The 228,432-nt window shown below is 59.2% G+C and carries 228 protein-coding genes and 1 tRNA gene (2 of these 229 running past the window's edge); 105 read left to right on the top strand and 124 right to left on the bottom strand.

Going from position 1 to position 228,432, the window contains the following annotated elements; translation table 11 throughout:
* Positions 1-1,085, top strand: partial view of a glycosyltransferase family 61 protein gene (locus tag BM069_RS10440; protein ID WP_244503590.1) — the 3' portion only. It extends 1,048 nt beyond the left edge of the window; the window shows 1,085 of its 2,133 coding nt (coding positions 1,049-2,133); the start codon falls outside the window, past its left edge; it ends in the stop codon at positions 1,083-1,085.
* Positions 1,086-1,179: 94 nt separating this feature from the next.
* Positions 1,180-3,174: a hypothetical protein gene (locus tag BM069_RS10435; RefSeq protein ID WP_139216179.1), complete on the top strand. Its 1,995-nt coding sequence runs from the start codon at positions 1,180-1,182 to the stop codon at positions 3,172-3,174.
* 273 nt (positions 3,175-3,447) lie between these two features.
* On the opposite strand, the gene BM069_RS10430 is transcribed toward BM069_RS10435, so the two are convergent.
* Complete coding sequence (locus BM069_RS10430) at positions 3,448-4,629, bottom strand: alpha-D-ribose 1-methylphosphonate 5-triphosphate diphosphatase (protein WP_244503589.1); 1,182 nt, start codon at positions 4,627-4,629, stop codon at positions 3,448-3,450.
* On the bottom strand, positions 4,577-5,434 hold the full coding sequence (locus tag BM069_RS10425; protein WP_139216178.1) for an esterase/lipase family protein: 858 nt from the start codon (positions 5,432-5,434) through the stop codon (positions 4,577-4,579). The genes BM069_RS10430 and BM069_RS10425 overlap by 53 nt, the downstream gene beginning before the upstream one ends.
* A gap of 67 nt (positions 5,435-5,501) precedes the next feature.
* Between BM069_RS10425 and BM069_RS10420 the strand changes: the two genes are divergently transcribed.
* A complete protein-coding gene (locus tag BM069_RS10420; protein WP_093323589.1) occupies positions 5,502-5,954 on the top strand; it encodes an NUDIX domain-containing protein in 453 nt (150 codons plus the stop codon).
* Here BM069_RS10420 and BM069_RS10415 read toward each other — a convergent pair.
* From BM069_RS10415 to BM069_RS10370, 10 genes are all read right to left on the bottom strand, one after another.
* On the bottom strand, positions 5,935-6,753 hold the full coding sequence (locus BM069_RS10415) for a DMT family transporter (RefSeq protein WP_342028848.1): 819 nt from the start codon (positions 6,751-6,753) through the stop codon (positions 5,935-5,937). The genes BM069_RS10420 and BM069_RS10415 overlap by 20 nt on opposite strands.
* 57 nt (positions 6,754-6,810) lie before the next feature.
* Positions 6,811-8,013, bottom strand: a complete 1,203-nt coding sequence (locus BM069_RS10410) for an MFS transporter (RefSeq protein ID WP_093323479.1) — start codon at positions 8,011-8,013, stop codon at positions 6,811-6,813.
* Complete coding sequence (locus BM069_RS10405; protein WP_093323477.1) at positions 8,014-8,568, bottom strand: hypothetical protein; 555 nt, start codon at positions 8,566-8,568, stop codon at positions 8,014-8,016. It abuts the gene before it with no gap.
* A gap of 90 nt (positions 8,569-8,658) precedes the next feature.
* Complete coding sequence (gene rsgA / locus BM069_RS10400; RefSeq protein WP_093323475.1) at positions 8,659-9,750, bottom strand: ribosome small subunit-dependent GTPase A; 1,092 nt, start codon at positions 9,748-9,750, stop codon at positions 8,659-8,661.
* Between the two features lie 416 nt (positions 9,751-10,166).
* Positions 10,167-11,813, bottom strand: a complete 1,647-nt coding sequence (groL, locus tag BM069_RS10395) for a chaperonin GroEL (RefSeq protein WP_093323473.1) — start codon at positions 11,811-11,813, stop codon at positions 10,167-10,169.
* Positions 11,814-11,851: 38 nt separating this feature from the next.
* Positions 11,852-12,139 carry a co-chaperone GroES gene (locus BM069_RS10390; protein WP_093323471.1) on the bottom strand — a complete coding sequence of 96 codons (288 nt, stop codon included), beginning with the start codon at positions 12,137-12,139 and terminating at the stop codon, positions 11,852-11,854.
* 241 nt (positions 12,140-12,380) lie between these two features.
* Positions 12,381-13,028 carry a 2-hydroxychromene-2-carboxylate isomerase gene (locus BM069_RS10385; protein ID WP_093323470.1) on the bottom strand — a complete coding sequence of 216 codons (648 nt, stop codon included), beginning with the start codon at positions 13,026-13,028 and terminating at the stop codon, positions 12,381-12,383.
* A gap of 96 nt (positions 13,029-13,124) precedes the next feature.
* The gene (locus BM069_RS10380) at positions 13,125-13,775 is read right to left on the bottom strand and encodes a thermonuclease family protein (RefSeq protein WP_093323468.1); all 651 of its coding nucleotides are present in this window, start codon (positions 13,773-13,775) and stop codon (positions 13,125-13,127) included.
* Between the two features lie 173 nt (positions 13,776-13,948).
* Positions 13,949-14,926: an oxidoreductase gene (locus BM069_RS10375; protein WP_093323467.1), complete on the bottom strand. Its 978-nt coding sequence runs from the start codon at positions 14,924-14,926 to the stop codon at positions 13,949-13,951.
* Positions 14,927-15,005: 79 nt separating this feature from the next.
* Positions 15,006-15,653, bottom strand: a complete 648-nt coding sequence (locus tag BM069_RS10370; protein WP_093323465.1) for a sulfotransferase family 2 domain-containing protein — start codon at positions 15,651-15,653, stop codon at positions 15,006-15,008.
* Positions 15,654-15,752: 99 nt separating this feature from the next.
* On the opposite strand from BM069_RS10370, the gene BM069_RS10365 reads away from it, so the two are divergent.
* A complete protein-coding gene (locus BM069_RS10365) occupies positions 15,753-16,637 on the top strand; it encodes an alpha/beta fold hydrolase (protein ID WP_093323464.1) in 885 nt (294 codons plus the stop codon).
* Between the two features lie 38 nt (positions 16,638-16,675).
* Here the strand turns inward: BM069_RS10365 and BM069_RS10360 are convergent, their stop codons facing one another.
* The gene (locus tag BM069_RS10360) at positions 16,676-17,434 is read right to left on the bottom strand and encodes an NAD(P)H-dependent oxidoreductase (protein ID WP_093323462.1); all 759 of its coding nucleotides are present in this window, start codon (positions 17,432-17,434) and stop codon (positions 16,676-16,678) included.
* Between the two features lie 232 nt (positions 17,435-17,666).
* Positions 17,667-19,949 (bottom strand): adenosylcobalamin-dependent ribonucleoside-diphosphate reductase, encoded by a 2,283-nt coding sequence (locus tag BM069_RS10355; protein ID WP_093323461.1) that lies wholly within the window; start codon positions 19,947-19,949, stop codon positions 17,667-17,669.
* A 179-nt stretch (positions 19,950-20,128) separates the two neighbouring features.
* Here BM069_RS10355 and BM069_RS10350 point away from each other — a divergent pair, with 179 nt between their 5' ends.
* Positions 20,129-20,560, top strand: a complete 432-nt coding sequence (locus BM069_RS10350) for a DUF1489 family protein (protein ID WP_093323460.1) — start codon at positions 20,129-20,131, stop codon at positions 20,558-20,560.
* A 41-nt stretch (positions 20,561-20,601) separates the two neighbouring features.
* On the opposite strand, the gene hisG is transcribed toward BM069_RS10350, so the two are convergent.
* The 4 genes from hisG to BM069_RS10330 all read right to left on the bottom strand — a co-directional run bounded on the left by hisG (position 20,602) and on the right by BM069_RS10330 (position 24,794).
* Entirely contained in the window at positions 20,602-21,300 is a 699-nt protein-coding gene (gene hisG, locus BM069_RS10345; protein WP_093323458.1) for an ATP phosphoribosyltransferase, read from the bottom strand.
* Positions 21,297-22,382 carry an ATP phosphoribosyltransferase regulatory subunit gene (locus BM069_RS10340; RefSeq protein ID WP_093323457.1) on the bottom strand — a complete coding sequence of 362 codons (1,086 nt, stop codon included), beginning with the start codon at positions 22,380-22,382 and terminating at the stop codon, positions 21,297-21,299. Before BM069_RS10340 ends, hisG begins: the two co-directional genes overlap by 4 nt.
* Before the next feature lie 8 nt (positions 22,383-22,390).
* Positions 22,391-23,884 (bottom strand): histidine--tRNA ligase, encoded by a 1,494-nt coding sequence (gene hisS, locus BM069_RS10335; protein WP_093323456.1) that lies wholly within the window; start codon positions 23,882-23,884, stop codon positions 22,391-22,393.
* A gap of 106 nt (positions 23,885-23,990) precedes the next feature.
* Positions 23,991-24,794 carry a crotonase/enoyl-CoA hydratase family protein gene (locus BM069_RS10330; RefSeq protein ID WP_093323454.1) on the bottom strand — a complete coding sequence of 268 codons (804 nt, stop codon included), beginning with the start codon at positions 24,792-24,794 and terminating at the stop codon, positions 23,991-23,993.
* Positions 24,795-24,895: 101 nt separating this feature from the next.
* Between BM069_RS10330 and BM069_RS10325 the strand changes: the two genes are divergently transcribed.
* The 7 genes from BM069_RS10325 (at position 24,896) to BM069_RS10295 (ending at position 34,552) form a co-directional block, all read left to right on the top strand.
* On the top strand, positions 24,896-25,090 hold the full coding sequence (locus tag BM069_RS10325) for a SlyX family protein (protein ID WP_093323453.1): 195 nt from the start codon (positions 24,896-24,898) through the stop codon (positions 25,088-25,090).
* Between the two features lie 133 nt (positions 25,091-25,223).
* Positions 25,224-28,745, top strand: coding sequence for a DNA polymerase III subunit alpha (dnaE, locus tag BM069_RS10320; RefSeq protein ID WP_093323452.1), 3,522 nt, complete (start codon positions 25,224-25,226; stop codon positions 28,743-28,745).
* Between the two features lie 384 nt (positions 28,746-29,129).
* A complete protein-coding gene (locus BM069_RS10315; protein WP_093323450.1) occupies positions 29,130-30,677 on the top strand; it encodes an ABC transporter ATP-binding protein in 1,548 nt (515 codons plus the stop codon).
* On the top strand, positions 30,674-31,753 hold the full coding sequence (locus tag BM069_RS10310; RefSeq protein ID WP_093323449.1) for an ABC transporter permease: 1,080 nt from the start codon (positions 30,674-30,676) through the stop codon (positions 31,751-31,753). Before BM069_RS10315 ends, BM069_RS10310 begins: the two co-directional genes overlap by 4 nt.
* Complete coding sequence (locus tag BM069_RS10305) at positions 31,753-32,673, top strand: ABC transporter permease (RefSeq protein ID WP_093323588.1); 921 nt, start codon at positions 31,753-31,755, stop codon at positions 32,671-32,673. The genes BM069_RS10310 and BM069_RS10305 overlap by 1 nt, the downstream gene beginning before the upstream one ends.
* A gap of 46 nt (positions 32,674-32,719) precedes the next feature.
* Positions 32,720-33,802 (top strand): BMP family ABC transporter substrate-binding protein, encoded by a 1,083-nt coding sequence (locus BM069_RS10300; RefSeq protein WP_093323448.1) that lies wholly within the window; start codon positions 32,720-32,722, stop codon positions 33,800-33,802.
* 162 nt (positions 33,803-33,964) lie between these two features.
* Positions 33,965-34,552 carry a hypothetical protein gene (locus BM069_RS10295; RefSeq protein ID WP_093323446.1) on the top strand — a complete coding sequence of 196 codons (588 nt, stop codon included), beginning with the start codon at positions 33,965-33,967 and terminating at the stop codon, positions 34,550-34,552.
* 16 nt (positions 34,553-34,568) lie between these two features.
* Here BM069_RS10295 and BM069_RS10290 read toward each other — a convergent pair whose 3' ends face one another.
* Positions 34,569-35,045: a TetR/AcrR family transcriptional regulator gene (locus BM069_RS10290; RefSeq protein WP_093323445.1), complete on the bottom strand. Its 477-nt coding sequence runs from the start codon at positions 35,043-35,045 to the stop codon at positions 34,569-34,571.
* A gap of 96 nt (positions 35,046-35,141) precedes the next feature.
* Between BM069_RS10290 and BM069_RS10285 the strand changes: the two genes are divergently transcribed.
* Positions 35,142-35,825, top strand: coding sequence for a DUF1295 domain-containing protein (locus tag BM069_RS10285; protein WP_093323443.1), 684 nt, complete (start codon positions 35,142-35,144; stop codon positions 35,823-35,825).
* 192 nt (positions 35,826-36,017) lie between these two features.
* A complete protein-coding gene (locus BM069_RS10280; protein ID WP_093323442.1) occupies positions 36,018-36,599 on the top strand; it encodes a VOC family protein in 582 nt (193 codons plus the stop codon).
* Here the strand turns inward: BM069_RS10280 and BM069_RS10275 are convergent.
* Positions 36,596-36,829: a DUF6552 family protein gene (locus BM069_RS10275; RefSeq protein ID WP_093323440.1), complete on the bottom strand. Its 234-nt coding sequence runs from the start codon at positions 36,827-36,829 to the stop codon at positions 36,596-36,598. The genes BM069_RS10280 and BM069_RS10275 overlap by 4 nt on opposite strands.
* Positions 36,830-36,833: 4 nt before the next feature.
* Positions 36,834-37,529, bottom strand: coding sequence for an SDR family oxidoreductase (locus BM069_RS10270; protein ID WP_093323439.1), 696 nt, complete (start codon positions 37,527-37,529; stop codon positions 36,834-36,836).
* Positions 37,530-37,626: 97 nt separating this feature from the next.
* On the opposite strand from BM069_RS10270, the gene BM069_RS10265 reads away from it, so the two are divergent.
* The 6 genes from BM069_RS10265 (at position 37,627) to BM069_RS10240 (ending at position 42,182) form a co-directional block, all read left to right on the top strand.
* Positions 37,627-38,481 (top strand): LysR substrate-binding domain-containing protein, encoded by an 855-nt coding sequence (locus BM069_RS10265; protein ID WP_093323437.1) that lies wholly within the window; start codon positions 37,627-37,629, stop codon positions 38,479-38,481.
* Between the two features lie 115 nt (positions 38,482-38,596).
* Entirely contained in the window at positions 38,597-39,535 is a 939-nt protein-coding gene (locus tag BM069_RS10260; RefSeq protein WP_093323435.1) for an aldo/keto reductase, read from the top strand.
* A complete protein-coding gene (locus BM069_RS10255) occupies positions 39,532-40,608 on the top strand; it encodes an NAD(P)/FAD-dependent oxidoreductase (RefSeq protein WP_093323433.1) in 1,077 nt (358 codons plus the stop codon). The genes BM069_RS10260 and BM069_RS10255 overlap by 4 nt, the downstream gene beginning before the upstream one ends.
* Positions 40,608-41,264, top strand: a complete 657-nt coding sequence (locus BM069_RS10250) for a DUF938 domain-containing protein (protein ID WP_093323432.1) — start codon at positions 40,608-40,610, stop codon at positions 41,262-41,264. Before BM069_RS10255 ends, BM069_RS10250 begins: the two co-directional genes overlap by 1 nt.
* Before the next feature lie 121 nt (positions 41,265-41,385).
* Positions 41,386-41,724: a carboxymuconolactone decarboxylase family protein gene (locus BM069_RS10245; RefSeq protein ID WP_093323430.1), complete on the top strand. Its 339-nt coding sequence runs from the start codon at positions 41,386-41,388 to the stop codon at positions 41,722-41,724.
* Between the two features lie 59 nt (positions 41,725-41,783).
* Positions 41,784-42,182 (top strand): EF-hand domain-containing protein, encoded by a 399-nt coding sequence (locus BM069_RS10240; protein ID WP_139216177.1) that lies wholly within the window; start codon positions 41,784-41,786, stop codon positions 42,180-42,182.
* 55 nt (positions 42,183-42,237) lie between these two features.
* Here BM069_RS10240 and BM069_RS10235 read toward each other — a convergent pair whose 3' ends face one another.
* On the bottom strand, positions 42,238-44,745 hold the full coding sequence (locus tag BM069_RS10235) for a GcvT family protein (RefSeq protein ID WP_093323427.1): 2,508 nt from the start codon (positions 44,743-44,745) through the stop codon (positions 42,238-42,240).
* A 179-nt stretch (positions 44,746-44,924) separates the two neighbouring features.
* Between BM069_RS10235 and panC the strand changes: the two genes are divergently transcribed.
* Together panC and panB are read left to right on the top strand one after the other, a co-directional pair.
* Positions 44,925-45,767, top strand: a complete 843-nt coding sequence (panC, locus tag BM069_RS10230; protein WP_093323426.1) for a pantoate--beta-alanine ligase — start codon at positions 44,925-44,927, stop codon at positions 45,765-45,767.
* On the top strand, positions 45,764-46,573 hold the full coding sequence (gene panB / locus BM069_RS10225) for a 3-methyl-2-oxobutanoate hydroxymethyltransferase (protein WP_093323424.1): 810 nt from the start codon (positions 45,764-45,766) through the stop codon (positions 46,571-46,573). Before panC ends, panB begins: the two co-directional genes overlap by 4 nt.
* A gap of 110 nt (positions 46,574-46,683) precedes the next feature.
* On the opposite strand, the gene BM069_RS10220 is transcribed toward panB, so the two are convergent.
* The 4 genes from BM069_RS10220 to BM069_RS10205 all read right to left on the bottom strand — a co-directional run bounded on the left by BM069_RS10220 (position 46,684) and on the right by BM069_RS10205 (position 51,531).
* Positions 46,684-48,081 (bottom strand): FAD-binding oxidoreductase, encoded by a 1,398-nt coding sequence (locus BM069_RS10220; protein ID WP_093323423.1) that lies wholly within the window; start codon positions 48,079-48,081, stop codon positions 46,684-46,686.
* A gap of 79 nt (positions 48,082-48,160) precedes the next feature.
* Positions 48,161-49,933: a gamma-glutamyltransferase gene (gene ggt / locus BM069_RS10215; RefSeq protein WP_093323421.1), complete on the bottom strand. Its 1,773-nt coding sequence runs from the start codon at positions 49,931-49,933 to the stop codon at positions 48,161-48,163.
* Between the two features lie 41 nt (positions 49,934-49,974).
* On the bottom strand, positions 49,975-50,541 hold the full coding sequence (gene thpR, locus BM069_RS10210; RefSeq protein ID WP_093323420.1) for an RNA 2',3'-cyclic phosphodiesterase: 567 nt from the start codon (positions 50,539-50,541) through the stop codon (positions 49,975-49,977).
* A 3-nt stretch (positions 50,542-50,544) separates the two neighbouring features.
* Entirely contained in the window at positions 50,545-51,531 is a 987-nt protein-coding gene (locus BM069_RS10205) for a 2-hydroxyacid dehydrogenase (protein WP_093323418.1), read from the bottom strand.
* A 97-nt stretch (positions 51,532-51,628) separates the two neighbouring features.
* Between BM069_RS10205 and BM069_RS10200 the strand changes: the two genes are divergently transcribed.
* Entirely contained in the window at positions 51,629-52,153 is a 525-nt protein-coding gene (locus BM069_RS10200) for an SH3 domain-containing protein (RefSeq protein WP_244503588.1), read from the top strand.
* 20 nt (positions 52,154-52,173) lie between these two features.
* Here BM069_RS10200 and rpe read toward each other — a convergent pair whose 3' ends face one another.
* Positions 52,174-52,857, bottom strand: a complete 684-nt coding sequence (rpe, locus tag BM069_RS10195) for a ribulose-phosphate 3-epimerase (RefSeq protein ID WP_093323417.1) — start codon at positions 52,855-52,857, stop codon at positions 52,174-52,176.
* A 334-nt stretch (positions 52,858-53,191) separates the two neighbouring features.
* Between rpe and BM069_RS10190 the strand changes: the two genes are divergently transcribed.
* From BM069_RS10190 to BM069_RS10105, 19 genes are all read left to right on the top strand, one after another.
* The gene (locus tag BM069_RS10190; protein ID WP_244503587.1) at positions 53,192-53,929 is read left to right on the top strand and encodes an urease accessory protein UreD; all 738 of its coding nucleotides are present in this window, start codon (positions 53,192-53,194) and stop codon (positions 53,927-53,929) included.
* A gap of 4 nt (positions 53,930-53,933) precedes the next feature.
* Positions 53,934-54,236 (top strand): urease subunit gamma, encoded by a 303-nt coding sequence (locus tag BM069_RS10185; protein WP_093323414.1) that lies wholly within the window; start codon positions 53,934-53,936, stop codon positions 54,234-54,236.
* Between the two features lie 14 nt (positions 54,237-54,250).
* A complete protein-coding gene (locus tag BM069_RS19825) occupies positions 54,251-54,418 on the top strand; it encodes a hypothetical protein (RefSeq protein WP_170846726.1) in 168 nt (55 codons plus the stop codon).
* Complete coding sequence (locus tag BM069_RS10180) at positions 54,415-54,720, top strand: urease subunit beta (RefSeq protein ID WP_093323413.1); 306 nt, start codon at positions 54,415-54,417, stop codon at positions 54,718-54,720. Before BM069_RS19825 ends, BM069_RS10180 begins: the two co-directional genes overlap by 4 nt.
* Before the next feature lie 78 nt (positions 54,721-54,798).
* Entirely contained in the window at positions 54,799-56,511 is a 1,713-nt protein-coding gene (ureC, locus tag BM069_RS10175) for an urease subunit alpha (protein ID WP_093323411.1), read from the top strand.
* A gap of 116 nt (positions 56,512-56,627) precedes the next feature.
* On the top strand, positions 56,628-56,855 hold the full coding sequence (locus BM069_RS10170; protein WP_093323410.1) for a DUF1127 domain-containing protein: 228 nt from the start codon (positions 56,628-56,630) through the stop codon (positions 56,853-56,855).
* Between the two features lie 25 nt (positions 56,856-56,880).
* On the top strand, positions 56,881-57,372 hold the full coding sequence (ureE, locus tag BM069_RS10165; RefSeq protein ID WP_093323408.1) for an urease accessory protein UreE: 492 nt from the start codon (positions 56,881-56,883) through the stop codon (positions 57,370-57,372).
* Positions 57,362-58,003: an urease accessory protein UreF gene (locus BM069_RS10160; protein ID WP_093323407.1), complete on the top strand. Its 642-nt coding sequence runs from the start codon at positions 57,362-57,364 to the stop codon at positions 58,001-58,003. Before ureE ends, BM069_RS10160 begins: the two co-directional genes overlap by 11 nt.
* Entirely contained in the window at positions 58,000-58,410 is a 411-nt protein-coding gene (locus BM069_RS10155; RefSeq protein WP_093323405.1) for a DUF3995 domain-containing protein, read from the top strand. The genes BM069_RS10160 and BM069_RS10155 overlap by 4 nt, the downstream gene beginning before the upstream one ends.
* Position 58,411: 1 nt before the next feature.
* Entirely contained in the window at positions 58,412-59,041 is a 630-nt protein-coding gene (gene ureG, locus BM069_RS10150) for an urease accessory protein UreG (protein WP_093323404.1), read from the top strand.
* A 113-nt stretch (positions 59,042-59,154) separates the two neighbouring features.
* Complete coding sequence (locus BM069_RS10145; RefSeq protein WP_093323403.1) at positions 59,155-60,171, top strand: C4-dicarboxylate TRAP transporter substrate-binding protein; 1,017 nt, start codon at positions 59,155-59,157, stop codon at positions 60,169-60,171.
* 77 nt (positions 60,172-60,248) lie between these two features.
* The gene (locus tag BM069_RS10140) at positions 60,249-60,884 is read left to right on the top strand and encodes a TRAP transporter small permease subunit (protein WP_093323402.1); all 636 of its coding nucleotides are present in this window, start codon (positions 60,249-60,251) and stop codon (positions 60,882-60,884) included.
* A complete protein-coding gene (locus tag BM069_RS10135) occupies positions 60,877-62,304 on the top strand; it encodes a TRAP transporter large permease (RefSeq protein WP_093323401.1) in 1,428 nt (475 codons plus the stop codon). Before BM069_RS10140 ends, BM069_RS10135 begins: the two co-directional genes overlap by 8 nt.
* A gap of 39 nt (positions 62,305-62,343) precedes the next feature.
* Positions 62,344-63,381 (top strand): TraB/GumN family protein, encoded by a 1,038-nt coding sequence (locus BM069_RS10130; RefSeq protein ID WP_093323399.1) that lies wholly within the window; start codon positions 62,344-62,346, stop codon positions 63,379-63,381.
* Positions 63,382-63,542: 161 nt separating this feature from the next.
* Positions 63,543-64,217: an energy-coupling factor ABC transporter ATP-binding protein gene (locus tag BM069_RS10125; protein ID WP_093323398.1), complete on the top strand. Its 675-nt coding sequence runs from the start codon at positions 63,543-63,545 to the stop codon at positions 64,215-64,217.
* Positions 64,217-64,813 carry an energy-coupling factor transporter transmembrane component T family protein gene (locus BM069_RS10120; protein ID WP_212611531.1) on the top strand — a complete coding sequence of 199 codons (597 nt, stop codon included), beginning with the start codon at positions 64,217-64,219 and terminating at the stop codon, positions 64,811-64,813. The genes BM069_RS10125 and BM069_RS10120 overlap by 1 nt, the downstream gene beginning before the upstream one ends.
* 104 nt (positions 64,814-64,917) lie before the next feature.
* Positions 64,918-65,454 carry a biotin transporter BioY gene (locus BM069_RS10115; protein WP_093323395.1) on the top strand — a complete coding sequence of 179 codons (537 nt, stop codon included), beginning with the start codon at positions 64,918-64,920 and terminating at the stop codon, positions 65,452-65,454.
* Positions 65,455-65,462: 8 nt separating this feature from the next.
* Positions 65,463-66,974 carry an AMP-binding protein gene (locus BM069_RS10110; protein WP_170846725.1) on the top strand — a complete coding sequence of 504 codons (1,512 nt, stop codon included), beginning with the start codon at positions 65,463-65,465 and terminating at the stop codon, positions 66,972-66,974.
* On the top strand, positions 66,949-68,124 hold the full coding sequence (locus BM069_RS10105) for a thiolase family protein (RefSeq protein WP_212611530.1): 1,176 nt from the start codon (positions 66,949-66,951) through the stop codon (positions 68,122-68,124). The genes BM069_RS10110 and BM069_RS10105 overlap by 26 nt, the downstream gene beginning before the upstream one ends.
* A gap of 120 nt (positions 68,125-68,244) precedes the next feature.
* On the opposite strand, the gene ilvD is transcribed toward BM069_RS10105, so the two are convergent.
* Positions 68,245-70,092, bottom strand: a complete 1,848-nt coding sequence (gene ilvD / locus BM069_RS10100) for a dihydroxy-acid dehydratase (RefSeq protein WP_093323391.1) — start codon at positions 70,090-70,092, stop codon at positions 68,245-68,247.
* A gap of 326 nt (positions 70,093-70,418) precedes the next feature.
* Between ilvD and BM069_RS10095 the strand changes: the two genes are divergently transcribed.
* The gene (locus BM069_RS10095) at positions 70,419-71,150 is read left to right on the top strand and encodes a glycosyltransferase family 32 protein (protein WP_170846724.1); all 732 of its coding nucleotides are present in this window, start codon (positions 70,419-70,421) and stop codon (positions 71,148-71,150) included.
* A 4-nt stretch (positions 71,151-71,154) separates the two neighbouring features.
* Here BM069_RS10095 and BM069_RS10090 read toward each other — a convergent pair whose 3' ends face one another.
* Positions 71,155-72,264: a THUMP domain-containing class I SAM-dependent RNA methyltransferase gene (locus BM069_RS10090; protein WP_093323388.1), complete on the bottom strand. Its 1,110-nt coding sequence runs from the start codon at positions 72,262-72,264 to the stop codon at positions 71,155-71,157.
* Positions 72,265-72,410: 146 nt separating this feature from the next.
* Here BM069_RS10090 and smpB point away from each other — a divergent pair, with 146 nt between their 5' ends.
* Positions 72,411-72,890 (top strand): SsrA-binding protein SmpB, encoded by a 480-nt coding sequence (gene smpB / locus BM069_RS10085; RefSeq protein ID WP_093323386.1) that lies wholly within the window; start codon positions 72,411-72,413, stop codon positions 72,888-72,890.
* Here the strand turns inward: smpB and BM069_RS10080 are convergent.
* Complete coding sequence (locus BM069_RS10080) at positions 72,873-73,610, bottom strand: hypothetical protein (protein ID WP_093323384.1); 738 nt, start codon at positions 73,608-73,610, stop codon at positions 72,873-72,875. The two genes, smpB and BM069_RS10080, sit on opposite strands and share 18 nt — an antisense overlap.
* Positions 73,611-73,840: 230 nt before the next feature.
* Between BM069_RS10080 and BM069_RS10075 the strand changes: the two genes are divergently transcribed.
* From BM069_RS10075 to BM069_RS10065, 3 genes are all read left to right on the top strand, one after another.
* The gene (locus BM069_RS10075; RefSeq protein ID WP_093323383.1) at positions 73,841-74,116 is read left to right on the top strand and encodes a hypothetical protein; all 276 of its coding nucleotides are present in this window, start codon (positions 73,841-73,843) and stop codon (positions 74,114-74,116) included.
* 126 nt (positions 74,117-74,242) lie between these two features.
* Complete coding sequence (gene sseA, locus BM069_RS10070) at positions 74,243-75,100, top strand: 3-mercaptopyruvate sulfurtransferase (RefSeq protein ID WP_170846723.1); 858 nt, start codon at positions 74,243-74,245, stop codon at positions 75,098-75,100.
* A complete protein-coding gene (locus BM069_RS10065) occupies positions 75,100-76,284 on the top strand; it encodes an amino acid aminotransferase (RefSeq protein WP_093323381.1) in 1,185 nt (394 codons plus the stop codon). The genes sseA and BM069_RS10065 overlap by 1 nt, the downstream gene beginning before the upstream one ends.
* Before the next feature lie 53 nt (positions 76,285-76,337).
* Here BM069_RS10065 and BM069_RS10060 read toward each other — a convergent pair whose 3' ends face one another.
* Complete coding sequence (locus BM069_RS10060; RefSeq protein ID WP_244503586.1) at positions 76,338-76,874, bottom strand: PAS and helix-turn-helix domain-containing protein; 537 nt, start codon at positions 76,872-76,874, stop codon at positions 76,338-76,340.
* Positions 76,875-77,020: 146 nt separating this feature from the next.
* Here BM069_RS10060 and BM069_RS10055 point away from each other — a divergent pair, with 146 nt between their 5' ends.
* The 8 genes from BM069_RS10055 (at position 77,021) to BM069_RS10020 (ending at position 85,911) form a co-directional block, all read left to right on the top strand.
* Positions 77,021-78,310: an acetylornithine deacetylase/succinyl-diaminopimelate desuccinylase family protein gene (locus BM069_RS10055; RefSeq protein ID WP_170846722.1), complete on the top strand. Its 1,290-nt coding sequence runs from the start codon at positions 77,021-77,023 to the stop codon at positions 78,308-78,310.
* 27 nt (positions 78,311-78,337) lie between these two features.
* Positions 78,338-79,813 (top strand): ABC transporter substrate-binding protein, encoded by a 1,476-nt coding sequence (locus BM069_RS10050; protein WP_093323378.1) that lies wholly within the window; start codon positions 78,338-78,340, stop codon positions 79,811-79,813.
* Between the two features lie 71 nt (positions 79,814-79,884).
* Positions 79,885-80,292: a (R)-mandelonitrile lyase gene (locus tag BM069_RS10045; protein WP_093323377.1), complete on the top strand. Its 408-nt coding sequence runs from the start codon at positions 79,885-79,887 to the stop codon at positions 80,290-80,292.
* Positions 80,293-81,240 carry an ABC transporter permease gene (locus BM069_RS10040; RefSeq protein ID WP_093323375.1) on the top strand — a complete coding sequence of 316 codons (948 nt, stop codon included), beginning with the start codon at positions 80,293-80,295 and terminating at the stop codon, positions 81,238-81,240.
* Positions 81,237-82,058 (top strand): ABC transporter permease, encoded by an 822-nt coding sequence (locus BM069_RS10035; RefSeq protein ID WP_093323373.1) that lies wholly within the window; start codon positions 81,237-81,239, stop codon positions 82,056-82,058. Before BM069_RS10040 ends, BM069_RS10035 begins: the two co-directional genes overlap by 4 nt.
* Positions 82,055-83,659 (top strand): ABC transporter ATP-binding protein, encoded by a 1,605-nt coding sequence (locus tag BM069_RS10030; RefSeq protein ID WP_093323371.1) that lies wholly within the window; start codon positions 82,055-82,057, stop codon positions 83,657-83,659. The genes BM069_RS10035 and BM069_RS10030 overlap by 4 nt, the downstream gene beginning before the upstream one ends.
* Positions 83,646-85,094, top strand: coding sequence for an aldehyde dehydrogenase family protein (locus BM069_RS10025; protein WP_093323370.1), 1,449 nt, complete (start codon positions 83,646-83,648; stop codon positions 85,092-85,094). The genes BM069_RS10030 and BM069_RS10025 overlap by 14 nt, the downstream gene beginning before the upstream one ends.
* A gap of 73 nt (positions 85,095-85,167) precedes the next feature.
* Positions 85,168-85,911: an SDR family oxidoreductase gene (locus BM069_RS10020; protein WP_093323368.1), complete on the top strand. Its 744-nt coding sequence runs from the start codon at positions 85,168-85,170 to the stop codon at positions 85,909-85,911.
* Positions 85,912-85,925: 14 nt separating this feature from the next.
* Here the strand turns inward: BM069_RS10020 and BM069_RS10015 are convergent, their stop codons facing one another.
* The 5 genes from BM069_RS10015 to hemP form a co-directional block, all read right to left on the bottom strand.
* Positions 85,926-86,993, bottom strand: a complete 1,068-nt coding sequence (locus BM069_RS10015; protein WP_093323366.1) for a DUF1513 domain-containing protein — start codon at positions 86,991-86,993, stop codon at positions 85,926-85,928.
* Position 86,994: 1 nt separating this feature from the next.
* A complete protein-coding gene (locus BM069_RS10010; RefSeq protein ID WP_244503585.1) occupies positions 86,995-88,017 on the bottom strand; it encodes an imelysin family protein in 1,023 nt (340 codons plus the stop codon).
* Positions 88,017-89,474, bottom strand: coding sequence for a di-heme oxidoreductase family protein (locus BM069_RS10005; protein WP_093323365.1), 1,458 nt, complete (start codon positions 89,472-89,474; stop codon positions 88,017-88,019). Before BM069_RS10005 ends, BM069_RS10010 begins: the two co-directional genes overlap by 1 nt.
* A gap of 92 nt (positions 89,475-89,566) precedes the next feature.
* Positions 89,567-90,820: an imelysin family protein gene (locus tag BM069_RS10000; protein ID WP_170846721.1), complete on the bottom strand. Its 1,254-nt coding sequence runs from the start codon at positions 90,818-90,820 to the stop codon at positions 89,567-89,569.
* Between the two features lie 45 nt (positions 90,821-90,865).
* A complete protein-coding gene (gene hemP, locus BM069_RS09995; RefSeq protein ID WP_093323579.1) occupies positions 90,866-91,003 on the bottom strand; it encodes a hemin uptake protein HemP in 138 nt (45 codons plus the stop codon).
* Between the two features lie 193 nt (positions 91,004-91,196).
* On the opposite strand from hemP, the gene BM069_RS09990 reads away from it, so the two are divergent.
* A complete protein-coding gene (locus BM069_RS09990; protein ID WP_093323363.1) occupies positions 91,197-91,604 on the top strand; it encodes a GFA family protein in 408 nt (135 codons plus the stop codon).
* A 70-nt stretch (positions 91,605-91,674) separates the two neighbouring features.
* Here BM069_RS09990 and BM069_RS09985 read toward each other — a convergent pair whose 3' ends face one another.
* The 4 genes from BM069_RS09985 to BM069_RS09970 all read right to left on the bottom strand — a co-directional run bounded on the left by BM069_RS09985 (position 91,675) and on the right by BM069_RS09970 (position 96,738).
* A complete protein-coding gene (locus tag BM069_RS09985; RefSeq protein ID WP_093323362.1) occupies positions 91,675-92,100 on the bottom strand; it encodes a universal stress protein in 426 nt (141 codons plus the stop codon).
* Between the two features lie 12 nt (positions 92,101-92,112).
* On the bottom strand, positions 92,113-94,746 hold the full coding sequence (locus BM069_RS09980; RefSeq protein WP_093323360.1) for a TRAP transporter permease: 2,634 nt from the start codon (positions 94,744-94,746) through the stop codon (positions 92,113-92,115).
* 82 nt (positions 94,747-94,828) lie between these two features.
* On the bottom strand, positions 94,829-95,791 hold the full coding sequence (locus BM069_RS09975) for a TAXI family TRAP transporter solute-binding subunit (protein ID WP_093323359.1): 963 nt from the start codon (positions 95,789-95,791) through the stop codon (positions 94,829-94,831).
* An 80-nt stretch (positions 95,792-95,871) separates the two neighbouring features.
* Positions 95,872-96,738, bottom strand: coding sequence for a MurR/RpiR family transcriptional regulator (locus BM069_RS09970; RefSeq protein WP_212611529.1), 867 nt, complete (start codon positions 96,736-96,738; stop codon positions 95,872-95,874).
* Positions 96,739-96,860: 122 nt separating this feature from the next.
* On the opposite strand from BM069_RS09970, the gene BM069_RS09965 reads away from it, so the two are divergent.
* Together BM069_RS09965 and BM069_RS09960 are read left to right on the top strand one after the other, a co-directional pair.
* Complete coding sequence (locus BM069_RS09965; protein WP_093323357.1) at positions 96,861-97,697, top strand: beta-keto acid cleavage family enzyme; 837 nt, start codon at positions 96,861-96,863, stop codon at positions 97,695-97,697.
* The gene (locus BM069_RS09960) at positions 97,694-99,016 is read left to right on the top strand and encodes an aspartate aminotransferase family protein (RefSeq protein WP_093323356.1); all 1,323 of its coding nucleotides are present in this window, start codon (positions 97,694-97,696) and stop codon (positions 99,014-99,016) included. Before BM069_RS09965 ends, BM069_RS09960 begins: the two co-directional genes overlap by 4 nt.
* On the opposite strand, the gene BM069_RS09955 is transcribed toward BM069_RS09960, so the two are convergent.
* The 5 genes from BM069_RS09955 to murA form a co-directional block, all read right to left on the bottom strand.
* Positions 99,013-99,849, bottom strand: a complete 837-nt coding sequence (locus BM069_RS09955; RefSeq protein WP_093323354.1) for an alkaline phosphatase family protein — start codon at positions 99,847-99,849, stop codon at positions 99,013-99,015. The two genes, BM069_RS09960 and BM069_RS09955, sit on opposite strands and share 4 nt — an antisense overlap.
* Before the next feature lie 170 nt (positions 99,850-100,019).
* On the bottom strand, positions 100,020-100,355 hold the full coding sequence (locus BM069_RS09950; RefSeq protein WP_139216176.1) for a hypothetical protein: 336 nt from the start codon (positions 100,353-100,355) through the stop codon (positions 100,020-100,022).
* Between the two features lie 157 nt (positions 100,356-100,512).
* Entirely contained in the window at positions 100,513-101,814 is a 1,302-nt protein-coding gene (gene hisD / locus BM069_RS09945) for a histidinol dehydrogenase (protein WP_093323351.1), read from the bottom strand.
* 241 nt (positions 101,815-102,055) lie between these two features.
* A complete protein-coding gene (locus tag BM069_RS09940; protein ID WP_093323350.1) occupies positions 102,056-102,535 on the bottom strand; it encodes a DUF2948 family protein in 480 nt (159 codons plus the stop codon).
* Positions 102,532-103,800 carry a UDP-N-acetylglucosamine 1-carboxyvinyltransferase gene (murA, locus tag BM069_RS09935; RefSeq protein WP_093323348.1) on the bottom strand — a complete coding sequence of 423 codons (1,269 nt, stop codon included), beginning with the start codon at positions 103,798-103,800 and terminating at the stop codon, positions 102,532-102,534. The genes BM069_RS09940 and murA overlap by 4 nt, the downstream gene beginning before the upstream one ends.
* Before the next feature lie 257 nt (positions 103,801-104,057).
* Between murA and BM069_RS09930 the strand changes: the two genes are divergently transcribed.
* From BM069_RS09930 to BM069_RS09910, 5 genes are all read left to right on the top strand, one after another.
* Positions 104,058-104,132 (top strand) — tRNA-Thr (locus tag BM069_RS09930).
* A gap of 693 nt (positions 104,133-104,825) precedes the next feature.
* On the top strand, positions 104,826-109,079 hold the full coding sequence (locus tag BM069_RS09925) for a Hint domain-containing protein (RefSeq protein ID WP_093323346.1): 4,254 nt from the start codon (positions 104,826-104,828) through the stop codon (positions 109,077-109,079).
* A gap of 154 nt (positions 109,080-109,233) precedes the next feature.
* Positions 109,234-110,016 (top strand): HpcH/HpaI aldolase family protein, encoded by a 783-nt coding sequence (locus tag BM069_RS09920; RefSeq protein WP_093323345.1) that lies wholly within the window; start codon positions 109,234-109,236, stop codon positions 110,014-110,016.
* Between the two features lie 9 nt (positions 110,017-110,025).
* On the top strand, positions 110,026-110,499 hold the full coding sequence (locus tag BM069_RS09915) for a potassium channel family protein (protein ID WP_093323343.1): 474 nt from the start codon (positions 110,026-110,028) through the stop codon (positions 110,497-110,499).
* Positions 110,496-111,005 carry a DUF2478 domain-containing protein gene (locus BM069_RS09910; RefSeq protein WP_342028846.1) on the top strand — a complete coding sequence of 170 codons (510 nt, stop codon included), beginning with the start codon at positions 110,496-110,498 and terminating at the stop codon, positions 111,003-111,005. Before BM069_RS09915 ends, BM069_RS09910 begins: the two co-directional genes overlap by 4 nt.
* Here the strand turns inward: BM069_RS09910 and BM069_RS09905 are convergent.
* Together BM069_RS09905 and BM069_RS09900 are read right to left on the bottom strand one after the other, a co-directional pair.
* Positions 111,002-112,105, bottom strand: coding sequence for an AI-2E family transporter (locus BM069_RS09905; protein ID WP_170846720.1), 1,104 nt, complete (start codon positions 112,103-112,105; stop codon positions 111,002-111,004). The two genes, BM069_RS09910 and BM069_RS09905, sit on opposite strands and share 4 nt — an antisense overlap.
* A gap of 84 nt (positions 112,106-112,189) precedes the next feature.
* Positions 112,190-112,957 carry a sulfite exporter TauE/SafE family protein gene (locus BM069_RS09900; protein WP_093323339.1) on the bottom strand — a complete coding sequence of 256 codons (768 nt, stop codon included), beginning with the start codon at positions 112,955-112,957 and terminating at the stop codon, positions 112,190-112,192.
* A 142-nt stretch (positions 112,958-113,099) separates the two neighbouring features.
* Here BM069_RS09900 and BM069_RS09895 point away from each other — a divergent pair, with 142 nt between their 5' ends.
* A complete protein-coding gene (locus BM069_RS09895) occupies positions 113,100-114,788 on the top strand; it encodes an acyl-CoA dehydrogenase family protein (protein WP_093323337.1) in 1,689 nt (562 codons plus the stop codon).
* A 98-nt stretch (positions 114,789-114,886) separates the two neighbouring features.
* On the opposite strand, the gene BM069_RS09890 is transcribed toward BM069_RS09895, so the two are convergent.
* The gene (locus tag BM069_RS09890) at positions 114,887-115,288 is read right to left on the bottom strand and encodes a hypothetical protein (protein ID WP_093323336.1); all 402 of its coding nucleotides are present in this window, start codon (positions 115,286-115,288) and stop codon (positions 114,887-114,889) included.
* Between the two features lie 92 nt (positions 115,289-115,380).
* Between BM069_RS09890 and BM069_RS09885 the strand changes: the two genes are divergently transcribed.
* Together BM069_RS09885 and BM069_RS09880 are read left to right on the top strand one after the other, a co-directional pair.
* A complete protein-coding gene (locus BM069_RS09885; RefSeq protein ID WP_093323576.1) occupies positions 115,381-115,932 on the top strand; it encodes a TetR/AcrR family transcriptional regulator in 552 nt (183 codons plus the stop codon).
* A gap of 2 nt (positions 115,933-115,934) precedes the next feature.
* On the top strand, positions 115,935-116,339 hold the full coding sequence (locus BM069_RS09880) for an META domain-containing protein (protein ID WP_093323334.1): 405 nt from the start codon (positions 115,935-115,937) through the stop codon (positions 116,337-116,339).
* Here the strand turns inward: BM069_RS09880 and recO are convergent.
* The 15 genes from recO to folK form a co-directional block, all read right to left on the bottom strand.
* Positions 116,323-117,045 carry a DNA repair protein RecO gene (gene recO, locus BM069_RS09875; RefSeq protein WP_093323332.1) on the bottom strand — a complete coding sequence of 241 codons (723 nt, stop codon included), beginning with the start codon at positions 117,043-117,045 and terminating at the stop codon, positions 116,323-116,325. The two genes, BM069_RS09880 and recO, sit on opposite strands and share 17 nt — an antisense overlap.
* Before the next feature lie 87 nt (positions 117,046-117,132).
* A complete protein-coding gene (locus BM069_RS09870; protein ID WP_093323330.1) occupies positions 117,133-117,465 on the bottom strand; it encodes a DUF1491 family protein in 333 nt (110 codons plus the stop codon).
* Complete coding sequence (era, locus tag BM069_RS09865) at positions 117,465-118,373, bottom strand: GTPase Era (protein WP_093323328.1); 909 nt, start codon at positions 118,371-118,373, stop codon at positions 117,465-117,467. The genes BM069_RS09870 and era overlap by 1 nt, the downstream gene beginning before the upstream one ends.
* A gap of 119 nt (positions 118,374-118,492) precedes the next feature.
* Positions 118,493-119,176, bottom strand: coding sequence for a ribonuclease III (gene rnc, locus BM069_RS09860; protein WP_093323326.1), 684 nt, complete (start codon positions 119,174-119,176; stop codon positions 118,493-118,495).
* Positions 119,173-120,009 (bottom strand): signal peptidase I, encoded by an 837-nt coding sequence (lepB, locus tag BM069_RS09855; RefSeq protein WP_093323325.1) that lies wholly within the window; start codon positions 120,007-120,009, stop codon positions 119,173-119,175. Before lepB ends, rnc begins: the two co-directional genes overlap by 4 nt.
* Before the next feature lie 54 nt (positions 120,010-120,063).
* Complete coding sequence (gene acpS / locus BM069_RS09850; protein ID WP_093323323.1) at positions 120,064-120,477, bottom strand: holo-ACP synthase; 414 nt, start codon at positions 120,475-120,477, stop codon at positions 120,064-120,066.
* A complete protein-coding gene (locus BM069_RS09845; RefSeq protein ID WP_139216175.1) occupies positions 120,474-120,926 on the bottom strand; it encodes a hypothetical protein in 453 nt (150 codons plus the stop codon). Before BM069_RS09845 ends, acpS begins: the two co-directional genes overlap by 4 nt.
* A 76-nt stretch (positions 120,927-121,002) precedes the next feature.
* Complete coding sequence (locus BM069_RS09840; RefSeq protein ID WP_093323319.1) at positions 121,003-121,314, bottom strand: Dabb family protein; 312 nt, start codon at positions 121,312-121,314, stop codon at positions 121,003-121,005.
* Positions 121,311-121,769: an ABZJ_00895 family protein gene (locus BM069_RS09835; protein ID WP_093323318.1), complete on the bottom strand. Its 459-nt coding sequence runs from the start codon at positions 121,767-121,769 to the stop codon at positions 121,311-121,313. Before BM069_RS09835 ends, BM069_RS09840 begins: the two co-directional genes overlap by 4 nt.
* An 8-nt stretch (positions 121,770-121,777) precedes the next feature.
* On the bottom strand, positions 121,778-122,404 hold the full coding sequence (locus BM069_RS09830; protein WP_093323316.1) for a LysE family translocator: 627 nt from the start codon (positions 122,402-122,404) through the stop codon (positions 121,778-121,780).
* On the bottom strand, positions 122,401-123,135 hold the full coding sequence (locus BM069_RS09825; protein WP_093323315.1) for a pyridoxine 5'-phosphate synthase: 735 nt from the start codon (positions 123,133-123,135) through the stop codon (positions 122,401-122,403). The genes BM069_RS09830 and BM069_RS09825 overlap by 4 nt, the downstream gene beginning before the upstream one ends.
* A gap of 67 nt (positions 123,136-123,202) precedes the next feature.
* Complete coding sequence (locus BM069_RS09820) at positions 123,203-123,883, bottom strand: DUF2062 domain-containing protein (protein WP_093323313.1); 681 nt, start codon at positions 123,881-123,883, stop codon at positions 123,203-123,205.
* A 20-nt stretch (positions 123,884-123,903) separates the two neighbouring features.
* Complete coding sequence (locus BM069_RS09815; protein WP_093323312.1) at positions 123,904-126,066, bottom strand: RelA/SpoT family protein; 2,163 nt, start codon at positions 126,064-126,066, stop codon at positions 123,904-123,906.
* A 24-nt stretch (positions 126,067-126,090) separates the two neighbouring features.
* Positions 126,091-126,444: a DNA-directed RNA polymerase subunit omega gene (gene rpoZ / locus BM069_RS09810; RefSeq protein WP_093323310.1), complete on the bottom strand. Its 354-nt coding sequence runs from the start codon at positions 126,442-126,444 to the stop codon at positions 126,091-126,093.
* 72 nt (positions 126,445-126,516) lie between these two features.
* A complete protein-coding gene (gene folK, locus BM069_RS09805) occupies positions 126,517-127,077 on the bottom strand; it encodes a 2-amino-4-hydroxy-6-hydroxymethyldihydropteridine diphosphokinase (protein ID WP_093323309.1) in 561 nt (186 codons plus the stop codon).
* Between the two features lie 152 nt (positions 127,078-127,229).
* Here folK and BM069_RS09800 point away from each other — a divergent pair, with 152 nt between their 5' ends.
* Positions 127,230-127,805, top strand: a complete 576-nt coding sequence (locus BM069_RS09800; RefSeq protein WP_093323307.1) for a LabA-like NYN domain-containing protein — start codon at positions 127,230-127,232, stop codon at positions 127,803-127,805.
* Positions 127,806-127,867: 62 nt separating this feature from the next.
* Here BM069_RS09800 and BM069_RS09795 read toward each other — a convergent pair whose 3' ends face one another.
* Positions 127,868-128,311, bottom strand: a complete 444-nt coding sequence (locus BM069_RS09795; RefSeq protein WP_093323306.1) for a c-type cytochrome — start codon at positions 128,309-128,311, stop codon at positions 127,868-127,870.
* Positions 128,312-128,485: 174 nt separating this feature from the next.
* Here BM069_RS09795 and ispH point away from each other — a divergent pair, with 174 nt between their 5' ends.
* The 5 genes from ispH to rnhA are packed head-to-tail and all read left to right on the top strand — an operon-like array spanning position 128,486 to position 131,576.
* Complete coding sequence (gene ispH / locus BM069_RS09790) at positions 128,486-129,439, top strand: 4-hydroxy-3-methylbut-2-enyl diphosphate reductase (RefSeq protein WP_093323304.1); 954 nt, start codon at positions 128,486-128,488, stop codon at positions 129,437-129,439.
* Positions 129,436-129,888, top strand: coding sequence for a DUF3429 domain-containing protein (locus BM069_RS09785; RefSeq protein ID WP_093323303.1), 453 nt, complete (start codon positions 129,436-129,438; stop codon positions 129,886-129,888). Before ispH ends, BM069_RS09785 begins: the two co-directional genes overlap by 4 nt.
* Positions 129,889-129,908: 20 nt before the next feature.
* The gene (locus BM069_RS09780) at positions 129,909-130,523 is read left to right on the top strand and encodes a LysE family translocator (RefSeq protein WP_093323301.1); all 615 of its coding nucleotides are present in this window, start codon (positions 129,909-129,911) and stop codon (positions 130,521-130,523) included.
* On the top strand, positions 130,520-131,125 hold the full coding sequence (locus BM069_RS09775; RefSeq protein ID WP_093323300.1) for a class I SAM-dependent methyltransferase: 606 nt from the start codon (positions 130,520-130,522) through the stop codon (positions 131,123-131,125). The genes BM069_RS09780 and BM069_RS09775 overlap by 4 nt, the downstream gene beginning before the upstream one ends.
* Positions 131,118-131,576 carry a ribonuclease HI gene (gene rnhA, locus BM069_RS09770; RefSeq protein ID WP_093323298.1) on the top strand — a complete coding sequence of 153 codons (459 nt, stop codon included), beginning with the start codon at positions 131,118-131,120 and terminating at the stop codon, positions 131,574-131,576. Before BM069_RS09775 ends, rnhA begins: the two co-directional genes overlap by 8 nt.
* A 26-nt stretch (positions 131,577-131,602) precedes the next feature.
* Here rnhA and BM069_RS09765 read toward each other — a convergent pair whose 3' ends face one another.
* From BM069_RS09765 to def (BM069_RS09740), 6 genes are all read right to left on the bottom strand, one after another.
* Positions 131,603-132,655, bottom strand: coding sequence for a glycosyltransferase family 2 protein (locus BM069_RS09765; protein ID WP_093323297.1), 1,053 nt, complete (start codon positions 132,653-132,655; stop codon positions 131,603-131,605).
* Between the two features lie 134 nt (positions 132,656-132,789).
* Positions 132,790-133,026 (bottom strand): hypothetical protein, encoded by a 237-nt coding sequence (locus BM069_RS09760; protein WP_093323296.1) that lies wholly within the window; start codon positions 133,024-133,026, stop codon positions 132,790-132,792.
* A gap of 10 nt (positions 133,027-133,036) precedes the next feature.
* Complete coding sequence (gene fmt, locus BM069_RS09755; RefSeq protein WP_093323295.1) at positions 133,037-133,942, bottom strand: methionyl-tRNA formyltransferase; 906 nt, start codon at positions 133,940-133,942, stop codon at positions 133,037-133,039.
* A gap of 23 nt (positions 133,943-133,965) precedes the next feature.
* Positions 133,966-134,460: a peptide deformylase gene (gene def, locus BM069_RS09750; protein ID WP_093323293.1), complete on the bottom strand. Its 495-nt coding sequence runs from the start codon at positions 134,458-134,460 to the stop codon at positions 133,966-133,968.
* Entirely contained in the window at positions 134,457-134,948 is a 492-nt protein-coding gene (gene def, locus BM069_RS09745) for a peptide deformylase (protein ID WP_093323292.1), read from the bottom strand. The genes def (BM069_RS09750) and def (BM069_RS09745) overlap by 4 nt, the downstream gene beginning before the upstream one ends.
* Positions 134,945-135,457: a peptide deformylase gene (def, locus tag BM069_RS09740; RefSeq protein ID WP_093323574.1), complete on the bottom strand. Its 513-nt coding sequence runs from the start codon at positions 135,455-135,457 to the stop codon at positions 134,945-134,947. Before def (BM069_RS09740) ends, def (BM069_RS09745) begins: the two co-directional genes overlap by 4 nt.
* Positions 135,458-135,559: 102 nt before the next feature.
* Between def (BM069_RS09740) and BM069_RS09735 the strand changes: the two genes are divergently transcribed.
* Positions 135,560-136,732, top strand: a complete 1,173-nt coding sequence (locus tag BM069_RS09735; RefSeq protein WP_093323290.1) for a MalY/PatB family protein — start codon at positions 135,560-135,562, stop codon at positions 136,730-136,732.
* 48 nt (positions 136,733-136,780) lie between these two features.
* Here the strand turns inward: BM069_RS09735 and BM069_RS09730 are convergent, their stop codons facing one another.
* The gene (locus BM069_RS09730) at positions 136,781-137,134 is read right to left on the bottom strand and encodes a hypothetical protein (RefSeq protein ID WP_093323289.1); all 354 of its coding nucleotides are present in this window, start codon (positions 137,132-137,134) and stop codon (positions 136,781-136,783) included.
* 206 nt (positions 137,135-137,340) lie between these two features.
* On the opposite strand from BM069_RS09730, the gene BM069_RS09725 reads away from it, so the two are divergent.
* The 4 genes from BM069_RS09725 (at position 137,341) to BM069_RS09710 (ending at position 141,471) form a co-directional block, all read left to right on the top strand.
* Positions 137,341-138,315, top strand: coding sequence for a glutathione S-transferase family protein (locus BM069_RS09725; protein ID WP_093323287.1), 975 nt, complete (start codon positions 137,341-137,343; stop codon positions 138,313-138,315).
* Between the two features lie 61 nt (positions 138,316-138,376).
* Complete coding sequence (locus BM069_RS09720) at positions 138,377-139,336, top strand: threonine-phosphate decarboxylase (protein WP_093323286.1); 960 nt, start codon at positions 138,377-138,379, stop codon at positions 139,334-139,336.
* Positions 139,333-140,241, top strand: a complete 909-nt coding sequence (gene cbiB / locus BM069_RS09715; protein WP_093323284.1) for an adenosylcobinamide-phosphate synthase CbiB — start codon at positions 139,333-139,335, stop codon at positions 140,239-140,241. Before BM069_RS09720 ends, cbiB begins: the two co-directional genes overlap by 4 nt.
* Before the next feature lie 60 nt (positions 140,242-140,301).
* On the top strand, positions 140,302-141,471 hold the full coding sequence (locus BM069_RS09710; protein WP_093323283.1) for a lytic murein transglycosylase: 1,170 nt from the start codon (positions 140,302-140,304) through the stop codon (positions 141,469-141,471).
* 3 nt (positions 141,472-141,474) lie between these two features.
* Here BM069_RS09710 and BM069_RS09705 read toward each other — a convergent pair whose 3' ends face one another.
* The 3 genes from BM069_RS09705 to BM069_RS09695 form a co-directional block, all read right to left on the bottom strand.
* Positions 141,475-141,825 (bottom strand): hypothetical protein, encoded by a 351-nt coding sequence (locus tag BM069_RS09705; protein ID WP_139216174.1) that lies wholly within the window; start codon positions 141,823-141,825, stop codon positions 141,475-141,477.
* 99 nt (positions 141,826-141,924) lie between these two features.
* Complete coding sequence (gene smc / locus BM069_RS09700; protein ID WP_093323279.1) at positions 141,925-145,380, bottom strand: chromosome segregation protein SMC; 3,456 nt, start codon at positions 145,378-145,380, stop codon at positions 141,925-141,927.
* Between the two features lie 202 nt (positions 145,381-145,582).
* Entirely contained in the window at positions 145,583-147,010 is a 1,428-nt protein-coding gene (locus tag BM069_RS09695) for a YfcC family protein (protein WP_093323278.1), read from the bottom strand.
* Between the two features lie 200 nt (positions 147,011-147,210).
* Here BM069_RS09695 and BM069_RS09690 point away from each other — a divergent pair, with 200 nt between their 5' ends.
* Positions 147,211-147,669 carry a GNAT family N-acetyltransferase gene (locus BM069_RS09690; protein WP_093323276.1) on the top strand — a complete coding sequence of 153 codons (459 nt, stop codon included), beginning with the start codon at positions 147,211-147,213 and terminating at the stop codon, positions 147,667-147,669.
* Here the strand turns inward: BM069_RS09690 and BM069_RS09685 are convergent.
* Positions 147,666-148,061, bottom strand: a complete 396-nt coding sequence (locus BM069_RS09685) for a hypothetical protein (RefSeq protein ID WP_212611528.1) — start codon at positions 148,059-148,061, stop codon at positions 147,666-147,668. The two genes, BM069_RS09690 and BM069_RS09685, sit on opposite strands and share 4 nt — an antisense overlap.
* Positions 148,062-148,170: 109 nt before the next feature.
* Between BM069_RS09685 and BM069_RS09680 the strand changes: the two genes are divergently transcribed.
* Positions 148,171-148,938 carry a FadR/GntR family transcriptional regulator gene (locus BM069_RS09680; protein WP_093323275.1) on the top strand — a complete coding sequence of 256 codons (768 nt, stop codon included), beginning with the start codon at positions 148,171-148,173 and terminating at the stop codon, positions 148,936-148,938.
* A gap of 23 nt (positions 148,939-148,961) precedes the next feature.
* Here the strand turns inward: BM069_RS09680 and BM069_RS09675 are convergent, their stop codons facing one another.
* From BM069_RS09675 to BM069_RS09645, 7 genes are all read right to left on the bottom strand, one after another.
* A complete protein-coding gene (locus BM069_RS09675) occupies positions 148,962-150,095 on the bottom strand; it encodes an energy transducer TonB family protein (RefSeq protein ID WP_093323273.1) in 1,134 nt (377 codons plus the stop codon).
* Positions 150,092-150,469: an ExbD/TolR family protein gene (locus BM069_RS09670; RefSeq protein WP_093323272.1), complete on the bottom strand. Its 378-nt coding sequence runs from the start codon at positions 150,467-150,469 to the stop codon at positions 150,092-150,094. Before BM069_RS09670 ends, BM069_RS09675 begins: the two co-directional genes overlap by 4 nt.
* A 4-nt stretch (positions 150,470-150,473) precedes the next feature.
* Complete coding sequence (locus tag BM069_RS09665) at positions 150,474-150,839, bottom strand: biopolymer transporter ExbD (RefSeq protein ID WP_093323270.1); 366 nt, start codon at positions 150,837-150,839, stop codon at positions 150,474-150,476.
* A complete protein-coding gene (locus BM069_RS09660) occupies positions 150,832-151,476 on the bottom strand; it encodes a MotA/TolQ/ExbB proton channel family protein (protein ID WP_093323269.1) in 645 nt (214 codons plus the stop codon). The genes BM069_RS09665 and BM069_RS09660 overlap by 8 nt, the downstream gene beginning before the upstream one ends.
* A gap of 4 nt (positions 151,477-151,480) precedes the next feature.
* Positions 151,481-151,912 (bottom strand): hypothetical protein, encoded by a 432-nt coding sequence (locus tag BM069_RS09655; protein WP_093323267.1) that lies wholly within the window; start codon positions 151,910-151,912, stop codon positions 151,481-151,483.
* 182 nt (positions 151,913-152,094) lie between these two features.
* Positions 152,095-153,078, bottom strand: a complete 984-nt coding sequence (locus BM069_RS09650) for an NAD(P)H-quinone oxidoreductase (protein WP_093323266.1) — start codon at positions 153,076-153,078, stop codon at positions 152,095-152,097.
* Between the two features lie 137 nt (positions 153,079-153,215).
* Complete coding sequence (locus tag BM069_RS09645; RefSeq protein ID WP_093323264.1) at positions 153,216-153,908, bottom strand: COQ9 family protein; 693 nt, start codon at positions 153,906-153,908, stop codon at positions 153,216-153,218.
* A gap of 121 nt (positions 153,909-154,029) precedes the next feature.
* Here BM069_RS09645 and rpsU point away from each other — a divergent pair, with 121 nt between their 5' ends.
* From rpsU to BM069_RS09625, 4 genes are all read left to right on the top strand, one after another.
* Positions 154,030-154,236, top strand: coding sequence for a 30S ribosomal protein S21 (gene rpsU, locus BM069_RS09640; protein WP_024088814.1), 207 nt, complete (start codon positions 154,030-154,032; stop codon positions 154,234-154,236).
* A 132-nt stretch (positions 154,237-154,368) separates the two neighbouring features.
* On the top strand, positions 154,369-155,463 hold the full coding sequence (locus tag BM069_RS09635; RefSeq protein WP_093323263.1) for an adenylate/guanylate cyclase domain-containing protein: 1,095 nt from the start codon (positions 154,369-154,371) through the stop codon (positions 155,461-155,463).
* 69 nt (positions 155,464-155,532) lie between these two features.
* Positions 155,533-156,402, top strand: coding sequence for a glutathione-dependent disulfide-bond oxidoreductase (gene yghU, locus BM069_RS09630; RefSeq protein WP_093323261.1), 870 nt, complete (start codon positions 155,533-155,535; stop codon positions 156,400-156,402).
* A gap of 136 nt (positions 156,403-156,538) precedes the next feature.
* Positions 156,539-157,444, top strand: coding sequence for a haloalkane dehalogenase (locus BM069_RS09625; RefSeq protein ID WP_093323260.1), 906 nt, complete (start codon positions 156,539-156,541; stop codon positions 157,442-157,444).
* 79 nt (positions 157,445-157,523) lie between these two features.
* On the opposite strand, the gene BM069_RS09620 is transcribed toward BM069_RS09625, so the two are convergent.
* From BM069_RS09620 to BM069_RS09610, 3 genes are all read right to left on the bottom strand, one after another.
* Positions 157,524-158,375 (bottom strand): ornithine carbamoyltransferase, encoded by an 852-nt coding sequence (locus tag BM069_RS09620; RefSeq protein WP_093323258.1) that lies wholly within the window; start codon positions 158,373-158,375, stop codon positions 157,524-157,526.
* Positions 158,372-159,958 carry a GMC family oxidoreductase gene (locus BM069_RS09615; RefSeq protein WP_093323573.1) on the bottom strand — a complete coding sequence of 529 codons (1,587 nt, stop codon included), beginning with the start codon at positions 159,956-159,958 and terminating at the stop codon, positions 158,372-158,374. Before BM069_RS09615 ends, BM069_RS09620 begins: the two co-directional genes overlap by 4 nt.
* A gap of 183 nt (positions 159,959-160,141) precedes the next feature.
* Entirely contained in the window at positions 160,142-160,600 is a 459-nt protein-coding gene (locus BM069_RS09610; protein ID WP_093323571.1) for an Lrp/AsnC family transcriptional regulator, read from the bottom strand.
* 136 nt (positions 160,601-160,736) lie between these two features.
* On the opposite strand from BM069_RS09610, the gene ald reads away from it, so the two are divergent.
* Both ald and BM069_RS09600 read left to right on the top strand, forming a co-directional pair.
* Positions 160,737-161,855 carry an alanine dehydrogenase gene (gene ald / locus BM069_RS09605; protein WP_093323257.1) on the top strand — a complete coding sequence of 373 codons (1,119 nt, stop codon included), beginning with the start codon at positions 160,737-160,739 and terminating at the stop codon, positions 161,853-161,855.
* 176 nt (positions 161,856-162,031) lie between these two features.
* Positions 162,032-162,631, top strand: a complete 600-nt coding sequence (locus BM069_RS09600; RefSeq protein WP_093323570.1) for a protein-methionine-sulfoxide reductase heme-binding subunit MsrQ — start codon at positions 162,032-162,034, stop codon at positions 162,629-162,631.
* Between the two features lie 163 nt (positions 162,632-162,794).
* Here the strand turns inward: BM069_RS09600 and BM069_RS09595 are convergent, their stop codons facing one another.
* Together BM069_RS09595 and mscL are read right to left on the bottom strand one after the other, a co-directional pair.
* A complete protein-coding gene (locus tag BM069_RS09595) occupies positions 162,795-163,589 on the bottom strand; it encodes a mechanosensitive ion channel family protein (RefSeq protein ID WP_425288675.1) in 795 nt (264 codons plus the stop codon).
* Positions 163,590-163,701: 112 nt separating this feature from the next.
* Positions 163,702-164,136 carry a large conductance mechanosensitive channel protein MscL gene (mscL, locus tag BM069_RS09590; protein ID WP_093323254.1) on the bottom strand — a complete coding sequence of 145 codons (435 nt, stop codon included), beginning with the start codon at positions 164,134-164,136 and terminating at the stop codon, positions 163,702-163,704.
* Positions 164,137-164,287: 151 nt separating this feature from the next.
* On the opposite strand from mscL, the gene BM069_RS09585 reads away from it, so the two are divergent.
* Positions 164,288-164,986: a glutathione S-transferase family protein gene (locus BM069_RS09585; RefSeq protein ID WP_093323252.1), complete on the top strand. Its 699-nt coding sequence runs from the start codon at positions 164,288-164,290 to the stop codon at positions 164,984-164,986.
* Positions 164,987-165,024: 38 nt separating this feature from the next.
* Here BM069_RS09585 and BM069_RS09580 read toward each other — a convergent pair whose 3' ends face one another.
* A complete protein-coding gene (locus BM069_RS09580; RefSeq protein WP_093323251.1) occupies positions 165,025-165,474 on the bottom strand; it encodes a YtoQ family protein in 450 nt (149 codons plus the stop codon).
* Between the two features lie 80 nt (positions 165,475-165,554).
* Entirely contained in the window at positions 165,555-166,187 is a 633-nt protein-coding gene (locus BM069_RS09575) for a class I SAM-dependent methyltransferase (RefSeq protein ID WP_093323249.1), read from the bottom strand.
* A gap of 85 nt (positions 166,188-166,272) precedes the next feature.
* Between BM069_RS09575 and BM069_RS09570 the strand changes: the two genes are divergently transcribed.
* Positions 166,273-167,151 carry a LysR family transcriptional regulator gene (locus BM069_RS09570; protein WP_093323248.1) on the top strand — a complete coding sequence of 293 codons (879 nt, stop codon included), beginning with the start codon at positions 166,273-166,275 and terminating at the stop codon, positions 167,149-167,151.
* Here BM069_RS09570 and BM069_RS09565 read toward each other — a convergent pair.
* Both BM069_RS09565 and pheT read right to left on the bottom strand, forming a co-directional pair.
* Entirely contained in the window at positions 167,148-167,573 is a 426-nt protein-coding gene (locus tag BM069_RS09565; protein WP_093323246.1) for a GNAT family N-acetyltransferase, read from the bottom strand. The two genes, BM069_RS09570 and BM069_RS09565, sit on opposite strands and share 4 nt — an antisense overlap.
* A gap of 4 nt (positions 167,574-167,577) precedes the next feature.
* A complete protein-coding gene (gene pheT, locus BM069_RS09560) occupies positions 167,578-169,977 on the bottom strand; it encodes a phenylalanine--tRNA ligase subunit beta (RefSeq protein WP_093323245.1) in 2,400 nt (799 codons plus the stop codon).
* A 169-nt stretch (positions 169,978-170,146) separates the two neighbouring features.
* Here pheT and BM069_RS09555 point away from each other — a divergent pair, with 169 nt between their 5' ends.
* On the top strand, positions 170,147-171,277 hold the full coding sequence (locus tag BM069_RS09555; protein WP_170846719.1) for a DUF2652 domain-containing protein: 1,131 nt from the start codon (positions 170,147-170,149) through the stop codon (positions 171,275-171,277).
* A gap of 103 nt (positions 171,278-171,380) precedes the next feature.
* On the opposite strand, the gene BM069_RS09550 is transcribed toward BM069_RS09555, so the two are convergent.
* From BM069_RS09550 to pyk, 9 genes are all read right to left on the bottom strand, one after another.
* Positions 171,381-172,157 (bottom strand): type 1 glutamine amidotransferase, encoded by a 777-nt coding sequence (locus tag BM069_RS09550; protein WP_093323242.1) that lies wholly within the window; start codon positions 172,155-172,157, stop codon positions 171,381-171,383.
* Positions 172,158-172,251: 94 nt separating this feature from the next.
* Positions 172,252-172,980: a hypothetical protein gene (locus BM069_RS09545; RefSeq protein ID WP_093323241.1), complete on the bottom strand. Its 729-nt coding sequence runs from the start codon at positions 172,978-172,980 to the stop codon at positions 172,252-172,254.
* Positions 172,981-173,084: 104 nt separating this feature from the next.
* A complete protein-coding gene (pheS, locus tag BM069_RS09540; protein ID WP_093323239.1) occupies positions 173,085-174,155 on the bottom strand; it encodes a phenylalanine--tRNA ligase subunit alpha in 1,071 nt (356 codons plus the stop codon).
* Between the two features lie 112 nt (positions 174,156-174,267).
* Complete coding sequence (locus tag BM069_RS09535; protein ID WP_093323238.1) at positions 174,268-175,692, bottom strand: alanine/glycine:cation symporter family protein; 1,425 nt, start codon at positions 175,690-175,692, stop codon at positions 174,268-174,270.
* Between the two features lie 233 nt (positions 175,693-175,925).
* Positions 175,926-176,987 (bottom strand): Hint domain-containing protein, encoded by a 1,062-nt coding sequence (locus BM069_RS09530; RefSeq protein ID WP_093323236.1) that lies wholly within the window; start codon positions 176,985-176,987, stop codon positions 175,926-175,928.
* 214 nt (positions 176,988-177,201) lie between these two features.
* The gene (gene rplT, locus BM069_RS09525; RefSeq protein ID WP_093323235.1) at positions 177,202-177,567 is read right to left on the bottom strand and encodes a 50S ribosomal protein L20; all 366 of its coding nucleotides are present in this window, start codon (positions 177,565-177,567) and stop codon (positions 177,202-177,204) included.
* A gap of 14 nt (positions 177,568-177,581) precedes the next feature.
* Complete coding sequence (rpmI, locus tag BM069_RS09520) at positions 177,582-177,782, bottom strand: 50S ribosomal protein L35 (RefSeq protein WP_010443552.1); 201 nt, start codon at positions 177,780-177,782, stop codon at positions 177,582-177,584.
* 116 nt (positions 177,783-177,898) lie between these two features.
* Positions 177,899-178,126 carry a hypothetical protein gene (locus BM069_RS09515; RefSeq protein ID WP_093323234.1) on the bottom strand — a complete coding sequence of 76 codons (228 nt, stop codon included), beginning with the start codon at positions 178,124-178,126 and terminating at the stop codon, positions 177,899-177,901.
* A 39-nt stretch (positions 178,127-178,165) separates the two neighbouring features.
* Positions 178,166-179,611 carry a pyruvate kinase gene (gene pyk / locus BM069_RS09510; RefSeq protein ID WP_093323232.1) on the bottom strand — a complete coding sequence of 482 codons (1,446 nt, stop codon included), beginning with the start codon at positions 179,609-179,611 and terminating at the stop codon, positions 178,166-178,168.
* A 163-nt stretch (positions 179,612-179,774) separates the two neighbouring features.
* Here pyk and BM069_RS09505 point away from each other — a divergent pair, with 163 nt between their 5' ends.
* The 4 genes from BM069_RS09505 to BM069_RS09490 all read left to right on the top strand — a co-directional run bounded on the left by BM069_RS09505 (position 179,775) and on the right by BM069_RS09490 (position 182,999).
* On the top strand, positions 179,775-180,512 hold the full coding sequence (locus BM069_RS09505) for an N-formylglutamate amidohydrolase (RefSeq protein WP_093323231.1): 738 nt from the start codon (positions 179,775-179,777) through the stop codon (positions 180,510-180,512).
* A gap of 94 nt (positions 180,513-180,606) precedes the next feature.
* Positions 180,607-180,846, top strand: coding sequence for a DUF6868 family protein (locus BM069_RS09500; protein ID WP_093323229.1), 240 nt, complete (start codon positions 180,607-180,609; stop codon positions 180,844-180,846).
* A gap of 62 nt (positions 180,847-180,908) precedes the next feature.
* A complete protein-coding gene (locus tag BM069_RS09495) occupies positions 180,909-181,223 on the top strand; it encodes a DUF1244 domain-containing protein (protein WP_093323228.1) in 315 nt (104 codons plus the stop codon).
* A 126-nt stretch (positions 181,224-181,349) separates the two neighbouring features.
* Positions 181,350-182,999, top strand: coding sequence for a calcium-binding protein (locus tag BM069_RS09490; RefSeq protein ID WP_093323227.1), 1,650 nt, complete (start codon positions 181,350-181,352; stop codon positions 182,997-182,999).
* A 43-nt stretch (positions 183,000-183,042) separates the two neighbouring features.
* Here the strand turns inward: BM069_RS09490 and BM069_RS09485 are convergent, their stop codons facing one another.
* Positions 183,043-184,200 carry a TIGR03862 family flavoprotein gene (locus BM069_RS09485; RefSeq protein WP_093323225.1) on the bottom strand — a complete coding sequence of 386 codons (1,158 nt, stop codon included), beginning with the start codon at positions 184,198-184,200 and terminating at the stop codon, positions 183,043-183,045.
* The gene (locus BM069_RS09480) at positions 184,197-185,510 is read right to left on the bottom strand and encodes a mechanosensitive ion channel family protein (RefSeq protein ID WP_093323224.1); all 1,314 of its coding nucleotides are present in this window, start codon (positions 185,508-185,510) and stop codon (positions 184,197-184,199) included. Before BM069_RS09480 ends, BM069_RS09485 begins: the two co-directional genes overlap by 4 nt.
* A 58-nt stretch (positions 185,511-185,568) precedes the next feature.
* Here BM069_RS09480 and BM069_RS09475 point away from each other — a divergent pair, with 58 nt between their 5' ends.
* The 5 genes from BM069_RS09475 to BM069_RS09455 all read left to right on the top strand — a co-directional run bounded on the left by BM069_RS09475 (position 185,569) and on the right by BM069_RS09455 (position 191,479).
* Positions 185,569-185,898: an HNH endonuclease gene (locus tag BM069_RS09475; RefSeq protein WP_093323222.1), complete on the top strand. Its 330-nt coding sequence runs from the start codon at positions 185,569-185,571 to the stop codon at positions 185,896-185,898.
* A 66-nt stretch (positions 185,899-185,964) separates the two neighbouring features.
* On the top strand, positions 185,965-187,020 hold the full coding sequence (locus BM069_RS09470; protein ID WP_093323221.1) for a saccharopine dehydrogenase: 1,056 nt from the start codon (positions 185,965-185,967) through the stop codon (positions 187,018-187,020).
* 13 nt (positions 187,021-187,033) lie between these two features.
* Positions 187,034-188,176 (top strand): saccharopine dehydrogenase family protein, encoded by a 1,143-nt coding sequence (locus tag BM069_RS09465; protein WP_093323219.1) that lies wholly within the window; start codon positions 187,034-187,036, stop codon positions 188,174-188,176.
* A 294-nt stretch (positions 188,177-188,470) separates the two neighbouring features.
* The gene (locus tag BM069_RS09460) at positions 188,471-188,788 is read left to right on the top strand and encodes a phospholipase D-like domain-containing protein (protein ID WP_093323217.1); all 318 of its coding nucleotides are present in this window, start codon (positions 188,471-188,473) and stop codon (positions 188,786-188,788) included.
* Between the two features lie 6 nt (positions 188,789-188,794).
* Complete coding sequence (locus BM069_RS09455) at positions 188,795-191,479, top strand: DUF3427 domain-containing protein (RefSeq protein WP_093323216.1); 2,685 nt, start codon at positions 188,795-188,797, stop codon at positions 191,477-191,479.
* Positions 191,480-191,547: 68 nt separating this feature from the next.
* Here BM069_RS09455 and BM069_RS09450 read toward each other — a convergent pair whose 3' ends face one another.
* Positions 191,548-192,141: an NAD(P)H-dependent oxidoreductase gene (locus BM069_RS09450; RefSeq protein ID WP_093323214.1), complete on the bottom strand. Its 594-nt coding sequence runs from the start codon at positions 192,139-192,141 to the stop codon at positions 191,548-191,550.
* 104 nt (positions 192,142-192,245) lie between these two features.
* Between BM069_RS09450 and BM069_RS09445 the strand changes: the two genes are divergently transcribed.
* Positions 192,246-192,824 (top strand): TetR/AcrR family transcriptional regulator, encoded by a 579-nt coding sequence (locus BM069_RS09445; protein ID WP_093323213.1) that lies wholly within the window; start codon positions 192,246-192,248, stop codon positions 192,822-192,824.
* 33 nt (positions 192,825-192,857) lie between these two features.
* Here the strand turns inward: BM069_RS09445 and BM069_RS09440 are convergent, their stop codons facing one another.
* From BM069_RS09440 to mutL, 5 genes are all read right to left on the bottom strand, one after another.
* On the bottom strand, positions 192,858-193,916 hold the full coding sequence (locus tag BM069_RS09440) for a Hint domain-containing protein (RefSeq protein WP_093323211.1): 1,059 nt from the start codon (positions 193,914-193,916) through the stop codon (positions 192,858-192,860).
* A gap of 246 nt (positions 193,917-194,162) precedes the next feature.
* A complete protein-coding gene (locus BM069_RS09435) occupies positions 194,163-194,489 on the bottom strand; it encodes a DUF3775 domain-containing protein (protein ID WP_093323209.1) in 327 nt (108 codons plus the stop codon).
* Between the two features lie 218 nt (positions 194,490-194,707).
* Positions 194,708-195,625, bottom strand: a complete 918-nt coding sequence (locus tag BM069_RS09430; RefSeq protein ID WP_093323208.1) for a cation transporter — start codon at positions 195,623-195,625, stop codon at positions 194,708-194,710.
* A 58-nt stretch (positions 195,626-195,683) separates the two neighbouring features.
* Positions 195,684-197,003, bottom strand: coding sequence for a DNA recombination protein RmuC (locus BM069_RS09425; RefSeq protein ID WP_093323206.1), 1,320 nt, complete (start codon positions 197,001-197,003; stop codon positions 195,684-195,686).
* Positions 197,003-198,898: a DNA mismatch repair endonuclease MutL gene (gene mutL, locus BM069_RS09420; protein ID WP_093323205.1), complete on the bottom strand. Its 1,896-nt coding sequence runs from the start codon at positions 198,896-198,898 to the stop codon at positions 197,003-197,005. The genes BM069_RS09425 and mutL overlap by 1 nt, the downstream gene beginning before the upstream one ends.
* Before the next feature lie 153 nt (positions 198,899-199,051).
* Here mutL and BM069_RS09415 point away from each other — a divergent pair, with 153 nt between their 5' ends.
* Positions 199,052-200,404 (top strand): aminotransferase class III-fold pyridoxal phosphate-dependent enzyme, encoded by a 1,353-nt coding sequence (locus BM069_RS09415; protein WP_093323203.1) that lies wholly within the window; start codon positions 199,052-199,054, stop codon positions 200,402-200,404.
* A gap of 44 nt (positions 200,405-200,448) precedes the next feature.
* Here the strand turns inward: BM069_RS09415 and BM069_RS09410 are convergent, their stop codons facing one another.
* Entirely contained in the window at positions 200,449-204,027 is a 3,579-nt protein-coding gene (locus tag BM069_RS09410; RefSeq protein ID WP_093323201.1) for a hydantoinase B/oxoprolinase family protein, read from the bottom strand.
* A gap of 298 nt (positions 204,028-204,325) precedes the next feature.
* Between BM069_RS09410 and BM069_RS09405 the strand changes: the two genes are divergently transcribed.
* The gene (locus BM069_RS09405) at positions 204,326-206,053 is read left to right on the top strand and encodes a SulP family inorganic anion transporter (protein ID WP_093323200.1); all 1,728 of its coding nucleotides are present in this window, start codon (positions 204,326-204,328) and stop codon (positions 206,051-206,053) included.
* Here the strand turns inward: BM069_RS09405 and BM069_RS09400 are convergent.
* From BM069_RS09400 to BM069_RS09385, 4 genes are read right to left on the bottom strand one after another with little or no spacing between them, the layout of a single operon-like run.
* Entirely contained in the window at positions 206,050-206,976 is a 927-nt protein-coding gene (locus BM069_RS09400) for a metal ABC transporter permease (RefSeq protein WP_093323198.1), read from the bottom strand. The genes BM069_RS09405 and BM069_RS09400 overlap by 4 nt on opposite strands.
* Positions 206,973-208,178, bottom strand: coding sequence for a metal ABC transporter permease (locus tag BM069_RS09395; RefSeq protein ID WP_093323197.1), 1,206 nt, complete (start codon positions 208,176-208,178; stop codon positions 206,973-206,975). The genes BM069_RS09400 and BM069_RS09395 overlap by 4 nt, the downstream gene beginning before the upstream one ends.
* 4 nt (positions 208,179-208,182) lie before the next feature.
* Positions 208,183-208,989, bottom strand: coding sequence for a metal ABC transporter ATP-binding protein (locus BM069_RS09390; protein WP_093323195.1), 807 nt, complete (start codon positions 208,987-208,989; stop codon positions 208,183-208,185).
* A 20-nt stretch (positions 208,990-209,009) separates the two neighbouring features.
* Positions 209,010-209,972: a metal ABC transporter solute-binding protein, Zn/Mn family gene (locus tag BM069_RS09385; protein ID WP_093323568.1), complete on the bottom strand. Its 963-nt coding sequence runs from the start codon at positions 209,970-209,972 to the stop codon at positions 209,010-209,012.
* Positions 209,973-210,159: 187 nt separating this feature from the next.
* Between BM069_RS09385 and deoC the strand changes: the two genes are divergently transcribed.
* Both deoC and BM069_RS09375 read left to right on the top strand, forming a co-directional pair.
* Positions 210,160-211,152: a deoxyribose-phosphate aldolase gene (deoC, locus tag BM069_RS09380; RefSeq protein ID WP_093323194.1), complete on the top strand. Its 993-nt coding sequence runs from the start codon at positions 210,160-210,162 to the stop codon at positions 211,150-211,152.
* 12 nt (positions 211,153-211,164) lie between these two features.
* The gene (locus BM069_RS09375) at positions 211,165-213,510 is read left to right on the top strand and encodes an aldehyde dehydrogenase family protein (protein ID WP_093323192.1); all 2,346 of its coding nucleotides are present in this window, start codon (positions 211,165-211,167) and stop codon (positions 213,508-213,510) included.
* A 99-nt stretch (positions 213,511-213,609) separates the two neighbouring features.
* Here BM069_RS09375 and BM069_RS09370 read toward each other — a convergent pair whose 3' ends face one another.
* The 7 genes from BM069_RS09370 to BM069_RS09340 all read right to left on the bottom strand — a co-directional run bounded on the left by BM069_RS09370 (position 213,610) and on the right by BM069_RS09340 (position 222,285).
* A complete protein-coding gene (locus BM069_RS09370; RefSeq protein ID WP_093323190.1) occupies positions 213,610-214,908 on the bottom strand; it encodes a M16 family metallopeptidase in 1,299 nt (432 codons plus the stop codon).
* Entirely contained in the window at positions 214,905-216,239 is a 1,335-nt protein-coding gene (locus tag BM069_RS09365) for a M16 family metallopeptidase (protein WP_093323188.1), read from the bottom strand. The genes BM069_RS09370 and BM069_RS09365 overlap by 4 nt, the downstream gene beginning before the upstream one ends.
* Before the next feature lie 111 nt (positions 216,240-216,350).
* Complete coding sequence (locus BM069_RS09360; RefSeq protein ID WP_093323186.1) at positions 216,351-216,866, bottom strand: DUF3035 domain-containing protein; 516 nt, start codon at positions 216,864-216,866, stop codon at positions 216,351-216,353.
* A 53-nt stretch (positions 216,867-216,919) separates the two neighbouring features.
* On the bottom strand, positions 216,920-217,390 hold the full coding sequence (gene lspA / locus BM069_RS09355) for a signal peptidase II (protein WP_093323184.1): 471 nt from the start codon (positions 217,388-217,390) through the stop codon (positions 216,920-216,922).
* A 134-nt stretch (positions 217,391-217,524) separates the two neighbouring features.
* On the bottom strand, positions 217,525-219,114 hold the full coding sequence (gene purH / locus BM069_RS09350) for a bifunctional phosphoribosylaminoimidazolecarboxamide formyltransferase/IMP cyclohydrolase (RefSeq protein WP_093323182.1): 1,590 nt from the start codon (positions 219,112-219,114) through the stop codon (positions 217,525-217,527).
* A 27-nt stretch (positions 219,115-219,141) separates the two neighbouring features.
* Complete coding sequence (locus BM069_RS09345) at positions 219,142-220,878, bottom strand: heparinase II/III family protein (RefSeq protein ID WP_093323180.1); 1,737 nt, start codon at positions 220,876-220,878, stop codon at positions 219,142-219,144.
* Between the two features lie 138 nt (positions 220,879-221,016).
* Positions 221,017-222,285 carry an RsmB/NOP family class I SAM-dependent RNA methyltransferase gene (locus BM069_RS09340; protein WP_093323179.1) on the bottom strand — a complete coding sequence of 423 codons (1,269 nt, stop codon included), beginning with the start codon at positions 222,283-222,285 and terminating at the stop codon, positions 221,017-221,019.
* A gap of 100 nt (positions 222,286-222,385) precedes the next feature.
* Here BM069_RS09340 and BM069_RS09335 point away from each other — a divergent pair, with 100 nt between their 5' ends.
* Entirely contained in the window at positions 222,386-222,565 is a 180-nt protein-coding gene (locus tag BM069_RS09335; RefSeq protein WP_170846718.1) for a DUF1674 domain-containing protein, read from the top strand.
* 105 nt (positions 222,566-222,670) lie between these two features.
* Here BM069_RS09335 and BM069_RS09330 read toward each other — a convergent pair whose 3' ends face one another.
* The 4 genes from BM069_RS09330 to dapB all read right to left on the bottom strand — a co-directional run bounded on the left by BM069_RS09330 (position 222,671) and on the right by dapB (position 227,772).
* On the bottom strand, positions 222,671-224,737 hold the full coding sequence (locus BM069_RS09330) for an ABC transporter permease (protein ID WP_093323175.1): 2,067 nt from the start codon (positions 224,735-224,737) through the stop codon (positions 222,671-222,673).
* Positions 224,737-225,816 carry a quaternary amine ABC transporter ATP-binding protein gene (locus tag BM069_RS09325; protein ID WP_093323174.1) on the bottom strand — a complete coding sequence of 360 codons (1,080 nt, stop codon included), beginning with the start codon at positions 225,814-225,816 and terminating at the stop codon, positions 224,737-224,739. The genes BM069_RS09330 and BM069_RS09325 overlap by 1 nt, the downstream gene beginning before the upstream one ends.
* A 7-nt stretch (positions 225,817-225,823) precedes the next feature.
* A complete protein-coding gene (locus BM069_RS09320; protein WP_093323567.1) occupies positions 225,824-226,774 on the bottom strand; it encodes an ABC transporter substrate-binding protein in 951 nt (316 codons plus the stop codon).
* Between the two features lie 188 nt (positions 226,775-226,962).
* Positions 226,963-227,772, bottom strand: a complete 810-nt coding sequence (gene dapB / locus BM069_RS09315) for a 4-hydroxy-tetrahydrodipicolinate reductase (protein WP_093323565.1) — start codon at positions 227,770-227,772, stop codon at positions 226,963-226,965.
* An 85-nt stretch (positions 227,773-227,857) separates the two neighbouring features.
* Between dapB and rbfA the strand changes: the two genes are divergently transcribed.
* Both rbfA and BM069_RS09305 read left to right on the top strand, forming a co-directional pair.
* Positions 227,858-228,280 (top strand): 30S ribosome-binding factor RbfA, encoded by a 423-nt coding sequence (gene rbfA / locus BM069_RS09310; RefSeq protein ID WP_093323173.1) that lies wholly within the window; start codon positions 227,858-227,860, stop codon positions 228,278-228,280.
* Positions 228,277-228,432 carry the 5' end (the start) of a phosphodiester glycosidase family protein gene (locus BM069_RS09305; protein WP_425288674.1) on the top strand. It continues 582 nt past the right edge of the window, so only the first 156 of its 738 coding nucleotides appear in the window; the start codon lies at positions 228,277-228,279; the stop codon falls past the right edge of the window. Before rbfA ends, BM069_RS09305 begins: the two co-directional genes overlap by 4 nt.

Genomic DNA, 228,432 nt, shown 5'->3' with positions numbered 1-228,432 from the left:
AAAGCGCCCCAAAAGAGCGCCTGCACAGTCAAAAACAGCCTTCCTCGGTCATCACCCCCATCATGCCGATCAATATTGCTACGCCATGGGAGCCGCAGCCGTTACCTGTTTCGTCTACAGCTGCGTCACCGCCAGAGAAAATGGCCGCCTCAGACAACGAAATGCAGCCAAATCATGCGCCAAAATGGTTGGTGGACTTCCGCCGCTCAGCATGGCGGCGCGGTTTTTATCATTCAGAAGAAAACTTCGCCGCACTGTTTGCAAACCGCGGCGGCGAACATCTGTTTGTGTCTTTTGACGACTTGGTTGCGACAAGGCACGATCAAATTGATCGCGAAGCTTGGGGGTACGGCCTGGCTTCCAAGGCAGACTGGTCTCACCTAGGCGTTTTCTCCTTCAGCCCCAATTGGTATCGCGATGCGACCTTGTTTGACTATCTGCATCGCCTACGCGACAGCGGTTTTTTCGCACAGTTCAAGAGCGTGACGATGAGTGGCATTTCGATGGGAGGATATGCGGCCTGCGCGTTTTCTTCCCTTGTTGAAGATGCGCAAGTTTTGGCTTTTTCACCGCAATCGACATTGGACAACACTTTGGTGCCGTGGGAACAACGGTTTCCTTCGGGGCGGGCGGCCTCTTGGGATGGGCCCTATGCAGATGCAGCCGAAGAGGTTGCAACGGCGGGGAAGGTGTATCTGGTGTATGACCCGCTTGAGGCATCTGATTTGCGACACGCACAAAGGTTCACTTCATCAAATGTTGTCCATCTGCGAGCGCGATACACAGGCAGCAACGGCGTTTTGCGTTTGGTTCAAGCGGATATGTTCAGCAGGTTGATGCGTGCGACCGCGCAGAAACAAATGGACGAAACACGTTTCGCTGCGGAATACCGGACAATGAGAACTCGGACGTGGTTCCTGCAAGAAATGTGCCATCGCTTGGAGGCCAGAAATCGCCCCGATCTTTTGGAACGTGTTGCTCAGTTTGCAGTGTCGAACGATATGCGCGGATACGCAGAGCGCATCAAGCAGAGGGCCGAGATTTTGCGTCAAACCGGCGCCGGTTCAAAAGCGGGTGGAGTGTAGCATGTCACACGGTTTGGACGACTTTGGAGAAAAATGGCCCGCGTTGCCGGGCGTTAGCCTGTTTATGGCAATGAGTGACAGCGCGCCGACGCTGTTGGAATGGGTGTTGCATCACCGCGTTTTGGGCTTTGGTCAAATCACGGTTTATGGTGATGGAGCCAATTCAGAGGCGGAAGCGCTTTGTCGTGCGCTTCACGACGCAAAGTTGATCCGCTACATACCCCCCCAGCTAAAAGGCCTGAGTGCCAAAAAAGCGCGGGAACAGGCCAGCATGGAGCATATGCTCGACAGTGCCAATGATGACCGTGATGAACTGGCATTGTGGCTGGCGCCGGAGGACTTTGTCATTGTTTCAGTAGGTGACGGACGGCTTTTGGATTTGACTGACGTCTTGCCACCAGCACTCGATCTACTGAGTTTGACAACTCAAATGGTTGGTGGAAGCAGGCAACTTACCTATCAGCCGGACCTGCTCATGCGGCGCTTCGATGCTGGCACGGGCGCTGGCGAAGGTGGGCCCATTTTTGCAACGTCCCTTCGCACCCTGTTTCGCCCATCAGTTGCGGCATCTGTTCAGCCCAACCGCCCAAAATTGAAGCCCAAATACAAAAAAGGCAAAGAAACGCTTCAGTGGCTGGATGGTGGCGGACAGGATGTTTTTGAGCGGTATCGCGAAAAAGGTTGGAAGTCGCCCAAAACAGACCCTGGGTTTGGGCTCGCCCGAGTGGTCTCCTTTACAGCACAAGACCCCGAAACGTGGCTGCTGCGAAAAACGGACTCATCAGACACTCTTCGTTTTATCACGCCAGATATGCTGAAGGCGTCCATCGAGAACTACGCGCGGTTTAACTTTCTACAAACCAAGGTTTCTGGGTTGGATCGAGATATCAGTCGACTCGAAGCGGCAAAGGAAGCCGTTTTTGAGGCCGTGCCTTCGATCAGAGATGCGCATCTCGCCGTCGTCGAAGAGTTTCGCACAAGAATGAACCGACTTCTTGCCAAGCAAGACCCGCAGGCGGCTGCCGCTATCAAACTGTTCGTGTCTGGCAAAAACCCCGCTGCCAACATGTATCAGTGGGAGGTTCCAATGGGGGTTGAGACCACACTCCCTCCAGTGTCGGAAGCCAGCTCGACTTGGGCAGCCATGCACAATGCAACAAAGCCAGACCTGAGCGAAGAGGACATGTTCGCAGACGAAGATGACTCCCCAAAAGAGTTGGAAAACACGGCAAGCAACCCGGAAAAAAGCCATGCGCCTGAGTGGTTGAGCGATCTCAGGCTATCAGGACACGCACATGGCTTTTATCATTCCATGCCGAACTATGGATGCAGCTATGTCGCGCGCAGCCAAGAGCATCTTTTGATCTCGTTTGATAATCTGTCCTCTGTTTCTGAAAACCCTGTTGAACGCGGGCCTTGGGGGTATGGGTTCGTGCGCAAAGCGGGGTGGTCTCATCTGGGCGTTATGACCTACGTGCCTGCGTGGTACCGCGACGAAACTTTGCACGACTACTTAACCTCCCTGAGAGATTCAGGTTTTTTTGCACGTTTTAAGAATGTCACATTGTTTGGCACATCAATGGGCGCATATGCTGCCTGTGCCTTCGCCTCTCTTGTTCCTGGGTGCAGGGTCGCAGCATTTTCGCCGCAATCCACATTGTCCAAACGGTTGGTCCCTTGGGAGCCGCGTTATCCAGCTGGTCGACGGGCGGATTGGACAGGCGCTTTCGTCGACGGGAGTAAGGAGGTGGCGGCCGCGGAGAAGGCATGGATCTTTTACGATCCTTATATGCCGCTTGATGTGAAACATGTGGAACGTTTCAACAGTCCAAATGTGCATCGGGTGCCATTGCGAAATGCAGATCACAAAACCGCGCTTGTGCTTCGAAATGGCGGCGTGCTCAGCAAAGTCGTGCGAAAAATTGTTGAAGACGAGGCAAGTGTTCCCGCGATCCATCAGCTTTACAGGCAGTGTCGAACGGACAATCTTTATTCATCTAACCTGCTCAAGCGAGCAATGACAAGCGGCGGCCCAAGTCGCCAAAACCGTGTCGAACTGGCGCTTAGGAGTATCGCAAACAGTCATTAACACTAAGAGCCGTTCTGGCTGGGATGCCTGCACACTATCTTCGCTAACAAAGGAACAAACCTGCCAGGAATGAACATAGTCATGCGAGGACTGAGCAACTTGGAAGCTTGAAGTCGCAATGCTGACCTATGTCCGCTCCCCGAGCTGGTGCCCAAAGGATTTTGAAGAAGCCAACGGCCGATATGGGCCATGCTTGGCAGTTTGCAAAATGCGCTTATTGCGCACAGCAGACATTGATGCAGACCGCGACGTGTGCGTGTTTCCGCCCCTCATCTACCCCATAAACCGCGCAGCAACTTCGCCCGCCATAAAACTCACACGCCCACCAACCAAAGTGGCGTCAACACGTCCTGTATTGGCGTCCATCACCAACATATCTGCGCGTTTGCCAACCTCTATCTCTCCCCGATCCTCAAGGCCTAGCACCGCTGCTGGTCCCGACGAGATCAGTCGCCACCCATCTTCCAGCGACACCACCCCGTCCGCCGCAAGCCGCAGCACGGCCTGCTTCATTGCCGGATAGTGGTAATCAGACGCCAGCGCATCACAAAGCCCGTCGGCCACCAGATCACCGGCGCTCACATTGCCCTTGTGCGAGTTGCCCCGCACCACATTCGGCGCGCCCAAGACAATCGCATCACCACCGGCCCGCGCCGCTTCTGCGGCCTCACGTGTCTCCGGAAATTCCGAAATCAGCGCCCCACAGCCTCGCCACCGCGCCCGCTGCTCAACTGTGTTGTCATCATGACTTCCCAGGCGCACCTGGCGCATCGCAAGTCGCGCTGCCAAAGCAGAAACCGCCTCTGGCACCTCTGACTTGCGCGCATACATCGCCTTCAACAGCGCCTCATGCGTCTCCGGATTGCGCCCCGCCTTCAACGCCTGCCCTGTCAGACGCGGCGGCTTCTTGCCCTTCGCCAACGCCTTGTGCGGCAAGTGATCATTGAACACCACATACGGCACGTCATGCGCTGAAACCGCCGCTTCAAAATCGGCGTAGTCATCCAGCATATGAGTTTCCAGCCGAAGCTGAACCAAGACGTCCGTCAGCATTCCGTCGGCGGCGTCCAAAGCTGCCAGAAAGCGTCGCGCAAACTCCGGTCCGCGCATGCCACCTTCCCAACTCCAAAATTGCGCAAGAACCGCTGTTGTTATGCCATTTGCGGCCAATTCCGCATCCGTGGCTGCCAATCCCGGCCCCAAATCCTTCATCGCACCGCGCCTTGGGGCCAAGTGGCGTTCAAACCCGTCCCCATGCAGATCCACAATACCGGGCAGCACACAAAACCCGCGCAGATCAATCTCGCGCCCGCCTTGATCAACGATATGGCCGTCTCTCACGGACACCGGATGATCGGAGAATCCTTCTGCGCGCAACACATCAGCGCCGGTCAGCCGCCACTCATTCATCCTTCGAGTCGCCGTCATCGCCTGACCAAAAACGGTCCCAAACATCGTCCCAGCTCTCATCGCCTCCGGGAACGTCCACACAGACACCGTCTGTGCACTCGCCTTCTAGAAACACCTCCAGTTCCCGCAATGTTTTCTCAGCGTCGCCCCACTTCAGTTCATGGTCAAAAGCACCATTTACGAGAAAGTTCTTCACCTGAACAACCACCATGGGATTGTTCATCATAAAGGTATGCGTGACCGGCATCACAATGTGATCCGTCATGCCGTCAACCTTTGTGCTCTCCACCGAAACCTTGCCGTCATCCGGCCCCTCAATCAACGCAGAGAAAAGTGGACTGATGGACCGGTTTCCCGCAATAACGCCCAATTCAAAGTCCACCGGCGGCAGGGAAATCGGTAAACCATCCGTCGACAGCTGTAATCCCGCGGGACCATTCAGCATTTTGAACGCTTCGAGGTCGCGCAATTCGTCCACAATTTCAGACCCTTTGTTAGGCGGCCCCAACATCACCACCCGATTGAGCATTTCTGGCCGGTGTTCGGCCAACCAAACGCGCGTCAGAATACCCCCCATAGAGTGGGTCACAAAATTCAGCTTCTCGTCACCACATTGCGCTACCGCTTCAGGAATAGCCTTTTCCGCAAGCACAGCGATCTCTTCCTCTGTCGAAGGATACCCCTGCCGCACCACGGTGTAGCCAAGCTGCTCCAGCGCCACTTCCATAATGAGAAAACTGTTGTCCGTGCGCGCCAGACCATGCAGCAGGATCACACATTCCGCCCTTGCCATCGCAGGCGCACCAATCAACCCTGTCACCAGAGCCGCTATCAAACCAAATCTTGTCATGCCCTTGAGATAGGCAATGCAGCGCGATTACAAAAGTAAAAACGCCACTCCCAGCGAAAGCTTGCACATGCCATCTCCCCGCATCGCCGCCCGCGCATTGATCCTGCGCGATGACAAATTGCTTCTCGTGAATGCCTATCCCGCGGGGCAAAGTGACCTCTGGTGCGCTCCGGGCGGCGGTGTTGAAAAACATACCAGCCTACCCGACAACCTGATCCGCGAAGTCCGTGAGGAAACCGGCCTGACGATTTTGGTGGGTGCCCCCGCCCTGATCAATGAATTCCACGACCCGGATCTGAATTTCCATCAGATCGACATCTACTTCCGGTGCGACATCACATCAGGCGAGCTTTCATCTGATTGGTGCGATCCCGAGGGCATTGTCTCGGAGCGCTGTTTCTTTTCCCGCACCGAAATGGCCCATATCGCATTCAAGCCCGACAGCCTGCCTGACGCGGCATGGGGCGACACCCTGCTTTATGATCCGTTGGAACGGTTGATCAAACCGACCGGCGCATAGAAATCAGAACCCCTGCGATCACCAAACCCGCCGCTCCAACGAACGTCCATGTCATTGGCTCTGCCAAAAAGACCATACCGCCCGCCATTGCAATCACCGGCACGCTCAATTGTGCCACCCCTGCCCTCGCGGCCCCAAGGTCGGGCAAAATCGCATACCAAAGCGCATAGCCCAAACCGGAGGTGATCACACCGGACACAATCGCCAGTGCCACGCCTGTCGCTGGCATGGCTCCGCCGCCCCAAAATAGCCACGCAATCAGCGCCACCGGCGCAGCCAGACAAAAATTCATCGCCGTCGCCTGTGTCGCATCACGCTCCAGCCGTCCCTGAAGGGAATAGACGCCCCAACCGACACCCGCGACCGCCATGGCACCCGCCGCCCCCCAAGGCGCAAGGGTCGTCTCTCCCGGCCACAGCAACCAGACCAATCCGGTCGTTGCCACAGCGGCGCCGACCCAGCGGTTCAGCGGCACGTCTTCGCGCGCGAGCAAAGCACCGCCAAACATCGTGATTTGCACGACGCCGAACAACAACAGCGCGCCAAGACCCGCATCCAGACCGCGATAAGCCACTGAGAAACCGAATATATATGCCAGAAGACTGCCGACGGCGATCACGCGTCCGCTGCCACCCAATGCAAACCCTCGTCCTTGCCACGCAACGATCACCGCCAGCGCCACCGCACCCGATACCAGACGCACGACACCAAAGTCCAAAGGGCTCATGCCAGCAGTCGCGACCCCTGCACGGTTAAGAACATAATTGGCCGCAAACGCGGTCATTGTCAGGGCGGTCAAAAGAAACAATCTCATATCGACCTAGGTGGCACGCAAAGACGAAGCAGACAAGCCACCTCAGCCTTTGCGTGCCTCGCCGGGCAGGGCAAGGACCAACACGCCTGCCACGGTTTTCAGAATGCAGGGTGCGACAGCATAGGCCCAAACAAGGGTGCTGATCGCCTGCGGAGAGTTGGCTTGACCCGGTCGAAATCCGGCTTGTTCCAGCAAGGGCAGAACCAACGCCGCTGCCAGAGCCAGTGATAGCTTTCCAGCCAGCGACCACAGGCCGAACCCCGCACCGCCTTGGATGTTTTCTTCATCCAGCGTCACTGAAAAAAGCGCAGGCAACAGAACCATGTCGGCTCCCAAAGCCAATCCGGACCCGACACACACCAGCGCAAATCCTGCCACTGCACCCGTCTGCAAACCGGCGACACCGACAAAACTTGCGATTGCCAGCCCCATGCCAACCAAAAGAACCGGCTTCGCACCCCATTTTCTGGCGGCCTTTGACCAAAACGGCGCACTGACGCCGGCGCAGGCAAAGAACAGAAGCAAAAACGGCCCTGCCAAATTTGTCAGTAGCAGACGATCCTCTACAAAGAACAGAAACAGCGTCGAAGTGATCGCCACGGGCAAGGCGTTGACCATCGCCAAAACGAGCAAAAACCGCACCCGCCGCACCTGCAAAACACCAGCAAGGGACGCGGTTGCAACCGGCGCCGGGTCACGCGACCAAATACGCCACATCGCAAGGCTCGCCAAGGCGGCCAGCCCCACGTAGATACCCGCAAATCCTCGATATCCCAGAACCGTCGGCAGCATCGTGGCCAGCAAAATGCCCACCACTGTTCCCAACTCGCGCGCGCCGGCCAATCGGTAATGCCCGTCCGCGCCGCCCCGCGCCATCAGGCGCACGCCCTGAGCGTAAAACAGAATCGTCAAAAGGCTATAGCTCGTGAAAATCACCACCAGCACAGCCACCAGCCAAACCACCGGATGGCCCAAAACCGGCATTCCAAACAGCGCCCAGAAGCCGAGTGCGAGACCGACCGCGCCAAGCGCGGCCCAAACCTTTGGCGTCACTGAGCGCCGGTCAACGAGCTTCCCAAGCAGCGGGTCTTGGGCAAAGTCCATCACCCGAATGCCCAAAAGCACCGCGCCCAAAGTGGACAGGCTCACCCCCATTTCCACCGTCGCGTAGCGCGGAAGATGGATGTAGAGAGGTACGCCCGCCGCCGCCAACATCGCAGCATAGAGCCCGATGCGAAAAAACACTCAGCCCTGCCCCCGCAGTCGACGCGCCTGTGCAGGGTCACGGGCGCGATCCGACAACCAGATCGCCATGTACCGATCGCGGAAATTTGGATGGGTCAGGGTACAGGTCCGCTGGCCATTTATCCAAAACGACATGGCATTCGCCCCTTTGGGCGCAGCAACGATCCTGTCGCCCGGTGTGATGTCACGATAGCAAGCCGCAAGCTTGTCCCGTATCGCACCGTGATCCGATTTTTTGCCTTCGACCCGCTCCAATTCTCCCAGAGAGGCCTTGAGCAACACAGCGGTGCGAATTTTTCGATCGTATTCAATCGCCAAAGCAAACGGCCTCTCGGCGTTGAACCGGGATCCGCCCTGCGTGATTAGGTCGAGATCATAAACTTTGAAACCGAGATACTTGAATTGCCCCTCTCCGGCGACGGCGGGCTGCGGCACCACGGATGTCACCTCCGGCGGCATAGACTGGGCCATGGCCTGCACAGCCCAGCCCAAAAACAGCAACGCCGCCAGCGAGATTGTCAAAAGCCGCCTGCGCAGCACCAAAACATGCGTCATATCCTATCCTCCCGGCTCCGATTTGGGATGGTTTGGATAGGTTACGCATCGCCCCTGCCAGCGGATCACCCGCAGCAGAGGCTTACACGCTTAGCGCCGGCCTTTGCGCCCTTTGTGGACCTTGGTCACAGTCTTGATCATTTTGCCAAAGTCTTTCTGTCGCGCACGTCGTTCGGCTAGGGTTTCCGTGTTGTGCCGGTCTTCCGCTGCGAGCTTGCGATAGCGCTCCAGCCGCGCTTCATCCAGTGTGCCCGCGTCAATCGCCGCCCTGACCTTACAGCCGGGCTCGGTGTCATGGGCGCAGTCGTTGAACTTGCACTGGTTGGCGAGATCCACAACGTCGGAAAACAGGTCAGCAATGCCCGCCTCTGCATCCGCCAATTGCAACTCCCGCATCCCTGGTGTGTCAAGCACTCCAAGGCCCGCTTCGGTGAAATGCAACTGCCGCGCGGTGGTGGTGTGCCGCCCCCGCGCGTCGTCCTCGCGAATGCCGCTTGTTGCGGCCTGTTCAGAGCCAAAAATCGCGTTCACAAGCGTCGATTTTCCAACACCCGAAGTGCCGAGGAAAGCAATCGTCTGTCCCGGCGCGCACCAATCCTCCAGCGCGCCCGCCACATCACCGGCCTTGGCATCTATCGCGATCACCGGCACGCGGTCCGAAATCGTCTGTGCCTCCTGCACATAGCGCTCCACGTCGTCGCAAAGGTCCGCTTTGGTCAGCACGATCACCGGCGCGACCTCGCTTTCAAAGGCCAACGCAATGAATCGCTCCAGCCTCGCCACATTGAAATCCTGATTGCAGGAGGTCACGACAAACACCGTGTCCACATTGGCTGCAATAAGTTGATAGTGTTTCGCATGCCCTGCCGCGCGGCGTTTAAACAGGCTTTTGCGGTCAAGAAGGATGCTGTGCGTTGGCAAAGCTTCGTCAAACAGCAGCCAATCCCCCACCGCAATCTCCAACCCCGGCGGGATCAACCCGTCAAAGCCGTCGCCCCTTACGTTGGCACCGGACTTGTGCACTTCGGTCACACGCACAGGCGGCTTTTCGGTCAGGGTATCGACATCAACCTGCGTAGCGAAAAACGGCTGCCAGCCAAGGATATCCAACGCACTGCGCTTGGGTTTGTCGGTCAAAGGAGTGCCCATCGCGGGCAAGAATTGGGAATAGTCCCGTGTCATCGGTATGATCTTTCATGGTCGGGCGCCAAGCCATCGCTTGCGCCTATCGTATCAGAGAAATAATCGCAGAAAAACAGGTGCCTGACGCGGGTGCGCAGACAGGTCGTCCTGTTCGATTGTGCAGGTGGGAAGCCGCTCTGCCTCCCCCTCATCATTGCTCCAGAAACCGGGCCATAAAATCTCCAATGTGTCTTGGGGGGTACATGGGGATGTGAGGTGCCGCTGTCAAATGGATCGGCGTGTTTTGCCCAACGGCCGTCCTCTGCGGACAGCCTCAATTGTCCGAAATGAAACCCACTCCCCAAAACAAAAAGGGCCGCCCGAAGGCGACCCTCTAACTCTTGGGCTGCTGCTGTCGTGACATTGGCCCGTAGGCCAATGCACTGTCGCATCACCGTTCGCAAAGCGAACAGTGATTACATCATGCCGCCCATGCCGCCCATGCCGCCCATGTCGGGCATGCCGCCAGCTGCGCCGCCGTCTTTGGCAGGCTTGTCGGCAACCATAGCTTCGGTGGTGATCAGCAGACCCGCGATGGAGGCTGCGTCTTCCAGAGCTGTACGGGTCACTTTGGCCGGGTCGATCACACCGAAGGAGAACATGTCGCCATATTCTTCGGTCTGCGCGTTGAAGCCAAAGGTCAGGTCAGCGGATTCACGGATCTTGCCCGCAACAACCGCACCATCAACACCGGCGTTCTCAGCGATCTGACGCAGAGGCGCTTCGATGGCTTTGCGCACGATCACGATACCGGCGTTCTGGTCAGCGTTCGCGCCTTCCAGACCTTCCAGTGCTTTACCGGCCTGAACCAGAGCAACACCACCACCAACGATCACACCTTCTTGCACAGCAGCGCGGGTCGCGTTCAGAGCATCGTCAACACGATCTTTGCGCTCTTTCACTTCCACTTCGGTCATGCCGCCAACGCGGATAACAGCAACACCGCCTGCCAGTTTGGCAACGCGCTCTTGCAGCTTCTCACGGTCGTAGTCGGAAGAAGTTTCTTCGATCTGGGTGCGGATCTGAGCAACACGTGCTTCGATCTCGGCTTTGGCGCCAGCACCGTCAACGATGGTTGTCTCGTCTTTGGTGATCTCGATTTTCTTGGCAGTGCCCAGCATGTCCATGGTCACGGACTCAAGCTTCATGCCCAGATCTTCGGAGATAACCTGACCGCCGGTGAGGATCGCGATGTCCTGCAGCATGGCTTTGCGGCGATCGCCGAAACCAGGTGCTTTGACAGCAGCAATTTTCAGGCCGCCGCGCAGTTTGTTGACAACCAGAGTTGCCAGCGCTTCGCCTTCAACATCTTCTGCAATGATCAGAAGCGGCTTCTGGGACTGGATCACCTGCTCAAGCAGCGGAACCATCGGCTGCAGCGAAGACAGCTTCTTCTCGTGCAGCAGAACCAGACAGTCGTCCAGATCGGCGATCATTTTGTCAGCGTTGGTCACGAAGTAAGGCGACAGGTAGCCGCGGTCGAACTGCATGCCTTCAACAACATCGGTTTCTGTTTCCAGACCTTTGTTCTCTTCAACAGTGATCACGCCCTCGTTGCCAACTTTCTGCATCGCGTCTGCGATCTGCTGGCCGATTTCGGCTTCGCCGTTGGCGGAGATGGTGCCAACCTGTGCAACTTCGTCGGAGTCTTTGACTTCGCGTGCAGAAGCTACGATGCCTTCAACAACTTTCGCAGTTGCCAGATCGATGCCGCGCTTCAGGTCCATCGGGTTCAGACCAGCAGCAACCTGCTTCAGGCCTTCTTTGACGATGGCTTGTGCCAGAACGGTCGCTGTGGTGGTGCCGTCGCCGGCTTCGTCGTTGGTGCGGGAAGCAACTTCCTTCACCATCTGTGCGCCCATGTTCTCGAACTTGTCTTCCAGTTCGATCTCTTTGGCCACGGATACACCATCTTTGGTGATGCGCGGCGCGCCAAAGGATTTGTCCAGAACCACGTTACGGCCTTTGGGGCCGAGGGTCACTTTAACGGCGTCTGCCAGAACGTTCACGCCGCGCAGCATTGCGTTGCGGGCATCGGTGTCAAACTTGACGTCTTTTGCCATTTTAAAGGCTCCTAATTTCGTAAATGTCGGTCAGACGATCAGGCAATAATGCCCATGATGTCGGATTCTTTCATGATCAGCAGCTCTTCACCGTCAACGGTGACTTCGGTGCCGGACCATTTGCCGAACAGAACTTTGTCGCCAGCTTTGACGTCCAGTTCCACGCGCTTGCCAGCGTCGTCACGCAGGCCAGCGCCCACGGAAACAACTTCGCCTTCAGCGGGCTTTTCTTTTGCGCTTTCGGGGATGATCAATCCGCCGGCGGTTTTCTCATCGCTTTCAACGCGGCGAACAAGCACGCGATCGTGCAGCGGTGTAAATGCCATCTTCGAGGTTCCTTCACTCAAAGTTTCTCCCACGCCCCGATGCCATTCTGCGACACCGTTTGGGCGATTAGCACTCACTTGCATCGAGTGCTAACGGCGAAAGAGGTAGGGGCAGTTTTGGGAGGAGTCAACGGCGGGGAGTGAAGTTTTTTGAGCAAATGCTCCGCTTTGACATATAGGGGCGCTCACGTCGCGCTCAACCGGTCAGCGGATTCCTCGACGAACGCGCAACTTCACCCCGTCACCCACCCACCGGCGGATTCCTAAACCCGCTCGGCGCAAACGGCTGCACCAACGCCCGCTCCAGCAATTCAAGATGGTCCTGCCCGTAAAACATGTCGCCATCCACGAAGTAGGTCGGAGACCCAAACACCCCACGCGCCAGCGCCTCCCGTGTGTTCGCCTGAAACACCGCCTGCACATTCGGCGTCATCGATGCCGACAACAAAGGTGCGGGATCGATCTCCACAGCCCGCGCCACCTGCGCCAGATCCTCGGGGTTCGCCAGATCAATGTCGTCGCGCCAATGCCCCTGCAACATCGCAAACGACAGCGCATCTAAGTCCAGCCCCGCTTGCTCCGCCGCAATCAACATCCCGCTCGACAGATGCAGCGCGTTGTCGTGATAGGTCGGGCGATGCGCAATCACCGGTACCCCGCGATACTCCGCCCAGCGCTCAATCTCGCGGCCAAAGAAATAGTCCACATGCGTCTGCTTGCGCCCTGCAAAAGACAGCCCGCCTGCAGCTTCGACAACCGGAGACAGTTCAAACGGTCGATGGATCAGACGACAGTCATGCGCCGTACAAATCTCGGCGAGCCGCTTGGCCCCGAGATAGGCAAAAGCCGAATGGGTGGAATAGAAATATTCAATTGCGCGTATGGTCATGCGGGGACGCTAGCAACGTCCCACGAAATATCAAGCTCACGCCTTCCCACGGAATGTGCTCAAATCTTGCTTAGGCCACAAACCCTCCTGCCGCGCTCACGTTGAAGAGCCGCTCTGCCGCTTGATGGATCTGTGACCAAATTTGCCAAAGGCCAATTTACGACGCGCGCCGTCAGGTTCTAGATGCCGATATTTACCACCGGAGAAAACTGCCAAATCCAGCGCAAGGCCCTCTTTTACGATTTCGGCACCTATATCGCTTCCATCCGGCAAATAGCAGGTTCCAACAAGTCGGTCATAGGACCGTTTACCGTCCAGTTTCGCGGTAATGGTTTTGCCTTTACAAATTCGCACCATAGCCCATTTTGATTTTTGACCGTAAGGCTGGTCGGTTTCGGGAGCGTCTATTCCCGCCAGCCGAATTTTCGTTTTCTTGATCCGGATCGTGTCGCCATCAATAACGTAAGCAGGCCCCGAAATAGACAAGCTTTCCGGCATGGGTGGTAGAGGAACATTGTTTTCCCGACACCATTCCTCGGCACTCAACGGACCCTTTTTTCCCGGCTCGGTCGAGCGTCGCTTCTGTTCTGGCCTCTTCTTTTGTGCCTTTTTTTCCGCTCGTCGCGGCAGCGGCTGTATTTGAGGGCGCTGATCCGTCGAAGTTCCAACGTTTGATCGGTTCCCAAACAGTAGAATGCTACCTGCAACAACCAAAACAAAAACAAGAAAAAGAATTAGGCCTTCCATAAGCACACCTCCAAATACTTTTGATCTCTCACCAGAGATCTAAGCATTGAAGCTGGAGTTCCCTTGGCCAGCGCGGCCAAATTCTTTTGGTTTCACGCCAATGCCCCCACGACGCCCGTAGGGGCATGGCCTGTTTGCTCATTCGGCCCCGAAACCATGACCCCACAGCAACCTCAAGCCGCGTCGAGCAACGCCTCACTCACCGACCACAGCCGCTCCGCCGCCTCATCATCCGTGGCATGGTCATTCACCCCGAAGAACCGCGCGGTCGGACTGTCCGGATCGGTTGGCTGCGCGATGTTACAGTCCTCACAATAGACCCCAGCCTTGCCTTCCAACAACGGCGAGGTCGCCGCCCACACAGAGGTCGCCGCCCCCTGCTCTGGTGTCTTGAACCCCTGCTTGGCCAACTCCGAAGGCTCCCCATCTTCGCCAAGCCAGCCCAGCGCGATCATCTCTTCCTTGGGCAAATGCCGCTGCAACGGCGTGAAAATCCCACCTGGATGCACGGAAAACGCCAGTCCGTCGGTGACGTTCAACCGCCGTGACAACGCATTGGCAAACAACGCATTTGCGGTCTTTGCCTGCCCGTAGGCCTGCCACTTGTCATAGTCCGTACTCTCATACTGGATGTCGTCCCAACGGATCGGCGACAGCTTGTGCCCCGTTGAAGACAACGACACCACCCGCGGTGCCTCTGCAGCGCTCAGCAGGCCCATCATCGCCTGCGTCAGCGCGAAATGCCCCATGTGGCAGACACCGAACTGGCTCTCCCAACCCGGCCCGACACGGTCAAGCGGGCAGGCCATGATCCCCGCGTTGTTGATCAGCAGATCAAGTTTGGGCAACGTCCCCGCCACCTCATTTGCAAAGCGCGCAATCGACCTGATGTCGCCCAGATCCATCGGCAGCGCGACCACTTCACCAGCCACATCCGCCAGCGCCGCCTCGGCTTTTTCAGGCGTTCGCACCGGCACGACAACCTTCGCGCCTTTGCCAGCCAACGCCCTCACAGTTTCCAGCCCCAGACCGCTATAGCCGCCCGTGACCACCGCCGTCTTGCCGTTCAGGTCGATCCCCGCCACGACTTCCGCCGCATCGGGGCGTGATCCGAAATTGTGCTCAACCGGCACCTGATCCGTTTTCGCCATTCCATTTCCCTCTCTGAAACCACTTAGCCAAAGAGGTGACCCCGCTCCTGTCCGCAATCAATTGCAAATCGCGCCAATCTCAACGGTCAAAACCAAAACCCTCAAAATCATCGCGATACCGCCGCCAGATTAGGTCTTTCTGATGCTGTGTCAGCACCTCTTCCGTGAACCCCGGCGCCTCCCGCTTCATATTGCGGTGCGGCAAGGCCACCTCACGGCCAAAGATCGCAGACAATACCGGCGCTAGGCCCGCTGCCAACTCCGACTGATCCACCAGATGATCCACCATCAACTGACCATCGGCGTCCATCACATACGCCACCTGCGGCGCAAGATGGCGCGCTCCATCACAAAGCGGATCGTCATAGTGCGTGTCGACAAAGCTCTCAAATCGCCGCGCCTGCCAGCGCGGCAAATGTTGCGCCATCCAGTCCACCACGCCCATGCGGTAAACATACTCCGATACCATACGCGCATAGGGATGCCGGATGACCGCAAACTTGGTGAAAGCCGCAAAATCCTGTTGCGACACAAATCCCATCTCCACGTATTCCCGCGCATAAAGATGGGCCAAACGCTCCGGCTGTGCGCGGTCTCCGCGCCGCATCAAGAGCGCCCCGCGCTCCTCCCAACTCAACCCAAGATCGTCCAGAAAAACCTGCGCGACGCTTTGACCGCCGGTTTTGGGGATATGCACAAAAATCGTCTTGTGGTGGCGCGATAACATGGGCTTCACCCTTACAACCTGACGTCACCCCGTCAACCAAGGTAAGGCGGATTTACAAGGGCTGCCAATGCGCTACCGTAGCGCCAAGGGAGACCACACATGCAGATCACCGCCAACGGCATCACACTCGAATACGAAACCCACGGTCCCAAGGACGGCATCCCACTTGTTCTGATCCGTGGCCTTGGCTCGCAAATGATCCATTGGCCTGCCGAACTCTACGAAGGCCTCGCGGCCCACGGCTACTATGTCATCCGTTTTGACAACCGCGACGTCGGCCTGTCCCAACGCTGCCCACATCCCGACGCCCCCGGCGACGCCGACGACATCCTCACCCTGACCCAAGCCGGAAAACCCGTCACGCCCGCCTATCACCTGACCGATATGGCGCAGGACGTCACCGGCCTGATGGATGCGCTCAACATCGAAACAGCCCACGTTTTCGGCATTTCCATGGGCGGCGGCATCACGCAGCTTCTGGTGACGCAACATGCTGATCGATTGCGCTCCGCCACCATCGTGATGACAGCCGCGCGCCCACTCATCGGCGTTGATCAGGCCTCAGCCATGCTGCCGATGCTTCTGTCGCGCCCACTTGGGAGGGAAGCCTATATCGACAGCTGGGTCTCAGAACACGCCACCAACGGCAGCCCCGGCTTTCCAATGACCGAGGCCGAAATCCGCGCCGAAGCTGCCCTTGCCTTTGACCGTGGGGTCGACGCGGACGGCATCAATCGTCAACTGCTCGCGGTTCTGAACGCGCCTGATCAACGTCCCGCGCTCGCGCAGACATCCGTGCCCTGTCAGGTCATTCACGGCGAGGACGACGCGTTGATCCCCGTGGACCTCGGCGCCGAGATCGCTGCCACCATCCCGAACTGCCCATTTCACCGCATCGCCGGAATGGGCCACATCATCACCCCTGATCTCGCCCCTCAGATCGTCGATCTGATAGATACGTTCATCCAGAGCCAAACGTCTTAGGCTGTGGCTTGCTTGTGCCCTGTCTTCAAAGGCGGGTCTCAGGCATGCCGCACAAAGGGTGAATGACTCGGCGCGTCAGCCTTCAATCGACCGTCCGCGTCAAAATCCCCTTCTGGATTAAACACCATTCGGGGCAAGCTGTTCCAACGCGCCGCCAGTTCTGTCTGCGCGTCAAGCACAGAACGCAACTGCGCCTCCACGGCCTGCTTGGCTTCACCTTCGTGATAACCATGCACCGAATGCACCGACACCGGCTCCAGAACCGTCATACCCAAATACCGGAACGTATAGGCCAGCGGCCACAACTGCAGACGCAAATCCCCTTCCTTGCCATCCGGCCCGCATTCACTTTCACGCGCGCCGGTTGAGACACAAAACAGCACCTCTTTGCCAAGGCACATCCCTCGATCGAACCGCGCGTCCTCGCTGTGCAATGCCCCTTGGGCAAACACGCGATCCTGCCAGCCCTTTAGCGCCGCAGGTGGCGCAAACCACCAGATTGGAAAATGCAGAATAATCCGATCCGCGGCCCGAACCTTGGCCACCTCTTCCGCCACATCCGCAGGCAATTCATTTGCTTCACTGGCCGCTTGCTGTGCCTTCAGCGGGTCAAATGCTTCCCCGTTCGGCAAACCATAGACGCCCGGCGCCTCCACCGGATCAAAACCCATCGCCCCAAGATCAGAGCGCAACACGTCATCTCCTGCAGCTCGCGCCGCCGCCACGCTCGCTTCGGCCCACGCGTTGGTAAAACTTTGCGCTGACGGATGCGCGCTCACCACAAGTACCGTGCCCACAGCCCACTCTCCCTTTGCTTTGTACTTCAACGTTGCGCATCGTTGTGCACGCAACAGCCACAATTGCAACGGGCCTCGGTTTCACGTTGCGCCGTCATCAAAAAGGTCCACAACCAAAAAATCTCGGGGCTCACCTGAACCCCGAGATCTGCGCGGCCACTGTGGGCCGCTTTTCACGTTGCCAAACCGGACAGGTCAGCAGCCACAAGGGCCTACTGTTCCGACCAGCTTCTTAACCACACTTGCTAAAGCCACAGCTAGGGCAAGTCATACAGCCTTCAACCATCTGCAGACCGTATTCGCCGCAGCTTGGGCAGGGCTTGCCTTTTGGCGCTTCACCGACCGCCACCACTTCGGCCTGCGGATCAGTTTTCAGCCCCATGCCTTCGCCTTCGATAAAGCCAATGGCGATCATGTGACGTTCCAGAACACCGCCAATCGCCGCCAGAATGGACGGGATGTACTTGCCTTCCATCCATGCACCACCGCGCGGATCAAACACAGCCTTCAGCTCTTCGACCACGAACGACACATCCCCGCCGCGACGGAACACCGCCGAGATCATGCGGGTCAGCGCCAGTGTCCAAGCGTAGTGCTCCATGTTCTTGGAGTTGATGAACACTTCAAATGGGCGGCGATGGCCGTTGATGATCACATCGTTCACCGTCAGGTAAATCGCGTGCTCACTGTCCGGCCACTTCAGCTTGTAGGTCGCGCCTTCAAGGCTCTGCGGGCGCTCCAGAGGCTCGGACATATAAATGACCTCACCGGAGTCCGCGACATGATCCGCCGGCTTCTCACCTGGGGCAGCCTCCGAAGATTCCGAAACGGTCAAAACCGAACCCGTCACTTCATTGGGGCGATAGGTGGTGCACCCCTTACAGCCAGTGTCCCATGCCTGCATGTAGACTTCCTTGAACTCGTCAAAGCTGATGTCTTCGGGGCAGTTGATGGTCTTGGAGATCGAGCTGTCGATCCACTTCTGCGCCGCGGCCTGCATACGCACATGCGCCGCCGGTGCCAGAGTTTGGGCGTTCACGAAATAGCTTGGCAACGCCTTGTCGCCGAACTTGTCGCGCCACATTTGCACAGCGTAATCAACGACTTCTTCTTCGGTGCGCGATCCGTCTTTCTGCAAAACCTTACGAGTATAGGCATAGGCAAAGACCGGCTCGATGCCCGAGGATACGTTGCCCGCATAAAGGCTGATGGTGCCGGTTGGCGCGATCGAGGTCAAAAGCGCATTGCGGATGCCGTGCTTGCCAATCGCGGCCCGCACGTCCTCATCCAGATCCTGCACCATGCCACCGTTCAGGTATTTCTCTTTGTCAAAAAGCGGGAACGCGCCCTTCTCTTTGGCCAGATCGACCGACGCCAAATAAGACGCGCGCGCGATGGCTTTCATCCACACTTCGGTCTGCTCTGCCGCTTCTTCGGTGCCGTATTCCAGACCCAGCATCAGCAACGCGTCGGCAAGACCCGTCACACCAAGACCAATGCGTCGCTTGGCTTGCGCTTCCTGTGCTTGCTGCTCGAGCGGGAACTTGGACGCGTCCACAACGTTGTCCATCATCCGCACAGCGGTCGCCACCAGATCCGTCAGCGCGTCCTGGTTCAGTTCCGCATTCGCCTCAAAGGGATTGCTCACCAAACGCGCGAGGTTCACCGAACCAAGCAGGCACGCGCCATAAGGTGGCAAAGGCTGCTCGCCACAGGGGTTGGTTGCGGCAATTTCCTCAACATAGTTCAGGTTGTTGCGCTGGTTGATGCGGTCAATAAAGATCACGCCCGGCTCGGCGTAGTCATAGGTCGACTGCATGATTTTGTTCCACAGATCACGCGCATCAACCGTGTGATACACACGATCGCCGAAGGTCAATTCCCAAGGGCCATCCGCTTTCACCGCTTCCATGAACGCATCTGTCACCAGAACCGACATGTTGAACATGCGCAGGCGCGCAGGGTCGGATTTCGCGGTAATAAACTGTTCGATATCAGGGTGGTCACAGCGCATGGTCGCCATCATCGCGCCACGGCGCGAACCGGCGGACATAATGGTGCGGCACATCGCATCCCACACATCCATGAACGACAGAGGGCCGGAGGCATCCGCCGCCACGCCTTTGACGTCCGCACCACGCGGGCGAATGGTCGAGAAATCATACCCGATGCCGCCGCCCTGCTGCATGGTCAGCGCGGCCTCTTTCAGCATGTCGAAAATCCCCGACATGCTGTCCGGCACGGTGCCCATGACAAAACAGTTGAACAACGTCACCTGACGCGCAGTGCCCGCGCCAGCTGTGATGCGACCGGCGGGCAGATATTTGAAATCCTCCAGCGCCGCATAAAACTTATCTTCCCATTTCGCAGGGTCTTTCTCGACTTTCGCCAGATCGCGCGCGATGCGGCGCCAGCTGTCTTCAACCGTGATGTCAATCGGCGTACCATCAGCCTCTTTGAAACGGTATTTCATGTCCCAGATTTGCTCGGCGATGGGGGCAGCGAAACGGCTCATTCTTGATTCCCTGTTAGGTTCGGCGCGTTAATGTGAAGAGGCTACAAACTAAACTGACTCGGCCCCTCGACACAACAATTAACCCGAGGGCAGGCGAAGATTTTGCACAATAGGTTGCGGCCACTTGCACATGACATACAATATAGAGCGTCAATTCTGGAAGATTCTGTGGGAAACCTGTGGATAACTACGTCAACCTGGTCAAACTGAGCGTCGGCACCGAAAGCGTGGAAACACTCGCGGCATGGCAAGACATGCGCCGCGCGCAAATGGCGGATGGTCTGCCTCGCCACGTGACACGCATGTGGCCCAAACGCGAAGCGGAGATTCTCGCTGGCGGATCAATCTATTGGGTGATCAAGGGCGTGATCCAATGTCGCCAGCGCATCCTGCGACTGGATGAGGTTATCGGCGAAGACGGCATCCGTCGCTGCGCCATCGTGTTGGATCCGGAAATCCACCGCACCGTGGCGGCAACCAAACGCGCATTCCAAGGCTGGCGGTATCTCAAGGCAGAAGACACCCCTTCCGACCTGCCCAAATCCCGCGCCAATGACGACGCATTGCCCGACGATCTCAATCAGGCGCTGGCAGAGATTGGCGTGCTGTAAATCGTCCGGTACGCGCCCTGCGCACCGGATGTTTGCTGTGTTTAGCCACCCAGCCCCAAGGTCTCCAACAACGCCGCCATTCCACCGCGCTCCGCGTCCGTCATCTGCGCCACGCGGCTGCGGAACAGTGTCGCCTGCGATTGCAACACGACCGCATCATCCAAAATCTTCAGATGGTTCGCACGCAGTGTGTCGCCGGTTGAAGTGATATCGGCCACTGCTTCCGCCGTCAGGTTCTTGATCGTCCCTTCCGTTGCGCCTTGGCTGTCCACCAACTGATAATCCGCGACCCCCGCATCCATCAGGTATTCGCGCACCAACCGGTGGTATTTGGTTGCGATCCGCAACCGGAACCCGTGCTCTGCTCGAAACGCCGCCGCAGCAGCATCCAAATCATCCAGCGTATCCACATCGGCCCAGCACCCCGGAACCGCGATGATCAGATCTGCGTGGCCGAAACCAAGCTCCGCCAGTTCTTGAACCTGCTGCTCCCACTGGCCCAGTTTTTCGCGGATCAAATCTGTGCCAGTCACACCCAAGTGGATGCGCCCCGCCGCCAGCTCACGCGGGATTTCCCCCGCCGAGAGCAGCACCAACTCAACACCGTCAACGCCTTCAACCGCGCCCGCATATTCCCGATCCGACCCGGTTCGGCTCAACTGCACGCCCCGCGCGCCGAACCAGTCAAAGGTCTTTTCCATCAACCGACCCTTAGAGGGCACACCCAGCTTGATCGTCATGCCGCGTCCTCCAGATCGACCAAAAGGCCCGGACGGATCACCCCACCCACAGCCGGAATTTCACGCCCCTGACCCAGAACCTGGGTCAGCGCATCATAGCGCCCGCCTGTGGCCACCGGTGGCAGATCGGCACGGCCCTCAACGGTAAAACCAAAGACAAAGCCGTCATAGTATTCCATCGAGGTCCGTCCATAAGACGCCTCAAACCCAAGGGTGTTCACATCAACCCCACGCGCATCCATCGCGGCAATCCGGTCGCGCAACCGATAAGCCGCCTCCGAAATCGCCGGCATGTCCACCGCCAGATCGCGAATGTGTTCAAGCGCGTTGGGCAAGGTTTCCCGCACTGCCAAAAGCGCCTCGATCAACTCAACCTGCATCGCCGAAATCGGTGCCGCTTGGGCATCTTCACGCAGCCAATCGATCCGCGCAGCCACTTCCGCCTGAGTACGCACCCCGATGTCAGGATAACCGTGATCCAGCGGCGCATCCGCCGCCAACAATTTCGCGCGGCTCGCGGGCATCTCGGCTCGGCCGGAGAACCTATCCAGCAACGCCTTAAACCGCCGAGGCCGCCAGATGTGCCGCGCCAAGGCTTTCTTGCGCCGCTCCGTGGTGTCCAATCCGGCCACCGCCGCCGCCAGAATGCCAATGTCACCTGTTGCGGCCCGCACCGGCACATCGCCCAGCGCCTCTTTCACAACGGCAAACACCTCGGCATCCGCCGCTGCAGGGTTCTCGCGGTCAAAGACCTCATAGCCCACCTGCATGTATTCATTGGCCCGCGCCGCGTCGTCTTCCTGTCGCCGGAACACCTCGCCCGCATAGGTATACCGCGCCGGCTCCGCCCCGTGCGCCATGTGCATCTGCACCACCGGCACCGTGAAATCAGGCCGCAGCATCTGCTCTCCGCGCAGCGCATCCGATGTCACATAAGCCCGCCCGCGAATGTCCTCGCCATAAAGGTCCAGCAACACTTCGGCTGGCAACAAAAGCGGTGTTTCCACCGGTACAGCGCCCGCCGCCTGAAACCGCGCGCTCAGCTCCGCTGCCCGCGTCTTTACTCTGGCTTTCTGGTCCATCGCCCCGCCTACCCCTCGGCCTGCGAGGCGAGAATTTCGCGCACCTTCGCGACCAGTTCGCCGCGTGGCACCTCAAACTGGCTCGGGCGCTCTTTCCACTCCTCATGGGTCGCGCTCTCGGCGATCTTGGCACCAAGGATCAGGTCCTTGATCTGCACCACACCGCGATCTTTTTCGTCGCCGCCTTCGATCACCGCTGCAGGGCTGTTGCGCTTGTCTGCATACTTCAACTGGTTGCCGAAGTTCTTGGGGTTGCCCAAATACATCTCCGCCCGAATGCCCGCATTGCGCAGCTCTGCCACCATTGCCTGATAATCCGCCATCCGGTCGCGGTCCATCACCGTCACAACCACCGGTCCCGCGTCCACACCGCCCATGCGGCCCTTCTCGCGCAGCGCCGCCAGCAGGCGATCCACGCCAATCGACACGCCGGTCGCGGGCACGGCCTGACCGGTGAAGCGTTTCACCAGATCATCATAACGACCGCCACCCGACACAGACCCGAACTGCCGCTTGCGGCCTTTCTCGTCGAGGATTTCAAACGTCAGTTCGGCCTCAAACACCGGTCCGGTGTAATAGCCCAGACCACGCACAATGGATGGGTCAATCTCGATCCGGTCACTGCCGTATCCGCCAGCGGCCAGAAGCTCGCCAATCTGCTCAAGCTCCGCGATCCCTTCAGCCCCCACGCTCGACGCGCCAACCGCGCCACGCAGGTTATCAAAGGTCTTGGCTACATTGTCTGCCTTGGAGGTCAGGAAGGCAATCACAGGCTCCACCTGATCATCGCTCAGGCCAACGCCGTCAATATAGGCACCCGAGGCATCCAGACGCCCCTTGCCCAGCAGCTCACGCACACCGCTCTCGCCGACCTTGTCGAACTTGTCGATGGTGCGCAACACGTTGTCGCGCGCGGCCTGATCCTCACCAAGCCCCATCACTTCCAACACGCCGTTCATCACTTTGCGGTTGTTCACCCGCACAAGATAATCCCCGCGCGGAATGCCCACGGTTTCCAGAGTGTCGGACAGCATCGCGCAAATCTCGGCATCTGCCGCCATCGACGCCGTGCCAACCGTATCCGCATCACATTGATAAAACTGGCGATACCGACCCGGTCCGGGCTTTTCGTTGCGCCAGACCGGTCCCATCGCATAACGCCGATAGGGATTGGGCAAATCATTGCGGTGCTGGGCATAGACCCGCGCCAAAGGCGCCGTCAGATCATAACGCAGCGCCATCCAGTCGCCATTGTCTTTCTCGTCAAACTCCTGCCAGGCAAACACGCCTTCGTTGGGGCGATCCACGTCCGGCAAAAATTTTCCAAGCGCCTCAACGGTTTCCACCGCGCTGCTCTCAAGGGCCTCAAAACCATAGCGATGATAGACCCCGGCGATCTGATGCAGCATCTCGGTGCGCTCGGACACCTCAACACCGAAATAGTCGCGGAAGCCCTTTGGCGTGACCGCCTTGGGGCGTGGGGCTTTCTTCTGCTTGGCCATTGCTATGGTCCCTGTGAAATAATGTCGCCTGTGCCTTTACCCAATGGGCGGCAGAGGGGCAAGGAAAGGGTTTTGCAACGACGGCGGAAGCGCCCCTCCAAGCGCGCTAGATATCTCCGAAATCCCCGCCACGTCCTTTTCCGGCTGCAAACCGTGCGGCGCCGGCGGCCCCTTCGGCCGCAAAAACTTCAAAAGACGCCCATTCGCGTCGCAATGCCGCTGCCAGATCGGTGCCCGACATGCGCCCCGATAGAAAATCCGCACGCATACAGGCTTGCGGGAATGACACCAAAGACTGCGCCAACTCGAGTGCGCTCGCCAAAGCCGCACCCTTTGCGCAAACCCGATCCGCCAAACCCATCTGCGCCGACTCGGTCGCGCCCACACCGCGCCCCGTCAGAATCAAATCATTTGCCCGCCCCTGCCCGACAATCCGCGGCAACCGCACGGTGCCCCCGTCAATCAACGGCACTCCCCAGCGGCGACAAAACACTCCCATCGTGGCCCCTTCGGCCACCACCCGCATGTCACACCACGCGGCCAACTCGATGCCTCCGGCCACCGCGGGCCCTTCGATCGCGGCAATCACCGGCTTGGAGAGCATCAGGCGGGACGGCCCCATCGACCCGACAATCCGCTGCGACTGTGCATCCCGCCAATCGTCAGGGATCTGCACCGCTTTGATCCAATCCGCCCCTTCCGCCGCAGCCGCAGCCTTCAGATCAAAACCTGCGCAGAAAAAGCCGCCCGCGCCGGTCAGAATGGCCACGTCCAGCCCGTCCTCTGCCTCAAACGACTGAAATGCCTCAAACAAAGCCCGAGCCGTGCCCGGATCCACAGCATTGCGCGCCTCTGGCCGGTTGATCTCCACAACCCGTACACGCCCTTCGTCCCGAATGATGACTGTCATCGCTGATCCTCCCGCTCTGATCCGATCAGCCACCGGGCGCTCAAACAAGAAAAACCCCACGTCGCTTGACGTCGCCACACCCCGCACCCTATCTGAGCCCTATGGAAAAGCTCGAAGAACAGATCGCCCACCTCACACGCACCGTCGAAGACCTAAGCGACGTGATTGCCCGACAGGACAACGAAATCGCCCTTCTGACCCGCCGCGTGCAGATGCTGATGGAGCGCGAAGCCACCCGTGAACAGGACGGCGGCGGCGGCGTGGTCATGGGCGACGAACGCCCGCCGCATTATTGATGACGCGGAAGGGGCGTTGCCCCTCGGCCTGACGGCCTCACCCCAAGGTATTTTCGGAACAAAAAGACAGGATGTTGCTTTGGGGGCCGATTGCGACGTTTCCTCGGACAGCGGCCTGCGATAGCTTGGCCTCATGAGCAGCAATCCCCGATTCATTCATCTCCGCGTTCACACCGAATACTCGCTTCTCGAAGGCGCGGTTCGGACCAAGAAACTGCCCGGCATGTGTGCTGATATGGGCATGCCTGCGGTGGCGATCACCGACACCAACAGCCTGTTTGCGGCGTTGGAGTTTTCTGTGGGTGCGCAAGGAGCGGGAATTCAGCCCATCGTAGGCTGTCAGGTTTCGGTAAAGATGCCCCATGACGACCCGTCAGGTCGCACCCAACCACCCGCTCCGGCGCCGGTGGTTCTTTTGAGCCAGCGCGAAGAGGGCTATGAGAACCTGATGAAACTGAGCTCCTGTCTCTATGTGGACAAGGACGGCACCGAGTCTCCGCAAGTGACAATGGAGCAACTCGCAGCGCACAGTGCGGGGCTGATTTGTCTAACCGGCGGTGCGGACGGCCCTGTGGGCCGGATGCTGCGCGAGGGTCATCGCGCCGAGGCCGAGGCGATGATGGCACGGCTAAAAGGCATCTACGCCGACCGGCTCTATGTCGAGCTGCAACGCCACCCCGGCGAGAACGGGCAGCCGGAGGCCGAGCGGCTGACGGAACGCGGTTTTGTCGAAATGGCCTATGCAATGGACATTCCGTTGGTGGCGACAAATGACGTCTATTTCCCCAACACGGAAATGTATGAGGCGCATGACGCGCTGATCTGTATTGCCGAAGGCGCTTATGTTGATCAGCAAGACGGGCGGCGGCGCCTGACGGCGCAGCATTATTTCAAATCACCCGAAGAAATGGTCACGCTGTTTGCAGACCTGCCCGAAGCGATCGAAAACACAGTCGAGATTGCCAAACGCTGTGCTTTTGCCACCTATCGCCGTGATCCGATCCTGCCAAAATTTGCCGACGACGAAGTTGCGGAACTACGCCGGATCGCCAACGAGGGCCTTCAGGCGCGGCTCGCGGTGATCCCACACGCGGTCAGTGTCGAGAAATATCAGGAGCGACTGGATTTCGAGCTGGACATCATCGAAGGCATGGGCTTTCCCGGCTACTTCCTGATCGTTGCGGACTTCATCCAATGGGGCAAGGATCAGGGCATTCCTGTGGGACCGGGACGGGGCTCCGGTGCGGGCTCTTTGGTGGCATATGCGCTGACGATCACCGACCTTGATCCGCTGCGCTATTCTCTCCTGTTTGAGCGGTTTTTGAACCCCGAACGGGTTTCTATGCCGGACTTTGACATCGACTTCTGTATGGATCGCCGTGAAGAAGTGATCCGCTATGTGCAAGAGAAATACGGCCGCGACAAGGTGGGGCAGATCATCACCTTTGGTGCGCTTTTGTCCAAGGCTGCGGTGCGCGACATCGGCCGCGTTTTGCAGATGCCGTACGGACAGGTGGACCGGCTTTCCAAGCTGATCCCTGTTGAAGGTGTAAAACCGATGTCGATTGCGGATTCCTTGAAGGAAGAACCGCGACTGCGCGAAGAAGCCCGCAACGAGGAAGTTGTCGACCGGCTTTTGAAATACGGCATGCAGGTCGAAGGTTTGCTCAGGAACGCATCGACTCACGCCGCTGGTGTTGTGATTGGCGACCGTCCTCTGGACGCTTTGGTGCCGCTTTATCAGGATCCGCGCTCCGACATGCCCGCTACCCAGTTCAACATGAAATGGGTGGAGCAGGCCGGACTGGTGAAGTTCGACTTCTTGGGTCTGAAAACGCTGACCGTGATCCAGAACGCGATCGAACAGATTCTCAACTCGGGTCGCGACATCCACGTCGCCGCCGATGGCACAGAGCTTTATGAGCCGCCCGAGGGCGCGATCAACGAAATCAACGCCATTCCACTGGACGATGACCCCACCTACAAACTCTATTCCGCCGCCAAGACCGTCGCGGTGTTTCAGGTGGAATCCACCGGCATGATGGATGCGCTCAAGCGCATGAAGCCAACTTGTATCGAGGACATCGTGGCGCTTGTGGCGCTTTACCGTCCTGGCCCGATGGAAAACATTCCGGTCTACTGCGAGGTCAAAAACGGCCTGCGGGAGATCGAATCCGTGCACCCGCTGATCGACCATATTCTTGAGGAAACTCAGGGCATTATCGTCTATCAGGAACAGGTGATGCAGATCGCGCAGGTCATGGCGGGCTACAGCCTTGGCGGCGCGGACCTGCTGCGCCGTGCGATGGGTAAGAAGATCAAAGAGGCCATGGACGCCGAGCGTCCGAAGTTCGAAAAAGGCGCGGCCGAAAACGGCGTACCGGCCAAAAAAGCGAGCGAGGTTTTTGACCTTCTCGAGAAATTTGCCAACTACGGTTTCAACAAATCCCACGCGGCGGCCTATGCGGTGGTGAGCTACCAGACCGCTTGGCTCAAGGCGAACCATCCGGTGGAGTTCATGGCGGGTGTCATGAACTGCGATATCCATCTGACGGACAAGTTGGCGGTCTATTTCGAAGAGGTCAAAAAGGCGCTGAAACTGCCTTATGTGCCGCCCTGTGTGAACCGCTCGGATGCGACCTTCAAAGTGGTCGACGGCGCATTGGTCTATGCACTCGGAGCGCTGAAAAACGTCGGCATCGAGGCGATGAAGCTTGTGACCGAGGGTCGCAAAATGGACGGGCAGGACAAACCCTTTGCCACGCTTTTTGATTTCGCACGGCGTGTTGATCTCAAGAAAGTTGGCAAACGCCCGCTGGAAATGCTCGCCCGCTCCGGCGCCTTTGACCAGCTCGACAACAACCGTCGCCGCGTGATGGAAAGCCTCGACGGGTTGGTGAACTACTCCGCCGCGATCCACGAACAAAAAGCCAGCGATCAGGTATCCCTCTTTGGCGAAGCAGGCGATGATCTGCCCGAACCGCGTTTGTCGCCTGTGGGCGATTGGCTGCCGGCGGAGAAACTCGACGAAGAAGCCCGCGCAATCGGCTTTTTCCTCTCCGGCCACCCGCTCGAAGACTATATGCCCGCGCTCAAACGTAAACAGGTTCTGACACTGGATGAACTGACGGAAAAAGCCCGCGGCGGCCCGCTGGTGGCCAAACTCGCAGGCCGCGTGTCAGGGCGACAGGAACGCAAGTCCGCCAAGGGCAACCGCTTTGCCTTTGCGCAACTTTCCGACCCGACGGGGGCCTATGAGGTCACGATCTTTTCCGACACTTTGGAAAAATGCCGTGAACACCTTGAGACAGGCTCCAAGGTTGTCGTCACCGTGAAAGCCGAAATGGAAAGCGATCAACTCAAACTGCTCGCCCAGTCGATGACGCCTGTAGACGTGATCGCCGCGGATGCGGGCAACTCGGGCCTGAAAATCTATCTCGACGACAGCACCGCGGTGGTGCCGGTCGCCAACATTCTGCAAGGCGCCAAAGAGGCCAACCCCAAGGCCCCCAAAGGTCCGGTGGTGTTTTGCCTCAACAACATGGAGTTGCCGGGCGAGGTGGAAATCGACGTTGGCGTGGGCTTCCCGGTCAACCCGCAGATCAAAGGCGCGCTCAAGGCGATCGACGGTGTAATGGCGGTTGAGGAATTCTAAACCGCCCGTCCTGCGGCTGGCGCAGACAAGCGGCAGACGCCGTCTTTCTGGCCAAAGTATAGCGGGGGAGTCACAGCTTGCCGTAACGGGGGCGACGCTCCCCGCCCCTGCCAAACGCTCAAAAATTACGCACGATCGCGCCGCTAAACCCTGCAAGACTTTCAAGGATCTGTTGAAAGTGAGCGCGCCGCGTTCCGGCCAACCCCTTGTTTTGCAATAACTCACGCCGCGATAACCTTACGCACATTCCTCTCTGGCCCCCTTCCCCTCCCTAAGTTTATCTTGCAGTAAAGCCCTGCCGCTCCCTAGGGTGAGTGCGCTCAAAGAACAGGCAGAGGCCTACAGGGCACCAACGCCGCCAATCACGGCTCGCAGGGGGACCACATGACCACACCGCTCTTGTCGATCAAGGGACTGACCAAAGCCTATCCGGGTGTGGTCGCCAATGACGACGTCTCATTTGATATCGGCCAATCCGAGGTCCACGCGCTGCTGGGCGAAAACGGCGCTGGCAAATCCACTTTGGTCAAAATGATCTACGGCCTTGTCAAACCTGACAGTGGCACGATGACTTGGCAGGGCAAATCCTTCACGCCCGCTGATCCCAAGACCGCCCGCGCGTCGGGCGTGGCCATGGTGTTTCAGCACTTTTCGCTCTTTGATGCGCTCAAGGTCTCGGAAAACGTCGCCCTTGGCATGGAAAACCCGCCGCCGATGCGCGATCTGGCCCGCAAAATCCGCCGCGTGTCCGAAACCTATGGCCTGCCGCTTGATCCCAACCGCATCGTTGGCGATTTGTCTGCCGGCGAACGCCAGCGCGTCGAGATCATTCGCTGCCTGCTTCAGGATCCGAAACTCCTTATCATGGACGAGCCCACCTCGGTTCTGACCCCGCAAGAAGTCGACATCCTCTTCAAAACGCTGAACAAACTGCGTGATGAAGGCACCTCGATCCTCTACATCTCCCACAAGCTCGAAGAGATCCGCAAACTCTGCGACCACGCCACCATTCTGCGCCTCGGCAAGAATGTCGGCGAATGTGTCCCCGCGGAAACCTCTGCCCGCGACATGGCCGAGTTGATGGTCGGCGACACGTTGCAAACACCGACCCGCTCTACCGAAAAAACCGGCGATGTGGTGCTTGATGTTTCGGGGCTGACGCTTGAGCCGACAAGCCCCTTCGGAACCACGCTTAAAAACATCCACTTCACCGTCAGCGCCGGCGAAATTCTCGGCATCGGCGGGGTTGCGGGCAACGGACAGGACGAACTGCTGTCCGCGCTCTCAGGTGAATCGCTCACATGGCCTGACGCGGTGAAAGTCAAAGGTCAGGATGTGGCCAACCTTGGCCCCAACGCGCGCCGCGAACGTGGTATTCTCTGCGCCCCCGAAGAGCGCCTCGGCCACGCCGCCGCGCCTGACATGAGCCTGACCGAAAACGCCCTTCTGACCGGTGCGATCCGGGAAAATCTCACCAACAACGGTTTTGTAAACTGGGCCAGCACCAACGACTTCGCAAAATCCATCATCGAGCGCTTTGATGTGCGCACACCCGGCACCCACGTGGCCGCCCGCGCTCTGTCTGGCGGCAACCTACAAAAGTTCGTCATTGGCCGCGAGGTTCTGCAACGCCCCGAAGTGCTCGTCGTGAATCAACCCACTTGGGGCGTTGACGCCGCCGCGGCCGCCGCGATCCGTCAGGCCTTGCTTGATCTCGCCGCCGAAGGCGCGGCCATTGTTGTGATCTCCCAAGACCTTGATGAACTGATGGAAATCTCCGACCGCTTTGGCGCACTCAACGAAGGCCGGCTGTCTGACATCCGCCCTGCTGCCGGCCTGACGGTTGATGAAATCGGCCTGATGATGGGCGGCGCGCATGGCATGGAAGTCGCTCATGTGGGCGATGAAGAAAAAGAAGGAGCAGAGGCATGATCGCGCTTCAGAAACGCCCGACGCCCTCGCGCACGCTCTCGCTCGCGACCCCGTTGATCGCCGTATTGATCACCATGATCATGGGCGGCTTGCTGTTCACAGTCCTTGGCAAAAACCCGTTCGAGGCCATCCGTACCATCTTCTGGGATCCGGTTTTCGGCGAATTTGCCTTCTATTACCGCCCGCAACTCTTGGTCAAAGCCGCCCCTCTTGTGCTGATCGCCATTGGCCTGAGCCTCGGGTTCAAGGCCGGCATCTGGAACATCGGGGCCGAGGGCCAATACATCATCGGCGCGATTTGCGGCGCAGGTGTTGGTCTTGCCTTTTACCCCACCGAAAGCCGCCTGATTTTCCCGCTGATGATCCTCGCGGGTGCGGTTGGCGGCTGGGCTTGGGCCATGATCCCCGCGATCCTGAAAACCCGCTTCGGAACCAACGAAATCCTTGTGTCTTTGATGTTGGTCTATGTGGCTGAACAGCTACTGGCCTCCATGTCGCTCGGTCTTCTCAGAAACCCCGAAGGTATGGGCTTCCCTGGCTCGCGTAACTTCTCCGACTTCCCCGCTGGCTCCAGCTGGATCAACGAAGCGGCCGGTCTGCACTGGGGCATGGCCTTTGCCTTCATCGCAGTGATCTTCGCATACATCCTGCTGAACCGTCACATCCTCGGCTTCAACATCCGCCTCACAGGTGATTCCCCACACGCCGCACGTTTTGCCGGCGTGAACCCCACCCGCCTGATCCTCTTCTGCCTCGGCACTTCCGGTGCTTTGGCGGGTCTGGCAGGCTTGTTCGAAGTCACTGGCCCCTCGGGCCAGATCAACATCGACTTCGCGTCAGGCTATGGCTTCACCGCCATCATCGTCGCCTTCTTGGGCCGCCTGCATCCCGTAGGTATCCTGCTCGCGGCCTTGCTGATGGCGCTGACCTATGTCGGCGGCGATTTGGCGCAAGGCAACTTGGGCCTACCCTCCGCCGCCATTCAGGTCTTTCAGGGCATGCTCCTGTTCTTCCTGCTGGCTCTGGACTTGCTGACCAACTACCGCGTTGTGCTTAAGAAAAAAGGGGCCGCATGATGGACCTTTCCGCAATCAACCCCGTCCTGCTGATCGCCTCTTTGATGGTGGCAGCAACCCCGCTCCTTCTCGCCGCGATTGGTGAACTCATTGTTGAACGCTCCGGCGTTCTGAACCTCGGCGTCGAGGGCATGATGATCATCGGCGCCATCGCAGGCTTTGCGATTTCGGTCGAAACCACATCTCCCATGCTCGGCCTGCTCGCCGCCATGGGTGCAGGTGCGGTCCTGTCGCTGCTCTTTGCTTTCCTCACGCAATTCGCGCTGGCTAACCAAGTTGCCTCCGGCCTTGCGCTCACGCTCTTTGGTCTCGGCCTGTCGGCCCTCATGGGCCAATCCTACGTGGGTGTGAAACCTCCGGCGATGGCCAAACTCGACCTGCCGATCCTGTCCGACATCCCCGTCCTCGGCCCGATCTTCTTCAGCCACGACCCTGTTCTCTACTTCGGCATCGCGCTGACCGCTGCTGTCTGGTGGTTCCTCAAAAAATCCCGTGCCGGTCTGATCCTGCGCGCCGTCGGCGAAAGCCACGACGCCGCCCACGCGCTGGGATACAACGTCATCCGTGTGCGCATCCTTGCAATCATGTTCGGCGGCGCCTGCGCTGGCCTTGGCGGCGCCTACATCAGCCTCATCCGCGTGCCGCAATGGACCGAAGGCATGACCGCCGGCATCGGCTGGATTGCCCTCGCCCTCGTGGTTTTCGCAAGCTGGAAACCATGGCGAGTGCTGCTCGGTGCCTATCTTTTTGGCGGTATCAACGTTTTGCAGCTAAATCTTCAGGCCGCAGGTATTGCGATTCCAGTGGAATACTTGGCAATGTCGCCGTATCTCATAACCATCCTCGTGCTGGTCATCATGTCTGCTGACAAAAGCGGCGCTCCCGCATCGCTTGGCCGCACGTTCCACGCCTCGCAATGAGGCACCAAATAAAAAACTGCCACCACCAACAGGGGGATTACCCGAAATGAAACTGACCAAACTTCTGACAAGCGCTACCGTCGCGCTGGGTCTGGCGACCACCGCCATGGCTGATGACCCGACCAAAGTGGGCTTTGTCTATGTTGGCCCCGTCGGCGACGGCGGCTGGACCTATGAACACAACAAAGGCCGTCTCGCGGTCGAAGAAGCATTCGGCGACAAGGTTGAAACCACCTTCGTTGAATCCGTTCCTGAAGGTGCCGACGCCGTGCGCGTGATCACCCAGATGGCGCTGCAGGGTGCAGACCTGATCTTCACCACCTCGTTTGGCTACATGGATCCGACCATCGAAGTTGCGAAAAAATTCCCGAACGTAAAGTTCGAGCACGCAACCGGCTACAAGCAAGCTGACAACGTGTCTGTCTATTCCGCACGCTTCTATGAAGGCCGCGCGATTCAGGGCCACATTGCTGGTCACATGACCAAGACCAACAAAATCGGCTACATCGCGTCCTTCCCGATCCCCGAAGTGATCCGCGGCATCAACTCTGCCTACATCCACGCCAAAAAAGTAAACCCGGACGTCGAATTCTCCATCATCTGGGCCTACACTTGGTTTGATCCGGCAAAAGAAGCCGACGCAGCCAAAGCTCTGATCGAGCAGGGCGCAGACGTGATCCTGCAGCACACCGACTCCACAGCACCGCAAGCCGCCGCTCAGGCAGCTGGCAACGTTGTGACCTTCGGTCAGGCGTCTGACATGGGTGAATACGCACCGTTCCCGCGCGTGTCCTCCATCATCGACGATTGGGCCCCCTACTACGTAGCACGCACCAAGGCCGTCATGGACGGCACATGGGAATCCGTCTCCACATGGGACGGCATTGGCGCAGGCATGGTTGGCATCGGCGAAATCTCCGACGCTGTTCCTGCCGACGTAAAAGCCTCCGCACTGGAAATGGTCGCGGCACTGGCAGACGGCTCCTACCACGCCTTCACCGGTCCGCTGAACAAGCAAGACGGCACCCCGTGGCTGGCAGAGGGTGAAACCGCCGCCGACTATGGCGACAACGGTCTGGCCGGTTTGAACTTCTACGTAGAAGGCATCACCGCCGAGATCCCGAACTGATCCAAAGCGATCAAGGCAATCAGAAAGGCCCGCCAATCGGCGGGCCTTTTTCTTTGCAAAAACCTTTTCAAAATTTTTTAGTCCAAGTGGACGAAAAAAAATTGACACGGCGTGTTTCCATACCTACCTGCGAATTGACCTCATCACTTCGAAAGGAAAAACATGCGCATAGATTGGGACTTCCCCGCTCCCAGAGCCGGAATTTGGGGCGGCATCGACAAATTCATCGGCCCTGGCGCCACCAAGGTCGAAAAGGCACTTCAGCTTTACCCGCCACTCCTATTCTCAGCTGGCGTTATCGCAATTGCTCTCATCAACCAGTTTGATTGGTCGGTATGGCAATATCTCGCAATCGCGTTGATGTCCGTCGACATGGTTGGCGGCGCGATCACGAACGCAACGTCCGCTGCCAAGCGCTGGTATTTCCGCGCCGGAGAAACCTTCCGGAGCCACATGTCCTTTGTGGCGCTTCACCTGATGCAGATTGTCCTGTTCAGCTGGGCGTTTCTCGGCTTTGACATTGGTTGGATCATCGGCGTCTACACCTTCTTGCTGGCGACAAGCGCCCTGATCCTCAAGACGCCACTCTACCTGCAAAGACCGGTCGCGGCTTCGCTTTTTGTGCTTGCGTTGCTCTTGTCGTTCTATGTGTTTGAGGCGGCTTTACACCTTGAATGGTTCTTGCCGATCCTGTTCTTCAAGATCCTGATCAGCCACGTATTGCGCGAAGAACCCTACCAGCCTGAATGACCCATTTCTCCGGACGTCACCGTCCGGAAAAATACGCCACCATCAAGCTTCCGAACAAGCCGGCAAGAACCTCTTCTGTCCGGCTTGGACCCACAACACTTTCCACAAGATCGCGATATGCCTTCAAAGCAAGCTGCATCGCTTCATCGTTCGCGATCTCCGCCTGCGATTTCCCCCGCAGATAGTCAAACGTCAGCGCCATTTCCGACGCGAAATCCTTTTGAAAGACGTCCGTCAAGCAGCGCAGGTTTTCCTCTTCAGACGCGGTCGGATCAACGATGTCAGGGTCAAAGTTGGCCATAACCTGGTTTGTACAAGCCAAAAACAAATCTTCTTTGGTGGGGAAGTAATGATAAAGCGCACTCTTTGAGACACCCAGATGCGTTGCGATTTTGCGCATCCCCAGCGCGCCGTATCCATACTCGGAAAAAAGCCGGGCGGCGCGCTCCGCCAAGGAGCGCCGATAGGCATCGTGGTCTACAATCTTGGGCATGTCTCTTTTCCGTCCAGTTGGCCGAAATCATTTGACACATCTCCTCGACTTCGTCTAGAACCTTAAATAGTCCAACTGGTCTAAAAAAGAAAAGTCATGTCCACATCTACCTCCGGCGGCGTAGACCGCAGCCACGCCCCCTCCATCGCACCGAAACTCGCCTTTGCCGCGCTGCATGCCGCAATCCTCATGCTTTGCGCGTATCTCGCTTTTGGCCCCTTCGATTGGCCCGACCCCACCCGTGCCGCGCTCCTGTTTACTGCCGCTGCGCTCTATTTCTGCCGCCACATGATCACGCTCTTCATTCTGCTCAAACGCCGTGTAGCTTATTCCGAGGCCATCGGACTATCCGCCTTCATGGCGCTTTTCGAAAGCGGGTTTCTGTTGCTGGGCACAGGGTGGCTCTCCGGCACTGCCACACCACTTGGTCCGCTCGACGCCTTCGCAGTCGCGCTGATCCTGACGGGCTCCTACCTCAACTCCGGCTCCGAGCTGCAACGCCACATCTGGAAGCGCGACCCCGCCCACAAAGGCAAATGCTACACCGGCGGCCTCTTCGCCTACTCGATGCACATCAACTACTTCGGCGACACGGTCCTCTTTACCGGATGGGCCTTGCTTTCGGCCTCTTGGCTCGCCGCACCGATCCCCGTTTTCATCACAGCCAGTTTCATTGTCTTTCACATACCGGCGCTCGACGCATATCTGGCCGACCGCTATGGCGAGGCGTTCAAATCCTATGCCGCCCGCACAGCCAAATTTGTGCCCTACCTCTACTAGCGGCGCAGGTCGCGGCCAGCGGCCCACGCGCAAAAACGCACACCGTCACGATACCGACGTTTTGCCGACAGCCGTTTCCAAGGCGCAGACGCAGGCACGCGGACCTGCGCAACCACGCACAGATCGTGCGCTGCCAAGGCCATTCGCGGATCAATCGCGCTGCGCTACACTCTCTAAAAAGGGAGACCCGCAATGCGCAAGATTCAAGCCCAAGGCGTGCATCACATCACGCTCACCGGAGCGAACCGCCAAACCTCAATCGACTTCTGGGAAGGGCTGCTCGGAATGCCCTTTATCTTTGACCAGCCCAACCTTGATGATCCCAACGAGGGGCATCTCTATTTTGACCCCGGCGACGGTCGACTGATCACCGTTTTCACCAATGAAACCCGCACTGCGGACCCGCGCCGCACGCCGACCGAACCCGGATGTGTGCATCATCTGGCCTTTAACGTCAGCCGCGCGAGCTTTCTTCAAGTGATTGAAAGGCTTGACGAAAGAGGCATCAAACATTCCGGCGCCAAGGACCGGGGGTTCATGGATTCGATCTATTTCACCGACCCTATGGGCCTGCTGATCGAACTGGCCTGCTACAAATTCGAACCGCCCCTTGGCTGCTCGCATGCCGACGTCATGATCCGTGCGCACCGCCTGCGCGTGGCGGCCGGAGATTACAACATACAGGAATCCCACCTCGCCGACGCCATCGAGGCTTTGGTTCAAGAAAGGCAGGGCTCACTGTCGTCAAACCGCCAGCCCGCCAACCCCTACTAGCTCGAGGCCATTCCAACCATCATCGCAGCCAGAGCGACCGCGTGGATCAACATGATCGCGCGGTCGTTCCAAATCACGCCCACAGCAAACCACCCCGTGAGGCCGATCAGGAAAAACGCAATATTCCATGGTGTTAGACCAAAGGCCGTCGCCCCGTAGCCCATGATCTGCGCCGCCGACGCAGTCCATTTGACCACTCCGGCGACGTCCAGTCTTTTGACAGCTTCCATCTCCTTACAAGTGCCCTGTCAAACCGCCATCAATGCGCCAGTTCTGACCGGTCACATAAGTACCCTCACCCGCCAGATAGCTCACCAGAGAAGACACCTCATCCGCGCTGCCATACCGCCCCATCGGAATGCGGTCTTTGCGGTCTTCGGTCTCCGGTAGGCTGTCAATAAATCCCGGCAAGATATTGTTCATACGCACATTTTCACCGGCGAACTTATTGGCAAACAGCTTGGTAAAGCTTGCCAATCCCGCCCGAAACACGCCAGACGTGGGGAACAACGGGTCGGGCTCGAACACCGCGAAGGTCGAGATATTGATAATCGCCCCTCCGCCCTGCTTGGACATAATAGGCGCAACCAACCGCGCGGGCCGGATCACATTCATTAGGTAATAGTCCATACCAAGGTGCCAGTCCTCATCACTGATCTCCATGATATCGCCCTTCGGACCATGCCCTGCCGAGTTAACCAGCACATCAATCCGCCCCCACTTGGCCATCGCCTTATCCACCAGCGCCTGAAGATCTGCGGCCTCAAGGTTCGACCCTGTGACGCCAACACCGCCCAGTTCTTCCGCCAAGGCTTCGCCTTTTCCCGAGGACGACAAAATCGCCACGTCGAACCCATCCGCGTGCAATCGCCGCGCTGCGTCCGCGCCCATGCCGGACCCGCCGGCGGTGATCATCGCTACTTTACCCATGCCAAACTCCTTTGCTTTGGTCGATCATGTCGTGCGCGGGCGCTCTTGACCAATCATGCTTTTTCGCCAAGACTATAGAAAATCTACTGGCTTATGTATGTCCCTGCCCAATCTGAATGCCCTCAAGATGTTCGATGCCGCCGCGCGGCACCTGAACTTCAGACTTGCCTCTGAAGAGCTCAACCTCACGCAAGGTGCTGTGGCACAGCAAGTTCGAAATCTAGAGGAATCCCTAAAAAATAAGCTGTTCTTGCGATTGGCACGGGGTCTGGAGCTTACCGATTCCGGCGCACGCTATCATCAAGAAATTCGCAAAGCCCTTGAAATCATCGACACCGCCACACGGGACTTGCGCCCTGCCAAAGGCGCGGTCACGCTGTCCCTTCCCCCGTCATTGGCTGCAAAATGGTTGGTGCCTCGACTGGCCAGTTTCGCGGACAAACACCCCGAGATCACCCTGCGCACCCATGCAAGCGCCCGACGTTCAGACCTGCGGCGCGACGGCATAGATCTTGCCATTCGCCAAGGCCCGCCGCCCAAAGACCCCTCCCTGCATGCTCAACGTCTCGCCCCCCTCGACCTGATCGCGGTCACAAGTCCGGCCTACCTTGCCAATCATGGCGCACCGAAATCCCTCGCCGACTTCGCCAGCCACAAACTCATCGAGGACAGCCACGCCCATTGGCAAACCCTGTTTGAATCCGACGGCATGCCCCGCCCCGAGGGTCTCTTCACCTTCAACCAGACCGCTCTTGCCATTGATGCTGCCACCAACGGCCAGGGCATCACCATCGCCCCCCGTCTACTGGTGCAAGACGCCCTCAGCACGGGCTTGCTCTCAGTGATCTGGACACCACCCGCAAGCGATCATGCGTTCCACATCCTGCATCCCAAAACCCGCCAGCCAGAACGGGACACAGTGATCGCATGGCTCCTCTCTGAGGCCCAATAAAAACAGGCCCCTTCGCCGCCTCACCTTGCCGAAACCCCTCCGGAGGGGTTGCCACTTGCTGCGACGGGACAAAGCCCCCTTTCCCCGCCGTGCCAACCATGGCAACGTCGCCCCCATGAGAGACCAAATCACCAGCCCCGATGGAACCCCCGCTAGCCAATTTGCCTTTGGTTGCATGCAGTTCGGCGGCACCGCCGACGAACAAGCGTGCGCCGCGATGTTCGACGCTTGCCTTGCTGCGGGCATCACCCATTTCGACACCGCCTACGTCTACACCGATGGCCGGAGCGAAGAGATCCTCGGCAGGCTCATCGCGCCGCACCGCGACGGCCTCGTGATCGCCACCAAGGCGGGTTACACCGGCGGAGCCGGCGCCGCCAACCTGCGGACGCAATTCGACATCTCACGCAAGCGTCTGAATATGGATCACGTAGACATCCTGTATCTGCACCGCTTTGATCCGTACACCGATCTCAACGAAACGCTGGACTGTTTCGCCGCCCTGAAATCCGAAGGCAAAATCTCCCATGTTGGCCTGTCCAACTTCGCCGCATGGCAAGTTGTTAAGGCCGCCAACCTTGCAGAGAAACGCGACCTTTCCATCGACGTACTGCAACCCATGTACAGCCTCGTAAAACGTCAGGCAGAGGTCGAAATCCTTCCCATGTGCGCCGACCTCGGCATTCTTCCGGCCACGTATTCCCCGCTTGGCGGTGGGCTTCTCACAGGCAAATACAAGGCGCCACAGGCTGAGGGCCGCCTTGCCACCGACGAACGCTACGCCGCCCGATACGGCGTTGACTGGATGCACTCAGCGGCGGCGCAACTCTCTGAAATCGCATCGGAATTGGCCACGCACCCCGCCACGCTTGCGGCAACCTGGGCCGCCCGCCACACGAGCCATCCCAGCCCGATCCTGTCGGCCCGCAACCAAGAACAGCTTGCGCCATCTCTGGCCGCCACGACTTTTTACATGGGCGACGCGCTGTATGATCGCCTCTGGGCGCTCACTCCGGCCCCGCCCCCCGCAACCGATCGTCTGGAGGAAACATGATCGACTTTCTCGTCATCGGTGGCGGCATCGCCGGCACCTCCGCCGCAGCCCGCCTCGCGTCCCTTGGCTCCACTCTCCTGTTGGAACGTGAACCGGCGCTTGGCTACCACGCTTCGGGCCGCTCCGCCGCGCTTTATGAATCCAACTATGGCCTCGCCAGCACCGTCGCGCTTTCCAAAGCCAGCGCGGAGTACTTCCACCATGCACACGGCGGCTTTCTGTCGCCGCGCGGCCTTATGTTTATTGCCAGCCACGGGGAACAGGACGCCTTCGCCAAGGCCTGCGACACCTTCCAGGTTGATCCCATCGACATGGACGCGGCTCTGGCCAAAGTGCCAATTCTGAACCCCGACACGGTCGGTCAGGTCGCCTATCACGAGGCCGCCTTCGACATCGACACCGACCGCATGATCCAGACCTTCGCCAAAGAAGTGCGCACCCACGGCGGCAGCGTCAAAACCGGTCAGACCGTCACCTCAATCACCCGCACCCCGCAGGGCTGGGACATCACGGCCAATGACGAGACCTACAGCGCCAGGATGCTTGTCAACGCCGCAGGTGCTTGGGTCGATGAGATCGCCAAAATGGCCGGCATTGCGCCGCTCGGCTTCACGCCCCTGCGACGCTCGATGGCCCGTATTCCCGCACCGGGCGGGCATGACCTGTCGGGCTGGCCTATGATCCTCGATATTCACGAAACATGGTACGCCAAACCCGACGCAGGCAGTTTGCTGGTCTCCCCCGCCGAAGAGGACCCAATGCCGCCCTTTGATGCTTGGCCCGACGACATGGTTCTGGCTGAAGGCATCGCCCGCTATCAGGAGTATGTCACCGAAGACGTCACGCAACTCAGCGCAAGCTGGGCCGGCCTGCGGACTTTCTCGCCCGATCGCAACCTCGTGCTGGGGCCTGCCACGGATGATGCCGCGTTCTTCTGGGTCGCAGGCCAAGGCGGCTATGGCTTCCAATCGGCCCCCGCCGCCAGCCAATACGTCGCTGACCAAATCGCAGGACGCCCCTCCGAGCTTGACCAACAAACCCGCGACGCTCTCAACCCGCAAAGGTTCTCCTGATGCCCCGCCGCCTTAACCTGCCTGACAGCGCCTCGGTTGCGACGCCCGCACCCGACGGCAAACTCTTTGCGCCCTCGGCTGCCCGCAATGTCGGCGCCATTGCCGCGCTGCTAAAGAACCTCGCCCCGGTGGGCAACGCTCTGGAAATTGCCAGCGGCACGGGGCAACACGTGGTACACTTCGCCCAAACATTGCCTCAGGTCACGTGGCAACCCACCGAAATCGACCCCATCCGCCGCGCCAGCATTGCGGCCTATCTGGTCGAGGCCGACTTGCCCAATGTCTTGCCGCCTGTCGAACTGGATGCCACTGCCGCAGGGTGGGGCGTACTGCACAAAGGGCAAAACCTGATCACGCTGTGCAATCTTTTGCATCTGGTCAGCGAAGACGAAGCCCGCACCCTAGTGTCCGAAGCCGCGCAAGCGCTGGCCCCCGATGGTCTCCTGATGATCTATGGTCCCTTCAAACGCGGGGACGTATTGGTCTCTGACGGGGACAAATCCTTTGACGACAGCCTCCGCGCCCAAGACCCCGAGATCGGCTACAAATCGGACGCAACCGTTGTGGAATGGGGCGAGAGCTTCGGCCTTACATCCCTCAACCTGCATGAAATGCCGGCCAACAACCTCGCCCTTCTCTGGCAAAAGCCGTCCTAAGCCTTTTTGCGCATTTTCGCGTCGGCGACGTTTTTTGGGCCAATCACCTTGATCTGATCTGCATCAAATACATATTCCACTCAACGAATATAACTGACGCAAATCTTCCAAGGAGCCTCTGATGAGCTGGACCGACAAAATCAATGACACCCGCGGCCAACTGCGCGGATTGAACAAAGCCATCCCCGACACCGCCCGCGCATTTGGCGGGTTGGGCAAAGCCGTCAAGGAAGGCGGCGTTCTGGACATCAAAACCAAGGAATTCATCGCGCTCGGCATGGCTGTCGTCAGCCGCTGCGAACCCTGCATTTCCCTGCATTGCGCCGCACTGGTTCAGGCTGGCGCCACCAAGGAAGAAGTCTCCGATGTTCTGGCCATGGCGATCCAGATGGGCGGTGGCCCCGCCATGATGTATGCGGCCAAAGCGCTCGAATGCTTCGAAGAGCTTTCCGCGGGCTGACAAGGCTGCGATCGGCGCATATGGTCATTTCCAGTTTAGACAATAACACTGGATTTCACATGCGCCGCTCCTCCCTCCTAAGCCTTCTGTTCGTCGGCACCCTCTCCATTCCCGCACAGGCTGAAGACCTGTCCCAATGGAACATAGGCAATGGTGACACCGTGACATGGGGCGATATGGAGGCCCTGCGCTCCCGCGTGTTCGAAACATTTGACGCGGATGGCGACGGCGCTCTCAATGCCGACGAATACACTGCCTACGACAAAGCCCGCGCAGAAGCGGCCAAGGATTCGCAAAACTCTTTTCTGCTGCGAGCGGTCTCGGGCTTGAGCCGAGCCAACATGGATAGCAATCTCGACGGTTTGGTCACGCGATCCGAAATGGACACAGCCCTGCGCGAGTGGTTCGCCACCAAAGACAAAGACGGCGACGGCGTTCTCAAGAAGGGCACCTTCTGAACAAACGAAAAAAGCGGCCCGCAAGAGGCCGCTTCTTTTTTGGTATGAGACTGGATCAACCGTCCTTGCGGATGGTCGCGTTGGTCGGATCATACGGGCTGTCACAGGTGACAGTCGCATCCCACAGCTTGTCCTGAAGTTTCACCTTCAGCTTGGTGCCTTCAACCGCCAGTTCCGGCGTGACATACCCCATGCCGATGGACTTCTCGAAAGCCACCGAATAGCCACCTGACGTCAGACGCCCAACGCGGGTGCCGTCCTCGGTATAAAGCACCTCACGGCCCCACGGATCGGCATCTTCCGGCCCGTCAATCAACAGCGTACAGCATTTCACACGAACGCCCTTGGCTTCCATCTCGGCCTTGCCGTGGAACTCTTTGGACAGATCGATGAAGCGCGGCAAATCGGCCTCCGCAGGTGTCGCATCGCGTCCCAGCTCGGTGCCAAACGCACGGTAGCTCTTCTCCTGACGTAGCCAGTTCTGCGCCCGCGCGCCCACCAGCTTCATGTCAAACTCGGCACCCGCCTTGGTCAGCAGATCCCAAAGATAGTTCTGCATCTCGATCGGGTGGTGCAGTTCCCAGCCAAGCTCACCGGTATAGGCCACACGGATCGCGTTGACGGGGCACATGCCCAACTCGATCTGACGCGCCGACAGCCACGGGAAGCGCTTGTTGGTCAGCGCGGTCGCAGGATCTGCATCGACAATCACCTTGTTCAGAACATCACGCGACTTCGGCCCAGCGATGGCAAATACACCCCACTGCGTCGTCACATCCTGAATTTCGATGTAGCCGAATTCCTCCATCTTGTCCTCGGCGGCCTTGCGCAAATAGTCCGCGTCATATTCCGTCCAAGCCCCTGCAGACACGAGATAATAGTTGTTCTCGCCATTGCGGACGATGGTGTATTCCGTGCGCGTCGTGCCGTGGCTGGTCAGCGCATAGGTCAGGTTGATGCGACCCACCTTCGGCAGCTTGTTACATGTGAACCAGTCAAGAAACGCCGTCGCACCGGGTCCTTTGACCACATGCTTGGTGAAGGCCGTCGCATCGATCAGACCCACGCCCTCACGGATCGCCTTGGCTTCATCCACCGCATACTGCCACCACTTGCCACGGCGGAACGACCGGCTGTCGTGGTCAAAATTATCCGGCGCGTCCAGCGGGCCGTAGTAGTTCGGACGTTCCCAACCATTCACCCAGCCAAACTGGGCGCCCGCCGCCTTCTGGCGATCATATGCTGGGGCCGTACGCAACGGACGGCACGCCTCACGCTCCTCATCGGGGTGGTGCAGGATGTAAACGTGCTCATAGCACTCTTCGTTCTTGCGCGCGGCGAACTCGGTGGTCATCCAGTTCTGGCTGTAGCGCTTGGGATCAAGCGACGCCATGTCGATCTCGGCCTCGCCATCGACCATCATCTGCGCAAGGTAGTAGCCCGTGCCGCCTGCTGCGGTGATGCCAAAGGAGAACCCTTCCGCCAGCCACATATTCCGCAGACCCGGCGCAGGGCCAACCAGCGGGTTGCCGTCCGGCGTGTAGCAGATCGGGCCGTTGAAATCGTCCTTGAGGCCGCTTTCGGCACAGGACGGGACACGCTCCGCCATCGCCATATACTGATCCGCAATCCGGTCCAGATCGAGCGGGAACAGGTCGGCACGGAAGCTGTCCGGCACCCCATGTTCAAACCGCGCTGGCGCGCCTTTCTCATAGATGCCCAAGATCCAGCCGCCACGCTCTTCTCGGGCATAGGATTCATTGTCCGCATCACGCACAACCGGATGCTCCGGATTGCCCGCCTCGCGCCATTTCACCAACTCGGGGTCCTGATCCATGACGATAAAGGTGTGCTCCACCGGAATCGCCGGCATCTTGATGCCCAGCATCTTCGCAGTGCGCTGCGCGTGGTTGCCCGAAGCGGTCACAACATGCTCGGCGGTCACAACAACTTGCTCCTCGCTCGGGATCAGGTTGCCGCCCTTTTCGACCATCTTGGTCAACGTCACTTCCCACGCGTCGCCGTTCCAGTGGAAAGCATCCGCCTGCCATTTTCGCTCGATCATCACGCCGCGTTGACGGGCGCCTTTGGCCATCGCCTGCGTCACGTCAGCGGGGTTAATATACCCATCCTCGGTGTGATAGATCGCGCCCTTCAGGTCACCGGTCTCAATCAGAGGCCAGCGTTCTTTGATCTGCTCCGGGCTCAGCCACTCATAAGCCACGCCACAGGTCTCAGCGGTCGAGGCATAGAGCATATACTCGTCCATACGGTCCTGCGTCTGCGCCATGCGCAGGTTGCCAACAACGGCAAAACCGGCGTTCAGGCCGGTTTCTTCTTCCAGCTCTTTATAAAAGTCGACCGAGTATTGGTGGATGTGGGTGGTCGCATAGGACATGTTAAAAAGCGGCAACAAGCCCGCCGCATGCCATGTTGAGCCCGACGTCAGCTCGTCGCGCTCAATCAACATCACATCATCCCAGCCGGCTTTGGCAAGGTGATAGGCAATCGATGTGCCAACGGCACCGCCGCCAACAACAAGGGCTTTTACATTGGTTTTCATCGCTCTGGCGACTCCCTGAAATCCGGTCTTTGTCCGGACTCTATCAATTTCGCAAAAACGCGCAGGGTCCAGCCGACCTTTGATTGATCAATTGCGACGCGACGTTGCCGCAAAAACCCTTGCTGCACCGCAGCGCCCCCGTTACACACCTCTGCACTTCCTAAGGAGACAGGCGAAAAATGCAGGTTTGCCGCTCTGTTAAAGACTGTCGCGCCGCCATCGCTGCGCTGCGCGCCAAAGGCCAGACCATCGGCATGGTCCCCACCATGGGGTTCCTGCACGAGGGCCACATGAGCCTTGTTGAAACTGCATTTCAAAACGCAGACGCCGTTGTCGTGTCGATCTTTGTGAACCCCAGCCAGTTTGGCGAGGCCGCAGATCTTGACGCCTACCCGCGTGACGAGGCCCGCGATCTCGAAATGCTCAAAGCTGCAGGCGTCGCTGTGGTGTTTATGCCGGACGTAGACACCATGTATCCGGCCGGCGATGAAACCATCGTTGAAACCACCCGTATGGCCAACATGCTGCACGGCCTTGTGCGCCCTGGCCATTTCCGCGGTGTGACTACGGTAGTCGCGCGGCTCTTTAACATCGCGCAGCCCGATGTGGCTGTGTTTGGTGAAAAAGACTATCAGCAGCTTCAGGTCATCAAACGCATGGTCGCAGACCTGCACATGCCCCTGACTATCATCGGCGCACCCACCGTGCGCGAGGCCGACGGGCTGGCCATGTCATCACGCAACGTGCGCCTGACGCCTGAGGACCGCGCCGCCGCGCTGATCCTGTCGCAATCCCTCGCCGCCGCCGAGAAGGCCGCCTCCGGTGCCACCGTGGCCGACCTGCACAAGGTCATCGCCGGCACCATCAGCTCCGAGCCGCGCGCGACCCTTACAGGGCTGGACATCGTTCAGGCCGAGACACTGAACCCCATCGACGGGCCGCTTACCGGCCCCACCGCCATCATGATCTCCGTTGCCTTCGGCGACATTCTCCTGATTGACCAAAGGGTTGTCACACCATGAGCACACAGACCCCCATCCGCCGCACCACGGTGCCACAGATCGCCAACCGCAAAGGCGGAGAACCGATTGTCTCTCTGACGTCTTATCACGCGCACACTGCCGCGATCGTGGACAAATACGCCGACTTCATCCTCGTCGGTGACAGCCTCGGCATGGTCATGCACGGCATGGAAAGCACCGTTGGCGTGCCGCTTGATCTGATGATCATGCACGGCAAAGCTGTTGTACGCGGAACGAAAAAAGCGCTCGTGGTCGTCGACATGCCGTTCGGCACCTACGAGGAAAGCCCCGCCGTGGCCTTCCGCAACGCAGCCAAGATTATGAAAGAAACCGGCTGCGGTGCTGTGAAGCTCGAAGGCGGCAAACGCATGGCCGAAACCATCCGTTTTCTGACCGAACGCGGCATTCCTGTCATGGCCCACATCGGCCTGACGCCGCAATCCAGCCACGTCATGGGAGGCTTCAAAACCCAGGGCCGTGATGAGGACACATGGGCCATCCACGAAGAAGACGCACAAGCCGTGTCAGAGGCCGGCGCCTTTGCCATCGTGCTAGAAGGCATGGTTGAACCGCTCGCGGCCAAAATCACCAAACAGGTTCCGATCCCCACAATCGGCATCGGCGCGTCTGCGGATTGCGACGGCCAGATCCTCGTTCTCGAAGACATGCTGGGCCTGAACGAATGGACGCCGAAATTTGTCAAAGTTTACGGCGACCTCGGTCCCGCGATTGAACGCGCGGTGGACCAATACGCCAAAGACGTCAAAGACCGCTCCTTCCCGGGCGAAGACGAAGTCTACCGTTAAAGACTCCCGCTGCTCCCCAAGGAGCTGGGCCTAAAAACCAAAGCCCCGAACAACCGTTCGGGGCCTTTTTTTTGGCGCCACCTGATTACGTGACGCGAGCTGCGGATTGCCTACAAAATCTTGCCCGGATTCATAATCCCATCCGGATCAATCGCCGCCTTGATCGCGGCCATGACATCCACCGCCGCCCCCAACTCTTTGCGCAGATACGGCCGCTTGCCCTGCCCGATGCCATGTTCCCCCGTACAGGTACCGCCCATCGAAATCGCCAGATCATTGAGCCAACTCACATAACCCTGCGCACGGGCCAACTCGTCGGCATCGTCCATGTTCACCAGCGGCAGCATATGAAAATTCCCGTCGCCGACATGGCCCACAACCGTCGAGATCAGCCCCAGCTCATCCGCTCGCTCCTTGGCTGCCGTCACACATTCCGCCAGCCGCGAAATCGGCACGCAGACATCTGTCGACACGCCCTGCGCGCCCGGCCGCAACGCCAGAGAGGCCCAATACATGTCATGCCGCGCCTGCCACAGCTTTGTGCGGTCCTCTGCTTTCTGCGTCCATTCAAACCCGCTGCCGCCAAATTCCTCGGCGATCTGGCCAAACATCTCGGATTGTGCAGCCACGCCCGCTTCGGACCCGTGGAACTCCAGCAACAGCAAATGCTGCTCGGGCAAATCCAGCTTGGAATAGGCATTCGCCGCTTTCACTGCGAGGCTGTCCAGCAATTCTATCCGCGCGACCGGAATGCCATACTGGATCGTTGCCATCACCGCCTGACAGGCCGCGTCAATGGTCTCAAACGAACAGCGCGCCGAAGACATCGCCTCGGGGATGCCCTGCAATTTCAACGTGATCTCTGTGATGATCCCAAGCGTGCCTTCCGAGCCGATCATCAACCGCGTCAGGTCATAGCCCGCGCTCGATTTCTTGGCCCGCGTGCCGGTGCGGATCACCTCGCCCGATGGCATCACCACCTCAAGCGCCAGAATATTGTCTTTCATCGTGCCATAGCGCACCGCATTGGTGCCGCTCGCACGCGTCGAGGCCATGCCCCCAAGCGACGCATTCGCGCCGGGATCAATTGGAAAAAACAGGCCCTGATCGCGCAGATGCGTATTCAGCTGCTCCCGCGTCACACCGGGCTGGATCACACAATCCAAATCTTCTGCGTGCACCGCTTTGATCGCATTCATCTCAGTCAGATCGACACAGACCCCACCCGCCGGCGCATTCACATGCCCCTCCAACGACGTGCCCGTGCCATAGGCAATCACCGGCACCTTGTGGGTCGCGCAGACCTTCACAATCGCCGATACCTCATCCGTGGATTTGGCAAAAATCACCGCATCCGGCGCTTGGGTCTCGATCCATGTGGTTGTGTGCCCATGCTGCTCGCGCATCGACTGCCCGGTATGAAATGCCTCACCAAACTGCTGCTTTAAAACGCCCAGCGCCGCCGCAATACCTTCTTCGTTGCGTGGCAATGTTTCAGCAGTTCCCATATCGGCCTCTCCCCTCTCGATGCGATGCCGAAAGGGGTAAGGCCGTCCCTAGGCGGGGTCAAGCAGACCGGCGGCGATCTTAGCGTCCGTAAGCCAAACCTTCACGACGCTTGTCCGCCCCGCCCAATAGGCCATCGCCGATCGAAATCGCATGTATTCCGCTGTTCAGATCACGCACATTCACCTCAAACCCGCGGGCCTCAAGTCCCGCTTTCAAGCGTTTGTCCTCAAGATCAAACTTGCCGAACCGGTTGACATAGTTGGGCAAATCTATGGCTTGCTGCACATTCATTCCCCAATCCAGATGCGCGATGATTGTCTTGGCGACATAGCCTATGATCCGGCTGCCACCGGGGCTGCCAACCACCAGAGCCGGCTTGCCATCCTTCAACACAATCGTCGGCGCCATAGAAGACCGCGGCCTTTTGCCGGGCTCTACCCTGTTCGCAATCGGGGCACCCTGCGCGTGGGTTCGGAACGAAAAGTCCGTCAGCTCGTTGTTGAGAAGAAATCCGCGCGCCATCACGCGGCTGCCAAACCCGTTTTCAATCGTGGTGGTCATCGAAAGCGCATTGCCATAGCTGTCCACAATCGAGATGTGCGAGGTCGACGGCTGCGCAAAGGTCGCCCCATTGCCATACATCAACGCATGATCATACTCGGGCGATCCAGCAGCCACATCCTCAAGCGCCTTGCCGCTCTTGAGCATTTCCGCACGTTTGCGGATGTATTCCGGCGCCAAAAGCCCCTTCACCGGCACCGGCACGTAATCGCTGTCGGCCATGTATCGACCACGGTCGGCAAAAGCCAAACGCGAGGCATCCCCTATAATCCGCCACGCATCCACGCTGCCCGGACCCATCTTTGCCAGATCAAAATGACCGGCCATTCCAAGGATCTGCCCAACCGTCAGCCCACCGGACGACGGCGGCCCCATGCCGCAAACATCATGCGCACGGTATTCAACACACACGGCGGGGCGTTCTTTCACCTGATAAAGCGCCATGTCGACACCGCTCAGCAAACCCGGCTTGGCCGCACCGCGAACCGCCGCAACAATATCTGCCGCCACTTCTCCGGTATAAAACGGCTCAGCGCCTTGCCGCGCCAGAATGCGCAGGCTGTTTGCGTATTCTAGGTTGAAGAGAATGTCTCCTTCCGCCAGCGCCTTACCATCTGGCAGGAAATAGGCGGCCGTCGCCGGATGCGACGCCAGCCGCTCTTGATCCTTCGCAACCGAGGCCGCCATGCGCCGCGAAACAGGGAACCCTTTCTCTGCATGCTGAATGCCATACAGGAACAAATCCGGCCAATTGCTGCGGCCCCACTTGCGATGCGCGACCTCCATCAACATCGGCGTCCCCGGCACGCCGACACTACGCCCGCCAACCACGGCCTCAAAGAACTTCAGGCGCTCGCCGTTCTCATCTTGAAACAACGTCGGAGTCGCCGCCATTGGTGCGGTCTCGCGCCCATCCAGTGTCGTGACTTCTCCGCTTGCCGCATCATACCAGACCAGAAACGCTCCCCCGCCAAGGCCGGAGCTTTGGGGCTCGACAAGTCCAAGCACCGCTTGTGCGGCCACCATCGCGTCCGCTGCAGTGCCACCATTTTCAAGAACCTTGGTTCCGGCCCTGACGGCCAACGGATGGGCAGCGGAGATCATCCACTTCTTCGCCGCGACGGGCTCACCTTTGAGCTTTTTCTCGGCGGCCTTACGCAAAATCGGCGGAACTCGCACGCCAAGTTCCGTGGCCACTTCCGGTGCCACCGCGTCTGCTGCTTCTTGCGCAATCGCGCCAGTAGCTCCCAATGCGAAGGCCAACGCCCAGGCTGTAATCCGTGAAATCATGACAATGCTCCTGATCAATACCGGATCAGCTTAGAGCAGGATCACTCCTGGTCAAAATCATCATTGCCAAACACCTGCAAAGGGTAGTCACACAGCACCTCATGAACCGCACCCGCCCCAGTGAGCGTCGATTGAAACAATGAAAAGCGCGTGACTTCCACCGGTCCGATTTCCGCCGTTGCGCCGCGTGCAATGGCCGCCTGAAGCCGTTCGGGTGATTGGCCGCCATCCTTGAAGCGGCGCAGGGTCACATGCGGACGCCACCGACGCGATACCGACGTAATACCGACGCGATGCAGACTGCGTTTTATGGCCTTTTGCAGCTTCTGCAAAACCGGATCGGGATTGGCCAAAACCGCCAACGCACGGCTGCGCGCCCCGCCAAAAAGATCAACACCGCGGAAGGTGAGATCAAATGCCGGATGCCGCAAATCCGCAAGATCCTCATGCAGCGCGCGCAAGAGATCCTCCGGCTGTTCATCCAGAAAAGCGAGGGTTAAATGCAAATTCGTGACCGGCAACGCCCGCCCCACGGCCAAACGATCCTGCAAGTCCAGAAAACCATCCGCCTCCGGCCCACTCAAATCAATGGCAACGAAGGCGCGCAAGGCTCAGAGCATGGCCGGAACCACAAGGTCCGGCGGTCGATGCCCATCGTCGAAGGTCTTGATATTGATGAGAACTTTCTCACCCATCTCGATTCTGCCTTCGATGGTTGCTGATCCCATATGCGGCAACAGAACCACATTCGCCAGGCCCCGTAAATCCGGATGGATTTCCGCGCCGTGCTCATAGACATCCAATCCCGCGCCGGCGATTTCGCCTGACTTGAGCATCCGCACCATCGCGTTTTCGTCGATGACTTCCCCGCGCGAGGTGTTGATGATCACCGCACCCGGTTTCATCAGCTTCAAACGCCGCGCATTGAGCAGATGAAAGGTCGACGGCGTGTGCGGACAGTTCACAGAAATCACATCCATCCGCGCCAGCATCTGATCAAGGCTTTCCCAATAGGTCGCCTCAAATTGTTCTTCAATTTCAGGGCGTAAGCGCTTGCGATTGTGATAGTGGATCTGCATGCCACAGGCCTGCGCCCGCCGCGCCACCGCTGTGCCGATGCGCCCCATGCCAAGGATGCCAAGACGTTTTCCGCTCACGCGGCCGCCCAGCAACGCGGTCGGCGCCCAGCCGTCCCACTCGCCGCTCTGCATGCGGACAAGACCTTCGCCGATCCGGCGCGTCACCCCAAGAATAAGAGACAGCGCCATATCGGCCGTGTCATCCGCCGAAACCCCGGGTGTATTAGACACCAAAACACCGCGCTGGCGGGCAGAAGCTACGTCAATGTGATCCACACCGGCACCGTAATTCGCGATCAACTTCAAGCGCTCACCGGCCTGTGCGATCAAATTCGCGTCAATCTTGTCGCTCAGCGTTGGCACCAGAACATCCGCTTCGCGCATGGCCTCCGCCAACTGTTCACGGCTCATCGGACTGTCGTCATCACGCAGTTGCACGTCAAAGAGTTCACTTAGCCGTGTTTCGACTGCTTCGGGCAAGCGTCGCGTCACGACAACACTCAGACGTTGCTTGGGCATAGATTGGCCTCCTGGTCTTTCCAAATCAGCGCGTTGATGTCACAGTGCCCCACACATTGACGGGGCACAAGAACCCCCGCGAGTTCCAGAGCAGAAAATGTCAGGCAAGATGGTCTTCTCAGGTCGAAAATCGCTTGTTTTAGCGGGCGCTGTGCTGATTTTGGCACTGGTTTCTGCTGTTGCGGCAGAGGAAAAGAAGGGGCCTGTCACCAACCTGCCCCTGCCTCGATATGTGTCGCTCAAGGCCTCCAAGGCCAATGTCCGCCGCGGCCCGTCACGCACCCATCGCATTGATTGGGTCTTCACCCGTCGCAACATGCCTCTCCAAGTCACGGCAGAATATGAGCATTGGCGGCGTGTTCGCGACATCGAAGGCGCAGGCGGCTGGGTGCATTATTCCCTGCTTTCAGGGGTACGCACAGTGATCATTGAAACCGATATGCTGCCCCTCACTGCGCGCCCCGGCGACAACACCCCTGTGACCGCCCAACTGGAATTGGGCGTGATTGCCAAGCTGGAAGAATGCACGATCGACTGGTGCAAACTGAACGCCGCCGGCTACAAGGGATGGTCACACAAACGCCACCTCTGGGGTGTATTGCCCGACGAAATCCGCGACTGACGCTACCAACAGAGTTTTTTTCAGCCCGAGATGCTCTGACGAATGGCCTGCATATTGGAGCCATAAACGTCCGGCTTATCCACCGACCCACCTTTGAACACGGCTGACCCAGCGACCAGAACGTCTGCGCCCGCTGCTGCCACCAAAGGCGCAGTTTCAGGCGTCACACCACCGTCGATCTGAATGTGGATCTCGCGATCTCCGATCAGCTCCCGCACCCGGCGTGTTTTCTCGACACCGGAATGAATGAACTTTTGACCACCAAAACCTGGGTTTACCGTCATCACCAGCACCATGTCCGCCAGATCGATCACATGTTCGATCGCCTCAACAGGCGTGCCAGGGTTAAGGGCCACTCCAGCTTTCACTCCCTGCGCCTTGATCGCCTGAAGCGTGCGGTGAATGTGCGGACCTGCTTCGACGTGTGCAGTGATCATGTCCGCACCCGCCTCGGCATAGGCCTCGATATAGGGGTCAACCGGCGCGATCATCAGATGCACGTCCATAAACGTCTTCACATGCGGGCGAAACGCTTTCACGGCAGGCGGGCCAAAAGTCAGGTTCGGCACAAAATGCCCATCCATCACGTCCACATGCACCCAATCTGCGCCTTGATCTTCGATCGCGCGAATTTCCTGGCCAAAGTTGGCAAAATCAGCCGACAGGATCGACGGGGCGATTTTGATGGAACGGTCAAATGACATGGGTGTTTCCCCTATGGAGGCTGCGCGACATCGCGATTCGAAGTTTGCGCGAAAATGCGACGGGACCGGTCAAAGTGCAACGGGCTTTGCGTGATCCGTCAATCGCCCAAGTTTTGATCACTCACCAAAACATCGCTCAAAAATGCACCACCGACAGTCGGGGAACCGTCACTTTAGCGCCGGTTTGCCTGTTCATTGAGCATTCACCCCGACAGGTTTTTCCAAAGTTCAGATGGAGGGACCCATCCCCGCACGCGCACACATATCATCACAACCGCAACCACGTGCCATCGGCCGTGCCTTGCTGCGGGCAAAAAGGCGTGGCGCTCACACTGTGCTGGACGATTTTCGCCTGTCCGGCTCCTCGCGCATCCTGTTTCCGCGCACCGGAGGAGACACGCTGGAAGCGGTGCTTCTGAACACGTCCGGCGGCCTGACCGGTGGCGATGATTTTGACACCGACATTGTCGCAGACAGCCACAGCCAGCTGACACTCACCACTCAGGCCGCAGAACGCGCCTACCGCAGCATCGACACCCGCCCCGCGCGGATTCACACCTCGATCAAGGTCCACGATTGTGCCCAAGTGAACTGGTTGCCTCAGGAAACCATCATCTTTGATGGCGCGCACGTCGATCGCTCCCTGACCGTTGATCTGGACCCAAGCGCACGTTTTTTGCTGGTCGAACCGATGATTTTCGGGCGCACCGCTATGGGCGAAACCGTCCATGATGCTGCGATCACGGACCGCATCACCATCCGCCGCAATGCCCGCGTGCTGTTTGCCGATCGCATCGCCTTCACGGGTGACGTCCAAGCGCATCTGGACCGCCCCGCCATCGCCAACGGAAATCGCGCCATGGCCGCTTTGCTTTATTCGGCGCCTGACGCGGAGTGCCACCTAGCGCCTTTGCGCGACCTGCTGCCTGACACCTGCGGGGTCAGCCTGATCCGCGAGGGGCTGATTTTTGCCCGCCTGCTGGCAGAAGACGGCCACGCGCTACGCCAATCCCTTCTCCCTGCTCTGCGCCACCTGCGCGGTACGGACCTTCCCCGAACATGGATACTCTAAAGACATGCAACTGACGCCAAGAGAAAAAGACAAACTGCTGATTGCCATGGCCGCGGAGATCGCCCGCAAACGCCTTTCGCGCGGGGTCAAACTCAACCACCCCGAAGCCATCGCCCTGATCACCGACGCCGTGGTCGAAGGCGCGCGCGACGGCAAATCCGTGGCTGACCTGATGCAACAGGGCGGCCATGTCATCACCCGCGACCAATGCATGGAAGGCATCCCCGAGATGATCCACGAAGTGCAGGTCGAGGCCACTTTCCCGGACGGCACCAAACTGGTCACAGTCCACAACCCTATCCGCTGATCAAGGAGAAACACATGCAACGTTTTGCAGTCACCGCTTTCGCCCTTACCGCCGCTGCCCCCGCGCTGGCCCATGACGGCATGCACATTCACCCGCATGGCGACAATCCCATCTGGCTTGGCCTGATGCTGGGCGGATTGGCCCTTGGCGGTATCGCACTGTGGGTCGGATCCGGCAAATGATCCCCGGCGAACTGCTTCCTGCTGATGGCGATTTGACCCTGAACGACGGCGCCGAGGTCACCACACTGATGGTGGCCAACACCGGCGACCGTCCGATTCAGGTCGGCAGCCACTACCACTTTGCCGAAGCCAATCCTGCGCTGGAGTTTGACCGGACCGCAGCCCACGGCCTGCGTCTGGACATTGCCGCCGGCACCGCAGTGCGGTTTGAACCCGGTCAGCGCCGTGAGGTGAACCTGATCCCGATTTCCGGTGCGCGCCGCGTCTTTGGCTTCAACCAGAAAGTCATGGGAGATTTGTGACGGCACCAATCAAGCCGTCCGCCCCCACCCTAGCGCCCTTTGCCGCAAAAACCGCCTTCTCTAATGGACACCTGAACAATGCCCGCCAAAATCTCCCGCTCCGACTATGCTGCAATGTTCGGCCCCACCGTGGGCGACAAGTTGCGCCTTGCTGACACCGACCTCGTAATCGAGGTTGAACGCGACCTCACGGGCCCTTACGGCGAAGAGGTCAAATTCGGCGGGGGCAAGGTGATCCGCGACGGCATGGGTCAGGCCCAAACCACCCGTGCCGAAGGTGCGGTCGACACCGTCATCACCAACGCGCTGATCGTGGACCACACCGGCATCTATAAGGCCGATATCGGCCTCAAAGACGGGCGCATCGCCAAGATCGGCAAGGCCGGCAACCCCGACACGCAGCCAAATATCGACATCATCGTCGGCCCAGGAACCGAAGCCATCGCCGGCGAAGGCAAGATCCTCACCGCTGGCGGCTTTGACAGCCACATCCACTACATTTGCCCACAACAGATCGAGGACGCGCTGCACTCCGGCCTGACCACCATGCTCGGCGGCGGCACCGGCCCTGCGCATGGCACGCTCGCCACCACCTGCACGCCGGGCCCGTGGCACATCGGGCGCATGCTGCAATCGGCAGACGCCTTCCCGATGAACCTCGCCTTTGCGGGCAAAGGCAACGCCAGCCTACCCGCCGCGCTTGAAGAACAGATCAGAGGCGGCGCCTGCGCCATGAAACTGCACGAAGACTGGGGCACGACGCCGGCTGCCATCGACTGCTGCCTCTCCGTCGCCGACGCCATGGACGTGCAGGTGATGATCCACACCGACACGCTGAACGAGAGCGGTTTTGTCGAGAACACAGTGGCCGCCATGAAAGGCCGCACCATCCACGCCTTCCACACCGAAGGCGCAGGCGGCGGCCACGCCCCCGACATCATCAAAATCTGCGGCGAGGAGCACGTCCTACCCTCCTCCACCAACCCGACACGGCCTTTCACCGTGAACACCGTCGATGAGCACCTCGACATGCTGATGGTCTGTCACCACCTCGACAAATCCATCCCCGAGGACGTGGCCTTCGCCGAAAGCCGCATCCGTCGCGAAACCATTGCCGCCGAAGACATCCTGCACGACATGGGTGCGTTTTCGATCATCGCATCGGACAGTCAGGCCATGGGCCGCGTCGGCGAAGTGCTGATCCGCACATGGCAGACCGCCGACAAGATGAAGAAACAGCGCGGCCGACTGGCCGAGGAGACCGGCGAGAACGACAATTTCCGCGTCCGACGCTACATCGCGAAATACACCATCAACCCCGCCATAGGTCACGGCATCAGCCATCAGATTGGCTCGATCGAGGAAGGCAAACGCGCCGATCTTGTGCTCTGGTCGCCCGCGTTCTTCGGCGTAAAACCGGAAATGGTGCTGATCGGCGGCTCGATTGTCTGTGCGCAGATGGGCGATCCCAACGCCTCCATTCCAACGCCTCAGCCGGTGTACTCGCGCCCGATGTTCGGTGCTTTTGGCCGCGCGGTGGAAAATGCTGCCGTGGTGTTTGTCTCCGAAGCCGCACAGGCCGACGGGATTGGCAAAACACTGGGCCTCGCCAAACAAACCGTCGCGGTTCAAAACACCCGCCACATTGGCAAATCCCACCTTAAACTCAACACCGCGACGCCCGAGATCGAAGTGCACCCCGAAACCTATGAAGTGCGCGCGGACGGTGAATTGCTAACCTGCCAACCGGCTGACGTGCTGCCCATGGCCCAGCGCTACTTCCTTTTCTGAGCCGCCCTGCGCCAACCGCAACACAGCTATGACGAAAGCAACCCTACACATGACAAGTCAACTGACGCATATCGAGACCCGAGGGAGGACCAGAGTTTATTTAAACGAGGTTCGAAATGGCACTTATCGACACAACACACTCCACCGCCCCGATTTCGCTGGGCAAAATCCTGACGGCACCCTTCCGGGCGATTGGCCGCTTCTTTGTGGCAATCATGGAAAACAACAGCCGCGTTCAGCGCGTCGACGCACTGAACGCGATGACCGACGAACAGCTTGCGGAACGCGGCCTGCGTCGCGAAGACATCGTGCGCCACGTGTTCGGCGACTACATGCACATCTGACCCTGCGGGCATCCGGGGGTGCAGCATGACTGCATTGCCCACCGCCCGCAGCTATCACAGCCACGCGCACGCCCCGTCCAAGGGGCGTGTGGCCTTGACCTACGAAGACCGTTTCCTACGCCGCAAAACCCTGCAGCTTGAGGACGGCACCCGCATCCTGGTTGATCTGCCCAAAACCACCTCGCTCGATCACGGCGGGGTTTTGGTGTTGCAGGATGGCGGCGAAATCACCGTGACCGCCGCGCCGGAACCTTTGATGGCGATCACCGCTGACGACCTCACCCGCATCGCTTGGCACATCGGCAACCGCCACACGCCCTGTCAGATCGAGGAAGGCCGACTGCTGATCCAGCCCGACCATGTGATCCGCGAAATGCTGGGGCTTCTGGGGGCCACCGTCACCGATATAACCGAGCCTTTCGCGCCCGAAGGCGGCGCCTATGGTCACGGACGCACCCACGGTCACGACCACAGCCACCCGCACGCGCATGATCACACCCACGATCATGACCACTGATCCGGTCCTGACCCTGACGCAATGGCTCTCGCCCACCTTTCCGGTGGGCGCGTTCACCTACAGTCACGGGTTGGAACATCTGGTTGCCACAGGAGTTGTGACCAATGCGGAGACATTCTCCGACTGGCTCACGGATACCCTGACTTTCGGCGCAGGCCGCAACGATGTGATCCTTTTGGCAGCGGCCTACAACACAGATGCAACCGACCTGCAAGAGATCGACGACATGGCCCGTGCGCTTGCGCCCAGCGCCGAACGACTGCTGGAAGCCGATCAACAAGGCGCGGCTTTCGCCCGCACTGCCGCTGCTATTCACAACCTCGACCTTAGCGCGCTGACCTACCCCGTCGCCGTGGGCCACGCCGCGCACCTGCAACACCTGCCGCTTGCCGATACAGCACGGCTCTTTATGCACGCTTTCGCCGCCAACCTGACCTCCGCCGCCACCCGCCTTGTACCGCTGGGCCAGACCGAGGCACAGGCGGTCCTGCTGCAAACCGCGCCGCTCTGCCAAGAGATCGCGGATAAGGCCATCACCGAGACACTTGACGACATTGCCTCCACCACATTCGCCACCGACATTGCGTCCATGAACCATGAAACGCAGTATTCGAGGCTTTTTCGCTCATGACCGTTCTCGCCACGCTCCTGTCGATCTCCCTGATCATCCCCGCCGCTTTGCACCTGCTTTGGGCCATCGGTTACTGGACCCCGATCAAGGACGAAGCCTCTCTGGCCCGCGCCACAGTCGGCGCCAAAGGCATCACCCGCATGCCCCCAGCCGTTCCATGTGCGTTGGTGGCTATGGCGCTGCTGTTCGCCGCCATCCTACCGCATGTCCCCGCCTTCGCTCTGCACAGCCTGCTGATGAGCTGTGCCGCCGCAGTCTTCCTGCTGCGCGGGGCTGTGGCCTACACCCCGCTCTGGCGCAACACCTTTTGCGAAGAACCCTTCGCCACGCTCGACAAACGCAGCTACAGCCCGCTGATCCTCGCAATCGGCGCCGCCTTTCTTTTCCTACGACTTCAAGGAGCCTGACATGACCTCTCCAAACGGCCCTCTCCGCATCGGTATCGGCGGCCCCGTGGGCGCTGGCAAAACCACGCTGACCGCCACCCTCTGCCGTGCCTTGCGCGACACGCTCTCCGTCGCCGTTGTCACCAATGACATCTACACCCGCGAAGATGCCGAAGAACTCATGCGCCAGCAGGTGCTGCCGCTGGAGCGCATCAAGGGCGTCGAAACCGGCGGCTGCCCGCACACGGCAATCCGCGAAGACGCGTCGATCAACCTTGCGGCCATCGACGAGTTGAACCGCGAAATCCCCGATCTGGACGTGATCCTGATTGAGTCCGGCGGAGACAACTTGTCCGCCACATTCTCTCCCGAACTGGCGGACATGACGCTCTATGTCATCGACACTGCCGCAGGCGAAGAAATTCCCCGTAAGGGCGGACCGGCAATCACCCGTTCCGACATCCTGATCATCAACAAGACTGACCTCGCCCCGCACGTTGGCGCCAGCCTTGAGGTCATGGAGCGTGACGCCGCCAAAATGCGCGGCCAAAGGCCGTTCGTTTTTGCCAGTCTGCGCCACGGCAAAGGTCTGGACGCGATCTTGCCTCTGATTGGTGAAATCGGGGGCATTCCCAGCCTGATTGCTCAATAAGTCGTCGGTTTAAGAACCCCGTGCATACCAACAAATACGGACTATTCAGCGCCCTAACGCTAGGTTAGTCTTTCGCAGGAAATGGCACCAAAGCCATTCAATGGGAGGATATCATGAAGAAATTTTTGGGCCGCACCGCAGCGGCTGCACTCACTTTGGCATTTGCATCCGAAGCCATGGCGACCGAATGGAACGTCTCCGTCTGGGGCAAGCGCCGCGCGTTCACCGAGCACGTTGAAAAACTGGCAGAACTGGTCAGCGAAAAAACCGGCGGCGATTTCACGCTGAACATCTCTTACGGCGGCCTGTCTAAAAACCGCGAAAACCTCGACGGCATCTCGATCGGCGCGTTTGAAATGGCCCAGTTCTGCGCCGGCTATCACCGTGACAAAAACCGCGTTGTGACCGTTCTAGAACTGCCGTTCCTCGGCGTTGCCAACCTCGCCGAAGAAGTTGCCGTATCCAAAGCTGTTTACGCCCATCCGGCAGCCGCCGAGGAAATGGAACAGTGGAACGCGATGCTTCTGATGACCTCACCCATGCCGCAGTACAACCTTGTCGGCACCGGCGATCCGCGTGACACACTGGCAGACTTTGACGGCATGCGCGTCCGCGCTACCGGCGGTCTTGGCAAAGCGTTCGAGGCCGTTGGCGGCGTTCCGACATCCGTGACCGCAACCGAAGCCTATCAGGCAATGGAAAGCGGCGTTGTCGACACCGTGGCATTCGCCCAGCACGCGCACCTTGCGTTCGGCACTATCAATCAGGCCGACTGGTGGACTGCGAACCTCAACCCCGGCACAGTAAACTGCCCGGTTGTGGTGAACATCGACGCCTATGACATGCTGTCGGACGAACACCGCGCGGCACTCGACAGCTCGGTTGATGAAGCGCTGGATCACTACGTCGCCAACTACGGCACCCTGCTTGAGAAGTGGGACAGCGTTCTGGAAGAAAAAGGCGTTGCGAAAGTCATGATCGACGACGCAGTGCTCGCGGAATTCCGCGCCAAAGCAGCGGACCCGATCCGCGACGCGTGGATCGCAGACATGGAAGGCCAGGGCCTGCCTGGTCAGGAACTTTATGATCTTGTGGTGAAAACCCTCGCAGATCATCGCGCCGCCAACTAAGCGCACCAACACACGGAACGGCCCCGACCTCGCGCGGGGCCGTTCTTGCATAAAAACAAAGACATGGGGGATTGCACATGGCCAGCAGCGCCGCTGTGCTTGAAGACGACAGCCTGCTTTCAAGGCTGGACCGTCGTCTGCTCAAGCTTGAAACCGTATTTGCCTTGCTAAGCGGCCTCGCCGTCTTCAGCCTCATGTTCCTCGCCGCCTATTCGGTAGGCGGTCGCAAGTTCTTCGCTTCGCCTCTTTCCGGCTATGTGGACTACATCGAAACCCTGATGCCGCTAATCGCAGTGATGGGCATCGCTTACGTGCAACGCGACGGCAGCCATATCCGGATGGACATGGTCATCGGCCAACTCAAAGGCCGCGCCCTTTGGGGGGCGGAACTCCTGTCCGTGGTTTTGATCTTCCTGCTTATGATTGCGCTGACAATGGGCAGCTGGGCACATTTCGAACGCTCTTTTGACTGCGCCCGCCCGCTTTGCTCGCGCGACAGCTCCATCGACATCGGCATTCCGATCTGGCCATCCAAACTCATTGTGCCGATTGCGTTTGGTGTGATGTGCCTCCGCCTCGCTCTTCAGGTTGTCGGCTATGGCCGCGCCTTTTTCCTGAACCTGCCCGCACCGGTCGCCGTGCCACTTGTGCAATCCATCGAAGAACAGGCCCGCGCTGAGGTCGAAATTCTCGGAGACGATACCAATGGATAACATCACGATTGGTCTCTGGGTTACTGGCGGCATGCTGGTGCTTGTGGTGCTGGGCATGCGCGTGGCCTTTGCCGCTGCGCTGGCTGGCTTCATCGGCATCGTTTGGATTTTCTGGGCCAAATTCGGCTACGCCCCTGACAAATTTCTCTACTGGAATGAACGCCGCGAAATCTGGGACGGCGCCCTTGGCAAATCCATCGCCATCGCAGGCTCGGTGCCACATTCCAAAGTGTCCTCACAGGCGCTTAGCCTCATTCCGACCTTCATCCTGATCGGCTACCTCGCCTATCACGCCAAGCTGACTACGGCGCTGTTTGAGGCCGCCAAACGCTGGATCGCATGGGTACCGGGTGGCCTCGCGGTCTCCACCGTCTTTGCCACCGCAGGCTTTGCGGCCGTGTCAGGCGCTTCTGTGGCCACCGCCGCCGTCTTTGCCCGCATTGCCATCCCCGAGATGCTGAAAGCAGGGTACAACAAACAATTCGCAGCAGGTGTTGTCGCCGCAGGTGGCACGCTCGCAAGCCTCATTCCGCCCAGCGCGATCCTCGTGATCTATGCGATTATCGTTGAACAGGACGTGGGCAAGCTGCTGCTCGCAGGCTTCATTCCCGGCGCATTTTCGGCCTTCATCTATGCCGCGATGATCATCGGCATTGCCGTGATCTTCAAATCTGTCGGCCCGCCGGTCACAGGGTTCACATGGCGCGAACGCTTCGCCTCACTGCCGCCAGCCCTACCGATTGTGGCCGTCGTCGTGATCATCATCTTCTTCGTCTACAACCCCTTTGGAGATGCGTGGGGCACCCCGACAGAGGGCGGCGCTGTCGGCGCGTTCATCGTCTTCCTGATGGCGCTTTATCAAGGCATGCGCTGGAAGGAGCTCAAAGAAGCGCTTCTGGACACTGCCAAGCTGACCGTGATGATCTTCACCATCATCTGGGGGGTTCTGATCTACGTGCGCTTCCTCGGCTTTGCCGATCTTCCCGGCGCGTTTTCGGACTGGATCACATCGCTGACCATGTCACCGTGGCTGATCCTGATCTGTATCCTCTTGGCCTATGCTGTGCTGGGCATGTTCATGGATGCCATCGGCATGCTGCTTTTGACGCTTCCGGTGGTTTACCCCGCCGTCATGGCCCTCAACGGAGGTGAAGCGGTCGCCGCTGCCGACAGTACCTTTGGTATGAGCGGTCCAATGTGCGCGATCTGGTTCGGCATTCTGGTCGTGAAAATGGCCGAGTTCTGTTTGATCACGCCCCCGATAGGTCTCAACTGCTTTGTTGTGGCCGGCGTGCGGGAGGATTTGACCGTTCAGGACGTCTTCAAAGGCGTCACGCCCTTCTTCATCGCGGACGCTGTCACCATCGCCCTGCTTGTGGCCTTCCCTGCCATTGTGCTTTGGCTACCATCCTTGGCGTAGCACACCCCAAGGTCATGAACTTCACAGTTGAGGCACGCAATGCGTGCCTCTATTGCTTTGGGCATGACGACCAAATTCACGCCCCTGCGCCCGCTGTTTCTCCTATTGGCCCTCTCGCTTTTTTCGTTTGCACCGGAGGCCGCAACCGCACTTTGCAAAGGCACAGACCTGCGCAAGAGCCTCAGCGCGCAAGATCGCGCTAGATTTGCCCAGCAGGCCGCCAAGGTGCCGTTTCACGAAGGCATCATCTGGGAGGCACGCAAGGTCGATCAAATTATTCGCATCGTCGGCACCCACCACGCCGGAGACCGCCGTCACCGCAAGGTGGTCGCCGACGCCTCCCGTTTTCTCAGGAACGCCGACCTTTTGATGCTGGAAATGCGCACACAGGAAATCGGACCGCAATGGGACGCAGTGTACCAAAACCCCAAAGTCCTCACCCGCAGCCGCGGCCCATACATGAGCCAGCTGCTGCGCAAAGACTTGTGGGACCAACTCAGTTTTCGGATGCAGCTTTATGGGTTCACACCGGATCAGTTGAACCGAATCCAGCCATGGTTCATCTCGGGCGAAGTGGTTCGCGGGGATTGTGATCCCTTTGGCTGGGACCGCTCCAAAGGTGTCGACGCCCGACTCGAGCGCATCGCACGTTCCGCACGGGTGCCGATGGTGTCTTTGGAAACCCTCGAGGAATCCTTGCGAACCATCAGCCGCCAACCCATTCGTGATCAGGTCCGGTCCATTGAACTGGATATGCAAAGTGAAGCGGAAATCGCCAATATGTCCACCACGCTGCGCAGCGCCTATCACGACGGCAAACTGGTCGAGGGCATGCTGGTGAACGAAGCGTTCATGTATCGCGACCTGAACGTCAGCCGATCCGAAGTCGCCCGCCTGCAGCGCAGCCACGACAAATACATTCTGGATGAGCGCAACAAAAACTGGATGCCGCGTATCCTTGCTCGCAAGGAAAAACGCATCGTTGTCGCGGTCGGGGCTGCGCATTTGCCGGGTCAATATGGCGTTCTCAACCTGCTGCGGGCAAAGGGCTACACCCTCACACAGGTCGCGCGCTAAAACGTTACGCGCCGCCCTCTTCGCTCTCACCAGCGGCGGGGGCGGCTCTTTCCTCCTTGCTTCTTTTTGTTCCCCAAATACCTGCGCCTCAGGCTCCTACCGCTTCAACCGGCGCGCCATTTGCGCTAAGAGCGCCCAAACAGCCGCACTCGGGGACACCTATGATCGACCTCAAAAACGTCAGCCTTTCTTTCGGCGACCACCCCGTTTTGCACAACATTTCCCTTTCCCTGTCTGAGCGCCGCATCGCAGTGATCGGCGCCAACGGCTCCGGCAAATCCTCCTTCGCCCGCCTGCTCAACGGCCTTGCATTGCCGACCTCGGGCACTGTTTCCGTGGACGGCTTTGACACAAAAAAACAGGGCAAGGACGTCCGCGGGCGCGTCGGGTTTGTCTTTCAGAACCCCGACAACCAAATCGTCTTTCCAGTGGTCGAGGAAGACCTCGCCTTTGGCATGAAAAACCTCGGTCTGGACAAGGCCACCATCGCCACGCGCACCACCGAAATTCTTGAGCGCTACGACATGCAACACCTGCGCGAGCACCCCGCACATTTGCTCTCCGGCGGGCAAAAACAGCTGCTGGCGATCTCCGGCGTGCTGGTCATGGCCCCCGCCTATGTGGTGCTGGACGAGCCGACAACCCTGCTTGATCTACGCAACAAACGCCGCATCGCGCGCGTGTTGAATGCGCTTGATCAAACCATCATCCATGTCACCCACGACCTTGATCAGATCGCCGACTACGACCGCGTGATCGTCATCGACGAGGGCCGCGTGGCCTGTGACGCCACCCCCGCCAAGGCGATCCCCTTCTATCAGGAGCTCATGGCCTGATGCTGGATCTTTACACCCCAGGCACCTCAATGCTCCACCGGATGAGCCCGGGGCCAAAGATGGCCGCGCTCGCCATCGCTGCCACCGCGCTCTTCCTGCAAGAAAGCCTGCTTGTCACGGCGCTCGCCGTCGTCGCAATTCTCGCGCTTTACCGTGTCGCCAATATCCCGATGAAAACCGCGCTGGCCCAGATCAGACCGCTCATGTGGATCTTCGTGATCTTCTTTGCGGTGCAGTGGTATTTCTCCGGCCTCACCCTCGCAGCCTACGTTGTCCTGCGCCTTGCCGCGCTGATCCTTCTGGCCAGCCTTGTGACCCTCACCACCCGTGCCAGCGACATGATCGACAGCATGACCCGCGCCCTGCGCTTGTTCAAACCTATTGGTGTAAACCCCGACAAGGTCAGCCTTGCCATCTCGCTTGCCCTTCGCTTTATCCCTGTACTTGGCCGCATCGCCACCGAAGTCCGCGAAGCGCAAAAGACCCGCGGTCTGGAACGCTCGATCATTGCTGTTGCCATGCCACTTGCGATCCGAGCGATCAAAATGGCGGACGATGTTTCGGATGCCATCGAATCTCGAGGATATCGTTCCTAAAGGTAGACCTCTTGCGCCATCAAAACTTGCCCATGCTTTAACCGGATTTTAACCGACTCCGGAAATGGCTCACACGAACAAAGACCACGGGATCGGGACACCAAATGACCATTAAAGACATCGTCTATATCGCCCTTTTCGTCGCGCTGACCGCAGCGCTCGGCCTCATGCCGCCCATCGCTTTTGCCGGCGGCGCGCTGCCGCCCATCACCGCACAGTCGCTCGGCGTTATGCTCGCAGGATCAGTGCTAGGGGCCAAAAGAGGCGGCTATGCACTTTTGCTTTTTGTTGCGCTTGTCGCCATGGGCTTTCCTCTTTTGTCCGGCGGTCGTGGTGGCTTTGGCGTTCTGCTGGGAACCTCCGGTGGTTTCATTCTCGCATGGCCGATCTGTGCCGCAGTGATCGGCCATCTCGTCCACAAGAACGCAAACGCCAACATCTGGGTCACTGGCGGCATGATCGCCTTCGGCGGAATCCTTGTAATGTACACGCTCGGTATTCCGTGGATGGCCGTTGTTGGCAAACTCGGCCTCGACAAATCGCTCGCGATCATGGTGGCCTATATCCCAGGCGATCTGGTAAAGGTGGTTCTGGCGACGGTGATCGCCCGCGGCCTTCGCCGCGCCTACCCCAATATCTGAGGACGCGCTTGCCGCTACGCCACGCCATAGAACACCACGCCCGCCAGTGCCCCGATGCGCTGGCGGTCTGCATTTCCGGCACGTCGCTCAGCTACGGCGCGCTGTTTGAGCGCCTCAAGCGCCTGCACAACGCTCTGACCGCCCTGCCGCACCGACGCCACGCCGACCTCTCGCTGCCCTCTGACGCGCGCCTGTTTGCGGTCGCCATCGGCAACCAACCCGCCGCGGCCACGCTCCTGCCCGCAGCGCTTGCCACACCGCACGCGGTCATGTTGCTTGACCCGCAATGGCCCGCCGCCCTACATCAACGCATGCTGGCAAAGCTGCCACCGGATGTGGTCTTTTGCCTGTCCTCGCAAACCGCCCTGATCGAAGCCGCCGAGCGCCTCTCGATCCCCGCGATCACGGTAGACACCGACGCGTTTGAGACCTTCCTCACAACCCCTATCGACCTGCCGCTGACCAATCCGCGTGACACCTTTATGGTAGGTTTCACCTCCGGCACCACCTCACAACCCAAGGCCTTCGCCCGCGCCCGTCACAGCTGGCGCGCGTCCCTTGACGCCTCCCGCCTTGCCTTTGCGCTCACCGAGCAAAGCAACACCTTCGCCCCCGGCCCCCTCGCGCACGGCATCTCGCTTTATGCTTTGGCTGAAACGCTGGAACTCGGCGCGACCTTCCACGCCATCACCCGCTTCGACCTCGCAGACGCCCACCGCGCCATGGCCACCACCCGCCGCATCGTCGCCGTGCCCTCCCTGCTCGCCGCTCTCTGTCACGGCACCCCGCAGGATCAAATCATCGAAATCACCACAGCTGGCGCCAAACTCGACCCCGCCCTGCTTGCCAAAGCGCGCGACTTCTTCCCCCGCGCCCGCATCCACGAATACTACGGCGCCTCGGAGCTGGGCTTCGTCAGCCTCAACACCCACGGCCGCAGTTCCTCCTCCGCCCCCGCCAATTCCGTAGGACGCCCGTTCCCGCATGTCGAACTCTCGATCCGCGAAAACGGCGCAGAAGTGGCTCAAGGCCAAGCCGGCACAATCTTCGTGCGCGGCGATTTAGCAATCGAAGGCTACCTCTGGGGCGGCCGCAACTCCGGCTTCCGCCGCGAAGGCCCTTGGGCCACAGTCGGCGACCTCGGCAAACTCAACTACGACGGCTCGCTAACTCTCTTGGGCCGCGAAGGCGGCATGGTCATCACCGCAGGCCACAACGTCTACCCGCAGGAAATCGAAACTGCGCTTGGCGAAATCCCCGGCATCACCAGCGCACTGGTCTTGGGCCGCACCCACCATTCGCGTGGTCAGGAACTTGTGGCCATCCTGCTAGGCGACACCCCGCTCGAAGAAATCCGCAGCCAACTCGCCATCCGCCTGCCGCGCTACAAACTGCCCCGCCGCTTCTTCCGCCTCACCGACTGGCCCCTGACCAGTTCTGGCAAGCCGGATCGCGGCACGCTCTTGAACTGGCTCGATGAAAAGGACGCGCGTCTTGTCCCGCTTCACCCCGCCACCTGAGCGCCAACCGGTTATCATCGCCGCCAAACGCAGCGCCATCGGCCGCGCTGGCGGCATGTTCGCCAGCCTCGAGGTCGAAGATTTGGCCACCCCTGTGATGCTGGACGCCATCGCCGAGGCAGGCATCAACCCGACCGACATCGACGAAGTCATCCTCGGCAACGCCGCAGGCCCGGGCGGCAACATCGCCCGCCTCGCTGCCCTGCACGCAGGCCTGCCCACCGACGTCCCCGCCGTGACAGTCGACCGCCAATGCGGTTCGGGGCTTGAGGCCGTCTGGCAAGCTTGCTTGCGCATTGCCTCGGGCAGCGCCACCACCGTCCTCACAGGCGGCGTCGAAAGCCAAAGCCGCGCGCCGCTGCGCACGCTGCCCGCCTCGGGAGACTTGCCCGAACACAGCTACAAACGCGCCCGTTTCTCCCCCGCCACAATTGGCGATCCCGAGATGGGCGAAGCCGCCGACACCGTTGCCACCCGCTTCAACATCACGCGCGAGCGACAAGACGCTTTCGCCCTGCGCTCCCAACAGCGCGCGGCCACCGCCACAGCCCAAAGCGTATTCTTGCCCGAGATCACCAAAGTCGCAGGCCAAACCCGCGACGAATGCATCCGCGCCACGATGACTGCCAAGCGCCTTGCCCGCCTGCGCCCGGCCTTTGTCAAAGACGGCACCGTCACCGTCGGCAACGCCTGCCCCCTGAACGACGGCGCATCTGCGCTGATCGTCACCACAGCCCAAAACGCCCGAGCCTTGGGCCACAGCCGCGCACTGGCCTTTCTTGACGCAGCCGCCGCTGGCGTCGACCCCAACCTGCTTGGCATTGGCCCCGTCGCAAGCACCCGCAAGCTGCTCACACGCAACCCGTCGCTCAATCTCGCCGACCTCACCCATCTGGAATTCAACGAAGCCTTTGCAAGCCAAACCCTCGCCTGTCTCGACCAACTCGGCGTCGACGAAACCCTGCCCAATCCCCAAGGCGGCGCCATCGCTCTCGGCCACCCTTTCGGAGCTTCCGGCGCCTTTCTTGTCACCCGTCTCTACAGCCAGCTGATCCGCCACGCCGCGCCAGAAAACGCGCTTGCCATGGCGATGATCGGCATTGGCGGAGGCCAGGGCCTCACCGCCGCCTTCGCGCCGATACCTCTTTAACCCTTTTCCTTTTGCCCAAAATACCTCGGGGGAGTCGCGCCTGCGCGACGGGGCAGCGCCCCCAATCGCAAAACGGGGCCGCCCAAGCGACCCCGTCCCAATCCGTCTACAGAGTGAAAATCACTCGTCGTCCAGTGTCCGCACCGCACCTAGCGAGGCGTTGGATACGTGCTGCGCATAGACTTTCAGCGCCTTGGAAACGGCGCGCGGCCGCCCTTCCGCTTTCCAGACCTTCTTGTCCGCCTGCGGATGGTTCGCACGGCGCTCGGCCAGAACCTCTTCCGAGACATCCAGATGGATAGTCCGGTTTGGCACCGAGATCTTGATCTTGTCGCCATCTTCCACGAGGCCGATCACACCTTTCTCCGCCGCTTCCGGCGAGGCATGACCAATCGATAGACCCGCCGTGCCACCCGAGAAGCGACCATCGGTCAGCAACGCGCAGGTGGTGTCGAGTTTCTTGGATTTCAGATAGGCAGTCGGATACAGCATCTCCTGCATGCCGGGGCCACCTTTCGGGCCTTCATAGCGGATCACGACCACAGAATAAGGCTTCACCTCATTCTGCAAAATCCCGTGCATCGCATCTTCCATGCTCTCAAACACCTTCGCGGTGCCTTCGAACTCGTACATCTCTTTGATCACGCCTGCGGTCTTCAGGATGCAGCCCTGCTCGGCAATGTTGCCAAACAGCACGCACAACCCGCCTTCCTCAGAGTAGGCATTCTCGAAGTCACGCACACAGCCGTCTTCGATGTCGAGATCAAGCTCCGTGTACATCCGCGACTGGCTAAAGGCTTCAACCGTGCGCACACCGCCCGGAGCGGCAATGAACAGATCACGCGCCTCGTTGCCCGCGCTCTCACGGCGCACATCCCACTTGTCGATGAATTCACCCACGGTCTTTTCATGGACCGTCGCACAATCTCGGTGGATTTTGCCTTCGCGATCCAGCTCGCCCAAAATCCGCGCAATACCGCCTGCGCGGTGCACATCTTCCATGTGATACTTCGGCGTAGACGGCGCGACCTTACACAGGTGCGGAATCTGACGGCTCATGCGGTCCATGTCGGCCATGGTGAAATCCACCTCACCCTCATGGGCAATCGCCAGAAGGTGCAGCACCGTGTTTGTCGAGCCACCCATCGCGATGTCCAGCGCCATGGCGTTCTCAAAGGCCTTGAAGCTCGCAATCCCGCGCGGCAGCGCGGTCTCGTCACCGTCTTTGTACCACCGCTCACACAGTTCGATGATCTTGTGACCTGCTTCCTCAAACAGCCCACGGCGCTTGGAGTGCGTCGCCAACAGCGAGCCGTTGCCCGGCAACGCAAGGCCCAGCGCCTCGGCAAGACAGTTCATCGAGTTCGCCGTAAACATGCCCGAGCATGACCCGCAGGTCGGACAAGCGGAGCGTTCCAGTTTGTCGACCTCTTCCATGCTGCGATCTTCATCCGTAGCGCCCACAATCGCGGTCACAAGGTCGGCCTTGTGCTCACCGTCCTTCAGGATCACCTTGCCCGCTTCCATCGGACCACCGGAGACAAACACAGCTGGAATGTTCAGACGCATTGCGGCCATCAGCATACCGGGCGTGATCTTGTCACAGTTGGAAATACACACCAGCGCGTCGGCGCAATGCGCATTCGCCATATACTCCACAGAGTCGGCAATCACTTCGCGCGATGGCAGCGAATAGAGCATTCCGTCGTGGCCCATTGCGATGCCGTCATCCACCGCGATGGTGTTCATCTCTTTGGCAACGCCGCCCGCTTTTTCAATCTCGCGCGCCACCAACTGGCCCATGTCCTTCAGGTGAACGTGACCCGGTACAAACTCCGTGAAAGAGTTGACCACCGCCACAATCGGTTTGCCAAAGTCCTCGGTTTTCATACCTGTCGCACGCCACAGCGCACGTGCAGCGGCCATACGGCGGCCAAAGGTCGAAGTCTTGGAACGAAGATCGGGCATCTTTTGCTCTCCTGCGGATGGCGACGGCACCCTGACGGTGCCCCAATAATATCTGGTCTGAACGGGTGCCATTCATATCGGGGATTTGCAAGTGGGCGCGGAAATTTTGTTGCTCAAAACCACGCAAATTCCTTGCAGATCGAACACAAAGGCAACGTCGCACGAAATTCGCGCTTCACTGACCACTGTGTCTTGCCGCACGCCCGTCGGTTTGCCTATTGTCCGCCAAGCGATAAAGGACCGGACCCATCACCCCGCACCCTGCAATACCTCGTTCGATTTTCCAGACATGGAAAACAAAAGACGTCGCTCAAATGGATCGACCAATGCGGCGCTGGATCGCGTCGTGGGTCCAACAGAATCCTGACTGGCATGTGTCCTTTAACGATGACACGGATTGTTTGGCCTTTATCCAAGAGGTCTACCCTGCGCATCTTGAGACTTATCTGATGCTCACGCCCGTGGAACGCTCCGATTTCTGGCGCGTCCTTGTCGTTTTGCATCACGGCGGGCTCTATTCAGATGCGGACACCATCTGTCGCAAACCACTGTCGGATTGGATCGCCCCAAATGACGAAGCCGTCATCGGCATTGACGGAGACTACTTGCGAAAATTTCCGGATTGGCATCCTTCAGGGCATCTGAAGTCCGGCGGGGCTTACAATCTCAGCTATCGCTGGCGGGACAACATAGTTGCTTTCTCCAATTGGACGTTCGCCTTCAAGCCAGGTCATGCCATTCTCGCCGAAACCGCACGTCGCATCGAAATCAACGCGCACGATCCTTTTTTCACTCAAGACCACCCCGACTGGACCATCAAAAAGACCGGTCCAGGGGTTTTGACGGATGTGATCTATGACTGGCTGTCAGACCGCGGCCATACCGCGCCGGACGTGGTGCGCCATTTGCAGAGCGCACGCAGCATGGTCATTGACGGTGTGCGATTTGTCGATCGTCCCGCGCTGCATCATCGCGAAGTCCTGCACTTCGGCATGGGAAGCTGGAAAGCCCCGACGATCCAGCACACATGGCGCAAGCTCTCAAAATACTGGTACTAGATAGTCAAAGCGTGCAGCTGTGCAGCTTCACCGTCAGACCGCCATGCGCCACCGGCGCGAATTCTGCTTTCAGCGGCAGGCCTGTCGATTTTGCCAAACCTGAGTCCGACGTCACCAGTCCCACCTGCCAGCCGGCAAAGCGCTCTTTGAGAGTGCGCCCAAGAGTGGCGTGCAAGGCAAAAAGCGGCTTTTTGTCCCCGATCCTCGAACCATACGGCGGATTCACAATCACAATGCCCGGAGCGCCTTCGGGCGGAACAAGATCGCCCACCGATGTCTGGGCAAATTGGCAGAGCTCCGCCACACCGGACCGCACCGCATTGTCGCCGGACATGCGCACAGCGCCGGCATCCTTGTCCGACCCGTAAAACCGCGCATCTGTCGGCTGCGCCGTTGTGCTGCGCATCTCGGCCCATGCCTCCGCATCAAAGGTGGCCAGATGCTGAAACGCAAATCCACGCTCCCGCCCCGGCAGCAGTCCCGCCGCCATCTCAGCAGCTTCGATCACGAAGGTGCCGGAACCGCACATCGGATCAACCACGGTCTGACTGCCATCAAAGCCCATCTGGCGCAGGAACATCGCGGCCATGGTCTCGCGCAAAGGCGCCTTGGCGACCGCAGCCTTAAAGCCGCGTTTGTGCAGACTCTCGCCAGACGTATCGAGAGAGAACGTCACCATATTGTTGTCGATGCGGGTCTTGAGTGTGACCGGCGCGTCATCGCTGGTCGGAATGTCGATCGCCGCCCGCAGCCCTTTTTCGATCCGCTCTTTGGCAGCGCCAGCATGATAAATCTTGGATTGCTGCGTCACCACTTCGACTTTCACCGCAACATCGCGATCCAGAAAGCTCAACCACGGAAGATCGGACGTCAGCCCCTCAAGCTGATTGAGGTGCATCGTCTGGAAAGATCCGACTCGTGCCAGCACTCTGATCGCGCCACGCAAGGTCAGGTTGGCGCGCATCACGTCATTCCAGTTGCCGCGGAACCGCACACCACCGGGCATCATCTTAGGCTTCTTGAAGCCGGCCTCACGCATTTCCGCGGCAAGAGGTTTTTCAAGCCCGGGGGCGGTGACGACGAAAATCTCGAATTTGGGGGGTGCTTGGGTCATGCGCGGGGTTTAACGGGAAATGCCGGCCGCGGCGAGCGGAAAAGGCATATTGCCGCGCAAACGCCGACTCGTCGAATTTTCCACCCTCTCCAGAGCGCCCGCACCTTATGGACAACCCCCGTCCCGCGCGTTATCCCGTCCCGGCTATGGCAAAGAAAAAGAAAGATACGGATCCCAACTACAAGGTGATCGCCGAGAACCGGCGGGCACGGTACGATTATGCCATCGAGGATGACCTCGAGGTCGGCATTATCCTGACCGGCTCGGAGGTCAAATCCCTGCGCGAAAAATCCGGCAACATCGCCGAAAGCTACGCCGCGGTGGAAGAGGGAGAGCTGTGGTTGGTGAACTCCTATATCGCGCCCTATGAACGCGCCATGTTCCCGCACATGGAACGGCGCAAGCGCAAACTTCTGGTCAGCCGCAAGCAGCTGTCGGACTTGTGGAATGCGACACAGCGCAAAGGCATGACGCTCGTGCCGATGGTGATGTACTTCAACCACAAGGGCCTTGTGAAAATGAAGATCGGCATCGCCAAGGGTAAGAAGAACCACGACAAACGGGCCACCGAGGCCAAACGTGACTGGGGTCGCCAGAAACAGCGCCTGCTACGCCACGGCGATTGACGCCCCTTCCAAGGCCGACAACCACGTCGCATCTATCGCCGCCAGCTTGTCGGGCTCAAACGCGTCCAGCTGCTCCCAATAGCGCCCGTCAGGCGCCGAGTACCCAAGAGCGACTTCCCGCTCCCGCGCCAAAGCAACGCCCGGCGGATTCGTCAGCGCGGGCTGCTCTGCCGCCCTTAGCGCTGCCACTGATAGACGTGGAAACACCAGGCGACTAGGCTCTGTCGACAGGTTTACACAGGCGCACCCCATCTCCGCCGCCAACAGCGCCAGACGCGCAGATTTTGCCTCAAGCGATTGCAGCGTCACATCATCCCGCAACGGATCTGCCTCGCCGGTGCCATAAAAATGCGTGTTGCCAGCACCTGCATACATCATGTCGCATCCCATGAACCCGATCACCCTTGGCCGCAGCGCACCCAGAGCCCAGTACCCCGCGGTAAAGGCCATTGTTCCTCCGGCGTAGACAACACCGCCAAAGGCGTTCTGCTGAGGGATATACTGTCGGTAATCGACGATCTGTTGGCCCTGCTTCAAATCCACGGGGCGCCGGGCCTCCGGAAAATCCTCGGGGTGGATCAAATAAGACCAATCCGGACGCACCGCCCATGCGTTATTGATCGCCACCACATGATCAAACTGCGCCCGCGGCCAAGCCGCAGCCTCAACCGCATTGGGCGCGCTGCCAAGGATCAGAACGGTGTCACAATTGGTGGACATGGGTGCCTCCGAAAAAGGGGCTTAATCTTGAAATCACTCAATGAAATTACGACGCCTTGAGACAAATAGATCAGAATTCCTTCGCTTTGAAAACACGCCAGCGCGCCATTTTACGGGAGTTCACCACAAACTTTCCCCTAAAGTCACATGTTTGGCACCTGTTATTGAACAACAGGCGACGGGCCCGCCAACGCAACAATCAACCATGGCCCGACACGAAGGGATAAACGATGGAACTAGTGATTTCTTTGATCTCCGGCGCGCTTGGCGGCACGGCAGCGGGCAAGCTCATCAACAAAATTGATCAGGGCACGCTGATCAATGCGGTTTGCGGCATCGTCGGCGGTGGTCTGGGCGGCCAGATTCTGTCCATGGTCGGTGCAGGTGGCCTTGCCGCCGGTGGCACCGACATCTCCGGCATCATCGGTCAAATTGCCAGCGGCGGCGTCGGGGGTGGTGTTGTGTTGGCCATTGTCAGCTTGGTGCGCAACGCGCTTACGAAATAAGACCTTTGGCGCGCACTCACTGGGTGCGCGCTCTTGCCTCTTACCCCCGCCGGCTGTAGGCAGTCAGATGACTCTGGATTGGCCGCGCAACAATCGTGCGCGGTGACGCGATGCAAGGGGGATGACATGGCTTTGGACGATCCGAAAACGCTGGTTTCAACCGAGTGGCTGGCAGCTCATCTAAAGGATCCGGATCTGCGCATTCTGGATGCCAGCTGGTATTTACCAGCCATGGGCCGCGATCCTAAAGCGGAATTTGCCGAAGCCCATATTCCCGGGGCACGCTTTTTTGACATCGACGACGTATCCGACGCCCGCAGCGAAATGCCCCACATGGCACCGCCGGTCGAAAAATTCATGTCCCGCCTGCGTGCCATGGGCGTCGGTGATGGACATCAGGTTGTTGTCTATGACGGTCACGGCATTTTTTCCGCGGCGCGCGTGTGGTGGCTGTTTCGTCTGATGGGCCAAATGGACATCGCCGTTCTGGACGGCGGCCTGCCAAAATGGATCAAGGAAGGCCGCGACACCGACGACCTGCCGCCAATGATCCGCGACCGACACATGACCGTGCGGCGCCAGAACCAAATGGTGCGCGACGTGACACAGGTGGCCCATGCCGCCAAGCTCGGCGATCATGAAATCCTTGATGCGCGCGGCGGCGAGCGCTTTCGCGGCGAAGCCCCAGAGCCCCGCGCCGGCCTACGCGCCGGACATATCCCGGGCTCCAAGAACATCCCGTTCACCACCGTGCTGAATGCGGACGGCACCATGAAATCGCCGGACGATCTGCGCGCCGTATTTGAAGCGGCCGGCGTCGATCTCGGCAAACCCGCCATCACCACCTGCGGATCGGGCGTCACCGCCGCGATCCTGAGCCTCGCCATGGAGCGGTTCGGCAAGTCCGATCATTCGCTCTATGACGGATCCTGGGCAGAATGGGGCGCCTTCCCCACCATGCCCGTAGCCACCGGAGAAGCCTGATGCTCACCAACCTCAAAGAGCAACCCAAAGACAAAATTCTCGGCCTGATGGCCCAGTACCGTGAAGACCCGCGCGCCACCAAGGTGGACCTGGGTGTGGGTGTCTACAAAAACGCCGAGGGCATCACCCCCGTGATGCGCGCCGTGAAAGCCGCCGAGCGCAAGCTGGTCGCTGAGCAGGAAACCAAGGCCTATACCGGTCTGGCAGGTGATCCGGCCTACTCGAGCGCGATGTGCGATCTGCTGCTAGCCGACAGCGCCGACCGCGCGCGTATCGCCGCAGCGGCGACTCCAGGCGGCACCGGCGCCGTGCGTCAGGCGTTTGAACTGGTGAAACAGATGAGTCCCAACGCGCGGGTGTTTGTGTCTGATCCGACTTGGCCGAACCACGTCAGCATCCTCGGCTACCTCGGCATCGAAGTTGTGAAATACCGCTATTTCGACGGCGAAACCCGTGGTGTGAACTTTGATGGCATGATGGAAGACCTTGCCGGCGCAACAGCCGACGACGTGATCCTGCTGCACGGCTGTTGCCACAACCCGACCGGCGCGAACCTGAACCTGACCCAATGGCAATCGGTGATCGACCTGATCCTTGCCAAAGGCTGCCTGCCGATGATCGACATCGCCTACCAAGGCTTTGGCGATGGTCTTGAGGAAGACGCCGCCCCGACCCGCCTTGTGGCGTCTCAGGTGCCGGAACTGCTGATCGCGGCGTCCTGCTCCAAGAACTTCGGCATCTACCGTGAACGCACCGGTCTTCTGATCGCGATGGGCGCGGATGCGGCCAACACGCCAGTGGTGCAAGGCAACCTCAACCACCTGAACCGCCAGAACTTCTCCTTCCCGCCGGACCACGGCGCACGAGTTGTGACCACGATCCTCACCGATCCGGAGCTGAAGGCAGACTGGATGGCGGAACTGGAAGAAACCCGTCTTGGCATGCTGGAACTGCGTCAGAAACTCGCGGATGAACTGCAGCGCCTGAGCGGCTCCGACCGGTTCGGCTTCCTCGCGCAGCACCGCGGCATGTTCAGCCTCTTGGGCACTACGCCCGATCTGGTCGAGAAAATGCGGGTGGATAACGCGATCTACATGGTTGGCGACAGCCGCATGAACATCGCAGGTCTGAACGAAAACACCATCCCGATGTTGGCCCAAGCCATCATCGACGCCGGCGTCTAAACCGCGCAACTTGTCATTACGAAAACGCCCCGCTTGCAAATGCGGGGCGTTTTTTATCCGCCAATCGTCAGATGCGCCAACAGCTCAGCCGCATTCCTGACCGCAAACCGCTTCAAAAGCCGCGCTCGCACGTCCTCAACCGTGCGCGGACTAAGCCCCAGCTCCCGCGCGATCTCCTTGCTGGTCAAACCACGCCCCAAGCCGCCCACCACCTGCCGCTCCCGCGGGCTCAACGATACCGGCGGGCCCTCGTGAATCACGGCAAAGCTCATGATCAACCGCGCCAGCGGATCCTCGGGTGTCAGCGTTTGCGCCCGAAACCTGCACCAGATTTGCCCACCATCCGCACGACGCATCATCCGCTCATCACTATAGGCATTGTCCAATCTCAACGGCGCCAGCCCGATATCGCGTACCTGCTCAAACTCCGCCGCAGTGTCATACAAAAGCCGAAACGACTGCCCCACCAACGCGTCGCGCGCATAGCCCAGCATCTCCGCAAAACTGCGGTTGCAGGCACGGATCACCCGATGTTCTGTCGCCACAATCCCAACCGGCGCCGCCTCATAGGCCAGCATGTCCCAATCCATCACCATCCCCTCAAACCGTAATCATACGGTATTGATACCGTAGCCCGACGCAAGCCACACTTGCGCCACTCCGGCTTCTTTCTTGCCCAAATACTCCCGCCGGAGGCACCCGCACGTCCCACACGCACACCGCCAGAGGCACTCATATGTCCGTCGATACAGACCGCTTGATGATCCGCATACAATCCATGCGCGACGAGCTGATTCAACTCACGCAGGATCTGATCCGCATCCCGACGCTCAACCCGCCAGGCGATTGCTACCGCGACATCTGTGATTATCTCGACACCCGACTCACCCGTCACGGCTTTGACACGCAACTGATCCGCGCCCATGGCGCGCCCGGCGACAGCGACAAATTTCCGCGATGGAATATTGTCGCGCATAAATCCGGCCATCACCCCGGCGACTGCGTGCATTTCAACAGCCACACCGATGTGGTGGAGGTCGGCCATGGCTGGACCTTTGATCCGTTTGGCGGCGAAGTACATGACGGCAAAATTTACGGGCGCGGGGCCTGTGACATGAAAGGCGGGCTTGCAGCCTCTATCATCGCCGCCGAAGCCTTCATCGCCGAATTCCCCGATTTTCACGGCGCCATCGAAATCTCCGGCACGGCGGATGAGGAATCCGGCGGCTATGGCGGTGTCGCCCATCTGGCCGAGCAGGGGTTTTTCGCCCCCGAACGCGTGCAGCATGTCATCATCCCCGAACCCCTGAACAAAGACCGCATCTGTTTGGGCCATCGTGGCGGCTGGTGGGCCGAAATCGAAACCTTCGGCGAAATCGCCCACGGCTCCATGCCTTTCCTCGGAGATTGCGCCGTGCGCCACATGGGGGCGGTTTTGGACAAATTCGAATCCGATCTCTTCCCCGCCATGGCAGCCCGTCACACCGACATGCCGGTTGTGCCCGAGGGTGCGCGCTCCTCGACCATGAACATCAACTCAATCCACGGCGGCCAGCCGGAACAGCCCGAAGACTACACAGGTCTGCCCGCCCATTGTGTGCCAGACAGTTGCCGCATCGTGATTGACCGCCGCTATCTGGCGGAAGAAAACCACGCGCAGGTCTCCGGTGAGGTGAAACAGCTGCTGCAAGATCTCGCGCAAAACCGTGAAAACTTCCGCTTCGAGATGCGCGAACTCAATCATGTCGCACCCTCGATGACCGACCGTGCCGCGCCGGTCGTGTCCACAGTTGACCGCGCCATTCACGACGTCTTGGGCAAGGCGCCAGACTACGTCGCCAGCCCCGGAACCTACGATCAGAAACACATTGATCGCATCGGCAAACTCAAGAATTGCATCGCCTATGGGCCCGGAATCCTTGAGTTGGCGCACAAACCGGACGAATATATCGGTATTGACGACATGATCGACAGCGCCAAGGTCATGGCCCACAGCCTGACCCAACTGCTTTTACCACAAGAATAAAAACAACAAAAATTAGGGAGAGAGACTATGAAATACCGCACGTTCCTTTTGGCCAGCGCCCTGCCGCTCGCCTTTGCCACGGCCGTCAGCGCCCAAAGCGACATCACCGTCGCACTCCAACTTGAGCCGCCGCATCTTGATCCGACGTCCGCCGCGGCCGGAGCCATTGACTCGGTGCTATATTCCAACGTCTTTGAAGGTCTCACCCGTTTTGCCTCCGACGGCGCGATTGTTCCTGGCCTCGCCAAAAGCTGGGAAATCTCCGAGGACGGTCTGACCTACACCTTTATGCTCAACGACGGTGTGACCTTCCATGACGGCACGACCATGGACGCCGAGGATGTGAAATTCTCGCTGGACCGCGCCCGCGCCGAAGACAGCGTGAATGCGCAAAAAGCGCTCTTTTCGGGCATCTCTGATGTGACCGCCGTTGATCCCGCCACGGTCCAAATCACCCTCTCGGAGCCGAACGGCAGTCTGCTCTTCAACCTCGCATGGGGCGACGCGGTGATCGTGGCACCAGAGAGCATTGAAAACATCAAATCCGCGCCGGTCGGCACCGGAGCGTTCAAATTTTCAAACTGGGTGCAGGGCGACAAGATCGAGCTGATGCGCAACGACGCCTATTGGGGAACACCGGCCATTCTTGAGAACGTGACCTTCAAGTTCATCTCAGATCCCACAGCCGCCATGTCCGCCATGATGGCCGAAGACATTGACGTGTTCTCCGGTTTTCCGACGCCAGAGGCGCTGCCACAATTTGAGGCCGATCCGCGCTTTCAGGTCATTGTCGGCAACTCCGAAGGCGAAACCATCCTGTCCACCAACAACAAAATGCCGCCTCTGGACAACGTGAAGGTGCGCAAAGCCATCGCCCATGCGATTGACCGGCAAGCGATCATTGACGGCGCCATGTTTGGCCTTGGCACGCCCATCGGTACCCACTTCGCGCCGCACCATCCGGACTATGTCGATCTGACCGGCAACTCGGCCTACGATCCCGAGCTGTCCAAGAAACTGCTGGCCGAGGCTGGCTTTGCCGACGGGTTCACCACCACGTTGAAACTGCCGCCGCCGTCCTACGCCCGTCGCGGAGGTGAAATCATCGCGGCTCAGCTGCGCGCTGTGGGCATCGAAACCGAAATCAGCAATCTGGAATGGGCGCAATGGCTGGAACAGGTCTTCCGTGGCAAAGACTACGGTCTGACCATCGTCAGCCATACAGAACCCTTCGACATCGGCATCTATGCGCGGCCGGACTACTACTTCCAGTATGGTAGGCCCGAGTTCCAGCAGATCATGGAAACCTTGAACAAATCCACCGCGCCTGCGGAACGCACCGCCCTTCTGGCTCTCGCGCAAACGATGATCTCGGAGGACTATGTGAACGGCTACCTGTTCCAGCTCGCCTTCCCCACCGTGGCCAAAGCCGGCGTTCAGGGTCTTTGGGAAAATGCGCCAACCCAGGCCACCGACCTGACTGCGGTCAGCTGGGCCAACTAACACTCCCCGCGTCGGCAGCCCTCGGACCTCTTCCCCGACCTGCCGGCGCACCTACTCCGAAAGCCCCCGACATGATCGACCTTACCCCTGCCGGTTCCGTGCCCAGTCGCAAAGGCCCAGCCGAGTATTTCACTGGCACTGTGCGCCTTGATATCATCACCGAAAGCCGCTCACCGTCACAGGTTTTTGCCGCGCGCGTGACTTTTGAACCGGGCGCGCGCACCGCGTGGCACACACACCCTGTGGGCCAAATTTTGCATGTGGTGTCCGGCTGTGGCCTGATCGCGCTGCGCGGCGAAGCGCCCCGCATTATCCGCCCCGGAGACAGCATCTGGATTGAGCCCGACGTCGAACACTGGCACGGCGCAGGTCCAGACACCGGAATGTGCCATGTCGCCATTCAGGATGTAAAAGACGGCTCCGGCGCGAACTGGCTCGAACATGTCTGCGACGACGACTATCTGATGCCCGCCACCTAAATGCTGCGCTACACCCTCAAACGCCTGCTCTCGCTGTTGATCAGCCTCGCCATCGCCTCGGTGGTGATTTTTGCCGTGATCGAAATTGCCCCCGGCGACCCCGCAAGCTTTATGCTTGGCCTCAACGCACAGCCCGACACCGTCGCTGCCCTGCGCGCTGAACTGGGTCTCGATGTTCCAAAATCCGAACGGTATTTCAACTGGATTGGCGGCATGATGACCGGTGACTTTGGCATGTCCTACACATACCGCACCCCCGTTGCGGAAATGATTACGGACCGCATCTGGGTCTCACTCCCCCTCGCGCTCTATGCGCTCACACTCTCAACGCTCATCGCCTTCCCCGTCGGCATCTATGCAGCGTCCCGCCGTGGCCAAGCCGGCGACATGGCCGTCATGGGCGCCACCCAACTCGGCATTGCTGTGCCGAACTTCTGGTTCGCCATGATGCTCGTTCTGATCTTCGCCATCAACCTGCGCTGGTTCTCTGCCGGCGGCTTTGTCGGCTGGGACAAAGGCCTGTTGCCCGCCCTCAAGTCTCTGACATTGCCCGCCATCGCACTCGCTTTGCCGCAGTCGGCTATCCTTGCCCGCGTCATGCGCTCCTCGCTTTTGGACATCCTCAGCGAGGACTTCATGCGCACCGCCCGTGCCAAAGGTCTGACACGACGCCAAACCCTTTTCCGTCATGGCCTCAGAAACGCGCTTATTCCCGTTCTGACCATTATCGGCATGCAATTCGCCTTCCTGCTCGCGGGCGGCATCATCATCGAACAGGTCTTCTTCCTGCCCGGCCTTGGCCGCCTCATCTTCCAGGCCATCTCGTCCCGCGACCTGATCGTTGTGGAAAGCGTGGTCATGCTCTTGGTGTTCCTCGTGATCATGGTCAATTTCGTGGTCGATCTTGCCTATGCCGCCGTTGATCCCCGTCTGAGGTCCCGCACATGAGGCTTTCGCGCAATATCCTCTTCGGCAGCCTGCTCTGCTCCGTGATCCTCGCCTGCGCCCTGATCAGTTTTATCTGGACGCCCTACGACATCACGCAGATGGACATCCCCAACAAATTGCAAACCCCCACGGCCGCGCACTGGCTCGGTACCGATCATTTCGGTCGCGATATCTTCTCCATGATCATGGTCGGCGCACGCACCTCGCTTGCGGTGGCACTGGTGGCGGTGGGCATCGGTATGGGCATCGGCGTGCCCCTCGGCCTCTGGGCAGCGGCACAAAGCGGCGGTTGGGTCGATGAAATCATCATGCGTGGCAACGACCTCATCTTCGCCTTCCCCAGCCTTGTGATCGCCATCCTGATCACCGCCATCCTCGGCCCGGGCGCAATCAACGCCATCATCGCCATCGGCATCTTCAACATCCCTGTATTCGCCCGCCTCACCCGCGCCGGCGCGCTCCCCCTCTGGCAACGTGAATTCATTCTCGCCGCGCGGGTGGCAGGCAAATCCGCCGCCCGCATTTCGACCGAGCATATCCTGCCCAACGTCGCCAACCTTCTGATCGTGCAGGGCACCATCCAGTTCTCCCTCGGCATTCTCGCCGAAGCAGGCCTTTCCTACATCGGTCTTGGCGCTCAGCCCCCGACCCCCTCATGGGGCCGCATGCTGGCCGACGCGCAAACCATGGTCGCCTTCGCGCCCCACCTCGCCCTGATTCCCGGCCTCGCCATTATCTCCGCCGTTCTTGGCCTCAACCTTCTCGGCGACGGCTTGCGCGACCACCTCGACCCGAAAATCAGGGTGATGCGCACATGACACTGCTGTCCGTTGAAAACCTCTCGCTTTCGATCGGTTCGCTGCCGATCCTGCGCGATGTGACCTTCTCCATCGAGCCTGGTGAAATCGTCGCCATCACGGGCGAAAGCGGTTCCGGCAAATCCATGACCGCCTTTTCCGTCATGCAACTCCTGCCCGAAAGCGCCACAACGCAGGGCGCGATCCATCTTAATGGCCGCAACCTTCTGACCTTGCCCGAAGCTGACCTTTGCGCCATGCGCGGCAACGACGTCGGCATGGTGTTTCAAGAGCCTATGACCGCGCTCAACCCCGTAAAGACGATCGGCGATCAAGTGGCCGAAACCATCCTGATCCACTCCACCGCCACTCAAGCCGAGGCCCAATCACAAGCTGCCACCATGCTCGCCCGCGTCGGCCTTCCCCAAGACCGCTTTCCCCTGTCTCGCTACCCGCACGAACTCTCTGGTGGTCAGCGTCAGCGCGTGGTGATCGCCATGGCCATCGCCCGCCGCCCGCGCCTCCTGATCGCGGACGAGCCCACCACGGCGCTCGACGTCACCACGCAGGCCCGCATCCTCGACCTGCTCAAAGACCTCGTGAATGAGTTCGACATGGGCCTTTTGATGATCACCCACGATCTCGCCGTCGTCGCCGACATGGCACACCGCATCATCGTCATGCGCCACGGTGAAATCGTTGAGCAAGGCGACACGCAAACCCTGCTCGCCACCATGAGCCATTCCTACACCAAGGCCTTGTTTGAAGCTTCCAGCCATCAGGTCGACCTACCCGAACCTTCCGAAGGCCACATCCCGATCCTGTCGGTGGAAAACGCCACCCGCGACTACCCCTTGCCGCGCACCGGCCTCTTTGCGCCGCGCCAACACGCCCGCGCCGTGAATGCCGTCTCCTTTGACATTCACCACGGCGAACGTTTGGGCCTCGTGGGAGAATCCGGCTGCGGCAAGTCTACCCTGACCCGCGCGATTCTCGGCCTTGAGCCGCTGCAATCCGGCACGATCACCGCTTTCGGCGTCGAAGTTTCGCCAAGCATGCCCGCCGCCCAGCGCGTCAAAACCCAAGTTGTCTTCCAAGACCCTTACGGCAGCTTCAACCCGCGCCACCGCGTCGCCCGCATTCTGAGCGAACCTTTTTACCTCGCCCCCGATGCCCCGAAAGGCGAAGCCCTCACCGAAACCATCGCCACCGTTCTCACCGACGTCGGCCTCGCGCCCTCGGACGCAACCAAATACATCCACGAATTTTCTGGCGGCCAACGCCAACGCATCGCCATCGCCCGCGCCTTGATCACCAAACCGGAACTCATCATTTTTGACGAAGCGGTCTCGGCGCTGGATGTCTCCATCCGCGCGCAAATCCTCGACCTAATTGCCGATCTCTCGCGCCGCCACAACCTCGCCTACCTCTTCATCTCCCACGACCTGTCGGTGGTGCGCACCGTGACCGACCGCGTGCTGGTGATGCAATCCGGCGAAATCGTCGAACAGGGCGACACCGACGCCGTCTTCACAAACCCACAACACCCCTACACGCGCAGCCTGATCGCCGCCGCGCCCGTCCTGCCCGATCTCAAGGAACTTTCCGATGCACCTGCCTGACCTGCCCTTTGCCCCCACCCTCTGCCTGATCGGCGGTCATTGGGTGGCTGCACAAAGCAACGACACCCTCGATCTGACCAACCCCTCCGATGGCTCTGGCCTCGCCGCCATTGCACGCGGCACGTCTGCTGACATCGACACCGCCGTCGCCGCTGCCCACCAAGCGCGCGCAGGCGTTTGGGGCAAATCCACCGCCGCCGAGCGCGGCCGCATCCTGATGCGCATTGGTGAACTGGTGAAAGAAAACGCAGAAACTCTGGCCCTGCTCGAAGCTTTGGACGTCGGCAAACCCCTGACGCAGGCGAAAAACGACGTCACCGCCCTCGCCCGCTACATGGAATTCTACGGCGGCGCGGCCGACAAAGTGCACGGCGAAACCATCCCTTACCTGGACGGCTACACCGTCTACACCCTGCGCGAACCCTTCGGCGTCACTGGCCACATCGTGCCGTGGAACTACCCGATGCAGATCATCGGCCGCTCCGTCGGCGCGGCCCTCGCCATGGGCAACGCCTGCGTCTTGAAACCCGCCGAAGAGGCCTGCCTCACCGCCCTCGCCTTCGCCGATCTTGCCATGCAAGCCGGCCTACCCGCCGGTGCGCTCAACGTCGTGCCGGGCCTTGGGGCCGAGGCTGGCGCCGCCCTCGCAGGTCACGCAGACATCCAACACATCTCCTTCACCGGCTCCGTGAACACAGGCCGACTGGTGCAAACTGCCGCCGCACAAAACGTCATCCCCGTTACGCTGGAACTTGGCGGCAAATCCCCGCAACTGGTCTTTGCCGACGCAAATCTGGACGCCGCGCTGCCTTTCCTTGTGAACGCAGGCATCCAGAACGCAGGCCAAACCTGCTCCGCCTCCTCCCGCATCTTGGTTGAACGCGCGGTCTATGACGAGGTCACAACCCGCATGGCCGCCGCTTACGCCGACATGCGCGCCGCCCCAGCCATTGAGGACGCCACCCTCGGCCCCCTGATCTCAGCCCGTCAAAAAGACCTCGTCACCGACTTCCTCAGCAAAGGCGCCGACCTCAACATGGCCGCCCAGGGCCAGATCGCCACCGACGCCGCCGGCCACTACGTCGCGCCAACCCTCTTTGCCGACGTGCCGCCCGACCACACACTCGCCCAAGATGAGATCTTCGGGCCCGTGCAAGTTCTGATCCCCTTCGACACCGAAGACGAAGCGCTGCAAATCGCCAACTCCACCAAATACGGTCTCGTCGCCTCTGTCTGGTCCCAAAACGGCGCCCGCCAAATGCGCCTCGCCAAAAAGCTGAACGCCGGCCAAGTCTTCCTCAACAATTATGGCGCAGGCGGCGGCGTCGAACTGCCGTTTGGCGGCACCGGCCACTCCGGCCACGGCCGCGAAAAAGGCTTTGAGGCCCTCTTCCACTTCTCCCAACTCAAAACCGTCGCCGCGCTGCACGGCTGACCACCCCGCCCTTCTTTCTTGCCCAAATACTCCCGCCGGAGGCATCCGACGGCCACAACAAGGACCAAATCCAATGCGTCTTGCAAACAAAACAGCCATCGTCACCGGCGGCGCCCAGGGCTTTGGCGCAGGCATCGTCGACAAATTTCTGACCGAGGGCGCCCGCGTTCTGGTGGCAGACATCAACTGCGACACCGCCGAAGCCAAAGCTGCCGAAAACGACAACGCCTTCGCATGCCAAGCCGATGTTTCAAACCGCGCCAGCGTGCAGGCCATGATCGACACCGCCCTTTCCGCATGGGGCCAGATCGACATTCTGGTGAACAACGCAGGCGTCACCCACCTGCCCACCCCGCTCGAAGATGTCAGCGAGGACGACTTCGACCGCGTCTTCGCCGTGAACTGCAAATCCATCTACCTCACAGCCCAAGCACTCGTGCCGCACATGAAATCCCGCGGTCAGGGCGCGATCCTGAACATTTCATCCACCGCAGGCCTCTCCCCGCGCCCCAATCTGAACTGGTACAACGCCTCCAAAGGCTGGGCCAACGTCGCCACCAAAACCATGGCCGTCGAACTGGCCCCGCACGGCATCCGCGTAAACGCCCTCAATCCCGTAGCGGGCGAAACACCGCTCCTGAAATCCTTCATGGGTGAAGACACACCGGAAGTGCGCGCCAAATTCCTCTCCACCATCCCGCTCGGCCGCTTCTCCCAACCCGAAGATATGGGCAACGCCGCCGCATTCCTTTGCTCGGACGAGGCCAGCATGATCACCGGTACGTTGATGGAGGTGGACGGCGGGCGCTGTATCTGACGTCGCGGGTGCGGCTACAGCGCGATCAGGTGGTTGTCAAAAGACAAGGGGTGCCGCGCGCTGATCCGATCTTCAATACCGATCACCAGCCCCGTGCCTGTGGTCGCAATCATGCCGCCGCGTGATCCGTTGATCCCGCAAACGTCCGCCGCTCCGACTGCGCCCAAAAACCGACCGCTGGCGCTGTCAAATCTTTGCACAAAGCCACCGCGCGGGCTGGAAATCGCGACCCAGTTCTTACTGCCGCAATAAGCCACGCTTCCGGCATATCCCTTCATCGCCAGATGGGGCGCTTCCGGTGCTTCGCAAAAGACCGGCGCCTGTCGCAGAACATGCAGCCCGAGCAACACCGGCGCATCCCACGCATCCCCTTGCCACTGCATCGCAAAAGCAACTTGCCCACGAGGCCCGACCGACAGGTGCCGGACCGAATTCAAGCGCCATTCATCTGGCAACTGCACACGCTGCGCGACGCTGCCCTCCCCATCCACATAGGTCAGGTTCGGCCGCATTGTGCGCAGGTTCAGCTTTTCACGTCCGGTTTCTGGGTGTGTTTGAATTCCACCATTGGCCACGGCGAACAGTTCCAGCTCGGGCACATGCACGATTTCATGCGGCCCGATGCCGCCTGAGGCAAACTCGCCCAACCGCCGATACCCATTGGCCGCATCCCAAACACCAATTACCCCTGCAGCGCCGTCAAAATCATTCTCTGTGGTAAAAAGCCGCCTTCCATCGCGAGAAAACGTGCCGTGTCCGTAAAAGTGCCGCCCCTGAGGCGCCTCAAGCCGTGCCAGAACCGTTCCGTCGGAGCAGTCCAAAACCACCGCATATGTCCCTGGGCGCCGCGCAAAAGCCACAGCTTCCGCCCGCTCCGGATGGGCGGCCGCCGCATGGCCCCGTGCAGGCAAATCCACCTCAAACGCCAACGCACCGTCGCCACGTAAACCCACCAGCACATAGCCGCCTTTGGGTCGCCGCGCCGCGCTCAGATACTTAGGGTTTCCGACCGACGCCCAACCGCGGATCGGCATCAAACCAGCCGCCAAAACCCCTGCCAGAAACCGCCGCCGCGTCGCCATGTCAATCTCCATCCAGCGCGTTGAAACCGATCGACACGCCCAGCAAATCCACCAACTCGCCCACCGCCTCTTCGCGCAAGCCGTAGACATATTGCTGCAAGCTCTCCACCTTCAGGCGTCCGATTGGATCGGCCACACCCGCAAACACCGGATCCTCTATCTCCGCATTGCTCAGCGCCGTGGCAAAACCGGTCGCAACCCGCTGCCCTGCCGAGGTCTCCCCCGCCAGAATAACCGCCAAGTCGCCAGTGGCTTCAAGCGACAACACCACATGACGCAGCGAGCGGCCTGACCGCCGGGCCTCCGCCCGTTTGGGTCGCGGCTTCTCAAACGTGCCCAAAGGCCGCGCCAGCCGTGCCTCATCCGTGAATTGCAATCCAGTCGCCACTGCTTTCACCAACTCCCCCGCAGCCTCTTCCGCGGTCCGGTAGGGCCCTTCTTCCGCTGGCGACATCATCGCCGCCCCGTAGCCATCCGCCCATTCCAGATGAATGGCCTCGGCACGGATCGCGATCCCTTCCGCCAAATTCCGAACCAACGCACAGCGATAGCTCGCTTCGCCCATCATCATGATCTGCGGATCAAAGAGCAAAAATTCCAAGGCGTAAAACCCTTGTGCAGCAATGCTTTGCTGCATCATCTCTTCGACATCCAGCCCGGCTGGTGCCTTCTTCGCAATCAATCCGGCCAAAGCCTTGGGAGTTTTGCCGCGTGTATCGGGCCAGAACGCCAAAGCAAACGCGCGATTGTCGGCTTCGCTCGGCCCAAAACGCAAATGACTGACCTGAACCCAATCGTCAAACGCCAGATGGAACGCGGTTTGCAGCCCATCATCAGAGGGCACGCATTGATCCTTCGCCACGTCTGACAACTCGCGCGCCGATTGGGCAAACCGCGCATAGCCCGGCACAATATGCCCCTCCACCGCAGCGGCGACCCGCGCGCCCAGATCCACCGATTGCGCCTCGCTTTTGGCTCCCAAACCAAGACCCACCGCAACGCTCAACAAGATCATCCGGATCATCACAAACTCTCCAAAAACGCCACCAAAGCAGCACGGTCTTCCGGTGTCAGAGCCACCACTTTTTCTTTCGCCGCCTCAGCCTCGCCACCGTGCCACAACACGGCCTCCAGAACCGTTCGTGCGCGGCCGTCATGCAGATATCCCTGCTGCCCACCCGCTTGCGCAACCAATCCCAGCCCCCACAAAGGGGCGGTGCGCCATTCGCGCCCGTTGGCCAAGCCATCCGGCCGACCGTCCGCCAACCCGTCACCCATGTCGTGTAACAACAGGTCCGTATATGGCCAAATCAGCTGAAAGCTTCCAGTCCCCGCCTCGCGCCGATGGGTGACATGTTTGGGCACGTGACAGGCCGCACAGCCCGCCTCATGAAACAGGCTCTTGCCGCGCAGCACCTGCGGATCTTCCACATTTACCCGCGCAGGCACTCCAAGGTTGCGGCTATAAAGGTTCAACACCGCCATCGCGCGGCTGTCGACCTCCAGCCCTTCGCGTTCCGGATCATCACCATGTGGCGCCGCGCGACAGACCTCTTGTGCTTCTGTGCAATCTCCCCAGTGCCAAGGAAACAAAGGTGTACTCAGACCCAGATCCGCAGAAAAGGCCGCGGCGGTTTGCTCGCTGACGGTCGGCATCATCGCCTTGTGCCCGAAACGCCCCAGCATCGACACTCCGTATTCAGCGCTCTGCACCACCTGCGCGCGACCCGAGATCCCGTCACCATCCAGATCGTCTGGATCGGACAACGCCAGAATATCCTCGGTGGGAATGGCTTCCAGCAACCCTAACCCAATCATCGTCGGCGCAACGCGAGGCGAGATCATCGCCGCCTCACCAAGTGCGCCCTGCGCCATTTCCAACCCGTAGACTGGCCTGCGCAGATTGGCCTGCTCGCCTCCGGCCAGGTCGAGCGCCACGTCATCATAGCTCAGGTTAAGCTGGAACTCCGCCTCCATCCCGCTCAACGCCTTGTGCTGCAACTGCCCGCCGTATTCGGGATGCGGACGTGTGCCGCCGTCACCATCCGGCACCGACACACGGATCAATAGCGCATCCATGCCGGCAAATCCGCGCCCGTCATTCACATGACAGCTGCCACAGCTGCGCGCGTGGTAATACGGCCCCAGCCCGTCGGATGCCTTGGTCGAAGACGGCGACGCCACCCACAGCTTTTCAAAAATCGCACGTCCCAACTCAAAGTCGAGCAACTCCGCCTCCGGCACATCCGCCGCCGGCTGCGAAAACACGGTGGTATCAAGGTGCCGCGGCACCGTGGCCGCCCCTCCCGGTTTTGCTTCAAACCGTTCCGCTTTTGAAAAGTCGGTTGGCAGCTGCACCGCCACTGCGATCCGGGCGCGTTCCGCCTCGGTGCGGGGCACAACCGAAATATGCGGTTCGGTCAAATCCCCCGCCATCGCCGCCCCTGCCAAACAGGTCGCAACAGTCGCTCGCGCTATCATGGATCTCACCGCCATACCCCTTTGTAACCGCCAAGGGGTGCCGGTCAAAAGACCCGCACCCCTCAATGTCGCGTGATAAACTGTCGCGAACCTTATTCGAAAACCGCATCCGGATTGTCGAGGCTATCAGATCCCTCTACGGCAATGTCGCCAAGACCCAGAGTCGTGACCACGCGTTCGATTGATTTGGTCTGATCCACGAGGCCGTTTACACCGCCCATAATCAGAGCCTCGCCACCAGCGTTACCCGCTTCCAGCATCATGTCGTAGGAGAACCCGGCTTCCGCTGCCACTTTGATCGCGCCCAGCGCCATCATGGTCGCGGTCAGCTTGCTTTGCATCTCTACGTCCAGATCGGCATCTTTTGCCGCCACAAGATCGGACACCGACGCGCCGCTGACGGTTGTTCCGTCGATACGGGTGTAGCTGCCAAGGTACACGTTCTGGATGCCCAAACCGTCATAGAAATGGCTGTTGTGGGTGTTGTCGGAAAAGCAATCGTGCTCTTCCTCAGGATCGTTCAGCATCAGGCCAAGACGCATCCGCTCACCCGCCTGCTCGCCATAAGACAGGCTGCCCATACCGGTCAGGATCGCAGACAAACCCGCCGTTTCGTCCTTCAGAACGTCCGCGCGCGCATCGCCGCCCTCTGCCCATTGGGCCGCCATCCATTCCAGATCGGACACCAGCAAATCCGTGGCCGCCTTCAGATACGCGGCGCGACGGTCGCAGTTGTCTCCTGTGCACGCCTCACCAGCCGCATAATCAGACGCCGGACGCGCGCCCGCGCCAAAGCCGGTGCCGTTCAGATCCTGACCCCACAGAAGGAATTCAATGGCGTGATAGCCGGTCGCAACATTGGCCTCGACCTCATCTGCCTCATGCAACGTATCGGCCAAAAACTCCGGCGTGATGTTGGTCGCATCCACCGCAACGCCGTTCACCATCAAAGTCGGGTTGACAATTACATTGGCAACACCCAGCGGGTTCTCGTCAGACGCCCCGCCATAAGACGCGTCAACATAGTCAATCAGACCCTCATCCAGAGGCCACGCGTTCACTTTGCCTTCCCAATCATCCACAATGGCGTTGCCGAAACGGTAAACCTCGGTCTGCTGATACGGCACACGCGCCGCCAGCCATGCCGCCTTGGCCGCCGCCAAGTTCACTTCGGTCGGCTCAGCAATCAACGCGTCCACAGCCGAGTTGAGCGCCTTGGCAGTGATCACACTGTCTTCAAATTTCGCGGCCGCGATGTTTGCGTAGTTGGTCAAAACGGCTGTGTCCGCCATTGCGGCACCTGACATCAGCGCCGCAACAGATGCGCCAAACAATACATTTTTCATGATTTCCAAGTCCTTTGATCGGAGATTTCTGCCAAGCACGGCACACTATTTCGTCAGGATCAGCTTGTTGGCCTTGGTGATGCGCAACGTATAAACCTGCCCGTCCAACACGATCCGCGCCTGCGTCTCGCCTTTGGTCAATTCTTTCGCGTCATACACCGGATGGTCCTCATAAGAGGTCATGCCTTCGCTCCCTTTGTCCTTCGAGTCGATAACTGACAAAATCACTCAAATATGTCAATCCGAGTTTTTCTGTCAGATTAATTTCTAACGATCTCTGATCCGACAGAGCCTCTCAGCAATTCATTGAAACCTTGATGATCATCGGAATTCGCATAGGGTCGACGTCACAACGTGCGAATTCAAAGGAAACCCAATGCCTAAACTCACCGGTCAATGCCTCTGCGGCGAAATCTCGTTCGAAGCAGACGGCGACGTCCCTGTCATGGCAAACTGCCATTGCACCGCTTGCCGCCAGTCCACCGGCAGCGCCTTCGCAACGCTGATGTTCATGAAGCGGGACGACATTAAGATCACCGGCACGCCCAAGACTTTCGAACACGCGTCCGACGCCGGAAGCACCATGACCAAGCATTTCTGCAGCACCTGCGGCACGCCGCTGTTCACGCAAAACTCCTCACGCGAAGGCATGCTTGGCATTCGTGCGGGCGTCATCAACGAGCCTCAGGAATTCACCCCGAAAGCGAACGTATACGTCTCAAGCAAAATGGACGCGACCATTCTGCAAGACGGCATTCCCGCCTTTGAAAAGATGCCGGGATAACCGCCAAACAACGATCACACAAAAAAGGGCGCCCCAACCGGAGCGCCTTTTTTAATTCATCTGACACCGGTCAACGCACGACAAACACCGACTGTTTCGCGTGTCGCGAAATGCGGGCCGCGTTCGGGCCAATCAGGTAATCCTTCAACTGGGATTTGTGGGCCCCGACAATGATCACATCCGCGTTCACCGCTTTGGCTTCCTTAAGCACCAGATCATAGATCGTGCCCTGATCCACGTGCAGACGCACATTGTCGACGTCGGCCAAATGCTCCGCACCCCATTGTTCCAGCGCCGCCTTGGCCTCTTTCAGGATCAACTTGTTGTGGTCCTGACTAAAGAACGATCCAACGATCGACATGCCATAATCTGGCACGACGTTCATCACATGCAGCTCTTCTCCGCCGGTTTTCATTATCCCGCGCGCCACTTCGGCCGGACGTTCCGAACCTTTGAGGTCGTTCACGTCCACAGTCAGCAATACAGTCTTGAACATAAAGGGTCCTCCTCAGAACGCCGGTTGAGTTGCACGCGGACGCTGGATCAGAACCAGACCCGCCAGCAACAACAATGCAGGGATAAAGAACAGTTCTTTGGGCAACCGATCATTCTCCACTTCGACCATTGCGATGACCACCGGCTGATCGCCATAGTAATCGTATTCGGTCCCAAGCGAGCCAAAGAACGGCGTTCCAGGGAACGGCTCCTCAAGCAGCAACTGGTCGCCTTCGGGCATGACCGCCAAGCCATTGGCCGACAGGGATTCTTCACCACCCGAGCCGTCATACGTCATGGTCACGGTTGTGCGACGGTCATCACCAGTGTCAAAGTCCGGTCCCGAAACCGTCAAGCGGATCAACGCGCCCTCAGGCTGCGTCGCAATGGTCTCAACCGCCGCGGATCCTTGAGCAGAGGTGTATTTCTCGCTCACCATATCCATGAAGAAGTCCGGCCGGAACAGCATGAAAGCGATGAACAGCAACGCCGCGCTCTCCCACTTTTTGGACTTCGCGATGAAGTAACCCTGCGTGGCCGCCGCGAATATCAGCATCGCAATCAGCGCGACACAGAACACCAGCACCGCCTTGCCCAGCCCGACATCTATCAACAACAGATCGGTGTTGAAGATGAACATGAACGGCAACAGCGCGGTCCGGATGTCATAGGCAAAGCCCTGCACACCGGTCTTGATCGGGTCTCCTCGGGAAATCGCCGCCGCCGCATAGGCCGCTAGACCCACCGGTGGCGTGTCATCCGCCAGAATTCCGAAATAGAACACGAACATATGCACCGCAATCAGCGGCACAACGAGGCCGGATTGCGCGCCGACACCGATGATCACCGGCGCCATCAGCGAGCTGACAACGATATAGTTCGCCGTGGTCGGCAAACCCATCCCGAGGATCAGGCTCAGCACAGCCACCAGAACAAGAAGGATCATCAGGTTGCCGCCCGAAACCACCTCGATCACCTGGCCAATCACCTGATGCGCTCCGGTCAGGCTGATGGTGCCAACGATGATGCCGGCTGCACCCGTGGCCACGCCGATACCGATCATATTGCGTGCGCCCATGATCAGGCCCTGAACGAAGTCATCCTTGCCCGCCCAAAACGCTGCGGCCACGGCGGATTCGCCACGGAAGAAAGCTTTGATCGGGCGATGTGTCAGCGCCACGATGATCATAAAGATCGTCGCCCAAAAGGCCGACAATGCAGGCGACAGACGCTCAAGGCCTTCGGTTTTCACCATCAGGTTCCAGACCAAAATGAAGATTGGCAGCGCATAGTACAGCCCGCCAATCAGCGTCGGCGTCAAACGCGGCGCCTCCAGCGGCGCGTTGGGATCGTCCATTTCCACGTCGGGATACTTCGACGCCACATACAGCAACGCCAGATAGATCACCCCGACAAGGGCCACCGCAACATAGATGCTGTCACCCATGATCGGGTCAAGGAACGCCCGAAGCCCAATCATCAGGAAGGTGCAAGCAGCCAACACAAGGAAACCGGACAGGAACAGGATCAGGATCATGATCGGCCCGATGTGACGACCTGCCTTTTTGAGGCCCTGCATTTGCATCTTCAGCGCCTCAAGATGGACGATATAGAGCAGCGCAATGTAGGAAATCACGGCCGGCAAAAAGGCGTGTTTCACCACGTCGATGTAGGGGATGTTCACATATTCCACCATCAGGAAGGCCGCAGCCCCCATAACCGGAGGCGTAAGCTGGCCGTTGGTGGACGATGCCACCTCAACCGCGCCGGCCTTCTCGGCTGGAAAGCCAATGCGCTTCATCAGAGGAATGGTGAACGTGCCGGTGGTCACAGTGTTCGCAATTGACGAGCCCGAAATCATGCCGGTCATCATCGAGGACAGAACCGATGCTTTTGCTGGACCGCCACGCAGCGCGCCGAGCAGGGCAATCGCCACCTTGATGAACCAGTTGCCGCCGCCCGCGCGATCAAGCAACGCGCCAAACAGAACAAACAGGAATATCATCGTCGTGGACACCCCGAGTGCCACACCAAAGACCCCTTCGGTTTGCATCCAGTAGTGACCCAGCGCTTTTTTCGGAGAAGCACCACCATAGTTGGTGATGTCCCGCACCCACGCGCTTTCACCGCCGAAGAAGGCAAACAGCACAAAGATCGACGCGATGATCACAAGTGGCAGACCCAACGAGCGATACACGCAGATCAGCAGCACAATCATCCCGATCGCGGACACGATCATATCCGTATCGGTCCACAGACCCGGGCGATCCGCGATCTGATAGCGGAAGAAAACAAGGTAAAGGCTGGCTCCGACGCCCAGCGCGATCAACAGCCAGTCATAGGCCGGAATTCGGTCACGCGGTGACGACTTGAACATCGGAAAGGCCAAAATCGCCAAGGACATCGCGAACGCGAGGTGAATGTAGCGGGCCTGTGCCACCACATTGGCAAAATCGGTAAAGCCGGTCAGCTGCGCCATCACACCCGGCAGTTTTGACGCGATATAAAGCTGGAAGAGCGACCAGGTAATACAGATCGCGATAATGAGTTTGCCTTGAAATCCGGTTGCGTTGCGCGCGCCGGTATCGGCTTCTGCGACGATCGCATCTGCGGCGGCGGTGCCATCGTTCTGATGATCTTGTGCCATGTTTGTCCCCGTTGAACCAATACGCGAACGCGCCCCTCGAAATCGGGGGCGCATTCAGTTTTTAATTTGGGATCAACCTGCCTTACTTAAGGCCAAGCTCCATATAGGCCTTCTCGGCACCCGGATGCAGCGGCGCGCTCAGACCGTCTTTGACCATTTCGGCCGGATCCAGGTTAGCAAAGGCAGGGTGCAGCTTGCGGAAGTCTTCGATGTTCTCCATCACGGATTTCGCAACAACATAAACCACATCTTCAGGGATGGCCGCGGAGGTCACAAAGGTCGCGCCCACACCAAAGGTGGTGGTGTCGCCGTCGGTGCCTTTGTACATGCCGCCCGGAATGGTCGCCACGCGATAGAACGAGTTGTCAGCAACCAGCTTGTCGATTTCGGGGCCGGTCACGTTCACAAGGTTCGCGGCACAGGTTGTGGTCGCTTCCTTGATCGCCGCGGCAGGGTGACCAATGGTGTAAACCATCGCGTCGATGTTGCCGTCACACAGCTGCTTGGCCATTTCCGAACCTTTGTACTCGGTCGCCAGAGCGAAATCGTCCATGGTCATTCCATAAGCTTCCATCACCACTTCCATGGTGGCGCGCTGACCGGAACCCGGGTTGCCGACGTTTACGCGCTTGCCTTTGAGATCGGCAAAGCTGTTCACGCCCGCATCTGCGCGTGCAATCACAGAGAACGGCTCAGGGTGTACCGAGAACACCGCGCGCACATCGGGGAACGGGTTGTCGGCGAATTTGGACGTGCCGTTATAGGCATGGTACTGCCAGTCGGACTGCGCCACACCGAATTCCAGCTCACCCGCTTTGATGGTGTTGATGTTGTAAACGGACCCACCGGTCGATTCCACAGCGCAGCGAATGCCGTGCTCTTTGCGGCCTTTGTTCACCAGACGGCAGATCGCACCACCAGTCGGATAGTAAACGCCGGTCACACCGCCGGTCCCGATCGAGATGAACTCTTGTGCGGTTGCGACACCGGAGAATGTCATCGACGCAACAATGGCTGCGCCTGCCAGTTTCAGTTTGGAAATCATCTTAGGCTCCCTAGTTGATGATAGTTAAAATCGTAGTCTTTTTTGCATCCCGCCAAAGCGGGACAAGTCTTTTTGTGGTCTCACTCCGCCCAGAAATCTCCCAGGCTCTTGTTCCGGCGTTCCACTTCGCGAATGCGCTCACTTGTGTCAGTTCCGGACTGCGCCACCAGCATGGCGATAATTGTCTCCATCAAGGCCAGAGTCGCAGCATATGATGAGAAGAATTGTGGACTTTCTGACGGGACAATAAAAGGGAAAGTGGCAAATTTATTAGCCGGACAGGCGTGGCTATCGCAGATAACGATGGTTTTCGCCCCGACCTCTTGTGCCATCTCCGCCGCCCGCACCGCGCGACTGGCATAAGGCGCCTTGGTCACGACCAGCAATACATCTTCCGGCCCCATCGAGGCCAAAGACGTGCCAAGCGACGCCCCCATGCGCCCCGCCAACGTCCAGTTGGTCGAGAAGTAATTCGCCAGATAAGCCATGTATTCGACGATGCCCGTAGACCCGAAGGCCCCGAACAGCACCACATTGCGTGCCACCTTCAGCGCCTCCACAGCCTCCTGTAAACGCGCCCGATCCAGGGTCTCCCCCATTTCCGAAACATTCCACACGCAGGCCGCAGCCTGCCGGTCCAATATGCTCTGCTCCGCGCTGTGGCTTTGCTTCAAAAGATCGGCCCGATCCGCAAAAGACGTCTGTCGCCCGCCCACCGCGGTGCGACACAATTCGCGCATCTCTTCATAACTGGCAAAACCGAGTGACCGCGCCAAACGCGACAAGGTCGCAGGGGACACCCCACTGGCCGCCGACACCGATCTCAACGACCGAGCGGCCACGTCCATTTGGTTGGCGACGACATAGTCGGCCGCCTCCTGCAAACGCGCGCTCAAATCAGAATAGCTTTCCGCGATCCTGTCTTCGATCCGTATCGTTGTGTTCACGAATCCCCTCCACTTGACAGGACCATTCCATCTGTTTTACGCCAAGTCAACTAAAGAAACATTTGTTTCAGAGTTGACTGCAATTGTCTCAGTTAGGCGCACGGCGGCAAAATAGGCTTAAGATGTCAGATACTTACAATTTGGCGGAAACGCCAACCGAGGCGGCGAAATCGCCTTCTTACGGCGCGCATTCTCCGAGAATCACCGTCGCCCCAAACGGCGCCCGCCGCCAAAAGCCGGACCATCCGGCGCTTCCTGTGACTATTTCCGAGATCACCACCACCGCGCGCGACTGCCATCTTGCCGGTGCTGACACCATTCATCTGCACGTCCGGAATCCCGATGGCTCCCACAGCCTCGACACTGGCCTCTATCGCGAGGCCATCGCCGAAATCGACCACCTCGCGCCAGACATGGCGATCCAGATCACAACCGAATCCGCAGGCGTCTTTGACGTTCCGGACCAATTGGCCTGCCTTACTGATCTCGCTCCCGCCGCCGCCAGTATTTCAGTGCGCGAAATCATGCGCGCTCCCGAGTTGGCGCAGCGTATTTATGCAACCGCGCATGACGCGGGAACCGAGGTACAACATATCCTTTACGACACCGACGACCTTGCCACACTGCGCCGCCTGATAGATGACCGGATCGTCCCGCAAGACATGCGCGATGTCATTCTTGTGCTTGGCCGCTACACCCCGCCGCGCCCCGCGCGCGCCACAGAACTCGCCCCCTTCGTGACCGCGCTCGCCGGCGACTTCCCCTGCTGGACGGCCTGTGCCTTTGGACCAAACGAACACGCCGCCATGCTGGAAACCGCGCGCCTCGGCGGCAACATCCGCGTCGGCTTCGAAAACAACCTCTGCCGCCCCGACGGCACCTTAGCGCACAACAACGCCGAAAACATCGCCCGCATCGCCTCCGCGCTCCGACCAACCGCCAGAAAGGCCACGCCATGAGCCACGTTTTTCCCCGCCACAGTCGCAAAACCCCACCCAAAGTGTCCCACGGCGACGGCCCGTTTCTTTTCGACCAATCCGGCAAGGCCTACTTCGACGGCTCCGGCGGCGCGGCGGTCTCTTGCCTTGGCCACTCCGACCCCGCAGTGATTCAGGCCATCAAAGACCAGATCGACGCCGTCGCCTTTGCCCACACCGGCTTTTTTACCTCGGAACCGGCCGAGACGCTCTCCGAGGCACTGGTCAAAGCCGCCCCCGGCAACCTCGACCGCGTCTACCTTGTCTCGGGTGGCTCAGAGGCCATGGAATCCGCCCTGAAACTCGCCCGCCAATACGCGATCGAGAAAGGCGAGCCTGCCCGCCGCCACATCATCGCGCGCCGTCAAAGCTATCATGGCAACACCCTCGGCGCGCTGGCGACAGGCGGCAACATGTGGCGCCGCGAACCCTTTGCACCGATGCTGATGGACACCCACCACATCGCGCCCTGCTACGCATATCGCGGCCAACAGGACGGCGAGACCGAATTCGACTACGGTCAGCGCGTCGCAAATGAACTCGAAACCAAAATCGCCGAACTCGGCGCGGAAAACGTGCTGGCCTTTGTGGCCGAACCCGTCGTCGGCGCAACCTCCGGCGCAGTCCCACCGGTAGAAGGCTACTTCAAACGCATCCGCGAAATCTGCGACACCCACGGAGTCCTCCTGATCCTTGACGAGGTCATGTGTGGCATGGGCCGCACCGGCAGCCTTTTTGCCTATGAACAGGAAGGTATCACGCCCGACATCTGCGCTGTCGCCAAAGGGCTTGGCGCTGGCTATCAGCCCATAGGCGCCATGCTCTGCACCGCCGAAATCTTTGACACCATCCGCGACGGTTCGGGTTTCTTCCAGCACGGCCACACCTACAACGGCCACCCCACGGCCGCCGCAGCAGCGCTTGCAGTGCTCAACCGCCTGACCACAGACGGCGTCGCGCAAAACGTAGCCCCCATGGGCGCAAAACTCCGGACCGCGCTCAAGGACCGCTTCGGCCAGCACGCCCACATCGGCGACATCCGCGGTCGTGGCCTCTTTATCGGTCTGGAAATGGTGGCAGACCGCGAAACCAAAACCCCCTTTGACCCCGCCCTGCAACTGCACGCCAAAGTCAAAGCCGCAGCTTTTGACGCCGGCCTGATCTGCTATCCAATGGGCGGCACAGTTGACGGCAAACAAGGCAACCACATCCTGCTCGCGCCCCCCTTCATCATGGAAGACGCGCATATTTCGCTAATTGTGGATGCGCTTGATGCGGCCCTGACGGAAAGCCTTCCCTAACTCAGGAAGGGCTTCCCCTTCATCGTCTCGGGAATTTCCGCGCCCATCAGGCTCAGGATCGTCGGCGCCAACTGCAACTGATGCAGCACCGTATCGCTGTCCGGTCCCTTGGCGTCACCAAAGTAATAAAGCGCAAATTCCTGCTGCAACGCGCTGCGCCCGCCATGGTGGCCGCGCTCGTCCTGCCCATGATCGGCCGTGACGATCACATCATAACCAAACTGCCGCCATTTCGGGATGAACGGTGCAAGCATCTCATCCATCACAAAACACGCATGATCCATCTCGTGACTGTCATGCTGGAACCGGTGCCCCATGCTGTCCAAAGTGCAAGTGTGCAGCATCCCATAATCCAACCCGTGTTTCAGACACAGGTTGCTCAGCGTGGCGAACAGATCAACGTCGGACGGCGTCATCTGGTTGACCATGCCGTAGCCGGTCATTGTGTGAAACCGGCCATGATTGATGGTCTTGGCATCCGGCTCGTCATACTCCACATCGCGCACATAATCGAAGGGATGGCGGTTGAAAAACTCGCTCCAGAACGAATGCGCCACCGCGCCCGTTTTGCCGCCTGCCTTGCGCACCTGTGCAAAAATATCAGGCTGCTTGATGCGAAATACATTACCGTTGCCGGTGCAGCCATGTTCCTGCGGTGTGACGCCGGTGTGAATAGAGGCGTAACAGCTCGCCGAGGTGGATGGCAAAACAGAGGTCATCTTCCACTTCTGCGCCGTTCCGTTATCAACCCAGCCTTCAAGATTGCCAAAAAGCCGGTTCCAGTTGCGCCAGGGCACCCCGTCCAGAATGATCAACAACAGTTTGCGGTCCATACGCCTCTCCCAATGCACATGCCATTGCGCAAATCCTAGGCCGAGGCCTCGACACAAGACAATCCGCAAACGACTCTTCCTTCGCGGCAAGCGAACAAGGCAAAGGCGCGCCTCTCGCCGGGGAGATTGAGGCGCGCCTTTCCATCAAGGAGGCTCAATTGGCAGCGCGCTCACCCGCGCTGGCCGCCCCGATCCGGTGCATTGTCTCGCAAGGCCCGCGCAATGACCTCCCCGCTCAAAGTGCTGTCCTGCTCCATCAGACAGCCAACCACAGCCCGGAAATCCAGCCGTTCAGGGCGCGCGCCGCGCTCCTCGTCGCGAGGCGCCGGAAAACACCCCGCAACCTGTTCTGTGCTCAAACCCAAATCCGCGCCAATCTCCGCAAAGGGCGGCTCTGGCCGCTCACGCTCCTGTGCATTGGCTTCCCCCACCAGAAAACTCGTCAAAAATGCTCCGCCCATCGCAGCACACAGCGCCAAAATCCGCAGGTCGTTCGCATCCGCCATACCGGCCTCCATTCGTTACACCCCCTACAAACGCGCCTGACCGCCACTTCCGTCGCAAAAAATCGCTCTGACGCACAAAAAAACGGCGCCCAAAGACGCCGTTCTTCCTATTGCCAAAATACCTTGGGGTGAGGCCCTGGGCCGAGAGGCAAAGCTCCTATTTGTTCAACGCGTCCAGACGCGCGGTGACACTCAACCCATGCGCTTCCAAACTCTCCGAGGTCGCCAGAACCTCCGCAGCCGGCCCAATCGCTTTCAACGCTTCCGGCGTCATCTTCGACAGGGTGGTGCGCTTCACAAAATCCATCACAGACAGCCCCGAACTGAACCGCGCCGAGCGCGCCGTTGGCAGCACGTGGTTGGGCCCGCCAACATAGTCACCAATCGCTTCCGGTGTGAACTGGCCAAGGAAGATCGCCCCCGCATGGGTGATCTCCTCACACAGCCCGTCAGGGTCCGCCACACACAACTCAAGGTGCTCAGGCGCCACGCGGTTGGACAGAGCTGCCGCTTCTGACAGATCCTTGGTCACAATCACCGCGCCATAGTCCCGCCAGCTCGCGCCCGCGATTGCCCGCCGCTCCAGCGTTTCCAGCCGCTTTTCAACCGCTGCCACAACGTCCTGACCGAAGGCTTCATCATCGGTGATCAGGATCGACTGAGCGCTCTCGTCGTGTTCGGCCTGCGACAGCAAATCCAGCGCGATCCAATCCGGCGTGTTGTCCTTGTCGGCAATCACCAGAATTTCGCTCGGCCCCGCAATCATGTCGATGCCGACCTTGCCAAACACCCGACGTTTCGCCGCCGCGACAAAGGCATTGCCGGGCCCTGTGATCTTGTCCACCGGCGCAATCGTGTCCGTGCCATAGGCCAATGCCGCCACCGCCTGCGCCCCGCCGATGCGATAGATCTCATCGACCCCCGCCAGCCGCGCCGCCAGCAAAACCAGCGGATTTGCCACGCCACCCGGCGTCGGCACCACAATCGCCAACCGCTCGACGCCTGCCACTTTGGCCGGAATGGCGTTCATCAACACCGAAGACGGATAGCTCGCCAACCCGCCAGGCACATAAAGACCCGCCGCCGACACAGGCGTCCAGCGCCAGCCCAACTGCGCGCCATTGTCTTCGGTCCACATCGCGTCTTCCGGCATCTGCCGCGCGTGATAGGTCCGAATGCGCTCCGCAGCCAATTCCAGCGCCGCGCGCTCTTCGTCGCTGACTTGCTCGCAATAAGCGTCGATCTCTTCATCAGAAAAACGCAACGTCTCCGGCGTCAGCTCCAACCGATCAAATTTCGCTGTCAGCTCGATCACCGCCGCATCCCCCCGATGCCGCACATCTGCGATGATGTCGGCGACAATCGCATCCACATCAGGACTGTCTTCGCGCTTGGCACCCAACAGGGCCGCAAAGCGGGTTTCAAAATCGGCATCCGAGGTGTTCAGAAACTGAGGCATTAAGTGACTCCTTTGATGCGGCTGTCTTAGACCGCGCTGACCCATCTCTCAAGGCACATCCCCCAAAGGATGGGACATAGCGCAGCCAAGCAGTTGCGCAACGCACGATCCCTTAAGAATCCGCCACCCGCAAATGCACACCGACGCAATACCGACGTGATACCGACGCGCCACAGACAACAACGCCCCTGTAAAAACAGGGGCGTTAACCATTTTTGCAAAAGTCGGGAAAAACCGGTCGTCAAACCTCGTGGTGCGGGGCCGATTTGGACGGCGCCGCATAGGGCCGCGTCACATCTCGCAGCGAAACTTCCAAGGCCTCAACCTGCAACCTGACGCCACCGTCACCGGCAAGCATCAACTCGATCACCCCTTCCGCATCTTCGCCCGCCGAAAAGGCAATAGACAGCAACGACAGAACTGTGTCCGCTTCATCACGCGCCACACCTTGGCTGGCCACATGGGTCACGTTGTCGACCACCAGCAGAGACTGAACACGCTCCACCACTCGGTTGCGTGTCTTGGCAGCTTTCAGGTCTTCCCAGCGGAACCGGTTCAACAGAACCGCAAACCGCCGTTCTGACGGCACCCACTGCATCTCGTTTGCCGGAAACACCGCATCCTGCGTCAGCGTGGACAAAACCTTCAGGTCTTCGGCGTCCAGCGCCCCAAGGTTCAGCGGCTTGTCACCGCCGTCTTCAAAACGTGCGTCGTCATTCACCGGTCCGATACCCTTTCAATATGGGCGCCTACGCCCCCAAGCTTTTCTTCGATCCGCTCATAGCCGCGATCAAGGTGATACACACGGCTTACCACGGTTTCCCCTTCCGCAGCCATACCAGCCAAAATCAGCGACACAGACGCCCGCAGGTCGGTCGCCATCACCGGCGCCCCCCTGAGTTTTTCGACACCATGCACAGTGGCCGTGCCGCCGTGCACCTCGATCGAGGCCCCCATACGGATCAATTCAGGCGCGTGCATGAACCTGTTTTCAAATATTTTTTCTTCAAGAACCGAAGTGCCGTCCGCAATGCACATCAGCGCCATAAACTGCGCCTGCAAATCCGTGGGGAAACCGGGGAAAGGTTCAGTCGTCACATCCACTGCTTTGACCCGTTCATTGCGACGCGAAACTTTGAGCCCTGCCTTGGTCTCGGTCACGTCGATGCCGGCAAGGTCCAGCTTCTCGGCGAAACTCTTCACCAGATCCATACGCCCGCCAAGCAGTTCGACTTCGCCGCCACAAAAAGCCGGCGCCAACATAAAGGTGCCAAGCTCGATCCGGTCGGTGACAACCTGATGCGTTGCGCCATGTAGACGATCCACACCCTGCACCACGATTTCCGAAGTACCGTCGCCTTCGATCTGGGCCCCCATCGCCCGCAGGCAATCGGCCAGATCCACAATTTCCGGCTCGCGCGCAGCGTTGCGGATGACCGTTGTGCCTTTGGCCAGCGTCGCCGCCATCAGGATGTTTTCCGTCGCCCCGACAGAGGCAAAGGCCAATTCCATCTCCGCGCCTTTTAGGCCACCAGGAGCCTTGGCGTGCAAATACCCATCACGCAGTTCAATTTCCGCGCCGAGCTTTTCAAGCCCATAAATGTGCAAATCCATCGGGCGCGCGCCAATCGCACACCCGCCCGGTAGCGACACAACCGCATGCCCGAGCCGCGCAAGCATCGGCCCCAAGACAAGGTTGGATGCCCGCATCTTGCGCACGATGTCATAGTCGGCAACGTGGTTGTCGAGATTGTGCGAGCTCATCGCCTGCACTTTTCCGTCCTGCAACGATGTCACCTCCGCGCCCAAGGACTGCAGCAGCGTTGTCATCGTCTTGATGTCACTCAGACGCGGCGCATTGGTCAGCGTCAGCGGCTCCTCGCTGAGAATCGTGGCTGGCATCAATGTCAGACAGGCATTCTTTGCCCCTGCGATCGGAATTTGTCCCTTTAGCGGACCGTTTCCGCGCACCAATATAGAGTCCATTAATCCTGCCCTTCACTCTTCACTGCCTCTGTATCCCCCTCCGTCTGGGACGCCCGAGCCTTGGCTTGCGCCTTGCGTCGTCCCATGTTTGCCTTGAGAGCCGCTTTCAGGCGGTCCTCTTTTGTAAGCGCTTTTTGCGCCGGTTTTTTGGAGGGTGATTTCTGTTCCATGCACTTTCCTTACATGAGGCGCAAAAAACCGTCCAGATTGCGCTTGCACACTCCTGAGTTTGAGTCTAAATCCCCGCCCACGGTAACGCTGCTGTAGCTCAGTGGTAGAGCGCACCCTTGGTAAGGGTGAGGTCGGGAGTTCAATCCTCCCCAGCAGCACCACCGATTTTCCCCCACACTCCAAACAACTGCCTGCGACCGGTTCTGTTCGCGAGGTCTGCGCGCGACTCGGATCGTCCGCAATCAGCGAGTCAGAGAATCCCTACTTCGCTCAGCGGAATTCCGCCTGATTCGAATCACTTCTGTTGCGTGTTGCGCTCTAATCCGAGCCAACGCACGACTTTGTTTACAAATTGAAATCAATTTCCACTTGGGTAATCGGAATTGCGGCAAACGCTCCCGCCCTTCGCGACGCCTCTCGAATTGGTTCTCAATTGGAAACGACCTGCTGCGCGTTTTGAATTATGGCGCAAAGCCCAACCGGCCATTACTCAAACTTGGCCAAAATGTGGCATTATTTGGGCCCCTTTGCCCCCAAATCACGCCCTATTTTTGCCCCATTCGGGAAACAATGCCGCTCAAGGCCCTGCTTTCACTGGCCCGTTAAAAAATAGTTAACGTCACAATTTCGGTTCTTTTTCGTCTAATTCTAGATGTTTTTGTTTCAACACCGCCTTGTTTCGCCCATATTTAGGTCACGCCTATCTGGGGGGCGTATGTTCTGGCTTGGGGCAGCCATTCACAAATTGGGCACCTTACGAGGTGTTGTAAGCCGTTCTTTATGAGCGGTGGGAGATCTGCATTTCGCTGTTCTTTCGAGAACGGCGAGCCGTGCACAGAGGAAACGAGGGAACAATGGCTGATCCGACTGGTCCTGGCATCGTGGACGGAACCGAGAACGATGACGCAATTGACGTAGGCTTCACCGATGGCGAAGGCGATAACGTCACCAACTCCGGCGCAGCTGTCAGCGCTCAGGGCGGTGACGACACCGTATTGGGCGGCGCTGGCGATGACACGATTTACGCAGGCAACGGCGACGACACGGTCCTCGCGGGCGCTGGCGATGATGAGGTTTACGGCGACGAATCCGATCCGCAGGACGCAGATCAGGATGCCGACGCAGAACCTGGCGACGATCTTCTCGCCGGCGAGGCTGGTTCCGACACCATCGAAGGTGGCGGCGGCGATGATGTAATCTACGGCGGCTTTGCCCCGATCAGCAACACCACCGGCAGCACACCAGGCGGCATCGAAAGCTTCAACTGGAGCGAAATCGGCACACCAGTCGACGGCGACCCGATCTCCGGCCCGATCACGCAGGACACTGGATCGATCTCCGTTGCGTTCTCGTCGACAACCACCGCTGCAAGCGCTGGCACCGAATATGACAATGCAACTCAGGTCGTCGACGGGCTTGTCGGCGGCGACGAAACAATCAACGCCAACAGTGGCTTGCGCATGGACACTGGCGCCGGCACAGGCGCGACTACGACCGCGGTGCTGGAATTCTCCGAAGCTGTTGAAAACGCACAATTCCGTATCAACGACATCGACGGTCGGGCGGTTACTAAAGTCTGGGCGTATGACACAGACGGCAACCGGATCGAAGTAACCCTGAGTGGTGAAGACGGCACGAACCTGCGCCTTGTCGACATTGACGGCGACGGCACAACCGAAGCCGCGGTTTCCGACGACATCGCGGACGGCGATGCCGACACCACCGGCAATTCTGTTCTGGTCGACATTCCTGGTCCTGTCGCCCGTATTGAAATCATCACGGTCAACCTGAACGATGATCCTGCCGATGTGAGTGTATCCGACGTCTTCTTCTCAACGGGACCCGTTGTGACCTCGATCGAAGATGGCGATGACGTGCTGATGGGCGGCGATGGAAGCGACATGATCTATGGTCAGGAAGGCCAGGACGAGATCACTGGCGGTGACGGCGTGGACACCATTGATGGCGGCGCGGATGCCGACACCATTCTGGGTGGCTCCACACTCGATCTGGTCAACGGCGGCAGCACCGGCGACGACGACGACACGCTTGACCTGCGCGGCCTGGGCCCGATCACGGTGGTCTATGATCCCGAGAACGGCGAAAACGGCGTCGCGGTGATCGAAGAAACCGGCGAAGCCCTTGAATTTTTTGACATTGAAAACATTCTTGCGGACGAAATCTCCGATCGTGAGCGTGATGGCATTGTCGAAGGCACCGTGGGCGCGGACCTCATCGACCTTGAGTACGATGGCGATCCGGACGGCGACTTTGTGGATAACGAAGACAACCTGTTCCCCGGTCGTGCAGAAAACGACGACGTCATTGTTGCCTGGGGTGGCGATGACACGATTGTCGCGTCCGAAGGCGATGACATCGCATTTGGCGGTGAAGGCAATGACGTCATGGGCGGCGGTGTCGGAGACGACAGCATGGCTGGCGGTGATGGCGACGACTATATGGAAGGCGCGTCGGGCAACGACGTGCTTTATGGTCGCGACGGAAATGACACGCTGACAGGCGGCGATGACGATGACGTGTTGATCGGCGAGCACGGCGACGACGTGGTCGCAGGCGGCGCGGGCAACGACACGCTCGACGGCGGCTCTGGCAATGACACACTCGACGGCTCCTCCGGCGACGACCTGATGAAAGGCGGCGCGGGCGACGATGAACTCGATGCGGGCGGCGGCGACGACACCATTTTCGCTGGCGCGGGCAACGATTTCCTCGAAGGCAACCCGGGTGACGATGAACTCTGGGGCGAAGAGGGTAACGACACCATCTTTGGCAACGACGGCAACGACACCATCGAAGGCGGTGCCGGCGACGACGTGATCTCCACCGGTCCAGGCGAAGACGTGGTAAATTCCGGCGACGACCGCGACACCATCATTGTCGTGGGTCAGGACAACCAGTTTATCGACGGCGGCGAAGGCGGCGACGACTTTGACACCCTTCAGGTGCTGGGCAACGCCGAGATCGAATACGATCCCGACAACCCGGAGAACGGCGTGGTCTACTATCTGGACGCAGACGATATGCGCACCGGAGTAATCACGACCTTCGTGAACATCGAAAACGTCGAAATCGTTGATCTGAGCGGGCTCGACGGTGTGGTCGAAGGCACAGACGGCGACGATCTCATTGATGCGTCTTATGTTGGCGATCCCGAAGGCGACCGTGTCGACAACTTCGACGCCCTCGACAACTTCTTGGACGAAGCGCTCGATTCAACTGTTCCTTCCAGCTTCTTCGAATTCCCCGGCGGCACACCGCGCGGCGACCAGCGTGACGCGATCGATGCCGGTGATGGCAACGACACGGTGATCTCCGGTTACGGCGACGACGTTGTGCACGGCGGCGCAGGCGATGACAGCATCGAGGCAGGCGCAGGCTTTGACGATGTATCCGGTGGCGCCGGCAACGACACCATTTACGGCGGCATCGGCACCGACAAACTGTTCGGCGAAGGCGACGACGACGTTCTTTACGGCGGCGATCAGTCCGACACCATTTATGGTGGCGACGGCAACGACGAACTTTGGGGCGAAGATGACGCGGACTCGCTGATTGGTGGCGCGGGGAATGACACCTTTGTTGGCGGTCAGGGCTCTGACACCATTGATGGCGGCGAAGGCGATGACTCCATTCTCGGCGGCGACGGCGACGATGTGATCATGACCGGCGACGGTGCGAACTTTGTGGACGCGGGATCCGGCAACAACGTGGTTGTTGCTGGTGACGGCGACGACACTCTGACTGGTGGCATCGGCGCGGACAGCATTGATGGTGCCGGTGGCGATGACTTGATCATCGGTGGCGCAGGCGTTGACACCATTGACGGTGGCGACGGCAACGACGCGATCACTGGCGGTACGCCAGGCGTGACCGGTGTGGCCTCGGTTGGTCAGACACCGGACTTCCTCAGCGGTGGCGCAGGCGATGACATCATCAACGGCGACTCCGGCGACGATGTGATCAGCGGCGGTGCCGACAACGACAGCATCGGCGGCGGCATTGGCGGAGACACCATCACAGGTGGCACCGGTGATGATGTCATTTACGGCGAAGACAGCTTCGACCTGACAACCGGTGAAATTGTCGACCGGCCGGCAGACTTCGACGATGCGCTGGCTCTGGAGCCAGGTGACGACGACATCCGCGGTGGTGCGGGCAATGACTTGATCTTTGGTCAGGAAGGTGACGACACTATCCGAGGTGGCACCGGTAACGACACGATCGAAGGCGGCTCCGGCGTGGATGAACTGCGCGGTGGCGCGGACGAAGACGTGTTTATCATCGGTTCTGCCGAGGATGGCGACGGTGATGTGATCCTGGGTGGATCGGGTGGCGTCGACATGGACCGCCTCGACATTGCTGGCGAGCAGGGTGTTGACTGGCGCATCGTCGACATGGTCGAAGACAGCGATGGCAACGGCTTTGACGGCACCATCGAGTTCCTCGACAGTACCGGCGACGTTCCCGTTGTGACAGGCACCGCGACATTCGAGAACATCGAAATCGTCTGCTTCACTCCAGGCACCAAGATCCTTACCCCGATGGGCGAGATCGCAGTGGAAAACCTGTCCGAAGGCGACTTGGTTGTGACCCGTGACAACGGTTTGCAAGCGATCCGCTGGGCCGGCTCCCGCAGCCTGAACGCTGCCGAACTCGCAGCCCGTCGGGAACTGCGTCCGGTAATGATCCGTCGCGGCGCACTTGGGCCAAATCAGCCCGAGCGCGACATGATGGTCTCGCCCAACCACCGCATGTTGCTCGTGTCCGAGCAGGCCGAGTTGCTCTTTGAAGAGCGCGAGGTTCTGGTGGCGGCCAAGCACCTGACACACCTTGAGGGTGTGGACGTGGTCAACGTTGACGACGTGACCTACATCCACATCATGTGCGAACAGCACGAGGTGGTTCTGGCAGACGGCGCATGGAGCGAAAGCTTCCAGCCGGGCGACTATTCGATGCAGGGCATCGAACAAGGACAGCGCGAAGAGATCTACGCTCTCTTCCCCGAGCTGCGCGAGAAAGACGGCCTCGCGGCCTACTCCGCCGCGCGCCTTTCGCTCAAGCGCCACGAGGCTCAGCTGCTCGTCTAAGACCGGCAGCACAGGTTTCGCTATGGGATGGGTCGGCCGTGGGGGCCGGCCCTTCTCTTTTTCAACCACATACTGCGTCTTGTGGCTGGACAGGCACGTGTTCTGAGGCTTTGATCACATCGACCTCGGCTCAGACTGGTTGAAAGGATTGGCAATGCCCGCACCCAGAAATACGTTCAAGGCTGCCCTTGCACAACAGCGCCCGCAAATTGGCTGCTGGATGTCTTTTGGCGAGGCGAGCACGGCGGAACTGATGGCCACAGCCGGATTTGACTGGCTTGTGATCGATGGCGAGCATGGCCCCAACGACCTGCGCAGTATCCGCGATCAATTGATGGTCACAGACCCATCCCCAAGCCATGCTGTTGTGCGTGTGCCTTACGGGCAGGACTGGATCATCAAACAAGCCTTGGACGCGGGTGCCCAAACGCTGCTTGTGCCATTGATTGACACAGCAGAGCAGGCCCGCGAAATGGTACGTGCCTGCCGCTATGCCCCCGAAGGTATCCGCGGCATGGGCGGGGCTGGATCGCGCGTCACCCGCTTTGGCTCAATCAGTGATTACGCCACAACCGCAAATCGGGAAATCTGCCTCCTTGTTCAGGTCGAAACCCGCCTCGGCATTGAAAACCTTGATGAAATTCTCGCCGTGGACGGTGTCGACGGTGTGTTCATTGGCCCGGCGGATCTCTCTGCGGATATGGGATTCCCCGGCAATTCTGGCGCGCCCGAGGTACAAGACGTCATTGAAGCTGCAATCCGCAAAGTCCGCGCTGCGGGCAAAGCTGCGGGCATTTTGACACTCTCGATTGACGGGGCCCAGAAACACTTGGCGCAGGGGGCCACATTCGTGGCAGTCGGGATCGACACTCTCGTGCTCGCCAACGCGGCCAGATCCCTGTGTAGCGATGCCAAGGCATTGCTGGACCAGCAGTAGAGACCACGCATGAGCCAGTCAGACCAGATCATTTGGGGCTCCGTGGTCCTAGGTATTTGCGCCATTCTCCACGTCGGCTTGCTCGCCGTGCTGATTCCGTCATTGGAGGGCGCCGGCCGCATACTCCGCCGTCGCGGCAATGTCTTGCGCACCGCCCTAATTACCGGTTTGGCCTTTGCAATGATCGTGTTCTCCCACACTCTTCAGGTTTGGTTGTGGGCATATTCTTTGATGTGGATGGACGCCTTCTCCCACCTGTCTGACGCGCTCTATTTTTCTCTCGTGACCTACACCACGGTGGGCTACGGAGACGTGATCCTGCCCGTCAATTTCAGGGTGTTCGGAGCGTTCGGCGGTGTTGCCGGCATTCTGTGCTTCGGCCTCTCTACCGCTTTTCTCGTATCCCTCGTCAGCCGATTGCTGCCGCGCTCCATTGGAGGGTCATTTGACACTCCCGCAGCACCCAGCGACAAGGACACATGATGAAAATTGCTTACACCATGGCGCATGGGCGCGGAGAGCTGGACCTTTTGCTTGCGGAACTGGCCAAACGGCTGGAAGCGAAAGGCGTTGTCACACGCGGCATTGTGCAGACCAACTCCGAATGCGCGCCGGACAGGCTTTGCGATATGGATGTTCAGGTTTTGCCTGACGGAGATGTCATCCGCATCAGCCAGTCGCTCGGCAAAGAAGCCCGCGGATGCCGTCTGGATCCCGATGCCATGGCGCATGCCGTTGCAGAAGTCTCCCGCAGCATGCAGACGCCTTACGACGTGTTTCTGTTGAACAAATTCGGCAAACAAGAGGGCGAAGGCAAAGGCTTTCGCGACTTGATCGCCGAAGCAGCGGCAAGCGGTGCCACCGTGATCGCTGGCACCAATCCCCTCAATTCTGAGAAGTTCACCCAGTTCGCGGACGGCATGGCCACCGAAGTGCCCGCCGACATCGACGCCTTGCTGGCATGGTACGATGAGGTGAACGCCTCTTAGGCCTCGGCGTCCTGGTCTTCCGACAGCTCGCGCCAATCCGGCACATCGCCGTTGTTGGTCAACATAATGGCCAAGGGTCGGGTCGCTTCAAAGAACGACAGTATGGTCATGATCCCTGACGTCAGGATCACTGATAAAATGGCGCCGATGAGCCCCCAAACGGCCGTCCATGCAGCCAAAGACACCATCACGATGACCGGGCTGAGGTTCATCGATCGCCCCATAAGTCGCGGCTCCCAGAAATAGCCGATGCCAAACTGGGCCGCGCCCAGTGCCGAGAAAAGCCAGAAAACATTCCAGCTGAGGCCCATTTGGCCGATGGCAAAAAGCATCGGAAGCGCCATGGCAATCCAGCTGCCGACATAAGGAATATAGTTGAAGATCGCCGTTGTGACCGCAAAGAACGCTGCAAATTCGATGCCAAAGAGCTTGAAAATCGCATAACAAATCACCCCAAGAACCACATTGATGAGCGTCTTGGTGGTGAAGTAAGTGCCGATCTGATCGGTGATCAGATCAATCGTACGCCAGACATTTTTGCGGTTCTCTGCGACAGGCACAATGGCCGCAATTTTGATCGAGATGCTGTCTCTCTCGATCAGGAACAGAACCGCATAAAGGAACACAAGCGCCAAGTAACCTGCTGAATAGCTGACGGAATTTAGAGCGATCCGGATCACGGATTGGAGATCTATATTCTCAAACAACAGCTTATCCAAAGACCGCCATGTGACCTCCAGCTCATAGTCAAACCGCGCAGCCGTGTCAGACGCCAGAACCGACAAAGACTCCGCATAAGTCGGAATGGCCCGCACGACCGGATCCAGGTTTCTGGCAAAAAAACCAACACTCGCCGTCAGTGCTATAAACAAAACGATGGTGGTGATGGTCATGCGCGCCCAAGGTGGCACCAACTTGGAATAATAGGGAATACGTTCAAGCTCGCGCGAAATCCCATGCATCAGAAATGCCAAAAGAGCCCCAAGCACGATCGGCACCAAGATTGCCTGTGCCGTATTCAGGAACCAGCCGGTGGCAATCGTTGCCAGAACGGCAAGACTCGTGGCGCTGATGCGCAAGGGAACGCTTTGGTCTTTCAACGGCTTGTGCTCCGGATCTGGTTTTGCACATCCTATCCTCTCCCCCCTCTCGAACAAGGAGAAAGGGGGCGCCTGCAGCCCAAATCAGCCGAATACCGCCCGCCGTATGAGGTTCAGAGAAGCAATCAACAGCACCAGCAAGGTTGCCCGGCGAAACCCCTGTTGATCGATGCGGCTTTGCAATCGAGTGCCAACCCACATCCCCGCCAATGCCGGCACAACGAGCATAAGCGACAGCGGAACGGTGTCCGCACGCAGGACACCCGAGCCGATATGAGCGACAACCAAAAGAACCGCACCGAGGCCATAGATCACCCCCTGCACGCGCATTTGCTCGGCTTTCTCTGTTCGTAGCGCCGTCAAATAGGCCACGGTCGGCGGCCCCCATACGCCAGACATGCCCCCCAACACTCCGGCGAAGGTTCCGATCCCGATCTCGGCCCGCGGGGTGGGTCGAAACCCGCCAAATCCGCGCCCCATAAGCTGAAAAATCGCAAAAAGCGCCACCGGCACGCCGATAATCAAAAGCATCACCTGCCCAGGTAACACGCGCACAAACTGCGCACTGATCAACAGCGCCACGCCGCCCGATATCAAAAACAGGTGGAACCGTTGGATAGACTGCCACGCAGCACCTACGCCGTGCTGCAAAGCCTGCACGCCATTTGTCACCAATGTCGGAAGAATCAGCCCGGCAAGCGCCAACTCCGGCTCAAGAAAGGACCCCAACCCAGATATCAAAACCATTGGCATCGCAAATCCGACCAGCCCTTTGATTGTGCCGGCTAACACAGCAATCACGCAGCAAAGGAAAAGTGTTGTGGCGTCGAAGTTTGCGAAAAATACATCCATACTTTGATATACGCCCAAGTTGCTGCACGTGCAAAAAATGACCGCGCAACATATGAACAAAACGTCGCGTTAGTTGGCATTTTTGTTGCGCTGCAACTGCAAAAGAATTATGTCACGGTGCAGAAACAGAGGATACAGCGACATGCCGCATGATGGACAGGACCTGACGATGAACAGCCCCGTGATTCTCCCCGAACTCTTGGCATTGACCGGCGCGGCAGTTGCCCCGGTTGAGGCCCTTCTGGAAACCGCAACCGCTCGCGTGCGCGAGACCGTATCGCTTGACGGCAAGGTGTCCGGCAAGTTGATGGAAGAGAACCAGACCGCGGCACATGGCCTGTCCTGGCTTGCGACCTATGCACAGTCACTCAAACAAATGCAGGCATGGGCAGAACGCCTCCATGCCGACGGAAAATTTGGCGAGATCGAACAACTCATCCACCAGATCGCATTTGGCGAATACCTATGGCAGGTTTATGGCGGCATACCGATGAGTCAGGGCGAAATCATCCGAATGCAGGACCTCGGCCTGACACAGGATGAACTGCGTGGACTGATGCAACCCGAAGTCATGTCGCTGTGTGACGGTGGCAACTCTCAGGCCGCCCGCCTGCGTCTGGTGGAGTTGATGCAGGAGCAATCAGCGAACATCATGTTCGGCGCGTCCGGCCTCGAAGAAGAGCTTGAAATGATCCGCGAACAATTCCGCCGCTTTGCGGTGGATCGCGTGGAACCCAACGCGCATGAATGGCACCTCAAAGATGAGCTCATCCCTATGGAAATCATTGAAGAGCTTGCAGAACTGGGCGTCTTTGGTCTTACGATCCCCGAAGAATACGGCGGGTTTGGCCTGTCAAAAGCGTCGATGGTTGTGGTGTCCGAGGAGCTGTCCCGCGGCTATATCGGTGTGGGGTCTCTGGGTACCCGCTCCGAAATTGCGGCCGAGTTGATCTTGTGCGGCGGTACCGAGGAGCAGAAGCAACACTGGCTGCCCAAAATCGCGTCCGCAGAAATCCTGCCAACCGCGGTCTTTACCGAACCCAACACCGGATCCGACCTTGGGTCGCTGCGCACCCGCGCGGTTAAAACCGAAGACGGCAATTGGGAGGTAACGGGCAACAAAACCTGGATCACCCACGCCGCGCGCACCCACGTGATGACCCTGCTGGCACGCACCAATCCCGACACCACTGACCACCGTGGCCTGTCGATGTTCCTCGCCGAAAAGACACCTGGCACCGACGAGAACCCCTTCCCGACCGAAGGCATGACCGGCGGCGAGATCGAGGTGCTCGGCTATCGCGGCATGAAAGAATACGAACTTGGGTTTGACGGTTTCAAGGTCAAGGGCGAGAACCTGCTTGGTGGCGAAGAAGGCAAAGGTTTCAAGCAGTTGATGGAAACCTTCGAATCTGCCCGCATTCAAACCGCTGCCCGCGCGGTGGGTGTTGCGCAAGCTGCCATGGACGTGGGTATGCAATACGCCATTGACCGCAAACAGTTCGGCAAATCGTTGATCAACTTCCCACGCGTCGCCAGCAAGTTGGCCATGATGTGCGTCGAGATCATGATCGCGCGTCAGCTGACATATTTCTCCGCTTGGGAAAAAGACCACGGCCATCGGTGCGATCTTGAGGCTGGCATGGCCAAGCTTCTTGGTGCCCGCGTGGCTTGGGCGGCAGCAGACAACGCGCTTCAGATTCACGGCGGCAACGGCTTTGCCCTTGAATACTCCGTCAGCCGGATCTTGTGCGACGCCCGCATCCTGAACATCTTTGAAGGCGCCGCCGAAATTCAGGCTCAGGTGATTGCTCGACGCCTTCTGGCCTGACCCTCGATCATTGAAACGAAGCCCCGCCGATCGCATGGTCGGCGGGACTTTTATTGTTCGCGGATCGGCGCCGGTTTCACGTCGGTATAGGGTCAGTATTACGTCAGTGCCGCACCGCGGTCATTGCCCCTCTGCCCCCACCGCAAGCCGCACATCATCACCGCAGGTATCAGAGTAAAGATCAGCCACTGAGGCATCACCCAAAGCGTGCCCAGCAAGCTCAGGCCGTAGACCACAAACAAGGCCGCAAACCCAAGTTGGATGCCGATCACCAAAAGCGCCAATGCCCGATTTTGGTGCCGGGCCATCACGGCACACGCTAATGCAAAAGCGATCAGAACCACGGTCACTGCATGCCACAAGACCGCTGCGACCCCCCGGACGCTGCCACTTAGGCTGCTGGCCTGAATGACGTGATGTATCTCGGGTCCGCCCAGAAAAACATGAACATATGTTGTCAGCCCCAAAAGGGCGCTTGCAAGGATCATCCAAGGGTTCATTTGTCGCTCCACTGATTCCATACGATAGCGTATGGATGCCACCATGCGAACACGGCTTGAATGAGTCAATACGTTACCGTATGGTTTTCTGCATGAGCAAAAGGCTGACCAAAGATGACTGGCTGCGCGGCGGATTTCTGGCACTGACAGAATCCGGTTCCAGCGCCCTTAAGGCCGAACCGATGGCGCGCCGCATGTCGACGACCAAAGGGTCGTTCTATTGGCATTTTGCGGATGTCCCTGCCTTTCATTCCGCACTGCTGAAAGAATGGGAAAGCAAAGCCTACGCAGACATCGTGACCCAAATCGACGGAGAAGATAGCGCGGCCCACAAACTGCGTGCGCTGGGTCAAATTGCGGTCTCAGGCGCGCCCAAAGAATACGGGGGCATCGCTTTGGAACCTGCAATCCGCGCATGGGGGCGCAGCGATCCCGATGTGGCCGAAGCCGTGGCCCGCGTGGACGGATTGCGGATGCAATATCTCTCGGCCTTGATGAAAGACATCGGCCTGACCAATCCCGAATTGGTGCGCATCCTTTATGCCTCGTTCATCGGCATGGAAGACCTAACCTCCCGTGACGGAGAAGTGAACGGCCCCGCCATGGGCACGCTGGTCGATCTGATATTGGCGCTCTATCAATAGATATGAAACGACTTTTCCCCCTGTTCGGCCTTGTCGCCCTAACCGCCTGTGACCCGAGCGAAACGCTGACCAAATACGGCGGCGGCGACTACGCGTGGCGCCTTGTCGAAGTCGACGGAAAACCGGTGAATTTCCCCAACGAAATCAGTTTCGGCGCCCATGGTAGCGTCAACGGCAAAGGGCCGTGTTCTGAATTCTCCGCATCCCAATGGGCACCTTACCCGTGGTTTGAGTTCAAAGACGTTTCCGGATTACGACAGGAGACATGCGCCATGACGGCGCAAGAAGACACATACTTCGCAGATCTGGCTGAAATGCAGATCGTTGAAATCTCTGGCCCCAATATGGTGCTGAGCAACGAGGCCGGCCGCGAGATGGTCTTCGTCGGAATCACAGACGGCGGCTAAACACATCCACAAATCGCCCACGGGCCTCTGGCAGGGGGCGGTGGCCGAGTTCCGGCGCAAGCTTTTCGGACAGAAAATACCCTGTGGTTTGAAACGCCTGTGCGATCTCCGCGTCGGGGGCGTCCCCCTGACCAAGCATCACCGGCGGAAGAGGCAACAGACGGCTGGCCCAGTCCCCTGCCCCTTGAGCAGACACCGCACGGCCAGATTTCGGCGAGACATAGTCGAGGTGCTGGTTGGTGCCCTTCACCGCACAGGCCGAGAGATCGAGCCCGAATCCCATTTCATCAAGCAACGCCATTTCCCAACGCAAATAAGCCAACGGCCAAATGTCGTTTTGCCCCAGCAAATCAAGAAGCTGTTCAGAGCGTTGATAGAGATCGGCATGAATTTCCCGTTCCGGCAGACAGAAACTCAAAAGGGCCGTCACCGCGTTCAGCCCCGCCAACGCCAAACGGTCAGACAGCACCGTGGCGCGGGATCGGACGGGCTCAACCGTAAAGCTGCCGATGTGGTCTTCCAGCCGGGCGCGCCAACTGAGATCAAGCTGCTGTCCGGGTTGCAGGATGGGCGTCATTTTGCGACTTATCCCACCCCGCACAACACCGGCATGACGCCCGTGATTGGGGGTGAAAACCTCCAAAATCACAGATGTCTCGCCGTGTTTTCTGCTTGAGAGCACAAAGCCCTGATCGCGCCAGTCCATGTTTGATGTCCTTTCGCGCTATCCAAGCCCGTTAGGTCCATTTTTTCTAGAAGATTTTGGTGCCGCGGCTTCCTTCTGCGAAGAAAATCACTCCGATAGCCCCGGTTCATCCAGAAGGTGCCGCCCTTGGCGATCTTCGACCTCGATCACCCAAGCATCGGTGTCAAAACTGCGCTGTTTGGCCAGCGCGGCGTCTACATCGCGCTCATCGCCTTCCGACAGAACAAGCCAACGCCGCTCGCCGCTCATGAGATCAAAGGAGCGCTCAAACACCTTTGCTTGCCCATCCAGCGTGTTGAGCTTCACCAGCACGGCCCCGGCAGTATCATCCCCATGCGCCACAACGAAGGCGGGGATTTCATAGACCCGCAGCCGCGCCAGATAGGCCTGCACCCAAAACTCGGCCGTCAGGCGCATGATCAGGTATTGCCATCGCGGAAATCGAGACCCATCTCCGAGTAACGCTCTTTTTCCTCAAGCCAGTTCGGGCGAACTTTAACCTGCAAAAACAGATGGATACGACGCCCCATGAACTCTTCGAGCTCTTCACGTGCGGCTTTGGAGACCGCCTTGATGGTCTCGCCCTTATTGCCCAGAACGATGCCTTTGTGACCGTCACGCATGACATAAATCATCTGATCCACACGGGCGGATCCATCCTTGCGCTCTTCCCACTGCTCGGTCTCTACCGTCATCTGATACGGCAGTTCCTGATGCAGGCGCAGGGTCAGCTTTTCGCGGGTGATTTCGGCGGCGATCATGCGCATCGGCAGATCGGCAATCTGGTCTTCAGGATAAAGCCACGGGCCTTCCGGCAGTTCGCCAGCAATCCATTCTTTCAGATGGGCGCAGCCGTGGCCCTTTTCTGCAGAAATCATGAAGGTTTCGACAAAGTCATATCGCTCGTTCAGGTCTTTGGAGAGCGCCAGCAGGACTTCGGATTTCACACGGTCGATCTTGTTGATGGCCAGCGCGATCTTGCGGCCCTTGCCGATTTCTTCCAGCCCTTCAAGAATGGCCTCGACACCTTTTGTCACACCGCGATGGGCCTCGATCATCAAGACGATGATATCGGCATCCGCAGCCCCACCCCATGCGGCGGCGACCATGGCACGATCCAGGCGGCGACGCGGGCGGAAGAGGCCTGGCGTGTCGACAAAAACAATCTGGCTCTCGCCCTGAAGCGCCACACCACGGATGCGGGCGCGGGTGGTCTGAACCTTGTGGGTCACGATCGACACTTTGGCGCCAACCATCTGGTTGGTGAGCGTGGATTTGCCCGCGTTGGGCTCTCCGATCAGTGCGACGAATCCGGCGCGTGTGGTCATGGGGCATGCCTTTGTCTGGTTAAGGCGCGTGTGTAGCGGAAAATATTGGGTGGTTCCAGAGGGGGACAAGAAAGGCATTTGCAAATGCTATGAACAAACGCCTCGCAAAGCGTTTTTCCTCATCCCTTCTCCACCTCCGCCAGCATCGCCTTGGCAGCCGCCTGTTCCGCCTTGCGCTTGGAATTGTCTGTGGCCTCAGCAGCCATGCCGTTTTCCAGCTGCACGGATATCGTGAACACCGGCGCATGGTCGGGGCCTGAGCGTTTGACCATCTCGTATCTCGGTGGCGGAAGTTTGCGCGCCTGCGCCCATTCCTGAAGCGAGGTTTTGGGATCGCGGGCATCTGCCTCGACGCTTTGCACGCGACTGCCCCAAAGGCGCAGGATCATCGCCCGCGCGACGTCAAACCCCGCGTCGCGATAAACCGCGGCAATGACCGCCTCCATCGCATCGCCCAGCAGCGCCTGCTTGCGACGGCCGCCCGACATCATTTCCGAGCGCCCCAGCTTGAGCGCCGCACCAAGATCGATCTCGCGGGCCACGTCGGCACAGGCTTCTTTGCGCACAAGCGCATTGAACCGTGGTGCCAGCTGCCCTTCAGACGCGGATTTGTCATGTTCCAGCAGCGCTTCTGCCATCACAAGACCCAGCACGCGATCTCCGAGAAACTCGAGACGCTGGTTGTCCTGTCTGGTCGGCGAACTCATCGAGGAATGCGTCACAGCGCGCACCAAAAGCTCGGGGCGCGAAAACGAATGCCCCAAACGTGCCTCTAGGGCCTTGAGTTCGTTCGCAACTTTCACTCGATGGCCTTGAAGAAACGATCCCCCCGCCATGTCCAGAAGTAGAACATGGAACGTCCACCGGAGGAGAACATGATGCGGTCTGCGCGGCCGATCAGATTTTCATAGGGCACAAAACCCACGCCACGGCGGGCCGGGCCTACGCGGCTGTCGATCGAATTGTCGCGGTTGTCACCCATAAAGAAGTACTGACCCTCAGGCACCGTATAGATGCCCGTGTTGTCTTCGCTGCGGTTGCCGATATTGAGCACCGCATAGGATTTTCCATTGGGCAATGTCTCGATGGCGCGCGATTTGACACAAACGCCCCCCAAGCCGACCGGATCGTTTTCACAGGACGGCGGGCGACGTTCTGGTCCTTGCGGCTCTTTGAGTTCCTCAAAGACACCATCGGGCATCTGCTTGACCGGAACGCCATTGATGTAAGGCAGCCCCGCTTTGATCTGAACCTTGTCGCCAGGCATACCAATCAGGCGTTTGATGTAGTCCTGGCCAGACACCGGATGCCGGAAGACCACCACATCGCCACGTTCCGGTTCACCGCCGAACAAACGTGTGTTGTCACCGTCAAACCATCCGCAGATGTCTTTGGCGTCAATGTTGATGCCCAACCGCTGAATGCGGATCGACGGGCACGACGCATAGGAATAGCCATAGGTCATCTTGTTCACGAAGAGGAAATCTCCGATTAGCAATGTGTCTTTCATCGACCCCGAGGGGATCCAGAACGGTTGAAAGAACAGCGTGCGGAAAACACCCGCAATCAAAAGCGCATAGACAATGGTCTTGATGGTTTCAACGATGCCGTTGTCTTGCTTGGCTTTGTCGGCCATTTCGGGACTCTCCGCGTTAGGTCGGGGGTTACATGCGTCTGCGGGCGGGGCAAGTCAACCCGGCATGGCCGCGATGGGACGCGCTTCTATCACCACAAAGGCCTGTGCCCATGGATGATCGTCCGTCAGGGTGACGTGGATGATGGCCTCGTGACCCTCAGGCGTCATTTCCTGAAGCCGCTGCGCCGCCCATCCGGTAACGTGCATGATCGGCTGCCCGGTGCGCAGGTTGCTCACCGCCATGTCTTTCCAACTGATGCCCATGCGCAGACCTGTGCCCAACGCCTTGGAGCACGCCTCCTTGGCCGCCCAGCGTTTGGCATAGGTGCCAACCGTATCCAAACGGCGTTCGGCTTTGGCCTGTTCAATCTCGGTAAAGACACGGTTGCGAAACCGATCCCCGAAACGCTCCAGCGTCCCCGCGATGCGGTCAATATTCGCAAGATCCGTGCCGACACCGAGGATCATGGCCACATGGCCTGAATGTCGCCAGTCGCCTGACTAAGTGTGAACACCAGACGATGCGTCTCTGAGGTGCCTGTGTCCACGTCATAAAGCGATGCGTTGATGTCAAAAACCAGCCCCGCAGAAGGGTCATAGCTGGCGTTCAATGAAGAGAAGTCCAATCCCGCAAATCCGAGTCCTTCGTCAAGCGACAGGATACGACACTGTCGGCCGCCAACTTCGTCATAGGGGGGCGAAAGCACCAGCAAGTGAAAGGCCGCAGCCGCAGGCTCGATGGTGTCCAGCACAGCCAAGCGCACATCGCCATTAGCAAAACTGCGGCTGTTCTCTTCCCAAGGTTCGACTATGGCATCCGCACGCGCCGGCCAGTCACATTCAAAAGCCTGTTGCGCAACGGCCGGTCCGGCGCAAAGTGTGAACAGGCTCAATACGAAATACGAAAAGCGGCTCATAGATTTCATCCCAAAGATTTGTGGGATCAGAAAAGCCCAAAATCGCGGGAAAAGCGAGGTGAAATCCGATTGGGTTTCAGGAAGCAATCTCAAGGTCATAGACACGGATGCCTGCGGCCCCGCCGTCGCACATCGCAACCAGTCGCCCGCCCAATGCGATATGCTGTGGGTGCTCTGCATAGGCCCTTAGGGCCTCCGTATCTTCGGCATCAAACATAAAGCCAAATGGGTAATCCGGCGACTTGTTCTCAAAGTCTCGGTTGGGGCCCGCCACAAAATTGGAACAGCCCTCAAGCTCGTTGACCAATTCTTCAAGCTTGCCCAACACCACCTCCAGCGGGGCCTGTACCGCTGGCCGCAGGCTCAGCATGACAATATGGCGGATCACTGGCCGCGCCCCATGCGGTCCTTGGCCCGCAGCGTGGTTTTGACGCCCATCCAAAGAAACGCCACGTTGGACAGGTAAATCGCCATCACCATGAGACCGGCGATGATCAAAAGTCCGGGCAAACCGACAACCGCAAACTGACCCAGCACATTGCCGCCAGCAAACACGGACAGGCCAACAAAGACCACCGTGGCGATGATCAGATGCAAGACAGCAGCGACCGCAGTGAGCCGCAGACCGATTTTCCAATAGGCGCCCGCACTCGGCGGCACATCGGAGGTCCGCGCCACCTCTTGACCGATCACAAGGGCTGCAATGGCTGGCGGCAACCAGGTTTGCAGCCCTGGCGGCAAAGGAAACCCGATCAGGTTCAAACCCAACCCCACTGCCAAAAGGCCAAACACCGTCAAAACAAAGACAAGCGCATATTTGCGCAGGTTGATCTGTTGGTTCATCTCATCTCTCAATTCTCAAGTCTTGCCGTCAGGATCTTATAGCCGGCAAAACCAAAGAACCCCGCAAAGGCGAGGTCAAAGGCACGGCTGGCCCGGCGGTAGCCGCGCACAACCCGTTCTGACGAAAACAGAACAGCATAGCCGACAAAGACCAGGATTGAGCCCGCATAAAGCAAGCTGAAATATCCAAAAAGCGTGGCCGGTGTGGCCGTGGCCGGTGCAACGATCGCATAAATCGAAGCCCAGCTCAGGATGGCCTTGGGATTGGTAATATGGATCGCAGCGCCTTTGGCAAAAAGGGTGCGGAAACTGCCCTTAAACGGCGTCCCGACGGCCGCATTCTGGGGCGAAGCGGCGCGTTTCAGAGCCTTAATCGCCAGCCAGCCAAGATAGGCCGCGCCTGCATAGCGCAACAGCTCAAAGAGCCAGACATTTGCGAGCATCACCGCCGACAACCCCAAAGCCGCAGCGATGCCCCAGCTTGCCGAACCGGCAAGGATGCCGAGCGCGAAGGCTAAGGCAGGGCGTCGGCCTTCGCTCATCGCGGTGCCTGCGATGCCCATGGTGGCCGGCCCCGGAGACCCGCCCGCCATCAACCACGCAATCCAGATCGCGATAAACTCAGGCGTGATCACGCGCGCGCCTCATCCATGATGCGGCGCATTTCCTTGATGGCTGGATCCAGCCCCAGGAAGATCGACTCACCGATCAGGAAGTGGCCGATATTAAGCTCCATGACCTCCGGCAAAGCCGCGATAGGCGCAACGGTGTCGTAGGTCAGACCGTGGCCCGCATGAACCTCAAGCCCAAGGGAGTGGGCGAAGGCCGCCATCTCGGTCAGGCGCGCCAGTTCTGCGTCGCGCTCTTCAAAGCGACCCTCCGCGTGAAAATCGCAGTAGGCTCCGGTGTGCAATTCAATCACCTGCGCGCCAATACGGTTGGCAGCTTCGATCTGGGCCTGATCGGCCGCAATAAAGATCGACACGCGGCATCCAACGTCGCGCAATGGCGCAATGAAATGCGCCAGCTTGTTTTCCTCGCGCGCGACCTCAAGCCCGCCCTCGGTCGTCCGTTCCTCGCGCTTCTCCGGCACAATGCACACCGCATGCGGTTTGTGCCGCAAGGCGATTTGCTGCATCTCCTCAGTAGCCGCCATCTCAAAGTTCAGCGGCACCGTCAGCGCCTCCATAAGCGCATCGATATCCGCATCCGCGATGTGGCGACGGTCCTCACGCAAATGCGCGGTAATGCCGTCAGCTCCGGCTGCTTCGGCCAGTTTCGCTGCACGCACGGGGTCGGGATATTCAGAACCGCGTGCGTTCCGCACGGTGGCAACGTGGTCGATGTTCACACCAAGGCGCAGCATGGCATTTTCTCCTGTGATCGTTGGCCTGACACTACGGCGGGCGCGCTCAGAGGAAAACCGGTTTTTTTCAGGATTTCGGAGGGCCGTTTTGCGCCTGTTCTTCTTGCGTGCGGGCCACATGTTCCGCAGCGGCGGCGCGCACCTTCATGATCTTTTTCTGAATGCGCGCGGATCGGGATTTCTGATAGGCACGGATCACCGGCACCGACAGGTAGTAAGCAATCGTCGCCGCAAGGATCCCGGGGATGATGCCGCCAATCAAATAGGGATAGAACACCTCATCGTAAAAAATGCGCAGGCCATGCCAGTCGGCGACCTTGTCTGTGAACATAGCAAAAAAGTTGTGCCACAGATCGCCCCCTGCATCGGCAAACTTGCTTCCCAGCGTCTTGTGTTCACCTTCTTCAAACTCGGTCCCCAAAAGGAAATGGCCTGTTTTCAGAGACACAACCCCAATCGGCACATAGGTCAGCGGATTGCCAAAAAACGTTGCCAGCAAGGCGGCGAGAAGGTTGCCATTCAAGATGCGCGCGAGAACGGCGGCGACCACAAAGTGGAGCCCGTAAAAAGGCGTAAAGGTCGTAAACACGCCACACCAGACGCCGCGAGCGATGGTTTCCGGAGAGCCAGGTAGACGCCGCAGGCGGTGCTGAACATAGCGTGCAGCCCGCGTCCATCCACCGCGCGGATAGAAGAACTCCCCCAGAACCTGAAGGATTGGTCGTCTGTCGCGGCGCTTGAATACCACCTTCGGGGCGTCCTCGGTTGTCAGGTCCCGCTTGGTGCGCGTGCCTGCTCTGGGTTGCGATAGCGAGAGATCTCGGCCACGTCGTTCTCGGCTTGCAACGCCAACATGAGCGTATGCAGATGCTCCGCATCCGCAAGCTCCACGCCGACAAGCAACCGATAGAAATCAGGCTTGCGATCAACAAACTCTAGATTGGAGATATTGGCCTTGTTCTCTCCGATCAATGTGCAAATACGTCCCAGCACCCCGGCGTCATTGCCGATCGTCACCCAAAGGTTGACCTCAAAGATCGCTTTGAACTTGCCCGCCTGCCAATGCAGATCAAGCCAGCGATCCGGCTGATCTTCGTAGTTGGACAGGCTGTCGCAATCAATCGCATGCACGACAACGCCCTGCCCGCGATAGGTGATGCCGACAATCCGCTCCCCGGGCAAAGGCTGACAGCATTTGGCGCGCTGAAAACTCTGGTCCGCAGACAGGCCGATCACAGCCCGTTCCGGCGTGACTTCTTCGGTCTCATGCGGCGCGAGCTCAGGATAGACCGCCTGAACCACTTCGACACCGCTCAATTCTGCCGACCCAAGACGCGCCAGCAGTTCGTCCTTGTCCTTGAGCCGGAAATGTTTGACCGCCAGCCCCAGTGCTTTGTCCGTCGGCTTTTTGTTGACCTGCTCGAAAGCGGCCACTGCCAATTGCCCGCCCAGCTTGACATAGCGTTCCCGATCCAACTCGCGCAGCGCGCGGCGGATGGCCGTGCGGGCCTTGCCGGTGGTGGCAATATCAAGCCAAGTGGCCTGCGGCATCTGGCCTTCAGCGGTGATGATCTCCACGGATTGACCGTTTTTGACCCGCGTCCAAAGCGGCACGCGACGATGGTCAATCTTGGCCCCGACACAGGCATGTCCGATGCGCGTGTGAATCGCGTAGGCAAAATCAATCGGCGTGGCTCCGCGCGGCAGCTTCACAACTTCGCCCTTCGGGGTGAAGCAGAACACCTGATCCGAATACATCTCAAGCTTCACAGCTTCGAGGAAATCCTCGTGATCTTCTTCTGCGTCAAATTGTTCGGTCAGACCGGAAATCCATTTCACCGGATCGACGGCAAAAGGGTTTTCACCGCGCACACCGTCCTTATAGGACCAATGCGCCGCCACACCGGACTCGGCCACATCATGCATCTGCTGGGTGCGGATTTGCACCTCGACGCGGCGCCCGTTGCGGCCTGAAACCGTCGTGTGAATTGACCGGTAGCCGTTGGATTTCGGTTGGCTGATGTAATCCTTGAACCGCCCGGGCACCGCACGCCAGCGTTGGTGAATCACGCCAAGAACGCGGTAACAGTCCTGCTCGCTCTCGGTGATGATGCGGAACCCATAGATGTCGGACAGCCGCGAGAAACCCTGATCCTTTTCCTGCATCTTGCGCCAGATCGAGTACGGCTTTTTCGCGCGCCCCATGACGGCGGCTTTGATGCCGGCAGCTTCCAGTTCGGATTCCATGTCGCCGGTGGTGCGTTCGATCACATCGCCGGTTTCTTTCTGCAACGTGATAAAGCGGCGGATGATCGACGCCCGCCCCTCGGTGTTCAGCACTTTGAACGCGAGGTCTTCCAGCTCTTCGCGCATCCACTGCATACCCATGCGGCCCGCAAGGGGGGCATAAATATCCATTGTTTCGCGCGCTTTTTGCGCCTGCTTGTCAGGGCGCATCGCCTTGATCGTGCGCATATTGTGCAAACGGTCGGCAAGCTTGACCAGGATAACCCGCAGGTCTTTGGACATCGCCATGAACAGCTTGCGGAAATTTTCCGCCTGCTTGGTCTCGGTCGAACTGAGTTGCAGATTGGTCAACTTGGTGACGCCATCCACAAGGCCGGCAATCTCTTCGCCAAACTTCTCGACCACCACATCGTGTGACGCTTTGGTGTCCTCAATCGTGTCATGCAAAAGAGCAGTAATGATCGAGGCATCATCAAGATGCTGCTCGGCCAGAATACAGGCGACATCAATGGGGTGAGTGAAGTAGGGCTCGCCGGAGTGGCGGAACTGCCCTTCGTGCATCGCGCGGCCAAAGTCATAGGCCGCGCGGATCAACGCTTCGTTTGTACGGGGGTTGTAGGCGCGGACAAGCGCGACAAGATCATCTGCCGGAAAAAGGGCGACCTTGTCGTCTGTTTTGGCCATGCAACTTCCTTTAAGCCTCGCGGCTTAGCCCTGCCCTTGCGCTTCCATCAGCGCGCGCAGCAGCTTTTCTTCTGACATGTCGTCATCCGCCGGCGCGTCAGCTTCGGCACCCATCAACAGAGCCATTTTGTCTTCTTCGGGCTCGTCGACTTCGATCTGGCTCTGGTTGGCCTCGATCAGACGTTCGCGCAACTCGTCGGCAGTCTGGGTTTCTTCTGCAATCTCGCGCAGCGCCACAACGGGGTTTTTGTCGTTGTCACGGTCGAGCGTGATGGCCGCACCTGCGGACACTTCACGTGCGCGGTGGCTGGCAAGCATTACAAGTTCGAAGCGGTTCGGAACCTTGTCGACGCAATCTTCAACGGTTACGCGGGCCATACGGCACTCCATTTTACGGTCTGATCAGAAGTCGTGGTTCTATGCGGGATTCTCACCCGTGACAAGCGCGTTTCAAAGGCTTTTTAGCGCTTTCAGGTCCTCAACGGGCAATTGCGCGTGCAATTGCGCAACGGTTTTGTCCAACAACGGGTGTTTCCAGTGTGGCGCAATGTCCATGAGAGGCCCCAGAACAAACGCCCTGTCCTGTAGCCTTGGATGCGGAAGAATCAGTTGATCAGGCGTCGCGCGCACCTGTTCGCGCATAGGAAGGTCACGCCATGACCGTTGGATGTCCGCATCCGGAAGCACCACATCGGCATAGGCCAGCAGATCAATATCCAGCGTTCGCATGCCCCAACGCGTGTCCCGTTCCCGGCCAAACTTGGCCTCGATCTCATGCAATCGCGCCAGCAATGCCGACGGCGTCAACGAACTCCCGATCACGGCGGCGGCATTCACATAATCCGGTCCAGCACCGGCAGGAAAACAAGGGGTTTCGAAGAATCGGCTCACCGAGAGGAGAGTTGTTTCCCCCGCATTCAACCACCGCAGCGCGCCAGACAGTGTCTCAATGGGCGATCCAATCTGTGACGGCAGGTTCCCGCCGAGCGCTAAGATTATGTTTTTATTCACTTTTCCACCGCTTCTTGCCAGACCTATACCAAAGAGACAGGGCCTGTCCTTGATGCTGCCGGAAATATCACTACCCTTATAGCACTGTCACGGACGTTCAACATTTCACTCACGGGACATTCCACGCGTGACAGCTCAGAAAGGACATTTTGATGTTTTACAAAGACGAACGGCTGGCGCTGTTCATAGACGGGTCGAATCTCTATGCCGCAGCCAAGGCGTTGGGTTTTGACATCGACTACAAACTGTTGCGTGCCGAGTTCATGCGTCGCGGTAAGTTGCTGCGCGCGTTTTACTACACCGCTTTGTTGGAGAATGATGAATATTCTCCGATCCGCCCTCTAGTGGACTGGTTGCATTACAACGGGTTCACGATGGTCACTAAGGCGGCCAAAGAATACACCGATAGCCAGGGCCGCCGTAAGGTCAAAGGCAACATGGACATCGAGCTGGCGGTTAACGCTATGGAGCTCGCGCCGCATGTCGATCACATCGTGCTGTTTTCCGGAGATGGGGATTTCCGGCCGCTCGTTGAAAGCCTGCAGCGTCAGGGTGTGCGCGTGTCTGTTGTCTCGACGATCCGCAGCCAGCCACCGATGATTTCTGATGAACTGCGCCGTCAGGCGGACAACTTCATCGAACTCGACGGCCTACGTGAAGTGATCGGCCGCCCGCCACGCGATCCGATGCCCGAGCGTGAGCGCGAAGAAGAATACACTGCAAAGTGATCTGAAAACCGGGACCCAAAGGTCCCGGTTTTTTCTTGTCGGCGCGACCAATTCGGCAAAGATTATCCGCCAATACTGTTGTGACGCTCGATGATCTCGTCCGGCCACGTGCTTTTGATAAATCCAAGCACCTCGCGGATGTCCCGATCGCTTAGGCTCTCCCCGAAACCTGGCATATCGCTTTCATAGCCTTGCCCGACAACGGCGGCCGTGCCCAAAGTGGTGATCGCGATCAGCGTGTCGTCGGAATGATGCCATGTGTGCCCCGAGGCATCATGCGGCGGTGCTGGCATTCTGCCGCTGGCCTTTTGCTGACGCCAGTTGTCTTCGCCTTCCAACGCCGCCCCGTGGCAAGACGCACAATTCTCCGCATAAAGGGCCTGCCCGCGTGCGACGCTGGCGGCATCATTGTAGGGTAACCCTTCGGTCTGCGTGCCACCCTGCATTGCCCAGACCGCCCCGACCACCAGCGCCACTCCGCACCCGATTGCTATGATCCACCGCATTTTTGCTCCTTTTGTCTCAGTGTGGACCCGCGCTACCAAGTTCCAGCGCTGGAAGGTCAAGCAGATGGGTCACACCTGCCGCTCAACTTTCCGTGCACACCTTTGCTGTCCTCCGGACAGGCTGGACCCGAGCGGCGCAAACCCTTACCTGTGGAGCGCGTTCGGGAGAGACATATGACCAAGCCACCACTTCACATTCACCTTGCCGCCCCGCGCGGGTTTTGCGCTGGCGTTGACCGCGCCATCAAGATCGTTGAAATGGCCCTGACCAAATGGGGCGCTCCGGTCTATGTCCGCCACGAAATCGTGCACAACAAATTCGTTGTCGACGGCCTGCGCGACAAAGGGGCCGTGTTTGTCGAAGAACTGGACGAATGCCCCGATGATCGTCCGGTGATCTTCTCGGCCCACGGTGTTGCCAAGGTGGTGCCGGCCGAGGCCCAACGGCGCAACATGATCTATGTAGACGCCACCTGCCCTCTGGTGAGCAAGGTACATATCGAGGCAGAGCGCCACTCCGACAACGGGCTTCAAATCATCATGATCGGCCACGAAGGCCACCCGGAAACCATCGGCACCATGGGGCAATTGCCGGACGGCGAGGTTTTGCTGGTCGAAACCGAGGTCGACGTGGCCACCGTCGATGTGCGCGACCCTGACAAGCTGGCCTTTGTCACCCAGACCACGCTTAGCGTGGATGACACCAAAGGCATCGTTGCGGCGCTGAACGCGCGGTTCCCCAATATCGTCGGCCCACACAAAGAAGACATCTGCTACGCCACAACCAATCGGCAGGAAGCGGTCAAAGAGGTCGCACCCAAGGTCGACGCCATGCTGGTGGTCGGCGCACCGAACTCGTCCAATTCCAAACGTCTGGTGGAGGTCGGCGCCAAAAACGGCTGCGACTACAGCCAGCTGGTGCAACGCGCAGGCGATATCGACTGGCGCGCGCTTGAGGGTATCGCCTCGCTTGGCATCACCGCCGGTGCCAGCGCACCCGAAGTGCTTGTGAATGAGGTCATCGACGCCTTTCGCGATCGGTTTGATGTGACCGTCGACATCGTGGAAACCGCCGTTGAGCGGGTGAATTTCAAGGTGCCGCGCGTCCTGCGCGACGTAGAGCTATGATACGCATTCCCACCGCCCCGCTCGCCCTTGGCCTTGCTGGCCTGATCCCCTTTGTCTGGGGCGCTTTGACCGTTCTGAACCCCGACTTGCAGAATTGGGGTGTCACCACCTTGGGGCCGCGTTTTGTTGGACCCTATATCCAGCTGTTTTATGGCTCGGTGATCCTCAGCTTCATGTCCGGCGTGCTCTGGGGCTTTGCCACCAAGACAAGCGGCGCACGCGCTGCCGTGGGATATGCGCTCTCGGTCATTCCCGCGCTTTGGGCGTTTTTCATGACCGGCGGTGGCCCCGTCAGCGCGGGCACAAATCTGATGTTCGGTTTTGCTGGCCTTCTGTTGCTGGACTACGCGTTTTTCCAATGGGGCCTGACCCCGCCTTGGTGGATGCGCCTGCGGTTGATTTTGACCGCTGTCGTCGTAACCTGCCTTGCAGTTGGAGTTGTCTACTAACCCCCGAAGGGAGGGCCGAAGTGATTTCTTTGCAATTTCTACTGACCGCATTTGTTGTGGTCATCGCGCCAGGCACCGGCGTGATCTACACGCTGGCAATGGGCTTGGGTCAAGGCCCTCGCGCTGCCCTTTGGGCCGCTTTGGGCTGTACCTTCGGAATTCTACCGCACCTAATGGCCGCCACCCTTGGCCTTGCCGCCGTCCTGCACACCTCCGCTGTTCTGTTTAACGTGGTGAAATTCGCCGGTGTCGCCTACCTACTCTACCTCGCCTATCAGGCTCTGCGCAGCGACGGCGCGCTTGCCGTAAAGGCCGAACGCACCGCGCAGGCCGGATTCGTGATCGCGCGACGCGGGGCTTTGATCAATATTCTCAACCCGAAACTCTCGGTGTTCTTCCTCGCGCTTCTACCGCCGTTCCTAAGCGGCACGCCTGCCACCGCAACTCTTGAAATGGCCCTTTTGGGCGGCATCTTCATGGCCATGACATTCGCGGTCTTTGTGATCTACGGCCTCTTTGCCGCCAAGGCGCGCGATCTTTTGCTTGGCAGTGAACGCGTCATGCGCTGGCTCAACCGTAGCTTTGCCGCGATCTTTGTTGCGCTTGCGGGGCGCTTGGCAATGGAGCGGGCATGAGCGATCGTGAAACCATGGAGGTCTATGCAAAGGCCGCAGGCGAATACGCCGAAAAATTTGCCCGTATTGACGACATCGACGTGGATCAGTTCAGCGATCTCAAAGCGCTTTTTGCCTTGCTGCCCGACGGTGGTCTGGTGCTGGACTACGGCTGTGGCCCCGGCCAATGGGCCGCGAAAATCCGCGATGCCGGCTACGCGGTTGAGGCCGTGGACGCCTCTCCCGAAATGGCAGATCTGGCCAAGGCCGCGTTTGACCTCGACGTAACCGTCGGCACATTCGAAACACTGGACGCGGTGGCAAAATATGATGGCATCTGGGCCAACTTTTCGCTGCTGCATGCACCCAAATCAGAGTTTCCCGCGCATCTGAGGCGCATCAAAACGGCTCTGAAACCTCAGGGAGCGTTGCATCTGGGCCTTAAACTCGGCTCGGGCGAAGCCCGCGACCACCTTGGCCGGTTCTACAGCTACTACCAACCGGACGAACTCATGGAACTGCTTGAAAACGCCGGATTTACCGTCACCCGCCAACGGACCGGCAGCGGCAAAGGTTTGGCTGGCACCGAGGACACATTTGTCATACTCACCGCCCATGGCTGACTTATTTGCATATACCGATGGCGCTTGCTCTGGAAACCCCGGCCCAGGTGGCTGGGGCACCCTGATGCAGGCCAAAGACGGCGACACCGTGATCAAAGAGCGCACGCTCAACGGCGGCGCGGCAGAGACCACCAACAACAAGATGGAATTGATGGCTGCCATCATGGCGCTGGAAACGCTGGAGCGCCCATCAAAAATCACGGTTGTGACCGACAGCTCTTATGTCAAAGACGGGGTCACTGGCTGGATCCACGGCTGGAAGCGCAACGGGTGGAAAACCGCGGCCAAAAAGCCGGTCAAGAACGTTGAACTCTGGCAACGGCTGGACGCGGCACAGGCGCGCCATGACGTGACATGGGAATGGGTCAAAGGCCACGCTGGCCATCCCGAAAACGAGCGCGCCGATGAACTGGCGCGCGACGGCATGGCACCCTTCAAGACAAAAAAGTAAGGCGCAGGGGCTCCCCGCGCCCGCACTTATCCTGACTTGCGAAGCGCCTCTGTGTCGGGCGCGCTGTCATTGACTGCATCGACGTTTCCGCGGGCCTCAAGCTTGGCAAGAAACATCTTGGTAGGACGCTGACGGCGCGCCTTTTGCGCCATGCGCTGCGCCCAGTCGATCGCCGCCAAATGGTGCTTCTTCAGAGCCTCATCCTTAAGCAGTTCCGCTTTCACTTCCAGTGCGGCGTCAAAATGTGTTGCCAGACGGGTGTCTTCTGTCTGGTTCTGATCAAACTTGGCCCAGTAAGGCAGCTGTAGCTTGCCGTTCACATGATTGGCCCGCCCTCGACGCTGCTTGTTCAGGAAACTGTCCTGAGACCGCAGGGCATAGTGGTTCAATTGCGCCACGTCATACCCAAAACCCTTGTCGATATGCAGCGCGCCTCTGACCTGCCGGTCATCCAGACGCGTGCCGTCGGGCGTCACCCAATTGATGTCGGCGGCCTCTGGTTCAACAAACGGGCGGTGGACACCCATTCGGTTGAATTTCTCATTGTTGCGAAACAGCGTCTTGAAGAAACGATGCGGGCGTTTGTCCGCAGGCGGCACTTCCGGCTCGGCCTTGGTGAACTGTTGCGGCACAGGCATGTCGCTGATCTCTTCGATCCCCGCATTTCCAAAGATACGCCAGACCAGCGAAATCGCATCCGCGTCGGGATGACGTTCAATCAGCGCCTTAAACGTCCCGTCGCCGACTCCGATTTGCAGGAACTCATCGACGTCCACCACAAGAATATAATCCGCGTCGCGCACACAAGGCTCATGCTGTGCCCACATCAAAGCGCTCTTGTGTGGGCCGCGCTTCATCACCCGGTTGAACCGGTGGTGCACTTCGCCCATGCGATTGAGGTTGCGCAGGATCAAGTCGGTCTGATCGCTGCAATCGTTTGTAAACACTACGATATCCGTTGCGCCCAGCGCTTTGTAATGCGCCACCCAGTCGAGAATGTAAGCACCCTCGTCTTTCATGGTGGTGACGACGGTCACTTTGGGCGCAGCGGAGTCGCTGCCAAATCCGAAGAAAGCCACTATCTCTGCCTTTTGCTCGTGGGCAGCTCTTTGCGGCCACCCTAGTTTTGCCGGCAAGGTAGCAAGCAGGCAGGGTAGACGTCTACATTTTTAATTGAATCAAGGGCTTTCGCGGCCTCTGTGCCACAGCGGCCTTAACGCCGAAAATGCGTGGGCACGATGATCAACGCCCCTACAGAGGACACAATCGCATTCATACCCGGACTGCCAAAACCGATGTGAAACATCCGGCTCACCATGAAAAACAGGAAGGCCCCGCCAATACAAATGATGATCGAAGGAATATAGCCGTTGTGGGTAAACCCAGAACGCTCGGCAGCATAGCCGATGATGCCTGCGATGATCACGGTGCCGAAAAAGGCAAAAAACATAGGCGTTTCCTCAGAGAGATTGGCCAGCCGAAAGCGGAAAGCCCCGCAAAAAGATATCTGCATCTTGCGCGCCCTTGCCTGCCCGTTGCAAGCGCAGAAGCTGCACAGCGCCCAGACCGCAGGCAACCGTCAACGCGTCATCCAGAACCGTGCCCGCAGCCCCTTGCCCCTCGGCCAGCTGCGAGGCCAGCAGCTTCACCCGCTGCCCATCGATCTCGGTCCAGGCTCCGGGAAATGGCGACAGACCTCGGATTTTCCGGTCCACGTCTTCTGCAGGCGCGGACCAGTCGATCTTGGCCTCCGATTTGTCGATCTTCTCGGCATAGGTTACACCCGCGTCGGGCTGCGGCTCCCGCTCCAACGCAGGCAGTTGCGCCAAGGCATCGACAATCGCGTCTGAGCCCAGCACCGACAGGCGGTCGTGCAACTCTGCCGTGGTCTCTGTCGCGCCAATCGCAATCTCGCGCCGCAACAGCACGTCGCCGGTGTCCAGCCCCGCGTCCATCTGCATGATGCACACGCCGGTTTCCGCATCACCCGCCATGATCGCCCGATGGATCGGCGCGGCACCACGCCAACGCGGCAGAAGGCTCGCGTGAATGTTCAGACAGCCGTGTTTGGGCGCATCCAGAATGGCCTGCGGCAGGATCAGCCCATAGGCCACAACCACACCGATATCCGCGTTCAGCGCCGCAAACTCCGCTTGTGCCTCGGCATTGCGCAGCGACACAGGGTGGCGCACCTCAAGCCCCAATTCTTCGGCCCGCGCGTGCACCGGCGTCGGGCGGTCCTTCTTGCCACGTCCCGCAGGGCGCGGCGGCTGGCAATAGACGGCGGCGATCTCATGGCCCGCGTCAATCAGCGCCTCCAGAACCGGCACCGAAAACTCGGGCGTTCCCATAAAAACGATACGCATGTGGCTCTCCTGTCTGCGGCGCCTCAGCGCTGTTTGCGGGCCTTTTTGATCAACATATCCCGCTTGGTTTTGCTGAGATGGTCGAAATACATCTTGCCGTTGATGTGATCGATCTGATGCTGCACCGAGGTCGCCCAGAGCCCGACAAAGTCTTTCTCTACCGTCTCGCCATTCTCATCCATATAGCGCACGGTCACCGCACGCGGGCGGCTGATCTTGGCGGAAACTCCCACAAGGTTGGGGCTGGCCTCTTCATGGTCGCGCAACTGCACCGACGCATGCAGGATTTCAGGGTTCGCCATGCGGATCGCCTGATTGCCCTCCTCGGTGGCATCCACCACCGCAAGGCGCAGCATGACGCCAATCTGGTTGGCCCCCATGCCGACACCGGGCATGGCATACATGGTCTCGATCAGATCGTCCCAGACCTGCCGCACCTCATCGGTGATCTCAGCCACAGGCTCGGCAGCGGTACGCAGACGTTTATCGGGCCATGGGATGCAACGGCGAACGGTCATTTGGGGTTATATCCTTCAAGCAGGGTTGCGCGGCTATCGGCATCAAGATGGTCCAGCGTTACCACACCGTCCAGATGATCCATCTCATGCTGGATACAGCGGGCGGCAAATCCATCGAAATCGCCGGACTGTGCGACGCCATTTTCATCGCGCCACGTCACGGCAATCTCCGTTGGCCGCACCACCGGCACCATCAAGTCGGGAATGGAGAGGCAAACTTCGTCCATCGAGGCCACCGTGTCGTTTTTGGATGTGATCACCGGATCAACAAAAACCATCGGTGTGCGCGGGCCCTCTTTCCATGTCACGTCCATCACAAACAGGCGGCGCAGATCACCGACCTGCGGCCCCGCCAATCCACGTCCCGGCGCGGCATACATGGTGTCCAGCATCTTGCCCGCCAGTTCGCGAATGTCCGCATCTCCGACGTTGGCGCAGACGGTGGACAGCCGGTCATCCGGCCACCAAACTATGGGCAGAACGCTCATCCCCGCGCCATCTCGCGCTTCATCTTCTGGGACTTGCGGGTCATCATCTGGCGTTTCATCGGACCAAGATAATCTATGAACAACTTGCCGTTCAGATGGTCGATCTCGTGCTGCACGCAGGTCGCCCACAAACCGTCAAAGTCTTTTTCTTGCGGGTTGCCGTCCATATCGATCCAGCCGACACGCACCTCTTTGGGGCGGGTGACCTCTGCATATTGCTCAGGAATCGACAAACAGCCTTCTTCATAGACGTTGGTGTCATCAGAGCTGCCCAGAACCTCGGGATTGAACATCACCATCGGCTCAGGTTCGCCTTCTTTGACGCAATCCATCACGATCAACCGGTCCAACACGCCAATCTGCGGCGCAGCCAGCCCAATGCCCGGCGCGTCATACATGGTTTCAAGCATATCCTCGGCCAGCGTGCGCAATTCATCGCTCAAGTCGGCAACCGGCGCGCAGACCTTTTTCAGGCGGGGATCGGGGTGGATCAGGATTTGACGTTTCATGGCCTCCATCTATGACAGCATTGCATTTGACGCAACGGGGTTGCGCATGCCCGCCAATCAGGTAGCGTCACCGCGTTCATTTCCAGCAAAGGACCCACTCAAATGAGCTTTGACGAGATCATCGACCGCTTTGGCACCCATTCCGTGAAATGGGACATGATGGAGCCGATCTATGGCGTGCCAGCCAAGGACGGGATTGCCATGTGGGTGGCCGATATGGATTTCCGCCCGCCGCAATGCGTGTCGGACGCTCTGGTCAAGATGAACGACATGGGCGTTTACGGCTATTACGGCGACGATGCCGCCTATCTGGATGCCATCCGCTGGTGGATGAAAGAGCGCCATGGCTGGTCCGTCGAACGCAATGAGATTTTCACCACGCATGGCCTCGTGAACGGTACCGCCATGTGCGTGGATGCCTTCACCAAGGCGGGCGACGGTGTGGTTCTGATGACGCCGGTTTATCACGCCTTTGCCAAGGTCATCAAAGCCGCTGGCCGCGAGGTGGTCGAATGCCAGCTGGCGCAGAACGATGGCCGCTACGAGATGGATTTTGACGCTTGGGATGCGCAGATGAAGGGACATGAAACCATGTTCATCCTCTGCTCGCCCCACAACCCCGGCGGCCGCGTCTGGACCCGCGACGAGCTGCAAGGCGTTGCGGACTTCTGCAAACGCCACGACCTCATTCTGGTGAGCGACGAGATCCACCACGATCTGGTCTTCGCGGGCAATACGCATATCCCGATGGCCAATGTGGACGCGTCCATCATGAACCGTCTGGTGATGATGACCGCCACCACCAAGACCTTCAACATCGCTGGCAGCCATTCCGGCAACGTGATCATCCCTGATCCTGATCTTCGCGCCAATTTCGCTGGCCGCATGGCGGCTCTGGGCCTCTCGCCCAACAGCTTTGGCCTCTTCATGGCAGAGGCCGCCTACTCGCCTGAGGGGGCTGCGTGGGTGGATGATCTGGTGGTCTATCTGGACGGCAACCGAAAACTGCTGGATACGGCCATAGCCAACATTCCGGGGCTGGCGTCGATGGAGCTGGAAGCGACCTACCTCAGCTGGGTCGATTTCTCCGGTACCGGAATGGCGCGCGAGGAATTCACCAAGCGCGTCGAGCAAGGTGCCCGCATCGCCGTGAACCACGGCCCGACCTTTGGCACGGGTGGCGAAAACTACCTCCGCTTCAACATCGCCACCCCGCGCGCACGGGTGCAAGAAGCCTGTGAACGACTGGCAGACGCGTTTTCTGATTTGCAGTAAAGGTCATGGCCCGGAATCAAGGCGCTCAGCGCCGCCGGGCCAGCCCCCTCAGCCCTCTTTCCCCAGCAACGCCACCGGGGCCTCGCTCGCACGCTCAAAATCCACTGGCGCGCTGTCCGTCGCCAGCGTGTGACGTTTGAACTCGTAGCGCATCTCGTCGCCCTGCTCTTCGGTCGCCACAATCAGGCACTGATAAAGCTGCTTGCCGCCGTCATAGACATCCACCAGCCCGCGCAGATGCGGAGCGTCCTCGATGTCGAGTGTAAACCCGTCATCCTCAAACCGGATCACGCGAAAGCTGCGCCCATCCGCTTCGACACGCAACTTGTGCCGCTGTTTCAGCGCTTTCTTGCGGGCGGCATCAAGTCCGGCCTGAACGTCGGGCGGCAAATAGGTACTCATGGCAGCGTCTCCAATTTCTACTTTCTAATTTGGCACCCAGTGCAGCATGGTCAAGCCAAGATTCTGTAAACAAACCGTCTTTGGCGGTTTACTGCGGATCACCCACGGTCTGTGCATAGACGCGCAACCGCTTTGCGGTGGGCGCGGTTTTATTGAATACGAAGCGGGACTAGGTTGCGGTCAAACGCGTAAACTCGGAGAGACACATGGGCCTTTTGGTAGACGGAAAATGGGTGGATCAATGGTATGACACCAAATCCTCGGGCGGCAAATTTGTGCGCTCCGCCAGCCAGTTCCGCAACTGGATCACCCCAGACGGCTCCGCTGGGCTAAGTGGCAGCAACGGCTTCAAAGCCGAAAGCGGGCGTTACCACCTCTATGTTTCTTATGCCTGCCCATGGGCGCACCGCACGCTGATCTTTCGCGCCCTCAAGGGGCTGACCGATCACATCACAGTCTCCGCCGTTCACCCCGATATGCTGGATCAGGGCTGGCACTTCGCCACCGACGATCAGGGCGCAACCGGCGACACGCTTTATGGCCTCGGCCATGCGCACAGCATCTACTCGAAGGCCGATCCGACCTATTCTGGCCGCGTGACCGTGCCGATCCTCTGGGACAAACAGCGCGAGACAATCGTCAGCAACGAAAGCGCCGAGATCATCCGCATGTTCAACTCGGCCTTTGACACCATCACCGGCAACACGGACGACTACTGGCCCGAGACGGAGCGCGACGCGATCGAAGAGGTCAACGCGCGGATTTACGACACGCTCAACAACGGGGTCTACAAATCAGGTTTTGCCACCACACAGGCAGCCTATGACGCCGCCGTGCATCCACTTTTTGATACGCTGGATTGGCTGGAAGACCGCCTATCGCAAAACCGCTACCTAATGGGTGACAAGTTGACTGAAGCCGACTGGCGGCTTTTCACAACGCTCATTCGCTTTGATCCGGTCTATCACCTGCATTTCAAATGCAACCGCAACCGCATCGTGGATTATCCTAACCTCTGGGCCTATACCCGCGAGCTTTATCAGATGCCGGGTGTGGCAGAGACAGTGAACATGGCCCACATCGTGCGCCACTATCACTACAGCCACGAGAGCATCAATCCGCACCGCATCGTGCCGATCAATCCGCATCTCGACTACGACGCGCCGCACGGGCGCGGCTAACGCTTGCCAAGCCATCGGTGAATCGCCTATCCGCGAGGAAAGACTGGCGAAGGATTTTCCGATGGCGGCACCCGTACAACCAGACGACAAAGCCCCGCGCGATCATGGCGGCGGTATCGACGCGGCTGTGGCGCAATTCGGCGGCACGCGCGACGGGTGGCTGGACCTGTCCACCGGCATCAATCCGGTGCCCTACCCGCTTCCTGCCTTGACGGCCGCCGACTGGGCCGACTTGCCCGACAAAGCTGCACAAAACGCGCTCACTGATGCCGCCCGCGTCTTCTGGGACGTGCCAGAGGAAGCCGCGATACTCGCCGCACCGGGCGCCTCCGCCCTGATCGCGCGCATCCCTTCATTGGCCGCAGCGGGCAACGTCGATATCCCCAAGCCGACCTACAACGAACACGCCGCCGCCTTTGAAGCCCAAGGCTGGGTGGTCAGCGAATACACCCCGTCTGCCCGCGTTCTCGTGCACCCCAACAATCCAACCGGCAAACTCTGGCAGGCCACCGACATCACAGCGCCTCTCGCCGTGATCGACGAGAGCTTCTGCGACGTCACCCCAGATCACACCCTGATCGCCGAGGCCGCCAAACCCGGCCGCATCATCCTCAAAAGCTTCGGCAAATTTTGGGGCCTTGCGGGCGCACGCCTCGGCTTTGCCATCGGCGATCCTACCCTGATTGCCAAACTCGCTGGTTTCACTGGACCTTGGGCCGTTTCCGGCCCCGCGCTGCGCATCGGCGCCACCGCCCTTTGCGACCAGACATGGGCGGAGGCCACCCGCGCTCGCCTAACCGAAGACAGCGCCCGCCTCGATGCGCTGATGACCACCAAAGGCGCAGTCCTCGCCGGCGGCACAACGCTCTTTCGCCTATATGAAGTCGATGACGCCACCGCATGGCAGGACCGCTTGGCCCACTCCCACGTCTGGACCCGCATCTTTCCATATTCCAAAACCTACCTGCGTCTCGGCCTGCCCGCGCCGGACCGCTGGGAGCAACTGGAGGCCGCCCTATGAGCCACGCTGCCATCCTCTTCCTCGCCATGCTGCTCGACGCCATCTTCGGCGAACCCCGCGCCCTCTGGAACCGTGTGCCCCATCCCGCCGTTTTGATCGGTCGCGCCATCGGTGAGGCCGAAAAGCGCTTCAACTCCGGCGACAACCGCTTTGCCAAAGGATTTACGCTGACCATCGCTCTGGTGCTTGGCGGATGGATCGTTGGCGAATTCATCGGCCTTTTCGGCTGGCTCCCAGAGCTTCTTTTGGCGGCAATCCTCTTGGCTCAAAAATCTCTGGTGCAGCACGTGCAAGCCGTCGGCGACGCCCTGCGGATCTCGGTTGGTGACGGCAAACGCGCGGTTGCGATGATCGTCAGCCGCGACACCGCGGCGATGGACCAATCCGCTGTTGCCCGCTCCGCCATCGAAAGTGCTGCCGAAAACCTGTCTGACGGCGTGATAGCCCCCGCCTTTTGGTTCCTGATCGCGGGTCTTCCGGGGTTGCTGGTCTACAAAGCGGTCAACACAGCCGACAGCATGATCGGCTACCGCAACGACCGCTATGAACAGTTCGGCAAGGCCGCTGCCAAACTCGACGATGCGCTCAACTGGATTCCCGCGCGCCTGACCGCAGCCCTGATCGGCGTCACCCACCGCGTGATGGGCGACTGGTCCGCCATCAGCGACGACGCGAAACTGCACCGATCCCCCAACGCCGGTTGGCCCGAAAGCGCCATGGCCCGCGCGCTTGGCATCGCTCTGTCTGGGCCGCGCGCCTATGATGGCGAAATGCGCGACTTTCCGTTTGTGAACCAACACGGCCGTCGCGCCCTGACACCGGACGACATCGACCTGACCTGCGCTGCGCTCTGGCGAGCCTGGGGTCTGACGCTTGCCAGCGTTCTTGTCTTGGCGCTCATCTGACCTTTGCCCAAAACATCATGCCTGCTAGGGTCGCCCTGACAGATTAAGAGGTTTTTTCATATGCGTATTGCAACCGCCCTGACCGCCCTTTTCCTCAGCGCCGGTGTCGCCGCCGCTGATGTGCCCTGCGGAGGCTCTTTTGGCAGCTTCATCAACGGCCTGAAGAAAGAGGCAATGGCCAAAGGCTATTCCAAATCCACCGTCGACAAGTTCTTCGCCTCCGCCCGTCAGGACCCCGCCACGATCAAAGCTGACCGCAGCCAAGGTGTGTTCCAAAAACCGTTTCTGGAGTTCTCCCAGCGCCTGATCAGCCAGAACCGCATCAACGTCGGTCAGGCAAAATCCAAGCAATACAATTCCACTTTCAAACGTATCGAACAGCAATACGGCGTGTCGCGCGGTGTGCTGCTGGCATTCTGGGCGTTTGAAACCGACTACGGGTCTTTTCAAGGCGATTTCAACACCCTCAACTCACTGGTGACGCTGTCGCACGACTGCCGCCGCCCCGCCTTGTTCCGCCCACAAGTCTTTGCCGCGCTTGAGCTTTATACCCGTGGCGATTTCAGCCCGACGAAAACCACCGGCGCATGGGCGGGTGAAATCGGTATGGTGCAAATGCTGCCTGCCGACATCATCGAAAACGGTGTGGATGGCGATGGCGACGGCAAGGTGCGCCTGAAAACCTCCGCTCAGGACGCGTTGATGTCGGGCGGCAAGATGTTGAACCACCTTGGCTGGCGCAAGGGTGAACCGTGGCTGCAAGAAGTCACTGTTCCAGCCAATCTTGACTGGTCAAAATCCGGTCTGGATCACACCATGAGCGCGCGCGACTGGGCTAAGATGGGCGTCAAACCCCGCTCCGGCAAACTCGCCAACCTGCCCGCATCCTTGCTGCTGCCACAGGGCCGCAAAGGGCCGGCCTTCCTCGCCTATCCGAACTTCCACGTCTATTTTGAGTGGAACAAAAGCTTTGTCTACGTGACCACCGCAGCCTATTTTGCCACCCGCCTCGAAGGCGCGCCACGCTATGATATGGGTAACGCCGATCCGGGCCTGTCGGGAAACCAGATGAAGTCGCTGCAAAAGAAACTCAAAGCCCGCGGCCACGATGTTGGCAAAGTCGACGGCATCCTCGGCAAACTCACCCGCCGCGCGGTGCAGGCAGAGCAGCAACGCCTTGGCCTGCCAGCGGATGCTTGGCCGACGACTGAATTGCTGAACAAGCTCTAATACCTACTGGCGGATGGGAAACCGCATCCCGTCCGCCGTCTGCACGATCAACCGTCCACCGTTCTCGACATACCGGTCGCAGCGTTCAACGCCAGTGACAAAGGTCACGCACACCGTGGAATTGTCGGCCACCTTCCAGTGACCATACCACGTACCGCCGCCTCCATAGATGTATTGGTATTCGCCGTTGGTATCGAAAACCGATTGGCCGTCGTCGTAAAACACAAGCGTTTGACCCGAAAGTCGCGCGGACAAGGTTTCAGCCTCAAACGCCTCGTCCCCCGGCTGTGATTTCCAGTCCTGCGCCAAAGCAGGGACAGCAACAAAGGCGAGTACGGCAATGAGTGGGCGCATGAAGACCTCCTGTTTGAGATCAGCATAAGACAGCAAACGCTCGCGCGGGTGTCACGTTGCGGTGATTTGAACAGAGGGCTGCGCGCCCTAGACGATAGCTTAAGCCACCAACGTTTCCGCGGCCTTCAAGTCAACGCTCACCAGTTGGCTCACGCCCTGCTCGACCATCGTCACACCAAACAGCCGATCCATCCGCGCCATTGTCACCGCATGGTGCGTGATGATCAGGAAACGCGTGTTGGTGCGGCGGCACATCTCGTCCAGCAGATCACAGAACCGCGTCACGTTGGCGTCATCCAGCGGCGCGTCGACCTCGTCCAGCACACAGATCGGCGCGGGGTTTGCGAGGAACACCGCAAAGATCAACGCCATCGCGGTCAGGGTCTGCTCCCCACCGGACAACAGCGACAACGTCGACAACTTCTTACCCGGCGGCTGACACATGATCTCAAGACCGGCTTCCAGCGGGTCATCGCTTTCCACCAGCACAAGGTTCGCCTCACCGCCGCCAAACAGATGACGGAACAACAGACCAAAGTTGCTGTTCACCTGCTCAAACGCAGTCAAAAGCCGCTCGCGGCCTTCCTTGTTGAGGCTGGCGATGCCGCTCCGCAGGGTGGCAATCGCCTCCTCCAGATCCGTCTTCTCGCCGGTCAGCGTGTCAAATTCTTCCTGCACTTCCTTGGCGTCTTCTTCCGCTCGCAGGTTCACCGCACCCAGCGCATCGCGCTGCCGCTTCAGCCGGTTTACATCGGCCTCAACCTGCGACGCATCCGGCATATCATCCGGCGTCACGTCCAACTGCTCCAAAAGCTTGTCTGGCGTGACTTCCTGATCTTCCATGATGCGCTCGGCGGCATAGGCCACGGTTTCCCGCGCCGCATCCGCCCGCGCTTCGCTGCGCGCGCGCGCTTCCCGCGCCTCACCCGCCAAACGTTCTGCTTCACGCGACGCATGTTCGGCCTCACGCGAGGCGGTCTCGGCCTCCGCCAGTACATCCGACGCGGCCTTGCGCCGCTCCTCGGCCTGTTCAATCGCCTCGGTCAGCTCTTCTCGCTTGGCGGCAATCTCTTCCGGTGCTGCGCCCGCGTCGATCAACTCTTCCTCGCTGGCGTCCTTGCGCTCAGCCAACTCGTTGATCCGCTTCTCCGCAGTTTCCAGACGGTGCCGCCAGCCGCTGATTTCCTTGGTCACTTCCTGCGATCGCCGCAGCCGCGCTTCGCCCTCGCGGCGCAACTCGTCATGCGAAGACCGCCGCGACATCATCATGATCCGCGCCGCTTCCACGGTCATTTTGATGTCTTCCACCTCGGCCCGAGCCGCATCCAGATCACCAAGATCAGACAAGGCCCGTTCTGCTTCCTGCAACTGCGACCGCGCCGCCATGGCCTCTTCTTCGTGACGCGTCACCGCCAACCCAAGGGATTCCAAACGACCCTCTGCCAGATTGCGATCGGCCTCGGCGCGGCTCAACGCTCGGTTGGCATCCGCCACCGCACGGTCTGCAGCCCGACGGGCCTCACGCGCGGCCTGATCAATTTGCGACAATTCCTGAAGGCGCGATTGCAGGGTTTCATGCGCTTGCACTGCCCCATCTGTGCGCGCCGTTGCGGCCGCCATGGCCTGCTTCAACTCTTCCAGACGGTTGAGCTGTTGCAGACGTAACGCCGCCGCGCTCGGTGCATCTTCCGCCCAAGCGCGATAGCCGTCCCAGCGCCACAAATCGCCCTCAAGCGACACCAGCCGCTGACCGGGTTTCAGCATCGGCTGAAGACGCACCGCATCCTCGTTTGACGCCAGACCGATCTGACTCATCCGGCGTTCAAGAACCTCAGGCACAGACACATGCTGCACCAGCGACGTGACCCCTTCGGGCAAAGGCTGCACATCGGCATAAGCCGGCAGCACATACCACCCCGAAGGCCCGTCCTCGTCCACCTCCGGCGCGCGCAAGTCATCCGCCATTGCCGCGCCCAGCGCTTTCTCAAAACCCTGCTGCACCTGCAGACGGTCCAGAATCTGGCCACCTTCGGCGGTGTCGCGTTCGACCAGCTTGGCAAGTGCCGTGGTCTCGGCCCGAAGCGCGTTCAGCTCGCCTTCGGCCTCTGACCGTTCGGCCCGTGCATCCGCCTCACGCGATTGCGTCTCGGCGCGCTCTTCCTCTACGCCCGCCAGCCGTTCTTCAGCATCCTGCGCCGCCTCAATCGCCTCGCCCTCAGCTTCCCGCGCCATCTCAAGCCCTTCGGCCGCCCGCTCCAAAGCCTCTTTGGACTCAGCAACTGCCGCGCGCGCCTTTTCGGCCTCAGCTTCGTTCTTGGCCTGCGTCTTTTGCGTGTCCTCAAGCAAACGGTGCGCCGACTGATGCCGCGCCGCCAAACGCGCCACATCTTCGGTCATCTCGGAAAGCTCGGCCTCGCGCTCCTGCAACACAGACGCCGCCTCGCGCGCTTCATCCTGCGCCGCCTCAAGCTTCTCGGCCTGACCCTCGCTGGCCTTGGCAAGCTCTTTTTGCTCCCACTCCAGTCGCTCAATGGTCTCACCGGCGTCGCGGTTCAGCCCCGCCTCGCGTTCCATATCGCGGCCAAGCTGCAAAATCCGGTTCTTCAGTGTTTCAATGATCTGAAGCGCGTGGCTTTCCTGATCGTTCAGGCTGTCTCGCTGCACCTGAAGACGCTGCAACACCGCAGCCGCAATCGCCTCTTCCTCGCGCAACGGCGGCAACGCGTCGTCTTTGTCCTGCCGCTCCTTGGCTGCCACACGGCTCAGCCCTTCGGCTTGCGCCGCCTGCGTCGTGCGGGTCTTCAGCTCATCATCCGCGGCCGCGCGCGCCTCATCGGCCTCGCGCCAACGGCGATACAGCAACATACCTTCGGACTGGCGCAACTCTTCGCCAATCGCACGATACCGCGCCGCTTGCCGCGCTTGGCGTGCCAATTGTCCCAATTGGTTGCCCAGCTGTTCGATCACATCATCGACGCGGGCAAGGTTGGTTTCGGCACCCTTCAGCTTCAACTCCGCCTCATGGCGACGTTGATACAGCCCCGAGATACCCGCGGCCTCTTCAAGAATACGTCGCCGCGCTTTGGGCTTGGAATTGATCAGTTCCGCAATCTGACCCTGTCGCACCAGCGCTGGCGAATGCGCACCGGTGGAGGCGTCGGCAAACAGCATCTGTACATCGCGCGCCCGCACATCCTTGGTGTTCACCTTATAGGCAGACCCCACATCCCGCGTGATCCGCCGGTTGATCTCAAGCGCGTCATCGTCATTGAACCCCGCTGGCGCCAGCCGCTCGGAGTTGTCGATCTGCAAACTGACTTCCGCAAAATTCCGCGCGGGACGGGTCGCAGCACCGGCAAAGATCACGTCTTCCATGCCCCCGCCGCGCATCGCTTTGGGGCGGTTTTCCCCCATCACCCAACGCAGCGCTTCAAGCAGGTTGGACTTACCGCATCCGTTCGGCCCCACCACACCGGTCAGACCATCCGCGATAATCAAATCGGTCGGATCGACAAAGCTTTTGAAGCCGGTCAGTCTGAGTTTAGAGAAGCGCAAAGTGGCGTTGGTCCTGTTTTGATGCCTGTGTTTCTTGCTCGGCCCGTGTGATTCTCGCAGCCCTTGAAGTCTGCAAAGCCCCACGCGCCCGAGTCAACGCCTAACCACAGCATCTGGCCAAACCGGCTCAGTTATCCACAAGATATTCCCCAAACCTCGTTGGGCGCACCCGCACTTCAGGCCACGCTTAACCTTTTCAGTCTCAGGTCAGCATCACACCTACGGTCAAGGTACCGCAGGCAATCACGGCCAGAACAACCAGCAACGGAAAGACAAATTTGAGCCACCGGTCATAGGGCACCTTGCCGATCGCCAGCCCGCCCATCACAACCGCAAAGGTCGGGTTGAACAGGTTCACCCAGCCGTTCGCGGTCTGATACGCCGTCACCGTGATCTCGCGGGCGACACCGGCAAAATCAGAAAGCGGCGCCAGAATGGGCATGGTCAACACAGCCAGCCCCGAAGACGAAGGCACAAGAAAGCTCAGCACGACGTTGACGAAATACATTGTGTTGGCAAACGCCACTTCTCCGAGGCCGCCCAACATGCCCTCCAGCCAGTGCAAAATGGTGTGGGTGATTTGGCCGTCATCCATCACGACAACAATACCCCGCGCTACGCCGATGATCAGAGCCACGCCAAGAAGGTCTCGCGCTCCGTCAACAAACGCCTCTACGAATTCACCTTCGTTCATGCGGGTGTCTGGGCTGATTTTCGCAAGCAACCAGACCACTATCGACATGCCAAGAAACAAGGCAGACATTTCCCCCATCCACCATCCTTGACTGATAACCCCCCAGAGCATGACCCCGAATGCCGCGGCAAAGGCCGCCAAAATCAACGCCCGCGTGCGGGTGAAATCCGGCAAAACATCTCCGTCACCGCCCTTCAGAAAATGCGCTCTGTGCGCCTCCGCCTGGTCCGCCATCAGCGACTTTGACGGGTCGGCTTTGACCTTGGCGGCATAGCGCATGACATAGACAATTCCTGCCAACAGCGAGAGCCCCAGAATAACCAGCCGCAACCCAAGCCCGTCCTGAATTGTAGTGCCCGCCGCATTCGACGCGATCACCGTGGCAAACGGGTTAATGGTCGACCCCATCGTGCCGATCCCGGCCCCAAGCAAAAGCGTCGCCACCGCAGTTGGGCTGTCAAAACCGGCACGGATCATCACCGGGATCAGGATCGAATAAAACGCCAGCCCCTCTTCGGCCATGCCATAGGTCGTCCCCCCAGCGGCAAATGCGGTCATAAGGATCGGAATCATCAGGATTTCCCGCCCTTTCAACGCCGTCAAAAGCCCGCCGATGCCCGCATCAATCGCACCAGTACGGGTCACAACCATCAAAAAGCCGCCCATCACCAGAATGAACAACGAAACATCAATCGCATTGGCGGTGTACTCAATCGGATCATACAGCCCCTTGATCGGCGCCATGAGGATCTGCACCCAGCCCTGAGGCGAGGGCTCCACGGTGTGATAAGTGCCCGGAACAGGGGCATCCCGCCCAAGCGTGGCGTTGGGCGCCATGTCATAGACACCTGCCGGCACAATCCACGTCAACGCTGCCACAACCACGATCAGGGCAAACAAAATCGTATAGGCTGTCGGAAATCTGAACTGTGTCATACCGCTTTCCAATCTCGGGCATCGCGTGATTAACAAAGACCGCCTGATGCCGGAAATCTGCAGATATGGCAAATCCAAGCGCCCGTTTCCTGAGCACATGTCTGCCACAGCTGGAGTTTTTCCCATCTGGCCGTGCCGAACTCTGGACAGGGCCATGGTGATTTCTCAAAGTGCGGCCAATGACGACAAGAGGAAACACCATGACTGAAATCCGCGTCGTGCCCGGCGACCCGCGTGATGCCGAGGCCACCCGCCTGCTGCAAGCCAGCCACGCCCTGATGCAGTCCCTGTTTTCCGAAGAAGACAATCACTTCCTGTCGATTGACGATCTTTGCGTTCCCTCCATCCACTTTTTTGTCGCCAAAGAAGGGGAAACCACGCTCGGATGTGTCGCCCTCGCCGACAAAGGCGCCTATGGCGAGGTCAAGTCCATGTTTGTCGATCCCGACGCGCGCGGCAAAGGCATCGCCCACCGGCTGATGCAGCATCTCGATAAACAGGCCCGCGCTCTGAACCTGTCAGCGCTCAAACTGGAAACCGGAGACAGCCTGACAGAGGCCCACAGCCTTTACTACGCTCATGGATTCGCCGATTGCGGCCCCTTCGGCGATTATGAGGAAAGCCCCGCCTCGATCTTCATGTCAAAGACGTTGACCTAGTCACACTCCGGCTCAAGATAAGCCGTCGCACCGCCTGCCGGAATAAACACATCCACCACCTCGCAATCCTGCTCCCGAAGCGTCAACAGGACTGGCGGCGGCGCATCCCCTGCGTCGCATTTCAGAATACCCGTAACCTTGGCCGCATCTCCGCGAATTTCCACCACATCACAGCCCGTGACCACCTCCATCGCAATCTCTGCGCGTGTCCCGACCTGTCCAAGCCGCGGCGCGTATTGCGCATTCACGCGAATGGCCTCCGCAAGACGTCCCTTGTGGCGCACATCAAACGTGCTGCCCTCCACAGCCACACGCGACACCTCCACTCCGCGAAAATGCGGGCTGGGCGCATTGCACCCGCTCAAAATCAACACAACACATATCAAACGCATGGTTCAAATCTGCGGACATATGGTTAACACAACATTACCAACACCAGCCGCCTTGCGCCCTCGCTGCGCATGTGGTCAACTCTTTTGACCACTTTTGCGCGAGACCCCCATGCCCTTTCAAAAGGTCCACCCCGAAAAACTCTCCACCTCAGTTGTTCGCCAGATCGAACTCCTGATCCTGCGTGGCATCCTACGTCCGGGCGAACGCCTGCCTGCTGAACGCGAACTCAGCGAACGCCTCGGCGTGTCCCGTCCCAGCCTGCGCGAAGCCATTTCCTCGCTACAGGACAAAGGTCTGCTCGCCTCCAAGGCGGGCGCGGGCATCTTTGTCGCCGATGTTTTGGGCAGCGCCTTCTCGGACTCTCTTGTGCAACTCTTCGCCGCCCATGACGAGGCGGTCTTTGACTACATTTCCTTCCGCCGCGACATGGAAGGCCTCGCCGCAGAGCGCGCTGCCAAACTGGCATCTGATACAGACCTGCAAGTCATTCAGGCGGTGTTTGACAAAATGGAAGCCGCCCACCCCAAGCGCAATCCTGCGGACGAAGCGCGGCTTGACGCCGACTTTCACCTCGCCATCATCGAGGCCAGTCACAACGTCATCATGCTGCATATGATGCGGTCCATGTACCAGCTTCTGCGCGAGGGTGTCTTTTACAATCGCACCATCATGTTCCGCCAGCGCACGACCCGCCATGAACTTCTGGAACAGCACCGCGCCATCAATTCCGCCCTGCAAGCCCGCGATCCCGAAGGCGCGCGCGCCGCAGTAGAAATGCACCTCAACTTCGTCGAGGCCGCGCTGTCAGATCACCAGACATTTCTGCACAACGAAGCCATCGCAAAACAACGGTTCGAGCACGAAGCCACCCGCTGATCTTCGTATTGCAACACAGCGCCCTATCCGGACCGGTACCAGAAGGAAAGCTGACGGGATTTGCCGTTAGGTGGTAATGGAAAAGGCGCCCCGCGCTGAATCTGAACGCGGGCGGCGCGATTGACGTCGGCGTTGCCGGAACTGTCGACGACCTCAACCCAATTCAGCGCACCCTTGGCGCTGATCTCAAAATAAACCCGTGCCCATCCAACCGCTTTGACATGTACGGGCGGCGTCCGGTTAAGGTGGACAAGCACCCGACCGGCGTAATTGGTGCGATCCGAATTGCCCGGCCCGCGGGAGTTGGCCGCCGAACCGGATTGAATTCCAAATCCACCCACAGTGGCGAGAGACCCCTCTCGCCGATAGGTTTCAAGCGGGGATTCCACAGTTTCGGTCGGATTGCGCAGCTCTTCAAACCCGTCTTTCCACCCCGGAAACAGAGGTTTCTCCTCGGCTTCTTTGGTCTCTTCAACAGGATCCTCCGGCGCGTCTTCAATCGGCTCCACCAACTCCGGCTCCTCGATGACCGCAGCGTCGGGATCGACCAATGGCGACACGGGCGTCAGCGATAGATCCGCCTCCGGCAATGAGGCGACCGCATCCTCTACCGGCTCGGTCACGTCCGGCTCCACCGGCGCCGCGGCCGCCTCAGCGTCCACAGGATCCACCGCGTCGGCAATATCCGTCTCGGTGCCAAGCGGCGCGGGCACATCGGTCACAGGTTGCACAGGGTCGGCGTCGTCCGGCTCGGCCGTTGGTTCCGTGACATCCGGCTGAGGCACAAAATCACTTTGTGTGCCCGCCAGCGGAACCGGCTCCACGATTTGGGCGGTTCCGGTGTCCGGCGCAAACGTGTCCCGCGGATTGTCAGACTCAACATGCACTTCCGTGTCGGGAATGTCCTCGTCGCTTGGGGGCGTCACAGGCTCCACAGTCTGCTCCGGCTCCGGCTCCGGCGCGGGCTCTGGCACCTCGGGCGTGTCTTCTACCTCGGCAAAATCCTCAAATGTATTGCTCAAAGTGACCACATCACCGGCGCCGTCCGGCGGCGGTGCCGCACGCTCAACGCGCACAACAACGCCCAGCCCCAACAAATGCACGCAAAGTGAGAACAACAGCGCAAAAGACGCGATGAAGAGTGACCGCCTGATCACTGCAGCGCCCGCTCTGTTACCACAACCACCGACGTCGCTCCCTCACGCCGCAAAGCCCCCGTAACCTCCATCAACCGAAGTGCCGACACATCCCGATCCGGCACAATTCGCGCGGCACCAGTGCCGTTTGCCACAATATAGGCCTCAGGGGTCATTGGATTGCCGCGAAAAGTGAGGTTACCGTCGGCATGCAATACAAGGGCATCCGGCGGATCACGCCCCTCAAGATCACTGGTTTGCACAAGGTTCAGATCAGGATCAAGCGGCGCCGCAACGGTGCCCGCAATAAGAAAAAAGACCAGCATCAGAAAGACGATGTTGATCAGTGGAATTGTGGAATCCCGTTTCTTTCGTGGGGGCGCCAGACGGATCATCAGCTTACTCCAACACCAACACATCGAGCCCACTTCGAGCCCGCATCAGATGCAGAAAATCCACAAGTCGTTGGGCGGTTGTGCCTTCATCCAAACTCACCAAAAGCTGCCCGTCTTCAACCTTGGCGATCACATCTTCCATCGCCACGGATTGCCCGTTCAAGGTAACACGCTCTTGCCCCAACTGCACAAACGCGCGCTCCACTGTCGCCTCGGAACTCCCGCTGCCCTTGCGTGCATGGCTGAGCTCGATTTCGCCATACGTGGAAAACGTCGACGTCAGCATGAAGAACAAAAGCAACAAGAAGATCACGTCGATCAGCGGCGTAAGCGCCAAAGGCCGGCGCGTGAAGGGCGCGAGGTTACGCATGATCCTGTGTCGCGACTGTGCTTGGCGCAGCCGCCGAGCCCTGCGGCATCAACACGGTGCGCAACGCCTTGTCCGCAAACACCCGCTCCCGCGCTGTCCGGCTTTCCAGCCAAGACAACACCATCGAGGTCGGCATCGCCACAGCAAGGCCGACCGCGGTGGTGACAAGAGCAACCCAAATGCCTCCGGCAAGCAGGGAAGGATCGACCGACGCGCCAGAGGATTGCAGGCGCTGAAAGGCTTCGATCATGCCCAGAACGGTGCCGAAAAGTCCCAGCAGCGGCGCCAATTGAGCGATGGTATCCAACAGGCGGAACCCCCGTTCCAAACGGGCCAATGCCAAACCTGCCTCCGCATCCAAGCGATCGCTCAGGGCCTGCGACTTCGGCGCGTTGATCGCGGTGTCAATAAAGGGGGCGAGGTAACTGCGACTTTGCGCAAGGCGCTGTTTGGCACCGGTTGCATCGCCCGCGTCCCACGCGCTGAGCGCTTCGGACAGCACTTTGTGTCGCCCGACTCCGGAAACGGCAAACTGCCAAAATTTGTAGATGGTCACAGCAAACGTCAGAACCGACATCACCAGAAGAATTGCCACCACCGGCCCACCCAAGGCCACCACATCGCGCAAACCGTCCATAATCTTATCCCAGTAACTTTAGCGTTGTACGACTGTTGAGCCTAAGTCCGTCGCTGCACAGGCTATTTTCAGCGCCATCTGCAATGCAGCTGTTTGTTCCGTTGATCAGGATTTGGGAAAGCGAGTCGCACGCCATCCCCGCCACATCAAACTGACGCACGCGGGGGCGTCCTGCAGGCAGCTCCCGAAAATCAAAAAGGGACAGGCGCACCACACCGCCGGAAGCATCAAAAATCACGGTTTCAAAGATTGCCTTTTCAATGGTTGTGCCCGTGTCATTGTTGGCCAAAAACGAAAGCCGGCACGAGTCAGCGACATCTTGAACTGCATTCAGCTCTATCGACAGCCCCGACGGCTCTGCCTCCTCGGATTGCGCGGAGGCCACCATAGGGGCGGCAAGCAACGCGATGGTAAGTAGGCGCGGGATAACAGGCATATCGGCTCCTTTGCGAGTGACAGCGTGTCCGCAAGGTGGTCACCGATCATCGCTGAATTTGGATATTGATATCCCAGACAAGGTACGAGCGGAAGGTCGGGCTGGCGACCTTCGCGCGGAATTGCGCCAAGGTGATGACACAATAACTTTACTTATGGATTTGCAGATACGCCCGCGCGCCTTCAGCCTACCTTCATCACGATCTTGCCGATGTGCCCGCTGCTCTCCATCCGCTGATGTGCCTGAATGGCCTCTTCCAGGGTGAACTCGCTGTCCATCACCGGCGCCACGCGTCCCGCGTCCAGAAGCGGCCAGACATTCTCGGCAAGACTTTGGGCGATGCGGGCCTTGGCCAGATCGCTTTGCGGGCGCAGGGTGCTGCCGGTGATCGTCAGCCGCCGCATCATGACCTGCGCAAAGTTCAGTTCCACCTGCGGCCCCTGCAAAAACGCGATTTGAACCAGCCGCCCGTCATCCGCCAAGGATTTGACGTTGCGCTTGATATAATCACCACCCACCATGTCGAGGATCAGATTGGCCCCGCCTTCGGCGCGCATCACGTCGACAAAATCCTCGCTGCGGTAATTGATCGCCTTTTCGGCCCCCAACGCGACACAGGCCGCGCATTTTTCATCCGATCCGGCCGTCGCGAAGACCCGCGCGCCCAACACGCTGGCAAGTTGAATCGCCGTCGTGCCGATCCCGCTGGAACCACCATGCACCAAAAAGCGCTCTCCTGCCTTTAGACCGCCGCGTTGAAACACGTTCGACCAGACGGTGAAAAAGGTTTCCGGCAGGCAAGCTGCCTCTCGCAGCCCCATGCCGCGCGGCACCGGCAAGCAATGCGCCGCAGCGGTCAGCGCGTAGTCCGCATATCCGCCACCTGGCAGCAGCGCGCAAACCTCATCGCCCTCGGCCCAATCCGTGACACCTGCTCCCACCGCAACAACCGTGCCCGATGCCTCAAGCCCCGGCAGGTCCGACGCAGTTGGCGGCGGCGCATAAAGCCCCGCCCGTTGCAGCACATCAGGACGGTTTACACCGGCATAAGCAATCTTGAGCAACACCTCGCCCGGCGCTGGCTGCGGGATGGGGCGCTCGGTCAGCGCCAGCACCTCCGCCGGTCCGGGTTTCGTGATCTCCACCGCGCGCATCATGCTGCTCATGTCCTGTCCTCAGCCAAAGTGATCTCTGGCCAAGGTGTAGCACCGGCACGCGCCAAAGGGATAGGGACTTTGGTGCTGCAACGTGGCGGCAAGGGGCGACGCCCGTCTTGGCCTTTGGCCCCAAAGAAAACCTGTCGTCAGCTGCGCGGCGGGGTCCGGCTCCCAGGCATGTCCCGGGGCATTTGCGGCGCCTTGATCCGGCCCAGCATCTCCAGAGGAGCGGCCATAAGCTTGCCCATGGGGCTGGCGTTGAACTGGGCTTTGGATTTCTCGAATTGCATCACGTTTTCAATGCGCCGGTCCAGAAACGCCCACGTGGCCTGCTGGCCCTCGCTTTCGTCCCCGAGCCAGTAAAGCACTGTGGAGCCGTAAACGGCGCTCAACGTCGCGCGCTTGGTGTACCAGTTGAGGTCGTCGGATGTATCGCCGATGGCATTCCAGATCGCATCACAGGTGCCCCAGATCAGCTGCGCACCCTGCGCGGCGTGTTGTGGCAGGGAGAACAGGGTTGTGCCGCGACGCACCACTTCGCGATCGGTGCAAATCTCAAGCCGCTTGCGCACCGCAAAGGTGATCTTCTCGCGGATTTTCATCGCCGCCAGATCTCCTTCGGTCATCGCGGCAACCATCTGCGAATCGCCGCGCTTGTGATAGGCCACAGCCAGATCCACCGCGCCGCGCGGACAAATCGCCCGCGCCACCGTCGGGTCCACGCCACTGTCACTCACAGCCGCCGCATAGGCCGCCTCGGACCAGCCATCAAAGGGCACATGGGTTTCTGCGGCCTCCAGAAGGCGCGTTTTCAGATCGGTTTGGGGGGCGTCAGTCACGGAAGAACTCCTGCATCATTCTGCACTTGCAGCCATACTAGACAATCTTTGGACCACTTGCTATACGGCGGCTTCCTGCAATTTCATTGCAACTCAAACTTAGAAAGGTGGTGAAAACCACATGCAGGTTAGTGTTCGTGACAACAACGTCGATCAGGCGCTCCGTGCCCTGAAGAAAAAGCTGCAGCGTGAAGGCGTCTTCCGCGAAATGAAGCTCAAGCAACATTTCGAAAAGCCGTCCGAGAAAAAAGCGCGCGAAAAAGCTGAAGCGATCCGCCGTGCCCGTAAATTGGCGCGTAAGAAGCTCCAGCGCGAGGGTTTGCTCTAAGCAACTTCCCGCCAGCTTTGGACACAAGAATAAACGACCCCCGTTGCATCTGCTTCGGGGGTTTGTTTTTGCCAGCGACGGAAATACAAAAATTCCGCGTATAAAGCTTGAGATACCTTCGGCACGCCCCACATGAGCACAATGCAAAAACCGTTCTCCCCTGAAAGCCTGAAACAACACCTGCCTACGCTGGTGTTCATTCTCATCTTTGCCGGTGTGGCAGGGGCGTTCTACGGCTACATCATGGCCCAGATTGTCGGGCGCAACTATTCTGGGCTCCTGTTGGTGTGGGGCGCGTTCCGGGGCGTGTTCGTGGCCCTTGTGGTCTCGCTTCTGGAGCTAACCGTGCACCGCAAGCGGGTCCAGCGCACCTTTCGCTCCATGGCATTCGTACCGGCCTTTTTGCTGCGATCTGTCATCACCTCCTGGCATTTGGTGCTCGCGCTGGCGCTCAGCCACGTGGTCTTCAGTCCGGAATGGGCCACGTTTGAGAACTGGATGCAGCGCGGGTTTATGCGCGATTTTGTTTTTGCCTCGGGCACGGCGCTGATGATCCAACTCACCCTTCAAGCCCGCCGGCTTGTGGGCGGTCGCACGCTGCGGCATCTGCTGATGGGCCGCTACTCCCGACCGGTGAATGAAAAACGCATATTTGTGCTGGCCGATATTGTCGGCTTCACAGCCATGGCGGACAAACTCGGAGATCAACGCAGCCTCGAATTTGTCACCAGCCTGTTTCTCGACATCGATCCTGCTATCCACCGCAACGGCGGAACGGTGCACAACTATGTCGGCGACGAGGTCGTTGCCAGTTGGCGCGTCAGAAGCAAAGCCGAAAACACGCGAGTGCTGCGTTGTCTCTATGATATCTTTGAAAAAGTCGAAGATGTCCGCGCGCAGTATCTCGAAAAATTCGGCGTAGCGCCGAACCTGCGCATCGGAATGGCTGCAGGTCCCGTCGCTGTTGGCGAATGCGGCGGCGAGAAACGTCAGGTGGTTTACATCGGCGACACGATCAACACCGCCAAACGTCTGCAAGACGCCTGCAAGCCATATGGCGTTGGCGTGATGACGGATGCCGACACCTTGGCGCATATGGACCTCCCCGATGACATCACTGCCACGGAAATGGGTCGCACCACGCTCAGAGGACGCGAAACAGAAACGCTGATGATGGCGCTGGGCACAAACGCTGGTCCCTATTCCCTGCCCGCTTTGGGAAACTGATCCCGCCCCCCTGTCATTTGCCGTAAATGCGCTTAAGTTATCGGCAATCAACGCAAACAGGGTACGCACATGACCGACACTTACACCCCGCCCAAAGTCTGGACCTGGGACTCCGAAAGCGGCGGAAAATTCGCCAGCATCAACCGCCCGATCGCGGGCCCGACGCAGGACAAAGACCTGCCGCGCGGCGACCATCCCTTCCAGCTTTACTCGCTGGCCACGCCCAACGGTGTCAAAGTCACCGTGATGTTCGAAGAACTTCTGGCCGCCGGCCATGCGGGCGCGGAATACGACGCCTATCTGATCAACATCGGTGAAGGCGACCAGTTCGGCTCAGGCTTTGTCGACGTAAACCCCAACTCCAAGATTCCGGCACTGATGGATCTGTCCGGCGACAAGGAAGTCCGCGTTTTTGAAAGCGGTGCGATCCTTCTGCATCTGGCCGAAAAATTCGACGCCTTCCTTGGGCCTGCGGAAAACCGCGCCGAAATGATCAGCTGGCTGTTCTGGCAAATGGGCAGCGCGCCATATCTGGGCGGCGGTTTTGGCCATTTCTACGCCTATGCGCCGGAAAAATGGGAATACCCGATCAACCGCTTCGCCATGGAAACCAAGCGCCAGCTTGACGTGCTGAACCGCCAACTCGCCGACAACCGCTTTATTGCGGGCGATGACTACACCATCGCCGACATCGCGATTTGGTCATGGTACGGCGCGCTGGCGCTGGGACGTCTTTATGAGGCCGCCGAATTCCTTGATGTCGAAAGCTACGAGCACGTGCAACGCTGGGCCAAAGAGATCAACGACCGCCCAGCTGTGAAGCGCGGCGTCAAAGTAAACCGCGCTTGGGGAGAGCCCGAGCAGCAGCTTCACGAACGTCACTCTGCCGAAGATTTCGACACCAAAACCCAAGACAAACTGGCCCATTCTGAGGGCTAAGATCACAAGGCGCGGGGCCTCTGTCCCGCGCCTTTCATCGCAAATACCTCGCGTCGCGCCGTGGCGTAGCATTGGACAGCTTCGCCCTCCTTCTTCAGACTTCCCGCAACTGCATTTGATTTGCCCGGAGACTGACATGGATATTCTGCGCACCCCCGACGAGTGTTTCGAAAACCTGCCCGATTTTGATTTCGCGCCGCACTACAAAACCGTGGACGACACCGAAGGCGGGCAGCTGCGCGTCCACTACCTTGACGAAGGCCCAAGCGACGCCTCTCCCATCCTCGTGATGCACGGAGAGCCGACGTGGTGCTATCTCTACCGCCACATGATCCCGCTCTTTACGGCTGCCGGACACCGTGTCGTTGCCCCTGATCTGGTGGGCTTTGGTCGCTCGGATAAACCCACCAAACGCACCGACTACACCTATCAGCGCCACGTCGATTGGATGACGGATTGGCTGCAACAGGTCGATCTGACAAACATCACGCTGGTCTGTCAGGATTGGGGAGGCCTCATCGGTCTGCGCCTTGTCGCCGCCATGCCCGAACGGTTTGCCCGCATCGTTGTCGCCAACACCGCCCTGCCGACAGGCGATCAACCGATGGGCAAGGCCTTTGAAGGCTGGCGCGAGTTTTCGCAATCCACACCGGTCTTCAACACCGGCAAAATCGTCTATGGCGGCACCACGTCCAAACTGACCGAGGCCGAGATCGCCGCCTATGATGCGCCATTTCCGGACGAGAGCTTCAAGGAAGGCGCGCGTCAGTTCCCGATGCTGGTCCCCGCCAGCCCCGACGACCCCGCCGCGCAACCCAACCGCGACGCGTGGAAAGTGCTGATGGGGCTCGACATCCCCGTGCTGACGGCCTTTGGCTCGGACGACAAAATCATGGCCGGCGTGGACAAGGTGTTTCAGAAACTGATGCCCGGCGCGACAGGTCAGCCCCACACCATTCTGGAAGGCGGCAACCACTTCCTACAAGAGGACGTCGGCCCAGAACTGGCACAGGTCGCGCTGGACCTGATCGCACGGACCTGACCCCCAAACGTCAGTCTCGCCATCGGCCGCCCCTACCACTACCGAGGTCATTAAGAAGGGCGCCGATGGCGGCATGAGGCTAGCCCAGCGCCTCGACCATGACTGCATTCTGAACATGCATCAAATACGCCTTCGCCTCAGTGGCCACGCATGACGCATGCCCCATCGCCGCCTCATCCACCTCTTCTCCGCGTGTGACAGGCGGACAGGGTATGAACATCACGTCGGGTCGACACCTATCCAACATCGCCCCCGTCACCGAAAAGCCCGCCGCCTCTTGCGCCTCACTCTTGGGCCAGCAATCCGTGACAATGACATCCGCCTCCTCAAGGGCCGCGACATCCTGAGTGACAGCCCCGTTTGACGGCAGGTCTTTGACCTCAAATCCCTGCCCCGCAAGACACCATTGCGTCACCGAAATCGGCAACAGCCGCGCCGCTTCCAGCCAAGACCGCGCGATGTTTCCTTTTGGCCCCGCCACCACAACCTTCAACCCGTCCAGATGTCCACGGGCGGACAACACATAAGCCAGATCGCCCAGCACCTCACACGGGTGGTTGTCATTGGTGCGCAGGTTGATCACCGGAAAATCCGCAGCCGCGGCAAAAGCCGACAACTGCGACAGGCGCGGTGTGCGCACCGCCATCAAGTCACACCAATTGCCCAGATAGCCCGCCAGATCCTCGACGGCCTCACCACCTTCAAGCGTCGCGCCGGTATCGACACAGATCGCACCCATGTCCGCTGCCCCAAACTTCAGTGCTGTCGGATTGCGCCATCCAGGCAGCTCGGCAATCAAACCGATCCGCCGCCCCTCAAGCGCACGCGGCATCCTCCGCGCCTCCCAATCCCGCACCATCTGCAAAGACCGCGCCAACACCGCCTCCGCACGCGCCTGATCCAGATCATCTACGCGCAGCAGATGCCTCATCCCGCCGCCTCCGCCAGCATCATCTGTGCCGCTTTCTCACCGATCATGATGCTCGGCGCATTTGTGTTGCCCGAGGTGATCGTCGGCATGACCGAAGCGTCCACCACCCGCATACCTCCTAGCCCACGCATCCGCAACGCCCCATCCAGCGGCGCCGCCGCGTCGCTGCCCATACGCACCGTGCCAACGGGATGAAAGATTGTCGTGCCAATATCCCCCGCCGCCTGCGCCAGCTCCGCCTCATCCTGTGCCGTGATGCCTGGCTTCATTTCCTCAGGCGCATACTTTGCCATCGGCCCCTGTGCCATGATCGTCCGCGCCTGTCGGATCGCCGCCACGGCCACCGCACGATCACCTTCTGTCGCCAGATAATTCGGCGCAATCTCTGGGGCCTCAAACGGATCCGCCGACCTGATCCGCACATGCCCGCGGCTCTCGGGCCGTAGGTTGCACACGCTCGCGGTGATCGCCGGAAAATCGTGCAACGGCTGCCCAAACGCCTCAAGGCTCAACGGCTGCACATGGTATTCCAGATCCGGCGTCGCCAAGTCCGGCCGCGACTTGGTAAACGCCCCCAACTGGCTCGGCGCCATCGACATCGGGCCCGTGCGTTTCGCCAGATATTCCATGCCGATCTTGGCCTTCCCCCACAGCGAGTTCGCCATGGTGTTCAGCGTCTTGGCCCCCTGCAATTTCCACGCACAGCGCAGCTGTAAATGATCCTGCAAGTTCGCGCCAATGCCCGCCATTTCATGCGCCACTTCGATGCCATGCGCGCGCAACACCTCCCCCGGCCCCACGCCGGACAGCTGCAATATCTGCGGCGAATTCACCGCCCCCGCCGACAACACAACTTCGCCTCCGCAACGCGCCTGCTTGAGTTCGCCATTCTGGCGGTACTCCACGCCAACCACGCATCCGTCTTCAATCAACAACCGCGTCGTCTGCGCCTTCACCTCCACCTTCAGGTTCGTCTTCGCAGGCCGCAAAAACGCCTTCGCCGTGTTCCAGCGCCAGCCGCTCTTCTGGTTCACCTTGAAATATCCCACACCCTCATTGTCGCCGGTGTTGAAATCATCCGTGCGCGGCACCCCCGCGGCCTCCGCCGCTGCCATCCAGTCATCCAGCACATCCCAGTGCAGACGCTGGTTGTTCACATGCCACGGCCCGCCAGCCCCGTGCATATCCGACGGCCCTTCCATGTAATCCTCGGATTTCTTGAACAGCTCCAGCACATCGTCCCAGCCCCAGCCGGACAGGCCCATTTGCCGCCACCCGTCATAATCGGCCGCCTGCCCGCGCAGATACAGCATGCCGTTGATCGAGCTGCACCCGCCCAAAACCTTCCCACGCGGATACACCAACGACCGCCCATTGAGCCCTGCATCCGGCGCGGTTTTGTACATCCAGTCGGTGCGCGGATTGCCGATGCAATAAAGATAGCCCATCGGAATATGGATCCAGTGGTAGTTGTCCCGCCCGCCAGCCTCCAGCAGCAACACCTTGCGCCCGCCTTCCGCCAGCCTTGCCGCCACAACACAGCCCGCGCTGCCCGCGCCCACAACAATATGATCCCAGTCCAAGGCACCCTCCCCAAATCCTGCACGCACCAGACAAGGACCGCTCAGCACTGTCAACCAAACCCCTCCCGCCCCTTCGGGTTGGGCCCGACTCAGCCCTTACGGCCTGAACCTCCCAAACCGCTTCCTTTTGCCAAAATACCTCGGGGGTGAGGCCGCAGGCCGAGGGGGCTGGCCCCCAGTCGCTCACACCGGCAAGGCTGTGGTTTTGAAAACCGTGCGCAACGCAAAGCTAGACTGCATCTGCGCCACCCCAGGCAAGCGTGCCAGATGTTGACGGTGAATACGTGCGAAATCCTCGGTGTTCTCCGCGACCACCTTCAGGATGTAATCCGCCGTGCCCGCCATCAAATGACACTCCAAAACATCTGGGATCCGCGCCACAGCTTTTTCAAAAGCGTCCAGCACCTCATCCGCCTGCCCAGACAGCGTGATCTCGACAAAAACCGTGGTGGGCACGTCCATCTTGCGCGGATCAAGCAACGCCACATAGTCCCGAATGTACCCATCAGCCTCAAGCCGATGCACCCGCCGGTGACAGGCGCTGGCCGACAGGTTCACCCGCTCTGACAGTTCCGCATTGGAAATCCGGCCCTGCTTTTGCAGGACTGTCAAAATCCGACGATCCGTTGAATCAAGTGACATGATGCGGTGACTCCTTGCGCCCCATATCTCAATATTCGAAGATTCTTCGAATGCCAAGTTTTCAAACTGCACAAAAATCAAGCAAATTTCACGCCTGCGTTCCTACCTTTACCTAAAGTCACATCAGGAGAGCGACATGAAGATCGGATGCCCCACAGAAATCAAACCGCAGGAATTCCGCGTTGGCATGACGCCTGACGCAACCCGCGAAGCCATCGCGCACGGCCACGACGTGCTGATCCAGTCAGGCGCCGGCAATGGCGCAGGTTTCACCGACGAAGATTATACCGCCGCAGGCGCTGCGATCATCGGCACCGCCGCCGAGGTCTTTGAGAAATCCGACATGATCGTGAAGGTCAAAGAACCGCAAGCGGGCGAGCGCAAGATGCTACGCGAAGGCCAGCTGCTGTTCACCTACCTGCACCTCGCCCCCGATCCCGAACAGACCAAAGACCTCATGGACTCGGGCTGCACCGCCATCGCCTATGAAACCGTAACCGACGCCAACGGCGGTCTGCCTCTCTTGGCCCCCATGTCCGAAGTCGCCGGACGTCTGGCCCCACAGGTCGGCTCTTGGACCCTGCAAAAGGCCAACGGTGGCCGCGGCGTTCTGATGGGCGGCGTACCTGGCGTGGCTCCGGCCAAAGTTGTGGTGATTGGCGGCGGTGTCGTCGGCACCCACGCCGCGAAAATCGCCGCAGGCATGGGCGCGGATGTGACCGTTCTGGACCGCTCCCTGCCGCGTCTACGCTATTTGGATGATGTCTATGGCGGCGCCTTTAAGAACCAGTACTCCACCGCAGGCGCTACCGCCGAGCTGGTGCGCGAGGCCGACATGGTGATCGGTGCGGTTCTGATCCCCGGTGCGGCGGCTCCGAAACTTGTGACCCGCGCACAGCTTTCCGAGATGAAGCCCGGCGCGGCGCTTGTCGATGTGGCCATCGACCAAGGCGGCTGCTTTGAAACCTCCCGCGCGACCACTCACGCCGACCCGATCTACGAAGTCGACGGCATCATGCACTACTGTGTTGCCAACATGCCCGGCGCGGTGGCCCGCACTTCGACACAGGCGCTTGGCAACGCCACTCTGCCCTTCCTGCTGAACCTCGCCAACAAAGGGTGGAAGCAGGCCTGCGAAGATGATCCGCACCTGCTCAATGGCCTGAATGTTCATGCCGGTCAGCTGACCTACTACGCGGTTGGCAAGGCGCTTGGCATCGACGTGATCTCGCCCGCGCTGGCTCTCAAAAACTAATGGCCTTGGGTGCGCGCGCCGCGCGCACCTTTTCCCCACCGTAGCATAATTGTTTTGCTAAAATTCCGGCCAAATCCGCTCAATGATTTTGCCGCAACGCGACGGAATCCTCTGGCCCAGACGTTTCAAGATTATCACCGGTGTATCCGGTTTCTCTTGCATCGTTGGACCAAACCATGACCTCCCGTTTCTCTCCCTATGGTCTCTGGACCCTCTTCGCCCTCCCGCTCATCGCATGGTCTTGGATGGCCATGACCTCGACAAATCCGCGCATCATTCACATGCTGGTGCACCCCACCGGCGAATGGGCCGCGCGCCTGCTGATCGTCACCATGATGATCACACCACTCGCTATGATTTTTCGCGGCAAAGGCTGGACTCGCTGGCTCAAGAAAAACCGCCGCTACTTCGGGGTGGCCGCTTTTGCCTATGCCGCGTTGCACACGGTTTTCTACCTGATTGACCGAGGATCATTGTCTCGCGTTCTTGGGCACATCGACCGTATTTGGATTTGGACCGGCTGGATTGCCTTTCTAATCTTCATCCCACTTGCACTGACGTCAGCGGACAGATGGGTGCGCGAACTCGGCACATGGTGGAAGCCACTCCAACGCTGGACCTACGTCGCAGCACTTTTTGTGCTTGTCCATTGGGCTGCGCTTCACAATTGGGAAGAGCCGGGAGTCGCGCTTGTCCACTTCGCACCACTTGCTGCGCTCGAGGCCTACAGGCTCTGGTACTGGTACCTTCGCCCACGACCCAGCCGTACTGCATAGGGCCAAGACAGAGCGTTGCGGTAACACCTTCGCAAAGATCGGAAAGACACCGACGCAATGCCGACAATCCCCGGCGTCACCAATTTCGCTTTGTTAACAACGAAAAAGGCGGGAGCACTCAACGCTCCCGCCTTCTTTAACTTTGCACCTACGCACGGTGGCTTTACGCCTCGCGTTTGATTTCCACGGTATGCGGATAGGGGATCGAAATCCCGCCGGCATCAAACGCCTCTTTCACCGCTTGGGTAAACTCGAATTTCAGGTCCCAGAAGTCATCCGCCTGACACCAGATCCGCGCGGTGATGTCCACGGAACTGTCGCCCAGATTGGTCACACGCGCCCAGCTTTCTGGATCCTTCAGAACCCGATCATCCTTGGCTGCGGTCGCCAAAATGATGTCGCGTGCTTTCTCGATGTCATCGCCATAGTCGATACCAAAAACCACGTCCACCCGACGTGTATCGTGATGCGAATAATTCGTGATAATCGAGCCCCAGGCTTGCCCGTTGGGCACGATGATCTGAACATTATCCGGTGTTTTCAATTCGGTAACAAAAAGGTTCAGGTCCACAACCGTGCCCGCCGTGCCGCCGACATCGACATATTGACCAAGCTTGTAGGGACGGAAAAGGATCAACATAAAGCCCGCCGCCAGATCACTCAGAGTACCCTGCAGCGCCAGACCAATGGCCAGCGTGGCGGCCCCCATCATCGCCACCAGCGACGTGGCCTCGATGCCAAAGATCCCGAGAATGGCGACCAGCACCATCAACAGGATCACCCAGCGCACGATGCTCGCCGCGAAATTCCCCAGCGTTTTGTCAATTTCCGGTGTTTTGTTCACCCGACGCCGCACCATAGCACTTACCCAACCGGCCACAATCCAGCCAATCACCAGCACCACAAGCGCTTTGCCTGCAGACATCACCAGCGGGCCAAAGCTCGCAACTTGTTCCATTACCGTCTCCACCTGTCACTCTCCATAGGCAGCCCTTGTATCCGCCTGTTCCAAAACGAAATATGACGGCGAGGTGCAAGCCCCAACCGCCATGACCTAACGCAAATTTGCGTTATTTGTTCAGCGCGTCACGGATCTCAAGCAGCACATCCAACTCGCTTGGGCCCGCGGGTGCCTCTTCTGCCGGAGCCTCTTCTTCTGCTTTGGCCGCGGCTTCTTTGACCTTGTTCACATAGCGCACAAGCATGAACACCACGAAAGCGATGATCAGGAAGTTGATGATCGCCATAACGAATGAACCCCATGCAAACACCGCGGCCCCAGCTTCCCGTGCGGCTTCAAGGCTCGCACCCTCAGCCACTTCACCGGCCAGAACCACATACATGTTGGTGAAATCCACGCCGCCCATAAACAATCCTACAAACGGATTGATCAGGTCGCCCACCATTGATTTAACGATTGCCGTAAATGCAGCGCCGATGATGATCCCCACGGCCATGTCCATCACATTGCCTTTGGCAATGAAGTCCTTGAATTCTTGTAGCATTATCTTTGTTCCCTTCCCTGTAAATCGCGCTTTTTGCTCTTTGTTTGGCTGCGCGCACGAACATTAACATGTTCGGATTCGCACGGATACTCCTATGGTTTCAGGGGAAAATGACCTTATCTATTCCCCCAAAGCCGCGACAGGAGACACTATGAGCACTGTGACCGAACACCCCATCAACACCCGTTGGCCCGCACAAAATCCGGATGTGATCCAACTCTATTCCTTCCCCACCCCCAACGGTGTGAAAGCATCTATCGCCCTTGAGGAACTGGGGCTGCCCTATGAGGCGCATCTGGTGACGCTGTCGGACGCCGACGTCAAAAGCCCCGAGTTTCTGGCGCTGAACCCCAACAATAAAATCCCCGCCATCATCGACCCCAAAGGGCCGGATGGCGAGATGGTGACGCTGTTTGAAAGCGGAGCGATCCTGATTTATCTGGCTGAAAAAGCTGGAAAACTTCTAGGGAACTCAGCCGCCGACAAAGCTCACATCATCCAATGGCTGATGTTCCAAATGGGCGGCGTTGGCCCGATGTTTGGTCAGATGGGCTTCTTTGTGAAGTTTGCCGGCTCCGAGATCGAAGACCCCCGCCCGCGCGAGCGCTACATCAGCGAGGCCAAGCGTCTTCTGGCTGTCATCGAGAAACAACTCGACGGTCAGGACTGGATCGCCGGAGAGTTTTCGATCGCCGACATTGCCATCGCCCCTTGGCTTGGTGCGCTGGAGTTTTATGGTGCCAAGGAACTGGTCGGCTGGGACAATTTCCCCAACACGGTCGCTTATCTGGAGCGCTTCATGGCGCGTCCCGCGGTGCAAAAAGGCCGCAACATCCCGCCGCGGCCCTAACGTCTTTGGGTGCGCGGCCTCCGCGCACCTTCTTTCCCTTAATTGGGCAACCCACCGGTCAGCACATAGCGCAGCATCTCCGCCACGGCCTTTGGCTCATCTGTCACCGCCAGCGCCGCCGCGTGCACCTCTTTCAGCGCATGTTGATGCTCGGCTTGTGACACCACAATGATGCTCTTGCCCAAAGCACTCGCATATCCCGCGTCAAACGCCGCGTTCCACTGTTTGTATTTCTCACCAAAGCGCACGACAACCACGTCGGCCATCTCGATCCCGCGCCGCGTGCGGATGGCGTTCAGTTTGGCACCCTTGTGATCGTGCCAAAACTTGTTTTCCTCCGCGCCCATGATCGCCACGCCGCAATCATCGCTGGCTGCATGATCGGTCACGGGACTGTCGAACGCCACATCAAGCCCTTGACAGGCATCAATAATCTGCTCGCGCCAGTCGGTGTGAATTTCACCGCTCAGATACACACTCAGGGTCATCAAATCTCTCCTCTTGGGTTCGAACAGAGTGATACCCCCTCCCGCGGCCCACGCCAATCGCGAACCGCGTTGAAGCTGTTTCAACGTTTGCGCGCAACGATATAACGGCTCGGTGGACGCACCGGAAAATTGCCGGTTTCAATGATGTCAAAACCCGCAGCCGTGATCAGCCCCTCAAGCTCCGCAATATGCAAATGCCGCACAAACGGCGCTTTCCCGAACATCTGCATCACCGGAATCGCCATCTTCAGTAGCCCGAATTTGAACCCCAACCCCGGCTCGGCGATACAGGGCGTCTTACTGATGAACAGCCCCCCCGATTTCACTCGCCAGGCGATGTCCGCCAGATCGCTCTCCAGATTATCTAACAGATGCAACAGGTTGTGCGCCATGATCACATCAAACGGCCCTTCCGGCGCATTCGCAGCGACCGCCCGCACAAAGCTCAGATTGTGCACATCCGCCTCCGCCGCGCGCTCCTTGCCGATCTCCAGCATCTCGCCCGAGATATCCATCACCGTCAGCTGTTTCACCGCATCCGCGAGCTTGATCGCCGTGCTGCCGGTGCCTGCCCCGATTTCCATCGCGTGTTCGCTGTCTTTCAGATAACTCCGCGTGCGCCCCAGCGTGTATTCATAGGCCGCCATGTCCCCTATCGGGCTCTTGGCATAACCGCGCGCTTGTTTGTCCCAAAAAGTGGCCGAACTCATCATAACTCTCTCCTTCACTGGCAATAACATATTCATGCGCAAACACATGTGAATTGCCGAAATTCGCAAATACCTTATACAAAAATGCATGAAAGACTTTGACTGGAACCACATCCGCGCCTTTCTCGCCACCGCAGAGCAAGGCTCCCTGTCCGCTGCTGCGCGCAAACTCAACCTGACGCAGCCAACCCTCGGCCGGCAGGTGTCGGCGCTAGAGGCTGACCTTGGCGTCATGCTGTTTGAACGTGTTGGCCGCTCCCTGCACTTAACGGACGCGGGCGCAGAGCTCCTTGAACATGTGCGCGCGATGGGTGCGGCCGCCGACCGCGTATCCCTCGCCGCCTCGGGCCAAAGCCAGACCATTGAGGGCCGCGTAGCGATCACCGCCAGCGATGTCTATTCCGCCTACCTGCTGCCCCCGATCCTCGCCCGCCTGCGCCAAAGCGCGCCAAAACTGGTGATCGACGTGGTCGCAGGCGACGACATCCGCGACATCATGCGGCGGGAGGCCGATATCGCCATCCGCCACGTCCGACCCGAACAACCCGACCTGATTGCCCGTTTGATCCGCGACTCCGAAGGTCACTTCTACGCCGCGCCTGACTATCTTGATCGCCGCGGTCGTCCAAAAACCGTGGACGACTTGAAACATCACGATTTCATTGGGCTTTCTGACATTGATCGCATGCTGGAATACCTACACCCGATGGGCTTCCCGATCTCTCACGACAACTTCCGCGCCGGGTCTGCCAGCGGACTTGTGGCCTGGGAACTCTGCCGTCAGGGGCTTGGCATCGCGCCAATGGACGCAGGCATTGCCGCCAAAACCAAAGGCGTCGAGCGCGTCCTTCCGGACCTCGCCCCGATCACCTTCCCGATCTGGCTGACCACCCACCGCGAGCTCCACACCAGCCGCAAAATCCGTCTCGTTTTTGATGTGCTGGCCGAAGCTCTCGCAAAACCCTAAAGCGCGCGAGACATCATCACGCGATTGCCGTCGCGTTCGGTTTCTTGCCAGCCAAGATGATGATACAGCGCGATATTTCCAGTCAGATCGACATGCGTCGCCAGCGCGATCTCGTCACAGCCCGCATCCTTAGCCAAAGCCACCGCATGACCAATCAGCTTGCCACCGAGCCCTTTGCCATGAGCATCCGGCGCCACCGCAACGTTCATCAAATGCGCTTTGGGCGGCGCGATTGTCACCACCAGAACGCCCTGCACTTCGGCGCGGCCAGCGACCCATACCTGCCCCGCCGCAATCATGCGATCAATCCCGCCGGACACATCCGGCAGGACCACGCCCTGATCGCGATAAGGTTGGAATGCGGCATCAATCAACCGCGCGATGGCTTCTGCTTCGTAAGCTTGGGCCAGACGCGGGAGCATGTCCTTAGCTCCGCAATTCGCCGCCGGTCGCCTTGGTGACCTTCTCGACGATCTTCGTGGCCACCGCTTCAATGTCCGCTTCTTTCAGCGTCTTGTCGGTGGGCTGCAAACGCACGGTGATCGCGAGGGATTTTTTGCCCTCACCAAGGCTGCCCCCGATGAATTCGTCAAAGACGCGCACTTCGTCAATCAGCGCCTTGTCGGCACCGGCTGCGGCGTTCACGAGGTTCACCGCCTCAACATCCGCGTCCACCACAAAGGCAAAGTCACGCTCGACCGCCTGAAGATCCGCCATAGTCACAGCACCGCGCGAGGCCGACTTTTTCTTCGGCATCGGGATTTCCGCAAGATGGATGGCAAAGGCCACAACCGGCCCCTTCACGTTCATCTCGCTCAGCACTTTGGGGTGCAATTCACCAAAGGCGCCCAGCACCTTCTTCGGACCCAGCCCAACCTTGGCGCTGCGGCCCGGATGCCACCAGCCGTTGGTGCCTCGGTTGTAGGTCAACTTAACCGGCGCACCCAGCGCCTCAAGCACGCCTTCCATGTCCGCCTTGGCATCATAAAGGTCCACACCACGGCTCTCGCCATGAATGTCCTTGCCAACGGTGCGGCCCACCAGAATGCCGGTCAGGATGTTTTCCTGCTCACCCGGCTCGCCACCATGGAACACCGCGCCACATTCAAACAGCGCCATGTCGTTGAACCCGCGCGCCTGATTGCGTGCCGCGGCCTGCAACAGACCTGGCAAAAGCGATGGGCGCATGTGGCTCATTTCGCTGGAAATCGGGTTCTCCAGCATGGTCGCGTCCGAGCCACCTCCAAAGAGTTCGGCGGATGCCTTGTCGATGAAGCTGTAGGTCACGCATTCGTTGTAACCCAAGGCCGCGGTGGTGCGGCGGGCGATCTGCTCGCGCTTCTGCATCGGCGACAGGATCTGCTCGGGCAGCCCCGCGGTGACGCGCGGCAACGGTTTGCCTTCCAGCTTGGTCAGGGACGCAACCCGCGCCACTTCTTCCACCAGATCGGCCTCGCCACGCACATCGGGGCGCCAGCTTGGCACCTGCGCCATGTCACCGTCGATGACAAAGCCCAGCGCAGTCAACGTCGCACGCTGCGTTTCGGCCGGAATTTCCATACCCACCAGAGACTGCACACGGTCGGTGTCCAGCTTGTAGGCGCGGCTCACATCCGGCACGGCACCGTCGGTCACGACGTTCGATGCCTCACCGCCACACAGATCGATGATCATCTGCGTCGCATCATCCATCGCCTGCATGTTGTAGGCCGGATCGATGCCACGCTCGTTGCGATAGCGTGCGTCCGAATTGATCTTCAGGCCACGGCCCGTGTAGGCGATCTGAATGTGATCCCAGACAGCGGCTTCGAGGAAGACATTGGTGGTTTCTTCGGTACAACCGGTGGCCAAACCACCCATGATGCCGCCGATGGATTCAACGGCCGTATCGTCGCTGATGACCACCATGCCCTCTGCGAATGTGTATTCTTTCTCGTCCAGTCCAACCAGCGTCTCGCCGCCCTTGGCGCGATGCACCCGCAGGTTGCCGTTGACCTTATCCGCATCAAACACGTGCAGCGGGCGGTTGCGGTCAAAGGTGAAGAAGTTGGTGATGTCGACCAGCGCCGAAATCGGACGCAGGCCAATCGCGACCAGACGGTCCTGCAACCACTGCGGCGACGGGCCGTTTTTCACGCCTTTGATCAAACGACCGGCAAAAACCTCACAGCCATCGGTGGCCGCGTCTTCATCAATCGTCACAGAGATCGAGCTGTCAAAGCTGCCCGCGACAGAAGCGGTTTTCGCAGGCTTCATCTCACCCAGCCCACGCGCGGCAAGATCAAGCGCAATGCCACGAACGCCCAGCGCGTCGGGGCGGTTCGGCGTGATCGCAATCTCGATCATCGGGTCAACCTTGGCCGGATCATTGGCCGCCAGCCAGTCGGCAAAGGCATCGCCAACCTCACCAGACGCCAGTTCGATGATGCCGTCATGTTCATCCGACAGCTCCAGTTCTTTTTCCGACGCCATCATGCCGTGGCTTTCCACGCCCCGGATGTTGCCCACCTTGATGGTCAAATCGAGCCCCGGAATATACATGCCCGGCTTACACACAACGACGGTGATGCCTTCACGTGCGTTGGGCGCGCCACAAACGATCTGCTTCTCGCCTTCATCGGTTGCCACCTGACAGACACGCAACTTGTCCGCGTCAGGATGCTGCTCGGCCTTGACCACCTTGCCCAGTGTAAAGCCGGTCAACCGGTCCGCAGGGTTCACAACGTCCTCGACCTCAAGGCCAAGGTCGGTCAGCGTCTCACAGATCTCGTCAACGCTTGCAGTGGTGTCCAGGTGGTCTTTCAGCCAGGAAAGAGTGAATTTCATTGCGCCGTTCCGCCAGTCAAAAAAGGGTCAGTGAGGGCAATACCGGATAAGCGCAACAGGGGAAAGGGTGCATTGTCCTCATGCCCGTCAAACCGCTGCTATCCCGCCAGATTTTGAAAATCACCAAAGTTGACGCATAGTAAAGTCTGGGATGACAGGGAGAATGGCCATGGCCGCCAAAGAAAATGGCGTGAAGACCGCCTATTTCGTGATCGCAGATATCTCCGGATACACAAAATTCATGGCGACAACGCCAATAGAACACGCCAAAGGCATTCTGGAATCTCTGTTTGGCGATTTGGTGCCCGCAATCCGCGCCCCGCTGGCAGTATCCGGCCTTCAGGGCGACGCGGTTTTTGCCTATGCTTTTGAAAACGACGTGATGACCAAACAGTTCATTCTGGACTTTGCCGAACAGCTTTACTGCGTCTTTGCCCGCGCCAAGGAAAAGATGATCCTCAACACCTCCTGCCCCTGTGACGCCTGTGCCAACGTCGCAGATCTGGAGCTGAAAATCGTGGTCCATCACGGCGACTGCGTCATTCAGGCAACCGGCGGGCGCGAGGAGTTGGCCGGTCAGGATGTGATCACCGCCTTCCGGCTCCTGAAAAACTCGGTCAAGGAACGCACAGGCCTAAACGCTTACACGTTGATTTCCTGCGATGCGCTGCGCTCGATGGATATGAAAGACCTCTTTGACGAAAGCGACTTTCACACCGAAGACATCGAGCACATTGGCGAGATCGAATACGTGGTGCGCGACATGCGCAAAGCATGGGAGCGCCGCCGCACCACCGAACGTACCTTCGTTGAAACCGGCGAGGATCTGTTGATCGAAGAATGGATGATTCCGCTCCCGGTAAGCCCCGAGATCGCCTTTACGATTTGCACCCGCCCCGATTTGCGCGCGGAATGGCTGGGGGCGGATCAGGTCGACCTTTTGAACACCAACAAAGGCAAGATCGAACCCGGCACACTATACCATTGCCATCATGGCGATGACATTTTCCCATATGAAATCGTGGACTGGAACCCCGGAGACTATGTGACCGGGCGCTACAATCTGCCAATGGGCCTATCGATGCTGGAAACGATGGAATTGGTGGAAATGGGCGAAGGCACCATGGTCAAACTGCGCTTTTCCAAGCCTAGCTCCGCCAAACTCATGGGCAAGATCATGAACGGGGCGGTTCAGAAGAAGTTGAAGTCGATCATCGTGCCAGACAAGGAAAACCGCATCACCAAGATGACTGCCCTCGGCAAAAAACTCGCTTCTGAAACCGAACCTGTGGCCGCTTAACTCTCCTTGCCACGCAGGGCTGCTCAGCAGGTCAGGGGGCTTTGCCCCCGTCCCAGACAAGCTGGGCCTCCCCCAAGGTATTTCGAGCAATGAGAAAACAAGCTCAGGCTTGGAGACTGCGCACATGCGACAGCCAATTGCGCAGTTCCCGTGTGCGCACCTTTGGAGACAGGCTGTCGGCCTTCCCCCCAAGACTCAAAGCCACCTCAGGCTCCGCATCCGCGATCCGCAAGTCCGCGCCCAAGGCCGCTTCGTTGGCAAAGGCACCACTGCCGATGATGGTGCCCACATCCAATGCGGTCATCTCCGGATGATACTGCGCGCCCCAGAAATCCACTCCATTTTGCTGATAGGCCATCGCCTGCACTGGGGAATGCGCATTTCCGGCCAACAACACCGCCCCCTCAGGCAAACGCTGTACTTCGTCGCGGTGAATGCAAGGCACACAATACCCGTCCTCGCGCCCTGCCATCATCGGATGCCGCTTTCCCGCATCCGTGGGCGCGATCTCTTTGGCCAATCCGATTTCCATTCCTTTGGACGAGGCCCCGACCGCTCCGCCCAGTACCACCGCGGCCAGTTGCAACCCGTTGCACGAGCCCCAAACCGGACGGCCAGCGTCAAAAACCTGCTCCATGGCCGCCCGCAAAGGCGCAGCTTCCGCGGCATCCGTTGCCCATGCCACGCCGGAGCCTGAAAAAACCACCCCGTCGATGCCGGTCAAAGCATCCTCACGCAGCGGTGCTGCATAAGGGCATTCCACGGTGATCCGCAGCTCCGGCGCAAGCCCCTGAAACGCGCGCAGAAAAGACGCCGACGCGGATTTCCCCATCGCCAAAAGGTCGGGCGTGTTGCTTTCAATGATCAGAATTGAGGTCATTGTCGTGCTCCTCTACCTTCAGCATTGCTATCAAATCGACGCCAGACAAGAGACGTCAAATGCGACAAAACCTGTTGCTTGACGCAACATATTTTCATGTGACCCCAATGACAGCCTGCATTGCCGGCCAAACCATCAACACTCCATGCAAACCAAGCAATCCGATGCCCGCCCAAACCAGATATCGCGCCGTCATGTAGTGCCTGTGCCGTTTGTCCAATTCGTTTTCGACTCGCGCGCGTAGCTCTTTGATCAGATCATGAAGCTCTGATCGTATCTCCTCAAAGTTCAGAAGGATCGGCTTGGATGTCGATTGAGAGGCCTCAACAAGCTCAGTCACTTTCTGCTCCAGTTCGCTCCTACATTTCTCGAAATCTTGCGGAGAGGCCTCCACCAGATCCTTAAACTCTTGCAAAACCCAGTCGATCACCGCCTCTCGCTTGGTGCTCTCTTCTGCAATGAGGGAATCCTCGAATTTGCCGATGGACACCTGAACCTGTTTGAACTCCTGCCCTGCTGTCGTTGAGAAGCAACGCATCAACGCCCACGAAGACGCTACCACGCAAAAGAACCCCAAAAACGCCAGCAATGTTTTGACAAGTTCAATTGATCCCACAGCATGGTGGGTGCGAAACTGGTAATTCAAAGAAATCAGAAAAACAGCGATGAGGATACCAGACGCCGCGAGCAACCCTTGGGACTTGTTGTCAATATAAGCGAACTTCGACTGGTACTCCTGCCAATACTTTAGCGTCGTAAAATAATGATGCTTCCGCCGGAACACCTTGCGCTCCGTTCTGCTCCATTCTTGGCTGTCAAACATGTCCCGCTCGCCTCTCAAATTCGTCCCCAAATGCAATCAAGGCGCACCAAAGGTGCGCCCTGACAGATAAGGCGATCCAAAATGTCAAAGCAAGCGTGGCAGCCTTAGCGGTTCAAACCGCCGTGCAATGTCGGCTGATCGAGGCTGGCAAACCCATAATGGCGCAGCCAGCGCAGGTCGCTGTCAAAGAAGGCGCGCAGATCGGGGATACCGTATTTCAGCATCGCCAGACGGTCGATACCGATGCCAAAGGCAAAGCCCTGATATTTCTGCGGATCAATGCCGCCGGCCTCAAGCACCTTGGGATGCACCATACCGGAGCCCAGCACTTCGAGCCAGTCGTCGCCTTCGCCCACTTTCACGGTGCCGTTTTCCCAGCTGCACTGAATGTCGACTTCGGCCGACGGCTCCGTGAACGGGAAGTGCGATGCGCGAAAGCGGGTTTTAACCTCGGTGCCGAAGAAGGCGGTGAAGAATTCTTCCAGAACCCACTTGAGGTTCGCCATCGAGATGTCTTTGCCCAAGGCGAGGCCTTCGACCTGATGGAACATCGGCGTGTGGGTCTGGTCATAATCCGCGCGATACACGCGACCCGGACAGATGATGCGGATCGGCGCGCCGGTCTTCTCCATCGTGCGGATCTGTACGGGGCTGGTGTGCGTACGCAGAACGTGCGGCGGGCGCTCGTCGCCTTCGGCACGGTGGGTATAAAACGTGTCCATCTCTGCGCGCGCGGGGTGATGACCGGGAATGTTCAGTGCATCAAAGTTATACCAGTCGGTTTCGATCTGCGGCCCTTCGGCCACGGCAAAACCCATATCGGCAAAAATCGCTGTGACCTCTTCTGTCACCTGACTGATCGGGTGAATGCTGCCCACCCGACGGTTGCGTGCCGGCAGGGTCACATCCAGCCACTCGGTCGCCAGACGCGCATCCAGAGCGGCATCCGCGAGCGCGGCCTTCTTGGCCGCCAATGCCGAGTTGATCTCGTTCTTCAGAGCGTTCAGCGCAGGGCCAGCCACCTGACGCTCTTCCGGCGTCATCTTGCCCAGCTCGCGCATCTTCAGGCTGACTTCGCCCTTCTTGCCAACGGCCTGCAACCGCAGCTCTTCAAGCGCGGCTTCGTCTGTCGCCGCGGCAATCGCTTCGATGTATTTGGTGCGCAGATCGTCCATCTCGGGCCTGTCCCAACTAAAAAATAATCCGCAGACCTCCTATCATACGACCTTGCGAATGCAAGCGTTGAGCAGGAGGTCTGCGGTTCGGCCCGCAGTCAGGACTGCGGTATTACTTCCAGATTTCGGCGTCCACGCCTTTGGCAATCTCCGGATGATCACCAATGTGGAACTCCGGAACCTGTCCAGCCGCGCGTTGTGCGCGATAGTCGTTTACCAACCGGATAACCACAGGGCTCAGAAGTATGAGCGCAAAGAGGTTCATTACGGCCATAATCGCAATGCCTGCATCAGCCGCGTTGAACACGACCGCCACTGTCTGAACCGACCCCCAGACGACAATTGCCATGACGCCGAGGCGCAGTACCGCAAGCGGCATGGCCGAGCCAAGTTTCAGGTAGGACATACCGCTTTCCGCATAGCCGTAGCACGCGATGATCGTGGTAAAGGCAAACAGCAGAACTGCCGCGGCAATAAAGTAGGAGCCGAAGGGGCCGAGGAAATAGGCCGCTGCTTCCTGCGTCATCACGATGCCTTCAAGCAGGTTGCCGTTGGCATCCACCATCTCGTGTGCGCCGGAAACGATGATCATCACTGCGGTTGCAGTACAGACGAGGATCGTGTCCACAAACACACCAAACGCCTGCACAAAACCCTGACTGACGGGGTGGTGCGGCACAGGCGTTGCGGCGGCGGCGATGTTGGGCGCGGAGCCCATGCCAGCCTCGTTGGAGAAAAGCCCGCGTTTCACACCATTCAGAAGCGCCACCATCATGCCGCCTGCGGCACCGCCTGCGGCTTCCTGCAAGCCAAATGCACTGCGGAAGATCGACGTAAACACCTCTGGCAGAACGCCCAGATTTGTCACCAAAATCCAAAGCGCAACGATGATGTAAATACCGGCCATGAACGGCACAAGGATTTCGGCGACCCGTGCAATCGAGCGGATACCGCCAAAGATCACAAGACCCGCAGCCGCAGCAATCACCAATCCAGAGACCAGTGGCGGGATGCTAAAGGAGGTTTCCATTGCCTGTGCAATCGAGTTGGACTGCACCGCGTTGATGATGATGCCAAAAGCGATAATCAGGCAGAAAGCAAAAACCGCACCAAGGGCCGGCATATTCAGGCCTCGGGCAATATAAAAGGCCGGACCGCCGCGGTATTCGCCGTTGACGCCCTTGGTTTTATAAAGCTGCGCCAGCGCGCTTTCCGCCATCGCCGTCGCCATGCCGAGCATCGCCACAATCCACATCCAGAAAATCGCGCCCGGTCCACCGATTCCGATCGCCACGGCCACACCCGCTAGGTTGCCGGTGCCAATGCGCGACGCAAGGCTGATGGCCAGCGCCTGAAACGGCGAAATGCCGGCCTTGTCGGCCTCATCCGTGCTCATGGTAAGGCGGATCATTTCGCCAAAATTGCGGAACTGGATAAAACCGAAACGCACGGTGAAATAAATGCCGATACCGGTCAGCACATAGATGAGGACATGCCCCCAAAGCAGGCCATTAATTGAGTCGATGATCGTAGACATTGGGTGCCTCGCCGAAAACAGAAATTGAGTCAAACTGCGCTTAGGTTTTGTCTACCGCGATGCCAAGGAGTTTCACCATGACGCAAAGGAAACCTCGCAATTCGGGCGCTCTTACGCCGATCAACACCAAAAGCAAGCGCTAAATGCCGCTTACGAGGCACAGCGTCGTTAACTTTTTGATAATCCTATCGTGACAGTGCAGCCCGACCTGTGAATCGACTCGGCTGGTAACGCTAAAGTAACATGGGCGCCAGACGCACCGGACAGACAGGGCGTGCCAATTGGCCATAAGACGCCAAATCTTCACGCACCTCGGGGAACAGCTCGAATATCTCGGCCTGCACGTCTTTTTCAACTCCGGCGACCGCTTCGGCCCCTGGATAAAAGCTCTCGCTTGCCACCCCGTCGGCCTCAACAATCTGGTGGCTGTCAAACATCATATGAAAGTAGGTCACTTCCGGCATTTGCCGCAGCGCAATCTGGTCTCCGTCCACCAGCGCTTTTGCCGGAACCAAAACCTCTTTTTCGCCAAAAAACAGCTCTGCCCGCCAGCCTTCCAGCAACAGACGATGGTTTTGCGACACATAATGTGCCCGAATGGCGCCCAAGGCGCCTCGGGCAATTCTCACCGGCGCAAAGGCCCCGCGCCCCACCACACTGCGCCGACCGATCCAACGCACGGGCATCGGGCCTTTGTCCCGCGTTGTCACCAAATCGCCAGCCACCAAGCTTTCTATGGGGCGCTGCCCGCAGGGTGTCAAAAGCCTGGTTCCCGCCACAAAACACGCCAAGCCTGTATCGCCTGGCGCAACGGTTTCATAGGTCAGTACATCTGGATCAGGTTGATTGAACTGCAACGTGGTTGTCGTCGAGTTCGGGCCCACGAGTACCGGCAGGTTCTCCGACGTCGCCCCCGCTGCCGCTCCATCAAGCGCCAGAATATTCTGAGTGCCTCCACCGATGTCGTAGAAATCGATCACCGTGTCTGTGTCTGTGTTGGTCAGAGCATAGGCTTCGTAATTTTCCGAGCCGCCGCCATTCGGGTCTGTCAGCAAAATGGGGAAATCATCCGCAGAAATCACATAGATGGTTTCTCCATTGTCAGGATCGACCGACACCTGAATGTCGGGATGAGTCAGCGGGATCTCGATTCCGACCGAGCCATCAGCCTGATAAAAGCTGACGACAAAGTCACTTGGGTCGTCGCTTCCGTTCAGGGCGACTTCCAGGAATTCATTCACACCCGACGATGCCGCATAGGCATTGGAATAGTGAAGTTCGCTGATACGGGCCATTATTCCTCACTCAGTACCAAACAGATCAGACACAAAACAAACTTGTCCTTGCGACCAATGTGACGGGCAAATGAAGAAATTTGAGGAAAGGATTGTGGCGAATTCGTGAACAATGTGTTGTTCGGGCTGCCAGAGGCGCGAGACCAGATACGCAGCACCATGAAAAAAGGCCGCCCCAACGGGACGGCCTTTCCTAAATCGATCAGTCTGTCGCTTACGCGGCCAGAGCTGCCTGCGCCTGCTCAACGATCGCAGTGAACGCTTCGGGCTCGTGCACGGCCAGATCGGCCAGAACCTTACGGTCAACTTCGATGCCGGCCAGTGTCAGGCCGTTGATGAAGCGGGAGTATGTCAGTGCTTCGTCGTGTGCACGCACAGCAGCGTTGATACGCTGGATCCACAGTGCGCGGAAATTACGCTTCCGGTTCTTACGGTCACGGGTTGCGTACTGGTTCGCCTTATCGACGGCCTGACGTGCGACCTTGAAGGTATTCTTACGACGGCCGTAATAACCTTTGGCGGCTTTGACGACTTTTTTGTGACGGGCGTGGGTTACGGTTCCACCTTTAACGCGGGACATATTTCAATCTCCTCTTAGCGATCGTAGGGCATATAGCCCTTGACGATCTTGGCGTCGGGGGCGGACAGGGTCGTGTTGCCACGGGCGTCACGAATGAATTTCTTGGTGCGTTTGATCATGCCGTGGCGCTTACCAGCTTGGCCGGCAAGTACTTTACCGGTGGCAGTGACCTTGAAGCGCTTTTTGGCGCTCGACTTAGTCTTCATCTTAGGCATTTCCGTCTCCTTTTATTCGGTCGGTGACAAACGCGACTCGGCATGCCTTTCAGGCCGGTCGCGCGAATAGAGGCGCCGTATAGTCCGCCTTGGGGGACTCTGCAAGTCATTAATGCTCAGGAATGCAGGATATGTGCGATGACCCGCACGACCACGTTGGGCAACTCGGCAACCGAGTATCGCGCAGGGTCCAAAATCCACCCCGTCGCCAGCACCGCGGCGGCCAGAATGAACGCCGCCATCGCTTTGGTGGGACGGCGTTCGTCGGCATAGCCCGCCAACATGGCCGGAATCGAAAACAGCCCGATCAAGGCACCGATCGTGATCAGATAGTCAGTGGTCATCGTGTAGAGTGTCGTCCCCGGTTCGTTCCGGGGCTCACGCTACTCTTCTTCCATGTTGAAAATCAAACGTTCATCGCAAGGCGCCACCCGCAGGATGTTCGTTGTGCCAGGCACGTTGAACGGCAAACCCGCTGTGACAACAATCTGATCATCATTGGTGGCATAGCCCAATTCCCGGGCCGCACGCGCGGACGCAACCACCGCCATTTTGAAGCGCGACACATCCGACACGATCACACAGTTCGTGCCCCAGCTCAGCGCCAGACGCCGCGAGGTGCCCCGCATCGAGGTCATGGCGATGATCGGCACCCGTGGCCGCTCCCGCGCAATCAACAGCGCCGTGGTGCCGGATTGGCTAAAGCAACAGATCGCCGCCACTTCGGTGGTTTCCGCGATTTCACGGGCAGCGGCCACAATCGCGTCGGCAACGCCGGAGCGCGGCTGTGTTCGGCTGGCCTCGATGATTTCGCGATAGGTCGGATCGCTTTCCACTTCGATGGCCACGTTGTTCATCGTGGTCACAGCCTCGATCGGATACGCACCCGCCGCCGATTCCGCCGACAGCATGATGGCATCCGAGCCTTCATAGATTGCCGTGGCCACATCGCTCACCTCGGCGCGTGTCGGCATCGGGCTTTCGATCATGCTTTCAAGCATCTGTGTCGCCACAATCACCGGCTTGGCCACCGCGCGGCACTTGCGCACCAGACGTTTCTGAATCGGAGGCACCGCACTCACCGGCAGTTCCACCCCCAGATCACCGCGCGCCACCATGATGCCGTCGCTGGCTTTCAGGATCGCGTCAAAGCTTTCAACCGCTGCTGGCTTCTCGATCTTGGACAAGATCGCCGCGCGTCCCTGCGCCAAGCCGCGGGCCTCTTCTACGTCCTCCGGACGCTGCACAAACGACAACGCCAGCCAGTCCACACCCAACCCGCAAACAAACTCAAGATCATCGCGGTCTTTTTCCGACAGCGCCGCCAGCGGCAACACCACATCCGGCACGTTCACGCCCTTGCGGTTGGAAATCGTACCGCCCGTCGTGACCACGCAGTTTGCAAAATCCGCGCCACAGCTCTCGACCTGCAAGCGGATCTTACCATCGTTCACCAGCAGATTCGCGCCATCCTTTAGCGCTGCAAAAATCTCGGGGTGCGGCAGGCAAACACGGTTGATGTCCCCTTCCGCAGGATCAAGATCCAGTCGGAACTTCGCACCCTCAACCAATTCCTCTTCGCCATTGGCAAAGACGCCCACACGCAGCTTCGGCCCCTGAAGGTCCGCCAGAATGGCAATCGGGCTTTGCAGATCTTTTTCCACCTGCCGGATGATGCGGTGTTTCTCGCGGATTTCATCGTGACTGCCGTGGCTCATGTTCAGACGGAACACATCCGCCCCCGCCTCGTGCAAGCCGCGGATCATGTCATAGGTTTCCGACGCCGGCCCCAGCGTCGCCACAATTTTTACGTTTCTCAGTCGTCTCATTTATCCGTATCCCCGAACCGGCTATGTGCCCTTGGGGCACCCTGCTACACCTTTGCCTCACCCGATACTTGTTAACGCTAACAAAAGCAACATTGCGGTGCCGGATTTCATTTCCAATTGTTCTGGCTTACACCTGTCCCACCGCAGTAACAGGCACATGACAATGACCCCTTTCACCATAACAGGCGCTGACCGCCCATCTCGTTTCTTAATCACCGTCGACCACGCCTCAAACTTTGTGCCCGCAGACATCAACGGCGGCGATCTTGGAATTGGCGAAGACAACATGGAACGCCACATCGCCTATGATGTAGGGGCCGTGGGAACGTCATTGCGCTTGGGAGAGCTGCTGGACGCGCCTGTGATTTGCTCTAACTTTTCGCGACTTGTGATCGACCCGAACCGCGGAATGGACGACCCAACGCTGGTGATGCGGCTTTACGACGGCACGATCATACCGGCAAACCGCCACGTGGACGACGCCGAAATCACTCGCCGCGTCGACACGCTTTACCGCCCTTATCACGAAGCACTGGAAGCCCTCGCCGCCGCGCGCGACAACGTCGTTGTTCTGGCCATGCACAGCTTCTCCCCCAAACTCAACGGCCGCGCCCCACGCCCGTGGGAGGTCGCCGTGCTCTATTCCCGCACCAATCAGGACTACAGCCACGCGCTTTTGAAACGCCTGCGTCAGGAAAGCGACCTGACCGTTGGCGAAAACGAGCCCTATGACGGCCACCTGCCCGGCGACAGCATCGACCAACACGCCCTGCGACAGGGCCGCCTGAACACGCTGATCGAACTGCGTAACGACGAAATCGCCGACGCCGCAGGCCAAAATGCCTGGGCCGAACGCCTCGCACCGATCCTGACTGACGCGTTGGCGGAAAGCGGCCTCTGACACGGTGATTTCGGCCGTCCAATTCTTGTCGCAAGACCACCGGACACCCATATTAAGAGTGATCTAGTGAGCCACACCAGAAAGGGGGCCGCCAATGACAATCGCAACCCTAACCGCCTTTTTCGGTTGGATGACCGTGATACATCTCGCCGTACTGGTTTTTGCGGCAGTGATGATGTTTGGGCTGGGAAACTGGGCCACCGGCCTTCACGCACGCATATTTGACCTCAAACAAGATGACGTGCGCCAAACCTATTACAACTGGCTTGGAGCCTACAAACTCCTGATCTTTGTCTTCGCCCTTGTGCCTTGGCTGGCGCTCAAGATCATGTGACGCAGTTGTCCCTGCCGGCGCGGGTTGCTACCTCTGGTGCAACCCATTCGCCGGAGGACACAATGGACAAGCAAACCCAAATCGAACTCGAAGCTGCTGCTTTCCGCACCCTGCGCGAGCATTTGATGGAAAAACGCACCGACGTGCAAAACATCGACATGATGAATCTCGCCGGTTTTTGCCGCAATTGCCTCTCCCGCTGGTATCAGGAAGCTGCCAACGAACGCGGCATCGAGATGGACAAAACGCAAGCCCGCGAGATTTTCTATGGCATGACCATGGACGAGTGGAAAACCAACTATCAAACCGACGCAAGCCCGGAAAAACAGGCCGAGTTTGAAGTCGCCTTCAAGGAAAACGTCGGCGACAAATCCTGATTTCGCGGGCGGCCCCGCCGCCCGCAATTTGCCACATTTGCCGCAATTGTTTCCAAATTAGCTCCAATTTTAGGTGGATTTGACAGGCACAACCTGTCGGGGAGCAAACCTATTTGGGGCAAACAAATGATTGGTTTTTTGGCACTTGCAACAGTGGTCAGTGGAAGCGCGCTTATTTCGACGCTTCAGGCTGATCACGAATTCGACACCTCCGAAGCCGAAGACACCACGCCGCCCGAAGAGGAGCCGGGTCCGGTCGCGGATGTTTCCGAACTGATCGACGGCACCACCGCCGATGACACACTGACGGGCGGCACGGCAAATGACACAATCGACGGTCTCGGCGGCGACGACTGGATTCTGTCCGGCAGCGGCAATGACGAAGTTTCAGGCGGCGCCGGAAATGACCGCGTTGCCCTCGGCAGCGGCAATGACGTTTACGGCGGTGACGGCTCGGATGACACCGGCAACGACACCGTCCGTGGCGGCAGCGGCAACGACTGGCTCTATGACATCACCGGCGCCGACACGCTGTATGGCGGTCTGAACGAAGACACGCTGATCGGCGCTCAAAGCGGGGTTCTGGATGACGAATCCGATCTGTTGGGCGGCGGCTATGGCGACGACGCCATCCTTGGCGACAATGGCGACACCATCAACGGCGGCGCAGGAACCGACACATTCGGCGTCGGTTTTTCCTTTGGCGAAGGCTGGGATCCGGTCACAATCACTGATTTCGAAGCCACAACCGAGGCCCTGACCCTTGCGGTCACTGGCAACATCGTGGCGGGTTCGCTGGAATGGGACGTCACCTTTGACGAAACCACCGGTATCGCCACCATCGACATCTGGGGCACCGAAGACGATGGCTCCGGCCCCACGGATCTGGCGGCGGAAACCGTGCTGGTCCTGGAGAACATGACCGCCGAAAGCGTCGCGGCGCTCAACATCGTGTTCGCCGACGATTTGTCCGAAGTCGCCGCTGTTGATGCACCGGCAAACGACGAGGTCACACTGACCGGCAACGACGACACCTACACCGGCAGCAACACCGAGGACACAATCCGCGGCGGTGCTGGCAGCGACACCATCACAGGCGGCGCAGGCAATGATGTCATCACGGCCGGTGGCGGCGACGACTGCATCGATGGCGGAGCAGATGACGACCGTCTGGTCGGCGCGGGCGGCGACGACACCTTGTCTGGCGGCGAAGGGGACGACACCATCGTTGCGGGCAACGGCAATGATTTTTACGGCTATAACGGCACGACGACCTCGTCCGAAGGCGGCGACGATGTTGTGCGCGGCGGACAGGGCAATGACTGGCTTCAGGATTCCGAAGGCGCCGACACGCTGTATGGCGGCCTCGGTGATGACACCGTTGTCGGGGCCGACGAAGGCGTTGTGGACGCGGAAGCGGATTACCTGAGCGGTGGTTATGGCAACGACGTGGTTGCCGGTGACAACGGCGACACGCTTGTTGGCGGCGAAGGCGAGGATGCTTTTGGCGTCGGATTTGACTTTGGAGCCGGCTATGAGGCGGTGACAATCACCGACCTTGATCCCGCAAACGAGGCTGTGACCATCGCCATTTCCAGCGACGCCGCGGTAGACAACATGGATTGGTCCGTCGACTTTGACGCCGCAACGGGCATCGCCACGATCGAAATCTGGGGCACCGAAGACGGCGTTCCAGTCCCTGCCGAAACCGCGCTGGTGTTGCAAAACATGACCACAGAGGGCGTCGCGGCACTTTCGATCGCCTTCAGCTACTGATCCCAATGGCCAGCGGGTAGTCTCCGGATCGCCCGCTGCGCACCTATGACACTTCCCTGAAACGCTGCACCGCACCCAATCCGGCCCAACGCCCCGTCGCCAGACACGCGGTGAGCAAATACCCCCCTGTGGGCGCCTCCCAGTCCAGCATTTCTCCAGCCGCAAAAACACCTGGCTGATCTCGCAACATCAACCTGTCATCCAATGTACTGAGCCGCAGCCCCCCTGCGGTGCTGATGGCTTCATCCATCGGACGCGGCCCCGCATGTGTCACCGGCAACGCCTTGATCACGGGTGCCAGATCTTCCGGCAACGGCCGCGCAAACTCCATCAACAACGCAATCTTCTCGGGGCTCAGCTTCGCAGCCTTGCGCAAAAAGTTTCCCAAACTCGCCTTGCTACGCGGTTTGCTCAACTTTGTCCGTAAATCCTCCACCGACACATCCGGCAGCAAATCCAGCTTCAATTGATGACCCTCGCGCATCGCACGCGAAACGGCGTAAATCCCTCCGCCTTCTAGCCCACGCGCCGAGATCACAAACTCCGCCTGCACCCACGTCGCACCTGCGGACAAAGCCACATTCTTTATCGGCGTACCAAAATGTTTGGCCATATGAGGCGACCAATCGACCTCAAACCCCATGTTTGCCGGCTGAAAAGGCGCAACTGGCACGCCAACCCATTTGGCCCAGTCGCCATCCGAACCGAGCCGTGCCCAACTCGCCCCGCCACAGGCCAGCACGCAAACCTTCGGCGCGATCTCCTGCACGCCCTCTGGTGTTTCAAACCGATAGGCCCCGCCCGTCCAGCGCCAGCGCGTGCGCACTTCCACGCCTTGCTCTGCCTGCCGCCCCATCCATGCCCTAAGCAGGGGCGAGGCCTTCATTGCTTTCGGAAACACCCGCCCCGACGAGCCCGTGAACATCTCCTGTCCCAGCGCCTCTGCCCAAGCCACAGCCTCTGCCGGCCCAAAGGCCTCAAGCATCGGCCGCAACACAGGCGCAGCCTCTTCATAGACCGCCAGAAACCGCTCGAACGGCTCGTCTTTGGTCAGGTTCAACCCCGACTTGCCCGCCATCAGAAATTTTCGCCCCACGGACGGCTTGGCCTCGGCCACAACCACAGACAGCCCTGCCGCCGACATCACATCCGCCGCCATCAACCCCGCAGGGCCCGCCCCTATGACCAGCGCATCGGTCACGCTGTAGGCAACGGCGTCTTAAGTTCCACAACACGCTGTGGATAAGGAATAGTGATGCCTTCGTCGCGCAGCGCATTCCAGATCAGAAACAGCACGTCCGAGGTGAACTTGTTGCGCCCGTCGTCAATGCCCTCAACCCAGAATTCCACCGCAAAATCAACGCCGCTCTCGCCAAATCCGCGCAACTCGCAATCCGGTGGAAACGGGTCATTCAACACACCCGGATGTTTGGCGACAGCTTTTTCGATGATATCCGGCACCAGATTGATGTCCGTGTCATAGCTGACCGAAAACGGCGCCTCATATCGATTGGCGGACCCGCTGTCGGAATAGTTCACCACTCGCGTCGTGATGAAATCCTCGTTCGGAACCACGATCCAGCGCCCGTCATAGGTTTCAAGGATCGTTGCGCGCGCGGTCATTTTGATGATGGTGCCGGCCTCGCCGCCATCCAGTTCGACATAATCGCCAACCGTCGCCTGCCCCTCAAGCAAAAGGATCACACCCGAGATAAAGTTGGACGCAATCTTCTGCAGGCCAAAACCAAGGCCCACACCAATCACACCGGTCAGCACCGCGAGCGAGGTCAGGGAAATCCCCATGATGTTCATCACCAGAAGGAAGGCGATGCCGAAGATTCCGATTTCAAGCGTCTTTGCAATCAACTCCCGCATCGCAGGACGCATATCGTCCTGCGCCTTGATGAACTGGCTGGATTGATCGTTGGACCACCGCCCAAGCCAGAAAATCGCGCCCGCAACCAAGACAAACCGGATCGCAAAAAGCACCGAGAACGACAGATTGCCCAAAGGAACTACCGTGCCGTCCAGATAGGCCATGACTTCATCAAGAATGCCCAGAGCGTAAAGGCCCGCCACCGGCACGAGGATGTATTTCCCAAGAACCGCCATGACCGGATCTTTGATGATCTCGCGCACCAGAATGCGCACGGCCAAAAACAGGAACACCCGCTTGCCAAAGGCAATCACCGCCCCCGATCCAAACATCGCCCGCGTCGCACTTTCGCCAATGCCGGTGAAAGCATAGGCCAGTAACGGCAGCAACAACGGCAGGAACATCGCCACAAACCGCCGAGCACGGGCCACATAGCTCTCCGCATCCAACGCCGGTGTCAGCAGCTTTTCTAACAAGGGACGCAGCTTTTTGGCCGCGTAAAGCGCCACAAGATAGGCCACCACCAACAACGCAAACTGTGACCACGCCGCCGGTGACAACAGCCACCCCTGCGCGATCTCCCAGAACTCCGCGAGTTTCTCCAGCGTCTTATCGACGATCACTGAACCTTCCATCGTGGCCTCTCGTAACCTACCCTGACCATTCTCTTGCCTGCTCGGGCGAAGCAAAACAATGGGGAACACAGGGGAAAGCGCGTTGGCCGACGTCACCGAGATACCGATCTGCCCCCTCTGCGAACGCCCGATTCCGCCGTCCGCCAAACAAAGTCAGCACCACCTCGTGCCCAAATTGCGCGGCGGCAAGGGCGGGGAAACCGTGCTGTTGCATCAAATCTGCCACAACGAAATCCACGCGACGCTGAGCGAAACCGACCTTGCTCGCAGCTATTTCACCATCGCAGCGCTGCGCGCCCATCCAAGACTGGCCAAATTCATCAAATGGGTCGCCAAACGTCCTCCGGATTTCCATTCCAAAACCCCGGGTGCGCGGCGCAAACGATGACCGTCAGCCCCTTGCAAAGGGCGCGGCGGGCTGGTCTATGGAAGTGCGAATTTGAGGGGACTGAGGATGACACATCTTTGGGTGCGGGCCGAGCAGCGGCCAAATGAAGAACGCGTGGGCCTGACACCGGAGGGCGCAAAAGCGCTTCTGGACAAAGGCATCCGTGTGACCGTCGAAAAAAGCTCGGTGCGGGCGATTCCGTTGCAGGGTTATATCGATGCCGGTTGCGAAATCGCCACCGAGAACAGCTGGCCTGAAGCGCCACAAGACGCCATTATTTTTGGTCTCAAAGAGCTACCTGAAGACGGCACCCCTCTGCCGCACCGCCACATCATGTTCGGCCACGCTTTCAAAGGCCAGCATTCCGGCGTCGCTCTGCTCAAGCGGTTCAAAGCCGGTGGCGGTACGCTTTATGATCTTGAATATCTCGTTGATGAAACCGGCCGCCGTGTCGCCGCCTTTGGGTATTGGGCCGGCTATGCCGGTGCAGCCGTCACACTCAAAAGCTGGGCGGCACAACAGCGGGCCGAAATTTGCGGCCCAGTCGGCGTTTACGGCGGCAAAGATGCCCTGCTCGCCGACCTTGGCGCTGAACTTGACGCACTGGCCACCGACCGCCCCAAAGCAATCGTGATCGGCGCGCTCGGGCGGGTGGGCACTGGTGCTGCGGATTTGCTTGAGGCAATGGGCTGCGCTGTCACCAAATGGGATATGGCCGAAACCGCCTCTGGCGGGCCATTCCCCGAAATTCTGGCGCATGATCTGTTTCTGAACTGCATCTTCGCCCGCCCCGGCACCCCAGTCTTTGTGCCACAAGATGCACTAACAGCGGACCGCAAATTGACCGCTATCGGCGACGTGGCCTGCGATCCTGACAGCGACTACAACCCCATTCCGGTTTATGACCGCGCCACCACATGGGACGCACCCGCTCTGCGCGTGGCCGAGTCCCCCGTGCTGGATGTTATGGCCATCGACAATCTGCCGTCCATGCTGCCGGTCGAAAGCTCTGATGACTACGCAGCGCAGCTGCTGGAAACGCTTCTGAAACTTGACGACCTTGGCGACGGTGTTTGGACCCGCGCCGAGGCAGACTTCATCCAACATTCCAAAGATCTCTGAGGGGAGAAGAGACATGACTATCCACTGGTGTGGCACCGGCCTGTCGGCCATTCCCGGCCTGCGTCGCCTTCTGGACCAGGGCCGTGAGGTCACTGTTTGGAACCGTACAATCGCCAAAGCCGAAGAGGCCGTGGGCGATCTGGCAAAAGACATTCGTGCCTTTGACATCGACGCGCTTGGCGCGGTTTTGGCCAAAGGCGACGTTGTGGTCTCCATGCTGCCCGGCGACTGGCACGTGCCGCTGGCCGAGCTTTGTATCGCCAAAGGCGCGAACTTCGTCAGTTCGTCCTACATCGCGCCGGAAATGAAGGCGCTGGACACCAAGGCAAAGGACGCGGGCGTTGCCTGCGTGAATGAAGTTGGTCTCGACCCCGGCATCGACCACCTAATGGCCCACGCGCTGATCGCGGACTATCGCGCCTCCAGCGCTTACGACGCTGCCAACAGCCTCAGCTTCATCAGCTACTGCGGCGGCATTCCCAAGATCGCCAACCCCTTCCGCTACAAGTTCAGCTGGTCGCCCCTTGGCGTACTCAAGGCCCTGCGCTCTCCGTCCCGTTCGATCCGCGATGGCAAGCCGCTGGACGTGAACCGCCCGTGGGACGCAATCAGCAGCTATGAGGCGCCGCTGCCGACGCCTGAAACCTTCGAAGTCTACCCCAACCGCGACAGCATTCCGTTCATGGAAGACTACAAGTTCGACCCGGACTGGAACGTCGACACCTTCGTGCGCGGCACCCTGCGCCTGAACGGCTGGACCAAAGCATGGGGCGACGTGTTCCGCGAAATCGAAACGCTGGAAGGCCCTGAAGGCGACGCCCGCCTGAAAGAAATGTCTGATCAGTTCTGGGAGGAAAACTCCTATGACGAAGGCGAGCCGGACCGCGTTGTGCTTTGTGTTGCTCTGAAAGCCGAAAAAGACGGCGCCACAGCCTATCACAAAACCTACGCGATGGACGCATGGGGCGACGAGAATGGCACCGCCATGGCGCGCCTTGTGTCGATCCCTGTGTCGCTAGCGATCGAGGCTGTTCTGGACGGTAAAATCGCCGCTGGCGTGCACGCTGCCCCGTCCGATCCCGCTCTGTTTAACGCGTGGCTCACCCACATCGACGGCTTGGCGCAGCACCTTCAGATCGTCGATCACACGGCCTAAACGGGCCACAAACACACATGGGGAGCGTCTGCCCTTTCCGCAGTCGCTTCCCACAAATCGCTGATTTCGGCGCCTCATGCCATTTGGCCACCGGCCCAAATCTGCCTACGCAGACAATTACTGCGGCGCAGCCTGGCGATACGCCTCAACTCCGGATAGAACAGCATCTAGCGAATTACCGTTCCGGAGTGTGTCTTGCCTCAAAATTACGACCCGTGCGAAATTTGCGCTGCTCTCGCGCAGGGCGGACATGAGGGCGTCAGCAGTATCACAGCCGACGGAAAGCACCTTCTTGTGCCTGTCAGACATGTTGAGACGTGGGGCGCGCTCACCGACGAGGAAAAGACCCAGTTATCCGCGCAAATCTACGAGGTGCAACAAGGCTACACATTGCATTCTGGTCTTCTGGCTGACCTGCGGTTCGTCGAACATGACGGGCATCTCAGAGTGGAAATATTTGAACGCCCCCTCGGAGAGAAAACCCGCCTGATCTCGGGCAAAGAAGATCACCTGATCGAGCACCTCAAGATCAATCTAGATGCGGCGACGCAAGTGGATGCTGCGCTGTCGTTTGTGATGCGATCCGGCCTCAAGATGGTCTTCCCATACTGACAAGACATGTTGGCGCGCGGCGGACGCCTCCGCCTTTTGGCCGGCGACTATATGGATGTCACCGATCCTCAGGCCCTGCAACAGCTCATGGATTTGGAAGGCAATGTGGACCTGCGGGTCTTCGAAGCCGCCAAACAGCCTTTCCATCCGAAAGCGTGGATTTTCCGCACGCAGACCGGAGAAGGCGCGCTGATCGTTGGCTCCTCCAACCTGTCTCGCACAGCACTCTCAAACGGAGTCGAATGGAACCTCCAACTCCGGCCAAGCCGTGAATTGCTGCGCTCGGCAACAACTGCCTTCGAAACTCTCTTCCATGCGGAGAACACCCCAAAGCTGTCGAACGAATGGATCAAAGCCTATACCGCACGGCGCAGGACCCTCGCGCCCACGTCCGCCCGCAAGGAAATGGAAGAAGCCGAGCCTGCCTTGGACGCGCCAACACCCCATGGCGTCCAAAAAGAGGCGCTCCAGGCTTTGATTCTGTCCCGCGCGCGCGGCGAAACGGCCGGACTTGTGGTTCTCGCCACAGGTCTGGGCAAAACCTATTTGGCCGCCTTTGACAGCCTGCCCTTTGCCAAGGTCCTGTTTGTCTCGCATCGCGAAGAAATTTTGACGCAAGCCATGGAGGCATTTCGCACATTGCGCCCCGACGCACGCATGGGCCGGTTTGTTGGCGGCGATCAAGACAGCGATGCCGACATCCTGTTTGCCTCCGTACAATCACTGGCCCGCGTCGCCAATCTGGCGCGCTTCAACGCGGCAAGCTTCGACTACATCGTGATTGACGAATTTCACCACGCCTCCGCTCCGACATATCAACGCCTGATCGATTTCTTTCGACCGCAATGGCTGCTGGGCCTGACCGCAACTCCGAACCGGTCGGATGGGGCCAATCTTCTGGCGCTGTGCAATGAAAATCTGGTGTTCGATTGCGACCTCTGGGAAGGCATCAATCGCGCGTTGCTTTGCCCGTTCAAATACCATGGTGTCCCGGATCTTGTGGAGTATGCGCAGATTCCTTGGCGCAATGGCAGATTTGACCCAGAGGAGTTGACCACAGCGCTTGCCACGCATAGCCGCGCCCAAAACGCTTTTGAGCAGTTTCAAAAGTTTGGCCAGTCCAAGGCCATCGGGTTTTGCGCATCGCGCCGGCACGCCGACTTCATGGCCGATTATTTTGGCAAACGCGGATTGAAGGCCGTGGCCGTTCATTCCGGACCAAGTTCCGCCCCGCGCACAAGTTCGCTTGAACGATTGCAAGCCGGTGATTTGGACATCGTGTTCTCGGTCGACATGTTCAACGAAGGCGTTGATGTCCCTGAAATCGACACCGTCCTTATGCTGCGCCCGACCGAAAGCCCGGTCATCTGGCTGCAACAACTGGGGCGCGGCTTGCGCAAGTCTGCAAGCAAGACCCATCTCGCCGTGATTGACTACATCGGCAACCACCGCAGCTTCTTGAACAAAGCGCGCACCTTGTTCGATGTCGACGCTGGCGATCGTGCGCTCGCAGAGGCCCTCGCAAGCTACGGCGCAGGTCAGTGGGTTTGGCCCAAAGGGTGCGACGTCACCTACGAACTCGAAACCATTGATATTCTCAGATCGCTTCTGCGTACGCCGCGAGAAAACGAGCAACTGGCGGCTTTCTATCGCGACTTCTCAGAGCGCTGGGGCCAGCGCCCGACCGCTTCCGAGATCGCACATGCGCGGTTTGACCCCAAACGCAACGGGCAAGGCTCATGGTTCGAATTTGTCGACAGCATGGGCGACCTCAGCCCAGACCAAAAACACGTTCTGTTCGCCACCAAAGACTTTCTGAAAGAAGTCGAGCGCACGGCAATGACCAAAAGCTATAAAATGCTGGTTCTCAAGGCGCTGCTCTCGCTTGACGGGTTTGGGCGCTCCGTAAGCCTCACAGACCTCCTTGTGCCATTCGCTTCGCTCCTAAAACAGAATCCCAGACTTGCCGCTGATGCAAACGTCACCCCTACCAATGACATCGCAATCCGCCGAGTCATGACGCGCTACCCCTTGGAAGCATGGGTAGACGCCAAAAACGGGCGGTGGTTCAGCAAAGATGACCGTCATTTGGTAAGCCACCTAAGCCTGGCTGATCGCCATCGCAGTACATTCAACGCGATGCTTCGGGAATTGGTCGATTGGCGTCTGTCAGACTACCTGAGCCGCACGGAGGTCTCGCAGCCCGTTTTGCAGCTTGCCGAAGACCAGACTCCATTTAAGCCTAAACAGCTTACTGTCGGCCGCGAATACATGCGCAAGGAAATCCCCACATTCTTTGGCGCCGAATTCAACACCGGCAGCTGGCAACAAGGGATCGTCCGCGTGGGCGAGGCGCTCATACTTCTTGTCACGCTGAACAAACGGTCGATGTCGCAAGGGTCGGAATACTCGGACTACTTTGAAAGCCCGGAAATCTTCCATTGGCAAAGCCAGACCAGCACGCGCAAGGACGGTCGAAATGGCCAAATGATCAGCGGCAAGCAACCTTCCGACCTTCATTTGTTTGTCAGAGACAGCAAACTACGCGCCGGCAAGGCCGCGCCCTTCCACTACTGCGGTGAAGTGGCCTTACAAAGTTGGCATGGAGAGAAACCAATCAACGTTGTCTTTCGGTTGAAACACCCGCTCAGTGGTGAATATGCGCAGAAAATGCTAGTTGGAGATAGCTGACTTGACCCGCGCCCTAGTGTGAGAAGTCGACGTCAGGCCCAAGACTTGATTCAAGGGCCTGACCTCACTCACGCCGCCCGCGCCCCAATACGCGCCGCGCGTTTTATCCACTTCTGCGCCACACCGTCTTTTGGATGACTGGCACCGGCAAACTTGGTGACTTTCACCGGCTTAATGCCGACAAACTCCAGAATCTGCTGCTGAATTTGCACCACCATGGCGTTGCGGTACATTACGCGGAAAAACCAGCCCGGCGTATCCGACAACAGCAACACCCGCCCCGTTTTGCCCGTCAATAATGGCGCTGGCAGGCCCAGCTTGGTGGTCGTGCGCGTGTCAAACGCGCGTCCTGGCAACAAGGCACGGTCAAAAAGCCCCTTCAACTTTGCAGGCAAGCCGCCCCACCACATCGGCGTGGCCACCACCACATGCTCTGACCATTCCAAGTCTTGCAAAACCTGTTCCAATTCAGGCTCAAGCGGCTTCTGGTTCACATAGCCACCAAAGCCATAGTCCGGATCAAACGCCAGATCGTGCAGATTGGTCAGCCGCACATCGTGTCCCGCCTCACGCGCCGCCTGTGCATAACCCTGTGCCACAGATCCGGTCAGCGACTCCGCTGCCGGATGGCCGTTCAAAACAAAAATCCGTTTCCTGATCATTGCGATTCCCTCCATTATTGACCGCGGTCAATTTATAAACACAAAAAACTGACCATGGTCAATAACTAATTTGACCACGGTCATAAATTGTGCCAAAACGGGGCATGGCCAGAGCAATTCAACAACGCACCCTGCAAACCCGCGCCAAACTGGTGGAAGCGGCCAAAGCCGTGATTGCCGAAGACGGCTACGAAGCCATGCGGGTGGAAGAAGTGGTGCTGCGCGCCGGTGTCGCCAAGGGCACCTTTTTTGCCCATTTCAAAGACAAAGACGCGCTGATGGATCTGTTGATCGGCGCTGAAATCGACCGCCATCTTGATCAGCTAGAGGCACAGCCTGCGCCCGAAACCATCTCGGATATGGCGGCGGCGATGATGCCTCTGGTCGCCTTTATGAGCTGCGAGCGGTACGTCTTTGACGTGATTTTGCGTCACTCCGGAGCGGCCGCCAACGCCGAGATCGGGCCGATCGCCATGACCTTTGGCCGTCACACTGACATCACCGCGAACTGGCTGAAAAACAAACCCTTCCGCAAAGACCTCTCGGCCGAACTACAAGCCGAAGGTGTGCAGGCTTTTGTGGTTCAGGCGATCTCTTTGGTTTTTTGCGCGTTGCACAATGCGGTTGATCCTCAGGACAGGATGGAAACCTACCTGCAGGCGTGGCTTTTGCCACAAACCTAAGCGTCGCCAATCAACGACCGCCTTGTCTGGCCCCTAAGCCGCTTGTGGTGTCACCAAATCGCGAAAAACCGGCTGACCGGCGGCCATTTTGGCCCAGGTCCGCGCTTCATGGGCCTTCAGCTCTGGCAAAGCGGTGCTCTTGAAGGCCGTCTTCAATGCCGGTCGACGATCAAACAGCACCTCGACCTCGGCGCGGGCTTCCGGCCCAAGGCTGCGCATTGCCTGCTCTCCGAGAAACAGGCTCTCAGCCTCTGCCCCATTGGCCACCAGAACTTCATGACGGTCCATAAGAAGGTGTACGTAGTGCACACCGTCCGACCAGCGCGTCGCGCCGGCCTCCTGTGTCGGCGCCACATGAGCCGCACAGGCAAATGCCGACTCGTGGCTGGACAGCATCTCAACCTCCCAGCCATGCAAAGCCATGCGGTGCATCCGCGAGACCCACAGATCCTGAGAGGGCCGCGATGGCCCAAGACTTCCTGCCGGCAGACACACCGGCTGGCGTGCTGCATCCCGCATCATCTGGGCTTGCGTGAAATGACTGTGAGCCACCATCAAAAGGCGCTTTGAGCGCCCATCCGCCAGCATCACCGCGTCGCCGGCTTTCAAACTCTCAACCGGCACTGGGCCCGCAGGCGTTTCGATCAGTGTACCGGCAACAAAACACACCGGCACGTTACCCGGCGATGTGTCCACATCCTTGAGCTTGAATTTGCCGCGACCGAACTCGGCCATCTCCTCATAAGAGGGATTGGCATCCGGTAGAAACATCATCTGAAAATCAAGACCAGGGTACGGGAAGTCCGAAATCGTAATCACCGCGACTTGTTCTCCCTTAAGCGAGTCCGGTACGTTTTTGGCTCCGTGTTTGTTCCCCTTGGGCAATGTGGCCGTCAGATCCAGGGTAAAGTCGTAGGCCACCCCATCCATCAAAATCTGGGTGTCGGGGTCTATACCCCCTGCGTCCTGCTCAAGTTTCAGGTCGCCGTCCTCATCGCGCGGGACAAAGGTCATTTCCAGTGGAATGGCAAAAATTTGCGCGTCATGGTCGGGGACGTGGTGACGCATGATAAATCCATAAAAAGACGACATTCTCCGCTCCTGCACTGGTCAACGCGCGGAACAAACCACCAGTCAAAAGCCCGCAATCCGCCGGCGCCCGTCGGAGAAATTCCTCGGGCATTTCGGTGCGTGGTCTTTTGATGAAGTCCTCCGGCCAAACCCTCTGGCCCCGCGCGCAATGCGGATGTGGGAAATGAAAATGCCCGCGTAAAGGAACGCGGACATCGCTGTCATGTTTTAACAATTTATTGACGCCTTTTCCAAAAGGCCGTGGGATCAGCCGCGGCGGATCAGGTCGTCTTCCTCGTCGCTCAGCGAAAGACCAAGCTCCTCCATCCCACTTTCAAGGTGGTCGCTCAGGTGCGGCGATCCCAGCAGATAATCCGCAGTGGGCGTGGTGTTTTCAGTCTTTGCGGTATTGATCGCATCGGCCAACTCGTCTGCGGCAAAGGCATCGCGACCAATCCACATAACAGCCACGAGGCTGGCCTGTTCATCTTCGTTCAGCCGCTCAATAAAGCCGCGCAATTCGCCCTCGGCGCGGTTAAGTTCGCGGGACATCAGCACGACCTGCGCCACTTTCCATGGTGAGATTTCCAGCATAGTGCCTCTCCGTTCTGGTCCGTGATACTTTCCGGTATCACCATCGGCGCGTCTTTGATGTGGCGCAATAAGATACTCCCCTCATTTTGCCTGAATTGCCGGCAAGGGCAAGCACTCCCGCGCGTGGTGAGCGGCAGCAAGCCGCGTCTACAAGCTTTGGACCAAGCCGGGACGCTGCCCCGGGCCGCTGGGCATTGCAGGCCAGAAAGAAGGTTTGCTCAGCTCTTTACGTCCGGTGCCATCACAAAATCAAACCCGAGGTGGGGATAGCTGGGCGTCAACGCTGCCATCACATCCGCCCGCATCTTTTGCTGCTCGGCGGCGCTGTGCGCGTCGAAGAATTCCGGTGACACAAAGGCAACCGCCAGAAAGGCGCTGCCGGTCTTTGAGATAAACATGTCCTCGACCTGATCCTCAGGGACCTGCGCAAGGATTTTGGTGCGGATGTCATCCCGCGCCACCTTGTCGCCAAGCGCCCCACCCGACATTTCGATGAATGAGCTGCGGATCAGGCCGATGGGCTGATAAAGCACAAGCGCGCAAAGCGTGATCACCAGAAGCGCATCCCCGATCTGCGTCAGGAATCCCCACTCGCCCGCCGGATCAATGGTCGAGAATGCCACCAGCGTGACGCCTGCGCCCAGCGACATCAGCCCGTCGATACCGGACTGCACGGTGTAGGCCCCGAGAATGGTCGACGTGCCGTTGAGCTTGCGGTTGGCGGCGCGAAAATAGAACGCGAGGCCAAAGCAGATCACAACCATTGCAATGGTGTAGACAAGGATAATCGAGGCATCCACCACAGGGAAGGTTTCCCCCCGCGTGTAACGCATGATCTTGGAGATGTTTTCCGTAACAGCGGCGATGATCACCCCAACGGTGAGGATTCCGATGAAAAGCGAGTAAGTGGCCTCAAAGACAAACTTGCCAAAAGGGTAGGTCTTGGAGGTCTGGGTTTTGACGCTGGATATTTTCAGAGCAGCAAGAGTCGCCACAACGCCGATAAAGGAGAAATTGCCATCCAGCAGAAGCGCTTCGGAGCCCGAAAGATAGTAGGCCAACCAGCCCGACAGGGCCATAACCATGCCCAACACCGCCGCGACGATGATCGCGCGCTTTTCAATGTTCTGATGCATCGAACGCTCCGTTTGGGCTTTGCGCCAAAATGTAGGCACTCCGTCCCACAAGACAAGATCAGCTGTCGGGTTTGGTCAACGGAACCACCTTGTCGGTCTCATCCGGCGCGAGTTCTTCAAAATCGAAATTGTCCAGCCGCCGCGCACGCCGCCCCGCCTTGTCGGCACTGACCTTAATCTCGCTGATGTCCTTGGCCGCTTGACCAAAGTGGCGATCAAGGTTTTCCACCCGCGTCCCCAGCCGATCCACATCCTTGTGCAACAGCCCCAACTCCTTTCGGATCGCGCCGGCCTGCTCGCGCATCCGTGCGTCTTTCAGAATTGCGCGCATGGTGTTGAGCGTCGCCATGCAGGTGGTCGGCGAGACAATCCAGACCCGCGCATCAAAGCCTTCTCGGACCAGATCGGGAAATTTGGAATGCAGTTCGGCATAAATCGCCTCTGACGGCAGGAACATCAGCGCCCCATCTGCGGTCTCGCCATCGATGATGTACTTCTCCGAGATATCGCTGATGTGTTTGCGCACCGAAGTTTTGAACATCTGTATGCCGGCCTTGAGTTCCGCTTCGGTCTGCGACGCTAACATCCTCTCATAGGCCTCCAGCGGGAACTTGCTGTCGATCACAATCGGCCCCGGCGGGTTAGGCAGATGGATCAGGCAATCCGCCCGCTTGCCGTTCGACAGCGTGTGCTGCAACGCATAGCTGTCCGTGGGCAACGCCTTGCTGACAATGTCGTTCAGCTGAATTTCCCCAAACGCACCGCGCGTTTGCTTGTTGCTCAGGATATCCTGCAGGCTCAACACATCGCCCGACAGCCGCGTGATGTTTTCCTGCGCCTTGTCGATGGTCTGAAGCCGTTCCTGTAACTGCGTCAAAGAGGTCGCCGTCTGCTTGGCATTGCCCGACAGGGACGCATTCAGCTTCTCCTGCATCTCATTAAGCGCGTGACCGGTCCGCAACTGCATGTTGGCGAGGTTTTCCTGCATCTGAAGCTGCTGCGTCGCCAACGTGTCGGTCATCTTCTGTTGCATCGATGCAAGGTTCTCTCCCGTGCTGCGCTGCACCTTGGCGAGGTTTTCGTGCATGTTCACCTGCACCTCGCCCAACCGCTGCTCCATCAAGGTACCAATCTGACCCTGCGCCTGAGCCTGAGCTTGCAAATTGCCATCCAGATGCGCCTGCCCCGTGGCAAGCTGATCCACACGCTGCGCCATCTGCCCCATATGCTGCGCAATCACCGCCTCCGTCTGCTCCGCACGTTTCTGCGCCGAATTCCGCAAAAGCAGAAACAGCACCACAAGCGCCAAACCGACAGCCCCCGCCACATATAACACCAAGGTCTCGAAATCGGCCGAGGCCAGATCAAATCCATTCATCATGTTCGCCCAAACAGCCGTTCGATATCGGCCAGTTTCAATTCGACATAGGTCGGCCGCCCGTGGTTGCACTGCCCCGAATGCGGCGTCGCTTCCATCTCGCGCAAAAGCGCGTTCATCTCTTCGGCGCGCATCCGCCGCCCCGACCGGATCGAGCCGTGACAGGCCACGCGGCTCAGGATCGCTTCCAGCTTGGCTTGCACCAACATGCTTTCGCCCGCGTCATCCAGCTCGTCCAGAATATCCAGCACCATCGCCCGCGCGTTGACCTCGCCCAGCAAGGCAGGGGTTTCCCGCACCGCTACCGCATCGCCGCCAAAGGCCTCAATCGTCAGCCCCAGTTTCGACAACTCTTCCGCTACAGCCAGCACCCGCGCGCAATCGCCCTCGGACAGCTCCACAATTTCGGGGATCAACAACGCCTGTGCCGCAACGCCGTTCTCCGCCATCTGGCGTTTAAGCTTTTCATAGACCAGCCGTTCATGCGCCGCGTGCTGATCGACAATCACCATGCCGGTCTCGGTCTGGGCCACGATATAGTTTTCATGCACCTGCGCCCGCGCCGCGCCCAAGGGCAGTGCCTCGACCTCGGGGGTTGTCTCGACAACAGGTTCCACACGTGCCGAGTAGCTTTCGGTCAGATCAGCAAACCCCGGTTCCGGCGCTTGGCCCATCGGCATCGGCGCCTGCCCCTGATAGGCCGCGACCCGTGCCCCAAGCGAAGGCCGGTCCATCTGATACACCCGCGCCGCGCCACTTGGCGCCTGCGGAGTCGCCCCAAGCGCGCCCATTGGCTCAGGCCGGAACGCCCCCAACGTTGCGCCCGCCACGGTGGTCGATGCCCGATGCCCCGCCTCCGCCAACGCATGGCGCAGTGACGACACAATCAACCCGCGCGCCAATCCCGGATCACGGAACCGCACCTCCGATTTGGCCGGATGCACATTCACGTCCACCAGATGCGGGTCACAATCAATAAACAGCGCCGCCGCCGGATGGCGATCACGGCTCAGGAAATCGAAATACGCCCCGCGCAGTGCCCCAACGAGCAGTTTGTCCTTCACTGGACGCCCGTTCACAAACAAATACTGCGCCACAGACGAGCCACGCGAATAGGTCGGCAAAGCCGCATAGCCAATCAGCCGCAACCCATCGCGCTCCGCATCAATCCGCAGAGCGTTTTCGGCAAATTCCTTGCCGATGATCTTGGCCAGCCGTCCGTGTAGCGCATCAAACAAATCACCGGTCTCACCCTCGGCCCGAAAGGTCACGCGCCCCTCGCCGCCACCGGTCACATCGCGCAGCGTAAAGCCAATGAACGGCTCGGCCATCGCCAGACGCTTGACCACATCCGTGATCGCCTGCGCCTCCGCCCGATCCGTGCGCATGAATTTCAAACGCGCTGGCGTCGCGTAAAACAGATCGCGCAGTTCCACGATAGTACCACCGGACAAAGCCGCCGGTTTCACCGGCCCCATCACGCTGCCTTCAACCGATATGCTGGCCGCTGGCGCGCGGCCCACGCGCGAGGTGATCGTCAAACGCCCCACCGCGCCCAGCGACGGCAAGGCCTCTCCGCGAAACCCGAAGGTGTGGATGTCGAGCAAGTCAGACCCGTCAATCTTGGACGTCGCATGGCGCGACAGCGCCAAAGGCAACTGCTCCTCAGTGATCCCGCAACCATCATCCGTGATACGAATAAGCGTCTTGCCGCCATCGGCATAGGCGATCTCGATCCGCGTCGCCCCCGCATCGATGGCATTCTCGACCAACTCTTTGACCGCCGAAGCCGGACGTTCGACCACTTCACCGGCGGCAATCCGGTTGATCGCCGCATCGTCCAATTGACGAATAACGGGCAATTCTTGGCTTATATTGGGGTTATCCACAGGCATGGGGCCAAATCTAGCATGTTCCCCTTTGATTCTGCCACCCGCCATTGTCCCACACCCGATGCTTTTGCTGGACAGGCCCTTTCCGTCACGGCAATATTTGATCAAATTTTTTGACCTGCCGGAATCACTTCGCGCAGCCAAGGGAGCTTCACCATGAAAGACGACAATTTCCTCAAGGAAAACAACGCACGCCACCTGTGGCATCCGATGGGAGCGCCGGCCGACGCGCATGGCACCCCGCCCAAGATCATCAAGGGCGCTCAAGGCGTGAACATCACCGATATTGACGGCCATTCCACCGTAGACGCCGTAGGCGGGCTTTGGTGTGTGAACCTCGGCTATTCAAACGACGTGGTGAAAGACGCCATCGCCAAGCAGCTTTATGACCTGCCCTACTATTCCGCTTTTGCCGGCACCTCGAACCCACCGGCGATCGAAGCGTCTTATGCGGTGCGCGAGTTCTTTGAGGCCGACGGCATGACCCGCGTCTTCTTCACCTCAGGCGGCTCGGATTCTGTGGAAACCGCCCTGCGTCTGGCGCGGCAATACCACCGCCTGCGCGGCGAGCCGACCCGCACCAAGTTCCTAAGCCTCAAGAAAGGCTACCACGGCACACATTTCGGTGGCGCCAGCGTCAACGGCAACAACCGCTTCCGTATCAACTACGAACCGATGCTGCCCGGCTGCTTCCACCTGCCAAGCCCCTACACCTATCGCAACCCGTTCAATGAAACCGATCCGGCACAGCTGGCCCAAAACATCGCCGCCGCGATGGAAGACGAGATCGCCTTTCAAGATCCCAAGACCATCGCCGCCTTTATCATGGAACCCATTCAGGGCGCAGGCGGCGTGATTGTGCCGGATGCCAGCTTCATGAAGCTGATGCGCGAGATTTGTGACCGCCACGGCATTTTGCTGATTTCTGACGAAGTCATCACCGGCTTTGGCCGCACCGGCGACTGGTCCGGCGCGCGGCACTGGGGTGTGCAGCCCGATATGATGACCACCGCCAAAGGCATCACCTCCGGCTACTTCCCCGTCGGCGCCTGCATGGTCGGCGACAAGGTTGCGGACGTCTTTGAAAACGACCAAACCGGTGAGGCAGGCATCTTCCACGGCTACACCTACTCCGCCCACCCTGTTGGCTCTGCGGCTGTTGTGGCCTGTTTGGCTGAAACACAACGTCTGGACGTGAAAACCAACGCCGCCGCGCGCGGCACGCAGCTGTTTGAAGGCGTCAAGAAACTGGCCGAGAAACACGACATCATCGGTGATGTGCGCGGGGGCCACGGGTTGATGACGGGCATCGAGCTGGTGTCTGACAAAGCCGCCAAAACACCCATGGACATGGCAACGATGAAGAAAGTGCACGAAGCCACTTATCAGGCTGGCGCCATGGTACGACTTGGCATGCACAACATCCTGATGTCCCCGCCGTTGACCATCTCCGAAACCGAGGTCAACTCGATCCTCACCGCGCTCGACGCAGGTTTCTCGGCGGCCTAAATCAAAAAGCCCGCAGCGTCAGCTGCGGGCTTTTTTCTTTGGGGTCAGGCGCGGCCCCAACCGCCGCCGCCCGGCGTGCCCATGCCAAAGACGGCCCCCGCAGGCAGGTCGATCTCGTCAAACCCCTTCAGGGCCACCCGCGTCCCGTCCGGCATCTCGGCCCAGTTCACACCGACGCCGCCCGCATCACCGCCGTCCACACCAAACGGCGCGACCTCTCGATGCGAGCAAAGCGTTGTCACCGTCACCGGCTCCAAAAACCGCAACAACCGCAACGACCCGTTGCCACCGGACCACTTTCCAGCCCCGCCGGACCCTTCGCGCACGCCAAAGGCCTCAAGCCGCACGGGGAAGCGTTTCTCCAAAATCTCAGGATCGGTGGAGCGCGTGTTGGTCATATGCGTCTGCACCGCATCGCAGCCATCAAACCCCGGCCCCGCGCCGGTCCCACCGGCAATCGTTTCATAGTTCTGAAACTGATCATTACCCCAGATGAAATTGTTCATCGTCGCTTGCGAGCAGGCCATCACGCCCAGCGCCCCATAAAGCGCATTGCATGTCGCCTGAGACACCTCCGTGTTCCCCGCAATCACCGCCGCCGGATAGACAGGGTTCAACATAGAGCCATCCGGCACCACGATCCGCAACGGCTTCAAACACCCTTCGTTCAACGGAATCTCCGCCCCAACCATGGTGCGGAACACATACAAAACAACCGCGCGGCACACCGCCAGCGGCGCATTGTAGTTCCCAGGATGCTGCGCAGACGTGCCCGTGAAGTCGATCACTGCCTCCCGCGCCGCGTGGTCCACAGAAACCTGCACCTCGATGCTGGCCCCATGGTCCATCGGATAGCTGAATGACCCGTCCGTCAGCCGGTCAATCACCCGCCGCACGCTTTCTTCAGCATTGTCCTGCACATGGCCCATATAGGCCTGCACCACGCTCAGCCCATAGTGATCAACAACCTTGAGCAGCTCCCGCCGTCCGGTCTCATTCGCGGCCACCTGCGCCTTCAGGTCCGCCATATTCTGATCCGGATTGCGCGCCGGATACATACCGGACGCCAGCACATCCCGCGCCACTGTGTCCTGCAAATCGCCACGGCTCACCAGCCGCACGTTGTCGATCAACACGCCTTCGTGGTCGATATGCGTGCTGTCAGGAGGACCAGAGCCAGGCGTGCGCCCGCCAATGTCGGCATGGTGCCCGCGCGAGCCAAGCCAGAATACCACCTCGCCGCCATGAAACACCGGCGTCACCACGGTCACATCCGGCAAATGCGTGCCGCCATTATACGGCGAGTTCAGCATGAAGGCGTCACCCTCATGAATATCGCCAGCGTTTTCGCGCATGACCGTGCGGATGCTTTCCGCCATCGATCCCAAATGCACCGGCACATGCGGCGCGTTCGCCACCAGATCGCCTTCCGTGTCAAAGATCGCACAGCTGAAATCCAGCCGCTCCTTGATGTTCACCGACCACGACGTATTGGCCAGCGTGGCGCCCATCTGATCAGCGACCGACATAAAGAGGTTGTTGAACACCTCGAGCAGCACGGGGTCCACAGTGGTCCCCGCCGCCCGCTCGCGTGTCATTTCCTCGACACGCTCAAGAATGAGGTTGCCCATACTATCCTGCCGCGCCGCCCAGCCGGGCTCCACAACATTGGTACCGGTTTTCTCCGAAATCACCGCAGGCCCTTGGATGACCGCACCCGCGCTCAGGCTCTCCCGTTCATAAAGCGGCACATCGCGCCGCCCGCCCGTCACATGCACGTCAATCATCGCCTTGGGCGCATCGCTCTCGCCCACCGGCACAACGCCCGGTGCCTCGCCGGTCTCCCCAATCGCCTCGACACTCAGCATGTCAAACAGCAAACCGCGCTCCGGCGATATGAACCCAAACCGCTGCTTGTGCACCGCTTCAAACGCTGCCTGCATTTCGCCAGCCGAGCCAAAAGCCACTTCCAGCGGCTGATGGCTTCCGTCATAGCGCAAATGCGCCCGCGCCTCGCACCGCACCTGCGCCACACCCTGCGCCGCCACTTCTTCGCGCGCCTCGGCCTCAATCGCAGCCAAGGCTGCCTCAGCTGCCTCGACATCCGCCAAAGGTGCATCCAACTGCACCTCTCGCATCGCACGGATCTCTGCCAGCCCCATGCCGTAAGCTGACAAAACCCCCGCGTGCGGGTGGATGAACACTTTGCTCATGCCCAGCGCATCGGCCACCAGACAGGCATGCTGCCCACCCGCACCGCCGAAACATTGCAGCGCATAGCCGGTCACGTCATGGCCGCGCTGCACCGAGATTTTCTTGATCGCATTGGCCATATTATCGACTGCAATCCGCAGGAACCCTTCGGCCATTTCCTCGGGACTGCGCGCCGCATCGCCGGTCTCCGCCGACACAGCCTCGGCCATTTCGGCAAACTTCGTGCGCACCACATCCACGTCCAGCGGCAGATCGCCCTCAGGCCCGAACACATGCGGGAAATGATCAGGGTTCAGCTTGCCGAGCATCACATTGCAATCCGTCACCGTCAGCGGCCCGCCACGGCGGTAACATGCCGGCCCCGGATCGGCGCCCGCGCTTTCCGGCCCCACCTGAAACCGCCCATCGCGGAAGGTGCAGATTGAGCCACCACCGGCGGCCACCGTATGAATATCCATCATCGGCGCACGCATCCGCACACCGGCCACCTCGGTCTCAAAACTGCGCTCATAGTCGCCGGCATAGTGGCTCACGTCTGTTGATGTGCCACCCATGTCAAAGCCGATCAGACGATCAAACCCCGCCGCCTCGCCGGTCTTCACCATGCCAACAATGCCACCCGCAGGCCCCGACAAGATCGCATCCCGCCCGTGAAACAGGCTCGCGTCCGTCAACCCGCCATTGGACTGCATAAAGAGCAGCCGTTCACAGGCCGAACCCACATCAATCGCCCCGGCGACCTGATCCACATAGCGCCGCAGAATGGGGCTCAAATAGGCATCAACAACCGTGGTATCGCCGCGCCCGACGAGCTTGGCCAAGCGGCTCACTTCGGAACTGACCGATACTTGCGTGAAACCGATCTCCCGCGCCATTTCTGCCGCGCGGACCTCATGCACGGGGTTCAGATAGCCATGCAGCCCCGCAATCGCGATCGCCCGAATGCCCTTGTCAAAGGCCGCCTGCATCTGCGCTCGCAGATTGGCCTCATCCAAGGGCCGCACCACGCCACCTTCGGCGTCCAACCGCTCGTCCATCTCGATCACATCTTCATAAAGCAGATCGGGCCGTTTGATCTCCAGATCAAACAACTTCGGCCGCGTCTGATAGCCAATCAACAACAGATCGCGAAACCCTTTGGTGATCACCAACGCCACCCGCTCGCCCTTGCGCTCCAGAAGCGCATTGGTCGCAACCGTGGTCCCCATCTTCACTGCGCGAATGGAGCCTTGCGCAAATTCACCCGTGACTCCCATCAACTCGCGGATACCCTGCACCGCGGCATCACGATACCGCTCCGGATTTTCAGAGAGCAATTTGTGCGTCACGACCGCGCCATCCGGCTTGCGCGCGACAATATCCGTAAATGTCCCGCCCCGATCGACCCAAAATTCCCACGCACCGCTCATGCTCAAACTCCCCTGTGTGACGCCACAGGTTTCGGCACCTTTCGAACGGATGTCAACGCAGGCGCAAACGACACCATCGCAACGCGCGCTCCCTTAACGCGAGCCCGAAGCAAAAATCGCACCGACGCAATACCGACGTTCTACCGACGCGATGCCGACAGCGGTTCTCCTCGCATTTTCAGGTCGTTAACCATCGATTCGCTTTGTCCGGGCTATGAGTGAGGAAAAGCGCGTTCGCAGCTTTACATATTCCAAATACAGAATATATATAACGCAACGCTTGAACAGCCGAGGCCCCATGTCCCGAATCTCCCGATACCTGCCCATACTGTCATGGGCGCGCACCTACAATCAGGCCACATTTGGCGCGGATATGCTGGCGGCCGTGATCGTGACAATCATGCTCATCCCGCAATCCTTGGCCTATGCGCTGCTCGCAGGGCTCCCGCCCGAGGTCGGGCTGTATGCGTCCATCCTGCCGCTGGTGGCCTATGCCATCTTTGGCACCTCCCGCGTGCTCGCGGTGGGTCCTGTTGCTGTGGTCTCCCTGATGACTGCCGCCGCCGTGGGCAATCTCGATCTGCCAGACATGCAATCCTACATCGCGGCAGCCATCGCGCTGGCTTTCATTTCCGGCCTGATCTTGACGGCAATGGGCCTCTTACGCCTTGGTTTCCTTGCAAATTTTCTGTCGCATCCGGTTATTGCGGGGTTCATCACCGCCTCCGGCATCCTCATCGCCATCAGCCAGCTCAAGCACATCTTCGGTATCTCCGCACACGGCCATTCCCTGCCCGATCTCATAGGCTCCCTGATCTCGCATCTGCCGGAAACCAATCCAATCACCTTGGTTCTGGGCCTCTTCACATTGTTCTTCCTGTTCTGGACACGCAAAGGGCTGAAGCCCCTTTTGCGAAAGCTCGGCCTCTCCAACACGCTCGCCGACATCGCAACCAAAGCGGGTCCCGTCGCTGCGGTTGCGGCGACCACCCTTGCGGCCTACGGCTTTGATCTGCAGTCCAAGGGTGTTGCCGTTGTCGGCACCGTACCAACCGGCCTGCCCCCTATCGGGCTGCCGGAGTTTGCTCCTGACCTTTGGTCCCAACTGTTCCTATCGGCCTTGCTGATCTCCATCATCGGCTTTGTCGAAAGCGTTTCTGTGGCGCAAACCCTCGCCGCCAAAAACCGCCAACGCATCGATCCCGATCAAGAGCTGATCGGCCTTGGCACGTCCAACATTGCCTCAGCAATTTCAGGGGGTTATCCCGTGACCGGCGGCTTCGCTCGATCCGTTGTGAACTTCGACGCGGGCGCCAAAACCCCCGCCGCCGGCGCTTTCACCGCCATTGGCATCGCCCTCGCCGCGCTCTTTCTCACACCGTTCCTGTTCTTCTTGCCCAAAGCCACCCTTGCGGCCACTATCATCGTCGCGGTCCTAAGTCTCGTTGACCTCTCCATCCTGCGTCACGCATGGGGTTATTCGCGCGTCGATTTCGCTGCGGTCGCCACCACCATTGCGTTGACCTTGGGCCTTGGCGTTGAGGCCGGCGTGTCCGCAGGTGTGCTTCTCTCCATCGGGCTGCACCTTTACAAAACCTCGCGCCCTCATGTGGCCGAAGTGGGTCTTGTGCCAAACACCCAACACTTCCGCAACATTCTGCGCCACAAGGTAAAAACCGTCCCGCACCTCGTTACTTTACGGATCGACGAAAGCCTGTATTTCGCCAATGCCCGCTTTCTCGAAGACTATGTTTACGACCGCATCGTGTGCGACGATCCAATTTCCGATGTGGTCTTGATGTGCTCTGCCGTGAACGAAATCGACCTCTCCGCGCTGGAAAGCCTTGAGGCCATCAACACGCGTCTTTCCGAACTCGACATCCGCCTGCACCTCACCGAGGTCAAAGGCCCTGTGATGGATCGTCTCAAACGCAGCCATTTCCTCGACGACCTAACGGGCGACGTCTTCCTTGCTCAATATGATGCGTGGGTCCATCTGGCAGGTGACAGGGCAAAGGCCGCCTAAACGGCAGGCGCGCCCAGTCGTTTGCGGCACGGCCCCCAAAGCGCGGTCAGGGCGAGGATCACCCCGGACACAGTGGCGATCATCCCCGCCGCGCTCACCGCATTGTCAAAACCGATCCACAGCGGTCCGTAGCCCGCCAAGATGTAGCCAAGAACAGCGGAAAGCACTGCAAAACCAACGCTCCACGCGATCTGCGTGCTCAGGCGGTTTGTCATCAACCGCGCTGCCGCCGGCGGGCAGATGAACATGGCGATAACGATGATCGACCCGACCGCGTCAAAAGCTGCCACAGCTGCAATTGCCGCCACAATCACCAGAGCCATACCGATGACATTGGTGCGCATTCCCATGGTTTGCGCAAAACCTTCATCAAATGTCGACACCACCAGCGGGCGCCAGCACACCCACAGAAATCCGCTGACCCCCACAAGGGCTGCCGCCACCCGAAACAACTCGACGGGCAGCTCCGCCAGCGCCACCGGATCAAACAAACTTTCCCAACCCATCGCATCCAGCCAGATCAAACTCTCCAGATTACCATAAAGCGCGTGTTCCACGTCCAGATGAACACCCGACGTGTCGGATTGCTCAAGCAAGAGAACACCCGCCGCAAAGAGGGTGGTAAACGTCAGCCCCATCGCCGCACCTGGTTCGATGTTGCCCAATCTCCGGATCGCCTCGATCATAACCACGGCCACTACCGCCGCCGCCGCCGCTCCCAAGAGCATCGGCACAGCCGCCACGACTCCTGTCACGAGAAACGCCACAACGATACCAGGCAGCACCACATGACTGATGGCATCCCCGATCAGCGCCTGCCGTCGCAGCACCAAAAAGTTGCCAGGCAGGGCACAGGCAACTGCGGCAAAAACCCCTATCAACAAAGGCGTTAGCGACAAAGGCACAAACTCGGCACCGGTCATGGCATCACCCCTGTTGGTCCGCCCATGCGCCGGTCAATTTCCGCGATTTGGTCAACGGTCAAAACAGTCTCTATCTCGCGCAATCCATCATATTGAACGGCCGCGCTTTCGAATGCCTGATCCGCGCGAACCAGCTCCCATCGTTTCTCATCCCGAAGCGCCTTCGCCGCGCGGGCTTTGCCATCTTCGGTTGCCACGCCATCGGCGTGGGCCAACCCTGCGCGGCGCAGCAATTTCAGGGTGAACCGCTCATAGATCGGCTGTCCTTGCGCCAACGCCAGCAGGCCCTGTCGCATGTGAACCCGCCGTTGAAATCGCCGGTGGTGCAGCCCCACCGCCAACATCCCGCGCTCGGGGGCAAGCAGAAGCGACACAACAAAAATGGCAAAGCTCGTCAGCACAATAATCGGTCCGGTTGGCAACGCCGGCGCCGTCGCTGACAGGGCCGCGCCGACCCACGCGGCCAACCCGCCGCACAACCCTGAAATCATCGCCATATGGTCCGTGCGATCGGTCCAGAACCGCGCCGTGACCGGCGGGATGATCAACATCGCCACGATCAGAACCAAGCCCACAACCTTAAGTCCGACAACCGTTACCGCCAGTGCCAACCCCATGATGGCCAGATCCACCCGCCCCACGTTGACGCCGCTCGCCGCCGAAAACTCCGGATCAAACGCCACCAACCCCATGGGCCGGCGCAAAACAAAAACCAGGGCAAGCGTCACCGCTCCGCCCACGGCAATCACAACCGCATCATTGAACAACATGCCCGCAGTCGAGCCGAGCAAAAAGCCTTCCAGCCCCGCTGCGCGCCCTGCATTCATGGTCTGGATCACCGTCAACAACACGATCCCGAACCCGAAGAAAACAGACAAAACCGCACCGATGGCCGCATCCTCAGCAAGCCGCGTGCGGGCAGTCAGCCAGTTCACGCACATCAGTCCGATCCACGAGGACACCGCCGCGCCCAAAAGCAACGCAGGCAGGCTGCGTCCGTCGCCCCCCAAAAGAACCATCACGATAAAGGCCAGCGCCACGCCCGGCAAAGTCGCGTGGCTAATCGCGTCGCTCACCAAAGCGCGTTTTCGCAAATATAGAAATGTGCCGGTGACACCGGCTGCAACGCCCAAAAGCGCCGCGCCAATCGTGACCAAAGTGGCGTTATAGCCAAGCCCGAGTGTCAGCGCGTCCCACAACATGGGATCACCCCGCGACCAGATCCAACTGGTCAATCTGACCTGTCGCCAGACGCCCGCCGTAAGTGCGGTCGAGATTTTCGGCACTAAAGGCCTCGGCTACAGTGCCTTCTGCCATCTTACGGGTGTTGACCAGGAAAACGCGATCGAAATACTCGGCAACAGTTGCCAGATCGTGATGCACCGCCACTACGGTTTTGCCTTCGTCTTTCAACGACTTCAGCACATCTATGATGGCCTTTTCGGTTGCGGCATCCACACCGGCAAAAGGTTCATCCAGCAGATACAGGTCTGCCTCCTGTGCCAGCGCACGCGCCAGAAATACCCGCTGTTGCTGTCCACCCGAAAGCTGCCCGATCTGGCGCTCCGCAAACCCCGCCATGCCCACACGTTCCAGACACGCCATCGCTTTGTCGCGGTGCTGTCCACGAATGCGCTGCAACAAGCCTAGTTCGCGATACAGCCCCATCAGAACCACATCGATCACCCGCGTCGGGAAATCCCAATCCACACTGGCGCGTTGCGGAACATAGGCGATCCGGTGACGCTCCGCTGCCAAAGGCTTACCAAAGACCGTCACCTGACCGGCCAGTGGCGAAACGATACCAAGTGCAGCCTTCAACAGCGTCGACTTGCCCGCCCCGTTGGGGCCGATAATCGCGGTCATTGCGCCTTCGGCAATGGTCATGTCCACGGAGAAAACCACCGGCTTTTGGCCATAGCTCACGGTCATACCACGCAGGGCCAACGGGCTGCTCGCAAGGCCTGCTCCGGTTGGCGCGACGCCATCATTTGCTGCAAGTTCCAAGCTCATTCCGTTTCCTTTACACGCGCCTATGATCCAGCCGACAAACGGCCAGACATTCCGCGTTCGGGCGCATCTCCGCCCAATGCATTGGATATGACCGTCACATTGTGATCAATCATCCCGATATAGGTGCCTTCATAGGTGCCCTCAGGCCCCATCGCGTCGCTGAACAATTCGCCACCGATCATAACGTCATGGCCCTTGGCCGCCGCGCCCTCGATGACAGCTCTCATCGACCGGTCCGACACCGAGCTCTCGACAAACACCGCACTGATGTCACGCTCCACCAGCATGTCCACCAAACCGCTGATCCGGTTCAAACCCGCCTCAGACTCTGTGGAAATCCCCTGAATGCCCAAAACCTCGAAACCGTGAGCCGCGCCAAAATAGCCAAAGGCATCATGCGCTGTCAGCAACACGCGGGACTCCGCGTTAACCGTTGCCAAACTGCGATCGGCATAGTCTGCCAGGGCCCGCAGTTCCTCGGAAAATGTCGCAGCATTCGCTTCAAACATCGCGCGGTGCTGGGGGCGCTCTTCAATCAGCGCATCACGTACCCGATCCGCCACCAGAACCCAGATCGAAGGATCCATCCAGACGTGCGGATCAAATTTGTCGTCGTAATCATCATGGCCACGCAAAAGATCGCGGGGCAATTGATCCGTGACTGCTACCACGTTTGTGCGCTTTTCAAGCTTGTGGAAGAACTCTTCCATCTGCGCTTCAAGATAAAGACCGTGCCAAAATACGATCTCCGCACGCGTCATCGCAACAATGTCCGTACGTGTCTGCCGATATGCATGCGGATCTACGCCCGGCCCCATCAGGCCACGCACGTCAACTGCGTCGCCACCGATGCGGCGCACTGTGTCTGCAATCATGCCTGTGGTCGCCACAACCGCCAGTTTGTCCGCCGCAAATGCCACTTTAGGCGCGACAATCAAGCCCGCCATGGCACTAGCTACAAACTGTCTGCGAGAGAATCGCATCATCCACCTCGATTTAGGTTAAGTTGAATATGAGAACCATTCGCAATACTGTCAACGCAATTGCGACTTATTCTCATCTTTTTTCTGACCATAGGGTCAAAAAAATACATCCTACCTCTTGTCGTCTCTTGCATATGCTACGTCTTCTGAGGCATTTTAGACCTGTTTTCCGCAACAGGATGGACCGATGCAGACGCCCACTATTTCCGCCGAAGGGCACCAATTGCCGACGGCGATCGAGCCGCGCAACCCCGGCATGGAGCTGGACCTCGACTGGGTTCGCACCGCACAGGCCAACACTTCGGCCATTGAACGCCGCGCCAAGACCCTTCCCGGGCGGCGCTCGGTCAAAAAAGAGTATCAGGCCGCGTGGCTGTGCAAGGCGATTTCTTTGATCGACCTCACCACCTTGTCTGGTGATGACAGCGAGGGCCGCGTCGAACGCCTCTGCGCCAAGGCCAAACAGCCTGTGCGCGCCGACATTCTGGAAGCCCTCGACATGACAGGTCTGACCACTGGCGCGGTCTGTGTCTATCACGACATGATCGAATCCGCCGTGGCGTCGCTTAAGGGGTCCGGCATTCCGGTCGCCGCCGTATCCACCGGCTTCCCTGCGGGCCTTTCGCCCTACCACCTGCGGATCGCTGAAATCGGCGAAAGCGTCAAAGCGGGTGCCGAGGAAATCGACATCGTCATCACCCGTCGCCACGTTTTGCAAGGCAACTGGCAGGCGCTTTATGACGAGATGAAAGAAATGCGCGACGCCTGCGGCGACGCCCATGTCAAAGCCATTCTCGCAACCGGCGAACTGGGCACCCTGCGCAATGTCGCGCGCGCGTCACTGGTGTGCATGATGGCCGGCGCCGACTTCATCAAGACTTCCACCGGCAAGGAAAGCGTCAACGCCACCCTGCCCGTGTCCCTCGTGATGATCCGCGCCATCCGCGACTACTATGACCGGACCGGCCACCGTGTTGGCTACAAACCTGCAGGCGGCATTTCCAAGGCGAAAGATGCGCTGGTGTATCTCTCGCTGATGAAAGACGAACTCGGCGACCGCTGGCTGCAACCGGACCTCTTCCGTTTTGGCGCATCCTCGTTGCTCAACGACATCGAACGCCAGCTCGAACACCATGTCTCCGGCCACTACTCCGCCGGCTACCGCCACGCGATGGCATAAGGGACCACACCAATGACCGTAAAAGAGATTTTCGAGACCATGGACTACGGCCCCGCCCCCGAAAGCGCCGGAGATGCACTGGCATGGATCGTTGACCAAGGCGCAGCCTTCGGCCACTTCATCGACGGCGCATGGACTGCACCGCGCAAGGATTTTCAGTCCAGCAACCCCGCCAACGGCGAAACCCTCGCGGACCTGACGCAAGCCACCGCGGACGAGGTTGACGCCGCCGTCAAAGCTGCCCGCAAAGCCCAACCCAAATGGGAGGGTCTGGGCGGTCACGGCCGCGCCAAATTCCTCTATGCGATTGCGCGCTTGCTGCAAAAACATAGCCGCCTGTTTGCGGTTCTGGAAACGCTCGACAACGGCAAACCGATCCGTGAAAGCCGCGATATCGACATTCCGCTGGTTCAGCGCCACTTCTACTATCACGCGGGCATGGCACAGCTGATGGAAAGCGAACTGCCCAACGCGCAGGCGCTTGGCGTGTGCGGTCAGATCATCCCGTGGAATTTCCCGCTTCTGATGCTGGCATGGAAAGTCGCACCCGCGCTTGCCATGGGTAACACCGTGGTTTTGAAACCTGCCGAATACACCTCGCTCACCGCGATGGCCTTTGCTGATCTTTGCCAACAGGCCGGCCTGCCTGCGGGCGTGGTCAACATCGTCACCGGCGACGGCGCGGTCGGCGAAATGATCACCACCCATGACGACATCAACAAGGTCGCCTTCACCGGCTCCACCGAGGTTGGCAAACGCATCCGCCAAGCCACCGCGGGCTCCGGCAAATCTCTGACGTTGGAACTGGGCGGGAAGTCCCCCTACATCGTTTTTGAAGACGCCGACATTGACTCAGCCATCGAAGGTCTGGTCGACGCAATCTGGTTCAACCAAGGTCAGGTCTGCTGCGCCGGTTCCCGCCTTCTGGTGCAAGAGGGCATCGCCGAGCGGTTCCACACCAAACTCAAGGCCCGCATGGACGGTCTGCGTATCGGCAACCCGCTCGACAAATGCATCGACGTCGGTGCCGTTGTGGATCCGGTTCAGCTGCAAACCATCACCGATCTTGTCGACGGCAACACCGAAGGCGAAACATATCAGGCCGCCATCGACATGCCTGTGGAAGGCTGCTTCTACCCGCCGACCCTGATCACTGGTCTGGCGCCGTCCTCGCACCTGATGCAAGAAGAGATATTCGGGCCAGTGCTGGTCTCAACCACGTTCCGCACCCCGTCCGAAGCGATACAACTGGCCAACAACACCCGCTACGGTCTGGCGGCAACGCTCTGGACGGAAAACGTGAACCTCGCGTTGGACATCGCCCCGAAACTGGTTGCCGGTGTGGTCTGGGTCAACGCCACCAACCTCTTTGACGCGGCCGCCGGCTTCGGCGGTGTACGCGAAAGCGGGTATGGTCGCGAAGGTGGTTGGGAAGGGCTTTCGGCCTACACCAAACCCAAAGGCACGCCCAAGGCGCTCAAACCGGTTGAGGCCTTCTCAGGCGACAAAGGCCCGCTCGATCCCCTGGATCGCACACCGAAACTCTACATCGGTGGCAAACAAGCCCGCCCTGACGGTGGCTACAGCCAGAACATCTATGGCAGGAACGGCGTCCTGCTGGGGCAGGCTCCGATTGCCAACCGCAAAGACCTGCGCAACGCGGTTGAGGCGGCTCATGCTGCCAAGGGCTGGTCCGGCACCACGGGCCATCTCCGCGCCCAGATCCTGTATTACATCGCCGAAAATCTCTCGGCACGCTCCGAGGAATTTGCCCAGCGCATCAACGCGCTAACCGGCGGAAAACAGGGCGAGGCAGAGGTGGAAACCTCTATCCGCCGCCTCTTCACCTATGCTGCATGGGCTGACAAATACGATGGTCAAGCGCATGGCGTGCCAATTCGCGGCGTCGCGCTTGCGATGAAGGAACCGGTTGGCGTGATCGGCGCCCTCTGCCCCGATGAAGCCCCGTTGCTCGGCCTCATCTCGGTCATGGCCCCCGCCATCGCCATGGGCAACCGCACCGTTCTTGCCGCATCGCAGGCCTTCCCGCTGTCGGCGACAGACTTCTATCAGGTACTGGAAACCTCCGACGTTCCCGCGGGTGTGGTGAACATCCTCACCGGCCCTCATGCCGACCTTGCCAAGCCAATGGCCGGTCACTTGGACGTCGACGCCGTCTGGTCTTTCTCCAGCGCGGATCACTCCGCCACAATCGAGCGCGAAAGCGCTGGCAACCTCAAACGCACTTGGGTCAACAACGGCCTTGCCCGCGATTGGATGAACGCCGAAGGCGAAGGGCGCGCCTTCCTGCAAGCAGCCACCGAGGTCAAAAACATCTGGGTGCCTTACGGCGAATAAGCCTCAAAGCAGACAGACAAAAAAGGGGCGGTCACAATGGACCGCCCCTTCTTCTTTCTATCCAATGGCAGCAGCTAGCTGTCGCTGAGGCAAAGCCCCTCAAACCCCATCAGGTTTGCCCACCACCACAAACGTCAGAGCCTCAGGGTCCAGCAATTCTTTTGCGACCCTGTTCACATCTTCGACGGTTACGTCATTCACATAGTCATTGCGGTTCACGATATAATCCACCGGCATGCCATCCATCTGCATGCCAACCATGATCGAAGCAATCGACCCATTGCCGTCAAAACGCAACGGATAGGCTCCGGTCAACAGGGCCTTGGCTTTTTCCACTTCTTCAGGCGTCGCCCCGTCCTCAGCCATCCGCGCCCATTCCGAACGGATCACCGAGATCGACTCGGCGATGCGGTCATTCGCGCTGGACACAGAGCCCAAATAAACATCCGCCAAATCGCGCAGCACGAGGTAGGAATACACCCCATAGGTCAAACCCCGCTTCTGGCGCACCTCAGTCATCAGGCGGCTTTCAAACCCGCCGCCGCCCAGCACCACATTCAGCACATAAGCCGCGAAGAAATCCTCGTCGTCGCGATGAATGCCCGGCTGGGCGAAAAGGGCAACCGACTGGGGCGTGTCAAAGTCGACGACATCCACTCCACCGGCGAAAGATAGTTCTGCCCTTTCAGGCAGGGCGGTGCCAGTTTCGGGCAGTTCCCCCAACAAAGCGTCCAGCATCGGCCCAAGCTCTTCGGCGGTCACGTCGCCCACAACACCGACGTACATCCGGTCTTTTGCCAATGCCCCTTTGTGCGCTGCCACAAGGTCATCACGCGTCAAAGCGGTCACACTTTCGATCGTGCCATCGCCCTCGGAGGCATAAGGATGCTCGCCATAGGTGACTGCGCTCATACGTTTGGACGCAATCTTGTCAGGATCCGTCAGGCTGCTTCGCAAACCGGACAAAACCTGCTTCCGCACCCGCTCGATCGCTGCCTCAGGAAAGGTTGGCTCTATGAGGGAAAGACGCAGCAACTCCAACGCCTCGCTGCTGTTTTCAGTCAGAAACCGCGCCGAGATCGATACCGCATCCGCGTTGCTGTCATAGCCGAAATTCGCCGCGAGTGCCTCGCTCTCACGAGCAAAACCCTGCGCATCCAGTTCCCCTGCACCCTCTTCGAGCAATCCAACCATCAAATTGGTTGCACCGCGCTGTTCAGGCAAATCAAGCGACGTGCCACCGCGGAACCGCAACTCCATGGCGACAAAGGGGATGGAAGGCTCCTCAACCAACCAGGCTTTGATGCCACCTGGCGATGTCACTTCCTTGATGTTGATTTCAGCCCAAGCAGGAAAGGCAGCAACCGCCGCAACAAAGGCAACTACAAAGCGGATCATTGCGTGACCTCCTCTTCACCCATCAGCCAGCCCGTCACCGACTTTCGTTTGTCAAAAACCATCTGCGCTGCGGCGATGATGTCCTCCTCGGTGACCGCCTGCAAAATCTCGGGCCACGCCTGAATATCCGCAATTTCAAGTCCCGAAGTCAGAGCACGACCATAACGGTTTGCCAGACTGCTTACGCTGTCACGTTCGTAAACCTGGGAGGCGCGCAGCTGCATTTTGATGCGCTCAAGTTGCTCGCTGTCGACACCGGTTTCAATGAACTCCGCAACAACCGCATCCATCGCTTCTTCCGCTTCTTGCAACGACACCCCGGGAACAGGCACCACCACGAAATCAAAGGTCGTTTCATCCAGAGTTGTGCCGTTGTACCAGCTTGCGGCATAAACCACCTTCTGCTGTTCAAACTGCAGTTTCTGGCTCAGAACAGAGGTCTGGCCACCGCCAAGAACTTCTGCCAGCATCGTCAGCGCCGCCGCGGTTTTCTGATCCCCCGGGTTGCGCTCAGGTGCCAGATAGGACCGTGTCACATAGGGCTGAGCCACCCGTGGATCGTTGTAGGTCAGGCGGCGCGGGCTGATCTGGGGCGGCTCTTTGGTGCGCACCCGCTCCGGCAAATCCGGATTGGTAGGAATTGCGCCGTAATACTGCTCCGCCAGCACCTTTACGGCCTCGGGCTCAACATCGCCGGCGACCAGAAGGATCGCGTTGTTTGGGGCGTAATACGTGTCATAAAATGCTTGGGCGTCCTCAACCGACAGCGTTTCCATCTCGTGTTTCCAGCCAATGATGGGCACGCCATAGCGATGGTTTTGATATTGCGCTGCATTCAATTGCTCGCGGAAAAGCGCCCCGGGACTGTTTTCCACCCGCTGATTGCGCTCTTCAAGGATCACATCGCGCTCTGTGACAACCTCTTCGGGGTTCAAACGCAGGTTCACCATACGCTCGCTTTCCATCTGCATCATCAATTCCAGACGGTCGCTCGCAACGCGCTGGTGATACGCGGTCACATCAAAGCTGGTAAACGCGTTGTCGCGCCCGCCGTTGGCGGCAACCACAGAAGAAAATTCCCCGCTTTCGAGGTTTTCCGTTCCCTTGAACATCAGGTGTTCCAGAAAATGTGCAATGCCCGATGTCCCGGCCTGCTCGTCTGCCGAGCCGGCTTTGTACCAGACCATATGCATGACCACCGGTGCCCGGTGGTCTTCAACCACCACCACCTGCATACCATTGTCCAACATGAAATCGGTAACAAGTTCACTGGCCTTCGCTGGCAGGGCCAGAACGGCCACACCAAGAGCCGCTGCAAAGAGTCGCTTCATGCGAAAAACTCCGTTTGGATCGCTTGTTAGGATAGTTACGCTACGGTCGCGCGGCTTCAAGGGATCAAACGGACTTGTGACCGAAGGCCAGCGCCAAAGCGCCGGAAATCCTTACTCGCCTATAGGGGCCGCAGGTGTTCTGGCACCCGCACGACGCCAACGCCACCACTCATCGTTTTCCTCAAGGTCGAGCGGTCGATAGACCTTTTCATATATGTTGGTCTTCTTGAGGCGGATATTTGTGAAACGACCGCGCTTCTTGCGGAAATCTTCATCTTCAAGACGCGTCGTTTGACGGATGTCGGCAGTCCGACCATTGCGCGAGGCATAGTTCACCAAAGCTCCGTCAGAAGACCCGATGGTGTTTGCGCTGTCGCTCGAGGGAACCCGCCCGCCCAAAGCCACTACAGCATCACCAACCGGATCAAGATCGGTGCGGTTGGCCTCTCCGGGTGTCGGCGCGGGAAGTGCTGCGTAATCTTTGGGCTGTGTCAGCTCTTTGCCGGGCAAAATGCGGAACTCGTCGGGCCCATCAGTGTTGTTGGGCATAGTGCGCAGGGTTTTGTCGCTGCTGCACGCCGCAAGCCCAGCAACCAATCCCAAAATCAACAATCGCGACACGTGCATTCGCACACCTCCAGCAAAGTTGCGCCAAGGTTTAGCGCATTCAATCTCTGACGTCACGCCTCTCTTTTGTTGCCGCCAAAGATCACCAATCCGATTGCTCCCGCAAAAATCCACACGTCCGCAAGATTGAACGCAAAGGGGTTGTCGATCCCGCAGCAAGCCATATTCAAAAAATCCGCGACCGCCCCGTAAATCAGTCGGTCAACGACGTTGCCGAGCGCCCCACCGATCAACAATCCAGCGCTCAGTAGGCCCCATTTTCCAGGCGGATCGCGTTTGACCCAGCCCAACACAAAAACCGAAATCGCCACAGCTATTGCGATCAAAAACCAACGAGCGATTTCAGGGCTGCCGGAAAACAGGCCAAAGTTAATTCCGTCGTTCCACGCCATGTGGAACCGCAGCAAAGGCGGCAGAACATCCATCGCGATCACTTCACGCAAGTTCAGCAAATGCACAACGGCATATTTGCTGGCCTGATCGGTGATAAAGGCCCAAAAGCCTGCCCAAAATACCAGACGCATCCTGCGTCTCCCTAACTGCCCGTCTGCCTCGCGCCGCTTTCCGGCACATTTGATTTTGTTGGCGCTATCGTAAGCGCTAAAGGCCTCCGCAACAAGGAAATAGCCGCGAAGGCCTCTGTCAGAACCGCTCTGCTTTAGTGGCGGAAGTGACGCATACCGGTAAAGACCATCGCAAGACCGGCCTCATCAGCTGCTTTGATAACCTCTTCGTCACGCATGGAACCACCTGGCTGAATCACACACGTGCCACCCGCAGCAGCCGCTTCAAGCAGACCATCCGCAAACGGGAAAAACGCATCGGATGCCACCGCGGATCCTTTGGCAGGGCTTTCGTCCATGCCCAGTTCATCAGCCATGCGCTGCGCTTTGGAGGCCGCCACGTTGGCGCTGTCCAGGCGGCTCATTTGACCCGCGCCTACACCCACGGTCGCGCCGCCTTTGACGTAAACAATGGCGTTGGATTTGACGTGCTTGGCGACCTTCCATGCAAAGAAGAGATCGTCGAGCTGCTCATCTGTCGGCGCAACCTTGGTCACAACCTTCAGATCGTCCTTGCTGACATACCCAACGTCTTTGTCCTGAACCAACAGACCACCGGCGACCTGTTTGTAGGCCGTGATCGCCTTGCGCGGATCGGGTAGACCGTCAGTCAGCAGCAGACGCAGGTTCTTCTTCGCCGCAAAGATTTCCTTGGCTTCCTCGGACGCACCTGGTGCGATCACAACCTCGGTGAAGATTTCTACGATCTTGGCCGCGGTTTCCGCATCCAGCGGCTGGTTCAGCGCCACAATGCCACCAAAGGCCGACGTACGGTCGCAGTCAAACGCCTTCTGATACGCTTCAACCAGCGTCGCGCCCACGGCCACACCACAAGGGTTGGCGTGCTTGATGATCGCCACCGCAGGGCTCGCTGCCGGATCAAACTCTGACACCAGCTCAAACGCCGCATCCGTGTCGTTAATGTTGTTGTAGCTCAGCTCTTTGCCCTGAAGCTGGGTCGCAGTCGCCACACCGGGTCGGTTCGACCCATCGGTGTAGAACGCCGCTTTCTGATGGCTGTTCTCGCCATAGCGAAGGGTTTGCTTCAGCTCTCCCGCAAACGCGCGGCGTTTGGGGGCCTCAAGCTCCAATTGCTCGGCCATCCATGTGGACACAGCCGCGTCATAGGCAGCGGTACGTGCATAGGCTTTCTGGGACAACTTGCGACGGAACTTCGGGCAGGTCGCGCCGTCGTGCTGATCCATGTCGCCGAGCAATTTGTCGTAGTCTTCAACGTCAACGATCACGTTCACAAAGGCCGCGTTTTTCGCGGCTGCACGGATCATCGCAGGACCGCCGATGTCGATATTCTCGATGCAAGTGTCATAATCGGCACCCGCCGCCACGGTGGCCTCAAACGGATATAGGTTCACCACCAGCAGATCGATGCCCGCGATGCCGTGCGCATCCATCGCCGCGACGTGGTCGGCATTGTCACGCAGGGCCAACAAGCCGCCATGCACTTTCGGGTGCAGCGTCTTTACACGACCGTCCATCATCTCGGGAAACCCTGTCACGTCCGACACGTCTTTGACCGCAAGCCCAGCATCGCGCATCGCTTTGGCGGAACCGCCGGTGGAGAGCAGCTCAACACCGCGCTCTGCCAGCGCTTTGGCCAGGTCGATCAGACCGGTCTTGTCAGAAACAGAAATCAGGGCACGGCGAATAGGCAGCAATTCGGTCATAGCGGGCACGGGTCCTCGGGCTTGGTTTTATAAATCCAACTCTTCCCGGTTCAGATCCCTGATCGCCACACCAGTCTCATGCGCTTTGCTCAAAGACCACCGGATGCGCGTCCCATACTGCATTGCAGCGCCAGATAGAACGATCTGTTTGGTCGCACGCGGTTTTATCCGGCCTTTTTCCAAAAAAACACTGGCGACAAGCTCCATTTTGGCCGCACCATCGTGCCGAAACACCCAGACTTCGCCACTTTTCAGGGCGATCGACACAGCCGCTCCTCCCATGTCGAGCGACGCATCTGCCTCCGGATGCAGGTGGAAAGCGATGTCATAGGGAATCCCCTGCAACGCTTTTTGGTCCATGACCTTGTCGAATTTCCGTTTGTCACCGTCTTCCAGTGCTACAATCAGATCCTCGCCCGCCATGCCCCGACCGTCAAAAGTCAACTCCAGCGTCCGCGCATGTGTCAGCCCATGTGTGGTGCGGTACCCGTCATGCCCGCCCTGAAACTTGATGCCGTCCGGCATTGGCGTGACCTCGATCGGCACATCGGCAGGACCTTCGACCAACTGTTCCTCGCGCCATCCTTTGCCAAGTTTGCCAAGTCGCGAACTCGACAATTCATCCAGCGTCAGTGCCGAATGGCTCGGTGTGGCACGGCCAAATCTCCGCCAATCCTCGCCCAAACTGCTGCCAGAGCCGCAATTGACGATCACCGGCCGCCGTCCGCTGGTCAGTTCAAATGCCAATGTCGAGGCATGGGCGTTGATCGAGCTGTCGCCTTTGGGCGGCAGACTGGCATCTACTACCACACTGGTTCGCCCCGCACTCAACCGTGCATAGCCCATCGCCAGACCGTCGGCTTGCCGCGATTTGACACGACTTTCTGCCAAGGCATGGTCCAGCCGACCGTCGATCCCGCGTCCGCCCCCATGGAACCGCGCCAGCCCGCCATCTGAATGGCGCAACGTGCGCAACGTCGGCGCAATCCGTTCAATGGCTTGAACATGTGCATCAGAGGGTTGATGTCCAGCCTCGCTCAACGCGGTGGCGGCCCATGTCAGCAACGTAAAGACCTCAAGCAATTCTTCTGGATTGCGCGTCGGAATCCCGCCTTGCGCATCCACCTGCTTGCGACACTCCCTGTCGAGCGCCTTAACCGCCGGCGCCACATGTTCGCGCATGCCCTCCAGCGCCAAACCGGCGTAAATCAGACCCGTCAGTGCCTCAAAACGCTCCAATCCGGGCAGGCTTTTGCGCCAACGGCGGCTTAGAAAAATTGTTTGCTGCGCAAGGGATTTGAAAAACGCCTCGGACTCTTCTGGTTCTCGGGACCGCAACAAAAATAGTGCATGGCTGATCCACCGGATCAGCCGCCGCCCAGTCAGATCCGGCGTCCATCCCGGCCCGCGACCGCGACCAAACAAGTCAATCCAACCCCAAACCCATTCCTGCGCCCGCTCGCGCGCGAGGGCGTCACCAACGGCCGCAAGATCATCCAGCCATGCAAATCCGTGCAGTTCCTGTGCAAAAACGTCATCAGGCGCATCCAAAGACCACATTGACGACTTGGGCGCTGTCAGCAAATGCCCCGCAAATAGAAAATTGCCTGCCACCAGCTGCTTGCCGCGCGCATAAAGCCCAATGGTGCGCGGCTCCGGCATCGACGTAAAGCCGGTGGCCGGACTGGCCATTGTGCTGATGCGCGCATGAACGCGATGCATCAGACGCGTACTGCGCGCCGATATGCCGTTTGTTTTGGACATCCACTCTCTGCCTCTACGCTCTTTGGCGTTTTGCGCAGAGTTTAGCGGGGTTGTGCGCGCAAGTCACCGATTCAGTTCAAGGTGAGCAAAGTGTAGCGCGACAGGACATAATGAATTGGGTGCAGCACCAACGCGGCGCTAAGCTTTGCGCAAAAGCGCCATGTAAAATCCATCCATGCCGCCGCGATCTGCCCAGTAGTCCGGCCGCAGGCGCAGCCCGCCCTCTTCAGTGACCCAATCCGGATCAACGCCCTCAATCAGAACAGCGTCGCGATCCACGGAAACACCAGACCAACGCGCGACGGACTCCTCGACCTGAACCTCGCCTTCATCTGGCAACAACGAGCAGGTGCAAAACACCAACCGGCCACCCGGTTTCAGCAGACTTAGCGCGTGATCCAAAAACACCTCTTGCATCCCGATCAGATCGCCAAATTCGCTGCCATCCTTGGCAAACGGCAAATCGGGGTGACGCCGCATTGTGCCCGTCGCCGAGCAAGGCGCATCCAGCAAAATCGCATCATATGCGCCTTGCTGCGCCATAGCATCTCCAACCACCAGCGTCGCCGAAAGGCCGGTCCGCTTCAGGTTTTCTTCAACCCGCGCCATGCGGGACGGGTTGTCATCCACAGCGGCCACTTCCGCACCTGCCGCCGCCATCTGCATGGTCTTACCACCTGGCGCTGCGCAGAGGTCGAGAACTTTCTCTCCAGCTTGCACATTCAGGATTTTCGCAGGCAAGGCCGCCGCCGCATCCTGAACCCACCAATCGCCAGCCTCATATCCCGCAAGTGCAGACACCTGTTGGCCTACGGGAACCCGCACAGATCCGGTCGGCAACAGCTCGCCACCTATCGTATCCGCCAAAGCCGCCGCATCCCCTTTGGCGGTCAAATCCAGTGGTGCGCCGTTAAAATGCGCGGCCTCAATACCCAACATCACGTCGCTGCCATAGGCCTGAGCCAAAGGTTTGCGCAGCCATTTAGGCATCCGTGGAATACGCAACCGGTCCCACTCCGCTTGCCCGTCGGCATCCACTTTGCGCAAAACAGCATTCACCAGCCCCTTCAGGCCAGCGTGGTGCTTGTTTTTTGCGATGATCTCAACAGCATCATTCACCACGCCATGCGCCGCGCCGCCCTGACAAAGCTCCACAGTGCCAAGACGCAAAACATTCTGAACCGTCAGCGCTGGTACTTTTTTCAAGTGTTTCTGCAACACGCGGTCCGCGCGCTCCAATCCGCGCAGGGTGTCCATCGCCAATCGCTGCGCCCGCGCACGATCCGCCGGCTCCAACCGTTCCAGAGCGCCAGAACCAATGACTTCGGACATCAACCGCCCCTCGCCCATCACCTGATCAAGCAGGTAAACAGCGCTGCGGCGGGTCTGCATTCCGGATTTTGACATCGCTGGCCTCTCTCGTGCGACTCTGGGAACCTTGCCGTTCCCGAAGCGCGGCGTATATCAAGGGCACACGTCAATGGAAAGCCTGCGCGAAGGAGCGGTTATGAGCGAGTCGACCGAAAAGAACATCCCCGAAGCCGCGAAACGCGCCCTGGCCGAAGCCGAAGAGCGGCGCAAGAAAGCCAAAGCGCCGGACATGCCCACCGAACTTGGTGGCCGCGACGGACCAGAACCTGTGCGCTACGGTGATTGGGAGAAAAAGGGCATCGCCATCGATTTTTGATCGTGGCGCGCCACAGCATCTCGACCACACAAACGGACCAGCCCCAACAGTTTTGGCCATTCGATTGGATGGGCGGAGGTGGCGCGAGCGCCTCCCTCCAAGAGTTTAAAGACCAAGCGCCTTTCGACGTTCCTCGGCAAATCCCTGCACCAGACGGTCTGCCACAAGCGCAAGAATGGCCATAGCTGCCCCAGCGGTGACGCCAAGTCCGACGTCAGCCTGCCCCAGAGCCAGATAAATCGACTGACCCAAACCGGTGGTGCCAATCAACGCGGCAATCACCAACATGGCAAAGGCATAGAGGATCGTCTGGTTCAGCCCGAGCAGGATTGTCGGAGCCGCATAAGGTGCGCGCACCTCAAACATGGTCTGCCACTTACCCGCACCGCTTGCTGTGGCCGCTTCGATCATCTCTTCCGGTGTCGAAATCAGCCCCTGCCGCGTATAGCGGATCATCGGCACCACCGCATACATGCAGATCGCCAGAAATGCCGAGAACTCGCCGATCTGGAAGAACATCAGAACCGGAATGAGAAACACAAACAGCGGAATGGTTTGCAGCATATCACAGATCGGGCGCACCACAGTCCAGACCCGCGTGCTCATCGCGCTCAGGAAGCCCAGAACGCCGCCGACAAAAGCACAAGCCGCCACCGACGCGCCACTGAGATACAGCGACAAGAGCGCTCGCTCCCACAGGCCGGAAATCAGGATCAAACCCAATAAGATCACCACCAACCGCACCAGCTTCCACCCACTCGCAACCCAGCCAAGCGCCGCGGCGCCGACCAACATCAGCGGCCAAGGCGCCTGTGCGATGCCAATTTCCAAAAGCAGCGCCGCGATAACCACGACAACTCCGGCGGTCAAATGGTCCCGCCATGCCAGCAGGCCACCAATCGCGGCTGAGGCGGCAAAGAACATCAAAGAATGCATGGCGGTCCACTGGAAACCCCATGTGAACGGCAACACCGCATCCGCCAGACCAATGCGCAGAGGCAACAGGCCATAGAACATCGACGTGTTTTTCACCGCATCCAGCGTCGCGCCATTATTGGCGGTGAACGTGCCGACGCCGGCGTCTACGGCCTCCGCCCAGCCATCCAGCCACGCCACGCCGTTCGGGCTCCAGCCGGCGAACACCGACCAAAGCGCCACACCAGCACCGATTGCGAAAATACCAAGGGCCACGCGCTTGCTTTGCGGTTCGCGCGGCTCGGCCAATGCTGCCGACATTCGGTCGATCACGACAGCAAAGACCACAATCACCGTCCCTGCGAGAAAGGCAGGACCAAACTGCGCCTTGCGCATGGTCAGCAACACTTCCCAGCCGATGTCCTTGAACCCGCCAATCACAGCCGCGATGATCACCATCGACAACGCCGCCATCAAACATTGGTTAAAGCCAACCATGATCTGTTGGCCCGCCGCCGGCAGTTCGATCAGAAACAGTTGCTGGCGCCGAGTGCCGCCGGACATCACCGCCGCCTCGCGGATGTCTTCTTCCACCCGCTCCAGCCCCAAGAGTACATTGCGCGCCATCGGGGGGGCCGCATAAATCGCCGAGGCAATCAGGCCCACCACTGGGCCAAACCCGAAAAGCACAATCAAAGGCGTCAGATAAGCAAAAGTTGGCACCGTCTGCATGATGTCCAGCAACGCATTCACTGCGCCTTTGAACCGCGGAAATTCAAAGGCCGCGATGCCAATCGCCATGCCCATGATCGCTGCCAAAGGCACCGACACCGCGACCAAGGCCAGCGTGTTCATCCCTTCGGTCCAATAACCGGAAATCACGACAAAGCTGAGCCCAAAGAAGCCCAGAGCCGCCATCCGCGCGCCGCCAATCAGCCAGCCTAAAGCTGTGACCAACCCCACCGTCAACGGCCAGGGCGAATACCGTAGCACCGCGCCAACCCATTCCATCGGGAAACTGATCAGATAGGAAAACGCCCGCGCCACCGGTTTGAAAACGCTCAGGAACCACCCCACGACCGCGCCAACCCAATCCGTCATCGGCACCGTCAGCGCCTCGGGCCAGGCCACCAACCAGTCAAACTGCGCGCCCAACAGGCGACAGGTAATGCCCACCGCCAGTACCAGCAACGCCGCTTTAGCCCCGCGTGTGATATCCAACCCGCGACCGCCCGAAACCTCTTCGACAACTGCCATCAGGCCGCTCCGCCGGTGTCGTCATCTACATGCAACGCCGCCGCAAGCTCCGCCGGATTTACCGCACCCACCATGTTGCCCGCGTCATCCCAGACCGGCACAGGCTCATACAAATCCATGCACCGCTCAAGCGCGATATCCAGACGCATCCCGACTTTCAGCTTGGGATCGTCCGGCATGCTGTCCGGTGTTTTATCAAGCATCACGCTTTCCACACGCGCGTGCCGCCCTTTGGGCACGTCTCGCGTAAATTCTCGCACATAATCATTCACTGGCCGCAGAACGATGTCCTCGGGCGTGCCGATCTGCACCACCTCGCCATCGCGCATGATCGCAATGCGATCCGCAAGCTTCAGCGCCTCCTGGATGTCATGCGTGATGAACACAATCGACTTTTGCAAGGTCGCCTGAATGTTCAGGAACTCATCCTGCAACTGCCGCCGGATCAGCGGGTCAAGCGCCGAGAAGGGCTCGTCCAGAAACCAGATATCGGGGTTCACAGCGAGGCTGCGGGCAATGCCCACGCGCTGTCGCTGACCACCTGAGAGATTGCGGGGATAGGCGTCTTCGCGCCCGTTCAAACCCACAAGCTCCAAAACCTCATGCGCCCTTTTGCGACGCTCTGCCTTGCCCGCGCCCTGCATCTTAAGCGGAAAGGCCACGTTGTCGGTCACCGTCATATGCGGGAACAGACCGAAATGCTGGAACACCATGCCCAGCTTGTTGCGGCGCAGATCAATCAGGCGCTTTTCGTTGGCCTTCAGAATGTCTTCGCCGTCAATGCGCACTGACCCGGCGGTTGGCTCAATCAGCCGCGAGATGCAGCGGATCAGGGTCGATTTACCAGAGCCCGAGAGCCCCATAATCACAAACAGTTCCCCTGCTTTGACCTCGAAGTTGGCGTCACGCACGGCTGGAATCAGCCCGCGTGCCATCAAATCTTCGGCCACGGCATGGAAATCTTCAGGATTGGTGGCGGCTTCGCGCGCGGTGCGCAAGGCCTTCTCGGCGTGCTCGCCGAAGACCTGCCAGAGGCCTTCGACGGCAATCGCCGGAGCAGTGCTGTTCTTGTCGGTCATAGGAACCTTACTTGGTCGCGGCGTCGACAACCGGCTTCCACTTGGCTTCATTGGCGCCCATCCATGCGGAGACCACCTCTTCAACCGACTTACCGTCAACATCAACGGCGCCCATCATCGGCTGCTGGTCTTCAACAGCCAACTGATAGTTCACAAGGATCTCATGCGCCGCCGGCCACTTGTCTTTCAGACCTGGCCAGCCCGCTTTGAAGATGCGGCTTGCGGCAAAGTCACAGTCGTTGATCGCGTTCGGGTTCGGGCCCCATGCCGGATCGGTGAAACATGCGTCTTCGCCAGCAGGCAGAGTCACGAATTTCACATCATACGCAGACATCGCCCAGTGCGGCTGCCAGAAAGTGACCAGCAGCGGGGATTTCTTCTCGGTGGAGGCGCGCAGTTCAGCAATCAGAGCCCCTTCGGACCCCGCAGGGATCGCTTTGAACGGCAGTTCCAGACCGGTCATACGGTCGGCACCCGGTGTGCCCCAGTCCGCAGGATAGTCCACCAGACGTCCCATCGGCAGGGTCTCTGCGGTGGCGAAGTTCATCGCGCAGTCCTTCAGTGCTTCCCATGCCGGCAGGCCCGGGCACAGCTCTTCGACGTGTGCCGGATATGCGATGCCTTCACGTGCATCCAGACCAAGGTCGGACAGCTCTTCCAGTTTGCCTTCGCCTTTCAGCACAGCATACTGGTCGGATACGTTGGACGACCAGATTTCCAGCGTCGCGTGGATGTCGCCATCCGCAATCGCCTGAAACTGGTTCAGCATGCCGGCAGTTACAAATTCGACCTCATAGCCCGCTGCGCGCAGCATTTCCGCCGCGACGTGGGTGGTCACATGCTGACCTGTCCACTCGTTGATCGCCAGCTTGATCGGCTCGTCTTTCGCGCCAAGATCGGCGGCAAATGCGCCCGTTGCCATCGCTGTCAGTGCCAGCACGGACAGGCCGGATTTCATCAAAGACTTCATGTCTCACTCCCTGTTTTGGTCATTTCTTGTATGATCATTTAATTTTTTAACTGGCCGCATAAGACCATAAGACTCACCATCTGCCAACAAAAACATTGCCTTACAGACACACAGTCCAGAACAGCCACCTTAAGTGACAGATTTTTAATCAACTTTTTCTCGACGTCAGGAGGGACTCACAGCCCCAGCACGTCAAGCATATCATATTCGCCGGGCTTTTGATCCTGCCCCCAAAGCGCGGCCTTCAGCGCACCTTTGGCAAACAGGCTCCGGTCCGTCGCCTTGTGACGGAGTACAATCTGCTCGCCATCGGCGGCAAACATCACGTCGTGTTCGCCGATGATGTCGCCGCCCCGAATGGCGGTGAACCCGATGTCACCCCGCTTGCGTGCGCCAGTGATACCATCTCTGCCACGGTCCGCTACGTCGTTTAATGCAACCCCGCGTCCCGCCGCAGCCGCCTCTCCCAGCATCAACGCTGTGCCGGACGGCGCGTCCACTTTGTGACGGTGGTGATACTCGATCACTTCGATGTCAAAATCCTCATCCAGCGCAGCAGCCACTTTTTGGGTCAACAAGGTCAACAAGTTGACCCCGAGGCTCATATTGCCTGCCCGCACAATGACCGCATGGCGACCGCAAGGTTCCAGCTGGGCAATGTCTTCATCACTCATGCCCGTGGTGCCAATCACATGCACCGCACGCGCCTGCGCTGCCAATTTGGCAAACTGAAGCGTCGCCGCCGGCGCCGTGAAATCAATCACCGCCTGCGCTTTGGAAAACGCTTCAAGCGGCTCATCCGTCACCGTCACGCCCAGCGCAACGCTGCCCATGGCCTCGCCGACATCACGGCCCACCCAATCGTGCCCTTCTCGCTCCACAGCGCCAACCAGACGCGCCTTGTCGCTCTCGACCACTGTCTTGATCAACATCTGTCCCATACGGCCCGATGCTCCAGTGACGACGATTCCCGGCAAGTCTGACATTTTGGTCTCCATAAGTCTGCGCGCCCCTGCTTACCCTCTGCCTGCCCGCTTGGCAAAGGGCTGCAAAGGCCCTAAGTGGGGAGGCATGGCAAAACACAGAGATACAGAGGGCCGTGGCCCCTCCCAGCGCATGCTGCGTGTCGGCGAACTGATCCGCCGCACCTTGTCCGAAGTCCTGATGAAGGGCGACATCCATGATCCGGACCTGAACCGTCTGTCGATCACCGTCGGAGAGGTGCGCGTCAGCCCCGACCTGACCATCGCGACAGCCTATGTGTTACCCTTGGGCGGCGGCCAGCAGGACGAAGCGATTGCTTATCTGGCCCGCAATAAGGGTGAACTCCGCCGCATCATCGGCAAGAAGGCGGGCCTGAAACACGCCCCTGACCTGCGCTTCCGCATCGACAAAACCTATGATCAGATGGAAGCCACCCGTGCGATGCTGTCTGATGAACGCGTGCGCCGCGACATCGATAAGCCCGATGCGCAGGAGACAGACGAGCCTTGATCCGAGCCCTCCTCACAGCCGCGTTTCTGGCGCTGCCATCCATGGCCGCCGCCGTCGTCTGTGAGGATACCTCTTACGAGGGCAATCGCTTTACTCTCTGCACCGTCGATGTCGCCACCGAAGAACTTCGCCTTTTCTTGCGCGACACTGAC

It is taken from the genome of Shimia haliotis, assembly GCF_900114415.1.
In the GTDB taxonomy this organism is placed as follows: domain Bacteria; phylum Pseudomonadota; class Alphaproteobacteria; order Rhodobacterales; family Rhodobacteraceae; genus Shimia; species Shimia haliotis.
This window is presented reverse-complemented; position numbering and strand designations above follow the sequence as displayed.

What these genes read in the sequence shown, in the direction of transcription:
- BM069_RS10275 (WP_093323440.1), bottom strand. Translation starts at nt 36,829, where the DNA reads ATGGAAGCTGTCAAAAGACTGGACGTCGCCGGAGTGGTCAAATGGACT.
- BM069_RS10300 (WP_093323448.1), top strand. Translation starts at nt 32,720, where the DNA reads ATGAAACTGACCAAACTTCTGACAAGCGCTACCGTCGCGCTGGGTCTG.
- BM069_RS09690 (WP_093323276.1), top strand. Translation starts at nt 147,211, where the DNA reads ATGACTGAAATCCGCGTCGTGCCCGGCGACCCGCGTGATGCCGAGGCC.
- BM069_RS10290 (WP_093323445.1), bottom strand. Translation starts at nt 35,045, where the DNA reads ATGCCCAAGATTGTAGACCACGATGCCTATCGGCGCTCCTTGGCGGAG.
- rpsU (WP_024088814.1), top strand. Translation starts at nt 154,030, where the DNA reads ATGCAGGTTAGTGTTCGTGACAACAACGTCGATCAGGCGCTCCGTGCC.
- BM069_RS10135 (WP_093323401.1), top strand. Translation starts at nt 60,877, where the DNA reads ATGGATAACATCACGATTGGTCTCTGGGTTACTGGCGGCATGCTGGTG.
- BM069_RS09990 (WP_093323363.1), top strand. Translation starts at nt 91,197, where the DNA reads ATGCCTAAACTCACCGGTCAATGCCTCTGCGGCGAAATCTCGTTCGAA.
- BM069_RS09390 (WP_093323195.1), bottom strand. Translation starts at nt 208,989, where the DNA reads ATGAGCTTGGAACTTGCAGCAAATGATGGCGTCGCGCCAACCGGAGCA.
- era (WP_093323328.1), bottom strand. Translation starts at nt 118,373, where the DNA reads ATGACCACACGCGCCGGATTCGTCGCACTGATCGGAGAGCCCAACGCG.
- BM069_RS09685 (WP_212611528.1), bottom strand. Translation starts at nt 148,061, where the DNA reads ATGCGTTTGATATGTGTTGTGTTGATTTTGAGCGGGTGCAATGCGCCC.
- BM069_RS10200 (WP_244503588.1), top strand. Translation starts at nt 51,629, where the DNA reads ATGTCAGGCAAGATGGTCTTCTCAGGTCGAAAATCGCTTGTTTTAGCG.
- BM069_RS09785 (WP_093323303.1), top strand. Translation starts at nt 129,436, where the DNA reads ATGATACGCATTCCCACCGCCCCGCTCGCCCTTGGCCTTGCTGGCCTG.
- BM069_RS10205 (WP_093323418.1), bottom strand. Translation starts at nt 51,531, where the DNA reads ATGCCCAAGCAACGTCTGAGTGTTGTCGTGACGCGACGCTTGCCCGAA.
- BM069_RS09965 (WP_093323357.1), top strand. Translation starts at nt 96,861, where the DNA reads ATGTCAGATACTTACAATTTGGCGGAAACGCCAACCGAGGCGGCGAAA.
- BM069_RS09500 (WP_093323229.1), top strand. Translation starts at nt 180,607, where the DNA reads ATGACAATCGCAACCCTAACCGCCTTTTTCGGTTGGATGACCGTGATA.
- BM069_RS09435 (WP_093323209.1), bottom strand. Translation starts at nt 194,489, where the DNA reads ATGCTGGAAATCTCACCATGGAAAGTGGCGCAGGTCGTGCTGATGTCC.
- rpoZ (WP_093323310.1), bottom strand. Translation starts at nt 126,444, where the DNA reads ATGGCCCGCGTAACCGTTGAAGATTGCGTCGACAAGGTTCCGAACCGC.
- hemP (WP_093323579.1), bottom strand. Translation starts at nt 91,003, where the DNA reads ATGACCTCTTATGAGGACCATCCGGTGTATGACGCGAAAGAATTGACC.
- BM069_RS10265 (WP_093323437.1), top strand. Translation starts at nt 37,627, where the DNA reads ATGTCCCTGCCCAATCTGAATGCCCTCAAGATGTTCGATGCCGCCGCG.
- BM069_RS09325 (WP_093323174.1), bottom strand. Translation starts at nt 225,816, where the DNA reads ATGACCGACAAGAACAGCACTGCTCCGGCGATTGCCGTCGAAGGCCTC.
- BM069_RS09890 (WP_093323336.1), bottom strand. Translation starts at nt 115,288, where the DNA reads ATGAACCCTTGGATGATCCTTGCAAGCGCCCTTTTGGGGCTGACAACA.
- BM069_RS10065 (WP_093323381.1), top strand. Translation starts at nt 75,100, where the DNA reads ATGCTCACCAACCTCAAAGAGCAACCCAAAGACAAAATTCTCGGCCTG.
- BM069_RS10305 (WP_093323588.1), top strand. Translation starts at nt 31,753, where the DNA reads ATGGACCTTTCCGCAATCAACCCCGTCCTGCTGATCGCCTCTTTGATG.
- BM069_RS09885 (WP_093323576.1), top strand. Translation starts at nt 115,381, where the DNA reads ATGAGCAAAAGGCTGACCAAAGATGACTGGCTGCGCGGCGGATTTCTG.
- BM069_RS09575 (WP_093323249.1), bottom strand. Translation starts at nt 166,187, where the DNA reads ATGATGAGTTCGGCCACTTTTTGGGACAAACAAGCGCGCGGTTATGCC.
- BM069_RS09415 (WP_093323203.1), top strand. Translation starts at nt 199,052, where the DNA reads ATGAAAGACGACAATTTCCTCAAGGAAAACAACGCACGCCACCTGTGG.
- BM069_RS10330 (WP_093323454.1), bottom strand. Translation starts at nt 24,794, where the DNA reads ATGACAGTCATCATTCGGGACGAAGGGCGTGTACGGGTTGTGGAGATC.
- BM069_RS09580 (WP_093323251.1), bottom strand. Translation starts at nt 165,474, where the DNA reads ATGACCCTGAGTGTGTATCTGAGCGGTGAAATTCACACCGACTGGCGC.
- ggt (WP_093323421.1), bottom strand. Translation starts at nt 49,933, where the DNA reads ATGATTTCACGGATTACAGCCTGGGCGTTGGCCTTCGCATTGGGAGCT.
- BM069_RS09985 (WP_093323362.1), bottom strand. Translation starts at nt 92,100, where the DNA reads ATGTTCAAGACTGTATTGCTGACTGTGGACGTGAACGACCTCAAAGGT.
- BM069_RS09405 (WP_093323200.1), top strand. Translation starts at nt 204,326, where the DNA reads ATGTCCCGAATCTCCCGATACCTGCCCATACTGTCATGGGCGCGCACC.
- BM069_RS10125 (WP_093323398.1), top strand. Translation starts at nt 63,543, where the DNA reads ATGATCGACCTCAAAAACGTCAGCCTTTCTTTCGGCGACCACCCCGTT.
- BM069_RS09455 (WP_093323216.1), top strand. Translation starts at nt 188,795, where the DNA reads ATGTTGGCGCGCGGCGGACGCCTCCGCCTTTTGGCCGGCGACTATATG.
- BM069_RS10145 (WP_093323403.1), top strand. Translation starts at nt 59,155, where the DNA reads ATGAAGAAATTTTTGGGCCGCACCGCAGCGGCTGCACTCACTTTGGCA.
- pyk (WP_093323232.1), bottom strand. Translation starts at nt 179,611, where the DNA reads ATGAGACGACTGAGAAACGTAAAAATTGTGGCGACGCTGGGGCCGGCG.
- BM069_RS09925 (WP_093323346.1), top strand. Translation starts at nt 104,826, where the DNA reads ATGGCTGATCCGACTGGTCCTGGCATCGTGGACGGAACCGAGAACGAT.
- cbiB (WP_093323284.1), top strand. Translation starts at nt 139,333, where the DNA reads ATGAGCCACGCTGCCATCCTCTTCCTCGCCATGCTGCTCGACGCCATC.
- BM069_RS10010 (WP_244503585.1), bottom strand. Translation starts at nt 88,017, where the DNA reads ATGATCCGGATGATCTTGTTGAGCGTTGCGGTGGGTCTTGGTTTGGGA.
- BM069_RS09795 (WP_093323306.1), bottom strand. Translation starts at nt 128,311, where the DNA reads ATGCGGTGGATCATAGCAATCGGGTGCGGAGTGGCGCTGGTGGTCGGG.
- BM069_RS10095 (WP_170846724.1), top strand. Translation starts at nt 70,419, where the DNA reads ATGCGGCGCTGGATCGCGTCGTGGGTCCAACAGAATCCTGACTGGCAT.
- panC (WP_093323426.1), top strand. Translation starts at nt 44,925, where the DNA reads ATGCAGGTTTGCCGCTCTGTTAAAGACTGTCGCGCCGCCATCGCTGCG.
- ald (WP_093323257.1), top strand. Translation starts at nt 160,737, where the DNA reads ATGAAGATCGGATGCCCCACAGAAATCAAACCGCAGGAATTCCGCGTT.
- BM069_RS09625 (WP_093323260.1), top strand. Translation starts at nt 156,539, where the DNA reads ATGGATATTCTGCGCACCCCCGACGAGTGTTTCGAAAACCTGCCCGAT.
- BM069_RS09600 (WP_093323570.1), top strand. Translation starts at nt 162,032, where the DNA reads ATGACCTCCCGTTTCTCTCCCTATGGTCTCTGGACCCTCTTCGCCCTC.
- BM069_RS10385 (WP_093323470.1), bottom strand. Translation starts at nt 13,028, where the DNA reads ATGACCATACGCGCAATTGAATATTTCTATTCCACCCATTCGGCTTTT.
- dnaE (WP_093323452.1), top strand. Translation starts at nt 25,224, where the DNA reads ATGAGCAGCAATCCCCGATTCATTCATCTCCGCGTTCACACCGAATAC.
- BM069_RS09495 (WP_093323228.1), top strand. Translation starts at nt 180,909, where the DNA reads ATGGACAAGCAAACCCAAATCGAACTCGAAGCTGCTGCTTTCCGCACC.
- rnhA (WP_093323298.1), top strand. Translation starts at nt 131,118, where the DNA reads ATGGCTGACTTATTTGCATATACCGATGGCGCTTGCTCTGGAAACCCC.
- BM069_RS09445 (WP_093323213.1), top strand. Translation starts at nt 192,246, where the DNA reads ATGGCCAGAGCAATTCAACAACGCACCCTGCAAACCCGCGCCAAACTG.
- BM069_RS09635 (WP_093323263.1), top strand. Translation starts at nt 154,369, where the DNA reads ATGAGCACAATGCAAAAACCGTTCTCCCCTGAAAGCCTGAAACAACAC.
- BM069_RS09655 (WP_093323267.1), bottom strand. Translation starts at nt 151,912, where the DNA reads ATGCCTGTTATCCCGCGCCTACTTACCATCGCGTTGCTTGCCGCCCCT.
- BM069_RS09910 (WP_342028846.1), top strand. Translation starts at nt 110,496, where the DNA reads ATGATGAAAATTGCTTACACCATGGCGCATGGGCGCGGAGAGCTGGAC.
- BM069_RS09720 (WP_093323286.1), top strand. Translation starts at nt 138,377, where the DNA reads ATGGCGGCACCCGTACAACCAGACGACAAAGCCCCGCGCGATCATGGC.
- dapB (WP_093323565.1), bottom strand. Translation starts at nt 227,772, where the DNA reads ATGTCAGACTTGCCGGGAATCGTCGTCACTGGAGCATCGGGCCGTATG.
- recO (WP_093323332.1), bottom strand. Translation starts at nt 117,045, where the DNA reads ATGGACTGGCGCGATCAGGGCTTTGTGCTCTCAAGCAGAAAACACGGC.
- mscL (WP_093323254.1), bottom strand. Translation starts at nt 164,136, where the DNA reads ATGCTACAAGAATTCAAGGACTTCATTGCCAAAGGCAATGTGATGGAC.
- BM069_RS10090 (WP_093323388.1), bottom strand. Translation starts at nt 72,264, where the DNA reads ATGACCCAAGCACCCCCCAAATTCGAGATTTTCGTCGTCACCGCCCCC.
- BM069_RS09370 (WP_093323190.1), bottom strand. Translation starts at nt 214,908, where the DNA reads ATGATCCGCTTTGTAGTTGCCTTTGTTGCGGCGGTTGCTGCCTTTCCT.
- BM069_RS10370 (WP_093323465.1), bottom strand. Translation starts at nt 15,653, where the DNA reads ATGTTATCGCGCCACCACAAGACGATTTTTGTGCATATCCCCAAAACC.
- BM069_RS09505 (WP_093323231.1), top strand. Translation starts at nt 179,775, where the DNA reads ATGACCCCTTTCACCATAACAGGCGCTGACCGCCCATCTCGTTTCTTA.
- BM069_RS09345 (WP_093323180.1), bottom strand. Translation starts at nt 220,878, where the DNA reads ATGTCCAAAACAAACGGCATATCGGCGCGCAGTACGCGTCTGATGCAT.
- mutL (WP_093323205.1), bottom strand. Translation starts at nt 198,898, where the DNA reads ATGCCTGTGGATAACCCCAATATAAGCCAAGAATTGCCCGTTATTCGT.
- BM069_RS09565 (WP_093323246.1), bottom strand. Translation starts at nt 167,573, where the DNA reads ATGCTCCCGCGTCTGGCCCAAGCTTACGAAGCAGAAGCCATCGCGCGG.
- BM069_RS19825 (WP_170846726.1), top strand. Translation starts at nt 54,251, where the DNA reads ATGCAACGTTTTGCAGTCACCGCTTTCGCCCTTACCGCCGCTGCCCCC.
- BM069_RS10020 (WP_093323368.1), top strand. Translation starts at nt 85,168, where the DNA reads ATGCGTCTTGCAAACAAAACAGCCATCGTCACCGGCGGCGCCCAGGGC.
- BM069_RS09480 (WP_093323224.1), bottom strand. Translation starts at nt 185,510, where the DNA reads ATGGAAGGTTCAGTGATCGTCGATAAGACGCTGGAGAAACTCGCGGAG.
- ispH (WP_093323304.1), top strand. Translation starts at nt 128,486, where the DNA reads ATGACCAAGCCACCACTTCACATTCACCTTGCCGCCCCGCGCGGGTTT.
- BM069_RS10250 (WP_093323432.1), top strand. Translation starts at nt 40,608, where the DNA reads ATGCCCCGCCGCCTTAACCTGCCTGACAGCGCCTCGGTTGCGACGCCC.
- BM069_RS09950 (WP_139216176.1), bottom strand. Translation starts at nt 100,355, where the DNA reads ATGGCGGATGCGAACGACCTGCGGATTTTGGCGCTGTGTGCTGCGATG.
- BM069_RS10045 (WP_093323377.1), top strand. Translation starts at nt 79,885, where the DNA reads ATGATCGACCTTACCCCTGCCGGTTCCGTGCCCAGTCGCAAAGGCCCA.
- BM069_RS09335 (WP_170846718.1), top strand. Translation starts at nt 222,386, where the DNA reads ATGAGCGAGTCGACCGAAAAGAACATCCCCGAAGCCGCGAAACGCGCC.
- BM069_RS09340 (WP_093323179.1), bottom strand. Translation starts at nt 222,285, where the DNA reads ATGTCAAAATCCGGAATGCAGACCCGCCGCAGCGCTGTTTACCTGCTT.
- lspA (WP_093323184.1), bottom strand. Translation starts at nt 217,390, where the DNA reads ATGCGTCTGGTATTTTGGGCAGGCTTTTGGGCCTTTATCACCGATCAG.
- BM069_RS10260 (WP_093323435.1), top strand. Translation starts at nt 38,597, where the DNA reads ATGAGAGACCAAATCACCAGCCCCGATGGAACCCCCGCTAGCCAATTT.
- BM069_RS10430 (WP_244503589.1), bottom strand. Translation starts at nt 4,629, where the DNA reads ATGTTTGGGACCGTTTTTGGTCAGGCGATGACGGCGACTCGAAGGATG.
- BM069_RS09610 (WP_093323571.1), bottom strand. Translation starts at nt 160,600, where the DNA reads ATGTCACTTGATTCAACGGATCGTCGGATTTTGACAGTCCTGCAAAAG.
- BM069_RS10005 (WP_093323365.1), bottom strand. Translation starts at nt 89,474, where the DNA reads ATGATAGCGCGAGCGACTGTTGCGACCTGTTTGGCAGGGGCGGCGATG.
- sseA (WP_170846723.1), top strand. Translation starts at nt 74,243, where the DNA reads ATGGCTTTGGACGATCCGAAAACGCTGGTTTCAACCGAGTGGCTGGCA.
- BM069_RS10025 (WP_093323370.1), top strand. Translation starts at nt 83,646, where the DNA reads ATGCACCTGCCTGACCTGCCCTTTGCCCCCACCCTCTGCCTGATCGGC.
- BM069_RS10000 (WP_170846721.1), bottom strand. Translation starts at nt 90,820, where the DNA reads ATGAAAAATGTATTGTTTGGCGCATCTGTTGCGGCGCTGATGTCAGGT.
- BM069_RS10155 (WP_093323405.1), top strand. Translation starts at nt 58,000, where the DNA reads ATGACCGTTCTCGCCACGCTCCTGTCGATCTCCCTGATCATCCCCGCC.
- BM069_RS09845 (WP_139216175.1), bottom strand. Translation starts at nt 120,926, where the DNA reads ATGAGCCGCTTTTCGTATTTCGTATTGAGCCTGTTCACACTTTGCGCC.
- BM069_RS09895 (WP_093323337.1), top strand. Translation starts at nt 113,100, where the DNA reads ATGCCGCATGATGGACAGGACCTGACGATGAACAGCCCCGTGATTCTC.
- BM069_RS09410 (WP_093323201.1), bottom strand. Translation starts at nt 204,027, where the DNA reads ATGAGCGGTGCGTGGGAATTTTGGGTCGATCGGGGCGGGACATTTACG.
- BM069_RS09425 (WP_093323206.1), bottom strand. Translation starts at nt 197,003, where the DNA reads ATGAATGGATTTGATCTGGCCTCGGCCGATTTCGAGACCTTGGTGTTA.
- BM069_RS10405 (WP_093323477.1), bottom strand. Translation starts at nt 8,568, where the DNA reads ATGACGCATGTTTTGGTGCTGCGCAGGCGGCTTTTGACAATCTCGCTG.
- BM069_RS10050 (WP_093323378.1), top strand. Translation starts at nt 78,338, where the DNA reads ATGAAATACCGCACGTTCCTTTTGGCCAGCGCCCTGCCGCTCGCCTTT.
- BM069_RS09735 (WP_093323290.1), top strand. Translation starts at nt 135,560, where the DNA reads ATGAGCTTTGACGAGATCATCGACCGCTTTGGCACCCATTCCGTGAAA.
- BM069_RS09555 (WP_170846719.1), top strand. Translation starts at nt 170,147, where the DNA reads ATGGCCGCCAAAGAAAATGGCGTGAAGACCGCCTATTTCGTGATCGCA.
- BM069_RS10040 (WP_093323375.1), top strand. Translation starts at nt 80,293, where the DNA reads ATGCTGCGCTACACCCTCAAACGCCTGCTCTCGCTGTTGATCAGCCTC.
- purH (WP_093323182.1), bottom strand. Translation starts at nt 219,114, where the DNA reads ATGACCGAATTGCTGCCTATTCGCCGTGCCCTGATTTCTGTTTCTGAC.
- BM069_RS09660 (WP_093323269.1), bottom strand. Translation starts at nt 151,476, where the DNA reads ATGGACGGTTTGCGCGATGTGGTGGCCTTGGGTGGGCCGGTGGTGGCA.
- BM069_RS09535 (WP_093323238.1), bottom strand. Translation starts at nt 175,692, where the DNA reads ATGTCTACGATCATCGACTCAATTAATGGCCTGCTTTGGGGGCATGTC.
- BM069_RS10030 (WP_093323371.1), top strand. Translation starts at nt 82,055, where the DNA reads ATGACACTGCTGTCCGTTGAAAACCTCTCGCTTTCGATCGGTTCGCTG.
- BM069_RS09670 (WP_093323272.1), bottom strand. Translation starts at nt 150,469, where the DNA reads ATGATCCGTCTGGCGCCCCCACGAAAGAAACGGGATTCCACAATTCCA.
- deoC (WP_093323194.1), top strand. Translation starts at nt 210,160, where the DNA reads ATGCAGACGCCCACTATTTCCGCCGAAGGGCACCAATTGCCGACGGCG.
- BM069_RS10130 (WP_093323399.1), top strand. Translation starts at nt 62,344, where the DNA reads ATGCGTGCCTCTATTGCTTTGGGCATGACGACCAAATTCACGCCCCTG.
- rbfA (WP_093323173.1), top strand. Translation starts at nt 227,858, where the DNA reads ATGGCAAAACACAGAGATACAGAGGGCCGTGGCCCCTCCCAGCGCATG.
- BM069_RS10420 (WP_093323589.1), top strand. Translation starts at nt 5,502, where the DNA reads ATGCCATCTCCCCGCATCGCCGCCCGCGCATTGATCCTGCGCGATGAC.
- ureE (WP_093323408.1), top strand. Translation starts at nt 56,881, where the DNA reads ATGACTGCATTGCCCACCGCCCGCAGCTATCACAGCCACGCGCACGCC.
- BM069_RS09365 (WP_093323188.1), bottom strand. Translation starts at nt 216,239, where the DNA reads ATGAAGCGACTCTTTGCAGCGGCTCTTGGTGTGGCCGTTCTGGCCCTG.
- BM069_RS09550 (WP_093323242.1), bottom strand. Translation starts at nt 172,157, where the DNA reads ATGACCTCAATTCTGATCATTGAAAGCAACACGCCCGACCTTTTGGCG.
- yghU (WP_093323261.1), top strand. Translation starts at nt 155,533, where the DNA reads ATGACCGACACTTACACCCCGCCCAAAGTCTGGACCTGGGACTCCGAA.
- BM069_RS09620 (WP_093323258.1), bottom strand. Translation starts at nt 158,375, where the DNA reads ATGAGGCATCTGCTGCGCGTAGATGATCTGGATCAGGCGCGTGCGGAG.
- groL (WP_093323473.1), bottom strand. Translation starts at nt 11,813, where the DNA reads ATGGCAAAAGACGTCAAGTTTGACACCGATGCCCGCAACGCAATGCTG.
- BM069_RS09430 (WP_093323208.1), bottom strand. Translation starts at nt 195,625, where the DNA reads ATGCATCAGAACATTGAAAAGCGCGCGATCATCGTCGCGGCGGTGTTG.
- BM069_RS10295 (WP_093323446.1), top strand. Translation starts at nt 33,965, where the DNA reads ATGCGCATAGATTGGGACTTCCCCGCTCCCAGAGCCGGAATTTGGGGC.
- BM069_RS09490 (WP_093323227.1), top strand. Translation starts at nt 181,350, where the DNA reads ATGATTGGTTTTTTGGCACTTGCAACAGTGGTCAGTGGAAGCGCGCTT.
- BM069_RS09395 (WP_093323197.1), bottom strand. Translation starts at nt 208,178, where the DNA reads ATGTTGTGGGACGCGCTGACACTCGGGCTTGGCTATAACGCCACTTTG.
- rplT (WP_093323235.1), bottom strand. Translation starts at nt 177,567, where the DNA reads ATGTCCCGCGTTAAAGGTGGAACCGTAACCCACGCCCGTCACAAAAAA.
- BM069_RS09880 (WP_093323334.1), top strand. Translation starts at nt 115,935, where the DNA reads ATGAAACGACTTTTCCCCCTGTTCGGCCTTGTCGCCCTAACCGCCTGT.
- BM069_RS09705 (WP_139216174.1), bottom strand. Translation starts at nt 141,825, where the DNA reads ATGCGCCCACTCATTGCCGTACTCGCCTTTGTTGCTGTCCCTGCTTTG.
- BM069_RS09385 (WP_093323568.1), bottom strand. Translation starts at nt 209,972, where the DNA reads ATGCGATTCTCTCGCAGACAGTTTGTAGCTAGTGCCATGGCGGGCTTG.
- BM069_RS09595 (WP_425288675.1), bottom strand. Translation starts at nt 163,589, where the DNA reads ATGGAACAAGTTGCGAGCTTTGGCCCGCTGGTGATGTCTGCAGGCAAA.
- lepB (WP_093323325.1), bottom strand. Translation starts at nt 120,009, where the DNA reads ATGGCCGACAAAGCCAAGCAAGACAACGGCATCGTTGAAACCATCAAG.
- BM069_RS09665 (WP_093323270.1), bottom strand. Translation starts at nt 150,839, where the DNA reads ATGCGTAACCTCGCGCCCTTCACGCGCCGGCCTTTGGCGCTTACGCCG.
- BM069_RS10170 (WP_093323410.1), top strand. Translation starts at nt 56,628, where the DNA reads ATGGCACTTATCGACACAACACACTCCACCGCCCCGATTTCGCTGGGC.
- rpe (WP_093323417.1), bottom strand. Translation starts at nt 52,857, where the DNA reads ATGTCATTTGACCGTTCCATCAAAATCGCCCCGTCGATCCTGTCGGCT.
- acpS (WP_093323323.1), bottom strand. Translation starts at nt 120,477, where the DNA reads ATGATCCTCGGTGTCGGCACGGATCTTGCGAATATTGACCGCATCGCG.
- BM069_RS09815 (WP_093323312.1), bottom strand. Translation starts at nt 126,066, where the DNA reads ATGGCCAAAACAGACGACAAGGTCGCCCTTTTTCCGGCAGATGATCTT.
- BM069_RS10015 (WP_093323366.1), bottom strand. Translation starts at nt 86,993, where the DNA reads ATGGCGACGCGGCGGCGGTTTCTGGCAGGGGTTTTGGCGGCTGGTTTG.
- BM069_RS10120 (WP_212611531.1), top strand. Translation starts at nt 64,217, where the DNA reads ATGCTGGATCTTTACACCCCAGGCACCTCAATGCTCCACCGGATGAGC.
- BM069_RS09650 (WP_093323266.1), bottom strand. Translation starts at nt 153,078, where the DNA reads ATGAGCAGCATGATGCGCGCGGTGGAGATCACGAAACCCGGACCGGCG.
- BM069_RS09570 (WP_093323248.1), top strand. Translation starts at nt 166,273, where the DNA reads ATGAAAGACTTTGACTGGAACCACATCCGCGCCTTTCTCGCCACCGCA.
- BM069_RS10380 (WP_093323468.1), bottom strand. Translation starts at nt 13,775, where the DNA reads ATGGAAGGCCTAATTCTTTTTCTTGTTTTTGTTTTGGTTGTTGCAGGT.
- BM069_RS10160 (WP_093323407.1), top strand. Translation starts at nt 57,362, where the DNA reads ATGACCACTGATCCGGTCCTGACCCTGACGCAATGGCTCTCGCCCACC.
- pheS (WP_093323239.1), bottom strand. Translation starts at nt 174,155, where the DNA reads ATGGACGATCTGCGCACCAAATACATCGAAGCGATTGCCGCGGCGACA.
- BM069_RS09530 (WP_093323236.1), bottom strand. Translation starts at nt 176,987, where the DNA reads ATGGCCCGTATCAGCGAACTTCACTATTCCAATGCCTATGCGGCATCG.
- BM069_RS10060 (WP_244503586.1), bottom strand. Translation starts at nt 76,874, where the DNA reads ATGGATTGGGACATGCTGGCCTATGAGGCGGCGCCGGTTGGGATTGTG.
- BM069_RS09775 (WP_093323300.1), top strand. Translation starts at nt 130,520, where the DNA reads ATGAGCGATCGTGAAACCATGGAGGTCTATGCAAAGGCCGCAGGCGAA.
- BM069_RS10185 (WP_093323414.1), top strand. Translation starts at nt 53,934, where the DNA reads ATGCAACTGACGCCAAGAGAAAAAGACAAACTGCTGATTGCCATGGCC.
- def (WP_093323293.1), bottom strand. Translation starts at nt 134,460, where the DNA reads ATGACCGTTCGCCGTTGCATCCCATGGCCCGATAAACGTCTGCGTACC.
- hisD (WP_093323351.1), bottom strand. Translation starts at nt 101,814, where the DNA reads ATGCCTCAGTTTCTGAACACCTCGGATGCCGATTTTGAAACCCGCTTT.
- BM069_RS10080 (WP_093323384.1), bottom strand. Translation starts at nt 73,610, where the DNA reads ATGTCCACCAATTGTGACACCGTTCTGATCCTTGGCAGCGCGCCCAAT.
- BM069_RS09730 (WP_093323289.1), bottom strand. Translation starts at nt 137,134, where the DNA reads ATGAGTACCTATTTGCCGCCCGACGTTCAGGCCGGACTTGATGCCGCC.
- murA (WP_093323348.1), bottom strand. Translation starts at nt 103,800, where the DNA reads ATGGACTCTATATTGGTGCGCGGAAACGGTCCGCTAAAGGGACAAATT.
- BM069_RS09400 (WP_093323198.1), bottom strand. Translation starts at nt 206,976, where the DNA reads ATGACCGGTGCCGAGTTTGTGCCTTTGTCGCTAACGCCTTTGTTGATA.
- BM069_RS09960 (WP_093323356.1), top strand. Translation starts at nt 97,694, where the DNA reads ATGAGCCACGTTTTTCCCCGCCACAGTCGCAAAACCCCACCCAAAGTG.
- BM069_RS10280 (WP_093323442.1), top strand. Translation starts at nt 36,018, where the DNA reads ATGCGCAAGATTCAAGCCCAAGGCGTGCATCACATCACGCTCACCGGA.
- BM069_RS09360 (WP_093323186.1), bottom strand. Translation starts at nt 216,866, where the DNA reads ATGCACGTGTCGCGATTGTTGATTTTGGGATTGGTTGCTGGGCTTGCG.
- ureC (WP_093323411.1), top strand. Translation starts at nt 54,799, where the DNA reads ATGCCCGCCAAAATCTCCCGCTCCGACTATGCTGCAATGTTCGGCCCC.
- BM069_RS10075 (WP_093323383.1), top strand. Translation starts at nt 73,841, where the DNA reads ATGGAACTAGTGATTTCTTTGATCTCCGGCGCGCTTGGCGGCACGGCA.
- BM069_RS10255 (WP_093323433.1), top strand. Translation starts at nt 39,532, where the DNA reads ATGATCGACTTTCTCGTCATCGGTGGCGGCATCGCCGGCACCTCCGCC.
- BM069_RS09320 (WP_093323567.1), bottom strand. Translation starts at nt 226,774, where the DNA reads ATGAAATCCGGCCTGTCCGTGCTGGCACTGACAGCGATGGCAACGGGC.
- BM069_RS09800 (WP_093323307.1), top strand. Translation starts at nt 127,230, where the DNA reads ATGTTTTACAAAGACGAACGGCTGGCGCTGTTCATAGACGGGTCGAAT.
- BM069_RS09760 (WP_093323296.1), bottom strand. Translation starts at nt 133,026, where the DNA reads ATGTTTTTTGCCTTTTTCGGCACCGTGATCATCGCAGGCATCATCGGC.
- BM069_RS09710 (WP_093323283.1), top strand. Translation starts at nt 140,302, where the DNA reads ATGCGTATTGCAACCGCCCTGACCGCCCTTTTCCTCAGCGCCGGTGTC.
- BM069_RS09450 (WP_093323214.1), bottom strand. Translation starts at nt 192,141, where the DNA reads ATGATCAGGAAACGGATTTTTGTTTTGAACGGCCATCCGGCAGCGGAG.
- fmt (WP_093323295.1), bottom strand. Translation starts at nt 133,942, where the DNA reads ATGCGTATCGTTTTTATGGGAACGCCCGAGTTTTCGGTGCCGGTTCTG.
- BM069_RS10035 (WP_093323373.1), top strand. Translation starts at nt 81,237, where the DNA reads ATGAGGCTTTCGCGCAATATCCTCTTCGGCAGCCTGCTCTGCTCCGTG.
- BM069_RS10390 (WP_093323471.1), bottom strand. Translation starts at nt 12,139, where the DNA reads ATGGCATTTACACCGCTGCACGATCGCGTGCTTGTTCGCCGCGTTGAA.
- BM069_RS09695 (WP_093323278.1), bottom strand. Translation starts at nt 147,010, where the DNA reads ATGACACAGTTCAGATTTCCGACAGCCTATACGATTTTGTTTGCCCTG.
- BM069_RS09515 (WP_093323234.1), bottom strand. Translation starts at nt 178,126, where the DNA reads ATGACCACTGACTATCTGATCACGATCGGTGCCTTGATCGGGCTGTTT.
- hisG (WP_093323458.1), bottom strand. Translation starts at nt 21,300, where the DNA reads ATGACGATCAAGCTGGGTGTGCCCTCTAAGGGTCGGTTGATGGAAAAG.
- BM069_RS09915 (WP_093323343.1), top strand. Translation starts at nt 110,026, where the DNA reads ATGAGCCAGTCAGACCAGATCATTTGGGGCTCCGTGGTCCTAGGTATT.
- BM069_RS10270 (WP_093323439.1), bottom strand. Translation starts at nt 37,529, where the DNA reads ATGGGTAAAGTAGCGATGATCACCGCCGGCGGGTCCGGCATGGGCGCG.
- BM069_RS10245 (WP_093323430.1), top strand. Translation starts at nt 41,386, where the DNA reads ATGAGCTGGACCGACAAAATCAATGACACCCGCGGCCAACTGCGCGGA.
- ilvD (WP_093323391.1), bottom strand. Translation starts at nt 70,092, where the DNA reads ATGCCCGATCTTCGTTCCAAGACTTCGACCTTTGGCCGCCGTATGGCC.
- BM069_RS10325 (WP_093323453.1), top strand. Translation starts at nt 24,896, where the DNA reads ATGGAAAAGCTCGAAGAACAGATCGCCCACCTCACACGCACCGTCGAA.
- BM069_RS10140 (WP_093323402.1), top strand. Translation starts at nt 60,249, where the DNA reads ATGGCCAGCAGCGCCGCTGTGCTTGAAGACGACAGCCTGCTTTCAAGG.
- BM069_RS10115 (WP_093323395.1), top strand. Translation starts at nt 64,918, where the DNA reads ATGACCATTAAAGACATCGTCTATATCGCCCTTTTCGTCGCGCTGACC.
- BM069_RS09545 (WP_093323241.1), bottom strand. Translation starts at nt 172,980, where the DNA reads ATGTTTGACAGCCAAGAATGGAGCAGAACGGAGCGCAAGGTGTTCCGG.
- BM069_RS09585 (WP_093323252.1), top strand. Translation starts at nt 164,288, where the DNA reads ATGAGCACTGTGACCGAACACCCCATCAACACCCGTTGGCCCGCACAA.
- hisS (WP_093323456.1), bottom strand. Translation starts at nt 23,884, where the DNA reads ATGGCCAAGCAGAAGAAAGCCCCACGCCCCAAGGCGGTCACGCCAAAG.
- BM069_RS10285 (WP_093323443.1), top strand. Translation starts at nt 35,142, where the DNA reads ATGTCCACATCTACCTCCGGCGGCGTAGACCGCAGCCACGCCCCCTCC.
- BM069_RS09980 (WP_093323360.1), bottom strand. Translation starts at nt 94,746, where the DNA reads ATGGCACAAGATCATCAGAACGATGGCACCGCCGCCGCAGATGCGATC.
- BM069_RS09725 (WP_093323287.1), top strand. Translation starts at nt 137,341, where the DNA reads ATGGGCCTTTTGGTAGACGGAAAATGGGTGGATCAATGGTATGACACC.
- BM069_RS09835 (WP_093323318.1), bottom strand. Translation starts at nt 121,769, where the DNA reads ATGAACCAACAGATCAACCTGCGCAAATATGCGCTTGTCTTTGTTTTG.
- BM069_RS09920 (WP_093323345.1), top strand. Translation starts at nt 109,234, where the DNA reads ATGCCCGCACCCAGAAATACGTTCAAGGCTGCCCTTGCACAACAGCGC.
- BM069_RS09975 (WP_093323359.1), bottom strand. Translation starts at nt 95,791, where the DNA reads ATGATTTCCAAACTGAAACTGGCAGGCGCAGCCATTGTTGCGTCGATG.
- rsgA (WP_093323475.1), bottom strand. Translation starts at nt 9,750, where the DNA reads ATGACACGGGACTATTCCCAATTCTTGCCCGCGATGGGCACTCCTTTG.
- BM069_RS09330 (WP_093323175.1), bottom strand. Translation starts at nt 224,737, where the DNA reads ATGGCAGTTGTCGAAGAGGTTTCGGGCGGTCGCGGGTTGGATATCACA.
- BM069_RS09900 (WP_093323339.1), bottom strand. Translation starts at nt 112,957, where the DNA reads ATGGATGTATTTTTCGCAAACTTCGACGCCACAACACTTTTCCTTTGC.
- BM069_RS10340 (WP_093323457.1), bottom strand. Translation starts at nt 22,382, where the DNA reads ATGGACCAGAAAGCCAGAGTAAAGACGCGGGCAGCGGAGCTGAGCGCG.
- BM069_RS10220 (WP_093323423.1), bottom strand. Translation starts at nt 48,081, where the DNA reads ATGGGAACTGCTGAAACATTGCCACGCAACGAAGAAGGTATTGCGGCG.
- BM069_RS10365 (WP_093323464.1), top strand. Translation starts at nt 15,753, where the DNA reads ATGCAGATCACCGCCAACGGCATCACACTCGAATACGAAACCCACGGT.
- BM069_RS09470 (WP_093323221.1), top strand. Translation starts at nt 185,965, where the DNA reads ATGACACATCTTTGGGTGCGGGCCGAGCAGCGGCCAAATGAAGAACGC.
- BM069_RS09475 (WP_093323222.1), top strand. Translation starts at nt 185,569, where the DNA reads ATGGGGAACACAGGGGAAAGCGCGTTGGCCGACGTCACCGAGATACCG.
- BM069_RS10055 (WP_170846722.1), top strand. Translation starts at nt 77,021, where the DNA reads ATGTCCGTCGATACAGACCGCTTGATGATCCGCATACAATCCATGCGC.
- def (WP_093323574.1), bottom strand. Translation starts at nt 135,457, where the DNA reads ATGAAACGTCAAATCCTGATCCACCCCGATCCCCGCCTGAAAAAGGTC.
- panB (WP_093323424.1), top strand. Translation starts at nt 45,764, where the DNA reads ATGAGCACACAGACCCCCATCCGCCGCACCACGGTGCCACAGATCGCC.
- BM069_RS09440 (WP_093323211.1), bottom strand. Translation starts at nt 193,916, where the DNA reads ATGTCGTCTTTTTATGGATTTATCATGCGTCACCACGTCCCCGACCAT.
- ureG (WP_093323404.1), top strand. Translation starts at nt 58,412, where the DNA reads ATGACCTCTCCAAACGGCCCTCTCCGCATCGGTATCGGCGGCCCCGTG.
- BM069_RS10375 (WP_093323467.1), bottom strand. Translation starts at nt 14,926, where the DNA reads ATGGCGAAAACGGATCAGGTGCCGGTTGAGCACAATTTCGGATCACGC.
- BM069_RS10235 (WP_093323427.1), bottom strand. Translation starts at nt 44,745, where the DNA reads ATGAAAACCAATGTAAAAGCCCTTGTTGTTGGCGGCGGTGCCGTTGGC.
- BM069_RS10315 (WP_093323450.1), top strand. Translation starts at nt 29,130, where the DNA reads ATGACCACACCGCTCTTGTCGATCAAGGGACTGACCAAAGCCTATCCG.
- BM069_RS09465 (WP_093323219.1), top strand. Translation starts at nt 187,034, where the DNA reads ATGACTATCCACTGGTGTGGCACCGGCCTGTCGGCCATTCCCGGCCTG.
- BM069_RS09375 (WP_093323192.1), top strand. Translation starts at nt 211,165, where the DNA reads ATGACCGTAAAAGAGATTTTCGAGACCATGGACTACGGCCCCGCCCCC.
- BM069_RS09825 (WP_093323315.1), bottom strand. Translation starts at nt 123,135, where the DNA reads ATGCTGCGCCTTGGTGTGAACATCGACCACGTTGCCACCGTGCGGAAC.
- BM069_RS09680 (WP_093323275.1), top strand. Translation starts at nt 148,171, where the DNA reads ATGCCCTTTCAAAAGGTCCACCCCGAAAAACTCTCCACCTCAGTTGTT.
- BM069_RS10240 (WP_139216177.1), top strand. Translation starts at nt 41,784, where the DNA reads ATGCGCCGCTCCTCCCTCCTAAGCCTTCTGTTCGTCGGCACCCTCTCC.
- BM069_RS10180 (WP_093323413.1), top strand. Translation starts at nt 54,415, where the DNA reads ATGATCCCCGGCGAACTGCTTCCTGCTGATGGCGATTTGACCCTGAAC.
- pheT (WP_093323245.1), bottom strand. Translation starts at nt 169,977, where the DNA reads ATGAAATTCACTCTTTCCTGGCTGAAAGACCACCTGGACACCACTGCA.
- BM069_RS09955 (WP_093323354.1), bottom strand. Translation starts at nt 99,849, where the DNA reads ATGGACCGCAAACTGTTGTTGATCATTCTGGACGGGGTGCCCTGGCGC.
- BM069_RS10310 (WP_093323449.1), top strand. Translation starts at nt 30,674, where the DNA reads ATGATCGCGCTTCAGAAACGCCCGACGCCCTCGCGCACGCTCTCGCTC.
- BM069_RS10425 (WP_139216178.1), bottom strand. Translation starts at nt 5,434, where the DNA reads ATGACAAGATTTGGTTTGATAGCGGCTCTGGTGACAGGGTTGATTGGT.
- rpmI (WP_010443552.1), bottom strand. Translation starts at nt 177,782, where the DNA reads ATGCCTAAGATGAAGACTAAGTCGAGCGCCAAAAAGCGCTTCAAGGTC.
- def (WP_093323292.1), bottom strand. Translation starts at nt 134,948, where the DNA reads ATGAGCGTTCTGCCCATAGTTTGGTGGCCGGATGACCGGCTGTCCACC.
- smpB (WP_093323386.1), top strand. Translation starts at nt 72,411, where the DNA reads ATGGCAAAGAAAAAGAAAGATACGGATCCCAACTACAAGGTGATCGCC.
- BM069_RS10355 (WP_093323461.1), bottom strand. Translation starts at nt 19,949, where the DNA reads ATGAGCCGTTTCGCTGCCCCCATCGCCGAGCAAATCTGGGACATGAAA.